Origin of the sequence: Oceanobacillus sp. FSL W8-0428 (assembly GCF_038004405.1) — a bacterium.
GTDB lineage: Bacteria > Bacillota > Bacilli > Bacillales > Amphibacillaceae > Oceanobacillus > Oceanobacillus sojae.
Window position 1 is genome coordinate 4,266,059 of record NZ_JBBORB010000001.1, and the last position, 230,686, is coordinate 4,496,744.

The window sequence follows — 230,686 nt, forward strand, 5'->3', positions numbered from 1 at the left end:
TCAAAATATCAACTGTTGTATAAACATCCGCCACACGATGTATGCGGCCAATTTTTTCAAGCATATCATCATCCATTACTTGGACACCAAAAGAAATCCGGTTTACTCCATAATCATGAAGCAATGCTGCTTTTTCTGCATCAATATCACCCGGGTTAATTTCAATCGTAAATTCCTCACATGACGTGAGGTCAAACTTTTCATTTAAAAAGTGAAAAAGCTTCTGCAGCTGACTCATGGACAACGCTGTAGGAGTTCCGCCACCCATATAAATCGTCCGGAAGACATTTCTTTTTCCGGGAATAGCTGTATCAATTTCTTTTATTAATGCATCTATGAAGGCATCTGCCTTTGTCTCCATATAATAATATTTTACAAAATTACAGTAATGGCAAATTTGCTTACAAAAAGGAATATGAATATATACTGACTGAACTTGCATTGTTTGACTTCCTTTCTTACTAAAATAAATCGTCAATCAACAGGAGTTTCTTCATTTCATACGGGAATATACCTGTAATTATTCGTTCATTTTCAAATACCGAAGACAAAGCCTTTGATTGAATAAAAGACAATGTACTGTATTTTATCACATTTAAATATGTTTAACTATCATTCTTACGGGCTGTAATGTAAATCGAAAAAATAATGAAGGCCAGTGAAGGATGATAGCTGACATAAAGAGGTCTGTTGTCACAGATCAGTCTGTTTAAAATTCTTGCCGATTGTAGTTTCGTTTTGTGTAAAAACAAACTATAATTTTCTATATGGGCAGGTAGCTGAATGAAGAAATTATACGCAAGTTTTGTTTCATCTTTTATATTCATTTTTTTTGGTTAACAAACTTAGTCCTGAAAAAACAAGGAGACAACTAAACAGAAGAGTAAATGGAAATTGAAAATAACAATAAGTTTTTAAAAGAAAAATAAGCATAGGAGAACCTATAAATAATTCAAAAACCCGTCAAAAGCATATATCTCTGCCATGACGGGTTTTACTTATAAAAATATTTGTAACAGTCTGCAATTCCTGCCAGCCTAAATAGAGCAAAAGCAGTCTGCTACACGAGTTAAATTAAATGTTTGTTTCGATATAAACCTTGCGTTAAATTAGTATTTAATCCTCATCCATCTTCAGAACAGCCATAAACGCTTCTTGTGGAACTTCTACAGAACCTACCATCTTCATACGCTTCTTACCTTCTTTTTGTTTTTCAAGAAGCTTTCTTTTCCGGGTAATATCTCCGCCATAAAGCTTCGCAGTTACATCTTTACGTACTGCCTTGATATTGGATCTGGCTACAATTTTATTACCGATTGCTGCCTGAACCGGTACTTCAAATTGCTGTCTTGGAATTAATTTCTTCAGCTTTTCAACAATCTGCTTACCGCGCTCATAAGCGAAATCACGGTGAACAACAAACGATAGCGCATCAATGGAATCACTGTTGAGCAGGATATCCATTTTCACAAGCCGGGAAGGCTGATAGCCGATTAATTCATAGTCAAACGATGCATACCCTTTTGTCTGTGATTTTAACTGGTCAAAGAAATCATAAACAATTTCCGAAAGCGGAATATGATAGACCACATTGACGCGAATGTCATCTAAATATTGCATATCTACAAAATTCCCGCGTTTCTTCTGAGCAATTTCCATCACAGCCCCAACATAATCATTCGGAACCATAATGGTAGCCTCTACATAAGGCTCACGTACTTCTTGAATGACTTGCGGATCTGGCATTTCTGATGGATTATCCACAGAAACCACGTCGCCATTTGTCAACTCCACTTCAAAAATAACACTTGGAGCTGTTGTAATTAAACTGATACCAAATTCTCTTTCAATACGCTCTTGAATAATTTCCATATGGAGCAATCCTAAGAAACCACAGCGGAAGCCGAAACCAAGTGCCTGAGAAGTTTCTGCTTCATATTGCAGAGAGGAATCGTTCAGCTCCAAACGTTCTAAAGCTTCTCTTAAATCATTATAGTCATTGGAATCTACCGGATAGAGTCCGCAAAATACCATTGGGTTCAGACGGCGGTAACCTGGAAGTGCTTCATCGGCTGGTCTGTTAGCTAACGTAATGGTATCCCCGACACGTGAATCACCAACATTTTTAATTGACGCGGTTAAATAACCTACATCCCCGACTGTTAATTCTTTTTGAGGAAGCTGTTTCGGCGTAAATACACCTACTTCATTTACCTCAAACTCTTTACCGGTAGCCATCATTCTGATTTTATCTCCGACTTTAACAGAGCCTTCCTTCACACAGACATAAGCAATAACACCACGGTAGGAATCATAAAGCGAGTCAAAGATTAAAGCTTTCAACGGATCATCCGCACTTCCTGGCGGCTCCGGCACAGCCTCAGCTACACGCTCAAGAATCTCTTCAATTCCTATATTTGCTTTTGCAGAAGCTAAGATTGCTTCATCACCATCAATTCCTAAAACATCTTCTAATTCCTTTTTAACTTTTTCCGTGTCTGCACTCGGCAAATCGATTTTATTAATTACTGGAATAATCTCTAGATCATTTTCCATTGCCAAATAAACGTTTGCGAGCGTCTGTGCTTCAATTCCCTGGGCAGCATCCACCACAAGAATAGCACCTTCACAAGCAGCTAAACTTCTGGATACCTCGTATGTAAAATCAACATGCCCCGGTGTATCAATCAGATGAAAAATAAATTCTTCTCCAGCTTTATTTGTATATTTTAATTGTACTGCATTTAATTTAATGGTTATGCCACGTTCACGCTCCAAATCCATTCCATCCAGCAGCTGTTCTTTCATTTCACGTTTCGTTACTGTTTCTGTATTTTCAAGAATCCGATCAGCTAATGTTGACTTTCCGTGGTCAATATGAGCAATGATCGAAAAATTTCTGACGTTTCTTTTTTTATTCGTCATTTCACGCACACTCCTAAGTTTTTCCTGTACAAACTATATTTCTTTCCACAATAAAAAGGCGTCAATTACTAGCATTGATTATAGCAATTGACGCCCCGAGATTCAATGATTAACTAATAAGTAACCATCTTATCGTTAAATTTTTTGTTCAAAATAATTTCCTGAATTAGTTCATTTCTAGAAAAACAGCTCTCCAATCCCATACATAATAGAGACAATTACTTCAAATAGCCCTTTAACAATTCCTTCCATGGTTGCTGCCGTGCGATTTGTCAGGGAATAGTTACCTTCTTCCAGCACATCCGTTTCGGTGATAATTATTTGCTCTTGTTCATTTATCTCTTCTGCTACCTCAACGGCAGACTCGTCTGGAATAGCAGTTTGTTCAGCTGTTTCATTCTTTTGCATGCCGAATACGAGTCCGCTCAGAAAAAAGATGACAAGCAATAACAATATAATAATATTTCGCATCAAATCTCTCCTTATTGATCAGACTGTACTGCTTCAGCGTCCCAATAATACTCGCTGAACACTTCCGCTAATGCATCAGCAGAACGGTATAGCTCCTCCATCGTGTTATCTACTCCGCCAAATTCAATGAGTAATGCATTGTCAGCCATATCCTGATTATAAATTCCGTTGCCGCCCGACCCATCCTTTTGGTAAACTCCTCGGCTCATTCCGGGATAAGCTTCTTCTATTAATGCATGTAATTCAGTTGCTACCTTCAAATTATTTTCATAATCTGGATGCCCGGTGCCGATCACAAATAGAATTTTCGCATAATCTTCTCCTTCAATGGTTTGTGTGGTCTTATCTCTCCGAAGTGCATCTCTATGCAAGTCAAACATATATTGAATCTCTTGATTACCTGCCATAGCCTCCGCGACCACATCACGGGAAACTTCATAAGATTGATGATATCCCATCCCCAGTTCGTTGAGCAGCTCACCGAAATCCGTCTTATCCACCTGTGTTCCAATTCCCTTTTGCTCAAGCCCCTCTGCTAAACGGTCACTGACTTTTGTAATATTAATTTCTCCATGCATTGCAGCATTAGGATTCGTTTCATTAGGCAGATGCGGCAAAAAAGACTCTCTATTGTGTGTATTATAAATAAAAACAACATCCCGGTCCCCAGTAGTCTGTTCATTTTCTATTTCTTCTTTCGTTTCTTCTTCCCCTTCCGCTTCTTCCTCTTCTGTCAATACTGCTTCTCTTTCCCGTAACACTTCTTCTAAAGGCGGATTAGATTCGATTGGAAAGTGTGTAAAATCATTATCACTTGCCATTAATAATTTATTATCAAATATTGCGAACCCCGGAATTTCATTTCCGAAAAGACTTCTAGGATCTGTCGGCTTTACATTAGATGTCAATTCAAAAAATAAACCGGACAGTTTCGGTATTTCAGCTTCTCCTTCTGGAAAGCTCTGCTTATAGGCCCTGTTTTCCATCGTAATTAAATGATAAAAAATTGTACTATCCATTTCTTTTGTCCAATTCGAAAGCATATCTGATGAAAACCGATATGCAGGTTGAACAGCGGTCAAAACACTGATTAGTAAAAAGATACTGACAAAAAATATAATGTAAATACCACTTCGTCGAGAAAAGGTTTGTACAATTTTACTCCAATTATTTTTTTTCATAAAAATACACGATGCCACCTTTCTCTAACAACTCTATAGTTTAATCTATGAGTAAAATAGAGAAAGTAGAACCGTGTAAAAAGAAAAAATAGACTTAATAGTATGTGTCCCAAAAAGAAAAAATAGAGCTTATCTGGAATAGCTTGAAAAATTATCTATTGTTACAGTCTCATGCAAAGCCGCGTTCAATCCATTTGCTATTACCTCGGCCATATCAATCATGAATCCATCCACTTCTTTGGGAGTAACCATTAAATTATGACCGATTGGTGTTAAAACTTCCATAATCAGCTGCCTTTTCTCTTCATCTGAAAGCCCTCCAATTATACCGAACAGCTTTTCACGCTGTTCTTTATCAGGCATATCCGCATCTGTTAACTGCTTCTGTCCGAAACTCATACCAGCGGGGGTTAAGGATTTAGACGGATCATCCTTTTCCTTCCATTCTCTCCCGAAGTGTTTTAATAAGTAATCTATTGTATCACTTGTTATTGTTACTGCATCTACCACTGTCGGCACTCCGATAGCGATAACAGGCATTCCAAGTGTCTGTTTACTTATTTCTTTTCGTTTGTTGCCCACACCTGAACCCGGGTGTATACCTGTATCAGATAACTGGATCGTTTCGTTCACTCTGCTGATAGATCTGGCTGCAAGAGCATCAATAGCGATAACAAGGTCAGGCTGATATTTTTCCACGATTCCAAAAATAATATCACTGGTTTCTATTCCTGTTACTCCCATTACTCCCGGTGTAATAGCGGCCACTTCACTATAGCCTTCTGCCACTGATTCTGGCTGCAGACGAAATAAATGACTGGTAACCAAAACCTTTTCCACTGCCATTGGCCCCAAAGCATCAGGAGTTACATTCCAGTTTCCTAAACCAACAACTAAACAAGAAGCTTTATCTGGCAGATCCTGCTTTTTTATTAAATGTTCCAGCTCTTTCGCTAATATCTTCGCTGCCTGATGCTGTTTCTCAGTATCCTGTTTTTTTACACCGTCAGCATGAATGGTGACATAATTTCCCGGCTTCTTTCCAATTTGCTCGGCACCAGTTTCATCAATAGTGACATAAGAAATTTTTACATCCTTTATCGTGGTTTCTTTAAAGGTAACACCTGCAATTTCTTTGTCTTCTTTACTTTCTTTCTTTTCTGTATACATGTCCCTTGCTTCAACTGCTAAATCAGTTCTCACCTGAAAGTTTTCCTCAATATTTTTCATAACCTCATCCACCTTTTTCAATGCGTACTATTGGCATAAATGAAACATTATAGAACGGAGACGGCAATTACTCGTCCCATCAATAGATTTGCACCGTGATAAATCCAGATACCCTCTTATCAGCCGGAGAAAATCATAAACATTTACACCGTGATAAACTCCTGTATTTTTACATTCTTAGCATGTACGCCTTTAATTATTTCATACCAATTTGTTGATTAAGTAACAATTCTATTGAAAAGATGGGGTAGCTTTGGTAAAATACATCTTGTCGTACGGATAAAATTGATAACTGATTAAAGCATACTTAAACATGTTTTTTTTAAATCGTACACTTTTTAGGAGGTGAATAAACATGGCAAATATTAAATCTGCAATTAAACGCGTAGAAGTTAACCAAAAGAAACGTGCTAATAACGGCTCACAGCTTTCTGCTATGCGTACAGAGATTAAACGTGTAGAACAACTTGTTGAAGCAAACGATACTGATAATGCAAAAGCAGCATACCAATCTGCTAGCAAGCATATCGATAAAGCAGCTCAAAAAGGTATTATCCACAAAAATGCTGCTAATCGTCAAAAAGCTCGTTTAGCTAAAAAAGTTAACGCATAATTATAAATAAAAGGTGAAGTAATCCCGGTTATAACCGCAGATACTTCACCTTTTATTTTTTTACTGTTTTATAGAACATTTATACAATAATTATTTAATGCATTTAGCTCTGCCTACACCAAATCCATTAACAGAAGCTCAAACGCCAGTCCTTTTTCCATAAGCCCTTGTTTCATTTTTGCATCAGCATCTGCCAGCTGACAAATAATATAAGACAGACGTTCTTCTGATAACTTCGCCTCTCTTGCCATCGCTACCTTAATAACATACGGATGTGCACCAATATTTTTTTGAATTTGAAACTGGGAATACCCTTTCTTTTTTAATTGCTTTACTCTTAAAATCATCCGAAATTGATAGGCAAGTAAACCAATCATAGCAATGGGGTCTTCATTCATTTTCTCTAAATCCTGGTAGATTTGAATTGCTTCCTGAATGCTTCCTTTCATTACAGCATCCACAAGTGCAATTGATGTAGTGGTTGGTGTATGGGATACTAACTGCTGTGCAATTTCTTTGGTAACAGTCCCGCTCTCCCCCACAAAAAGAGCAAGCTTCTCAATTTCACTTTGCAATAGCTGAATATTATTAGAGACCTCCGCCTCTAATATTTCCATTGCCTCCTGATCAATGTGTATTCCATATGATTTCACCAGGCTCTGAATCCATGTTCTCGCATCTTTTTCCTTCACAGATTGACAATCGACGGAATAAGCCAGTTTTTTTAATTGTTTTGTTACTTTTTTGCGCTCATCTAATTTTTCATATGGTGCTGTAATAAGCAAAACAGAGTACTCAGGCGGGTTTTCTAAATATTCCTGTAAATACGTTAAATTATGCTCAAAAGGGGCTTTATCTGGCTTTGTTTTAACAAAAGAAGCATTACTGGCAAATATTAATTTGCGCTCACCGAAAAACGGGAAAGTTTCTGCATCTGCTAAAACCTCTTGTATAGACGTCTCCTCTAAATCATACAGGGATAAATTGGTTTTATCTCCATCTAATACTGTTTTTATCAGTCGATTTTTTAATTGTTCCTGAAAGAACGATTCCGTTCCAAAAGCAAAGTAAACCGGCTGAATCTGGTTACTTTTTATTTTCGTAATTTGATCCATCATGATGTTACGCTTCCCATCTAAAAAAATTTCATATCATGCGATATTTCTATAATCGATAAGTTCATCTCTTTTTATCGTATAAGGAAGTAGACATAAACGCAACAAAAAAATAAAGGAAGAAACGCAAGTATTTTGCATTCTCCCTTATGAAGCATCTATATTAAACGTCTTAAAATAAGCTCTAGAAACAAATTTTAAGAACGATATTTGCTTATAATGCGTCTTCAAAAAGCTGGAAAATAAAAAGCGAGAAGATCAAGGTACTGTCATTTGGCTGCTTTATGAACCTCCCTTTATATAATTGTGCTTACGTGCAAAAAGTATAGATGACAACTGTTGCTAAAAATGGCTGATACCATATCAGTCTGGAATCCTTTAATTAATGTGGATTTTTTTATGTGTATGATTTATACTATAGTTGTGAGTATAGGAGGGGTATGTCTTGAACGAATTCGAAAAAGATCCGCAGTATAAAGGAAGCGATGTAGTAGACTCCATTAAAGGATTTACCTTTTCATTTCTCTTTTTCTTTATCATTTTTGCGGTAGGTGTAACCATCAGCGTAATTGGTCAATAATGAAAGAGATAAAAGGTCAAAAAGGAAGGGATTACATCTCTTCTTTTTTTGTTGCATGGGAATTTATAGAATTATTATCTTGTGGATAACTAATTATAGAAAAGCAGCCGGGCCCAGCTCCGAGCGTCGAAAAATGGGAGTCGACACGTGAATGCTCTGCGCTTTTGTTCTTTTGCAAATATTCATTTTTCCAGCCCTAAGTTATACTATCTCTATTTTATCACTTTATATTATGGGAAGAAGGTGGAAAAGGTTCCTCCTTCATCTGTGTAAAAAAATTGAATCGCACCATGTTCATCTGTACGGTAAACATGTACTTGATTATCTTCTAAAACCTCCAGCACCTCTGCATTCGGATGATTAAATCGATTATTCCTCCCTGCTGAAATAAGAGCTGTATTCGGCTGAACAGCTTCTATAAATGCTGGTCCAGTGGAGGTTTTACTGCCATGATGGGCGACCTTTAAAATGTCAATGTTTATCCCCGGATAATTACGTATTATTTTTTCTTCTATTTCCTTACTGATATCACCTGTAAATAACCATTTCAAGCCAAGATTTGCATATAATACAATTGAATTATCATTTGAATTTCCAGAATCTATATCAGGTGCTAAAACCTGAAAGGACATAGAATCATTAAAGTTCAGAATATCCCCTGCTTTTACCTGCGTTATATTTAAAACAGGCTGTATCTCCTGAAATTCTTTTAATAGCTCCACATCAAAATAGGGACTTACTATTAATTCATTGACTTTAACCTCTTCTAAAATAAAACGGACACTCCCAAAGTGATCTACATCATCATGTGTAACGATAATTGCATCCAGCTCTTTAATCCCGCGTTGATGGAAATAGGCCCGGATAATATTTTTGTACACTCCTCTCGTCGGTTCCATATCCTCAAAATGAAAAGCAGCTCCGGCATCAATCATAATAACAGCTTCTCTCTTTGCCGCCTCCACCAGCATGGCATCTCCCTGCCCCATATCAAACATCGTTACGATACCCTCCTCCTGAAAATAAGGCTTACCCGCAGTCATTAAAATAGGCAATATAAAAAGAATTCCGGCTATCCATGCCCGTTTCTGCTGTTTGTGTTCTAAGTATTTCATAAACAGCAAAAAACAAGTGAAATAAAAAACAACACTCCATATAGATAATTGATTTAGATAAATAGGGGGAAATAATGTAGTATCTAATGCTTCAATAAAAATCAGAACTTTCTCATGAATGAATGCAAAGCTCCGATCTACAATAGCCAAAAGATTACCAGGAAAAAAATGAATGAGTACAAACGTGTACATAAGTGGAATAACGAAGAAAGTAAAGTATGGAATGACTACTAAATTCATTAAAATTGACAGCGGATGGAAGATATTAAAATAATATATCTGCAGTGGAAGAATTGCCATCTGCGCAACAAAACTTACTTGGAAAATATTCCATACTGGAGATTTTGTTTTGCGGACCCATGCCTGAGACAGGAGAATTGCGAAGGTTACTGAAAACGAAAACTGAAAGCCCACATTATAAATAATATAAGGATCCCAAAGCATAAAAATCATAAAAATGATAGAAAATAAATCCGAATACGGAAGCTTCCACCGATATTTCTGAAGTATGAGCACCACAACCATCATAGAAGCCGCACGAAGCACAGGCGGATTAGCTCCAGCCAATATAGAGTAAACAGGAAGGAAAATTAGTAAGAATAGATGTGTTTTCTCTTTTGTAATTATATTTCCTTTTACAAGAATCAAATATACAAAAGTAATTACTAACGTCACATGTGTCCCAGAGATAGCGATAATGTGCGATAACCCAAACCGTTGAAACAGCTCCGTTACTGATTCCTCTATTCCAGAAGCATCTCCAAAAACAATTGCATTAATCCAGGGAGCACTATAATCACTCCATCTATATTCCATTTTATTCAGCAAATCTGTTCTCAGTTTATATAGTAAAGGGAGTACGCCGCTTTCAGGAGTACAAACAATATGATTAAAATCCTTTAAAACTGCCTGGTGGGTAATTTGTTTTTGCAGGAGGAATTGACGAAAATCAAATTGTGCAGGGTTAGTGCTTGAAGGGGGAATTTCAATACTTTGACGAATTGTACATTGAGATCCGTGAAATAGTGAATGTTTCAGAGGAATATCTCGAAAATCTTCATTTTTATCAGGAAAATAAGTAACCAAAAGATTAGTGGAACTATACGGTGGATTAAGAGTGAATTGTATTTGTTTGGAACTGAGCTTTACCTCACCTTCAATTTTCCCGATAATCTCTGCCTCGACAGAGCTTTCTTCAAAAGCTGCTTGTGGGATTACAGGAATAATATAACTAAAGATGATAAAGCTGAATAAGGTAATTATCCATACATTGATATTAAGTTTTTTCAGAAGCTTCAGCCATAAAAGCCATGCTGCGAAAAGAAGGAGAAGCCATTTTATATCCAGCAATTGATATAAAATGGCGATTACCCCTGCTATAGCAGGGAAATGCCAATAACCTCTCAATGCTTTTTGCCTTCATTAAAAAAAAGTCTGTCTGCATCGGCTTGGATTTCCGCTCTTTCCGATGAGCTCAAGCTTGATGAATCCAACTTTTCCATAAGTTTGTAAACAAAAGCATTCTTTTCCACAAAATTTGTGTCAACCATGGCATCAACTAATGGTACCTTTTGTGTTTTCACACCAGCTTCTTCAAATAACTGGATTGCATATGGATGATTCTTGTAATCTTCTGCATAAAATAAGTTTTTAATTCCACTTTGAATAAGCTGTTTTGTACATTGCAGACATGGAAAATGTGTTACATAGACATCTGCACCGTCCGTAGGTACACCGAATTTCGCACATTGAAGAAGCGCATTAGCTTCTGCATGTACAGTACGTACACAATGGCCGTCAATGACATAGCATCCCTCATCAATACAATGAACATCACCGGAAACACTCCCGTTGTAACCGCCGGCAATAATGCGTTTATCGCGGACAATTGTAGCTCCGACCATTAAGCGGGTACATGTGCTTCTTAGAGCTAACAGTTGACTTTGAGCCATAAAATACTGATCCCAAGCAATTCTCTCCATGATTATTACCTCTTTCTCTCTGTTTTGTATTACAAAAGCTATATGATTCATTTTTTCGCATTCCATACTTGATACTCTTTATGGTACCTGGATATGCTCTATAAGTGTCTCCAGGGTTTTTTTCCCAATACCTGAGATATCTAATAAATCCTCTGCTTTTTGAAACTGTCCATGGTTATCCCGATGAGCAATAATTGCTTCTGCTTTAGCAGGTCCGATTCCTGGCAACTGAGTCAATTCTTCCCTTGTCGCAGAATTTATTTTTACTTTATTATTATTTGTCTGTTCCCCGGCAAGACTATTAGCAGGATCCCCTTCTTGACCTACGGCAGGAATCAGGACAACCATTTCATCCTGCACAATTTGGGCTAAATTCACTTGAAAAATATCTGCATCTTCCGTAAAGCCCTCAGCACGTTCAATAATATCCTGGACACGATCGCCCTCATCAATCTCATATACTCCCGGCCGTACCACTTCTCCTTTTATATCAACCACTGCAACTCGTTCCTTCTCTTCTATGGTTTCTACTGCAAGAGGGGATTCAGCGGAGTCGGCAGGTTCAGAAGAAATTAATGAGGCGGATAGCGGACTGGAGGCTTCTTTCTTATTCATAAACACAAAAAGTACCAAAATAACAACAATAACGATAAAAAGTGGAATATTTTTCTTTAACCAATTCAAGGTATTACCTCCTTCTTTGTCAAAATACTGCTAAATGAATACTTCGACAAAGAAAGTTAATCTCCTTTTCCATGGCAATTACGTTAAAATTCGCTTTTATCGTTTATTTTTCAGCTAAAAAGAAAATTCTCTCTGATCGTTCATTCCAACTATTTGGTTCCAATGAAAAATCAGCGTAAATTTTAATTTTTTCAAAGCCGATTTTTTTTAAAATATTTTTATATACTTCTAATGGAAATGTCCGCTGATGATGTTTTTCTTGAAATCGGATAAAGCGGTCTCCTTCCTCCTGATGGAAAAAGGTTAGCTGATGATACATTTCTCCAACTTCGTCGCCCGGGACACATTCCCAGATATAAGCTGCTTCATCAGCTACATCTGAAAATGTTTGGCCAATATAGACATCCTCCACCGTATAAAGAGAATGAACATCAAAGAAAAACAGTCCATCTGCCTCTAATAACTGATATATATTTTTGAATGCTGTCTCTACATTTTGAAGATCTGTCACATAATTTATTACATCACAACAGCTGATTGCCATATCATATTGCTGTTTGCATCCATCTAATTCTGTAATATCTGCTTCTAACCAGTTGATGCTGCTGACAGATTCTAAATCCTTCTGTGCTTTCTGCAGCATTTCCGAAGACTGATCTACTCCGGTCATCGTATATCCTTCTGCAGCAAGCTTCCTTGTAATAACACCAGTTCCACATCCCAAATCGATAATCGATTGAATCGGCCTGCCTGCCTGAGCTATCATTTGCTGAATTAAGACCACCCAATCATCATATGGGACATTATCCATCAGTTGATCATAAACCTCAGCCATCTTGTGATATACCATTCTCATTAACCTTCTTGGGTAATATTCAGCGCAACACGATCAGCATCGCCCCATAATTTTTCCAAATTATAATAGTGTCTTTCATCCTTATGGAAGACATGACAGACAATATCGCCAATGTCCACTAAAATCCAGCGAGCTTCTTCAAAGCCTTCCATCCTTTTAATATTTTTTCCATTTTCTTCAGCAGTTTCTTTTATTGCACGTGCAATTGCTTGTACTTGCCTTTCGTTGCTCCCATGGCAAATTACAAAATAGTCAGCAACTAAGGATACTTCATGCATATCTAAGGCAACAATATTTTCTGCTCTTTTATCGTCACAGGCCTCTGCAACTACTTGAATTAATTCTTTGCTATTCATTTATTATTCCTCCAAAAACTTGTTGATTTAAATCATTATAAGCATGAAAGCTATCAGGATATACAGTACGATTCTTTTCCATTAAAAAGTGAACAGTATTCCTGGCAGCCTGATAGCATGCTTTTGTTAAATCTGTTTTAGCTGCAGCTCTCACTTCATCTAATCCGGGAAAGCTTCTTCCCGGCTCTATATAATCAGCAAGAAAGATTATTTTATCCAGCATTGTCATATTTGCTCTTCCTGTGGTATGAAAGAAAATCGCATCTTTTATTTCTTGATCCGTAACAGTATATCTTTCTTCTATCTGAACGGATGCAACTGGTCCGTGCCATAACTCATGATGAAAAGAAAGCAGCAAATTTGGCAGCTTGCTATTTGTTTCAATAATTTTTTTCATTTCTTCTAAAGAATCATACTTACAATAATCGTGAAACAAGGCAGCAATTTTTGCTTTTTCTACTGGCCCGTGAAAGGTCTCTGCCAGATTGATTGCTGTATCTGTTACTCTTAATGTATGTTCATATCTTGCTTCAGTCAGCCTTTCTTTCAGATCTGTTTTAAGGTTCTCTATATCCATAAATCTGATTCTCCTTAATATAATTCATTACATCATCAGGAAGCAAATAACGGATAAGCTCGCCGTCTCCCAGCCGATTTCTTATGAAAGTAGAGGAGATGTCTAAAGGATGTATCTCCAGACAATCCACCGGATAAGGTGTTTCCAATGTATAACCGGGTCTGGATACCCCTACAAAGCGAATCATCTTCACTAATTCATCTACCCGGTGCCATTTAGGCAAATATTCTACCATATCTCCACCAATAATAAAGTAAAGGTCATCGTCAGGATAACTTGCAGTTAATTCCTTTACTGTATCAAATGTATACGATTTCCCTTCTCTTTCAAGCTCTAAAGCATTCACATGAAAATGGGGGTTATCTCGTACTGCCAATCGGAGCATTCCTAAACGGTGGGCTGCATCAAGTATCGAGGTGTCTTTATGAGGCGGCGTCCGTGTAGGAATGAACCAAATTTCATCTAATTGATTTCTTATCCTTACTTCTTCGGCAATCCATAAATGCCCTATATGCGGCGGGTTAAATGTTCCGCCTAAAATTCCAATCTTCTTCAAAGACTCACCTTCTGCAATTATTGATTCGTGTTCAAAAAAGTGCCAATGAAAATCCTTGTGATGATTCTTACCTCGGAACCGCTGGCCTTTTTTGAACATCCTCTTTATGGAAGTTTAATTTCTTTGTGATCTGTTGATTCCTTATATAAAATAATCGTGCTGCCGATAACTTGTACCACTTCTGATTCAGTCCCGTTAGAGATTTGCTCAGCAACCACATTTTTATCCTCTGAACAATTCTGAAGGATACTGACCTTTATCAATTCTCTTTTTTCTAAAGCTTCACCAATTTGAGTTATCATATTTTCATTTACACCATCCTTACCAACCTGAAAAATTGGCTTAATATGGTGTGATTCACTGCGCAAAAATTGCTTTTGCTTATTTGTTAGCATCTTATTTCTCTCCTTTTATTTTTGCTATCATTTCTTCGTCCATCCCGTGTACATCTACCTTTTTATTTGTCCAAATTTCAAAGGCCTTCTGTGCTTGATAAAGCAGCATCGTATGACCATAATGAATGCGACCGCCTTTTTCTCCTGCCTGTTTTAAAAACTGTGTGACAAGCGGCTGGTAAACAATATCGCTGACAATGGTTCCTTCTTGTATATTGGACAGATCTATGATTTGTTTTGCCTCATTCATCCCTACAGAGCTGGTTTGAATAATAACATTATAAGCTGCAATATTTTTTTCAGCTTCTTCCAATGTAATCACAGATGCACTGGTTCCATTTGTAATATCTTCACATTTTGATCTGGTCCGGTTTGCAAGCGTCAGATTTTTATACCCTGCCTGTACCAATCCATGGAATATACCTCGTGCAGCACCGCCTGCACCGAGTATTATAATAGGGACATCAATATCTTTATCCATATCAGGAAACTTATCGCGCAATGCCTGTACATAGCCGATGCCGTCTGTATTATATCCAACCCATTTATTTCCCTCTAACGATACTGTATTTACTGCTCCCACGCGTTCCGCAGTAATATCAATTTTATCGAGATAAGGAATAATTGTTTCCTTGTAAGGAACCGTAATATTAAATCCATTAATTTCTGCTTCTCTCAGCTTCTTCATTTCCTCACCAAAGATTTCTTTACTTGGTATTTCATGCAATGTATAAGAACCTTCTACACCGCTTCGTTCTAAAAAAGAGCTCTGGATCCAGGGTGATAGAGAATGCTTGATAGGATAACCAATTAATTTTAATTTCAAACTCAACGAAGCGCCTCCTCTCTCTACTGCTGTACTTCTTTTCATCTAAGCATCTTGCCTGCTTACTGACCTGATAAAAAGGATTTTCTCGTTGTTACGGAGACTCCTTTAGGGCTATGCGCAACAACAGTAGCCCCTTCGCCTTGAATGCTAATCCAGCCAAGGCCCGGGAAGACAATATCTGTTTTTCCCTTTCCCACTTTAAAGCTGTGTGCTGTCATTGGAGGAAATTTATCCAGCTGCTCACTGTACGGAGGAGATAACAGTTCCCCAACATGCTTTTCATATAATTCATCCGCATTCTCCAACTTTGTCCGGTGAATCGTTAAATCATTAGAGAAATAACAAATAAATGATTGCTTTCCTCCTTTGATAAAGTCCAATCTGACCAAGCCGCCAACATATAACGTCTGCTGCTCATTTAGTTGATAAACTCTTGCTTTAATTTCTTTTTTCGGAGTAATCATTTTTAATTCCTTTTCAGAAACATAATGAGCCATCTGCTGTTTGTTAACAATTCCTGGTGTATCTACTAAAAATGTCTCTGCATCCAGCGGTATTTCAATAAAGCCAAGTGTTGTTCCAGGGAAATAAGAAGTTGTTATTGCGTTCTCTTCTCCTGTTGATTCTTTAATTAAACGATTGATAAAAGTTGATTTACCAACATTCGTGACACCAACAATGAATACATCTTGGCCTGCCCTGTATCTTTCTATTTTCTGCTTAAGCTCATCCATTCCATTCCCTTTTACAGAAGAAATTAAAACTACATCCTGAATTTTAATTCCAAGCTGACTTGCTTCATGACGCAGCCATTGCTTTAATTTATTTTCATTTGTCGATTTCGGCAATAAATCAAGTTTATTTCCAGCTAAAATGATTGGATTATCACCCGTAATTCTTGGTAAATTACTTAATAGTGTACCGTTCACATCAAAAATATCAATAATATGAACAACTAATCCATCCCGGTCCCGAATTGAACTGACCATTTTCAAAAAGTCTGCATCTGTAATTGACACATCCTGGATCTCATTATAATGCTTCAATCGAAAACATCTTTTACATAAAATAACATCTTTCTCTAACGCGCTGACAGGCGCATAGCCCGGCTCATCCGGATACTCTGTCTGAATAACGCTTCCGCATCCTTGACAAATATGTTGCTCCAAACTTATTCCTCCTTATTACTATTACTCTTGGTCTGCATTCTTTTTAAAATTTTCCTTTCAATCATACGGTTAATCTTCGTTATTCTACCATCCGTGTGTACCACAGGAACAACTAATACCGTATAAAATCCGGCTATATTGCCTCCAAGGACATCTGTCAACAATTGGTCCCCGACAACTAAAATTTCTTCTTTTTTCAGACCCATCTGCCTGGCAACTGTTTTAAAAGCCCTGCTCAAAGGCTTTCTGGCACTAAACACAAACGGCGTCCCAAGCGGTTCTGAAAAAACTGTTACACGTTCCTGATTATTATTCGATATAATTGTTACTTTTATATCATTTTCTTCCATTGTTTTAAACCATGAAATGACATCAGGGGTTGCATCCTTTACATCCCACGCAACGAGGGTATTATCCAAATCCGTTATAATACCTTTAATCCCTTTCTTTTTTAACGTTTCTGGTTGCAGGTCAAAAATTTGATCAATTTGTTCATCCGGTAAAAATTTTGAAAACATATACACACCTCAAGATTTCCGATTAGTTAACATTATACTTCTTGCATACTATACTTTTTATGTAAAGAAACTTCACTAAAAAAAATACTGTTTTTGCTTATCTCAAGAAAATTCAAGATAAAGCAATTTTATGCTACATCACATTATACCTAATCCTGCAACAACTGACTAGCGTTTCAAATAATTAATCTTTCTAGAGTGACGTTCACTCAATCGACATCGATATCCAAATTTTTCTTCTATTTCTATGGGGAACTATGCAGACTCCTTATGAAAAATGCTTCTATTCTTTAAAAATCGTTCGACAAATTCCGATTCCTTTCGATTTTGTGGATAACTTTATCAACATAAGAATGTACGAATAACAATCTTGAAAGAGGTTACCCACTTCCTTATACACAACTTATCTACAACTATATGTAGATAAGTTAGAGCTTGTTAACACAAGATATACATGTTAAATTATTAATATCTTAAATATTTGCTTACAAATCGAGGAGGTTGTATTGTGGAAACATTATCGGACGAACTATTACTAGAATCTTATTATACAGCAGTTGCACTAAACCTAAGTCCTGATTTTCTTTCTTTATTTGAAGAAGAAATCCATAAAAGATCTCTAACTCATAAAATCAAAGAATCTGTATAATTTTGTCTTGTTTACAAATCTTCAATTTTAAAATTGAAGTTTTTTTTTGCCTTTTTCCCCTTGTTCCTTCCTATTTAAAATAAAGATTTCAACCTTTAGCAACCGCATTCTTTTTGTATGCATCCTTCTTCTTAATAAGTTATAATCAAATATAGTACTCTATTTTTGTGTGTGCAAAATATCGTAAAGAGATGGAGAATGCTAAAAAAGCATAGTATTCCTTTGAATTATCATACCGATTACTTTTAAGTAAGAGGCTATACAAAAGCCCGATAAAATGACATGACAGGAAAAGAAGTTTCTACTTAAAACCGTCTACATCGCGCGGGTAACACAGAAGCCATTACATATGTTTTCGATAAAGTGAATAATCGTAACGCCACGATGCAGCTGCATCAGCTGACATTGTCCTCTTTACTGGTTTTTGAACATGCACTACAGTGTAATTCATCCTTATTCTTATATTAAAAGATAAAATGAAACTTCATTCGTTAGGGGTTTTCTTTTCATCTCCCATGGTTTCCAAGGACCAAAGGCTAATTCTACAGCATGGTGAGACTACTGGGACTGGAGCTAAGATTACTTGCACCATCAAAAAGCGTTGTCTCAGGCGCCTTTGTGACCTATATCTTGAAGGCCTGATTCAACCGGACCGTTACTGGCTGCCTGATTCCTACATGGAATTTTTGATTCTCTATCTGTTGTTGAAGTGGGAGTCGTACAGCCAGTTACACTGTGATAAATTTTATTTTTTGCACAAGAAATGAAAAAAGTACTTTTAACTGAAGGAATATTGAAAGTATTCTTTCAGTTAAAAAGGAATTTTTCGGCATTATTGTAAAAGGAGGAATTATTGTTGACTTTATTACACTGGGCTGTTTTATCACCTTTTATTGCAGCCATACTTATTCCATTTTTATATAAGTATTTAAAAAGAATACATACTGGCTGGTTTGTTTTAATTCTGCCTCTGGCACTATTTATTTATTTCCTATCATTTATACCTGAAACATCCTCTGGAAACGTGGTCTTAAATAATCTGGATTGGGTACCTTCGCTAGGTATAAATTTCAATGTGTACATTGATGGTTTAAGCTTACTTTTTGCATTATTGATTACTGGTATTGGGACATTGGTAGTCCTTTATTCTATCTACTATCTGTCCAAGCAAAAAGAAAAGCTGAACAATTTCTATGTTTATCTATTAATGTTTATGGGTGCTATGCTGGGTGTTGTTCTTTCCGATAATTTAATTGTTATTTATGTTTTCTGGGAAGTAACAAGTATCGCTTCTTCTTTATTAATCAGCTACTGGTATACAAGAGAAAAATCTATTTATGGTGCTCAAAAGTCGATGTATATTACCGTTTTCGGCGGATTATCCATGCTTGCCGGTTTTTCTCTGCTTTACGTTATTGCAGGCACATTCAGCATTAGAGAGCTAATTGCAAATGCTGACCTTATCATGGCAAGCAGTTTATTTATTCCGGCAATGATTCTTGTCTTATTAGGAGCGTTCACCAAGTCTGCTCAATTTCCGTTCCATATCTGGCTCCCAGATGCAATGGAAGCACCGACACCCGTCAGTGCCTATCTTCACTCTGCAACCATGGTTAAAGCAGGAATTTACCTTGTCGCCAGATTAACGGGGGTTTTTGGCGGCGCACCAGAGTGGTTTTGGATTATTACCATTGCTGGATTAATCACATTGATTTGGGGCTCTATTTCAGCAGTACGCCAGAAAGATTTAAAAGGAATACTGGCCTATTCAACTGTAAGCCAGCTTGGTTTAATCATGAGTCTGCTCGGGGCTGGTTCTGCTGCGTTCTATTTTCAAGATGGAGACAGTCCTTTATACATGACGGCCATCTTAGCAGCAGTATTTCATTTAATTAACCATGCAACCTTTAAAGGAAGCTTATTTATGGCGGCAGGAATTATCGATCATGAGACAGGAACGAGAGATATCCGCAAACTGGGCGGATTAATGACTATTATGCCTGTAACAGCAACTATTTCTCTGATTGGTTTGGCTTCTATGGCAGGTCTTCCTCCATTTAATGGATTCTTAAGTAAAGAACTATTTTTAACAGGTATGTTGAGCGTTACGGGATATGGTATTTTCAACTTAGAAGCAATCGGATTTATCATTCCTATCATTGCTTTCATTGCCAGTGTATTTACTTTCTTATATTGCATTCTCATGTTTTATAAGACGTTTATGGGTAAATTCGACATAAGTAAATTGAAAGTAAAGCATGTTCATGAAGCACCAATTGGTATGCTGATTAGTCCTATTATATTAGCTGTTCTTGTTGTTTTATTCGGGCTCTTCCCTAACCTGTTAGCATACTCTATTATTGAGCCAGCTATGGCAGCTATCGCTCCCGGGATACTTTCTCCCGGAGAATTTTTTGATGTACACATTACGCACTGGCACGGCTTTTCAGCAGAACTCTTTATGACACTTGGCATTATTGTTTTAGGTGTTCTCTTATTTATAACATTTAGAAAATGGGAAAACACTGCATTTTACCGCGGGGAACAGGATCTATTCAACTATGCCTATGATTATGGATATGATGGTTTAATTAAGGGCTCACAGTGGCTTACCCGGATTCAGATGACCGGCAGATTAAGAGATTACTTCATCTATATGTGCACGTTTATTATGTTAATAATGGGTTATACGATGTACCGATATAATCTGCCGTTAATTCAAAATCTTGATTTATCACCAATACCTGTTTACACATGGTTTGTTATTTTAGTATTTCTTGGCTCTATTTTAACAATTCCATTTCTAAATAATCGGATAGCGATTATTATAACAACTGGCGTCAGCGGTTTTCTTGTAGCTCTTCTATTTGTATTATTCAGAGCTCCTGATTTAGCATTGACGCAACTGCTTATCGAAACAGTATCGGTCGTATTATTTATGCTTGTCTTTTATCATTTGCCAAAGCTGAAAAAGATGAAGACACCACCAAAAATGAAAACGATCAAGTTAATTATTTCTATCGGTTTTGGACTAATGATTACACTAGGATCCTTATCAGCGTTTTCAATGGGACAAGAGGCAAATTATGAATCTATTTCTGAGTATTATACAGAGAATTCAAAGGAAAAAGCTGGCGGATATAATATCGTAAACGTTATTTTAGTCGATTTTCGTGGTCTGGATACTATGCTTGAGGTACTGGTTGTATCTTTAGCTGTATTGACTGTTGTCAGCTTAATTCGATTACGTTTTAAAGGCGGTGAGGATGTATGATGAAAAAGCCTAATAATATGATGCTGCAGACATTAGCAAGGTTGATTATACTCGTCGTCCTCTCCTTCTCTATTTATTTAATGCTGGCAGGGCATAACAGCCCTGGAGGAGGGTTTATCGGAGGGTTGATGACTGCGAGTGCGATTCTTATTTTATACCTTTCATTTGGCTTAAATCCGATTAAAAAGGTAATCCGTTTTGATTACATCAAAATCATAGGAATTGGATTGCTTTTACCCGGCATAACTGGTTTGGTTTCTATTTTCTTCGGATTTTCTTATCTGAAACAATTTTTTAGATATTTTCACATACCATTAATTGGTGAAGTAGAATTGACCACAGCACTGCCTTTTGACTTGGGAGTATACTTTGTCGTGCTTGCCAGTGCATTAACAATTATTTTAACAATCGCGGAGGATGATAAATAATGGAACTATTAATGTCAATTGTAATAGGGATTATTTTCAGTGTCAGTATTTACCTGTTCATGTCCAAAAATCTGCTCCGCGTTGCAGTAGCCACTTTATTGCTCTCTCATGGAGTGCATCTTTTATTAGTAACGATGTCTGGCTTACAACGTGGTGCATCACCAATCTTAAGCTTTGATGCAGAAGCTTATACAGATCCGCTGCCACACGCACTTGTATTGACAGCAATTGTTATCAGCTTTGCTGTAACTGCATTATTGTTAGTAATGTCTTACCGCACCTATAAAGTGCATAAAACAGATGATTTAGAAGATTTGAGAGGTTCTGCCGATGAATAATATCATAATTTTACCGGTTATTATTCCCTTTATAATCGGTGCTATACTTATACTATTATATAAAAGGCACTCCATGCAGCGTGTCATAAGCGGAATAACTATGTTTGTATTATTGGCACTTTCCGTATTTTTAGCAATCTATGTCTACCAGCATGGAACAATCGTTTTGGAGGTCGGTGACTGGAAAGCTCCATTTGGGATTGTTATTGTAGCAGATCTCTTTTCAACACTGATGCTGCTTTTATCTACCCTGGTGGGAACAGTTTGTTTGTTCTTTGCTTTTCAGACTGTATCTCAGGACAGAGAGAAGCAATTTTTCTACCCGCTTTACCTTTTCTTAATGATCGGAGTAAACGGATCTTTTTTAACAGGCGATTTATTTAACCTGTTTGTATTCTTCGAAGTTATGCTGATATCGTCTTATGGGTTAATTGTCCATGGTGGGACGGGCTATCAATTAAGAGAATCATTTAAATATGTTATTATTAACATTTTTGCATCTGCTCTTTTTATCGTGGGGATAGCCTGGGTATACTCCATTACCGGAACCATGAATATGGCACATATGGCACAGCGTGTTTCAGAGCTTGATCAAACAGGAGCACTTAACATTGTAGCGATTATATTCTTTATCGTTTTTGCTTGTAAAGGAGCTTTATTCCCATTATATTTCTGGTTACCGAGGTCTTATTATGGCCCTCCTGCAGCAATAGCCGCTCTATTTGGTGGTCTTTTGACAAAAGTTGGTATTTATGCGATTATCCGCACATTTACTCTTATTTTTAACCATGATGTTTCCTTTACGCATAAGGGGCTTATTGTTACCATTGCTGGTTTTACGATGCTGTTAGGAGTTCTTGGAGCTGTATCGCAATTTGATTTCAAACGGATTCTCTCCTACCATATCATCAGTCAGGTCGGCTATATGGTGATGGGGCTTGGTATTTTCACACCATTAGCTGTTGCCGGCGCCATTTATTATATTGCGCATCACATGATTGTAAAAACAGCACTTTTCTTATTTGCCGGCGCCACACAGAAAATTACAGGAACAACTGACTTAAAGAAAATGGGAGGCTTACTTGGAACACATCCCTGGCTAGCATGGCTATTCTTTATTACTGCCATTTCCTTAGCAGGTATTCCGCCACTAAGCGGATTCTTTAGTAAATTTCCAATTATATTAGCCGGTTTTGAGGAACAGCAATATGTTATTTCTGCTGTTGCTCTCCTGGTCGGACTGCTTACATTATTTTCTATGATGAAAATATTCAGTTATGCCTTTTGGGGCAAACAGAAACATACAGAGGAACAAGCAAAGATTCCAGTAGGAAAATTGTTACTGCCTATCTTACCGCTTGTTGCACTGACAATTATTCTAGGTTTTGCAGCGGAACCGATTTTCACGTATTCGATGGAAGTTGCAGAAGAGATTATGAATCCTACAAATTATATTGAATCTGTGCTTAAGGAGTAGTTGCTATGCCTTTTCAAATATTAATAAACGTATTGCTCGCGATACTCTGGATGTTTTTACAAAATGAGTATACATTCGTAAGTTTTCTTTTCGGCTATTTAATCGGAATTCTAATTTTATTCGTCATACGCCGTTTCCTTAAGTTTGATTTTTATTTAAAAAAAATCTGGGCTATTATTAAATTAATTTATCTCTTTATGATTGAATTAATTAAAGCTAATATTGATGTTGTGAAGGTAGTACTTAAACCGAAGCAGGATCATCAGCCTGGTATCGTTGCTGTCAGAACAAGCCTCGAATCAGATTTTGAAATTTCTATGCTGGCAGCATTAATCACTTTAACACCTGGAACGATTTCCATGGACTTCTCAGATGACAGTAAAACCATTTATGTGCATTCTATTGATGTTCCGGATAAAGAAGCAATGATTAAAGATATTCAAGATTCTTTTGAAAAAGCGATTATGGAGGTGACGAAATAATGTTTGATACAGTTATGATTATTGCATTAAGTGCACTCTCCATCGCACTTGTTTTATTGTTTATCCGTATTATTATCGGTCCTTCTACACAGGATAGAATTCTGGCATTGGATGCCATTGGTGTTCTGCTTGTCGGTTTTATCGGGATTCTGATGATTTTACAAGATACTTCCGTGTTCTCTGACATTGTTCTCGTACTGACTATTTTAGGATTTGTCGGGACCTTGACCCTGTCAAAATTCCTGGAAAGAGGTGTTGTCATTGACCGGGATGATTGAAGTAATTGTAGCTGTCTTTGTTATCATTGGTGTATTCTTCGCAGTAGTGAGTGCCATTGGTATTGTCAGATTAAAAGATGTATACAGCCGCGCACATGCCTCTGGTAAAAGCGCGACATTGGGTGTTATTTTTATTATGCTTGCTGTATTTATTCACTTTTTATCACAGGGCGAGATGAATGCAAAAATATTATTAGCTATTCTTTTCTTATTCTTAACAGCTCCGGTAGCCAGTTTAATGATAACAAGATCAGCCTACCGCAACGGTGTGAAACTCGATAAGAATACCGTAATCGACGATTTAAAAGAGATGTACGAAACCGATGACAGTAAACAAAATAAATGATTAAATAATTTAAAAGCTCAGATTCTCCTGAAATTTTGGGAGTCTGAGCTTTTTATATGGCTTCTTGGTTTATTGAAATTCTCAAGTGACGAAAGAAATATAATAATTTTTTATTTCAGCTCCCGTATTGTGCATGGACAGACACGTTTTTTACCTTCCGCACATAAGATTAGGCTATAGGCAATTACCTAGAAGATTTAAAGGTGCTGACTCTCGGAGGTGATGGGACTTGTCCATTGTATTATCTGCACTTGGATTATTTATTAAAGAAGCTTTATTTTTCGTCTCTTATGTAAAGAATCAATCTTTCCCCCAGCCACTATCCCCAAAAGAAGAAGCAAAATACATCCAATTAATGCAGGAAGGAGATGAAGAAGCCAGAAACAAACTGATTGAGCATAATCTCCGTCTCGTAGCTCATCTGGTGAAAAAATTTGAAAATACCGGGGAAGATATGGAAGACTTGATCTCTATCGGCACGATCGGTTTGATTAAAGGGGTTGAAAGCTTTTCTACCGGAAAAGGAACAAAGCTTGCTACTTATGCTGCGCGCTGTGTAGAGAATGAAATCCTTATGCACTTAAGAGCTTTAAAAAAGGTTAAAAAGGATGTATCCCTGCATGATCCAATTGGGCAGGATAAGGAAGGTAATGAAATCAGCTTAATTGATATTTTAGAAGCTGAAAATGAAAATGTCATTGAGTATATCCAATTAAATATGGAGATTTCTAAAATTGAACAATACTTCTCCATTCTGGACAGCCGGGAGCGCGAAGTGATTGTATACCGCTATGGTTTAAACGACCAGGATGAAATGACACAGAGGGAAATTGCGAAAAAGCTGAATATCTCCAGAAGCTATGTATCCCGTATTGAAAAGCGCGCGTTGATGAAGATTTTTCATGAGTATTATCGGAATGAGCATCCATCATTTTAAATATTGAAGTTGATTATTAAAATAAGAGTGCATATTAAAATGCTTCAAGTGAAAATTTATCACTTGAAGCATTTTTTGTATTACATCATATCATTTTTTCAGATACACCGATTCTTTTTATATGAATAAAATGACTACATAATTTAGTAAGGAGTGACGAAATTATGGTGTCATATATGGACTATACTTCCTCATCAGCCCAATTCTTTTTTGATGTAAATAAAAGTCCCCTGTTCAAAAAGGACAACAGAAACTTAATTAATGTTTTAGGAGTTCAACAGTTAAATACATTAGAAAATGTATCTCTGCTTGACATTTTTCTAAGTGAGGATAATGTTGTAGAACCGCACTATCATCAAAATGCAGCTGAGCTCGTTTACTGTATTTCCGGTGCTGCCACAGTTTCAATGCTTAACCCATTTACAAAAGAAATAATTAACATCCCTATTACACCTGGTCAAGTTGCGAACGTTCCACAGGGTTGGTGGCATTACGAGGTAGCTGCCGCAGATAACACGCATATATTAGCAATCTTTGATGCTCCAACGCCTGAAGTGGTTTTAGGCTCTGATATCTTAAAATTTACTCCCTCGAATATTATGGCTCATACTTATTGTCTGGATGAAAACCAGTGGAAAAAAGCGATAGTCCCCGTAAAACCGTCAACGTATATCGGTCCTTATAAGGATTGTGAAAGAGAAAATAATAGGATGGATGAGCAATATAGAAACAGGCCTTATCAACAGCAGGAGTATATTCAGCAGTATCAGCAAAATCCCTATGCTCCAAGATATCCATATTATTGAAATAGGTTAAGGAGTATAACAGAAACACGGTTTATGCCATTTTTTTATTTTAGCTTTAATAATTGTTATTGGGACCTTTTTCATTTCATTAAAAAGAGAGAAGCTCAACCTAAAGCTTCTCTCTCCCATACTCTCTATTCTTTTTCAATCTCCACATTCTTCGACGGTGAGAATGTGGAAATAGCGTGTTTAAAAATAAGCTGCTGCTTGCCATCTGTTTCTAACAGTACCGTAAAATTATCAAATGCTTTTACCGTTCCTCTTAATTGAAAACCGTTTGTTAAAAAAACTGTTACAAAGATATGATTTTTTCGCAGCTGATTCAAATATTGATCTTGAATGTTCACGGATTGAGCCATAAATGAGTTCCTCCTCTTTTCTATCTATACATCTTTATTCGATTTATTATTCTAAAAATCCTGCTAAATCACTTAAAATTAATTTCATTTGTTGCGATGCTTCTTTTTCAGTCAGCTGATACCAGTTCACATCCAGCTTATTCCGAAACCAAGTAAGCTGTCTTTTCGCATATTTGCGTGAGTTTTGTTTTACCGCAGCAATCGCATCTGTTTGTGATAATCGATTTTCCAAATAGGCAACAATCTCCTTATATCCAATCGCATGCATTGATTGACAGTCCTTATAACCTTTTTCAATAAGCGCCTGGACTTCATCGATTAAGCCTGCCTCTATCATTTGGTCCACCCGCCGGTTAATCCGATCATATAATATTGCCCGTTCCATATCTAATCCGATAATAAATGGATCATACGGAGACTCTGCCTGCTGCTCTTTTTGGTAGTCCGACATTGTCAGTCCGGTCAGTTCATAGACCTCTAATGCGCGCACAAGACGCCTATGATTATTTGGATGAACTTTTCCCGCTTGTTCCGGGTCGACCTGCTTCAAGCGCTCATAAAGCTTTTCTGTACCTTCTGCTTCAATCTGCTGAAACAGCTGATTTGTTAACTCCTCATCACGACGCTGATCAGAAAAATGATAATCAAACAGTACAGATTGAATATACAATCCGCTTCCCCCAACAATAATAGGAAGGTTACCTCGCTCATGAACAGCTTCAATATGATATTTCACATGCTCTTGGAAATCCGCCACAGAAAACGGCTGATCAGGACGGATAATATCAATCATATGATGAGGGATGCCTTCTGTTTCTTCTTGTGTTACCTTTGCCGTTCCAATATCCATTCCAATATATATTTGTGTCGAATCACCGCTGATAATTTCTCCCTGGAACTTTTTTGCAGCGGCAATTCCTAATGCTGTCTTTCCGACTGCAGTTGGTCCTACGATAGAAACTACTTTTTTCTTCATTTACCTATTCCTCAACTTCAATATTTTTGTTCCCATTCTACATAATACGCTTAAACATCTTTTCTAATTCATAGGTAGAGAAATGAACAATAATCGGTCTGCCATGCGGGCATGTAAAAGGATCTGTTGTACTGCGTAAATCCTCAAGCAATTGGAACATTTCTTCATTTGTTAAATAATGATTTGCCTTTATCGAACGTTTACAGGACATTAATATCGCCGCTTCCTCACGTATCTTTTCTACATTAACTGTTGATTCCTGAATAAACTGATCTACCATTTCACGTATAATTTCTTCTTCAAAACCTGTTGGAAACCATGTTGGATGAGAACGTATGACATAAGTTTGGCTGCCAAAAGGTTCAAAAAATAATCCGGCTTGTTCCAACGTATCCTTTGCTTCTTCGATAAAAATAGCTTCTTTTCTAGAAAAGTCAAAGGTCATCGGTATTAAAAGCTCCTGTGATTCATTAATTGGCTTGCCCAGCTTGTTTTTAAAAAATTCATATTTAACCCGCTCTTGCGCTGCATGCTGATCTACCATATATAAGCCATTTTCGTTTTGTGCCATAATATAGGTTCCTTGCAGCTGGCCAATTGGATACATCATTGGTACCCGTGTGTGCTGTTCTATTCTCTCTTCTGTTTCAAGAGGGGCTAAGATGTCTTTTAAAGGCTCCTCAGAGGCTCCGGCTTCTTGGCTGATAGTTGATTCGTATCCTTCCCCATTCATCTCTATGTCCTTATTCTCGTCACGAAGATAGGCGGGTTCATCCTTGTGAAATGGATTCTCTTCCTTGATAACCGGCTCTGATTTTTCAAATTCAATATTTTTCCCGGTTTCCTGAAATGGATTGACAGGCTCCGTCTCGAATTGAAAAGTATGCTGTTCTGATTTTTCTCTTGGTTCCGGCTTTTTCGTTACTTCTGGAATAAGCGTCATTTTCCGAAAATGAGACTGTATCATATCTCTGACAGCTGCATAAAGCTCTTTTTCTTTACTGAAACGAACCTCGAGCTTAGCAGGGTGGACATTCACATCAACCAATATAGAATCCATTTCAATGGAAAGGACAACAATTGGTGATCGGCCAATTGGAAGCAATGTATGATACCCTTCGATCACCGCTTTATTTATAGCAACGTTTCGGACAAATCTGCCATTAATAATGGTGGACATATAATTTCTGGACGCTCTCGTTACTTCCGGTTTCGCTATATATCCAGTAATCGTAAAATCTAATGTCCGGTATTCAACTGGTGACATTTGCTTGGCAACACTCATCCCATATACTTGTGAAATCACCTGAAGCATATCATTATTTCCTGATGTTTTTAAAAGCCCCTTGCCATTATGAGTTGCTTCAATCCGAATTTCCGGATGAGCCAGTCCCATCCGGTTCAAAACATCTGAGATATGCCCAAGCTCTGTATGCAGGCTCTTCATATATTTCAAACGCGCCGGTGTATTATAGAATAAATCTCTGACAACAATTTCTGTTCCTTGACGGGCATCGCTTTTACCTCTTTTGACCACTTCTCCGCCTTCTAATTCTAATGACACTCCTGCTGCGTTTCCTTCAGAAGTTTGAATAGAGAGTCTGCTTACAGAAGCAATACTCGCCAGTGCCTCTCCGCGGAATCCCAGTGTTTTCACATGGAATAAGTCAGTTTCTGTACTTATTTTACTTGTAGCATGTGGTAAAAAAGCTTTCTCCACATCTTCAGCAGCAATTCCAGAACCATTATCAACAATTCGTATTTCCGATAATCCTGCTTCATGTACATCGATTCGTATCCAGGTCGCTCCCGCATCAATGCTGTTTTCCATGATTTCTTTTACGACCGACGCGGGGCGTTCTACCACTTCCCCTGCCGCAATTTTATTTGCTAAGCTATCCGGCATTTGCATAATTGGCATGCTATCACCTTCCTATAAATGCGTGTTCAAAAAGTTGCCAAATTAGAAGCAAATCGGCAAAACCACTTCAACGATGAGATTCGCCGCTTATCATTTGGTGATTTTTTGAACTTCCTATTACTTTATCTTTTTCTGCAGGCGATACAGCTCATTCATAGCCTCTAATGGATTCATTTCCAATATATTTAAGCTTTTAAGCTCTTCCAAAGCTGTATTTTCTTTATTACTTAACTTTGCTCTCTTATTTTCTTTTCTGTTCTCCTCCACAAAGAAGGATAATTGATCTGATTGAGCTTCTTCCGGTTCAAGCGATGCTGCTGACTCGTTCAGATCTTCTTTTGTACCGCTGCTTTCAAAGCCTTTCAGAATAACAGAAGCACGGTTGATTAATTCGTCAGGCAAATCAGCTAATTTAGCTACATGAATCCCGTAGCTTTGATCCGCTGCTCCTTCTTTAATTTGATGAAGAAAAACAACATTTCCTTCATGCTCTTCCGCACGGACATGGATGTTTTTTAAGTGCTCTAACGAAGCTTCTAAAGCGGTCAGTTCATGATAATGGGTTGAAAACAGTGTTTTAGCATGAATATGGTTATGAATATACTCCACAATTGCCTGAGCCAAGGCCATCCCATCATACGTGCTTGTCCCCCGTCCAATTTCGTCTAATAGAATCAGACTGTTGGAGGTAGCATTTTGAATAGCATGCCTCGCTTCAAGCATCTCTACCATAAAGGTACTCTGCCCGGAAACAAGGTCATCTGCAGCACCTATCCTTGTAAAAATTTGATCAAAGACAGGTAATATCCCTGATTCAGCCGGGATAAAGCAGCCAGTCTGCCCCATAATCGCAATCAGAGCTACCTGTCGCATATAGGTACTCTTACCGGACATATTTGGACCAGTAATCAGCAGCATCTGATTATTGTCATCTAACTGCACATCATTGGGCACATAAGTTCCGCTCTTCATCACTTGCTCGACAACTGGATGGCGGCCGCCTTCTACAGAGAACACACCTTTTTGAAAGGCAGGACGCTTATAATTATTTTCTTCACTAATCGTTGCAAATCCTTGTAACACATCTATTTCACTAATTATTTGTGCAAGCTGCTGAATTAATGGAATATCCTGCTTGATCCGTTCTCTGAGTTTAATAAATAAATCATACTCCAGTTCAACACTTTTCTCATCTGCCTCTAAAATAAGTGTTTCTTTCTCTTTTAACTCTGGTGTGATAAATCGCTCCGCATTTGTAAGTGTTTGTTTACGGTCATAGCGGTCATCCTTTAGTAAAGGCAGATTTGGTCTCGTCACTTCAATGTAATAGCCAAATACACGGTTATATCCTATTTTAAGCGATTTAATACCGGTTAGTTCCCGTTCTTTTTTCTCTAAAGCTGCAATCCATTGTTTTCCGTTCCTGGAAGCATCGCGATATTTATCTAATTCTTCATGGTAGCCTTCCTTAATCAGAGCTCCTTCTTTGATAGAGATTGGCGGCTCTTCTACTAAACTTTTTTCCAAAAGGTCCACAATATAATCTGGGTAGATTAAAGAATCTGCCAGGTCTGTTACTTCAGAAACCTTAAGCTGCCCAAGTGTCTCTTTAATCGCAGGAATTTTCTGCAGCGATTGTTTTAACTGAATTAAATCTCTTGCATTAACATTCCCGAAAGCAATTCTTCCAGATAAACGTTCTAAGTCATATACTGATTTTAAGCTCTCTCTTAAGCTCTCCCGTTCCATAAAAGCATCCAGGAAAGTCCCGACAATCTCAAGACGGCGGTTTATTTTAACTTGATTTAACAACGGACGCTCCAGCCATTTTTTCAGCATTCTGGCTCCCATTGCTGTTACTGTCTTATCGAGCACCCATAATAAACTGCCATGCTTCGATTTTTTCATAATGGACTCTGTCAGCTCTAAATTACGTTTTGAATACATATCCAGGCTCATATATTGTTTTAATTCAATTACTTCTGCCGGCTGCAGATGATCTAAGGAGCGTTTTTGGGTATTCTGGATATAATTCAATAATCTGCTGAAAGCCTTCATCAGACGCTCATCATTTAAGTTCTCACTTAAATCGCGAAATTCCGCATTAAAATTCACTTCATCCTGATAGGACAGAGTAATCTGCAATCGTTCCCGGAGCTGTGCTTGCATTTCTTCAGGCAGGTTTGAGGAAACTACAATTTCCTTTACCGGCTGATGGTAAAATTCGTGAATCACACTATCCCAGCCGTCCTCCATTAAAGCAAGGCGATTCTCGCCGGTTGACAAATCGTTATAAGCAATCACAAAGGAGCCATCTTCAAAATGAGACAGGCTGCCGATATAATTGTTCTCTCCCTCCACAAGCATGTTGCTCTCCATAACCGTTCCCGGTGTAATCATTTGGACAACTTCCCGTTTAACAACACCTTTAGCTGTCTTTGGGTCTTCAACCTGCTCGCAGATAGCTACCTTGTACCCTTTTTCAATCAGTACCTTAATATAATTTTCTGCAGAATGATAAGGCACTCCGCACATTGGAATCGGGTCATTACCTCCCGCCCGTTTAGTTAAAGTAATTTCCAGCTCCTGTGCAGCCTTTGTTGCATCATCATAGAACAACTCATAGAAATCCCCGAGCCGATAAAATAAAAAGGCATCCTTATATTGTGATTTTATTTCTATGTATTGCTGCATCATTGGTGTTAATTTAGCCATAAAAAAGTTCCTCCAGCTTGCTATAATTATCTATTTTACTTCTATTTATATTGTAAACAGCTTCTTATATTGTTTGGTCTCATGCATCTTTTAAATGAAAATTTTAAGATGGATGGAATTTCATTATAGCATATTCCAAAGCATCCTTGTCCTATCTTGTTTGAAAAGAAAACGAGAGTATAGCTACCCTCGCTTCATTTTAATCTTTGTGTTTATGATGAATAAAATCTGGACGAATATCTTCTGCTTCATCATCGGTCATTTCATAATCCCACATAACATCATCTTCATCGTCATCGCTTTTCCAGTTTGGCTTTACTTTTACACAGATTTTTGTTTCACCAATAATCTGAACAACAAATTCACGTTCAATATCGATAGACACACTTCCACCTTTATCTGAAATCATGCACTCTAAGCAGTTGGGCTGCTGAAGCACTTTTGCAATAATATCGTATTCATCATTAATACAATTATCATCCTTCACAGATAAAGGAACTAAATCTGTATACTCCACCCTTTCTGTAACAACCTCTGTTTTCGTGTTGTCGTTGTAAGAATACCATACATTAATATCATAACTGCCACTGATAATGACAGTATCCTCAGACTTCTTCTTTGCGTGGTACAAATGGTTAATTACCCAGCATCCAAGAATACTTGTCGGACGATGGCTTGGAGTTATGGTATGGGTATCTTTGGTGAATTTTCTGCCTTTACCACATACTGCTTTCGTAATGATTTCTCTATATTCTTTATCAAGAAAAGTCATGATACATTTTACCTCCTCTTTTTTCATAGTCATTTTATGCACGGCAAATACCTAAAGTGCATAACTATTGCCAAGAAAAAAGAAAAGGAGCCGCCTCATAATAGCTTGAAAGGTTTTTATTTTTAAAAATGGGCTAAAAGTGGGCGCCTTTAACTGCTATAATGATGAATTTCTCTTTTTATATTCAGCGATAAAGAAAAGCCGGACAAATAACTGTCCGACTTTATCTGCTTATTCATTTTATTAAATTGATACAAAATTAGTGCGCACAGCTGGAACTATTTTGTGTTTGCGAACCTGTCTCACCTTTTAGCACATCGCCGCCTGTAGATTCAATAATATCATTTGTAACTGTACGGGATATTGTTTTGGAAACCAGCTGTAAGACATCATTTACAACAATTTGTGTTTCTTTAAACTCCTGAACAATAGGAATTTCATCAATTTCATTTTGTAATCGGTCAATTTCCTGCTCGATCCGCTGTAAGGCTTCCTTCTTATCATAGGCTTGGAAGTTTACCGCCTGTTTTTGTAAGGTTTTAATTTTCTTAATCAAGCTTTGGACTTTTTTATTCTGGTTTAATTTAGCCTCCACTTGTTTGAAACGTTCAATTTCTTCTGTATTTGCAAGCATTGCAGCTAATTTTCTTGCTTCATCAAGTACTTCTTTCCGCTCATACATTGCCATCTTATTCCACCTCAACTCTATTCTCGGCCATTACACCATTTAGTGACCATGTTTTCGTGTCTGTAATTTCTACCTCAACAATCTGCCCAATTACGGATTTAGGTCCTTTAAAGTTTACTAATTTATTCCGTTCTGTATAGCCGGCAAGAACATCTGGATCCTTCTTACTCTCTCCTTCAACAAGCACCTTAACAACTTCACCCTGATAAGTCTTCATTGATTCTGCTGATTGCTTATTAACCAGCTCATTTAAACGATATAAGCGCTGTTTTTTTACTTCTTCGGGTACATCATCTTTCTTTCTGGCAGCAGGTGTGCCTTCCCGTGGTGAATAGATGTAAGTATAAGCTGCTTCGAATCCTACTTCTTCCATTAATGTCATCGTTTCTTCAAACTGCTCTTCCGTTTCGTTCGGGAAGCCGACAATAATGTCTGTCGTAAGTGTCGCGTTAGGCATTGCTTCACGAATTTTTCGAACCAATTCTAAATATTCTTCCCTGGTATACTTACGATTCATTTTCTTTAATATTTCGCTGCTTCCAGATTGAACTGGCAAATGAATATGATCCAAAAGATTTCCGCCCTGTGCCAGAACTTCAATTAAACGATCATCAAAGTCGCGGGGATGCGAGGTTGTAAACCGGACACGCGGGATGTCAATTTTATGAATATCATCCATTAAATCGCCTAAGCCATATTCAATATCTTCAAAGTCTTTTCCATACGCGTTCACATTTTGACCGAGAAGCGTAACCTCTTTATAGCCCTGTGCGACAAGGTGACGTACTTCCTGAATAATATCCTGAGGACGGCGGCTGCGTTCTTTCCCTCGTGTCATTGGTACAATACAGTATGTACAGAACTTATCACAACCGTACATAATATTAACCCATGCTTTGATTTTACCTTTACGTACTTTTGGCAGATTCTCAATAATGTCGCCTTCTTTAGACCACACTTCAACAATCATTTCTTTACCGAACAATGCTTCTTTGACAAGATGCGGCAGACGGTGAATATTATGTGTTCCAAAAATCAAATCAATATGCTGATGTTTTTTCAAAATCCGGTCTACCACGGATTCTTCCTGTGACATACAGCCGCATACGCCAATAATAAGATCCGGTTTTTCCAATTTCAACGGTTTTAAATGCCCAATTTCACCGAATACTTTATTTTCAGCATTTTCACGGATAGCACAAGTATTAAGCAGGATAATATCCGCTTCTTCCGTTACATTTGTGGACTCATAGCCCATCTCAGATAAAATACCAGCCATTACTTCTGTATCATGCTCGTTCATTTGACAGCCATAGGTTCGTATTAGAAACTTTTTGCCTTCCCCAATTCGTTGCATATCCTCCGGGATAGAAAAATCATAATGAAACTGAATATCTTCCTTGCGACGTTTTCTCGCTTTCTTTATATCTGGAGCTTGCGGCTCATATTCCGCATGAAAATATTTAGCGATTAATTCTTCACTGGATGTATTCTTAATTCGTTCAATATTTGCTTCTTCGCTACGAATCTGGGCCTGCTGTTTACGTTGTTCTTCGTTCATCAGGTTGATCCCCCTTCTTTCATCGATTCATATGTATTGATGCACTAACTTACAGTATAAAGCCTACAGAAAAATTGTACAATACTCAAGGCTGTAAACATTAAAAAAATCTCTTTTTTCAAATTTGAAAAAAGAGATTTTTTCTGATTCATAAAGAAATAATTGCTAAATTACCAATTAATTTGAGAACGGGTATGCTTCTGTCCAATTGGGCAGTATATATGCCTCTTCTTATTGAACAGATGTGCGAAACACCCCTTATCTTGGCTCAATAATTAACTTAATAGCTGTACGTTCCTCATTATCAATTAAAATATCTGTAAATGCTGGTATACAGATTAAATCGACCCCACTTGGTGCTACAAAACCGCGAGCTATAGCAACTGCTTTGACGGATTGATTCAATGCTCCCGCACCGATCGCCTGGATTTCAGCCGTACCCCGTTCCCTAAGTACATTTGCCAAAGCTCCTGCCACTGAGTTTGGATTTGATTTTGCTGAAACTTTTAAAACTTCCATCACTAGTACCTCCTCATGTGCTATTTATACATTTATTGCTACTATTTCTCCTGGAGATGTATACCTTGTTCGACTGGACAATAAGCAGATATTATGCAAAGAAGGGGTGATCGTCATTAATGATAATCCTTGCAATGCTTAATGCTTTACCAGTCGAATCGTCCGTACTAATAAATACTCCATTTAGTTGTGTTCTTCCCTTTTTTTCGATTTCGAAACGTACTGGAAGGGAAGTTTGAAATCTTTTAATAACGGATTCCTTCTCCACGCCTAATATCGCATCATACGGTCCTGTCATCCCCACATCTGATATATATGCAGTACCACCGGGCAATATTCTTTCGTCGGCAGTTTGTGTATGGGTATGTGTGCCGACAACAGCTGTTACTCTTCCGTCTAAATACCAGCCAATTGCTTGTTTCTCACTTGTTGCTTCCCCATGAAAGTCTACAAAAACCGTTTTGGTTCTTTTTTTAGCCTCCTCAACTAACTGATCCGCTTTTTCAAATGGATCATCAATTGGCGGAAGGAATGTTCTTCCTTGCAGATTAATCACGGCAGCTTCTTTCCCATTAATATTCGTATAAGTAATGCCTTTTCCAGGATTATTTTCTGGAAAATTTGCCGGGCGGATCATAGCCGGTGCCTGATCAATAAACTCAAAAATTTCTTTTTTATCCCAAGTGTGGTTTCCCATTGTAATGACATGAGCACCTGCTTGCAGAAATTGCTTATAAATTTTTTCTGTGATTCCTTTTCCTGCAGCGGCATTCTCTCCATTTATAATGGTTAAATTCGGCTTATATTTTTCTTTTAATTTCGGCAAGTACTCCGTAATCATATCTCTTCCCGGAGAACCTACAACATCACCAATAAATAATATTTTCATTATTATCCAACCTTCCTTTGCTCCTGCTACATACACCCATATTATAATTCTCAAAAAAGGAGTCAATACCAAAATCTATGGGGACAAACAGCATTGAATTTGTTACTAGCAGCCGTTACGAAATACACTACGCTAGTTAAGTATCATTATCATAAGTATTCATATATTCCACCCATATATTTTTGCTGAAAAACTCGAAAAAGAATCAGAACTTTTTTATTTTCTTTAAAATACAGGATAGCTTATTTTACCTGAAAAAGTAAATGTATGCTCATCCTCAAATTTATATTTTTTATAGAACAAAAAAACAAAGGCGACATATGCCGCCCTTGCTTTTATTTTGCGTATTCAACTGCTCTTGTTTCCCGAATAACCGTAATCTTAATATGTCCAGGGTAGTCGAGCTCCCCTTCAATACGTTTTCTGATATCACGTGCAATTCTCGCTGATTCCATGTCATCAATATCATCAGGACGAACCATGATACGAATTTCACGACCGGCTTGGATAGCAAATGACTTCTCTACGCCTTCAAATGACTCAGATATCTCTTCCAGTTTTTCTAGACGCTTGATATAATTTTCAAGTGTTTCACTTCGAGCTCCTGGTCTGGCAGCAGAAAGTGCATCTGCAGCTGCAACTAATACAGCGATAACGGAGGTTGCCTCTTCATCTCCGTGGTGGGAAGCAATTGAATTTATAACAACTTCAGGTTCTTTGTATTTCATTGCCAATTCTTTACCAATTTCAACGTGACTGCCTTCCACTTCATGATCTATCGCTTTTCCGATATCATGCAGCAGGCCGGCTCTTTTAGCAAGATTTATATCTTCACCTAATTCAGCCGCCAGCAGTCCTGACAAGTAAGCAACTTCCATTGAGTGCTTCAAGACATTTTGACCGTAGCTTGTACGATATTTCAAACGACCCAGAATCTTTACAAGATCCGGATGTAATCCATGGACTCCAACTTCAAATGTTGTTTCTTCACCCACTTCACGTATATATTCATCAACATCACGTCTTGATTTTTCAACCATCTCTTCAATACGTGCCGGATGAATTCTACCATCTTGTACAAGTCTTTCTAATGCCATTCGTGCGATTTCACGCCGTATCGGATCAAAACCGGAAAGAATAACTGCTTCAGGGGTATCATCAATAATTAAATCAATTCCTGTTAATGTTTCTAATGTACGGATATTCCGTCCTTCTCTACCGATAATGCGGCCTTTCATCTCATCGTTTGGCAAGTTCACAACAGAGACCGTTGTTTCAGCAACGTGATCAGCTGCGCATCTTTGAAGTGCAAGTGATAAGATATTTTTCGCTTTCTTATCTGCTTCTTCATTCGCACGATTTTCAGCTTCTTTAATCATTACCGCTGATTCGTGCTGTACTTCTTTTTCGATACGCTCTAAAATAAGTTGTCTCGCTTGTTCGGTTGTATATCCTGAAATGCGCTCAAGCTCAGCTTGCTGCTCGTCTTTCATAGCTTCCACTTTGCTTTTCATTTCTTCAATTTGTTGTTGTTGTTCCACTAAAGTTTGTTCTTTCTGTTCAAGCAGAACTTCACGTTTGTCTAATGTTTCACTTTTTCTGTCCAGATTTTCTTCTTTTTGCATCAGACGATTTTCTTGCTTCTGAGCTTCCATACGACGCTCACGAATCTCATCTTCGGCTTGCTGACGAAGCTTGTGATTCTCATCCTTTGCTTCCAGAAGCGCCTCTTTCTTAGCAGCATCTGCATTTCTACGTGCTTCGTCCATAATTTGTTTAGCTAATGTTTCCGCACTAGAAATCTTAGCTTCTGCAATAGATTTACGTACCAGATAACCAACAACAATACCGACGACTAGAGCAAGCAAAATGGAGATGATAATAATAGCTGTGTTCATAACTTCACCTCCTATTGCCTATAAAATTGTAAATTGCGTATTTGTCGGCATATCACATTTTCAAATGCATTAAAATAAAGGTAATTTCATAATACAAATTATAAAATTATACACTATTAATATTAATTCTCACCAGCCTGAATGTCAAGGAGCACCCGATATATAAATTAAAATATATTCGAAATTTTGTTATATAGTTTGTTTATAAGAACAAACCCCTGCAAAACATCCTATAGTTTAAGAGTGTGCTACTCTTGACGAAACGCCGATGATATCAGGTTTCCGGTATACATTTAGCTGTTCCGAAATGTGTTATTTCCTCCCGTTTTTGACATTCAGAGCTGGGTATAGTATTCCTGAACTTCAGAACAAAAGCGCAGAGCGCCTACTTAAAAACGTAGAGATTGCGCCCCCGGTCTTTGGGGGTGGTTCGACCTTGGTCGAACTTCCTTTACTTTAAACCGATGTTGACTTTCACCCACAGGGCATAAGTGCGACTTTACCTCTGTCTACGCCTGACGGCTTGACAATCGCTAAGTCTTCTTTATCGCAGGGCGTGACGTGAAATCTCTAAAGTTTGGCGCTCGGAGCTGGACGCGGCTGTTTTTCTATAAATAGTTATCCACAAGGCAATAATTCTATAATTTCCTGGCAACAAAAAAACCATAGCACAGGTGTACTATGGTTTTTGAGTGAGGTACAAAGCAGGTTATATTAAAGATCCAGGCTTTCCTGCTCTTCTTTTGATTTTTCTTCAGGCTGTTCCAAGTCTTTGTCGAGCTCATAATGATCACGAATTGCTGCGCTGATTTCTTCAAATAATGCTTCATTTTCCTTCAGGAATATTTTAGCATTCTCTCTGCCTTGACCTAAACGGTCTCCATTATAAGAATACCAGGCACCGCTTTTTTGTACGATATCAAGATCCGAGCCAATATCAAGGACCTCTCCTTCTTTGGAAACACCTTTACCATACATAATATCTACTTCAGCCTGTTTGAACGGAGGTGCTACTTTGTTTTTCACAACCTTAATACGGGCTTTATTCCCTACCACGTCATTGCCAACCTTAAGTGTTTCGGCACGGCGCACTTCCAGTCTTACAGAAGAATAGAATTTTAATGCACGGCCGCCAGGAGTAGTTTCTGGATTTCCAAACATAACGCCTACTTTTTCACGGATCTGGTTAATAAAAATAGCTGTCGTTTTTGATTTATTAATTGCCCCTGAAAGCTTACGAAGTGCCTGCGACATTAATCTTGCCTGCAAGCCGACATGAGAGTCTCCCATTTCCCCTTCAATCTCTGCTTTTGGTACAAGTGCTGCTACAGAGTCTACAACAACAATATCTACTGCACCGCTTCGAACAAGCGCTTCAGCAATTTCCAAAGCTTGTTCTCCTGTATCCGGCTGCGATAGCAGAAGTTCATCAATATTAACGCCTAAAGCTCTTGCATAGATGGGATCTAATGCATGCTCTGCGTCAATAAAAGCTGCCTGACCACCTTTTTTTTGAGCTTCTGCAATAGCATGAAGCGCAACGGTAGTTTTACCGGAAGATTCCGGACCATATATCTCTACTACTCTTCCTTTCGGATACCCGCCAATTCCAAGAGCTACATCTAAAGCCAATGAACCACTTGGAATAGTTGCCATCTTAGGTATTTCATGTTCCCCCATTTTCATAATAGAACCTTTACCAAATTGTTTCTCTATTTGTCTTAAAGCCATATCTAAAGCTTGTTGTTTATCACTCACCGAAACTACCTCCTTTATCTATCTTTATCCATCATACAACGTTTTTACATATTTAACAAGCAAAAAGACGAATAAATGTTCTGCTATTTTTATATCAGATTTTACTTCAAAAATTAAAATCTATACATTCTTTTGTTCAAAAATGCCTAATTCTCTCTCTTATACAAACTGAATTATTAAATCTGCCTCTTTTGTAATAAAAATAAAACTTTCATTCACCTTAAAAAATTATTTTAAGTATTGATATAATAATTCAAAGCCTTTTAATACAGCTCTTTCACGGATATTATTACGGTTTCCTGATAAAAGGATAGAGCTTGACTCTACAATTTTCTCTTCATCAAAAATAGCAATATAGACTTGTCCGACCGGTTTTGCTTCCTGCGTATCAGGACCGGCAACCCCTGTAAAAGAAATAGCCATTGGTGTATTTAATTTAAAAGCTGCCTGTTCAGCCATCTTTTCAGCACATTCCTTACTCACCACACCGTATTCAGCAATCCATTCTGGAGATAAATCTAATAAAGATTCCTTTGCAGATGTTTGATAAGTAATTAAACTGCCTGCAAAAACATTGGAGGCTCCAGCGGCTGACACAAGATTACTAGAGAATAGTCCACCTGTTAAACTTTCTGCTGCACCAATTGTTTTTTCTTTTTCAGCTAATAACTCAATAACTTTATTCTCAATCGTCTGATCGTCCTCACCGAAGCAGTATTCACCGATACGGGCTAAAATTTCTTGCTTTTTATCTGCGACCAGCTTTTGGGCATCTTCTTTCGATGAAGCACTTGCTGTAACCCGGATGACCACACCCTGATCCTGAGCAAGGGGAGCTATTGTCGGATTTGTCTGTCCATGAATCATATCTGTCAGTTCATGCTCCAGATTAGATTCGCCGATACCAATAAATTTTAAGACCGTGGATTGGATTACCTGCTGTTTGCCTGTTAAGTTTTCTAAAAATGGAAATAATTCTTCTGATGAAATTTGCTTCATTTCCCGTGGAACTCCCGGCAAAAAGAACCAATGTGTATCCTGATAATCTACATACATTCCCGGAGCCATACCAGCATTATTTTTTAAAACACTGGCGCCTTTAAATACTCGGGCCTGCTTGCGATTATTCGGCGTCATCGTACGGTTGCGTTCTTTAAAATAACTTTCTATCTTCTCCATCGTAGTCTTATCTTCTAGAATTTCAAGGCCGGTCATTTGTTCAAAACCTTCACGGGTTAAATCATCCTCTGTAGGCCCTAAACCGCCTGTGACAATGACAATATCCGAACGTGACTGTGCCAGCCGAAATGCCTGCTCGACACGATCTAAATTATCTCCCACTACGGTATGGTTATAAACATTAATTCCATAAGTAGCTAATTGTTCAGACAGCCACTGGGCATTTGTATTTGCTATTTGGCCTAATAATAATTCTGTACCTACTGCAACAATTTCTGCTTGATAATTTTTTGTCATTTAGAATCCCTCATCACATGCCAGTTTTTAACAAAATAGTCCACCCCTGAAATAATAGTGAACACTAAAGAAATATATAACATAATCGTACCAAATGGAAAGCTCATATAAGAAAATGGAAAATTATGCAGCAATAAAGAAGCTATGGCAATCATTTGTGTAGCTGTTTTTAATTTCCCCATACTCCCTGCAGCCAAAACAATTCCTTCACCTGCTGCAACCAGCCTTAATCCAGTAACTGCAAACTCTCTGCTGATAATAATAATAACAACCCATGCTGGAGCAAGCTCTATCTCTACTAATAAAATAAGAGCTGCGGAAACAAGCAGCTTATCTGCTAAAGGATCCATAAATTTCCCTAAATTGGTAACCAGATTATGTTTTCTTGCATAATAGCCATCTACCCAGTCTGTGCCTGCTGCAATAATAAATATCAGAGCTGCAGCAAAATGAGCAACGGGTAATTCTGCATTTCCAATATTCCAGCTTCCCCATGGAAAGGGTACTGCCAGTAATATCATAAAAAGCGGTATCATTAAAATACGAGAAAAAGTTAGTTTATTTGGTAAATTCATTTTATATCCTCCATTTTTTCTTATAGTACGTGTTCAAAAAGTCGGATAAATAGGACCAAGAAGTTTAATACGACTAGTTTTTTCTGAGCGGAACGTATGCTTTATAATACGTGAGTAACGCTCTTGGTGGGGCAAGTAATCGCAAATGTTTCGATGGGACGAGTAATCTCAGTCCCATCGGAAAAAGCTAGTCAACGCACTTCTCACGTGTTGCGGCGCCTTCTACGTTGTTGCCCACACGACGTACCCGTTCTTAGTAGAAGATCCTCTTATCGCCGCGTCATCTTTATTGGACTTTTTGAACATCCTCTTATAGTGCATCATGTGCATGAAGTAAACCCTCCCTTTCAGGGAGGGTTTACAGGTTACTTAATATAGTTAATTACCAATTTGTAACTCTAAACGCTGATGGATTGCAGATGTTGGGTACTCAATATCTGTTCCATCAACAGAAATTGTTACAGCTGATGAATTACCTATATTTAGTAATACGGAATCTTCATCAGAAATATCAATTTCTAATGGGGATGCTTCTGCATCAAAATTGCCGCTGAATAAGGACTCGTCATCTCCGCCGGTTACATCTAACCAGCTGTTCAAGTCTGCATCAGCTGATTCCAGCGTTAATACAGCTTCATCACTAACATTTGATATCTCAAGTACAGATGTTGGAGAAGACCCTGTTCCTTCTTCTACTACCTCAACAGAAACTTCTTCATTTTCTTCTGTTTCCTGTTCCTCATCTTCATTTCCTTCGTCATCGTTATTCTCTTCAGAATCATCTGCTGCAGCGTCATTACCATTGCCACTATCATCTGAATCGGTAATAATCGTACTGCTATCCGTATTATTATCCTCAACTGGCTCTCCTTCATTCGAGGAGGAGCTCTGACGCAGGAAAAATATTGCTACCGCGATAATAGCGATAATTAATAAAATAACTGTAACCGTTGGAATGATGGATGATGAACGAGATTCTTTATCTGATTTACTCTCTTTTCTTGTCCGTTGTATCCGGCTGTATTGTACATTTTCTTCTTCTTCTTCTGTGGGAGGAAGCTCCTCTTTATGATCTGTCATAAGCTCGTCCGGATTTATCCCTACCGCAGACGCATATTCTTTTATAAAAGCACGTGTGTAGAATTTCCCTGGGAGAATATTGAAATTCCCTTCTTCAATTGCAACTAAATACCTTTTTTGTATTTTTGTTTTTTCCTGCAGGCTGTCCAGAGAAATATCTTTGGCCAGCCGTGCTTCTTTTAGTTTTTCACCAACATCCATTTAAAACACCTTCCACCTTTGTAAATTAAAACATCGAGAATCCGTCCTGCCGTAAATCTTCATTTTCCACTGTTTCATAAGTGATTTCCTGATCTTCGTGGGTTCTGAGCTCAATAATATAATCAAAATCCTCCATGCTGTATTCCGTAGATTGAACGAATATATCCGGATGTTCAATCACCTTGACAGTCGGCAGCTGCATAATTTCTCTAATCAGCTGCCAGTGCTCTTCTTCATTCATTTTTCTTTTTGACACAATACCATCGATAATGTAAATATTGTCTGAATCATATTCCCCTTCAATTAAACTTTTACGCACAGTTTGTTTAATCATAGTGCTGGATACAAACAGCCATCTCTTATTTGCGCTGACACTCGCTGCAACAACAGATTCTGTTTTTCCTACTCTGGGCATTCCTCTTATCCCAATAAGTTTATGCCCTTCCACCTTAAATAATTCAGCCATAAAATCGACTAAAAGTCCAAGTTCATTTCGTACAAAACGAATAGTTTTACGGTCCTCATTATCGTGATGGATGAACTTTCCATGCCGGACTGTAATTTTATCACGTAATTTAGGCTTACGAAGTTTGTGTACTTTAATCGCATCCATTGTTTCTAAAATATATTTAAGTCTAACTATATTTTCATCATACTTAGACAGGATGAGCATGGCTCTGCGAGAATTTTCCACACCATTAATCATAATGATATTAATGGAGAGCATTCCAAGTAAAGAGGAAATTTCGCCTAATAATCCCGGGCGGTTTTTTAAATTTTCATACTCTAGGTACCACTGTGTTCTGTCCATGATAAGCTCCTTTTAGAGTCTGCTCAAAAAGCCTGAATTAAAAATAACACGTCAGGAAAGAGACATCCCAATCCTTTTTATCGTCTTTTTGAACATACACTTTTTAAAGTAATCTTTTCAAACAGATAACTTATTATGTCGTACTATGTATCATCATATCGAAAAAAGGATAATGTTTCTATTATAATATACCATCTTTTTAGTTTTTCCTAAACAGCTAACACCTTTTTCATCATTCATTTTTCTGAAACACTTCCATACAAAAAATGAATAACGTTTATCCATACATAAAAAGAAGCTATATAGATAATCCTATACAGCTTCTCTTCTGAAATATTCATTAGTTAATCATGCTTTTGGACAAGCTTAATCATCGCGCTGGCAAGAGCTTGCTGCTCTTCTTCAGAAGCTGTACTCCACAACTCTTTCAGCACCTTTTCTTCCGGCGTTTTAGCATCAACACTTTCAGCTAAATAATCACCGACTTCAGCTGCCAAATTAGTTAAAGTATCATGGTTAATACCACTTTCTTCAGCTTGCTGCAAACGTCCCTTTAAAAAGCCTTTCCATGAATCGAAGTTATCTAATACTGACATTTGGACACGCCTCCTCAAAAGTATTCTTTTGCAAATTAAGAAGTCTCACGATTTGCCAACCATTATCCCTGTTACCAGGGACATACAGCTTTTTCAGAACACCATTTTATATCTCTTTATTCGCAAAAATAAAGGCTGACTACATAAGCGGGCTGTTCTGAAACTCTCCTTAAGCACCTATAGTATTTGAGGAATTTTAAAATTTATACATGCCCAATTATCTTTTACCATAGAGAAACGCTTGTAATTATGCTGTTGAATGAAGATATCCTTCTACAAACCGCCATTAATATGAATGACTTCACCCTGAATATAACTGGATTCTTCACTAAGTAAATAGCTGATTACATTGGCAACCTCTTCAGGACGCCCCGCCCGATTCTCCGGAATTTCATTAATAAAGGCATCTGCTTCTTCAAGAGATAAATTGTGATTCATTTTCGTATCAATAAAACCGGGGCTTACTGCATTTACCCGGATATTGGATAATGCTACTTCTTTTGCCAAAGCCTTTACAAATATATTTTGGGCTCCCTTTACACTGGAGTAGACAACTTCATTACTTGCCCCATAATCGCCCCAAATGCTTGTAACAAATAAAATATTTCCTTTTCTTTGGCGGATCATAGCTGGAAGAAAATGATGGGTAATCAACCATGGCGACTTGACATGAACCTGCAGTAAGTCATCCATCTCTTCAGCTCTCATATCCTGAAACAAACCATAATGTGCATGACCGCCAGCAAAAATAATTCCATCTACAGAGATAGATACAGCCTCAATAAAATCAGCTACCTCTGCTTCATCTGCTAAATCCGCCTGATAAGCAGCTAAGATAGCGTTTCGCTCATCAGCCTGCATTAATTCTTTAATAGGTGCCTGATTGGAATGATAATGAAGGATAAGCTGATACCCGGTGTCCAGCAATTTTTTTGCAATAGCTGAACCGATATCACCACTCGCACCAATTAAAAGGATATTCCCTTTCATTTATCCACCGTTTGATTTTGAATCGTGCATGTTGCCAGACGTTCTTCTTCTATCCATGAATTTAAAAACACATTTACATCCTGAACAGTCAGTTTTTGAATAAATGGTACGATATCAAATAAATTTACCTTTTTAAAGGATAAAGTGGCAAATTGATTCGCAATAAATTCCAAAGAATTCATCGCACGGAGCAATTGCCCCATCTTTTTCTTTTTCATCCGTTCAAAATCTGCTTCACTAATTTCGTGGTCTTTGGTTGATAAAAGCAATTCCTGCACCCGTGAGGAAAAAGCTTCAGGATTATTGGTATTGGAACCAATGGAAACATAACCAAAAGAAGTTTGCAGATTACTTTCAAAAAAGAAGCTGTTATCAATTAAATCTTCATCATATAGTTTTTGGTAAAACTCTCCGCCAGTTGAAAAGAAATGATCAAGCACCATATCAACGAATAAATCACGTTTCAGGTATTCTTCGCCTTCGAGCTGCTTATTCGGCTCTTTAATACCTACTGCACATTTAGGAATAGATACCGGCATATTTATCATTAAGTTCTTTTCTTTTACAGTATCAGGCTCTTCCGGAAACTGCCGCTTTATATCGTCCAGCTTATCAAATGATTTTTTCTGCTGGTTTTCTTTAATTAAATTCATCATTTCCTGAGCATCAAAGTTTCCAGTTACAAATAAGATCATATTTTCCGGATGATAGAAAGTATGGTAACAGGTATATAAATCATCCTTTGTTATGGTGTAAATGGAATCTACTGTGCCTGCAATATCAATATTCACAGGATGGTTATGGAACAACGCTTTATTCGTTCCCATAAACAGACGCCAATCCGGCTGATCATCATACATATTAATTTCCTGCGCGATGATTCCTTTTTCCTTCTCTACGGATTGCTCAGAGAAATAGGGATCCTGCACAAAATCAACCAATGTTAATACGTTCTTCTCAATATTACTTGTCGCCGAAAATAAATAAGCTGTTTCTGTAAAGGAAGTAAAGGCGTTTGGAGAAGCTGCCTGCTTGGTGAAATCCGTAAATACATCACGATCTTCTTTCTCAAAGAGCTTATGCTCTAAGAAATGAGCAATTCCATCCGGCACAGTGATCGCCTCTGTTTGACCAATAGGTACAAAGCTCTGATCAATCGATCCGTAATTTGTCATGAAAACACCATATGTTTTCGCCAGTTCCGGTTTTGGTAGTAGACAAACCTGCAGTCCGTTATCTAGTTTTTCTTCATATAAAGTTTCATCAATTGTATCAAAATACTGCTTATTCATCGGCCTCTCCTCCTTCACTTGTTAATAAGTACACCATGTTTTCCTTCACTTGATTCGCTACTTCGATAACCTGCTCTCTAGTTACCTGCTGAATACCATGAAACAGCTCATCAACTGTAATCTCTTTGTGTCCAACTACTTGCTGATACATAAATTCAATCATACCCTGCGTATGATCTAAGGTCTCTTTTAATTGATTGATAATAAGAAGCTTTGTTTCTTCCAGTTCTTCTTCCGTAAATTCGCCATTTTTCATAGCTTCCAACTGCTCACGGATAATTGTCAATGCCTTATCATAATCCTCTGGAGCAATTCCGCTCATCACAAATAATAAACCTTTATGACTCTCCATCCGGGAGACAGCATAATAAGCCAGGCTATTCTTTTCTCTTACATTTATAAATAATTTTGAACTTGGGAAACCGCCGAACATCCCATTAAAAACCTGCAATGCCGGATACTTTTCATCTCGGAAAAGAATATTGGTCCGATAGCCGATATTCAGCTTCGCCTGCTGCACCTGATCTTCTTCGATCAGTTCTTTGGATGTAACTGATTGCGCTGGCACATCATCATTAACAGGAGCTTCTTTTTTCTTTGATGACCGTTTAAATCGGCTAGTTAATAAATTCAGCATCTGTTCCGCATCAAAATCTCCGCTTACATAAATATCTATCTCATCTTCCTGGTGCATATTTTGATAATACGTAAACAGCTCCTGATTTGAAAACGCTGATAAATCCTTCTCATAGCCTTGTGCATGAATACTATAGCGTTCACCTGAACACATTTCGTCCATTAGCCGGATATTAGCATAGCTGGCCTTATCATCCTTAATAGAAAGTATATTTTGACGAAGAATTTCTTTTTCTCGGTCGAATACCCGCTTAGGAAATCCGTTCTCTTCCTGATTTGGTTTATAAACAATTTCATACAGCAGTTCTATCGCCCGTTCCAATAATGAATTGGTTCCAGGCAGGAATTTTTCATTTGGTACTTCCAAATAAAACGTCAAAATATGACTTTCTCCTTTTTTTGATCCTCCGATAGAAAGCACTGCCCCATACAATTCTGCCAATTCCTCCTGCAGTTCTTTGCGCGTAGGAAAGGAAGCTGTTCCCTGTTTTAACACATAAGGAAGCAGAGCCCGTTTTGTAATGGTTCCTCTCTCCAGCGGTGCACGAAATTTTACTGCAAAGGTTAATGTTTTATGTTTTTTATTCGGAAGCATGTGAAATTGTATATTATTTTCATTCTGTTTAATTTCCTTAACACTCATATTTATCCTCCATTCTAAACTAGCCAGTATTTATTTTACGCGTTTCTCTCCTTTATCATCCATCATATTCAAAGAAACAGGTATTACATGAGGAAATTTTTTAAAAGTATATAACTCAACTTTCGCACCTGAGAATAAGTATCTATACCTTACTGTTCCAGGTTGAACATGTTCTTTCTTATCCTGTTTGCATTTTGTTAAATCCCCTACTATATGAAATGGAAATTGTGTATAGCTCCTGCAACCAATCACTACGCTTTCCAAGGGGACGGCTTCAGCTAACTTGAAAAGAAAACCGCTTTTCAAGTGGATCTTCAGCTCACCCGGTTCCCATAGGAGTCTTCGTGGTTGGTCTGCGCTTAGTTAGGCTTCTACAGCGAATGCGGGAAATCATATCCTAATAGGGTTGGATGAAATAATCTATTCTTGCTTGATGAAAAGATCATTTTAGTGTTTCAAATGGTTGATTTGGCAATTTAAATGATGCACAACTTGGTATAGTAAAATAGCTTTCATGAACAGAAAGTAATCGTGACGGGACATTTTTATATGCACCAACGAAAAATATGTTCTTTGCTGGTCGAATTTCTATTTGCTCCGTTGTATTAAACAGTATAAAATCTCCTGCTAGCTGCGGCGGACCGTTTTGACTCCTGAGGGAATAGCATCATCTGAAGGTCCACTTTTGCCAAGTGCTCTTCTTAGCAAAAGTTAGCTGAAGAGCATGCCCCTACCCTAGGCAGGCTAAGGTCGCAACGTCCTGGGGTTGCGATTACTCACCCCATCGAAAAGAGTTGTTGCAACGCCTGCATTAGTACGTCCTGTACGTCGAAAGCAAAACGGTCCGCCGCAGCGGTAGCCTTACACGTTATCTTCTTTCTAAATAGCGTTTATGCCTTGTCAAGAGATAGATGGAAAGAACAGTCAACACCTGTCTCTAGGATAAGCAAGTTATTTTTTTAGGTGTGAAAGTTGAGTATATAGAATTGATCTGTCTTCTAATATAGTTTAAACAACAGCTTTCCTTTTGATTATAAAATGTTTACAGCCCGCAAAGAAATTCCCCGGCAACATTAAAGACGTCTGCGTACAACTTGAAAGCTGAACATATCTGCCCGGAAATAATTCATAGAATACAAAACACCCTCATCATTGCTTGTATAGTGCATCTGTTTTAATAAAAGCAGCGGCTGGTCGGGCGTACACTGCAAAATACTATAAATGCGTTCATGATATGTAATTGGTTCAATATTTGCAACAGCGTAAGTAATTTGCTTTTCTGAGGCCGCTTCAATCGTACTGAAAATGGAAGCCATCTCCCGTAATTTTTCTAAAGACAGGTAAGACGCTGGAGCTTTATCAACACAAAATACAACTGGCACATCATCAGCAGTACGTATTCTTTCAATAGCTGTTACATATTCTAAATCCGGGTTGCTGAAATCACGCTTTTCCTGCTCGGTAGCATCTAAAATATCTGTACTGATATATTGTGTCCCAGGCTTCTTTCCTGACTGCTTAATCATTTGTGTTACACTGCTGAGTTCTTCAATACCTGCCTGGAACAATGGCTTTGTATTTACAAATGTTCCAACTCCATGCCTGCGGGTTACGATATTATCTTCTTCCAGCATTCTTAATGCCTCTCGTAAAGTTGCCCGTGAAACCCCTAATTGCTTCGAAAGTTCGTATTCAGATGGCAGTTTTTCTTCCTCTTTATATAATCCATCTTCAATGCCTGCTTTTATTTTGTCCATAACCTGCAAATATAAATGTCTGGCATCTTCACGCAAATTCATTTCTTCACCTCTTTTCTTATCAAATACTTCATCTATAGCCTTTTTGCATCTGTTATTAATCGTACCACTTCTTCTGCTAATTTTGAACTTTAAAAAATTATTATCTGAACAAAAGCTCAGAGCCCCTGTACAGCAACGTACAAACCGGACTGCACACTTTGAATCGACGGCGACTTATTATCTGGTTACTCAGGGAGATTGCCGGCTATTAAGCCTGTGAATCTGGACAGTTATATCTATGAACCAGAAATAAATTCACATCAAAAGTACTTTCTTACAGAATGAGAAAAAACCGGTTTATCTACAACAGATAAACCGGTTTTTTTAAGAAGTAGTGGAATGCTCTTCTGTCTGGTTAGGCACCAGTACAGAACGAGGTTTACTTCCTTCATATGGCCCGACAATACCACGCGCCTCCATAGCGTCTATTAATCGGGCTGCCCTCGTATAACCGATGCGGAAACGGCGCTGGAGCATAGAAACACTCGCACTTTGCATTTCAGTAATCATCTGTACTGCATCGTCATAAAGCTCATCATCCACTTCCTCCATCACTTCATTCGTTTCTTCTGGAATCATTTCTTCCTGATAGCTTGCCTGCTGCTGTTCGATACAGTGATCTACAATACGTTCTACCTCTTCATCAGATAAAAATGCCCCCTGGACACGTGTCGGCTTAGAGCTGCCGGATGGGAGATATAACATATCGCCCCGCCCAAGTAATTTCTCTGCCCCCCCGGAATCCAGGATTGTACGTGAATCTGTTGTAGATGATACACTGAAGGCAATTCTTGATGGTATATTTGCTTTAATAACCCCGGTGATAACATCTACAGATGGACGCTGCGTTGCTATGATTATATGGATACCTGCCGCACGCGCCATTTGCGCAAGCCGGGTGATTGCATCTTCTACATCATTCGAAGCAACCATCATTAAATCTGCCAGCTCATCCACAAGAACAACAATATATGGCAAATAAGGCTGCTGCTCCTCCGCATCTGCGTCTGCATTTTGTTTCCGGACATAGGCATTGTAGCCTTCCATATTTCTTGTACCGCTATCAGAAAACAGATCATATCTCCGTTCCATCTCTGCAACAATTTTTTTCAATGCTCTGGAAGCTTTTTTAGGATCTGTTACAACAGGTGTTAATAAATGCGGAATCCCATTATATACATTCAGCTCTACTTTTTTAGGGTCAATCATCATCATCTTGACTTCATGCGGTTTGGCACGCATTAGAATACTTGTAATAATGCCGTTCACACAGACACTTTTCCCACTTCCTGTCGCGCCGGCAATCAGTAAGTGGGGCATTTTATTTAACTCCCCGGCAATTGCTTCTCCAGAAATATCTCTTCCTAAAGCAAACGTCAGTTTATTTGTCTTAGAAGATTGTTTGTCTAAAACCTCCCGGAGTGAAACCATGGATACTTCCTTGTTAGGGACTTCAATACCCACTGCTGATTTGCCGGGTATCGGTGCTTCAATACGTATATCCTTTGCAGCAAGTGCTAAAGCAATATCATCATGAAGACCGACAATTTTACTTACCTTCACACCAGACTCTGGATACACTTCATATTTCGTTACTGCTGGACCGACATGTACTTTTGCTATTTTAGCTTTTACGCCGAAGCTCTGAAAAGTACGGTCCAGCTTACGCACAGTTGCCTGAATATGTGATTTCTCCTGCTGTTGTGAATTATGGGCTGGACTTGCTAATAAATCCATCGACGGCAGCTTATAATCATGATTTTCTGTTGCTGTCATAGGCAATGTTTCCTGAAGCTCTTCCTCACCGCCCGCATTTTCCTGCTGTTTGGAACTCTCTGTTTTTGCAGTTTCAGCTTCTGCTTGCGGCTGTTCCTGATACGCAATATCTGTAAAATCATTAATAAGAAGCTCTTCTGTATTGTCTTCATGCTCTTCCGTTACCTGTTTATTTTTCTCTTTTCGTTTCTTAGAAACAGAATCTTTAATTTCTTTTTGCTCTTCTTTCCGTTCAGCTCTTTTCTCTCTTGATCGCTCCAGACGTTCGGCCAGATAAGCAAAAGTGGATTTAAAACCAGCGCCTAACTTTTTAACAAACTCGCCGATAGACAAATTCGTCAAAAAAATAATTCCGATTAGTAAGCAGAAAAATACAACTATCCGCGAACCTGCAATAGAAAATAAAAAGTAAGAGACAGTGAATAATAGTGCACCGACCATACCTCCGCCTGTCTGTACCAATGTACCGGTGCCTTCTAAGTATTGGAAGTAAAGCTGCCAGGTCAGACCAAGTATAGATACATCATTCGTATTAGCCAGCAAGCTTTCCATCACTTGTACATGTGTCAGCAATAAGATACCGGTCAGAAAAATATAAAATCCTATTAATCTTCTGGATAAAAAATCAGGTACCTGGCGTTTGATAATAAGATAAAAACCAATAATAAATAATGCAACAGGAAGGATAAAATGCCAAATTCCCAAGAAAAACTGAAATATATTTCCCAGCCAATCAGGTATAGCACCGCCGCTTAACATAGCTGCCCCGCTTCCAAATATTGCAATAAATATTAATAATAATCCAATGAGCTCTTTTTGTAATCCTTTAAGCTGTTTGGTTGTCGTTTTTTTTCTTCTTTTTCTCTTTTTGGCAGCCATTTTTTCACCCCTGTATGTAGAACAAATTAAGATTGCTATATAAATTGAATGAAAGCATTATACTCCTTTCATATACTTTATTTCTATTTTCAAAAGAGATAGATGCAATTATTCAATTTATATATTGATAGATTTAAACAAGGAAACTGGAATCAGTTCTCTTTATACTGTCAGAGAGACTTTATTGGGAAAATAAGTGCTTATTGCACTAATTCCCTGTCTTCTCCTTAAAGAGGCTGCTGTTCCAGTTATCATGTCATCCAATATTGTTTCATAACCTTATCTTTTATCGTTTCTTTATTATAGCATAGATTACCATCAGCTGATAATTCTTCCTGGTAAAAATTCCGGATTCAGATAATCATTCGGATTACTTGAAATAAGCTGATTAATTTGGTAATTCCCATCATTATTTTTAGATACAAAAACCGTTCTTCCCTGCCATTTAATTGCTTGTATTCCGTTACCTGCTCCTTGTTCTTCCGGAAAAATTTCCTGATAGGATAATGGTGTATAGAGTATCATCAGGCAGTCCCTTCCTCTTCTTGTTTTGGTTTTGAACTTTGAATCATGTGATTTAATTTCTTTATTGCCTCTTTTACTCCGCCGACTTCATCAATGATGCCATACTCCACAGCTTCCCTGCCAACAACATTTGTACCAATATCGCGAGTAAGATTCCCTTTTGCAAACATCAATTCCTTTAATTGTTCAGAATCAATATTGGAATGATCAACAATAAACTGAATCACACGATCCTGCATTTTATCAAGATATTCAAACGTTTGTGGAACGCCGATTACCAGTCCTGTTAATCTGACAGGGTGTATCGTCATTGTTGCTGTAGGCACAATAAAGGAATAATCCGTGGCGACTGCAATCGGTGCACCAATGGAATGTCCTCCTCCAAGTACGATAGAGGTAGTCGGCTTGGACATCGATGCAATCATTTCCGCAAGCGCCAGCCCTGCTTCAACATCCCCGCCAACTGTATTTAACAAAATAATTAACCCTTCAATTTTAGGGTTTTGTTCTACAGCAATCAGCTGTGGCAGCAAATGCTCATATTTTGTTGTTTTATTTTGCGGCGGCAGCTGAAGATGCCCTTCCACCTGTCCAATGATTGATAAAACATGGATATTTGAATCAGGAGCCTGCGGAACATTTGCCTGCCCGAGCTGCTGAATTTTTTCTACAAGAGAGGATGCATTGTTCGATCCGTTCTCCTCTTCTTCTTGATTTTCATTATCATCCGTATCCATACGCATATTAAAACCCCTTCCAGCTATTTTTATGATTAGTATAAACAATCGGTAAAAAATAATACGAAAGAAGAGATATGGTATCTTTTTTAATATTTTGGATAGTAAAAAGACATGAGGCAGATAATAGCTGCTTCATGTCTTTTTTGATTTTTATAACGGTACTTCTTCTGCACTTAATCCAAATACTTCATGCAATGCATTAACTGCTGTAACTAATTCATGGTCATGTACCAAAACCCAAATCGTGGTATGGCTGTCTGCTGATTGTAATATCTGCACACCAGAATCTGTTAATGCCTGCACGATTTTAGAGGCAACGCCAGGCACTCCAGTCATTCCGGCTCCAACTGCTGAAACCTTTGCACAGTTTTCCGTAATTTCCGGTTGAAAGCCCAGCATCTCTAAAATTTCTATTGCTTTTGTAGTAAGCTCTGCCGGCACAGTATAAGCCACACCTGTGGGCGAGATATTAATAAAATCAACAGAAATACCAGATTCTGCCATTGCTTTAAATACTTCTGATTGTACACGGTAAGCTGATTCCTTCGTCTGCACCTTAATTTGAGTAACATTCGCAATATGTGCAATACCGGTGATCATCCGTTCTGAAATGTCTGCACCTGCTTCTTCAATCCTGGAAGATGTAACAAGCGTCCCAAGCCGTTCCGAATAGGTGGAACGGATACGCATCGGTATTTTCCCTTGCATAGCTATTTCTACAGCGCGCGGGTGAATGACTTTTGCGCCTTGATAAGCAAGATTACAGATTTCAGTATATGTCACCACATCAAGCGGACGTGCATTCTTTACGACACGCGGATCTGCTGTCATAATACCTTCTACATCTGTAAAAATCTCGATACGCTCCGCTTCTAAAGCAACCCCTAGGGCAGCTGCTGAAGTATCACTGCCACCACGGCCGATGGTTGTTATTTCTCCAGACTCACTTTGACCCTGGAACCCTGCCACAACAACGACGTCATGCGTTTCTAATTCATGTAATATACGTACAGGATTTACCTTTTTTATTTTTGCCCGGTTAAAATCTTCACTCGTTACAAAACCAGCCTGTGCACCAGTCAAAGCTGTTGCAGAAACATGATTTTTTTGCAGCTCATTAGATAGGACAACGGATGAAATAATTTCACCGCATGACATAAGTAAATCGAGCTCACGGTTAGAATTTTTATTTGCCGGAAAGTCTATTAAGCTTAGCAAACTGTCCGTTGCATAAGGATCTGGTTTTCTTCCTAGAGCAGAAACAACAACAACTAATTTATATTCTTGAACAAGTGCATCCTTAATATGACGGATAACATGCTCCCGATTTGTTTCTGATTGTACAGAAGTTCCTCCGAATTTTTGTACTAATACTTGCAATATTAACACCTCAACACTATCCAAGCTGTTAAACTCTGGATGTCTAATAGATTAATTACGTCATCATTTTAAAATCGTCTTCATCAATCACTGGGAATAATTATTTTTTTAACCAGCCGCGTTCTGTTAATACTTGCGCGATTTGTACTGTATTCCAAGCCGCGCCTTTTAATAAGTTATCAGATACAACCCATAGATGGAAGCCTTTTGGATTATCTAAATCTTTGCGTACGCGTCCGACAAAAACTTCTTCTTTATCTTGTGCAGATTGTGGAGTTGGGTACTCCTGAGCCTGAGGGTTATCCTGCAGAATAACTCCGTCTGCCGCTTCCAGCGTCTTCCAGATATCTTTAACAGCCAGCCCTTCCCGATCTAATTCAATATAGACACTTTCTGCATGGGAAGTAGCAAATGGAAGGCGTACACAGGTTGCTGCTACATTTAAGGCTTCATCATGCATAATTTTTTTCGTTTCATTAATCATTTTCATCTCTTCAAAAGTGAAGCCATTGTCTTCAAACACATCGATTTGCGGCAATGCGTTGAAAGCAATTGGAAAATGCTTTTTATCTCCTTTAACAGGTAAAATCTCTGCGTTTATTTCTTTACCTTCTAAATAATCCCTTGACTGTTCATACAATTCCTCTACCGCAGCATTTCCAGCACCTGATACTGCCTGGTAAGTAGATACAATAATTTTATTAATTCCATATGCATCTTTAATCGGTTTTAAAGCCGCGACCATTTGAATGGTGGAACAGTTCGGATTTGCGATAATCCCCTGATGCTCTGCAATATCCTCTGGATTAACTTCTGGAACAACAAGCGGTACATCCTTATCCATACGAAAAGCACTTGTATTATCGACAACAACTGCTCCCCTTTTAACCGCCTCTGGAGCCAGCTTTTTAGAAATAGACCCGCCTGCAGAGAATAGCGCAATATCTACACCGTCAAAGGATTCGGCTGCAGCCTCTTCAACAATGATTGTTTCCCCGCGAAATGTTTCTTCTTTTCCAGCTGAACGCGCAGATGATAATAATTTTAATTCATTTATCGGAAACTCTTTATCTTCTAATATTTTTTTGATTTTCTGACCTACTGCCCCTGTAGCACCTACTATAGCTACATTGTATGTTTGCTGCTCTGGCATTCTAATAACTCCCTCCACTTAATTAAATGTCAACTAAACTTCATTTTAACATATTTTTTGTGGAATAAGGTACAATAATCGGCTGAATTTGTTTTCCTTTTAACGCCGTCTCTACAGCTGGAATTAATTGACTTAAATCTGCTGAGAGAGAGGAGGGTTTTTGATAAGGATTATCCTGCCCGAACGGAACAAAAAACATATGCTTTGCATTAAGCAATGTGGCTAAATTCTTTGCATTTAATCCGAGTGCATCATTGGTCGTTAAAGCCAATACCACTGGACTTTCATTGCGGAGAGTAGACTTGGCAGCCATCAGGACTGGATTATCTGTATGAGCATTAGCCAGCTTACTCATTGAATTTCCTGTCAAGGGGGCAATGACCATTACATCAAGCGGTTTATCCGGACCATAAGGCTCTGCCCCAGGGATAGTAGTAATAGCTGTTTGACCGGTTATTTTCTCAAGATTTTCTACATTATCTTTTGCCTTACCGTGCTTGGTATCTGTATATTGAACCGTTTCTGTTATAAACGGAATGATTTCTGCACCCTGATTAATTAATTCCTCCATAATTGGAAAAATATGCTCAATCGTATGATGGGAGCCAGTCAGACCAAATCCAATCCGTTTACCGGTGAATGTCATTCTAATTCACGCTCCTCCTCGAGAATTTGTTCCATCACATTAGCAAGTATTTTTCCGGCAGTTCTAGGGGCGACAATACCGGGAAGACTGCGTGCAAGTATGGCATTAATACCGCGTTTTTTCGCAAATTCAAAATCTGTTCCTCCCGGTTTGGAGGCAAGATCAATAATTACTGCATTATTCGGCAAATTCCTGATAGCCTCTTTGGTAACAACAAGACTCGGAATCGTATTGATTAAAATATCGCAATTCTCTGTCTGTTTACTTAAATCATGTAATGCCACTGCATTTAAACCCATTTCTGTAATACGCGCCAAATCCCGTATGCTTCTGGCACACACTGAAACCTTCGCACCAAGTGCAGAAAACTTATTTGCTACCGTATTACCTACTCTGCCAAATCCTACAACCATCACACGCGAAGAGTGAACTGTCTGATCTGTATGCTCAAAAGCCATCATAATGGCCCCTTCAGCAGTCGGAATGGAATTATAAATGGCAACATCATCACGATCAAGCAATGGTATCAGCTTAATACCTGCTTCTTCCGTCAAATTGGTTAAGTAATCATTCGTAATTCCAGTAAAAACTACACATTCGGGATTTAATTTTTGAAACCATGCTCCATCCAAATTTATTTTTTTATCTGTAAAAACTGTTTCGACATTTCCGCTTGAATCCGTCCCTGTAATTGGTAAAACAACTACATCCAGGCTGCTCTGATCCAATTCATCTAATGCTAATTCATTTAAGCCTGTAAACCCCTGCTCCAATTTATCAAAACCGCAAAGTATCACTTCATTATCATGATTACTTTTTAAGATTTTTATTAACTCTAAATATCTTGCATCTCCACCTATCACTGCAATCCGTCGACTCATTTTACGTATTACCTCCAGACAACTTTTAACGTATTCATGATTCGATATAGCTTATGTTTTTTTAAGTGAGGGGTGAACAAATAAGCCTTAAAATTACCGTCTAACTTTTAGAAAATGCTTTCTTCATTAAGGAAGCTCCGAAAAGTTTATTTTTCTTACTTAAAACTCTTTATATGCTGATGCATAGGTCTTTGGATGAGTTTAATCATCTGTTCTTTATGTAAATGCTCGCTCCCGGCAATTAAAAGCCTAATATTAAGATATTAAAAAAGCTTGTTTATTCAGAAAGAAAAGGATGTGTTCAGTCTCCTTTTCCAACAAAATAAACAAGCTTTAAGCAAATAATTTCTATTTTATCGTTCTTCATCAGGAAGTTTGGTGTCAATCATTATCATATCCTCACCAATTTTCCGGATAGACTGCCAATGAATTTTAGTCTCTTCTCCCTCTTTGACAAGGCCAAACCATTTATAACTCGGGATAATAAACGCTTCGATCTGACCCGTTTTAGGATTAATTTCTAAATCGGTTTGACCAAGCATGCCAAGCCTTTTTCCTTCATTCACATTAATGATTTCCTTATCTCCCATATCTCGAAAGCGCACCATAAAAAAACTCCTTTTTTTGTTTTTCTTAGGGCAAGTATTTACAATCACAAGATAATGAAGTCTCGTTTATACACTATATGTCCCAAAATAAGAAAACATGCTTCTATTTACGGTAGTCTTCTGGTGCAACTAGTGCACGGGATGGGTTTTGCAGCAGGACATTTTGAATGACACTTGTCACCTGCTGATCGGTAATGCCATCAATTTCTTTAATTAAATCGTCTAAAGAACGGTGTTTTTGCAATAACAGCTCATTACGGCCATTTCGTGACATCCGACTATTGGTACTCTCTAATCCTAACATCAAATTTCCCTTAATTTGTTCTTTGCTGTTCCGTAATTCTCTCTCTGTTAATCCTTGTTTCACAAAATGATGAAGGGTAGAATAAATAACCTCTTCCAGCTGTTCTAGCTGCTCTTTGCCTGTACCCGCATAGATTGTGAGTAGACCATCATCTATAAATGCAGCATGATAAGAAAAGACAGAATAGGCAAGTCCTTTTTTCTCACGCACCTCTTGGAATAATCGTGAGCTCATACTTCCTCCCAGCACATTATTCATAATAGATAGCGGATATAAATGCTTATCTCCTACCTCATACCCATTATAGCCTAGGCATAAATGTGCCTGTTCTGTATCCTTGCTTCGATAAATTGCTTCCTGTAAGAATACTGGCTTCGTTAATTCTTTCTCTTTTGCTTTTCTTGTAAGTGATCCAAAGTAGGAATCAATCTCCTTAATAAATGAGCTGTTCACATTACCAGCTACAGAAACAACAATACGATCAGGGGTATAATTATCTTCTATATACTGCTGTAATTGCTTTTGATTAAAAGACCCCAACTGCTTTTCTGTACCAAGAATAGGGAACCCCAGCGGGTGCTTACCGTATGCAGCTTCTGCCAGCAGGTCATGCACAATATCATCAGGCGTATCCTCGCACATTTTAATTTCTTCATAAACTACTTTCTTTTCTCTTTCCATTTCTTCCTCGTCAAATGTTGATTCAAAGAACATATCCGCTAATACTTCTAAGGCAAATTCTTTATGTGTATCTAACACTTTTGCATAAAAACATGTATATTCTTTAGAGGTAAAAGCATTAATTTGTCCGCCGATAGAATCAAATGCTTCTGCAATATCCTGAGCGTTTCTTGTTTTAGTCCCTTTAAAAAACATATGCTCTAAAAAGTGTGAAATGCCGTTATTATCGATTGTTTCATTTCTGGATCCAGTTTTAACCCATATACCTATTGTGACTGAGCGTACAGCCGGCATGGATTCTAGTACAATACGTACACCATTGCTGCTTGTATATTTTTCTATCAAATGTATATCCTCCTAAATTTCCTAGCTTAACGCGATTCACTTAATAGTGATTCTACTGTTCCTATTTTATAACCTTTTTCTTTGATACCGCTAATCATTTGCTCCAGACCACCTGTACTTGCTTGGGTCGGATGCATTAAAATCATCGCTCCAGGGTGGACATTGTTTTGTATGCGATTCACCACTACGGAAACAGACGGATTCTTCCAATCAATCGTATCGACAGTCCATAGGATAGTTTCCATCTCCAGTTCAGCTGCTGTTTCCACCGTTTCGTCTTTGTAGCTTCCGCTTGGCGGCGCAAACCATACAGGCTGCTTTCCTGTTATTGTTTTTAAAATTTGATTTGTCTCTTCTATTTGTGTATAGGCATCATTTTTTTCCAGCATTGCCATATCTGGATGATTATAGGCATGGTTACCGATTAAATGCCCTTCCTCTTCAATCATTTTAACCAGACTCGCATTATTTTGTGCCCATTTACCTTCAATAAAAAAAGTTGCCTTTACTTGATTATCTTTGAGAATTTGAAGCATTTCGGGAATATATTCCTCTCCCCAGGAAACATTAATTAAAAATGAAACCATTTTTTTATCTGGATGTCCGCGATAAATTGGAGATGGCGGCAAATCTGTTAACAAGATATCAGGAGAGGTTTCATTAAAAACAAGTAAATCTTCGTCCCATTCATTTGCTTCTTTCATTTTTTTATAGGATTCTTCGACATTTACTTCCAGACCGTTTCTTCCAGGTGTTTTCTTCCAAACCTTATCAATGTAAGCATCCTGCGGCTTTTGTTCGTATGTCTCTTTTTTTTGTTCAATCTCCTTATACAGATCATCTTTTGTTGAGCTCATCTCTATTCCAGCTGGTTCAACCACTACAGAATCTGTTTGAAAAGGATTATATCGTATATCGAATACCGTAAAAATTAAAATTAGAAAAACTACTACATGTACATACTTAAAATATCGCTTCATATTTAATCCCTCCCCTTATCATTTCTATGCTTGAGAGGGACAAGTATGCATTTATTTTAAAGATGATCTTCGCAGTGTTCACAACCACAGACTATAATAAGATAATTAATCTTAAACTTTAGAAAAACACTATGCTTGTCATAGTGCTTAAATACTAGAAAAGCCAAGAAAATCACTTGATCTTTAAAATACTAGTGTTCTTGCCAAGGAGATGTGTTTCTTTTGCTTTCTTTCAAAGAAAAGAAGATAATTCTAGCGGAAGAAATACACGAAGACTCCTGTGGGAATGTGCAAAACGGAAAAGGAAGTTCGGTTAAGTTCGCGGCGTCCTTGGGCCTAAGATTACTCACCCCATGAAACCCGTTGGAACGGCTATCCTCAGCATTTTATACTTTCTTACTCTTCGAAAAAACGATTTATTATATTAGAGACAAAAGATGGATTTATTTTTCATTTTATTTAGTAATTCACTTTTTTTACCATAAACCGCTTCATAAAAAAAGAAACTGAACTAAAAAATCAGCTTCTTTTTTGTACAAAATATATAACCCAAAGTAATTTTTCTCTTTTTATGATTTAGCATTCTCTTTCTTTTCGTCTTGCAGAACTGCTTTTCTGGAAAGATTGATTCTTCCCTGACGATCAATTTCTTTTACTTTCACCATAATTTGATCCCCAATAGATACAGCATCTTCGACTTTATTCGTACGCTCTTCTGCAAGCTCAGAAATATGAACCAGTCCATCTTTCCCTTTGAACAGTTCCACAAATGCACCAAATTTTTCAATACGTTTTACCGTACCAAGATATAATTGTCCAACTTCCACTTCCCGTACCAGATCTTCAATAATTTTCTTAGCTTTCTGGTTCATCTCATTATCAGTAGATGAAATAAAGACGTTGCCATCTTGTTCAATATCAATCTTCACACCAGTTTCATCAATGATTTGATTGATTTGTTTTCCGCTTGGCCCAATGACATCACGAATTTTATCCGGATTAATTGTCATTGTTAAGATTTTTGGAGCGTATTCAGACAGCTCATCTTTTGGTTGCTGAATGGTTTGCAGCATGGAATCAAGGATATGCATACGGCCTTTTTTCGCTTGCGTAAGTGCTTCTTCTAAGATTGTTCTTGATAAACCGTCAATTTTAATATCCATTTGCAGGGCTGTTACACCTTTTTCTGTTCCTGCTACTTTAAAGTCCATATCACCAAGTGCATCCTCCATGCCTTGAATATCAGACAAAATCGTATAATCATCTCCAGATTTAACAAGTCCCATTGCAATACCTGCTACTGGTGCTTTAATTGGAACACCTGCGTCCATCATTGCTAATGTACTTGCACAGATACTCGCTTGAGAAGTAGAACCGTTGGATTCAAGAACTTCTGAAACCAGACGAATTGTATAAGGGAAATCTTTTTCATTCGGCACTACTTTTTCAAGAGCACGCTCTCCCAGCGCACCATGCCCAATCTCACGACGGCCAGGTCCGCGAATCGGCCCGGTTTCTCCTACACTATATTGCGGGAAGTTATAATGATGCATAAATCGTTTTGTTTCTTCTAAATCGAGTCCATCCAAAATCTGTACATCTCCAAGTGCTCCCAATGTACAAATACTTAAAGCTTGAGTTTGTCCGCGCGTAAACAAGCCTGATCCATGTGTACGGGGAAGAACATGAATACGTGATGATAACGGGCGGATTTCGTCCACTTTCCGGCCATCAGGACGTACTTTTTCTTTTGTAATCAAGCGGCGAACTTCTTCTTTCACAAGCTTATCTAATACAGATTTAACTTGTTTAATGGTTTCTTCTTCAGCCTCTTCCGCTTCATATTTTTCTACAATCTCTTGCTTAACAGCTTTTATTGCCTCATCACGGGCATGTTTTTCGACAACTTGAATCGCAGTCTTTAATTCATCTTTCGCTTCTGCTTCAACCTTTGCTACAAGCTCTTCACTCGTCTCTGAAATAACAACTTCAAATTTTTCTTTTCCGCATGCCTGTATAATCTCTTCCTGGAAAGCAACAAGACGTTTGATTTCTTCATGACCAAACATAATTGCCTCAAGCATAACATCTTCCGGTACTTCATCTGCACCAGCTTCAACCATGTTGATTGCATCTTTTGTTCCAGCAACCGTTAAATCAATATCACTTTTTGCTTCTTGTTCAATGGTAGGATTAATGATTAGCTCGCCATTCACACGCCCGACATGAACACCAGCAATCGGCTGTTCAAAAGGAATATCTGAAATACCTAAAGCAATCGATGAACCAATCATTGCTGCAATTTCTGAAGAACAATCCTGGTCCACACTCATTACTGTACTTATTACTTGTACCTCATTACGAAAGCCGTCGGGGAATAATGGACGGATTGGACGGTCAATTAGTCTGGAAGACAAGATCGCTTTCTCACTGGGACGTCCTTCACGTTTAATAAATCCTCCCGGTATCTTCCCTACCGCATACAATCTTTCTTCATAGTTCACTGTCAACGGAAAGAATGGTAAATCTTTTGGTTCTTTGGAGGCTGTTGCAACGGACAATACAGAGGTGTCTCCGTAATGTATCATACAGGCTCCATTTGCTTGTTTTGCCAGCTCTCCTACTTCAACTGTAAATTTCTTTCCTGAAATCTCCGTAGAGAATAGCTTTTTTTCATCTGCCATTAGTTTTGTTACTCCTTTCAAGGCTACAGCATTTAAAATATATATGTAGCACCTCATATAGTACAATTTTTCTTCTATATCTTATTTTTACAAAAGAATGTCTTTTTATAGCATAAACGATAGCCTGTCAGGAATCAATCGCTACCTTATAGAGGATGTTCACGCATTGACATATTTATACCTGTTTCAGACCCTTATCAACCGTAAAAAACATCTAAACCACGGATTTGCAGCTTCAAATGCTTCTTATTTGTTTAAAAAACATAAAAGAAAAAGCAGGATTGCTCCTGCTTTTAACGTTATTAACGACGTAAACCAAGTTTTTTGATTAATTCACGATAACGAGTAACGTCTTTATTACGTAGGTAAGTTAATAAGTTACGGCGTTTACCTACCATTTTCAAAAGACCGCGACGTGAATGATGGTCTTTTTTATGTGTACGTAAATGTTCGTTTAATGCAGTGATTTCTGCAGTTAAGACAGCGATCTGAACCTCTGGAGATCCAGTATCTGTGTCATGAACCTTGTACTCATTAATAATTTCGTTTTTACGTTCTTGTGTAATTGCCATAATGGCACCTCCAAAATAATATTTGTTATCCCCAGTCCCCTAGCATACGTCGGAGTTACGTGATGCCAAGCGATGGTTGTACAACTATAAGAATAGCGTTTTTGAAGAAAAAAATCAAGTGTAAGTTTACCTATTTGCTAAATAAGCTCTAATTTCTTTCTCATCCTGCTGCATTTTTTCAATCAGAGCATCCTTCGAATCAAATTTTATTTCTTCTCTTGTGTAAGACAGCCATTCTATCGTTAATTCTTCCCCATATAAATCACCATCAAAATCAAATAAGTACACCTCGACAGACATATCTTCCAGCTCTTCTGTAAATGTCGGATTCGTACCGATATTCGCCATTCCGCCATATATTTTATCCTTATGACGAACACGGGTCGCATATACCCCCTGTTTAGGCAGCAGGGCATCTTTGGATATAGACAGATTAGCAGTTGGATAACCCAGTTCACGCCCACGACGTGCTCCTTTTACTACCAATCCAGTAGTAGCAAAGGGCCTTCCCAGCAGTTGCTCTGCCTGCTCCATATTTCCCGACGCTAATTCTGCTCTTATTCTGGTCGAGCTGACCTTTTCTTCATCCAAAGTAATTTTACCTATGGTTTCCCAGGTAAATAAATCCCTTGCATATTCCTGCATATCTGCCATTTTCCCTTGCCCTTTATGACCGAATGAGTAATCAAAGCCTGCCACAAGATGTTTAATATTTAATCCAATAATAAAGTGATCAATAAAGGCTTGGGGACTGAGCTTTGATAGTTCTTGGTTAAACCGGATAACATATAAACGGTCTACTTGAAGATCCTCTAATATCGCTTGCTTTTCAGAAGATATTGTTATGTATTTAACATGCTGTACGTCTTTTCTTAAAACAACTGAAGGATGCGGAAAAAAGGTAATGACAGCACTCTCCATGTTATTTTCCTGTGCTTTATTTACAGCCTGCCGAATAACCTCCTGATGTCCTTTGTGAATCCCGTCAAAGAAGCCGATTGCACTGACGGTTTCCGGTAAGTTCTCCTTATGTAACGTATGCGGATAGGATAATTCCATTGTTTTCATCCTGCTACACCTGCACTTTCTCTCGTTAGAATACTCTTATTGGTTTAATTTGATCAGGTTTATCTGGGTGCTGCCCATAAATCGCCAGCACTTCTTCATTATTTGTAAATACAAACGGATTATTTGTCTCGGGGGCTTCCGAAATAGATAGTTTTTGGCCATTCTTAATACGGGCCCTCAGCGCATCATCAACCTCTTGATGAACTAAATGACTTAATCCTTCTAAAAGAGGGCTTAACAGCTTCTCTTGCTCATTATTATCTGCCGCCTCTTCTATCATAGCAAAAGTAACCGTATTTTTCTTGGAAAAACTACCGGTTTTTGTCCGTTCCAGTTTAAACATATGTGCCGGATACCCTAATTCCTTTCCAATGTCCACACATAATGTTCGGATATAGGTTCCCTTTGAACATTCTACGAATAGGTCAAAGGAGTTTTTGTCCTCATCTATCGCTAAGAGATGTATATCATGAATAAAAACTTCTCTTACCGGTCTTTCTACCTCTTCATTTGCTCTTGCGTATTCATAAAGCTTTTTTCCGTTTACTTTTACAGCGGAATACATTGGAGGGATTTGTGTGATAACCCCTTGAAATTTTTCTAAAACAGTCTCTATTTCAGCTTCTCCAGGCATATGTACAACTTCTTTTTGTGCAATAACATTCCCTGTCGCATCTTCTGTTTCCGTAGCTGATCCTAACGCAACCGTCCCGATGTAGATTTTTTTCGTATCAGTAAGAAAAGGAACAATTTTCGTAGCACTGCCAATACAAATAGGTAGAACACCTTCAACTTCCGGATCCAACGTCCCGGTATGCCCTACTTTTTTTGTATTAAAGTAGCGGCGGCATTTAGCTACACAATCAAAAGAAGTCATTCCTTTAGGCTTCCATAACGGCAGGATACCATTCATTATTAATCCCCATCCTTTCTTAATGGAATACATTTTCTATATATGTGTTCGGGTTCTTTTCTTTATCCTAAAAAAACTGATCCTTGCCAGCAAGCAGAGGGATCAGTTTTTTCAAAGTCATTTATTCAGATCTCTTAAGATGGAGTCTATCCGGTTACCTTGTTCTATTGCTTCATCAAACTCAAAGGTAAGTTCAGGTGTTTTGCGCAAACGAATTCGCTTGCCAATTTCTGAACGGATAAATCCTTTTGCTTTTGCAAGTCCCAATAATGTTTCCTGCTTCTTCTTTTCATCACCTAATACAGAAATAAAAATTTTCGCCTGTTGCAGGTCACCAGTTACTTCCACATCGGTAACTGTTACAAAACCAACACGGGGATCTTTAATTTTTCTGGATAAAATATCACCCAGCTCTTTTTTCATTTGCTCTGCAACTCGATGAGCTCTCAATTCTGACATTAATCTCACCTCACATAGCTCTATGCATTTTCGTTATAATCGTTCTATATTTGTTATTGTTCTCTCTAGTTCAGAAAAAGAATCTATTGTTTTTAAAGCCTGTTGTATTACTTTTTCAGCATGCACATAATCGGTGGAAATGATAACAATCCCTAATTTGGTTCGTTGCCACATATCATGAAAGTCAAGCTCTGTAACTGAAACATTAAAAGACTGACGCAGCTTATTGATCATTCGCTTTAAAACAGATCGTTTCTCTTTTAACGAATTCCCTTCATACAACATACATTCTACTTCTGCATAGAGAATCATTTTCGTTCGATTTCTTCCATTACATAGGCTTCAATAATGTCGCCCTCTTTAATATCATTGAAGTTTGTTAATGTGATACCACATTCATAGTTTTGCTGTACTTCTTTTACATCGTCTTTAAAGCGTCTCAATGCCTGTAATTCCCCTTCATAAAGAACTACTCCATCACGAATCAGGCGAACACTGGAATCTCTGGTAATTTTACCGTCTGTTACATAGCTTCCGGCGATAGTACCAATACGTGACACTTTAAATGTTTCACGAACCTCCGCTTGACCAATCACTTTTTCTTCGTATTCTGGATCAAGCAGACCTTTCATTGCAGCTTCAATTTCTTCAATCGCACTGTAAATAACACGGTGCAGACGTAAATCAATTTTTTCAGATTCTGCAGCTCTTTTTGCATTGACGTCAGGACGAACATTGAAGCCAATAACAATCGCATTCGATGCTGAAGCTAAGATAATATCAGATTCAGTAATCGCTCCTACACCTGTATGAATGATTTTAACATTAACGCCTTCTACTTCTATCTTACGTAGAGAAGCAGCTAATGCTTCAACAGATCCTTGTACATCCGCTTTTACAATAATATTTAATTCTTTCATTTCACCTTGCTTAATTTTTTCAAATAAATCATCTAAGCTTACTGTTGATTGCCCGCCACGATTCTCATCAATTCGTTTTTGTTGACGTGCAATACCAATTTGACGCGCCTTTTTCTCATCAGCAAACGCAAGGAATTGGTCGCCTGCCTGAGGTACATCTTGTAAACCGGTAATTTCAACTGGCGCAGATGGTCCAACTTGATTCACACGTTGTCCTACATCATTTACCATTGCCCGAACTTTACCATACGTACTTCCGACAACGAGCGGATCTCCTACATGCAAGGTACCATTTTGAACAAGCAGTGTTGCAACAGATCCTCTGCCTTTATCTAATTGTGCATCAATCACTGTACCGAAAGCTCTGGCATCCGGGTTTGCTTTTAATTCTTCTACCTCTGCAACTAATAAAATCATTTCCAGCAGGTCGTCAATACCTTCTCCTTTAATCGCTGCAAGGTTAACAAAGATAGTACTTCCACCCCAATCTTCAGGGATCAATTCATGCTCTGTCAGTTCCTGCATCACACGGTCCGGATTAGCGCCTTCTTTATCCATTTTATTGACTGCTACAATAATTGGTACTTCAGCAGCTTTTGCATGGTTAATAGCTTCAATTGTCTGCGGCATTACGCCATCATCTGCAGCAACAACTAAAATAGCAATATCTGTTACCTGCGCGCCACGGGAACGCATACTTGTAAACGCTGCGTGACCCGGTGTATCTAAGAATGTAATTTTCTTACCTTCATTTTCAACTTGGTAAGCTCCGATATGCTGTGTAATTCCGCCAGCCTCGCCAGCAGTAACTTTTGTATGGCGAATAGCATCTAATAATGTTGTTTTCCCGTGGTCAACATGTCCCATAATGGTAACAACAGCCGGACGCTCTTGCAACTTGTCACTATCATCTTCTTCAATATATTTATCAAGGTCAGTATCTTCTAAAATAATTTCTTTTTCAACCTCGACATTAAATTCATCACAAATTAACTCTACAGCATCATCTTCAAGGTCTTGGTTTTTTGTAGCCATAATACCCATAAACATTAATTTCTTGATGATTTCTGCAGGTTCCTTATGAAGTTTTTCTGCTAAATCCTGTACGGTCAATATACCGTGGTACGTAATTTTACTTGGAGTCTCTTTCACTAATGACTGCTCCTTTTGTGGTTTATGTTGTTTACCTTTATTAGAGGTTTTTTGTTTTTTATTTTTCGAGTTATCTTTTTTAGTATTCCGATTTGTATCTGGTTTATTTACTGCATTTTTGTTCTTTTGTTGTTTGTTTTGATTTACTTGATCATTTTTCTTTTTATCCTGTTTTGGCTGCGGATTAAATTTTTCATCCAATTGTTTAATTTCATTATCGGAAATCGTAGACATATGATTGGAAACATCTACATTCTTTTCTTTCAAAAATTGAATGACTTCTTTACTTGCCACATTATTTTTCTTTGCGTATTCATATACACGTATTTTGCTCATACATTCACCCCCGGATTTATTTATCCAACTAGAGTAAGGAGTTTTTTTGCAAAGCCTGAATCTAGTATTGCTATAGCTACACGCTGCTCTTTCCCAATTGCCTGCGATAAGATATCCCGGTTATCAACAAATCGATATGGAATATTGTACGAGGTACATTTATCCGAAAGTTTCTTTTTTGTTTGCGGTCCAATATCTTCTGCCAATAAAACAAGCTTTGCACGACCTTTGCGAATATCCTTTATAATTGTATCTTCTCCTGTTGAGCATTTTCTTGCTCTGACAGCGAGACCAATGATGTTCAAATAATTAGGATTCATGTCAATCTCCCTCTACTAAAGCTTCTAACTCATCGTAGATTGTTGGACTTACTTCTGCGTTCAATATTTTGTTAAGCGCATTGGTTTTCCGAGCCTGTTCAATGACAGACTTATTCTTGGAAAGGTAAGCTCCGCGTCCATTTTTCTTACCAGTTACATCAACGGACACTTCTCCTTCTTTATTCCTCACAATGCGGATCAATTCTTTTTTAGGCTTCATTTCATTTGTAATAACACATTTTCTTTCTGGTATTTTTTTCTTCTTAGCCAAGTGAAATACCTCCTTATTCAAACAAATCTTCACTGTTGTCAGAATAAGTTTCTTCCTCTAACTCTATATCATCCAGTAAACCTTCTGCTCTTGCGTCGGATTCACTTTTAATATCAATTTTCCAGCCTGTAAGTTTTGCAGCGAGACGGGCATTTTGACCTCTTTTACCAATTGCTAATGATAATTGATAATCTGGAACAACCACTGTTGTTGCCTTCCCTTCCTCATCTACAAATACTTTTAATACTTTGGAAGGGCTTAATGCGTTTGATACATAAACAACCGGATCCTCGGACCACTCCACAATATCAATCTTTTCACCTTTTAATTCTGTTACAATCGCTTGAACACGCTGCCCTTTTTGTCCTACGCAAGAACCTACCGGGTCTATTTCCGGATCTGGAGCATGGACAGAAATTTTAGAACGATCTCCAGCTTCACGTGCAACAGATTTAATTTCCACAATTCCATCATAAATTTCTGGAACTTCCATTTCAAATAATCGTTTTAACAAGCCGGGATGAGAACGTGAAATATAGATTTGCGGTCCTTTACTTGTATTCTCAACCTTTGTCACATAAACTTTCAAACGATCATGGATATGATATTCTTCTGTCGGCATCTGCTCAGCCTCTGCCAGCTTTGCTTCAATTTTCCCAAGGTTAACATAGACGAAACGGGAATCCTTGCGTTGAATAATTCCTGTCATCACATCATCTTCTCTATCAATATATTCAGAGAAGATAACGCCGCGCTCTGCTTCACGTACCCGTTGAGTCACCACTTGTTTGGCAGCCTGTGCAGCAATACGTCCAAAATCCTTTGGTGTTACTTCTACTTCTATTATATCATCTGTTTCATAACTCGGATTGATACTTTTAGCTTCATCAAGAGATATTTCCAGCTGTGTATCCTCTACATTCGGCACGACTGTTTTTCTTGCATAGACAGCCATCTTCCCTGTAGTTTCGTTCAACTCTACCCGGACATTCGATGCAGATTTAAAGTTCTTTTTATAAGCAGAAATAAGCGCTGCCTCCAAAGCCTCCATCAATATATCCTTGTCTATTCCTTTTTCTTTTGCTAAATGATCAATCGCATCAAACAACTGCGTGCTCACTTTTTCTTTTCCCCCTTTTAATTAAAACATAACTGCAAGTCTTGCTTTTGCTACTTTTTCATAAGGTATTTCTACGATTTTTTTTCTTGTTTTAATTTTGTATTCAATAGAAACGGTACCGTTCTCCACATTTTGTAAAATACCTTCATATGTTTTTTCGCCGTCAATCTTTTCATATAGCTTTACAAAAACATTATTTCCAATGTTCTTTTTAAAGTCTTCCAGCGTTTTTAATGGTTTTTCTACTCCTGGGGAAGATACTTCCAGAAAATAAGCTTCTTTAATCGGGTCAGCTTCGTCCAATTTTTCACTTAACTGTTCAGAAACTTCACCACATTCTACAATGTCAATACCGCCTTCTTTATCAATATAAACACGCAGAAACCAGTTTTTCCCTTCTTTTACATACTCCATGTCAACTAATTCTAAATTTTTCTCTTCTAAAATTGGGTTAACTAATTCAGTTGTTATCTCAATTACTTTAGAACTCAAGTGTAAACCTCCTTTAACCATGTCCTCACACCTTCAATCAATATAAAACCCCTGCCTAAAATACGGGCGGGGGAAGCAGAGAGTCTTGTTTAGGCGAGGTATGAATAAAGAGTGGGTGTACACCCACTCTTTTCATTCGTACGTATCGAACATTCTAACCAAAAATAGTATAGCATATTCTATACCCCTTTGCAAACCACTAAATCAAGACTTTAAAGCTTTTTTCCGCTATATAATCCGCTTTTAACAAGAATAGTTTTCCCAAAATCAGGCTGATTTATCCGTAACTCATCTATAAAAAGGATTTCCGTCCTGCAATCATTGCAATTGACGGAAATCCTTTGGTTTAATGAAGTCTTTCTTATTACTCAAAAATAAACCTGCAGAACGCTTCCTAGAATAAAGAAAGTTGATTTTTCTCTTCCATGCCTTCCAGACACCCGTGATTGTCCAGATACTCCAGCACGGTTTTAGAGATTTTACTTCTTTCTCTTAAATCTTCCTTGGATAAGAATTCTCCCTCTTCACGTGCTTTTACAATATTTAGAGCAGCATTCGTGCCCAATCCGTCTACTGCATTAAAAGGAGGCAGTAAAGAATCACCGTCAACAATAAATTCTGTTGCACTTGATTTATATAAATCTACCTTTTTCAGAGATAAACCACGTTCACACATTTCTAATGAAATCTCTAAAACTGTCAGTAAGTTTTTCTCTTTTGGAGAAGCATCATTCCCTTTATAGCTGATTTCTTCCATCCGCTTGCGAATAGCATCGGATCCTTTAATCATCGTATCTAATTCGAAATCATCCGCACGGACTGTGAAATATGCAGCATAGAAAAGAATCGGATGGTGAACTTTGAAATAAGCAATCCGTACAGCCATTAAAACATAAGCTGCGGCGTGAGCTTTCGGGAACATGTATTTAATTTTTTTACAAGATTCAATATACCAGTCAGGTACATTGTTTTTCTTCATTTCATCGATCCATTCATCCTTCAATCCTTTTCCTTTACGGACGAACTCCATGATATTAAACGCCATCGAAGGCTCTAACCCTTTATGCATTAAATACACCATAATATCATCACGGCACCCGATTACATCTGGAAGCTTACAGGTCCCATTATCAATAAGCTCCTGTGCATTACCAAGCCATACGTCTGTACCATGAGACAGACCGGATATAATTAGCAGCTCTGCAAATGTTTTAGGTTTCGTATCTTCAAGCATTTGCCTAACAAATTTTGTACCAAATTCAGGCACTCCCAAAGTTCCGGTCTTACACTGGATCTGCTCCGGGGTAACACCTAATGATTCTGTACCGCCAAAAATTTTCATGACCTCTTCGTCATCCGTCGGAATGGTTTTTGGATCAATGCCGCTTAAATCCTGCAGCATGCGAATGACGGTCGGGTCATCGTGTCCAAGTATATCCAGCTTCAGTAAGTTATCGTGAATCGAATGGAAATCAAAATGCGTTGTCCGCCACTCACTATTCCGATCGTCTGCCGGAAACTGGATTGGCGTGAAATCATAAATTTCTTTATCATCCGGGACAACAATAATTCCCCCGGGATGCTGGCCAGTTGTTCTTTTTACTCCTGTACAGCCTTGCACAAGACGATCAATCTCCGCATTTTTATAGACGAGCTGGTGATCAGAAGCAAAGCCTTTCACATAGCCGTAAGCTGTTTTTTCAGCGACAGTTCCGATTGTTCCTGCCCGGTATACACTGTCAATCCCAAATAGTTCTTTCGTATAGTTGTGGGCTCGCGGCTGATAATCTCCCGAGAAGTTCAAGTCAATATCAGGCACCTTGTCCCCTTTAAAGCCTAAGAATGTTTCAAAAGGAATATCCTGTCCATCTTTTTTCAGTGCTTCTCCACATTCCGGACAATTTTTATCTGCCAAATCATAACCGCTCGCTACAGAACCGTCTGTAAAGAATTCAGAGTGTTTACAGCTTGGGCAAACATAATGTGGGGGGAGCGGATTAACTTCTGTAATTTCTGTCATGGTTGCAACAAAGGATGAACCGACAGAGCCACGTGATCCTACTAGATAACCATCATCCAATGACTTTTTAACAAGCTTATGGGAAATTAAATAAATAACGGCAAATCCATTTCCGATAATACTTTCGAGTTCTTTTTCCAATCGGCTTGTAACAATTTCCGGTATTGGCTCTCCGTACACTCTTTTAGCCATGCTGTAGCACAGATCGCGCATTTCCTGCTCTGCACCTTCAATGTTCGGTGTAAATAAGCCATCCTGAATCGGCGAAATATCCTCTATTTCATTTGCCAGCTGCTGGGTGTTTTGAACAACAATTTCTTTTGCCTTCTCTTTTCCTAAAAAGGAGAAAGCCCCAAGCATTTCGCCTGTAGTACGGAACGGTGTATCAGGCAGCGTTTGCCTGTTTAATGGATTACCAGCCTGCGATTTTATTAAAATCTGACGGTACTGCTTATCAATATCCTGCAAGTAGTGAACATTTCCGGTTGCTGTTACTAATTTGCCCATCCGGTCGCCCAGATTCACAAGCTTCCGTAATATATCTACTACCTGTGCTTCATTTTGTACTAAATCCTTATCTATTAAATGAACGTAGTTACTTGGCGGCTGTACTTCAATATAATCATAAAATTCAGCGACCTGCTCCGCCTCTTCCTCTGATTTTTGCATCATTGTTTCAAAGACTTCTCCTCTATCACAGGCAGTACCAATCAGCAGTCCCTTACGATATTTTTTCAGGACAGATCTTGGCAATCTTGGCTCGCGGTAGAAGTAATCGATATGGGCATGAGAAACGATCTTATAAAGGTTTTTCAGGCCTTCCTGCGTCTGCGCTAAAATTGTACAGTGAAAAGGTCTGGAGCGCTGATAGGCATTATTTTCGCCCATATGGTTATTTAAATCCTGATGATTGGTTATTTCTTTTTCAATTAACCGTTGAACAAGTTTCCATAATAAATAACCGGTCGCTTCTGCATCGTAAATAGCACGGTGATGCTGTGTCAATTCAATATCCATATGCTTACACAATGTATTCAGACGGTGATTCCTAAGTTCCGGAAGCAGGAATCTTGCCAATTCTAAGGTATCTATCACCGGGTTGGCTGCTTTTTCATAGTCAATCCGTTTAAAACCCTGATTTAGGAAGCCCATATCAAAGCTTGCATTATGTGCTACCAGAATATCTTCTCCCATCCAGGCATGGAAATCTTTTAATACATCACCGACTTCTGGTGCATCCTTAACCATATCGTCTGTTATACCAGTTAAATTCGTTGTCGTCTCCGAAAGCGGATGATGCGGATTAGCAAATGACTCGAATCGATCAACAATTTCGCCATCATGCACCTTGACAGCAGCTAATTCAATAATCGTATCATAAACTGCTGAAAGACCTGTTGTTTCCACGTCAAATACAATATAGTTTGCATCTTTTAACACGTGGTCGCTTTCATTATAAGCAATTGGAACACCATCATCGACAAGGTTTGCTTCCACACCATAGAGCACTTTAACCCCATGTTTCTTGCCTGCATAATAAGCATCAGGGAAGCCTTGTACACCAGCATGATCTGTGATAGCTACAGCCTGGTGTCCCCACTTACCCGCCTGTTCGACTAAAGCTTCCGGAGAAACAACCGCATCCATTTGACTCATTGTGGTATGTGCATGCAGCTCTACTCTTTTTTCATCTTCAGGTGCCTCGTCCTGCTTTTCTCTCACTTGAACCTCGTGAATATCCTTCGCCATCATTGCCAGCTCATTGGTATACATATCGGTCTGAATGCTGCCGCGGGCTTTTACCCACATACCTTTCTTAACAGATTGAAACTTGCTGACATCCTCATCGCCTTTGGAGAACATTTTAATTTGCAGGGAATCTGTATAGTCTGTTGCTTTTATAATTAAAAGACTGCGTCCTGATCTCAGCTCTCTAATCTCTGAATCAAATACATATCCTTGTACCGTAATACGTCTTTCTTCTTCCAGAATTTGATTCATTTCAACCGGCTCATCCTGAATCTTATAACCGATTGCCAACGGCTGGTTCACCGGTACATCTTTTTCTTTATCCCGTTTTTCTTTTTCTTGAACGGTTTTTTGAACAAGTGCCTGGTCTTCTTTCGCTTTATTATCCTGAAATACCTGCATTTCTTCCTGATTCGCTTTTACTTCTAAATCAATAGCATAAGGCTTGGAGCCAATGCGATAACAAAATTGACTGAAAGCCGGCTCCAGTCTTTTTTTCAAGATATTCGATTCCGTCTCATTTCTGGAAGTTAACATAATTTTATTATCTGTAATTTTTGGTGTTTGCTGCATAATCATTTCCTGATGTGCCGGTGAAAATGTTGTTGTTGCTAAAAAATGCTTCCAGTAAACGCCAATATCATTCTCACTGCATTGTTTATTATCTGTATGTAGTGTCAGCTCTACCTTCTCAGCAATCGATGAGAAGCTTTTTTGCAAGGATTGATACAGATATAGATATTCATCAAAAGGAAGAACATCCTCAATATATATATAGAAATGCCATTTTTTTTCTTGCTTATAAACCTCTACTTTTTCTAAATAGCTTGAGGCAAAATACTTCTGAATTGATGTTTCAGATAACTGAATTTGCTCCAGTAATAATTTCATTTTTTCTTGCTTGGAAATACTCATTTATGTCCCTCCAATTGTAGATGGATTTGTGACTACACAGGAAGAAAAATTCTCCTATAAGTTAAAAACTCGCTATACTTATTATATTAATTCGTACCTCTTAATACAAAGGAATGATTTGATTAAAAATCAAATCGTTTAATAAGAGCCCTTCCGGGAGTACACTGTACCGGGTTACACTGGATAATCATATCTTCCTTATTCTATTTCTATTCTGTATAAATGTCCTGATAGGAATCGTATAATTCAATAATCTGCTCATATACAAACAGGAAACCCTTGTCTATAAATCGACAAGGGTAACTTATTTAGATTTACTATTTTATTTTACAGGAATAGACGTTGAATGTCATTCCATGTGACAACAATCATTAATAGCATCAATAATGCAAATCCGACAAAATGGAAGACACCTTCTTTTTCGGGTGCTATCGGTTTTCCTCTGACCGCTTCAATTAAAACAAACATCAATCTGCCGCCATCTAAAGCCGGAAGAGGAACTAAATTAATAATCCCTAAATTAATGCTTAACATAGCAGTCCACATTAAAAAGTTCGAAAAACCAGATTGAACAACCTGATCGGTTGCATCATAAATTCCTACCGGTCCAGATAAAACATCAATGGAAAGCTGACCCGTTACTAACATGACCAAATTAGTAATAATAAGTTTGGTCGTTTCATACGTTCTTTCAAATCCAAATTTTAACGTGCCAAGGATATCTTTTTCATAGGCTGCCAATACTCCAATTTGACCAACCTCAATAGGATCACCTTTTTCATTAACTGCCTCAACTTCCGCTGGCACAACAGTTAATTCATGCTCCGTATCTCCTCTGGAAATGACCAAATCCAATTCCTGACCAGGGCTTTCCCGTACAATATCTGTAAACTGTTCCCAAGTTGAAATGGACTGATCTCCTATTTGAGTAATAACATCATTTTCCTGAAGTCCAGCTTCTTCTGCAGGACTACCTGATTGAATTTCACCCATTTGTGCCTGCTCTACCGGTACGCCCTGGATAAGCCCCATAAGCAGAAAGATAAAGATAGCCAGTACAAAATTCATCATTGGCCCTGCAAATAGCTGCATAGCTCGCTGTCCGACCGTTTTGGATGCAAATTGTCTATCAAAAGGAGCAATCTGTGTCTCCCGTTCATCAACGACAAACATTGCTTTACGGTCTACATCAAAATGAAGCTTCGTATCCTCGTCGTCCTGCTCATAACCTTCAATAATCAGTTTATGATCAAGGTCAACATTCTCCACCTCAATCGTGCGGGCGTTAGGATGCTTTGATTTGTTATTCACAATGATTTTTGCTACTTTTCCATCATTGTTAAATTCCAACCCAATATGATGTCCTGGTTTTAATTCAACAATTTCCGGATCGTCTCCAGCAACACGGACATAGCCGCCTGCAGGGATTAATCTGATTGTATAAAGCGTCTCGTTTTTAGTGAAGGATAATATCTTTGGTCCGAATCCGATTGCAAATTCACGAACAAGCATCCCTGCCCGTTTTGCAAAGATCAGATGTCCCCACTCATGGATAGATACGAGTACGCCAAACATTAATATAAATGCAATAACAGTTGTCATGACAGCACCTTCCTTTTGTAAAGGTAGAAAGAGGTTATTAAAACTTGGTTTCCTGCAATAATATTACATAACAATAATTTACTTTTTTATAGCATAGAACCTTAGACAAAAGACTATGCATTTATTTTTTTAAGCAGGAACAGAATATAAATGCTTACTTGTCCCATAATTTTAAAATAAAAGGTTGTTATGTATCAAGAAAAGAAAGCTCTTCACCTAGTATATTCGGGTAAGTCGGTTTACTTTACCGATTCTACAATATTCGCTTCAATATGTTAAAAAAAGTGAATAAAATGTAGTAATGGAAAAACAAAAAGCATGCTGTCAAATCGATCTAGAATACCACCATGCCCAGGCAGAATTTTCCCTGAATCCTTCACATTATAAATACGTTTAAATGCAGATTCCACCAGATCACCAATTTGTCCAAAACTTGAAGCTATAACAGTAACAATAATAAGAGTCAGCCATGACTGATCAAAAGGTTCTATCAGATGAAAAATCACAGCAACAATTACTGCTACAAAGATGCCTCCCACAGCGCCTTCGACAGTCTTCTTAGGGCTGATTGTAGGCCATAATTTATGTTTTCCAAGTTTGCGTCCAAATAAATAGGCTCCTGTATCCGTCGCCCAGATGATACAAAATGCGAACAGTATATTTCTCAGTGCATTTTCTCCATCTCTGGTCTGCAATAAATAAAAGAATCCTAATCCAACATAAAACGCTGCGAGGATAACAAAACCAACCTGATCAAAGGTAAACTCATTTTTCACAAGCACCGTATACGCTAATAAAACAAAAATAATAACAGAAATCAATTCATACTTCGTGAACCATTCTATATTAGTAAAAAATTCATTAGGTAATAAAATGACCCATGTTAATAAAGCTGATAAAACATATGGAAAGAAGTTCTTATCTGGATGCCGCATCCGGATTAATTCAAATAACCCGATTGTAGCTAACAGATAGACAAAAATGGTAAACGGCAATCCACCAATAATAATGATTGGCACAAATATAAGTAGAGCCACTATAGCTGTTATCGTTCGTTGCTTCATTAAATCATCATCACCTTATATACCTCCATATCGTCTTTTGCGCTGCTGATATGCAAGTAATGCTTCATGGAATGTTTCTTCTGTAAACTCTGGCCAGAGCTTATCCGTAAACCAGAATTCTGTATATGCAAGCTGCCAAAGCATAAAATTACTTAAACGGTATTCGCCACCAGTCCGGATTAACAGATCCGGATCCGAAACACCATTTGTATATAGATGCTTTGAAAATGCTTCTTCATCTAAGCTGTCAATATCTATGTTTTCTTCTTTCAATTCTGTTGCAATCTGCTTGACTGCTTTTAAAATTTCATGACGACTGCCGTAATTAATTGCAAAATTTAAAATTAACCCATCATTGTTCTTCGTTTTTTCCATTGCATAGTTTACTGCTTCCTTCGTATAGCCAGGCAACGACTGAAAATCGCCTATCGTCTGGATACGAACATTATTTTCCATCAAGCTTGGTAAATATACATGCAAAAATTCTTTTGGAAGTTTTAAAATATATTCCACTTCTTGTTTTGGTCGTTTCCAGTTTTCTGTTGAAAAAGTATAAAGCGTTAAAACCTTCACATTTGCTTTCACTGCGGTTTTAACGATTTTGTTTACCGTAGATACACCTTCTTTATGACCAGCAAACCTGGGTAATCCCCGTTTTTGCGCCCATCTCCCGTTCCCATCCATGATGATAGCAACATGATTAGGAGCATTTTCTTCAGAAAGTGAATCAGATTCTTTTGGTTGTTTTGATAAAAAAGGAATTTTAATAGACATTTTCCGTCCCCCGAATGGTTGTTTGTTCATAACCCTATTCTTATTTTTAAAATGCGTGTGCAAAGAGAAATCAAATTAATTTTGAACTTCTCATAAAAGAATAAGGGATGAAAGGCATGACCATGCCAATAAATATTATGACTGTATCCAGTTTAACATGTATTATACGAACATGATTGCCAGTGGTATTAATACAAAAACCCCCTTTAATAAGAGGGCTTAATGGCATCTTACTACGTTAGCAGAAAACTGTCACCTTTAAACAAAAAATTTTTGCCAGGATTTATACGACGAAGGTTAATAGAAATGAAGTATTCCTTCTATTACACTTCCATAATTTCATTTTCTTTTGTGTTTGCTAAATCTTCAATTTGTTTGATAAAAGTATCCGTAGTTTCTTGAACATCATCTTGAAATGCTCTTAAATCATCTTCCGTCATATCGCCATTTTTTTCAGCCTTCTTTAGCTGATCATTTGCTTGACGGCGCAGATTTCTAATTTGTACACGAGATTCCTCAGCATACTTTCCAACAACTTTTACTAAGTCTTTTCTTCTTTCCTGTGTAAGTGCAGGAATGTTGATGCGAATAATGTTCCCGTCATTCGATGGAGAAAGACCCAAGTCTGCTTTTTGTATTGCCTTATCAATATCACCTATTGCAGATTTATCATATGGTGTAATTGTTAATAACCTTGCTTCTGGAGCACCGACCTGAGCTAATTGATTAAGTGGTGTGGAAGCACCATAATAATCAACATAAACATTGTCTAAAAGGCTGGGATTTGCGCGCCCAGCACGAACAGAGGCTAAATTTTTTGAAAAAGCCTGAACTGCCTGAGCCATTTTTTCTTTCATATCTTTAATTACTGATTCTGACATTCTTAGTTCCCCCTTATCGTTGTTCCGATATTTTCACCTTGAATAACTCGTTTAATGTTACCTTCTTCCATAATAGAGAAGACAATTAAAGGCAAGTCATTATCCATACATAATGAAGAAGCTGTAGAATCCATAACACCTAATCCTTCATTTAACATTTCTAAATAGGTAAGAGAATCATATTTCTTTGCTTCTTTGTTAATTTTAGGGTCATCTGTATAAACACCATCAACATTATTTTTTGCCATTAAAATAACTTCTGCTTCAATTTCTGCTGCTCGTAATGCCGCTGTCGTATCTGTAGAAAAATAAGGATTTCCAGTTCCGGCAGCGAAAATAACAACACGCTTTTTCTCCAGATGGCGAATCGCTTTCCGCCGTATGTATGGCTCAGCAACCTGCCTCATTTCAATAGAAGTTTGCACTCTGGTTTGTACACCAATTGTTTCCAGACCATCCTGCAGGGCAAGTGAGTTCATAATTGTTGCAAGCATACCCATATAGTCAGCTGAAGCTCTATCCATTCCCATTTCTGATCCTACTTTGCCGCGCCAGATGTTTCCGCCGCCAACAACTACAGCAACTTCTACACCAAGATCCACAATTTCCTTAACCTGTTTTGAAATGGATTGAATCACTTTAGGTGAGATTCCGTAGCCTTCATCTCCACTTAATGCTTCTCCACTTAATTTTAACACAACTCTATTATAATGTGCTGTCGTCATAATAACCTCCAGAGAAAAAATGTATTTAGATTAGATTATATAGTTACAAAAGAGGGAACAAATTAATGTCCCCTAATTTGTAAAACTTATTTTTTAATTTGGCTCATTACTTCTTCCGCAAAGTTATCTTCGCGTTTTTCCATTCCTTCGCCTACTTCATAGCGAACGAACGCTTTTACAGAAGCGCCTTTATCTGCAACATATTTTTTCACTTTTTGGTCTGGGTCTTTTACAAAGCTTTGTTCTAAAAGAACAATCTCTTCAAAGAATTTACCTAAACGGCCTTCAACCATTTTTTCAACGATTTTTTCTGGTTTACCTTCGTTTAATGCCTGTGTCTTAAGCACTTCACGCTCACGGTTTACTTCTTCCTCTGCAACTTCTTCACGAGATACGTAACGAGGATTGATAGCTGCTACGTGCATAGAAACGTCTTTAGCTACATTTTCATCAGTAGTGCCTTCTAATAAAGAAAGTACGCCAATACGCCCTCCCATATGAAGGTATGCACCAAAAGCATCATTATCTGTTTTATCTAATACAGTGAAACGGCGAAGAGAGATTTTTTCTCCGATTTTAGAAACGACACTAGTAATTGCATTTTCAACTGTTTCAGAACCGTCTAAAAGATTTTGCTGTAAAGCTTCTTCAACAGATGCAGGATTATTCTTCACAATATGCTTTCCAAGATCCGCAAGTAATTGCTTGAATTGATCGTTTTTTGTAACAAAGTCTGTTTCACAGTTTACTTCAATAATTGCAGCTCTGTTTCCATCAACCTCAATATGAGTTAATCCTTCAGCTGCAACACGGTCTGCTTTTTTAGCAGCTTTTGCCATACCTTTTTCACGAAGAAAATCAATTGCTTGTTCCATATCTCCGTTCGTTTCTGTTAGTGCTTTTTTACAATCCATCATTCCAGCACCTGTTTTTTCACGTAATTCTTTAACCATTTGAGCAGTAACTGCCATGTTAATTCCTCCTTAAAATATTCGATTATACAAGCTGAATTTCTTTCCTAAGAAAAACCAAGAAAATCGCTTGGTTTTTAACATACTGATGTTCTTGCCAAGGAGATGTCCGCTGCGACGGTTTTCGATGGGACGAGTAATCGCAGCCCCAGAAGAAATACACGGAGACTCCTGTGGGAATGCGCAAAACGGAAGGAAGTTCGGTTAAGTTCGCGACATCCTGTCGCAACACCGAACTGACATACGTCCTGTATGCCTCCGCAGGAAAAAAGTGCTCTTCTTTTTTTCGAGGAGGCTGAGCTCAAGCCCACGGAAAGCGTAGTGTATTTCTGGGGTTGCGATTACTCACCCCATGAAAACCGCTGGAGCGGCTATCCTCAACATTTTATACTTTCTTACTCTTTGAAAAAAGGGTGATAAAAGGCTTCTATCCTCTTATCACCCTCACCTTTTAAAAGATTACTCTTTGGAAGCAGCTTCTTCAGCAACTTCTGCTTCTAATTGGTCTTGTTCAGAAACAGGTTCTTCTGTTTCTTCACCTTGTTTTACTTCCAAAATAGCATCTGCCATTTTTGAAGTAAGAAGTTTCACTGCACGGATTGCATCATCGTTTGCAGGGATAACATAATCGATTTCATCCGGATCACAGTTTGTATCAACGATTCCGATGATTGGAATGTGTAGTTTATGTGCTTCTGCAATTGCAATACGCTCTTTACGAGGATCAATTACAAATAAAGCATCAGGAAGTTTTTTCATTTCTTTAATTCCGCCTAGGAATTTAACAAGACGATCTTTTTCTTTTAATAAATTTACTACTTCTTTTTTAGGAAGCACTTCGAAAGTACCGTCTTCTTCCATTTTTTCAATATCTTTCAAACGATTGATACGTTTGCGAATTGTTTGGAAGTTAGTTAACGTTCCGCCTAACCAGCGTTGGTTTACAAAGAACATTCCAGAACGGATTGCTTCATCGCGCACTGAATCCTGAGCTTGTTTTTTTGTACCGACGAAAAGAATTGTACCGCCGTTTGATGCGATTTCCTTAACGTAGTTGTATGCTTCATCCACTTTTTTAACTGTTTTTTGTAAGTCGATGATATAGATGCCGTTACGCTCCGTAAAAATGTATTTTTTCATTTTTGGATTCCAACGACGAGTTTGGTGACCAAAGTGTACACCAGCTTCTAGCAATTGTTTCATTGAAATTGCTGCCATAATAAATTCCTCCTAATTGGTTGTATTCCTCCGCATTTATCTTCTTTATAAGAATACTGTCATTTCAGCACCAATCTTATAAATCCAAATGCGTGTGATTTTTATCTAACTAATTTATAGATAGACTATTTACACCAAAAGTTACTATACCATAACCTTCCTATGTAAGCAAGTAATTTCTATGACTTTTTCTGATACATTTTGATAATTATTTCAGCTTCTGTTTTTCCACAGTTTAATTTTTTAGCAATATCATCTATTGTTTCACCATTCGTATGAAGCTGAAGCACTTTTGCTTCTAAGGAGGTTTCTACTTCATCCTGATATGCAGCTGATTGAGGAATTTCAATATCAGGCCATTCCATCTCTGATTGTGCATCATTTTCTTTATTTTCTATTTGAGGCTTTAAAGATTCTGGTTTTACTTTTTCATTATTAAACGGCTTTTTATCTGGCTGCTTCTCTTCCACTAAGAGATTTTGCAATGTCCTGTTTTCCCTCTGAATTTCTTCCAGTGTCTCTTTCAATATCTTTTCCGTCTGTTTATTGCCGCCGGCGTTCTGTCTGTCTTTTAATAATAAATAAATAGCTAAAATGGAAATGCCGTGTAATAAAAAGCTGATCATCCATAATAATGTTGACATATACATTCCCTTCCATACCTGCTTTATATTAAATCTGGCTGATTTTCTGAAGCGTTGTACGTAATTTAACAATACTTCGTTTATGAATTTGTGAAATTCGGGACGTCGTTAAGCCCAGAACCTGTCCAATTTCCGTAAAGGTTAACTCTTCCTGATAAAAAAGACTGATTACAAGCTGTTCTTTATCATTCAGTGACTTGATGCCTTCTATTAATTCCTGCTTCCATTCTTCCTGGATAAGCCGGGCTTCCGGCCTTAAATCCGGTTTATCTGTTACGCTGTAGCCAATGCCTTCTTTGAGGTCATTCTCATGCCCTTTCGGCTTATCTTCAATAGAAAGCATGTTACTCATTACTGCATCCCGTAATGTGGTCTCTACGTCTTGTACAGTCATTCCAGTAATTTCAGCAATATCTTCCGGCTGCGCCTCCCGTTGATATTTTTGCTCAAAAGCTTCACTTGCCTGTTCTACTTTTTTTGTTTTTTCACGGATAGACCGGGGCAGCCAGTCCTCTTTTCTTAAGCCGTCCATAATCGAACCTTTTATTCGAAATGAAGCATATGTATCAAACTTCAAATCACGTTTCAATTCAAATTTGTGCAACGCATCATAAAGTCCAAGCAGACCATAACTGCGTATTTCCTCACGGTCAACACTGTTCGGCAGTTGACTTACAATTCTTTCCGTGTGAAAGGAAACAAGATACATATAGTTTTCAATAAGTATATTTGCTGCTTCATTATCTTGACTGGTCATCCATTTATTCCATAACGCTTGCTCTTGTGAAGGGTCCAATGAACTCAAAGAATGACACGCTCCTTTCAAATCGGTTAAATCGTATAAATATCATGATTGCGTTTTCTAATCGAAAGCCTTGACGTTTCTGGATCAAATTCAATTGTTCTTCCCAGATTCCCGCCAACGTCTGAGGAAACAATTCTTATATTTAATTTCCGAAGTGCTTCCTGTACAGCTTCTATATTTTTGTCACCAATTCGCATAAAGCTGGTTCCCTTTCCAGCTTGAAACATTTGAGCCCCGCCGGCCATTTTAGCTTTAATATCTCTGGCGCCCTGGTCCTGTAACATTTTTAAAAGCTGTGGAATGGCAGTATCTGCATATTTCATAGGATTAGAATTAGCTGCTCTTGCCTGATTAGAGTCTGGCAGTAAAATATGTGATAATCCCGCTATTCTGCGTTTCTCATCGTATAGTACCGTACCGACACAGGAGCCAAGTCCTAAAGTGCGAATCGTATTGGGGTGTTGAACTGTTTTCGTATCTGCAATACCTACATTGACAATCGTTTTTGTAGTAGTCATATTAATTCCATCCTAATTTGGCAAAGAGCTTTTGAAAGGATTCTGGATCAGGAATAAACAGGAAATTACCTTTAATATTTTCATGATTTTCTTCCTCTTGCCTTATTTCCGTATCAATAATAATTGCATAGTCAGTCACTTGAGAAATTTCTAATAGCCCCAATGTCATAATAGCACCTGCCATATCTATTCCCAGATGGGGCACAGAAGGCTGCAGATTCATCCCTGTAAAATCAGATAGTGCTGTAAGATAAGATCCTGTTAAAATATTTCCGATTTCACTTAATGCAGACATAGCAATTTCTAATTCAGTTCCATTTGTTTGTTCAGATAACCGGAATTGATCGTTATGAGTCAGCTTTTGTACCAGATACTCCGCCTCATCAATTTCGACGACAATGGCCATCACACCAGTGATTTCACCTTCTATCTGAAACATTAATCCGACAATGGGCTGTTCCGGGCCGCCAACTAATTCAATGACTTCATTAAAATCAGCAATCTCTACACTTGGAACCATCATGTCTATTTTTTGTCCAAGCAGCATCGACAGAGATGTCGCAGCATTTCCAGCACCGATATTACCTATTTCCTTTAAAATATCCTTTTGAAAAGTAGTTAATTGAAATGCATCCATGATTAATCATCCGTCTCTTTTGTCTTTATTTCTTCTAAATTTAATAACTTATAAATATCTAATAAAATAATAAGACGGTCATCAAAATTAACAACAGAATGCATATATTCTTTTTTAGCCATGCCAATTGTTTCCGGCGGTTCTTCCAAAAGACCGGACGGGATGTCTAAAACGTCATTGGCATTATCTATAATCAAGCCTACCTGCGTATCATCAATTCTGGTAATAATAATCTGGTCATCTGTACCATGTGCCTTCTGTTCCCCCAGGCGAATTCGCAGGTCTATTACAGGAATAATCTTTCCTCTTAAATTAATAACACCTTTAATGTAGCTTTTCTCGTGTGGAACACGGGTAATCGGCAACGATGTCTCGATAGATTCCACAAAGTTCACCGGTAAACCGTATTCACTGCCATTTAAATCAAAAATAATTGTTTTTTCCAGTCTTTCTGTAGTTAACTGTTCTTGTTCCATTCCAATCTATCCCTTCAAGTTATTTAGTCTACAAGATTGCTCAGCTGGCTGGCCATTTGATTCAAAGGTACTTGATAATCAGCTAACCCTTCATTGATAATTGATTTGGGCATTCCATAAACAATTGCCGTCTCTTCTGTTTCAGCAATAGACAATACATGTGGATTGGCTTTTTTCAGCTCTTTCAGACCGAGTGTTCCATCATTTCCCATTCCTGTTAAGACACATGTAATAATTTGATAGTTCTTCAACGCACACAAAGAGCGGAATAAAGTATTTACAGAAGGGCGATGTCCGTTATCTGCCGGTTCCTGGTTTAAAGAGACAATTAACGCCATGCCACTGCTCTTCACTTCCATATGATATCCACCAGGCGCGATATAAACAGTTCCCTTTTTCATTAACTCCCCGTGCTCTGCCTCTTTTACGGTCACCTTACTAATTTGGTTCAACCGTTCAGATAATGATGCTGTAAATCCAGGGGGCATATGCTGTACAACTGCCACAGGTGCACGAAGATTTTTTGGCAAAGCGGTAATCACTTCCTGCAACGCTCTGGGACCCCCGGTGGACGTTCCAATTGCAACTAATCTTTTAACGTTGAGTGATGGCTTCTCAGACAGGCTTATCGGCTGCCGAATATGCTCTATTGGTACATGCTTTTCTGCATTATTTATTTTTTTATGTACTTTGACTGCAGCTGCAGTGTATACTTTATTGCAAATTTCTTTTTCTACCGTTTTTATATCTAATGAAATAGCGCCAGACGGCTTTGTAATAAAGTCAACAGCACCAGTGGAAATGGCCTGGATGGTCTGATCTGCGCCTTTTCTTGTTTCACTGGAAAGCATAACTACCGGGGTAGGACATTGTTCCATAATCTGTTTTAGAGCTTCTAAACCATTAAGCTTCGGCATTTGAACATCCATCGTAATTACGTCAGGATGCAGTTTTTTTACTTTATTTACACCGTCCAAACCATGAACGGCTGTTCCAACAACTTGAAATCTGCCATCCTCTGTTAAAATTTCTGAAATCATTTTTCTCATAAATGCAGAATCATCTACGACAAGTACATTAATCAGAGTCATTCTCTCACCTCTCCATAAAATGTTTTATCCGCTCCATGAAACTGCCAGACTTACGTAAAGGCCCGCTTGTTTGATTTACATAGGTATGCAGAATTGAATCTACAGCTTTAGAAGCCTTTGTTTTCGGATATAGTATAGTATATGGTTTTTGATGCATTACTGCTTTCATAACATTTCCGTCTTCTGGAATGAACCCCAGACCTTGGGCTTCTCCATCTAAGAAACGGTGAATAATGGTATGAAAATTATTTAAAATATTTTGCCCATCCCTGCTATTTCTTGAACGGTTTAAAATAGTGTAAATTGGCATATCTGCCTGATTTAATAAAATATGCTTTATCATCCCATATGCATCTGTAATAGAAGTAGGCTCGGGTGTGGTTACGATAAAGCATTCATCTGCTGACATGATGAAAAATAACGCCGTTTCTGTAACACCGGCCCCCATATCAAACAGAACATAATCATATTCTCTTAATGTCAGCTCCAGCCCTTGATAAAAAATAGCTTTTTTATGCTGATCTATCTCTAAAAAGTCACGCAGACCAGAGCCCCCGGGAACGTAGTCAACGCCGTAGTTGCTTTTTACAATAGCATCTTGAATGGAGATTCGATTATTTAAAACATCTGCTATAGAATGCTTTGTCTGCATACCAAGAAGCAAATCAATATTTCCCATGCCAACATCCAGATCAAATACTAAAATACGATGTTTTTCTTTTGCAAGTTTAATAGAAAAATTCAAAGTGAAATTTGACTTTCCTACACCACCCTTACCGCTGCATATGGCTATCGTTTTCGCTGCTCTGTGCGGAGCAAGCTGGTTTCTTAGTTTTTCAGCCTGATCATAACTCATTGTTCATCACCTGCAATAAAACGACTAAGCTGCTTTATTGTTGGATCGACCATATCCTCCGGAACATCCTGACCATTTGTTATATACCCTATCCGAATGCCTGAATAACTTGATACCGCATTTAGGATATTGCCGTATTGTTCTGTTTCATCCAGCTTTGTCAATATAAGGCCATGTATTCCAATCGCATCAAACTTCCCGTAAATATCCAGAAAATCTTTCGGCTTTGCAGTCATGGACAAGACAAGATAATTTGTTACCTCGTCAGGGTTTATCCAGCCTGCTAAATCGTTTAAGTAAGCATCGTCCCGATAATTTCTGCCTGCTGTATCTACTAAAATCACATCATAGTCCTGTAATTGTTCTATATACTTGCGATATTCTTGTTTATTATAAGCCACTTGTACAGGTATATGAAGAATCTTCGCATATGTTTTCAGCTGTTCAACAGCTGCAATCCGGTACGTATCCAGCGTAATAAACGCTACTTTTTTATTCTCAGCTAGTTGCATCCGTGCAGCAATTTTTGCAATAGTGGTCGTCTTCCCTACACCAGTTGGTCCAACAAATTGAATCACCTTATGATTATAGGTGAAGCCTAATTCCAGACCTTCTAAACGTTTTTCTATCTTTTCGTGAACAGCTTGCTTTAATGTACTTGAATCTTCTTGAGAGGCAGTTCCTGGGTCGTTTCCTTCCTTCACGATATTCAAAGCAATATCAGGAAGTACTTCCTGCTGTATTAAGCCATCATAGATTATCTGTTCCTCTGGCGTTAACCTGAACTGCAACTGTCTGCTTTGCGCTTCTAACAGTTTATAAACTTGTTCCATTTCTTTAGAACGCGGAGCATCTTTTATTTCTTCCCGGACCATTTCTTTCTTAAGAACAGGAGCTTCCTTTCGAATTGCAGCTTTTTTAGCAGGTTTCACCGGCTCTGGATCATAACCGGCAACAACCTCGATATAATTTTTTTTAAAGAGCCCTAAGATACCGCCTGATTTAATTTGTCTTGATTGTAAAATCACTGCATCTGTGCCAAAATCTTTTCTAACTTGCTTCATCACTTCCGGCATAGATGGAGCTTTATATTTTTTTATTTTCATGCGATATTCACCACCCCAACGCTTTGTACCTCAACAGTAGGTTCTAATTCATTATACGACAATACAACAACTTGAGGTAAAAACCGGTCTAACAATTGTTTTAAATACATCCGGACTGCAGGAGAGCAGATAATAATAGTTGTTTCTTCCTGTAAGGATACTTTTTCAGCTTCTTTATGAATTGCTTGAATAATAGCCTGCTGCTGATCTGGATCTAATGATAGATAATTTCCATGCTCTGTTTGTTGAATATGGTCAGCAATTGCTTTTTCGACTTTGCCGGAAACAGTAATTACCTTTAACAAGTTATCATCTTTCACATAGCTTTTTGTAATTTGTGATGCCAATGCTTGTCTAACGTATTCTCCTAAAACATCAGTATCATTTGTCAATTTAGCAAAATCAGCAAGCGTTTCAAAAATCACTGGCATATTTCGAATAGATACACTTTCTCTTAGCAGTTTTGCCAATACTTTTTGAATATCACCAATAGATAAAGGTTCAGGAGTTACTTCTTCCACTAAAATTGGGTTGGTTTCTTTTAAATGATCGATAAGCTGTTTTGTTTCTTCTCTTCCCAAAAGCTCAAATGCATGCTTCTTGATAACTTCTGTAAGATGAGTGGACACAACTGAAGGTGGATCAACCACTGTATAACCAGACAATTCTGCTTCATCTTTTACATTTTCACTAATCCATTTTGCCGGCAGACCAAAAGCCGGCTCTTTCGTATCAATTCCCTCTACATCATCCTCTAAAAAGTCAGGTGCCATTGCTAAATAATGATCCAGCATTAACTCCCCGCTGGCAACCGTGTCACCTTTTATCTTTAATTGATATTCATTCGGCTGGAGCTGTATATTATCCCGTATTCGGACTACTGGTATGACCATCCCTAATTCAATAGCAAGCTGTCTCCGAATCATAATTACTCTATCCAGCAGATCACCGCCCTGAGATGTATCGGCTAAAGGAATTAACCCATAACCAAATTCAAATTCTATCGGATCCATATTTAAGAGATTTATAACATTCTCCTGCTGTTTTAAAGCAGTTGATTCCGTTTCTTCTTCCTCTTCTTCTGTAACCTCTTCTGGTTCCGTCGTTCTTTTTTCCATCCAATAGCCGCTAAAAGCCAGGAAGGCTGCAAGAAGCGTAGTTAAGAAAAAGTTTATCGGTGTTAGACCAAGCAAGAAAATAGCTCCTGCTGCAATATATAAAAGCTTTGGGAACTGCAGCAGCTGATCTGTCACATCAGCGCTTAAATTACTTCCTCTGGCGGACCTTGTAACAACAATCCCGGTTGCGGTTGAAATTAGCAATGCTGGAATTTGGCTCACCAGGCCATCCCCGACAGTAAGTCTCATAAATAAATCAACAGATTCCTGCATGGACAGACCCATTTGCACAACACCAATAATCATTCCAAAAAGAATATTGATAAGAACAATAATAATTCCGGCTATGGCATCTCCTTTTACGAATTTACTTGCCCCATCCATGGATCCATGGAAATCTGCTTCATTTTCGATTTTTTCCCGTCGTTCCTTTGCCTGACTTTCCGTAATTAAACCGGCATTTAAATCAGCATCGACACTCATCTGCTTCCCTGGCATCCCGTCAAGGGAGAACCTGGCAGCTACTTCAGATACACGCTCTGCACCCTTGGTAATAACAATAAAATTAATAATAACCAAAATAATAAATACGACAAATCCGACTAAAGGATTGTTTCCAATTACAAAAGAGCCGAATGTTTCTACGACTCCTCCTGCATCACCTTCAGAGAGAATGGCCCGGGTCGTTGACACATTTAAAGCTAACCGGAATAATGTCAAAAGCAAAATCAGTGTTGGAAACACCGAAAACTGCAACGGTTCCGTTGTATTCATTGCCACTAAAATAACAACCAATGCAAGTATTATATTAATTAATATGAGAAAGCTTAAAAGTCCTCCTGGCATTGGTATAACCAGCATGACAATTACTAGTATAACGCCTAAGAGAACCGCAATATCCCGGACTTTCATTTCCATTCTCTCCTAACTTCTTACGCTTTTTTCTCCATTTGATAAACATAAGCAAGAACTTCTGCAACCGGCTGAAAGTATTCCTCTGGAATGACTTCGCCAATTTCTGCTGCTGCATATAATGCTCTTGCCAGAGAACGATTTTCTATCATATGTACATTGTGTTCCTTTGCAATTTCTTTGATACGCTGCGCAATGCTGTCCGTTCCTTTCGCAATAATAAACGGTGCCTCTGCCTTTGCTTCATCATATTTAATTGCAATTGCATAGTGGGTGGGATTTGTAATAATAACATCCGCGCCTGGAACTTCACTCATCATTCTTCTTGTTGCTATCTGCCGCTGTTTTTCTTTCATTTTTGATTTAATTAAAGGATCCCCTTCAACATTTTTATACTCATCTTTAATATCCTGCTTGGACATACGAATGTTTTTCTCAAAATCATACTTTTGATACATATAATCTAAAACACCTAAAAAAATTAATAAAGCAATAGCCGAAAATGCCATTATTGCTGTAACCCGTGCAAAGAATCCCAATGCTCCCTCTGCATCTAAAAAAGCTGTCATGAGCATCTGATCTTTATTCATCCAAATTACTGTAAATGTTACCGCACCAACCAATGTAATTTTTAATAAAGATTTTAAAAACTCCACTAACGCACGTATGGAAAAAATCCGTTTTGCTCCTTTAATAGGATCAATTTTTTTCAAATCAAACTTCAAGGGCTCTGTTGTAAATAAGAACCTGACCTGAAGCAGGTTAGCAGCCAAACCGGAAATAATGGCAATCAGCATGATGGGAGCAACCATTAAAACTGCTTGAAGAAATGAATCATTAAACATCGTTTGAATCGAATTATTAGTCACTTCCCAATGAATGTATTCCGTAAATGATTTTTTATAAAATCCTGTCATATACTGAAGTATATAACCGCCAAAAACAAACAAATCGATAAAACATCCAAGCAGCAGGACGGCTGTATTTATATCCTGACTTTTGGCAATCCGCCCTTTTTTGCGTTCATCCTGTCTTTTCTTTGGAGTGGCTTTTTCTGTTTTTTCACCCGCGAAAAATTGTAAGTCTAATGTCAAAAACACATTAAGCACCTCCAAATAAAGCCATTAATTCCACCATTACACGATACATTGCCTCAAAAACATATTGTAATAAGCCTATGTAAAGTGCGAGAAAAACAAGGATTGCTGCAAAGCTCACAAGAATTTTTATTGGCAAGCCGACAACAAAAACATTCATTTGCGGTACCGTACGCGCTACGATCCCCAAAGCAACATCTACTAAAAACAAGCAGCCTACAATGGGGATAGCGATTTGAAAAGCAATGAGGAACATCGTATTAAATGTCGTCAGTACAAGCTCAATAATACTCTCTTCGCCAAATGGGATAAATTGATCTAATGAAATATAAGAAAAGCTGTTCATCATTCCATTTAAAATCATATGATGGCCGTCTACAGATAAAAGAAATAATAACGCAATAATATAAAAATATTGACCTGTCAATGGACTTTGTGCACCTGTTTGCGGGTCTACAACATTGGCAATAGCAAAGCCCATTTGGAAATCAATAAAACCGCCGGCAACTTGAATAGCAGATACTAAAATAAACGCAATTAATCCAATACAAATACCGACAAGCGCTTCTTTCACCAGCAGAAATATATATAAATCATTCAGGGCAACATTACCGATGTCCACTGAGGAAATTAAAATGATTGTCAGAAAAAAACTGATTCCTATTTTAAATTGAACCGGAACTGACCGATAAGAGAACAGAGGCATAATTACAAAGAATGCCATAATACGAACAAAAATCAGAATGAATGCCGGAACAAGATTCCAGTTTATAATATCAATCATTCGTACTACCCTATATATTGATTAATATTCATATATAAATTGGAAGTGAATTCAACGATTGTCGTTAACATCCATGGTCCGAAGAATACTAAACCAAGTAACACTGCTAAGATTTTTGGAATAAATGCCAATGTCTGTTCTTGAATTTGTGTTGTTGCCTGAAAAATACTTACAAGTAGTCCGACTGCTAAAGCCAGCAGCAGTAACGGGACTGTTATTAACAAAATTGTAAAAATCCCCCGTTCAGCCAGGGTTAATACCAATTCACTACTCATTGATTCTACTCCCTTCAATGAATCTCATCTAAAAACCACCGAGTAGTGACTGCGTAATCAAATACCAGCCATCCACCAGTACAAATAGTAATATCTTAAACGGCAATGAAATCATTACCGGCGGCAGCATCATCATCCCCATTGACATAAGAATACTTGCGACAGCCATGTCAATAATTAAAAATGGGATAAATATCATAAAACCCATCTGAAATGCTGTTTTTAATTCACTGATTGCAAATGCAGGAACTAAAGTGGTTAAAGGGATATCCTGTACGGTTTCTGGAGGTTCTGCCTCTGTATAACGCATGAATAATTGCAAATCCTTCTGTCTTGTATGCTGTGCCATAAATTCCTTTAAAGGAACACTTGCATTATCATAAGCTTCATCCAAGGTAATCTCCTCAGCAAAGAGCGGCGACAAACCTTGCTCATAGACTTCTGAGAAAGTCGGAGCCATGATAAAGAAAGTCAAAAATAACGCAATACCAATGAGCACCTGATTTGGGGGCATCTGCTGCGTTGCTAAAGATGTACGTACAAATGACAATACAATAATAATCCGTGTAAAGCTGGTCATTAAAATTAAAATTCCCGGAGCCAGAGAAAAAATCGTTAATAACAGCAATAGCTTCACTGATGTTGCTATATTCGTTGGATCAGAACCTGAAAATATATCTATAAATTCATTCATTTAAATCGTCCTTATGCTTCTTAATAAGATCTTGGCGATTTTTGCGGATTGACTGCAGCTCCCTAGTAAGTAATTGATTAAAGGATTTGTCAGATGACTTACTAGATTTTTCATTTTTTCCTTTTGAAAATAAGGATAAGGTATCCGGATTCTTTTCTTCCGATTGATCAATCAGCTGTTCAATCGTTTCAGGATCATCGATTTCCTCTAACAGCTCCACATTATCTCCAACACCAATAAGATAATATCTGTTTCCAACACGGATAATTTGCACAGATTTATTTGCTCCTACAGATACTCCACCCACATTGCGCAGGAGGCCTGGCTGCTGATTAAACCCATTTCTTTTTCCTAAAAGCTTTAATACGATATAGACTAACCCCAGTACCAGAGCCAGACCAACAATTAACCGGACAATTTGCCAGCCCATCGATGTATTTGAAGAATCATCTTCTATCAAAAATCCACTGTCATTTTCCAGGATACTGTCTTCCTCATTCGTATCCGGCTGCTCATTATCCATATTTTGTTCATCGTTACACTCCTCACCATTTTCAAGGCAGTCTAACACATTTGTTTCTGCGCTTATACTGACCGGGAGCAATATAAAAAACAACACTCCCGCTCCCAGTACAAATATACGCCATGATTGCTTCTTCAATCTCGTCAACTCACTTTTTAAACACACTTGGGGAGTAAATACATCCCTGTGATACCCCTTCACTTCATACGGGTGGACGCTGTCCCCCATTCATTAGTGAGAAAAGATATATCCGTCTCACTAAATGAAGTTTACTTATCCAAGTGCTTTTTGAATAGCTTCAATAACACGTTCTGCCTGGAATGGTTTAACAATAAAGTCTTTTGCTCCGGCTTGAATAGCATCAATAACCATGGCCTGCTGTCCCATTGCTGAACACATAATTACCTTTGCTTCTGGATTTACTTGAAGAATTTCTTTTAAAGCTGCCAACCCATCTTTTTCTGGCATCGTAATATCCATGGTCACTAAATCAGGTTGACTTTCCTTAAATTTTTCAACAGCTTCATTACCGTCTTGTGCTTCAGCAACTACTTCAAAATCATTTTTTGTTAAAATATCCTTAATCATCATTCTCATAAAAGCTGCATCATCTACGATTAAAATCTTTTTGCTCATTTTTTTCTCTCTCCTCATTATACTAATCTACTTTTTCAAATGTTGAATTCTATCTAACTGACTAACAATATCCGTTACACGTACTCCGAAGTTTTCGTCGATAACAACAACTTCCCCTTCAGCCACTAATTTTTCATTTACAAGAATATCTACAGGCTCCCCGGCCAACTTATCTAATTCAATAATGGATCCTGCTCCAAGTTCTAAGATTTCCTTAATGGACTGCTTTGTTCTTCCTAACTCAACAGTGACTTTTAAAGGGATATCCATCAGCATATCCAAATTACGTTGTCCCTGACTGCTTAAAGGGGGCTGTTTAAAATCTGAAAAAGCTGCCTCCTGTATATTTGCTTCATGCAGGCTGCCGTGTCTGCCCAGAATGTCATCATTTTTTTGATGTGTTGATTCTGTGCTTGCTGCTGTCCGGCTGACAGACTCTTCCGCTTGAATGTTTTCCTGCAGTGGTGCTGAAGGAGTATTTAAGCTTGTATTTACATTCGTTTCAGAGATATCAGCCGGTTCGCTTGCTGCTGCTTTCTCTGGCTTCTTTTCTGCCGGACTTTCTTCTGTAGCTGCAGGAGCCGGATTCATTAATTGCTGTACTAATTCTTTAGCAAAATCAATTGGAACAAGCTGTACCATATTAGAATCTATTAAATCTCCAACCATTAATTTAAAGAAGACTTTGACATAAACGTCATCTTCAAATAGACCTTCTTTTCTTTCATTCCCCAATCCATGAATAATCTGCGGAGGAGAAATGTCAATTTTCTTATTAAATACTGTGGACATACTTGTGGCAGCAGCACCCATCATCTGATTCATTGCTTCCTGAACTGCACTGAGGTGCATTTCGTTCAGTTCCTTATCCGGGCTTGTCCCATCACCGCCAAGCATAATATCAGCAATTACTGCTGCATCCTCTGATTTAATGAAAAAAACATTATTGCCAGTAAAGCCTTCTATGTAATTTACTTGAACACTTACAGGTTTAAATGTCACTTCTTCTTCTAATTCATCTTTTGTAATTGTTGTAACAGCTGGTGTTGTAATCTCTACCTTTTGGTTTAAAAGTGTAGACAGAGTAGTAGCGGAGCTTCCAAAGGAAATATTTCCAATCTCTCCTAAAGCGTCTTTTTCTATACTCGTCAGGAACTCGTCCCCACCCGTTTGCTCCTGCTGGTTTTCATCCTCTTTATTTTCAGATACATTAAGCAGTGCATCAATTTCTTCCTGCGACAGCTTGCCGTCATTCATCATTTTCCATCACCCCATTCAGTTCCTCTAATACTTGAACAGACATTTTATGCCGATACTTACCTGGCTGCACAAGAAACTTAAACTCATCATTCACAGCCATCTTTAACGGCGAATCAATCGGCTGATCTAATGCAATCACATCCCCGGCAGAGAACTTCAAAAATTCATCAATATTAATTGTTGCTTCACCAAGGATTGCTTTTACTTCAACATCCGTATTTTGAAGATACTGTGACATTCTTTGCAGACTTTTTTCATCTTTATTTTTATTCGTCTGCATCCAATAGCTTGCAGAGAGCTTTGGTATAATTGGTTCCAAAATAATATGCGGAATACATATATTAATCATACCTGATACTTCTCCAATCATAGCTGTTAAAGAAACAACAACAACTGTTTCTGTTGGTGCAACAATCTGCATAAATTGGGGGTTCTCTTCAAATTCTTCTAAAACCGGTTCAATATCTGCAACAGATGACCAAGCATTTTTTAAACTGTCTTCAGCTTTCTCAAACAATTGTGTGAGCAAAAGCTTTTCAATTTCTGTCAGACTGCTTTTTTTTGAATCACTGGAACCTTTTCCGCCCAGCAACCGCTCCAATAATGCGAAAGCGATATTCGGGTTAATTTCCATAATCAAATTTCCGTCCAACGGCTGCAAACTATAAATATTAAGCACTGTCCGTTTCGGTACAGAGCGTATAAATTCCTCATAAGGTACCTGGTCCACAGAGGTAACATTTATATTTACATACGTTCGGAGCTGCGTAGCAAAAAAGGTTGTAAGCAATCTTGCATAGTTTTCATGAAGCCTAGAAATGCTTCGTATCTGGTCTTTAGAAAAACGTAACGCTCTTTTAAAATCATATACGCGAATACGTTTTTCATCTTCTTCCTTTTTCAACTCTTCTGCATCCATTTCTCCTGATGTTATCGCTGAAAGCAAGGCATCAATTTCATTTTGTGATAATACCTCATCCATAAAATTTGGTCACCTCCTAGCATGATATAATCTATTGAAGTATTTTCTTAATGGTATATACTTCGGTAACCGTTCCTTCTGTCATCATTTCATTTAAATTTGTTTTCAGCGTCTCCTCCAGATCATCAAGACCTGTTTGAAAATCCTCTTCTTCCATAACAGCCAATTCTTTAATTAATAGATTGGTGATTTGGAAGTCTCTTTTTTGTAATTCTTCCATCGCTTTTTTATCATCTGTAATCACTTGAAACTGAACCTGTACATATCTATCATCTTTAATATCTGTTGTTACTTCCGGCGTTTCATAGGAATGACTGACCATATCATCAATAGATTGCTCGCCGGATGTTTCTTCCGGTTCATTCACATAGATGACAATAATAAGCGTAGCTACAACACCAACAAGTAAAGTAATGATTGACGTTACAGCTATTTTTAATATTTTACTCATCTTTTTCACCTGCCTTTAAAGGAAGTGCAGGAAACCCAATCTCGTGATAAAAGGCTGTTACCTTTTTAATAATTTCTTCTTCACTTTCTTTTACAAACACTTTTTTTCCATTTAACAATGAAATACTTGTATCTGCATGGGCCTGAACTTGCTCAATCATTATTGCATTAAGAACAAAAGGTTCATTATTTAATCGGGTCAATCGAATCATGATTTATCGGGACTAGTCTGAGCATGTTAGTTCAGGCTAGCCCCTTCCTCCCTTGCTTATCGTTTTAGATTAACAAGCTCCTGTAAAATTTCATCAGATGTTGTAATTATTCTGGTGTTCGCCTGGAATGAACGCTGTGCTGTAATCATTTCAGTGAATTCTTCGGATAAGTCTACGTTGGACATCTCAAGCTGACCAGTTCTAAGTACGCCGGCGCCTTCCTGTTCCGGTGTAAAGAATTCTGCACCTCCTGGGGCAGGCATTATACCAGAGTTATCTGTTGCACGATACAAATTACCGCCTAATTTTTCTAAACCATTAGGATTGGAAAAACGGGCCAAGCCTATATTAACGTTATTATCTACAACTTCTCCGTCTGCATCTATATACGTAACTGATCCATCTGTTAAGATACTGAAATCCTGTGAACCTGGTGGAACCTGAATAGCTTCTCCCTCGCTATCTAATAAATAAAGACCTTCCGCGTTTACAATATATCCGTTATCATCAAAACCAAAGCTCCCGGCACGTGTATAGTATCTATCATTTGGATTGGTTGTCACTGTTGCTCCTGCCCCTTCACCAGTAACCTGACCACCGCCTACAACAAACATACCATCTCCATCAATCATAAAATCTAACGGATAATTTGTAGTTTGCGTAAATCCCTGTGTATGGACATTATTAATCGCTCCTTGCTGTGAACCAAGACCAACCTGTTTGGCATTAACACCGCCTCGATTTCCGCCAGCACCCTGTGCTCTTGATGAAGTTTGGCTCAGCATATCCTGAAAATTAATCGTTGCTTTTTTATAACCATTGGTATTAACGTTAGCAATATTATTTCCGATAATATCTAATTTTGTTTGTGAATTTTTCATTCCTGAAATACCTGCATACATTGAACGTAACATGATTATTTCCCCTTTTTCCTTTTAATTTGACCGCTTCTGTCATTCCGCGGTTACAGACTTCCCTTAAAGGGTCCAGCCTTTTTGAATTTACAATAAAATTGTTCCATCGATATTAGTAAATACTTTTTTATCTGCCTCGGATTGATTCAACGCAGTAATCACTGTATTATTTTTGACACTGACAACCATTGCGCTTCCATCAACAACAACCAAAGCATCCTTAACTCCCATTTGTTTAGCTTCTTTTACTTTCTCATGAATAGATTCCCATTCCTTGTTGCTAAACTGGATATTCCTCTCCCGCATTCGATCTGCTGCATGCTTGCTGACAGCCAGTCCTTGTTGCTGTTGGAGAATATCGCCAAAGGATACATTTCCCTTTTTCGGTGCCGCTTTTTGTATATATTGCTCCTGTGATATAGCTGGTACGATTGGTTGAATTGGGCGAACCATTATTTTTCCTCCTCATTCTCAGAAGGGCCTGTTACATTATTTTCTGATTCATCATCTGTTTCCTGTCCTGATGTTCCTACCTCAATCACTGTATCAGCATAGATTTTCTTACCATTTTCCAAATGGAAAACAGCCCATCCATCCTGCTGAGATACAGAAACAATTTTACTTGATTCAATACCTTTTTCTCTTCCTGTTTCCTCGTCAAATGTTCTATAATTCACCGTTTCGCCGATCATATGGCTATACTGGATAGCTGGAGAAACAAGCTGATTATTAACCAGTAGCTCCATCGACTTTGACATATTCATCATTTGCTCCAAGGAAGAAAAAGTTGCCATTTGGGCAATAAATTCACTTTCATCCATTGTGTTCATTGGATTCTGATTTTGCATTTGCGCAACCAATAATTTTAAAAATTCATCTTTTCCTAATTCAGATGAAGGTGCCCTTTGCGTCGATTGATTACTTAAATATAAAGATGGATCTATGGAAGTAATTATTGTCACCGCCTTTCAAAAATGGATAAGAGCCATTACAAGCTAGGTCAACTCTGTATCTGTTCTTCTTCATTTTGAGATAATAGCTTCTCCATAAACGATTCAAATGACTCTGTTTCAGAATATTGCTCCTGTTCATTTGACTCAGAAGACTCTTCAAAATGATCTGCCTGCTGCTGGTCATTTTGATTTTCTTTCGAATTTTTAGATGCATCCGTTCCGTTGGAAAGCATCACATTATCCTGCTTTTCAATAGTTACCTGATGCGGAGAAAATACATTTCTCAGCTGATGCAGATTAGATTCTAATACTTCTTTTACGGCCTTAGAGGATACGAGCATCTGTACTGTCAATTCACCATTTGTCTGAACAAAACGGATTGTCATTTCCCCTAAATTATCTGGCCTTAATTGAATAGATATCGGATTTTGTCCTTGTACAAAGTTGTGCAGACGCTGGCTTTGAACAAGACTTTCAATCTTATCAATCAATTCTTTTCCTGATAAAGCCTTTGACAAATCTGTTTGCCCCATATTGACAATAAATTGCTCTACTTTTGAGATAGGCAGGCTCTCTTGTCTGAAAACATTTGGAGATGCACCTTGAATAGTTGTTTGCAGCCAGGCAGCTAATTTCGGCTCTATACGCTGTGCAGCTTCAGATACTGTTTTTGCCGATTGAGCTTCTGTTTGATCTGCAAAATTAACATTACTGTTCTGCTTAATAACTCCTGGAGCTACCTCTTTAAAAATTGATTGCAGCCATGTTACTATTCTGGCTTCTGTGCGCTGTGATCCTTCCATAACTAATTCAGATCTAACTGCTTTTTGCGGTTGAATCAGTATTTGTTCTACCAGCTTCCAGTCTTGCAATTGTTTCATTATTTGCTTTACCGTCTGTTCAGCAACTGCAGGGTTAGCTTTTTCCATCTGTTGGCTTATGACTTGTATTAATTGCTGTATTCTTGCTTGCCTATTATCCTCTGCCGGTTGGTTGGCAGCTTGTCCAGCATTGCTTCCAATATCCTTCAACAATTGTTCTTCCATTAAACCTGACTCTTTGAATAAATCAGCGATCTGCTTTACCATTTGCTCTGCTGTTGCAGAATCAGCTCTTAATATGAATTGATTTAAATCCTGCAAAGCTTTATTTACCTCTACTGCTTTAGGATTCAATTCATCATTTGTCTCTGTTCCTTCAGGCAGATTGGCATCAAGCAATTGATAAACCATCTGGTTTACTGTCTGACTAAAAATGAATGAGTCAGCTCTTTGCATGTACTGATGAATATCGTCCAAAGCTTCTTTTTTATCCAACTCAGGATTTTCCTGGAAAAACCGATCCCAATCCTGCTTTAATTTTGCTAACAGACTTGCTGTATCATCTATAACCGCCATTTCACCTACACTTTGCAACAGATTTACTATTTCATTGTAAATATCTGCAGCTCCCTGTAAATCTGCTTTTTCTTCTGAAGGAGATAGATGCTGTTTAAGCAGTTTTTGAATAAGTAATTTCTGCTGCTCGTCATTATCATCCATAGAAACTTCTTGTTGAGAATATAAGCTTTGCATTACTAATGTAAGTATTTCTTCTTGCAAGCCATCATTTTCTTGCAAAATAGCGAGTACTTCATCTGGTAATAGCTCCTTCAGCTGTTGATACGTTTTATCCAGCTGTTTCTTCTTATTTTCTTGCATTGGGACTGATATATCATCGGATACTGGTACTGTTTGCCGTAATAATAAATCACGGAAACCCGAATTCTGGTTCATTCCCTGTCCGGTATGCATCTTCTGATTGGAAAGCATAAATTCAGGCATACTTAATATCATCGGATTCATTTATTCACCTCCCTTCAATTTTTTATAAATAAAGAAAATCTATGATTCTAACATAAAATTGTATTTATTAAGGAACAGCTACGTCCAGCTCAATCAACATTTTGGTATAGGTTGTCGCTGCTTCCAATTCCATTTTCTGTAAAATATCACCGCGATCACCCGTTGACATTTCTTCTAAAATATCAACAGCTAAATCATCCTCTAAATTTTCGAGGATAGCGGCTGCTTCTTTACTTTTCATACCTTCCAGCGTTTTCGTCATAGAACTTTTTTCTGAAGCATTTGCCTGCCCTTGCGGATGTTCTACCTCTTGCTCTCCATCCGCATTTTCTTCTGCATCAGCACTTGCTGTTTCTTCCAGTTCATCCTGCAAACTGTTGATCTGGCTTTCCAGTTCAGTGACGGTATCCTCAAGACCTTGAATTTGTTCATCCTTGTTATCAATAATTTTATCTTTGCTTTCCAGCTGATTTTGTAGTGCCTGGATGTCATTGCCAGCATTTTTTTCTTCATCATCTATGAACATTTCTCCAACAACAGGAATGGATTTCCCCTGTTCCTTCAGCCAATCCAACGTATTAAATCCTGCAATATGTAAAACAAAAACAACAATGACAGCCAGGATAAAGAGTGGCATAGCTATTAAAAACAGCTTCATAAAGACACCACTTGAAGACTTTTGAACTTCTGTTTCGCTTTGTTTTTTATTCTTCATTTTTTTCACCTTTGCTTTTGTCTCAGATACTGTTGCATTGACATTTCATCCATAAAACTGGCTTCCTGTCTTCTTACAATTGCTTGAGCTTCTTCTTTTTTCAATTCAATAATCTTGTCATATTTTTTATATTCAATATAAGCTTCAGATAATTTGCTTTGTTTCTTATTCATATCGTTTCTTGCTCTTTGAACTAAAAGCTGGACAGTTTGAATTTGATTTGTCAGTTTCTCAATATAGGCAGACTGTTCTTTTATTTTCTCGATCGATGTAGACGCTTGAATGGCAGTTTCAAAGGAGTTCTCTGCAACTTCTTTTTTCTGCAATAGATTATACAGCTCCGTAGCAATCTTCTCGAACGTTTCTTGTGACTGCGCATAAGCCTTCTGAGCTATTTGCTTCTCATTATCATGTATATCTCTTATCTTTGCTAAACTGGATATCCCAGCCATAAAAACAACTCCTTTATTCAACCAGATTTCTCATCATTTGAACGGTTTCTTCAAAGCTTACCTGCTCATACACCCCTTGTTTTAAAAAAGAAACAATTTTGGGATAAGATGAAACAGCTAAGTCTACCTCAGGATTTGTTCCTTTTTTATATGCGCCAATAGAGATTAACTCATTATTTTCTTCATACGTTGCAAGAAGTGTTCTTAAACCTGTCGCTATCTGTTTATGCTCATCTGTTGCAATAACATTCATCACCCTGCTGATTGACTTTAAAACATTAATTGCGGGATATTGACCTCTTTCTGCAATTTTACGGTCCAGAACAATGTGACCATCAAGAATACCTCTTACTGCGTCAGCAATCGGTTCATTCATGTCATCTCCATCAACCAGCACCGTATAAAATCCAGTTATTGAGCCTTTTTCATCCGTGCCGGCCCGCTCTAACAACTTAGGTAAAATAGAGAATACGCTTGGAGTATATCCTTTTGTCGTCGGCGGTTCGCCAACAGCTAAACCAATTTCTCTCTGTGCCATAGCAACACGTGTAACAGAATCCATCATTAAATTCACATTAAATCCTTGTTCTCTGAAATATTCACTGATAGCAGTCGCTGTATATGCTCCGCGAATTCGCATGAGTGCAGGCTGATCAGAGGTTGCTGCAACAATAATGGATTTTTTTAATCCCTCTTCACCTAAATCATGCTCAATAAATTCACGAACCTCTCTTCCACGCTCCCCAATCAGTGCAATAATATTTACATCCGCATTACTATTCCTTGCAATCATTCCTAATAGTGTACTTTTTCCGACACCGCTACCGGCAAACAGGCCGACACGCTGACCGATTCCCATTGACAAAAATCCATCAATAGCCCGCACACCAATTTGTAATGGCTGTCTGATTGTCGGGCGGGAAAGCGGGTTAGGAGGCTTTCTCTCCGTCTGGTATCTTGTTAAGCCCTTTGGTAATGATTCAGAATCAGAAAGCGGCTTTCCCAAAGGATCTAATACATGACCTATCAGACTTCTTCCTACCTTCACCATTAATGGATTTCCAGTAGCCTCCACTAAACAGCCTGAACCAACTTCATTAACTTCCCGATAAGGCATCAAAATAATTTTTTCGTTCTGAAAGCCTACTACTTCTGCTAAAATGAGATTACCATCGTTTGTACTGGTATGTATGTAACAAACCTCACCAATATTCGCAGCCGGCCCTTCTGATTCAATCATTAAGCCTACTACGCGAGTAACTTTTCCAAATCGTTTATATGAATCAGTTTTTTCAATTATTGAGATGAGCGCCTCTGTATTCATTGCATATCCTCCATAACATAATCCATCAAGGCCTCTCTTATTTTCTGCAGCTGTGCATTGACACTTGTTTCCACTTGCCCATGAGGGTATTGAATAATACAGTCTGTTGACTCGATATGTACATCTGCATGGATAGACAGCTTAGTATCGTCGCCTATTAGACGCTGCAGCTCATCCTGATGAGAATGAACCTCTTCATAATAATCCGGGTGAACAATGATTGTAATGGACGGCTGGGACTTCACATCTTCAATCGCCGCCTTGATTAATTCCATAATATAATCTGGTTTTCCCTTTAACTCCTGATGCAGGATTTTATTCGCAACTGTCATGGATATCTCCACAATGCTTTCTGTTTGCTTTTCCAAGGTTTGATGATAATCCTCTTTTGCTATATCAATGATATGATTAGCTTTGTTCAGCCGACTTTCAAACTGCTGAAAAGCCTCTTTCCTTCCATCCTCATATCCTTTTTGAAATCCTTGCTCCTGTGCTTCCTCAATTAACTTTTGTTTTTCTTCTTCCCACTTGCTGCGAGCTTCTTTTATCTGATTATCAGCTTCTTCAACCCGTTTGTCCTGCTGCTCTTCAATAGAGGCTAACTCTTGTTTTCGTAATAAAATGGTCTCAGATAATTGCTGATGCACTTTATTTGCGTCCTCTTGATGCGTATCTGCCGGCGGAACAATGGATTCAATCGGTTTAATCGATATTTGTTTTTTGTAACTAGACAATAATATCGTCTCCTCCGCCTCGCGCGATAACAATTTCTCCTTTTTCTTCCAGACCACGTATTACATTGACAATTCGTGTTTGTGCCTCTTCTACATCTTTTAAGCGCACTGGTCCCATATACTCCATCTCTTCTTTAAAGGTAGTCACCATACGTTCAGACATATTATTGAACACAATATCCTTCACCTCATTGCTGGCAACTTTAAGAGCTAATCGTAAATCATCATTATCCACTTCTCTGATGACACGCTGAATGGCACGATTATCCAAGGTAACAATATCTTCAAATACAAACATTCTTTTCTTAATTTCTTCTGCTAAATCCGGATCCTGAGACTCTAAAGCATCTAAAATTGTTTTCTCTGTTGCACGATCTACTCCATTAAGCACCTCTACCACCGTTTGAATACCGCCAGTCTGTGTATAATCCTCAGTCATAGAAGAAGATATATTTTTTTCTAACACCTGCTCTACCTGGCTGATAATCTCTGGTGATGTTGAATCCATCGTAGCGATTCTACGGGCAACATCTGCCTGTACATTTTTAGGCAGGGCAGAAAGGATTTGGCCACTTTGCTCAGCATCTAAATACGAAAGGATAAGCGCAATGGTTTGCGGATGCTCTCCTTGAATATAATTTAAAACCTGCTGCGGGTCTGCCTTTCTTGCAAAATCAAATGGTCTTACCTGCAAGGAAGAGGTCAGACGATTGATAATGCTCGATGCCTCCTGCTTCCCGAATGCTTTTTCCAAAACTGTTTTGGCATATCCTATACCTCCTTGAGAGATATAATCCTGTGCAACTGCAATCTGATGAAATTGATCTAATATATCTTCTTTTAAATGTGAATCTACCTTTTTCACAGAGGAAATATCTAAGCTGAGCTTCTCAATTTCTTCTTCTGATAAATACTTATACACTTGTGCTGATACATCCGGACCTAATGAGATTAAGAGAATGGCTGCTTTTTGTCTTCCTGTGAGTGTATTTTTTCTTGCCATAAATAAAACCTCCTAGTCTTCATTCATCCAGCTCCGTAATAATTTCGCAAATTCTTCTGGTTTTTCATTTGCAATTTTCTCAAGCTGTTTTCTCCTGATAACTTCTTCTGTATCTTTTGCGGTAGTAAGATCTGGAATAACCGGTTCCTCGTTATTGGTTACAGATGTTAATGGCTGTTCTTCCTGTATTTCTTCTTCCAACCATTCTTCCTCAGCACGATTTCTTCTGAGCATAACTATTAAAATAACTATGACAATTAGTAATATTCCGCCGGAAATATACAGCCATAAAGGAATTCCTGCTCCAGATGGTTCTTCTTGTTCTCCGGCAGAAGCGCTGAATTCCTGGAAAACAATCGATGTATTAGCACCGGCCTCTTCATCCTGTAAATCACCATCAACCGATGTTTCGATGATAGAATTCAAAATGGATTCGACACCTTCTTGAACATCTGTCTGTTCTTGCTGGTTTAAAAATTCTGTTTCTCCATCTGCACTTTGTCTTGCGCTGTTAACCGCCACCTGTATACCAAGGTCTCTGACTTGGTAAGGACTTTCTACTATCTCACGACGGATACGGTTAAACTCATAATTAATGGTTTCTTTATCTAATTCGTATTCACCGTCGTCACCATCACCGGCAGGAAAGTTAGCAACATCTTCCTCTCCAGTGCCCGCAACACCATCCGGGCCTCCCTGGCCTGCATAAGACTCTTGTATCGTTTCTAAGCTGACAGGAATACCTTCCATTGCTTCTAAATCGACAGGCTCTACTAAGTCTTCTGTTCGATTCTCCTGTGAAAAATCAATATCTGCAGTAACGGAAACAACAATATTTTCATTTCCTAACATTGTACCGAGCATCTGCTGTAATCTTCGTTGAATATCCCGCTCTACATCTTTCTTAATAGATTGCTGATTTGAATATGTATCCTGACCTCCGGCAAATTGCGTATCCCGATCATAGTATTCAAAGTACTGGTTCATAATGATGATATCTTCCGGATCTAAATTAGGGACTGCCTTCGATACAAGATGATAAAGTCCTTCTATCTGATTTCCTTCAAATTGATATCCTGGCTGTGTATGCAGCATGATAGCAACACTTGCTTCTCCAGATGCTTCATCAGCAAATACAGGCTGCTCTGGCATGTTGATCATGACATTTGCATCTTGTATGCCATCGATACCGGAAATCAAATTCCCAAGTTCAGTTTGCATTGCATCCAGTTTCATAACACTAAATTCATTCTCTGTAATACCCCAGGAGGCATTTTCACTAAAAAAAGAATAATCTATACTTCCGCTGCTTGGAAGACCCATAGAAGCAAACTCCAATAATAACGAATCAACCTGTTCCTCAGGAACCAGAATAGAGGCTCCGCCATTTTCAAGCTCATATGGAACAGCTCTCGTATCCAGCTCAGCTGTAATCTGGCCAGCCTCTTGCAGGGATAAATTATTATACAGAGGAACAAATTTCGTATTTGCAGTAAAGAAAACCATCGCAGCAATCAGCATAATGATCAGAACTGCTCCACCAATCATTGTTCCTTTTTGTCCCTTAGATCTGGATTTCCAAAAAGTAAAAGTGGATTCTCTCCATCTTTGTAATCTCTCTTTCATATACACTACCCTCACTAAATTCAAAAAACTGTAATCTTTATTATTACTTACGGTATTCATTCCAAAATATGGAAACAAATTTCATCAGACGAGTACCCATAAACTTTCGCCAGTTAGTTTAATTGTCATCAGAATTAAATTATATTAATCTGATAACATTGGTAACCACAGTCCAGGCTCCAGTTCTGTATTAACTTCACACCGTCATAGTGACTTATGCACCAGCTATATGATATTCGTAATTCATTATTCCAATGCTTGTCATTTAGGAACTTTTTTAACATCCTCTTATAATTATCTTTACACCTGCATTCGCATAATTTCGTTGTATGCGTCAATTACTTTTCTCTGTACCTGTACTCCAGTTTCCAGTGTAATACTTGCTTTTTGAGCTGAGATCATTACATCGTGAAGGTTCTCCACATTACCATTTGCTAATCCTTCTGTCTGCTTGTCCGATTCTAATTGAATATGATTTAAATCCTCTATAGCACTTTTTAACATGGAGGAGAAATTACTTTGTACTTCGTTTGGAGTTATACGCGAAGGTTGATCATTTCCAATTTCATTCAAAGAAGGAAAATTAGTTCCAGCTATGTTCATTCCACTATACCACCTTTATTTTAGTTTTTTCCTATTTCTAATGCTTTCATCAGCATTCCTTTACTGGCATTGAAAGCTGTCACGTTTGCTTCATAAGAACGGGAAGCGCTCATCATATCAACCATTTCTTTTAAAGGATCCACATTGGGCATCTCTACATAGCCATCCTCATTTGCATCTGGATGCTCCGGATTATATACAAGCTCAAATGGCGTCTGATCCTCGACAATCCCTGTAGCTCTCACACCATCACCAGAGTTATTGCCACCTTCAGCGTATTTTAACATTTGCTTAAATGAAGGCTGTCCCGTACCAAAGATAGCCATTTTCCGACGATATGGCTCGAATTCCCCGTCTGCATTCTGTGTAGCCCGGGTTGTCTGCGCATTTGCCAAATTGGAAGATACTAAATCCATGCGCAGTCTTTGAGATGTTAGTCCGCTTGCGCTGGTATTCATCGACTGAAAGATAGACAATTTTAATTTCCTCCTCGGATAACTGATTGTAAACTGCTGAATTTCCCATTCATACGATCAATAAGACTATTATAATAGATTTGATTTTTAGCCAGTTCTGACATTTCTTTATCAATATCGACATTATTACCGTTATGATTATATGTAGTTGATGAATCTTTTACAATACGAAAAGCTTTATTTTCTCCATCATTAAAGCTCAAATGACGTTCATTAGTTTTTTTTGCTTGAAGAGCACCCAGTTCATTTTCTAAAGCAGATCTAAAGCTTACTTTTTCAGCTTTATAATTCGGTGTATCTGCATTTGAAATGTTATTGGAAATAGCATTATTCTTTGCAGAAGCATACTGTATCGAATTTTCTAACTGGCTAATAGTTCCACTAAATAAATCCATTTGTATTTCACACCTTCTTTTTTAACATTAACACCCATAAAAGATATTCATTATACGAATTAATTTTAAATTAAGTGATTGATAAAGTCTATGCAATTTCTACATAATTCTTGACAAATATCAAAATGAATCGTTCGGACTAGAACAAAACACCCAACTTCTTGATATTTTGTAACAAATTATTACAAAATAATACAGAAAATAAAATTAACCTCACTTTTGCCAGCATAAATGAATAAGACTTTTTAATTAAAATAAAGCTATATATCAAATTCCGATCAAAAAACAGGTAATTAGACCTCTTTTTTCATTTTACCCTTTCTTGCTCAGGAATTCAATATACTCATTTTAAATTATATTTAAATCTAATTTACTATAAATATATATTTATTTCTTATTACACATTAGGAAGCTTCCATTTTCACTTTTTCTTAAATGTTTTACATTAAGAATTTTACTGCACTGCGTTAAGTTCTCCTTTGAAACAGCCCTTACTTTTTTCCTCATAACCTGTTGCAGTGATACCCGAAAATCATAATTAAATCTGATTTATTCATCATAGACCTTTACAGAAGAACGATTTTGAAACTTTTCCAATCATTTTCTCACACAAAAAAAAGCAGTGAGAGAATATTCCTCCACTGCTTTTTAACAGTTTATTTAGCGTGTACGGATTTTTTCCAGTTCTACTAAGAACTTATCATTTAATACTTTAATATAAGTTCCTTTCATACCCAGAGAGCGGGATTCAATAACTCCTGCACTTTCCAGCTTACGTAGTGCATTAACAATTACAGAGCGTGTAATCCCTACACGGTCAGCAATCTTACTTGCAACTAATAAGCCTTCTTTTCCGTTTAATTCTTCAAAAATATGATCAATTGCTTCTAGTTCACTATAAGACAGAGAGCTAATTGCCATTTGTACAACAGCTTTGCTTCGAGCTTCCATTTCAATTTCTTCTGTTTTCTCATGAAGAATTTCCATACCTACTACAGTTGCCCCATATTCAGCCAATAATAAATCATCATCATTAAATGTTTCATTTACGCGGCCAATGATTAATGTGCCAAGACGTTCTCCACCACCGATAATTGGGACGATTGTAGTGTAGCCATCTTTAAATAATTCTTTATTTTCAACAGGAAACACTGTGTGCTTATTGTCAATATCAAGGTTTGCAGTAGTCTCGCGGATTTCCTGTAATCCTTCTGTATATTCTGCAGGAAATTGCTTCTCTTCAAGCATTGATTTCATACGATCATTTTCTACCTCTTGATTTACTGCGACACCTAATAATTTTCCGCGTCGGCTGACAATATAGACATTCCCGCGAATCACGTCACGTAATGACGCTGACATTTCATTAAAGTTTACCGACTTCCCTGTTGCTGTTTGTAACATTGCATTAATTTTTCTTGCTCTAGTTAATAAATCCATTTGATATTCCTCCATTTTAGAATTTTAAATTATAGTATAAATTGACTGAGATCCTTGTTTTGAGCAATAGTCGAAAGCTTATCATTAACATACCCTCCGGTAATTTCAACTTCTGTCATTGAAATTTCAGGAGCTTCATAGGATAGGTCTTCTAATAATTTTTCTAAGATAGTGTGCAATCTGCGTGCTCCAATGTTATCTGTATTCTGATTTACATCAAAAGCAATTTGCGCAAGTCTTTCTATAGCTTCGTCCGTAAATTTAAGTTTTATACCTTCTGTTTCTAGCATTTTCTTATATTGTTTTAATAAAGCATTGGAAGGCTCTGTTAAAATTTGCTTAAATTCATTGATTGTAAGCTTTTCTAGCTCTACACGAATCGGAAATCTGCCTTGCAGTTCAGGAATCAAATCAGATGGCTTAGACATGTGAAAAGCTCCTGCTGCGATAAACAGGATATGATCTGTTTTTAGTGTTCCATGTTTGGTGACAATTGTTGATCCTTCCACAATCGGCAGAATATCTCTTTGTACACCTTCTCTGGAAACATTCGCAGAGCCTTCCTGTTTTCCAGCCACTTTATCAATCTCATCAATGAAAATGATACCTGTCCGCTCAGAACGTTTAATGGCTTCCTGGGTGACCTCATCCATGTCGACAAGCTTTTGTGCCTCTTGACGGGTCAGCACTTTTCTCGCCTCTGAAACCGTCAATTTGCGTTTCTTTTTCTTCTTGGGCATAAACTGACCGAAAGCATCCTGCATATTCATCCCCATTTGTTCCATTCCCGATCCTTGCAGCATGTCAAACATAGAAGGTGGAATTTCTTCGATTTCAACAGAAACATAATGGTCTTCCAACTCGCCTAAAGCTAATTGATGAGCTATCCGCTTTCTCTTTGATTTAATTTCTGATTCTTCATTAGAAGTATCATCCTCTTGATCTTCTTCTGAACCAGAAGCTTGAAACAGCATTTCAAAGGGGTTTTTCGCAGAATTTTTTGATTTTGTTTGAGGGACGAGCAATTTTATAAGCTTTTGATTCGCTTCTTCTACTGCTAAGTCCATAACATCTTCCATCTTTTCTTCTTTAACCATTCGAACAGCCTTTTCAACTAAATCACGAACCATTGATTCAACATCTCTGCCGACATAACCAACTTCGGTAAACTTTGTAGCTTCTACCTTAATAAATGGGGCACCTACCAGTTTTGCAAGACGTCTTGCAATTTCAGTCTTTCCTACACCTGTCGGCCCAATCATTAAAATATTTTTGGGCACAACCTCATCTTGAAAATCTTCATCCAGCTTCATGCGTCTATAACGATTTCTAAGAGCTACAGCCACAGATTTCTTGGCCTGCTTCTGCCCTATTATATATCGATCTAACTGAGTCACAATTTGCTTTGGCGTTAAGTTTGCCGTCATCAAAAGTATCCTCCTTTATCAAGACCTCATTAAAAGCATGCAATCACTTTAAAGAAAAGTCCAAAAAATCAGCAGCTTATCATTTAGGAAAATATTCGTAACCCCAAATGATAAGCTTTAATCTTTTTTGCTGATCTGTTTTTGAACACTTATTTATAGTTTTATTCTAACACCTTTAATGTAATCTGATCATTGGTAAACACACAAATATCTCCTGCAATTTCTAATGCTGTCTGTGCAATTTCAGCAGCAGACAGCTGAGGTGCTTTTTGAAGCAACGCTCTGCCTGCACTTAACGCATAATTGCCTCCAGAACCAATAGCTAAAATACCGTCATCCGGTTCAATAACTTCACCTGTACCGGATACAAGGTACATATTCTCTCTATTCATTACTATCAGCATAGCCTCCAGTTTTCTAAGAACTTTATCAGAACGCCATTCTTGTGCCAATTCAACAGCTGCTCTTGTCAAATTACCATTAAAAGCCTGTAACTTATTTTCAAATTTCTCAAACAACGTGAAAGCATCTGCAACAGAACCGGCAAAACCTGCCAGAACTTTACCATTATACAAAGTCCTTACCTTTTTTGCAGTATGCTTCATAATAACGGCATTACCCAGTGTAACCTGACCGTCACCGCTCATTGCACACTTTCCATTATGCTGCACTGCAAATATAGTTGTGGCGTGCATTTGGGAATCCATATATCCACCTCATCTAATTTTTAATAGTAAAGTAAGAATACAATTTTGCAGAATTTATTTCTGTTTCGAGAATAGCTGCATCCAGCTCCGAGCGCCTAACAACTACCGCAACTTCCCTCAGCTCCGTACGATAAGTCAACATCGACTCCTACTGTCGTCGTGTTTCCTTTATCTCCTGCGCCTCGGTCCAGTTCGTACGTTGCTGAACGGGCGCTCTTCGCTTTAGATTCTCACTTGCGCGCGGATGGCTTTTCATATAAGCCTTCTTCAAATGCTCTTTAGAAACATGTGTATATATTTGTGTAGAGGATAAACTTTCATGCCCTAACAATTCCTGTACTGACCTTAAATCGGCCCCCTCATTCAGCATATGTGTTGCAAATGTATGTCTGAGTTTATGGGGATGTATTTGAATATTTAAAGAAGCTTTTTCTACTATTTTATTTAAAACAGTACGAATGCCTCTTGTTGTTATCGGATTTCCTCTTGCATTTAGAAATACATTCTCTGTCATGTTATTTGATTTATTCAGTAAATTTTCCCTTCCATTAATCAAATACTTTTCTAAAGCAGCTGCTGCAAAACTGCCAAAAGGAACATAACGCTCTTTACGTCCTTTTCCTTTGACAAAAATAGTTCCTATTGAAAAATCAATATCCTGCAGCTGCAGCTGCTGACATTCGCTGACACGGATTCCGGTTCCATACAAAACCTCCAGCAGCGCCTGATCACGCTGTCCCAGGTTCGACGTCAAATCACTCACACAAAAAAGATTCTCCAATTCTTCTTCATATAAAAAACCAGGTACAGGCTTTTCTGCTTTAGGCAAAGTGAGCTGTTTAAACGGATTCTCCAGAACGAGATTTTCCCGTTCTAAAAAACGGTAAAAACTTCTTAACGAAGATATTTTTCTGGAAACAGACCTTCTGCTTAATGCAGCATCATATAATTCTGTGAGAAATATCCGGACTTCCCGATAACTTACTTCTCTTAAATCATTTATGCCTTCTCTTTGCATAAAAGCTTCGAATGTTTCTAAATCGCTCCGATAATATTGCACAGTATACGGTGAGGCATTTTTTTCAATTTGTAAATACTCTATAAATTGATCCATATATGCTTTTAATTTCACAAAGAATTCACCTCATCATCGTATAACGGATAAAGCATAGCATAATCCATATTAGAATGCAATGAATTTAACGAAATTGTAATAAAATTCTGAAAGGTGCTTACGTTTAAGAAAATTCAATGAAATGAAGAAACAGGTAACCAGGTAATTAAAAGTTATATATATCCCCTCTGCCTTATTTATCTGTGAAATGATTGAAGAGAATCACCCGCTATAGTATAAGAATCTCTCTAAAGTTAAGGGATATGAATAACTGTTCAAATAATTGAAGGTAATATTTTCATTTGGCGTATCGTTTATCTTCTGTAAAGGTAATTACCTTACCAACTAGTGATTATAATAACAAATGTATTTTAAGTCAACTTTAATGTTCTTATATTTGTTATTACCTTTGAAACCAGATTGTTATCTTCAAATCCATATTTTCCACTCACAACAAAAATAGCTAATTAAATAATCAGCTATTTCTGTGCAACTTCCTTATATTCACAATTCGAGCATTGAACCTGCGTTTCTTTTTTACTTTTCTTTTCAACAAGCATGGAGTCACATTTCGGACAGCTTCTGGCGATAGGTTTATCCCATGAGACAAAATCACATTCCGGGAATTGATCACAGCCATAGAATGTTCTTTTTTTCTTTGATTTTCTTTCTACTACTTCACCTTTATGACACTTCGGACAGGTGACACCGATTTTCTTTAAAATAGGCTTTGTGTTTCTGCAATCAGGGAAATTGGAACATGCCAGGAATTTGCCGTATCGTCCCATTTTATACACCATTTCGTGACCGCATTCCTCACAAGTGATACCAGCAGGCTCGTCACGTATTTCTACCTTCTCCATTTCAGCGTCTGCTTTTTCAAGCCGTTTGCTGAAGTCTTGATAAAATGCATCAATAATTTGAATCCAGGCTGTTTTTCCTTCTTCTATAGAGTCTAAATCTGTCTCCATTTTTGCAGTAAATTCTGCATCAATAACTTCCGGGAAAAATTCTTCCACAAGCTCACAGACAATAGTACCCAGTTCAGTAGGAATAAACCGTTTATTATCAATAGATACATAACCTCTGCGTTGAATTGTATCAAGAGTCGGAGCATAAGTAGATGGGCGGCCTATGCCCATTTCTTCCATTGTTTTTACCAGCCTTGCATCTGTATAGCGTGGAGGCGGCTGAGTAAAATGCTGATTCGGTTTCACTTCTTTGGATTCAACCTTTATACCTTCCTCCAGCTCAGGTAATATTTTATCTTCTACTTTTTTATTGTCGTCATTTCCTTCTACATAGACCTTCATAAAGCCTTTAAACTTTATTTTTGAACCGGTTGCACGAAACTCTACTCCGTTATTTAACAAGTGCACCGTCATTGTATCCATTACTGCCGGAGCCATTTGACTAGCAACAAAACGTTCCCAAATCAACTTATACAGTCTAAGCTGGTCTCTTGATAAAATATTCCTTAATTCTTTTGGGTCACGTAAGGTCGATGTCGGACGAATTGCTTCATGTGCATCCTGGGCACCACTCTTATTTTTGGCAGGGCCCTGTTTGCCAAGGAAACTTTCTCCATAATTCTCTTTGATATAGCCTTTAACTTCTTCTTTGGCTCCATCTGAAATTCGTGTGGAGTCGGTACGCATATATGTGATTAAGCCTGTAATTCCTCCGGAAGAACGGCCCAGGTCAATTCCTTCATATAATTGTTGAGCGATCATCATTGTTTTCTTCGCCCGGAAGTTAAGTTTTCTTGCTGCTTCCTGTTGAAGTGATGAAGTAGTAAATGGAAGTGCAGGATTTCGTTTTCTTTCCTTCTTGTTCACACTGTTAACCGTAAACTCTTTCCCATTCAGCTTCTTCTTAATTTCATCAACATCTTCTTTTGTTTTAAGCTTTGTTTTCTTACCATCAACACCATAAAAAGATCCTTCAAATGTTTCATTCCCTTTTGCAAATACCGCATCAATGGACCAATATTCTTCAGGTTTGAAATTCTCAATTTCTTTTTCTCGATCAATAATCATTTTTAAAGCAACAGACTGCACACGTCCTGCACTCAATCCTTTTTTCACTTTCTTCCATAATATAGGACTGATGTTATAACCTACTAACCGGTCAAGAATACGGCGCGCCTGCTGTGCATCAACTAAGTCTAAATCTATTGGACGGGGATGCTTAAAGGATTCTTTAATGGCGTCCTTCGTAATTTCATTAAACACCACACGGCATTTTGAATTCTCATCAACATCAAGAATATGCGCTAAATGCCATGCAATCGCTTCTCCTTCACGATCCGGATCGGCTGCAAGATATATTTTTTTTGCTTTTTTTGCTGATTTTCTTAGGTCTTTAAGTATATCTCCTTTTCCCCGGATAGTAATATACTTTGGTTTATAATTTTCTTCTACATCTACTCCCATTTGGCTTTTTGGCAAATCACGAATATGCCCCATGGAAGCCTTTACTGTATATTTTTTTCCTAAATACCGTTCAATCGTCTTCGCTTTTGCTGGCGATTCAACGATAACAAGATAATCTGACATGTACGTTCCTCCCATAATGAGGTTGACAATTTACGAATAGAAATCGCTCCTAATATTATAGATAGAATACGATTTTGTCAAACACTATTTATTGAATAATTCAAGAAATGCGCAGAGCACCCGTTTAAAAACGCAGAGATTGGAGCGTGGAGCGACACTACTGAGATAAAGGAATCACGCCCCTTTAGGGTATGCCGACGTTAGTCTTTAGCCCGGGGTTAGTCGGCTTTCCTTCACCTCGAACTGATGATGACATTCACCCTCAGGGCATAAGTTTGACTAAAGCTCTGTCTGCGCCTGACGGATTGCTCATCGCCAAGTCTTCTTTATCATAGGGCGCTTACGTGTTAGCTCCCTAGTTTTGGCACTTGGAGCTAGACAGCTGCATCTCTAGCCCGAAAATAAATTTATGAAAAAAGTCAATACTTTCTTTATTTATGAAAATAATTCCACTCTGTGTAAATATCCTCGGCAGATTGGATTAATTTTGCGCCATTTTGAATAAGCTCATTACAACCTGTGGACTGCTTTAAAAATGGATTACCCGGTACAGCGAACACATCTCTTCCTTGATCCAGAGCTTGGTCAACAGTAATCATTGTTCCGCTCTTCTTCATTGCCTCAATAACTAAAGTCCCCATTGTCAAACCGCTTATAATCCGATTTCTTTCTGGAAAATGATATTTTTGAGGCGGCTGGTCAGGAGGATACTCTGATAGAACCAGCCCTTCTCTTGCTATTTGTTGGTACAGAGGAATATGCTCTCGTGGATATATTGAATGAAATCCGCTGCCCAAAACAGCAATCGTATTTCCTCCCCGCTCTAACGTCAAGCGATGTGCCATACTATCAATTCCCCGGGCCATCCCGCTGACAATAACCCATTTATTGTCTATAAGAGGAGTTACGGTAAACTTAAGCTTTCTAAAAGCTTCATTAGATGGATTTCTTGTACCAATAACACTAAGTGTCGGCTGTTTTTTTAAAAGACCGGGATTTCCTGCTCCATATAAAACTAGCGGCGCGTCTTTAATTGTATTTAACATACTGGGATAATATTCGTCAACTAAAGTGATGATATGAAAATCTCTTATTTCTGCCAAAATCTTCTTTTGTAGTATGTTATTATGAAGGTCTTTCAAGAGGATTTGTGCTTTTTTCTGAGGAATTTGAATATTTTTTGACAATTCTTGAGAGGAAATTTGATAAATCTTTTTTAAATCAGAATCTATTTCAAGCCATTTTCGAATAAAAGCCCGGGTAGCGTAACGGCACCGGCTGAGATGAATGAAGTCTAGTCGATCAATATGATTATTCAATGCATATAATTCCCCTTTCACCTAAAATGAGAAGCCTGGACAGAATTTTGCTTCTATCTAACAGTAAGATAGAAGCTTCATATTCTGACAGGCTTCTTTAAAGCATACTATAACAGGCTTAGTGCGTTTTACATTTTTCTTCCAAACCATTTTCTTTTAATGCTTCAATCATTGTTTCTCCCATTACAGAAGGTGTAGCTGCTACTTTAATACCGCAGGACTCCATAACACGGATTTTTTCATCAGCTGTACCTTTTCCTCCAGAGATAATCGCACCGGCATGACCCATACGTTTTCCTGGAGGTGCTGTAACACCACCTATAAATCCGACTACTGGTTTTGTCATATTAGCTTTGACCCATTCAGCAGCTTCTTCTTCAGCTGTACCGCCAATTTCACCAATCATAATAACAGCTTCTGTTTCAGGATCATTATTAAATTCCTTCAACACATCAATGAAGTTGGTTCCGTTAACGGGATCACCGCCGATACCAACTGCTGTCGTTTGTCCATAACCAGCTTCTGTTAGTTGATGAACTGCTTCATATGTTAATGTACCAGAGCGGGAAACAACACCGATATGACCTTTTTTATGGATATATCCAGGCATAATTCCAATTTTTGTTTCATCAGCGGTAATAACACCTGGGCAGTTAGGTCCGACAAGGCGTGTTTTCTTGCCTTCCATATAACGTTTTACTTTAACCATATCCATTACTGGGATATGTTCTGTAATACAGATAACTAAATCAAGCTCCGCATCTGTTGCTTCAATAATTGCATCTGCAGCAAAAGGTGCTGGTACATAGATAACAGATGCAGTTGCTCCAGTAGCTTTTACAGCATCTTCAACTGTATTAAAAACAGGAACCCCTTCTACTTCAGTACCTGCTTTTTTAGGAGTAACACCACCAACAATTTTTGTACCATATTCTAACATTTGCTTTGTATGGAAACGTGCAGTTCCACCTGTAATCCCTTGGACTATTACTTTTGTATCTTTATTAATATAAACACTCATTCTAAGTCCGCCCTTTCCTATTATACGTCCTTTATTTGTAAGTAATCATACGGTAACTACTTTATTTCACTGCAGCAACAATCTTTTCTGCGCCGTCTGCCATAGAAGCTGCAGAAGTAATATTCAGACCTGACTCGTCTAAAATTTGCTTTCCGCGTTCTACGTTTGTACCTTCTAAACGAACAACTAATGGAATGGTTAAGCCAATTTGTTTGGTTGCTTCTACAACACCTTCAGCAATAACATCACATTTCATAATTCCGCCAAAAATGTTTACAAAAATTCCTTTTACATTTTTGTCTGAAAGAATGATTTTAAATGCTTCTGTTACTTTTTCAGCTGTAGCACCGCCCCCCACATCAAGGAAGTTAGCCGGATCCCCGCCATAGTGTTTAATAATATCCATTGTAGACATTGCTAAACCGGCACCATTTACCATACATCCAATATTTCCATCTAATGAAACATAGCTCAAGTCATATTTAGATGCTTGAATTTCCTTTTCATCTTCTTCGCCTAAGTCACGTAATTCCGCTATATCTGGATGACGGTACAGCGCATTATCATCAAAGTTTAATTTTGCATCTAAAGCAAGCACTTCATTATCACCTGTTGTTACCAGTGGATTGATTTCAGCGATAGAGCAATCCTTTGCAACAAAAGCTTCATAAAGTGCTGTCATAAATTTAACTGCTTTCCCTAGTAATTCATTCGGAATATTAATATTAAATGCCAGTCTTCTAGCTTGATAAGGTGCTAAACCGACAACAGGGTCAATCACTTCTTTGAAGATTTTTTCAGGTGTTGCTTCTGCTACCTCTTCAATTTCTGTGCCGCCTTCTTCAGACGCCATCATAACAACCCTGGATGTTGCCCGATCCAGTACTACCCCTACGTAATATTCTTTTTGAATATCACAGCCTTCTTCAATAAGTAAACGTTTTACTTCTGTACCGTCAGGACCGTTTTGATGTGTTACAAGTGTCTTTCCTAAAATTTCATCCGCATATGTACGAACTTCCTCCAGGCTCTTTGCAACCTTTACACCGCCAGCTTTTCCACGTCCACCTGCATGGATTTGCGCTTTGACAACGGTTACAGGTGAGCCAAGCTTTTCTGCAGCTTCTACAGCTTCGTCAACTGAATAGGCAACATGACCGTTCGGAACTTTTACACCAAATTCTCGTAAAACTTGCTTACCTTGGTACTCATGAATGTTCATCTTCCATCCTCCTATCAAAATCAATGCAATACTATTGTATTAAAAATATATAAAATAAACAAGAAATAGGGAAAACAAATTGAATATTATTTCTCTATTTCATTTTAAACGGGCTTATCTGCTTTTTTCTTTTCCAGTTTGTTTATCTGTCCGATAAATAAAGGCAAACACCTCTGAAACTACTTGAAACAGCTCTTCTGGAATCTTTTTATTAATATCCAGTTCTCCCAAAAGCTCTACTAAAGATGGATCCTCTAAAATTGGTATATTGTGCTCAACAGCTCTTTCTATGATTTCATCAGCAATAAATCCTTTCCCGGATGCTGTCACTTTTGGGGCATCGTCCATATTTTGTTCATAGCTTAAGGCTACTGCTTTTTTCCGTTTCTCATTCACACTCGAAAATCCACCTTTCCCTGACCAGCCATTTCATCAGCTTTTCTTCCTGGCTGCTGCTGTCTATCAGCTTCTGTATAAGGTTTACAGACAATAGACGCTATCTGATAATTTATTTGCTCCAGCGCTTTCTGCAAATTGGGTCGAATTTTGTCTATTAACCCCGGTGTAGTAGATTGATCATTATAAATAATAATAGATAGTGCCTTCTTTTGAACATGAAGGTCAATGATTGTCTCTTTCATACTTTGCAGCTGCAAATCAAAAATAATACGACAATATTCAGGATCAATGTTTCCATCAGCAGTTTTCTTTCCTTCAAAATGCAGATTAATATCCTTCGATAAACCAAGCTTTTGACTTGGGATCTGTATATTAGCCTGAACAAAATAACTGCTGTCATTTATATTATTTAATTGCATGCCATTTAAAAAGTGTAAAGCCTGCTGAGCATTCTCTCTTCCTGCCCCTCTACTGTTATTCTGAAGCATTTCCAATAATAAATGCTTCATCTGCATGGAGCTTGCATCATCTGTTTTTAATGAGCTTTCTGCATTTAAACCGGCATCGCGAAGAACCCACTGAATCTGGTGCAGGAATTGCTCCTTAGGATTATTAATTATATTTTCATTTGACGCTGTCCAAATATTCATAAGCCGTTCTATCGCTTGATAACTTTTCGCTTCTGCTAACGATTCCAGTAATGGACGGATTGCCCCCTCATTCCCTTGCGTAACCTGAACTGGGTTTGTAAAGTACTGCGGAAATTGAGCAGTTAAATTTGCTTTTGGATGTTCAGAAGAACTGGTCCCTTGCATCATTGCTCCATGTAACACTCTGGCTTCTGTCATTAATTGCTTTTGATTTTCCAAAATAGACTGCAGCTGCTCCCTTACTCCTTCAAAGCTTGTAGTAAATGGCGGAGTTACTGTACCCTGATTTTGCGCTCCAGGAGGATTCCATTGCTGTAATGTATTGGCCCACACTTGCTTGTCCAGTATCTTTGAAATAAATCCTAAATCCTGCAAAAGAGGAAATAGTATCGGTTTTGCCTGCTTTGCATCAGTAGTCAGCACTATTTTTACAGCTTTTTCATTAGAAAACTCCAAAATATTCATGAGCCGCTCTAACACTTGAAAATTTTTAGGTTCTGATAGAGCTTCAATAACCTGGCGGGCAGCTCCTTGATCTCCTTGTACATGATTTGAAAAATATTTTGGGAATTGAGCTGCTAAATTCGGCCTGTCCTGTGCTGGAACAGAGCTTCCCTGTGCAGCGTTAGCTTCCATTATCAGCTGCTGTTGATTCGCTAGAATAGATTTAATCTGTTCCTTCATCCCTTCAAAGCTGGCAGTAAATGGTGCAGCTGCTGCTTGATTTTGTGAGACTGGTTGGCTCCATTGCTGTAAGGCACTCGTCCACCCCTGTTTATTTAGTGCTTTGGAAACGAGTCCAAAGCTTTTGAGAAGTGGAAATAAAACAGGTTTTTCCTGTTGTATATCAGCAGTTAAAATAGCACGTACGGCACTTTCTTCAGATACAAAGCCTTTTAAAACATGCTCTAAATTAGCTTGCAGCATTGGCTGCTGACCAGGTGGAAGTGAGCGTTGAAGTACTGCTAAACTTTCACCTAAATCACCGCTCTGATACGCTTGTACTGCCTGGAAAGAAGCTGCCGTCACTGGAATACGCAATTTCATCAATTGCATTAGAATTGGCTGAGCCTGCTGCGTTGAAATTTTATTATCCTGAATATATTGAATTGCCTGCAGCAGGTCCCTTCTCTGCATCGGGATTTGTTCTCTGACAAGCATACTGACCAATTGAGAAGATAGCCTGGTTTCTTTTATGCCAAGCTGTTGCAGCAGATTACCAATTAATTGTTTCCCGTTTTGCTGTTCACCTGTCATTACTTTCAATTCAGGCATTTTTCCTTCATTGGACGTTACTTGAAAAAAATACTTTCCTCCTACAGAAAGAGAAGCCTCAATCTGGGCAATAAGCTGATTGCCTTGCATTTGTATGACTGCCTTATGATTTGGATAAAGATGCTTTACAGTGCCTTGTAAAACATCCCCTGATTTCAAATTGTTAAGCAGGCTTGCTTTTGATGAATCCAATAATTTTCCCGCTGTCGTGTTTCCTTGAATCCTCATAGCTTCTCCTCTTTTTCTTTATCATTTTCCAAGAGTCTTAATTGGTGCAAATGATCTTCTGTGATAAGGTGTCACTCCAAATTCGGCTAATCCATCTAAATGGACTTTTGTGCCATATCCCATATTCTTATCAAATCCATAGCCGGGAAACTCCTTATGCAATTCCTTCATAAACTGATCACGAGCCACCTTTGCCAAAACACTGGCAGCTGCAATACTGATGCTTGACGCATCTCCCTTTATAATTGCTTCCTGGGAGCAGTTTAAATTCGGTAAATGGACTGCATCAATCAATACATGATCAGGAGATGCTGTTAATCCAGATAAAGCTTCATACATTGCTTTTTTTGTAGCTTCATAAATATTAATTTGATCGATAACCTGATTATTTATAAATGAAATATGATAACTGATGGCATGCTCCTTGATATAAGCACTATATTCTTCCCTTACATTTTCCTTTAGTTTCTTAGAATCATTTAAGCCGATTAACCGGAAATCTTTGGGCAGTATAACTGCCGCTGCAACAACAGGACCTGCAAGCGGCCCTCTCCCTACCTCATCTACACCTGCAATTCGTTCTGCGCCATTCTGAAAAGCTTTATTCTCATATTGCTGCATTTCTTCAAACTGATTGATTAAAATTTTCTCATGTTCTTTTTTTCGCTGATATGATTTTAAAAGTGTCTGCACACCTTTTCTATCATCTTGAACGAGTATTTCCCATTCTTCAGATGTCAGATTGTCTTCATTAAGTAATACTTTAATCTCGGCGATAGACTGCTTCTTCATAACTTTCCTACTTTCTTTTATTATCGTCATTTTATCAGACATATTAAGTCATCTTATTTCTTAAAATAAGAAAATAGCCTACAAAGAACAATCCCTTGCAGGCTACCGGTTGAATAAATTTATTTTTTGCTTTATCTGGAAATCTGTAGAGTTCGGCAGGGAGTGAATTACGGTTGTTCTAACGTAAATTTCCCCAGCTTTCCTGAACGTAAATCCTGAAGTACAATATCTGATACCTTATCAAAATTCACATGTCCTCCACTTTCCAATGCTCCACGTTTTCTTCCTATCCCTTCAAATAACTCTACCATATCAGAGCTATCCTCAATGTCATAACGGTCCTTCAGAAGAGTGGGATATTCTTCAAACAGAAAACGAATAACAAATGCTGTTATATCTTGTAGAGGGAGCAGCTGGTCTTTTATCGTCCCTATTGCTGCAAGCCGGTATCCTACAATCTCTTCCTCAAATTTCGGCCATAAAATACCTGGCGTATCGAGTAGTTCAAAGTCTTTCTTTATTTTAATCCATAATTGTTGTTTTGTAATTCCAGGGCGGTCCCCTGTCTTAGCAATTTTTTTATTGGCAAGCCGATTAATTAATGTAGACTTCCCTACATTTGGAATACCGACAATCATTGCTCTTGCAGGTCTTGGTTTAATTCCTTTAGCTTTTAGCTTTTCCATTTTCTCCTGACCCATTGCTTTAGCCAGCTGAACAACTTGTTGAATATCTCCCTTTTGGTTCACATCAACTGCAGCTGCCTGTACCCCTTTTTCCTGATAGCTTTCTATCCACTCAAGCGTTCTTGAAGGATCTGCTAAATCCTTTTTCATTAAGAGAACAAGCTTTGGTTTTTGACCTAAAACTTCCTGCAGCATTGGATTTTGTGAGGAGTATGGGGCTCTTGCATCTACTAATTCAATGACAAAATCAACGAGCTTTAATTGCTCCTGCACTTCTCTCCGTGCTTTCGCCATATGACCTGGAAACCATTGTATAGGCATTTAGATTCACGATTCCTTTCACTCCTGAGAGTCTTTAGTACTTTTTATCTTTAATTGGTAAATCTGTAAATGATTCGCAAACATTGTACTTTTTGATCTCAAATAAAACATTGTTTGCGGACTATTTGATCACCCTTATTCACTGAAATGTATACGATCCAATGGCCAGTAGACGAATCTTGCTTTTCCAACAACCTCATCCATTGGTACAACGCCAATAATCCGGCTGTCTGTTGAGTTGCTCCTGTTATCACCCATCACGAAAACACTGTCCTCAGGAACTACTTCATACCCCTCTTCTAATTCTTCCAACTTAAAATCATTCGTATAGATCTGATCGTTTAGAAAAGGCTCATCTATAGGCTCTCCATCTATATATAATACATTATCCTTTACTTCTACATGCTCTCCAGGCAAACCAATTACACGCTTGATAAAATCATTTTGCTCAGGAGCATGAAAAACAACAATATCAAAACGATCCGGTTCCCCGAGTGTATAAGTAATTTTATTAACAATCATTTGATCGCGGTCATGCAGGGTTGGAAGCATGGAAGGCCCTTCTACAACGATAGGTGCAAATAAAAACATCCGTACGATGAATACAAAACCAACAGCAATCAGTATTGCTTTTATCCATTCCAACCATTCATTTTTTTTCTTTTTTTGCTCTTTCTCTGTCATCTGACTTCCTCCGATAACTTCAGTCTACTTTTTATTGTAGCTAGTAACCATTAGATAAACAACTTCTAAGTATTATTAATTTTTCTGAAGAGAAAAGAAAAATTGATAAACTGTTCTTTAAAAGGTGCTGGATAAGCACAATATTATATAAACTCTATTTAGCATCTGCTCTGATTATATTTTCCTTTACAATGAAAAAGAGCTACTGCCAATATTGACATAGCCCCTTTTTATTAGTTTCATATTTCTCACTCGTTGATTAACGACGTTCTTTAATACGAGCTGCTTTTCCACGAAGGTTACGCAGATAGTAAAGCTTCGCACGACGTACGATACCGCGACGAGAAACTTCAATTTTATCAACTCTTGGTGAATGTAATGGGAAAGTACGTTCAACACCAACACCGTAGGAAATTTTTCTTACTGTGAATGTTTCGCTGATTCCACCGTTTTGACGCTTAATTACAACACCTTCAAAAACCTGGATACGTTCGCGAGTACCCTCAACAACCTTAACGTGAACCTTTAAAGTATCACCAGGCCGAAAATCAGGATGATCTGTACGTAATTGATCTTTTGTTACATCAGCAATAATTTGTTGCATGATTTTCACTCCTTCCAAACTAATGCTCATGCCCTTATTTGAACAGCGGAACATCGTTCTACATGCTTATACGCATATAAGCACAATTAATAATATAGCATATCCTATCGTAAAGCACAACTATTTTTAGTCATTTTTTATTTCCTGAACTATTTTTTTATCTACTTCATTCAGCTCATGATTTTCTAATAAATCAGGCCGTCTTTGGGCAGTCCGCTTCAAGGATTCCTTCCTTCTCCAGGCTTCAATATTGGCATGATTTCCTGATAATAATACATCTGGAACCTTCATTCCGCGAAAATCAGATGGACGGGTATAATGAGGGTGCTCCAGTAATCCGGTCGAAAAAGAATCCTGTTGTGCTGACTCTTCATTCCCCAACGCTTCTGGTAACAGCCGGACAACACTGTCAATAATAACCATCGCCCCTAACTCTCCACCTGTCAGAACATAATCCCCAATAGAAATTTCATCTGTTACAAGGTGTTCACGAATCCGTTCATCGTAACCTTCATAATGCCCGCAGATAAAAATAAGATGATCTTCCTTTGCCAGTTCCTCTGCTTTTCCCTGTGTGTATGTTTCTCCTTGAGGGCACAATAAAACCACACGGGGTTGTGATGCTTTTTCTTTTCTCACTGCTTCAACAGCATCAAACACAGGCTGCGGGGTCAGTACCATACCAGCTCCCCCGCCATAAGGATAATCATCCACCTTCTTATGTTTATGAGTGGAGTAGTTACGGAAATCAACAAGCTGATATGAAAATTGTTCCTTCTCTTTTGCTTTTTTTAAAATAGAACTCTCCATAACACCATGAAACATCTCTGGAAAAAGGGTCAGAATATCAATATGCATCTAATCTAACATCCCTTCCATTAATTCCACGGAAATTGTACCTGTTTCGATATCTACGTTTTTAACTACATCTTCAATATAAGGCAATAACAAATCTTTCTTACCGGGTCTCTGTACTACCCATACATCATTTGCTCCAGGAGACAATATTTCTTTTATTTTCCCTAAAGACTCACCTTCCGTTGTCTCAACCCTGCATCCGATAATTTCATGATAATAATAAGCATCTTCTTCCAATTCTTCAGCCTGATCCTTATCAATATACAAATTCATACCCTTCCACTTTTCAACATCATTAATATTTGAATATCCTTTAAATGTAATCAAATCAAATCCTTTATGGATACGGTGTGAATCAATCGTTAAAATGATATCCTTTTGTTCAGATGTAATAATCACTTCATTTCCTGGTGTAAAACGCTCTTCAAAATCTGTGATCCGCAAAACCTTTATCTCGCCGCGAATTCCATGTGTATTAACGATTTTACCAATTTTTAATTTCTCTGTATTCATAGCTCTCACCTATTCTACTCATCAATTCGGATAACTTTATCATCTTTAATTACGATAGCCTGCTCTTTCATAATATGATTCCAATCAGAACCGACTTCGACCTCAACAAGAGCTTCAACCTCTTTTTCAACGATTTCGCTACCCATTTTTAACTCATCCAGCTGTTCTATTTTAAAATCCAATAGCTTCATTTTTTCCTGTCGATTTTTAATTTCCTGGTTAAACCGTGTTTCCATATCTGAACGAACATTAACACTTTTATTTTTTAATTTTCGTATTTCAAATTGGAGTTGTTGACACTCTTGTTCAAGACGTAATTTATGATTATTAAAATTCTTGCGGATCTTTTCTTTACTATCTTCTGTCACTACTAGCTTGATGGGAACTTTTTTTATTAATTTCATTCAGATTCAGCTCCTGCCTGATAGATTCGAGTAACAAATGTGTAAAAAAGGGAAAGTTGAGCCCCTAAAAGCAGGGTCAGCTTTCCCTTTACCAGTTTATTCAAAAAGACTGGATATATCAGCTTTTTGAATACGAACCTTACATAATATCCAAAAAAATGCGTTTATTACCACCAGTGTTCGCTGCATATACAACCGTACGTATCGCTTTAGCAATACGTCCATTTTTGCCAATGACTTTTCCAACATCATCCGGATGAACTGTTAAATGATAAATAACCTTTGAATCTTCTTCCGTTACTTTAATAACAATATCATCCGGATGATCTACTAATGAGGTAACAATCGATTTAATCAGGGCTTTCATGATATCACACTACTTATTTAGAATTTTTTTGTTCGTGAAATTTTTTCATGATGCCTTCGTTAGAGAATAAATTACGTACTGTATCGCTAGGTTTTGCACCTTTTGTCATCCAATCAAGTGCTTTTTCCTCATCTATTTTAACCTCAACCGGATTCACTACAGGATTGTACGTACCGATTTGTTCGATAGAACGTCCGTCACGTGGAGAACGAGAGTCTGCTACTACAATACGATAGAATGGATTTCTTTTTGAACCCATACGTTTTAAACGAATTTTTACTGCCATGCTTTGCACCTCCAATAATTATGTTATCACAAGAATTGATTCTAACAGATAGTTTTTAGTCTGTAAAGTATTTTTCCATTACAAGCATATTTTATTATAAAAATACGCAAGAATCAACCCTTACATGAAAGGAAATTTAAATCCGCCTTTTCCTTTTTTACCTTTTTGCATATTGGTCATTTGCTTCATCATTTTTTTCATCTCTGAAAACTGCTTTAATAAGCGGTTTACAGCCGCAACAGAAGTTCCTGAACCTTTTGCAATACGTTTTCTTCTGCTTCCATTAATGATAGCAGGATCTTGACGTTCTTTCTTCGTCATGGATTGAATAATTGCTTCTACTTCTGTTAATTGACTTTCATCTAATTGCGCATTTTTCAACCCTTTCATTTTGTTAGCACCAGGAATCATTGCCATTAAGTCATCCAGCGGTCCCATTTGGCGAACCTGTCCCATTTGCTCCAAGAAATCATCAAATGTAAAGGACATCGTACGCATTTTTTCTTCTAATTCTTTTGCCTGCTTCTCATCAACATTAGTTTGTGCCTTTTCAATTAAGGAGAGAACATCCCCCATGCCCAGAATTCTGGACGCCATGCGCTCAGGATGAAAAGCCTCTAATTGATCCAGTTTTTCACCCATCCCGGCAAATTTAATCGGCTTATCTGTAACTGCTTTGATAGAAAGTGCAGCACCCCCGCGGGTATCTCCATCTAATTTTGTAAGAACTACTCCTGTAATATCAAGCTGTTCATTAAAGCTCTCTGCTACATTGACAGCATCTTGTCCCGTCATAGAGTCAACCACTAAGAAAATTTCATCCGGTTTGACATCTGCTTTAATCTGCTGCAATTCTTCCATAAGATTCTCATCAACATGAAGACGGCCTGCTGTATCAATAATGACATAATCATTATGATCTTCTTTTGCTTTGGCAATCGCCTGTTTAGCAATATCAACAGGATTCGCTTCTGTGCCTAATGAAAACACAGGCATATCCAGCTGTGTACCAAGTGTTTCCAGCTGTTTAATTGCCGCCGGACGGTAGATATCACATGCAACTAATAATGGATTGCGATTATGCTTCTTACGTAAATGGTTAGCCAGCTTTCCAGTTGTTGTCGTTTTACCGGCACCTTGTAAACCAACCATCATAATAACTGTTGGAGGACGGTCGGCTACTGCAATTTTACTTTGTTCTCCGCCCATTAAATTTGTTAATTCATCTTTTACAACTTTAATAACCTGCTGTCCCGGAGTTAAGCTCTCCATCACTTCTTGCCCGACAGCTCTTTCTTTTATCCTGGCAATTAACTGTTTTACAACTTTGAAGTTTACGTCTGCTTCTAAAAGTGCCAGTCGGACTTCTCTTGTCATCTCTTTTACATCTTGCTCAGAGACCTTACCCTTACCAGTAATTTTCTTTATCGTACCCTGGAGACGGTCCGCTAATCCTTCAAATGCCATAGAAGGTATCCCCCTAATCTAAATCTTGTAATTGTTGAACATACTTCTTTACTTCCGGGCTTGTTACAGCTTCCGAAAGCTTTGAGATAATTTGCGTACGTTTTTCAAACTTCGAAAAAAGATGAAGCTTATCCTCATAGGACTCTAACATTTTTTCCGTTCTTTTAATATTATCATATACAGCTTGTCTGGAAACTTCAAAGAGCTCGGAAATTTCGCCTAAAGAATAATCTTCGAGATAATACATTTCCATATAACTGCGCTGTTTTGGTGTTAACAGCGGTTGATAAAAGTCAAACAAATAATTTATCCGATTCGTCTTTTCCAGCACCGGGTACACCTCTTGTTAAGTGATTTTCCTTTACATTTATCATATCCAACAAAATCAGCAATTGTCAAGTAGACGAGCAGCTGTCGCCTATTTGTCTTCCTCTACTTCTTCATTTATTCCTAAATCAGCAAACAGCCCATATACAAATGCATCTGCATCAAATTGCTGCAGGTCGTCAATTCCTTCACCTAAACCGACAAATTTCACAGGAATCTGCAGTTCATTACGAATAGCTAACACAATTCCTCCTTTGGCAGTACCATCTAATTTTGTTAATACAATGCCTGTTACATCTGTTGCTTCTGAAAAAGTGCGTGCCTGCGTTAATGCATTCTGGCCTGTAGTCGCGTCCAAAACAAGCAGAACCTCATGGGGCGCACCAGGAATCTCACGTTCGATTACACGTTTTACCTTGGCAAGCTCATTCATCAGGTTTACTTTATTTTGAAGTCTTCCGGCAGTGTCACAAATCAGAACATCCGCTTCACGGGATTTAGCAGCTTTAATTCCATCATAAATCACTGCTGCCGGATCGCTTCCTTCACTATGCTTAATCACCGGAACATCGGCGCGCTCTCCCCAAACCTCCAGCTGTTCAATTGCTCCGGCACGGAAGGTATCCCCAGCTGCTAAAATGACGTTCTTGCCGTCTGCTTTCAACTGGTGCGCAAGCTTACCGATGCTCGTTGTCTTCCCGACACCATTAACACCCACAACAAGAATAACCTGCAATCCCTCTCCATCCAGCTGTAAATGCTGGATGGACTTATCTTCTTCACCATAATAAATTTCTACGAGTTTCTCCGAGATAACATCCTTTATCTCAGAAGAATCCTTAATTTTTTGACGTTTCACTTCCATTTTCAGTTCCTCGACAAGATCCATAACTGTCGAAACACCTACATCTGCTGTAATTAAAACCTCTTCTAACTCTTCAAAGAAGTCCTCGTCTACTTTACGATAACGCGCAATTAAGTTATTTATTTTCCCTGAGAAGGTATTTCTTGTCTTCGCCATACCTTCTTGATATTTCTCAGAAACTTCCTTTGTCTCTTCATTTTGCTTAAAACGAGCTTTAAGCTTATCCATAAATCCCATATTGATATCCCCCTACGATTGAATCAATTCTTTTGTATCCTCTAAACGGACAGAAACAAGTCTTGATACGCCTGATTCCTGCATTGTTACACCATAAAGAACATCGGCTTCCTCCATGGTCCCTTTGCGATGTGTTATTACGATAAACTGCGTCTCACTGCTGAATTTCTTCACATACTTAGCAAAACGCACTACATTTGCTTCATCTAACGCTGCTTCTACTTCATCCAATATGCAGAAAGGAACTGGCCGGACACGCAAAATAGAAAAGAGAAGTGCAATTGCAGTTAAGGCCCGCTCTCCTCCTGATAAAAGACTTAAATGCTGCAGTTTTTTACCTGGCGGCTGTGCGATAATGTCTACGCCGGTTTCTAATAAATTTTTAGGATCTGTTAATTTCAACTCTGCGTGACCTCCGCCGAATAAATGCATAAATACTTGGGAGAACTCTTCCTTTATTTTTGAAAAGGTTGACTCAAATCTTTCTTTCATTTCCGTGTCCATCTCTCCAATAACAGTATATAGCGTTCTCTTTCCTTCTACAAGGTCATCTCTTTGTTCCTTTAAAAACTGATATCTTTCAGAGATACGATCGTATTCACCAATAGCTCCCAGATTAATCGTGCCTAATTGGTTGATTTTATCTTTTAAGCTGCTGACAACTGTTTTTGCCTCTTCCATGTTTTCAACCTTAGGATAATCCCGTTTCGCCATCTCATATGTCATCGTATACTCTTTTTCAAGCTGATGCAGACGGTTATCAAGCTCTACATCCATGCGATTGGATTTCACTTCCTGCTTTTGGTAATGCTCATTTGTAATGGCATACTGCTTCTGGGCTTCTTTCAGCTTCTCTTCAAGAGTCTGCTGGATATCGGAGCTTTCTTTTCTTTTTTTTCGGAGCCTTTCAATGCATTCAGTTATTTCTTGTTTGGAGCTTCTGGTGCGAATAATTTTTTCTTCTATTTCTTCCTCGGTCTCTTCTTGATTTTTAATTGCTGTTATTGTTTCAAGCTCTTCTTCTACCTGCTTCTTTTCAAGCACAGCCCGTTCAAGCTGTGTCTGCAACGCTTTTGTATTAGCCTGCTGATATTTAAAACGTTCTTCCTGCTCTGCTAATGCTACTTTAATTTCGTAGAATGAATCCTGTAATTTTGCACGTGTTTCTTTTAATTTTGATTCTTCTTCTGTTAAATCATCTACTTCTTTTTGTACAATTTGAAGCTGCTTACTAATTTTTTCTAATTCCTTTGTCAGCACTTCATTTCGGTCTTCTAATTCTGTATGACTCTTTTCATTCTGCTTTTTATCCATATCATAGATGGATAAATTATCATTTATAGATGTCAGTTTTGCCTGCAGCGTTTGAAAATCAGCTTGACTGTCCTGAACATCTTTTTGCATTTTCTGTACAGCTTGTTCAGTGAGATTTATTTTTTCATCTAATTCCCTTAAATAATCTCTTTTTTGTTGTACGCCTTTTTCGAACTGCTCTGTTTTTTGCTTGTATTCCCCTAATCTCATGTGCAGCTCTTGTAAATCTTTTTCACGGGTAAACAGAGATTGATTTTGCTTCTTCTGCGCCCCCCCTGACATAGACCCGCCCGGATGCACCATATCTCCATCTAAGGTCACAATCCGGTATCTCCTATGCAGTTTTATTGCAATATCATTCGCATCACGTAATGTTTTGGCAATGACAACATTTCCGATTAAATGCTGTACAGCTTTTGCATATTTTTTTGCCTTTGGGCGTACTAATTCAGAAGCAATCCCGATAAAGCCGGGATGATTTTTTAATTCCTGCTTTCCTTCACTTGATAAAAAGCGCGGCTGGATAGACTGCAGCGGCAGAAATGTTGCCCGTCCGCTATTGTTTTTTTTCAGCCAATTAATAGCTGCTCTTGCTGCCTGATCTGATTCCACAACAATATGCTGTGCCTGGCCTCCTAATACTGTTTCAATCGCTGTAATATAGTCCTTAGGGACATCAATCAGTTCAATTACTGCTCCTTCAATATCGGTTAATTTCCCTTCTTCTCTTGCCCGTAAAACCTGACGGACACCCTGAAAGAAGCCTTGGAAATCTTCCTTCATTTCTTCAAGCATTTCTTTTTTTGATTTTACCTTTTCAATATATTGATAACCTTGATAAAGCTTTGATTGTGCATCTTCGTATTTTGCCCGTTCCGACTGCATTTCAAGCTTTAACGTCTTTAGTTTCTGATTTTTAGCTTCTAAATTTTTCTGATGTGACTGCAGAATTGCTTCTACTGACGTTTGTTTACCCTCCAGCTCATTTCTTTCCGTGAGCATGCCTTTAAACTTCATTGATTGCGAAACATTTTTAGCATCAATTTGTTCCTGCTGCCGATTGACTGATTGCTTTTCATTTCGGTAAGCTGCCTGCTGATTCAATAATTCAATATACTCCGCCTTTAAATCCTCAATTCGATTTGCAACGTCTTCCGGGCTTATTGCTAAATTCTTTTCTATTTCTTTTTTTTGGGTTAAGGTATCTGTTTTTTCTGCTTCCAGCTGCTCCAGCTTGTTCTGCTCTTTTGCTTTTTGCTCCTCGAGCACTTTTACGTTAGAGATAACCCGATCTAATTGCTGAGCAAGTTTTTCTTTATTTTCGTCTGCATGCTTGGAGCGTTCTTCAAATAACTGTTTTTTGCCTTCAAACTTCTCCAATCGTTCTGTTACATCTAATAAGTTTGACTGCTGCAGTTCTATCTCTGCTTCATACTGCTGTGCGAGTTCTTTTTCTTTACCTAAATCTTCTTCGATAAGACGAATTGTTTCCGATTGCTCTTTCTGTTTCCTCTCATTCACTGCTAAATTTTCTAAAACCTGCTGCCATTCATTATGAATCTGCTCCATTTCGGTAATTAACACTGAAATCTCTGTTTCTTGAAGCTCGGCCTGTAGGGTCTGATATTCTTTTGCTTTTTTAGATTGCTGTTCAAGCGGCTCCAGCTGCTGTTCTATTTCATGAACAATATCCTCGACACGGTTCAGATTTTCCTGTGTTTCAGCCAGTTTATATTCGGCTTTTTTCTTACGCTGTTTATATTTTAAAACGCCTGCTGCTTCTTCAAAAATGACACGGCGCTCCTCCGCTTTTGAGCTGAGAATCTCTTCTACCCTGCCCTGACTGATGATAGAAAAAGCTTCTCTGCCCAGCCCCGAGTCAATAAACAAATCAACAATATCCTTCAGACGGCACGCCTGCTTATTTATATAAAATTCGCTTTCTCCAGAACGGTAAACTCTCCTGGTCACACTGACTTCCTCATAATCCAGCGGCACACGCTGGTCTTTATTATCTAATACAAGTGTTACTTCAGCGATATTTAAAGGAGATCTTGAGTCGCTCCCCTGGAATATAATATCTTCCATTTTTGATCCGCGAAGGGATTTCATAGATTGTTCTCCCAGCACCCAGCGTATCGCATCCGTAATATTACTTTTCCCGCTGCCATTTGGGCCTACTACCGCTGTCACACCAGGTACGAAATCTACACTAATACGCTCTGCAAAGGATTTAAATCCAACACTTTCTAATCGCTTTAAATGCATAATCATTCTCCTAAAACTTACTAATCTTTATAGTTATTAAATCTATCGTACATGTTCAAAAAGTCGGTAAATCAGAAACTAGAAGACCACAAAATACTTATCATTCGGAACTCGGACTGTAGTTATCGATATTATCCGGTTAATGAAATGAGTTTTGATGGTAATACAATAACTAACGTAGTATTATTCTGTAGCGGTCTCCTTAACATGACAACATCGATGTAGTTACTCGTCCATCCGAAATCATTTGATGACTTTTTGTACAACTTCTTATATGATTGTCTTTCAAATTCTATGTAGAACATAATATGTTTTTCTATCATTTCCCGAATTCTTTAGCTAATATATTTTATCATATTATGTCACTTTAGCCTATGTGTTGCACGCTATTAATTAAGAAACCGGTCTTTAACGATTTAGAAAAATTATGCTATAATAAATTCTGGACTAGGGACAGATATAAGGAGGACATCATGCAATTAGAACAGCCAAGTATAGAAAATATGGAATACATGCTTCAAGAATTAGCTGAAAAGCTGCAAGTAGTAAATCGTTCTATTATGGATGCAGAGGATTACAATATCGAAAAATATGAAGATTTAAAATGGATGTATGATATGGTCGTAAGTAAAGGCCGTTTAAGCGCCTCAGAAACGCAAGCTTTTATTAATGAATTAGCGGCTATACGAAAATAAAGATTTAGTAAAAAACGTTACGCAAGAACAAGCAACCAAATTACTCTTGCGTAACGTTTTTTGAGTTTTTTTCAAGATAAGGAACTCTTTTTTATTTTGGAAGTTTTTTCTCCAATGCTGCTTTCGCTGCCTTTTGCTCTGCTTCTTTTTTCGTTCTTCCATTCCCTTTTCCTGCCGGTTCTCCCTGAATCATAACCTGGGCAATAAACTCTTTATGATGAGAAGGACCCTGCTCACTAATAATTTGATATTCAATTTTTCTGTCTTTCTGCTGCTGGACAATTTCCTGCAGATGGCTTTTATAATCCATCACACTTGTTGATGTATCTACTGTTAATGTGGGGAAAATATGTGTGTTCAAAAAGTTCAGCACTGCATCAAAGCCTTGATCCAAATAGAGTGCTCCTAAAAAGGCCTCAAAAGCATCGGCTAAAATTGCCGGTCTTTGTCTCCCACCGGTCTTATCTTCTCCCTTCCCTAAAAGGATGTACTGTCCAAAGTTAGATTGCTTTGCGAAGACAGTTAAAGATGCTTCACAAACAATGGCCGCCCGTAATTTGGTCATTTCTCCTTCAGGCATATCGGGATTATTTCTATACAAATATTGTGAAACAGCTAATTCAAGCACTGCATCACCTAAAAATTCCAGCCGTTCATTATCCTTCAGCTTACTTTTTTTATATTCATTGACATAAGAAGAATGTGTAAATGCTTCTTTTAATAAATCCTTTTGTTGAAAGGTTATTCCTAATTCCTGTTCCAGCTGACTTAAGTCCATATTAACCTCCTTTATTGTGTAAGAAAAAACAAGAAAATTATTTGGTCTTTAAAATACTGGTGTTCTTGCCGAGGGGATGTCCGCTGCGGAAAGTCGCTTTCCGCGGGCAACGCCTCAGCCCCCGGAAAGCGTAGTGTATTTCTGGGGCCTAAGATTAATCACCCCATGAAATCCGTTGCGGCGGCTATCTCCAGCATTTTTTATACTTCTTTATACTTGCTTATTCTTATAAATATTTACTTCCTCATAAACAATACAAGGAAAGCCTCTTTCAAAGAAGCTTTCCCCTTAGCCATTTATTCATTAAGATTTGCTGTTTATGTAATCCACAGCATCACCTACTGTATTAATCTTTTCAGCATCTTCATCAGCGATTTCAATATCAAACTCGTCTTCTAATTCCATAACAAGCTCAACAACGTCTAATGAATCTGCTTCAAGGTCATCTTTAAATGAAGCTTCTAAAACTACTTTTTCTTCGTCTACATCAAGACGATCAGCAATAATTGACTTTACTTGTTCAAATACGTCTGCCATTCCCGTTCACCTCCTTTCAAGAATATACCATTATTTTTTGTTTTTATTTTTGTTCTGCAATTGTATTACATCACCATTCCACCGTCAATATGAATGGTCTGCCCTGTAATATAATTCGCATCCTCGCTTGCTAAAAAGCGGACAACTCTTGCTACATCTTCCGGTTTTCCTAAACGCTCAAGTGGTACCAATTGTAATAAAGATTCTTGCTGTTCTTCACTTAATTGATCGGTCATATCTGTAGAAATAAAACCTGGAGCAACGGCATTCACCAAGATATTGCGGGAGGCCAGCTCCTTTGCTGTCGTTTTAGTCAAACCGATTACACCGGCTTTTGCTGCAACATAGTTAGCCTGTCCAGGATTTCCACTCACTCCGACAATAGATGCAACATTAATAATACGTCCTGCTTTTTGTTTCATCATTTGACGGCTGACTGCTTTTGTACACAAGAATGTACCTTTAAGATTTGTTTGAATCACCTGATCAAATTCATCTTCCTTCATTCGCATCAACAAATTATCTTTGGTAATCCCGGCATTGTTAACCAGAATATCTATCGAACCGAATTCTTTAATTGCCTGCTTCATTAATTGCTTTACAGACTCTTCATCAGCAACATTTGCCTGAATTTTAACTGCTTTTACACCAAGATCCTGGATTTCTCCCACAACCTCTTCGGCTTTTGCTTCACTTCCTGAGTAATTTACAATAATATTGGCTCCATTTTTAGCCAGCTCCAAAGCAATTGCTCTGCCAATTCCCCTGGAAGCTCCTGTTACTACTGCTGTTTGACCTTGTAACATTATTCTTCCTCCTTATACCAGCGAATAAACGCTTCGAGTGATTCCTGATCCTGGACAGCAAACGTTTTTGTTTTCCGGTCAATTTTCTTTAATAATCCGCACAATACTTTACCTGTACCCACTTCAACAAATGCATCAATATCTTCTTTTAACATATTTTGAACAGATTCTTCAAATCGAACTGGTGAGTATAGCTGCTGTACTAATAGTTCTTTAATTGTTTCCTTCGAAGTGACTGCTCCTGCAGAAACATTTGCATAAACAGGTATTTTGGCATCTTCTAAAGCTGTGTCGCTTAAATAAGCTGCAAAACCTTCGTTCGCCTGCTTCATCAATCTGGAATGGAATGGGCCACTTACATTTAGCGGAAGTATACGTTTTGCTCCAGCCTCTTTTAATAATACTGTTGCTTGTTCAACTCCTGAAACGGAACCAGAGATAACGATTTGACCCGGACAGTTTAAATTTGCCATATCTACAATTTCATCCGTTACTTGATTCAGAGCTTCCTGGACTTTGTCCTGATCAAGACCTAAAACAGCAGCCATCGTTCCTTGCCCTTTAGGAAATGCCTGCTCCATTAAACGGCCTCTTACTTTAACTAGCCGGATGGCATCTTGCCACTTGATTGCACCAGCTGCCACAAGTGCGCTGTACTCTCCTAAACTATGTCCGACAACCATAGAAGGCTGAATGCCGTTTTCCTCTAAAAGCTGAGAAACGGCAACACTGGATAGCAATAATGCAGGCTGTGTGTTTTCTGTCTCTGTTAATGTTTCTTTAGGACCCTCAAACATCAGGGTCTGTAAATCCATATCCAGAACTTCATTTGCTTCTTTGTACAATTCTTTCACCTGCGGGTAAGCATCATACAAGTCTTTCCCCATACCTACTGCTTGCGACCCTTGACCCGGGAACATAAATGCAATACGTTTCATTTATTTCTCCTCCTCGTTATTCATCATCTCAATCGTTTCTTGAATCGTTGCTGTTACATTATTGTCAACCATATAAACAGCTTGTTTTACAGCATTTGTTACCGCTCTGCTTTTTGAGGAGCCATGCGCTTTAATAACAGGCGCACGGAGCCCAAATAAGCCGGCACCGCCATATTCCGAGTAATCTAAACGATCCTTTATGCCTTTCAAGTCTTTTTTAACAAGCGTCGCAGCAATTTTTGTCTTCGTAGAGGACATAAACGCACCTTTTAAAAGTGAAAAGATAGTTTCAGCAACACCCTCCATTGTTTTTAATGCTACATTTCCGCTAAACCCATCTGTAACAACAACATCGGCAACACCGTTTAATATATCTCTCGCCTCTACATTACCAACAAAATGGATTGGAGCATTTTCTAAAAGCTGAAATGCCTTTTTAGTTAAATCATTCCCTTTTCCATCTTCAGTGCCTACATTTAATAATCCAACCCGAGGGCTTTTGATATTTCTTACCCTCTCTACATATATCGAACCCATAATAGCATATTGAAGCAGATGCTCTGGTTTCGCATCCACATTTGCTCCAACGTCCAGCATCAGGAACCCTTGTCCATCTACAGTGGGGAAAGTAGGACTTAACGCTGGACGGTCAATTCCAGGTATACGCCCCACGACAAATAAACCAGCGCTCATTAAAGCTCCTGTATTACCAGCAGAAATACAGGCGTCTGCTTCGCCATCTTTGACAGCCTTCGCCATTAATACAAGAGAAGAATTCTTTTTGCGGCGTACAGCTTTCACAGGCTCGTCCTCTGATGTAATTTTTTCATCTGTATGTATTATTTTGATTTGTCGATTATCCGTTAAAATTGGTTTAATCTGTTTCTCATCACCATAAAGTGTTATTTGTAAATCCTTATTTTCTTTTACAGCATCCATTGCACCTAAAACAATTTCTTTTGGTGCATGGTCGCCTCCCATTGCATCAATTGCTAATCGCATTCATCTATTCTCCTTTACTTTCACTGGAATGAAACATGAAAAATTCACCCGTAAGTACAGGTTCATTATTTACGAAGCTGTTTACTTCTACAATCGTGTGTCCGCGGTTATCCTTGCCTTTAACAACAGCTTTTGCAACCACTCGCTCTCCTTCTTTCACCTGTCTTTTAAAGCGCAGGTTAGACTTGGCTGTCAAAGCAAGTTCATCGTTAATTACAGCTACTGCCAATGAATTAGCCTGGGCAAACAGATGATGCCCTCTGGCAATCTTATTTCTGGAAAAAACAAACTCTGATGTTATATCAAGCATAGATATTGCCCGCTGATCCAATTCCAAATCTATGATATCTCCAATTACTTCTTCGACTGGCAAGGCTTTTACAGTCTCATTCCATTGCTTTGTAGCAACATACTTTATCCGTTCACGGAGTTCAGGAATAGATAGCTCCATACGGTCCAGCCGGATTGTTTGTATACTCACCTGAAAATCCTTCGCAAGCTGCTCATCTGTTACAAATGGAGAGTCTTCTATTTTTTCTCTTAATAACGATTGTCGTTCTGCTTTTGAGCGTCTCATTTTTACCATCAAACTTTCATTTAATATTTTTCAGAGAGTCAATTCAATTTATCAAAGTATAATTATCCGTCATTCCCCTATGGAAGTTCGAAGGAAACAATGCGTATAAATGGGGAAAACAGTCAGTTTATCTCCTGATTAGCTCAGGTTTCCGCAGGGAAAGAACCCAACCCCCATCAGAGGGAAGCATCGCTTTATGACTTGGTACTAATAGTAATATATAATAGCAGCCTTTTTTATGCAAGTAATCTATTAATTAATCGGTACACAAAGTAATACATTTTAACAGAAAGAAATCACTGTTGAGTAAACACATTCCCGGAGAAAATTCATAATAATAATGGTGTTTCATGCCTAATAGGTCAAAATTAAATTTCTAATATAGAGTCTGTCGTAAGATGATTCTTCACGATAGCCCGACTATACTTTTATTTAGTCCAATTTTTCCAAAAGACCTTCTTCATCTGCTAATATTTCTTTCAATTGCTGATAGTCTTTGGTTTGCAGTAAATTGTTCTCAACAATATTTTGGGCATCCTGCCGTGCGGTTTCCAGTGCTCGGTAGTCGTGCACCATATCAGCTACTTTAAATTCCGGCATACCGCTTTGTTTTCTGCCAAAGAAATCTCCCGGTCCGCGTAACTGCAGGTCTTGTTCAGACAGCTCAAATCCGTCACTTGTTTCTGACATGATGCGCATACGCTCCTTGCCGACCTCTCCTTTAGGCTCTGCAATCAGAATACAATAGCTTTGTTTATCTCCTCTTCCTACTCGTCCCCGAAGCTGATGCAGCTGTGATAAGCCGAAACGCTCGGCATCATAGATAACCATCACCGTAGCATTGGGAACATTTACCCCTACTTCAACAACAGTAGTTGATACTAAAATTTTTACTTTATTATCAGCAAAATCACGCATAACCTCATCTTTTTCTGCCGAAGATAAACGGCCGTGCATTAAACCAATTTCCATTTCATTATCGTAATAAGCTGATAACTGATGGTACAGATCAACAGCATTTTGAATATCTAATTTATCCGATTCTTCGATTAGAGGACTTATAATATATGCCTGCTCACCCTGTTTAACCCGCTCTTGAATAAAATCAAGAATCCGCTCAAACATATTTTCCTTGACCCATAATGTTTCTATCTCTTTTCTCCCGGAAGGAAGCTGATTAATGATAGAAACGTCCATATCACCGAAAGTTGTAATTGCAAGTGTCCGGGGAATTGGTGTAGCTGTCATAAATAATACATCAGGGTCCAGTCCTTTATCCCGCAATGTTCTGCGCTGCGCAACACCAAAGCGATGCTGCTCATCAACAATTGCTAAGCCGAGATTTTTAAACAGGACATCTTCTTGGATAAGTGCATGTGTGCCGATTACGATATCTATTTCCTGATTTTCAATTTTCTGTGTCAGCTCTTTGCGTTTCTTCCCTTTCACAGATCCGGTCAGCAAAGCAATGCTCGCTCTTTCCCCCAGCATAGACTGAAAAGATTGATAATGCTGTTCTGCTAAAATTTCTGTGGGTACCATTAATGCCCCCTGCTTGCCTGCAGTAACAGCAGCGTATAAACAAATTGCTGCCACAGCCGTTTTCCCAGAACCAACATCACCCTGGAGGAGCCGATTCATTCGATAGGCACTCTTCATATCTTTTAAAATCTCTGTCAACGCTTTTTGCTGTGCCTCTGTGAGGGTGAAAGGGAATGAGGCGATAAAACTATCTACCTTGTCCGTCTGAAACGCTTGAGCATTTCCTTTTGTTGATTCACGATTTATTTTTCTAATTAATTGCATTTTCAACTGAAACAGTAAAAATTCTTCATAAATAAACCTGCGCCGTGCATGTTTTAAAGCAACTCTGCTCTCGGGAAAATGCATCGTTTTTACTGCTTCTTTCCGTTTCGGAAGCTTATAATTTTCTAGATAAGAGACAGGAAGAATCTCCGTTACATCTTCTTCCTGTGAGTCAAAGATCTGCTTTAAAAGCTTGTGAAATTTATAGGAAGTCAACTCTCCCTTCAACGAATAGACAGGAGTAATCGAATCATTTTCTTCCATTTTCCCTATTTTATATTTGCTGACTGTAATTTGCAGCCGGTGAGCATCCCATTTTCCTGTTAAGGTAATATCTTGTCCTTGCTGAATCTGTTTTTTTGCAAATGCCCGGTTAAACATAATTGCTTTGACAGCAATACCTTCTACTTCTATTGTAAAACTTAGCCTGGACTTTTTCTTTCCAAAAAAAGTAAGAGAAGGATCGTAAATGACCTTCCCTTTAATCGTGACCTTCTCATCATGCACCAGCTCTTGCAATGGTTTTTCTTCATAGATATCGTATCGATATGGGAAATATTCTAATATATCGTCAGTTTCATAAATATGCATTAAAGCAAGCTGTTCTGCTAACTTTTCGCCAACACCTTTAACTTCTAATATCGATTTGTTCATTTCCAACATCCTTTTCTAAAACTAAAAGCGCAAGCTGCGCCTATTTAAAAGCAAAGAGATTGCTCCCTCCATTTTCGGAGATGATTCGACTTTGGCCGAATTTTCTTTGCTCTTGAGGTATAGGAAGCATCCCCTTTTAAAGGGGTGCCAAAGTTATGCTTCAGCCTGTTTTTCAACTACATTCCGTCATTTTGAACCGATGTTGACTTTCACCCAAGAACATAAGTGAGATAGTTTTAACAAGGCGAATAATCCCAATGGTTTCGATGGGACATCATATTTCTATCAGCTAGACAGTTACGCCAAAGATTTTTTCTTTCAAAAACCGCCCTGTCGGTGTATCAGCCAGGCCGCCTTCTCCAGTCTCACGCAGAGATGAAGGCATTTGCTTTCCGATTCGGTACATTGCACCAATCACTTCATCACATGGGATACGGCTTTCTACACCTGCTAATGCCAAATCAGCTGATACAATAGCTAGAGATGATCCTGCTGCATTTCTCTTCACACATGGGACTTCCACTAAACCCGCAACCGGGTCACACACTAAACCGAGCATATTTTTTAATGTAATTGCAAAAGCATGAGATGATTGTCTGGGTGTGCCTCCTGCCATCTCTACAATAGCCGCTGACGCCATTGCTCCTGCAGACCCTACCTCAGCCTGACATCCGCCTGCTGCACCAGAAATAAAAGCATTATTTGCCACTACAAAGCCAAAGGCCCCTGAAGTGAATAGATAGCGTATCATTTCTTCTCTCGTCGGGTTTAACTGCTCTTTTACTGCAAATAATGTGCCTGGTACACAACCTGCACTTCCCGCCGTTGGTGTAGCACAAATAATCCCCATAGCAGCATTTACTTCATTTGTCCCCATGGCTTTACTGACAGCATCCATCATTAAATTACCGGAAAGAGGAGTCTTCTCCTTCATATATTTTTGTACTTTAACAGCGTCCCCTCCGGTGAGTCCCGTCACTGATTGGACACCTTTTAGAGCATCCTCAATAGCTTTTTCCATAACGACAAGATTTTTTTCCATTTCTGAAAAAACTTCTTCCCTTGACTTCTCTTTGACATCCATTTCTTGACGTATCATCACTTCTGAAATCGGAATATTCTCTTTTTCTGCCATCTCTATTAATTCTGCCACTGTTCTAAACATAATCTTCCCCCTTTCTCCTTTTTAACTAACAATCTTTGCAATAGAGGTAATATGGTCAGCTGCCTGAAGCTCCTGCAGTATAGCGTCATCTACATTCTGGTCTACTTCAATAACCATCAGTGCCTCTTTACCAATATCTTTGCGATTTACTTCCATATGACCAATATTCAATTCATGTTTCGCTAAGATCTTTGTTACGGATGCAATCGCTCCAAAACGATCATTATGCATTATTAGAATAGCCGGATGATTTCCGGATAACCTGAGTTCAAAACCGTTTAGTTCTGTAATCTCCACTTTACCGCCACCAATGGATATCCCCATCAGTTCCTGCTGTTCGCTGTCATCTCCAATTATCATACGAACCGTATTCGGATGATTTGCCGATGCACTATCTTCAATGAATTCAATCTCCAGTCCTTTTTCTTGAGCCAGCTGCAATGCTTTACTAATTTGGGGATCATCCGTTTCCATCCCTAAAAGACCGCCAACAAGTGCAAAATCTGTTCCATGCCCCCGATAGGTTTTAGCAAAAGATTCATAAAGGTGTATTTTCGCCCATTTAGGCTGTCTGCCAAAAAGATTCCTGGCTGCTTTGCCAATACGCGCAGCTCCAGCTGTATGTGAACTTGAAGGTCCAACCATAACCGGACCGATAATATCGAATACGGAATTATATTTCATAGAATAACACCGTCCTATAATTATTTAAGCCTACTAATATTATTATAACAAAAATCCGGGATTGATTCACAATTTAATCAAAAAAAGCAATCATGCGTTCGAATCCCTTATAAAAAATTAATACAGAACAAAGCCCAGCCTGATTATATACATCAGGCTGGGCTTTGTATCGATTAAAAAGGTTATAAACTATTCTTTAAGCTGGGAGCATTTCTCCCAACCTTCAAACATTTTAATTTTATCCTTATTCAACAGAAAATATATAAGAATAGATTGGCTGTTCTCCCTGATGAACTTCCACTTCCAGTTCATCGTATTTCTCTTCTACATAGGATTCTAACGCCTCGACCTCTTCTTCTGATACATCTTCTCCTGAAAGAATTGTTAATATCTCGCTGTCATCAGAAATCATTTTGTCAATAAGGTCCCGGGCTGCTTGTTGTTTATCCTTATGTGTTGTTACAATCTTACCCTCATCTATCCCCATAAAATGTCCTTTAGCAATATCAATCCCATCAATTTGAGTATCTCTTACTGCATAAGTGACCTGCCCGCTTCGTACTTGTTTACCTGCTTCTTCCATAGCAGATTTATTCTCATCTAAAGATGCTTCTGGATGGAAAACAAGCATAGCACTAATACCCTGAGGGATTGTTTTTGTCGGTACAACCTTGACATGGTCACCAGCCATTTCGGCTGCCTGCTCGGCTGCCATTAGGATATTTTTATTGTTAGGAAGAATAATAATTTTTTCAGCATTTGCTTTTTCTATCGCATCAGTAATGTCTTTTGTACTAGGGTTCATTGTTTGTCCACCTTCAATTACCACTGCAACTCCAAGATTCTCAAATAGCTCCTTCAGCCCATTTCCCATTGCCACAGTAACAATGCCGTAAGCAGATTTTTCTTTTTGCTTTTCATTTTTATCTCCAACGATAGCTGTATGCTGTTCACGCATATTTTCGATTTTTAAATTAATCAGGCTGCCGTACTGCTGGGCCAGGTTTAAGCATGTCCCCGGTGATTCTGCATGTACATGGACTTTTACAATATTTTCATCAGAAACAACCAGAAGGGAGTCGCCCCATTCGCTTAACTCATTACGAAAAGCCGTTTCATCAAATGGGTGCTGTTTTAATTTTTCATCCTCTAATTTCACCATAAACTCTGTACAGTATCCATATACAATATCTTCTGTATTCATAAAGTCCTGTGTTACTTTATGATGCTCAGCGTTAACCATTTCTTCCATTTTATTATCAGCATCAGATTCTTCCGGCAGCTCTTCTCCTTTTAAAGCAGCCAAAAATCCTTCATAGATGGTCACTAAGCCTTGTCCACCAGAATCAACTACACCTACTTCTTTTAGAACTGGCAATAAGTCCGGTGTACGCTTTAATGATGCTTTTGCTTCTTTTAATATTTCTTCCATAAATTCAATGATATCTAAATCATGATCTACGATTTCAACTGCTTTGTTTCCTGAGTCTTTTGCTACGGTTAAAATCGTACCTTCTACAGGCTTCATAACTGCTTTATAAGCTGTATTAACAGCGCCTTCGAAAGCCTCGGCAAAATCTTTCACATAGAGTTCTTCTTTACCTTCGCACGCTCTTGCAAAGCCTCGAAAAATCTGTGATAAAATAACACCGGAATTTCCTCTGGCTCCCATCAATAGTCCTTTTGCAAATGCACTTGTAACTTCATAAACTTTATCAGTATCCAGTTTTTTCACTTCATTTGCTCCAGAAGTAATTGTTAAATTCATATTTGTTCCGGTATCCCCGTCAGGAACAGGGAATACATTTAAAGCGTCAATTTTTTGTGCATTATTTGAAAGATGGTATGCTCCTGTCAGCACCATCTGCGATAATAACGCCGCATCAATTTTCTCGACTACCACATCTTCTCCTCCTTCTGCTCTATTATTTTTCTACTCGAACACCTTGAATAAATATATTTACCGAATCAATTTCTAAGCCAAGAGATTGACTAAGCGTATATTTCACTTGTGATTGGACATTATGCGCCACTTCAGAAATTTTTGTCCCATAGCTTACAATAATGTACAAATCAATATGTAGCTTTCCGTCTTCTTGACGAACAACAATTCCCTTGGAATAATTTTCTTTACGCAATATCTCTGCAATATTATCTTTAATTTGGCTTTTAGAAGCCATTCCTACAATTCCATAGCATTCAACAGCTGTTCCACCAGCTATTGTTGCAATAACATCTGTTGTTATCGTAACGAGTCCATCGTTTGTATGTAACTCTATTGACATAACTACAGCTCCTTTTATTACGAATTATGATTCATCAAATAATTTATAGTATCATCTTTTCAGACTTTACGTCTTGATATTTTCAATTTCTCAACTATTTATGCTTAAGATTATACTATACGCTCTGTTATTTTAAAAGTAAGCCTGCGAGAATCGGGAAACCTGCGTCTCCGCTATTCCCTATAAGTTTTTTTCATGAAGAAAAACTCCACTATTACAATGGATTATTTTTATTCATCTGTCAAGCAATTTTTCTTTATTACTTACTCAACTTTCGCACCCGAGAATAAACATCTATGCCTTACCATCCCAGGATGAACATGTTCTTCATTATCCTGCTTGTATTTTGTTAAATCATCTTACTATTGAAATGGAGATTGTGTATAGCTCCTGCAACCAACCACTACGCTTTCTGACGTACAAATGTTTTCGATGGGGCAAGTAATCGTGACGGGACATTTTTTATATGCACCACGAAAAAGATGTTCTTTACTGGTCTAAATTCTATTTGCTCCGTTGTATTAAACAGTATAGAATCCCCTGCTAGCGAAGGGGGACCGTTTTAACTCCTGAGGGATTAGCATCATCTGAAGATCCACTTTTGCCAAGTGCTCTTCTTGGCAAGAGTTAGCTGAAGAGTATACCCCCGGGAAAGAAAAACGGTCCACCGCAGCGGTGGCCTTACATGTTACCTTCTTTCTGGCAAGAGTTTATGCTTTGTCAAGAGATAGATGGAAGGAATGATCAGTACCTATCACTACGATAAGCAAGTTATTTTTTAGGTGCGAAAGTAGAGTTACTTATTTAACAAAAAAACATTTCAAAAGAGTAAAATAAAATGTTTTGAAATCTATTTGCTTTAGCTTCTCCTGCGATAATAAAAAGATTCAATTGCAATATTGGGTGAGTTATGATAAATTAAGTTAGTGGTATACTGATTTTGGAATGTAAGGAGGGAATAGCATGGCTAGAAAATGTGTTGTAACTGGACGCCAAACACGTAGTGGTAACCAACGTTCTCACGCTATGAATTCCAACAAGCGTAATTGGAAAGCAAATGTACAAAAAGTACGTATCATGGTAGATGGAAAACCGAAGAAAGTATATGTATCTGCTCGTGCATTAAAATCAGGCAAAGTAGAACGTGTATAATATACGAAAATATGTGCATATGCCCTAAAAACACCATAATTACATGGTGTTTTTTTGTTGTCTGGTCAAACCTATCCTAAAAAACGAGCTTTTGCCATCTGTGACAAAAGCTCGTTTACTATTACTTTTCTTTTTTGAATACACCAATGATGACTTTTACAAACCCGCCTACAAACTTAGGAAGCTTAATCGTATAGAATTTCATTTATAAAGGCCCTCCCTGTTTAACCATCCTGTTTGCTTCTAGTTAAACTGCATCAAAACTCTTTACTAGTATTAGTATGCCTTTACAGAAAGAAAAAGTACCTTTTTTTTGACTAAGCTCATTAGATATGCATAAAGAAGATCCCCAATGTATAGTCTGGTTCTCTAATGGATATAAAAATCCTGACAAAGTTAATCCGGCAACCTCCGGAGTAAATGATAAAAAAGAAATATAGGAATATCCCTCAGGCTCAATGGAATAAACACCTGGTTCAAACATTTCCATATAATTTCCTTGATCAATAATAACAGCACGCTTTCCCTGCTTTAATAATGGATATAGCAATTGAATATTCATTAATGCATGATCCAGTCTGCCTCCGGTTACACCAAAAAGATAAAATTCACTTGCTTCTTTCTCTATTCCCATATCAATAGCAATCTCTAAATCTGTCTGATTCTTCATCACTGGATGTTTATCAAAAACCTTTGCATACTTTTCGATTATAGAGTACTCATTTTCAGAGACAGAATCAAAATCTCCCAGTGCGACGTCAATAGTTATTCCTTGTTCTGCTAAATAAAGCGCTCCCCGGTCAGCACCAATCCAAAAATCCATTTTTTCCTGATAGTCTAAAAGAGTGGGTAGTTGCCCTTTAGGACCGTTACCCACAATGCCAACACGTTTCATTATTTCTTCGCACTCTTGCGAATCAAGTCAATAGCTTCTTTTCGATTACTCTGATTAAAAACAGCACTTCCAGCAACTAATACATCTGCACCATTTTCGGTACAGATAGGAGCAGTTTCCTCATTAACTCCTCCATCAATCTCAATTTCAAAATCCAAGCCCATTTCTTCACGCCATGCTGCAATTTGAGCAATTTTAGGAACTACCTCTTTAATAAAAGATTGACCTCCAAAGCCTGGATTTACTGTCATTAATAATACAAGATCCACTTCTGTTAAAACAGGTTTAATCATTTCTGCCGGTGTTCCCGGATTAATTACTACTCCCGGCTTTACACCATGAGAACGGATTAATTGTAATGTCCGGTGCAGATGTACACATGCCTCCTGATGAACGGTGATGATGGAAGCACTTTTAGCAAATTGCGGTATATATGCATCCGGGTTTTCTATCATTAAATGGACATCTAACGGCAAATTCGTAATTGGCTTAATGGCATCTGCTATTAAAGGACCGATTGTAATATTAGGAACGAAATGTCCATCCATCACATCAACATGAATGTAATCAGCTCCGGCTTTCTCCACCTCTTTAATCTCTTCTCCAAGCTTTGCAAAATCCGCTGATAAAATAGAAGGTGCTATTTTTGTCATCATTAATACCTCGGCTTTCTTGTTTTAATTTCTTCCAAAAAACGTAAATAATGATTATATCGGAATTCAGCTATAGTACCATCATCAACAGCTGCTTTAACGGCACATTTAGGTTCTTTATCATGCAGACAGCCTCTGAACTTGCAATCTGACATATGAAGCCTTATTTCCGGAAAACAAACACCTAAATCCTCGGACTCTAAATCAGAAAACTCTAATGCGCTAAATCCTGGTGTATCAGCTACAAGACCTTCTCCGATTGTCAAAAGCTCAACATGTCTTGTTGTATGCTTGCCCCTCCCGAGACTTTTAGAAATCTCCGCCGTTTCTATAAACAAATTAGGATCGAGCGTATTTAACAGGGTTGATTTCCCTACTCCGGACTGGCCAGCAAATACGGAAACTTTATCTTTGAAATAAGGTATTACTTCAGAGATCCACTCAGGCTCTTTCGAAGATAATAATTTCACTTCATAGCCAATATGCTGGTAGGCTGCTTGATATTCCTGAATTTTGGCTGTTTCCTGAGGTGTCGTTAAATCCATTTTTGTAATAAAAATTAAAGGCTGAATATGCTTGGACTCTACAAGGACAAGAAACCGGTCAAGTAATAACGGATTAAAATCCGGTGAAGTAGCTGCATTGACAATACATACCTGATCAATATTAGCAATAGGAGGCCGAATAAGCTCATTCGACCTGTCTTTTATTTTCATAATATAACCTTCATCTTCGTTACGGATTTCAAATTCTACATAATCACCTACTAACGGAGAGATTTTTTTATTTCTAAAAAGGCCTCTCCCCTTGCAGGCATAAATTCCTTCATTTGACTGTACGTAGTAGAAGCCGCTTAATGCCTTAATAATTCTGCCTACTGCCATCTACTCTTCCTCTCCCTCATAGGATACAGTCCTTTCAGCAACTACCTCATCATCTCTGGTAATTCGATACTCTGCATCAGTTCCCTGTGCAATGGTCAGTGTAAACCTTACCTCTGTATCTTCTGTGATGGTCTGTTCTTCATATACATCTGAGATGTCGTTATTGGCATCACCGATATAAATTCGGACTATTTGTTCTCCAGACTCCTGGTTTTCAGTATCTTCTTCATTTCCTTCATCTGTATTTTCACTGTCTTCGTTTCCATCATCGGTATTTTCTTCGTTTGTCTCATCATTTTGATCTTCTTCATTATTTTCATCACCAGATGATTCTTCTCCAGCTCCGGGGTCTTCTTCATCCAATGTGTACGGAACCGTAAAAGAAACAGAGTGAGACCGCGGCGGTTCTTCTTCCGGTCCAAGAGAGAGATAAACATCTACTGTTGATCCTTTTTCTACCTCCGTTCCGGATTCAGGAGATTGACTGCTGACCAGCCCTTCCTCGACACTATCGGAATGCTCCTCATGTTGATTTATGCTTAATTCATTACGATCTAAATAAGCCTTTACTTCCTCTTCATTCATTCCTGTCAAATTATTCAGGCTCACCATTTCTGGTCCAGCGCTGACTTCAAAAATTACTTTTGTATCAGCTGGCACTACAGATGCCCCCGGATCCGGCTGGACTTGGGAGATAATCTCACCCACCGGCTGATCAGAATTTCTTTCAAATGGCGTGATATCGTCAAATCCTTCCTGATTCAGCTGTGTTTTAACTTCTTCAAAATCTTCTCCGACATAATCATCAAATTCCACTTGTTCAGGCCCTTGGCTGACAAACAGGGTTATCGTTGCCCCTTCTTTGACCGTTCTTCCGGCAACAGGATCTGTTCTTTCAACATATCCTGATTCAACCTCATCCGAATTGACCTCTTCTATTTCAACGATCAGGTTCTGGCTTTCCAGCGCATCTCTCGCCTCATCAGCCGGCTGATTGACAAAATCGTCTATCGTAACATCTTTTGGCTGCATAGCATACACAATAGCAGCAGTGCCGATAGCAATAAGCAATAGTAAGATCAGAGAAATCCAGATTATTTTTTTCTTTTTACTGGAAGGCTTCTTTTTATCCTTCTTTTTCTTATTTTTTTTCTTCTCATTACTTTCTTCAGGGTAGCTTTTTGTCGGTTCCGTATCTGCCTGATGGACAATTGTCTGGCCTGCTTCATCCTCCGAAGACAAATCTTCATCTGTAATAATCGGAATTGCTTTTGTCTCATCGCCATCTTCATCCGGAATCTTAAATGGCTCTTCATTTAATTTTTCAGGTGAAAGTGCCGTCTCCAGAGCTGCCTCAAACTGATAGACATCCGCATAGCGGTAAAATGGATTTTTTGCTGTTGCCTGTAACACAATATTCTCCACACTCTGCGGGATATCCGGGTTAATCTCTTTAACAGACGGCGTATCATTTTGTAAATGCTTTAAAGCAATGGACACAGGAGACTGTCCGGAAAAAGGAAGCTTTCCTGTTAATAATTCAAATAGTACAATCCCTAAAGAATAGACATCGGATTTTTTTGTTGCCATACCGCCCCGAGCCTGCTCTGGTGACAAATAATGAACAGAACCCAAAATAGAATTTGTTTGTGTTAATGCTGTAGCACTAAGAGCCATAGCAATCCCAAAGTCTGTTACCTTTGCCTGGCCAAAACGATCAATTAATATATTCTGAGGCTTAATATCACGATGAATAATATCATTCTCATGTGCCTGTGCAATCGCAGAAGAAATCTGCTTCATAATATCCAGAGCAAGTGGAACCTCTACTGGTCCAAATTGTTGGATATATTCCTTTAAAGTCATTCCCTCCACATATTCCATAACCATATACAGTGTTTGGTCTTCCTCACCCACGTCATAGATATTTACAATATTCGGGTGGGAAAGAGAGCTTGCAGATTGTGCCTCACGGTCAAAACGGGCAATAAACTCCTGATCATGGATATAGTCAGTCCGCAATGCTTTAACTGCTACATCACGGTCAAGAATAGTATCTCTGGCAAGGAAGACATTCGCCATGCCTCCTCCGCCAATTTTTCTTTCGATTTTATAACGGTCATTTAATAAGTGTCCCTTTTTCATGCAGGTTCACCTGCCTCCGAGTCTGAACCGTCATGTGCTATTAATATAAGCGAAATATTATCTTCTCCACCGCGCTCGTTCGCTAAATCAATAAGTTCTTGACCTATCTCATTCATCCCTTTATCTGCTGTAATAAATTGTGCTAATTCAGTTTGACTCAGCTTATCAGATAAACCATCTGAGCATAATAATAATCGATCTCCGGCATCCCATGTCAGAGTTTTTATGTCTGTATCCACTTGAGCCTCTGTTCCTAGCGCACGGATAATATAATTTTTATAGGGGTGAACTTCAGCGTCCCCCTCTGTTATCTCGCCTCTTTTAACAAGCTCATTAACAAAGGAATGATCTTCCGTCACCTGTTCAACATGCTCGCCTCTGGCAATGTACAAACGACTGTCTCCAATATGGGCAATGGTAAGCGAACTGCCTGACATAACTGCAGCAACAAGTGTCGTTCCCATTCCTTCCAGTTGTTTGTTTTCTTGAGATTTCCGAAAAATTTGCTCATTCGTTTCTTTTATTATATTTTGAAGCCATTGTTCAATATCGTTTGGATTTTGAACTGTTTCTGTTTCTTCCCATCTTTTTTTCATATTTTCCACAGCCAGCATACTTGCTACATCCCCGGCTTTGTGACCACCCATGCCATCAGCTATAATCGCAATGGGCTGGCTGGTTTTATTTTCAAAAATACCGCCTGCATCTTCATTATGGTTGCGAACTTGGCCGCAATGCGTTAAGAAAAGCCCTTCCAAGAGCTGCTCCCCCCTTTACAGATCCAAATATATCCTTTTCAAACATTTATTATTACTTTGTTATTAAGTGCTTTTCAATAAAAATGTTATTACGAATTTCTCATTTTTTGAATAAATATTTCTATCCTTAATTATTGCACAATCTTCCGCATAATAAAACTATGCAGTGTACAAGTTGAATAATATATTTAAACTTCTTTCATATGCGTTAACTATAAAAGGGCTTAAATTATCCACTATCCGTTTGAAGCTTGGTATTCACGGCCGATTTTCCTTAATAAGAATTGCTCACTTATTCCGCTTAATCCGTGTAAGGAAAAATCCATCTGTCTGAAAATCCTGAGGAAACAGCTGTAAACCTTCCGGCGACCAGCCTGGAGCATGCTGTAATGGTTCGGAAAGCTCTTCCCTGAACGAGAAATCTATGCTAAAAGCTGGATTATTTTCTAAAAATGTTTGAACAACTTGATTATTCTCCAATTTATCAACTGTACAAGTACTGTAAATAAGCAGCCCCTCAGGCTTAAGCAGTTTGGCTGCAGACTGGATAATATCCAGTTGTACCGTTGCAAGCCGTTCAATATCAGACGCCCGCTTCTCATACTTAATCTCAGGCTTCCCATTAATAACACCTAATCCTGAACAAGGGGCGTCGATAAGAATCCTGTCAAAGCTCTCCTCTTCATACTGCTCATAAAGGTTCCTGGCATCGCCTTGAAAAGCAGATATAGCATGCAAATCCAATACAGCTGCCTTTTCTTCTATCAATTTCACTTTTTTCTTATGCAAATCATAGGCATGAATTTCACCTTGATCCGCCATTTTTTCAGCAATGTGCGTAGCTTTTCCACCTGGAGCACTGCAAGTATCCAGCACTTTCATACCCGGCTTTAGCTTTAAGGACTCTGCTGCAAGCATAGAGCTTTGATCCTGTATGGTTATAAATCCCTCCTGCAACAGATTCGTTTTAAATATATTTCCTTTTTGAATCAGAATGCCCTGCTGTGAAAACTGTGATGCAGTTACAGTAAAGCCTTGCTTTTCTAATTGCTCCATAACAGCTTCACGATCCATTTTCATAGGCTGAATCCGGATAGACATTGGAAAATGCCTTAAATTCTCGCGGCACATTGCTTCTGTCCGCTCCTTGCCATACATTTCTGTCCATCTTTTAACAAGCCATACAGGATGGCTTGTCTCTATCGAAATCCGCTCTACAGGGTCCTTTATTAAAGTTAAATCTGGAAGACCGTTACGTCGAATGCTGCGTAATATACCATTTACAAATGAAGCTATTCCCTTATGTCCTCGGATTTTAGCAATTTCAACAGACTCATGAACCACTGCGTGATCTGGAACTTTTTCCAAATAAACCATCTGGTAAACAGACATTCTTAAAAGCTGTTTTACCCATAAATCTAATTTCTTTTTATTTTTCATAAAATGCGATATATAGTAATCAATCGTTATTTGATTCTGTACAGTTCCATAAACAACCTCTGTCAGTAATCTTTTATCCTTTTCGTTCAAATCCTTTTGCTGTAATTCATGATTTAAAAGCAGATTGCTGAAACCTTTATCTTTTTCAATCCGAATAAGAATGTCGAGCATTGTTTGTCTCAATTGATATTTCATAATTATATTATTCTCCTAGTATTACACCAATTTGAATCCTGTCCTGTGAAGCCTGTAAGTAATCTTTTACTTTCATACGTTTCTTTCCGGCAGGTTGAATTTCTTTTATTTTAATACTTGTTTGTTTCCCGCACTGAACAGTAAAGGATTCACTATCCTTGGCTATAATTTCACCTGCCGGGCTTGTTGAATTTGACTCAGAAACTTCTTCTCCCCACCAGATTTTCATTACTTTATCTTCATAGGTTGTAAATGCAACCGGCCAGGGGTGAAGCCCTCTTATTTGATTGTAAATCTCACCTGCTGGTCTATCCCAGTCAATTTTTTCCTGCTCACGTTTTATATTTGATGCAAAGGTTGCTAATTCGTCCTCTTGCTTTTTTGGTGTTATTTTATCTGCAAATAAGTCAGGCAATGTTTCAATCAGCAAGTCTGAACCGGCGGTGGCCAGCTTATCATGCAGTGTACCAACATGATCTGTGTCTTCTATCTCTACCTCCACCTGAGTAAGGATATCACCTGCATCTAATTTTTCTGCCATATACATAATCGTTACTCCTGTTTTATTCTTACCCTGTATAATAGAATAATGAATTGGTGCGCCGCCACGCAGCTCAGGAAGCAGGGAAGCATGGACATTGATTGCCCCAAAAGGTGCTATCTTAAGCACTTCTTTAGGAAGAATTTGCCCATAAGCTGCAGTGATAATCAAATCCGGTTTGGCATCTGCAAGTGCTTGGAAATCATTCTTTAGCTTTTCTGGCTGAAATACTTCTATCCCATGCTTTAAAGCTTCCACCTTAACCGGTGGAGGAGTAATGATTTTCTTTCTTCCTTTAGGTCTGTCCGGCTGCGTAACAACAAGAACTACATCATATTTATTTTCAATTATTTTTTGTAAAACAGGGACAGCAAAATCCGGCGTCCCCATAAAAACGATCCGTTTCATCATACTTACCTCATTTCCTTACATCATGTAATAGGGCTGCATATCAATAAACAGCTGCAAAGATTGTTTTCGAATCTCATCAGCATAAGCCGATTGAATATGCTCTAAATAACTTATTAATTCCGGTTCATTCTTGTATTTTATCATGCACTGGTATCGATATCTATCTTTTATCCGTGCAATAGTAGAAGGCGTTGGTCCCATGATAGTTGTACCCGGAGATACAACCTCACTAAGCTGCTTAACAATCTCTCCTGTAACCTGGACTGCCCGCACATGATTTTCATGTGACACAGTAATCAGCACAAGAAATACAAACGGTGGATATTGAAATGCTTTCCGAACGGCCATTTCATGCTGATAAAAATCAAGAAAATTATGCTTTGCAGCGTAGGTCACGCTATAATGCTCCGGTGTATAGGTCTGAACAATCACATTTCCTGTAAGCTCATGTCTTCCTGCTCTTCCACTCACTTGTGTCAATAATTGAAAAGTACGCTCCGAAGCACGGAAATCAGGAAGATGCAGCATCGAATCTGCAGATAGAACGCCGACTAAGGTGACATCCTTAAAATCAAGACCTTTTGCAATCATTTGCGTCCCTAATAAAATATCAGCTTTCTTCTCAGAAAACTGTTTTAATAATTTTTCATGTGCTCCTTTTTTTCTGGTTGTATCCACGTCCATTCGAATCACACGGGCTTCCGGTAAAAGCTTTGCCAAGGATTCTTCTACCTTTTGCGTCCCTGTTCCAAAATACCGGATAGAATCACTCCCGCAGGATGGACAGCTTTCAGGAACTGCCTGTTCATAAGAGCAATAATGACATTTAAGTCGATGGCTGTTCTTGTGATAGGTTAAAGCAATGTCACAATGTGGACATTCAGATACGTGCCCGCAATCACGGCACATCACAAATGTGGAATAGCCTCTGCGGTTCAGCAGCAGGACAATTTGTTCTCCTCGTTCTATACAAGCCTTCATATTCTCCATCAGAGAGGCAGAGAACATTGTCCGGTTTCCTGCATGCAGCTCTTTGCGCATATCAACAATCTCTACACTTGGCATTTGCTGATAATTTGTACGGTGGCTGAGCGTTAAAAGCTTGTAAACTCCCTTTTTAGCTCTGGCAAAGCTTTCTAAAGAAGGAGTCGCACTGCCCAGCACTACGGGGCAATGATGACTATTCGCCCGTTCAATCGCTACATCCCGGGCATGATACCTTGGCTGATCCTCCTGCTTATATGTTGTTTCATGCTCTTCATCAATAATAAAAATACCTATGTTGGAGAATGGAGCAAATATCGCTGAACGAGCTCCAACAACAACTTGAACCTGTTTCTGCTGAATTTTTCTCCATTCATCATATTTTTCTCCAGCGGAAAGCCCACTATGCATTACAGCTACATTTGACCCAAAGCGGCCTTTAAAGCGGCGGACCATTTGCGGTGTTAACGAAATTTCCGGGACAAGAACGATGGCCTCCTGCCCTTTTGAAATCACATGCTGAATAGATTGTAAATATATTTCTGTTTTACCGCTTCCGGTCACACCGTGCAATAGAAATACATTATCCTCTTTTTCATCTATAGATGCGATAATTGGATCCATAGCAGCAGCCTGTTCATCCGTAAGCTCGAAGGCTTCTGTTTGTTCAATAGACTGATTTTTATAGGGATCGCGGAATACCTCCTGTTGAAATGTCTTAACAATCCCTTTTGACACTAATGCTTTAACAGTCTGTGATGAGGTGCCCATGATTTGAATTAATTTCGCCTGTTCAATCGGCTCCGAATTTTCTATAAAATATTGGATTAGCTCTTTTTGTTTCTTTGCTTGCTTCGATAAATCCTCCAGTGCCTCCATAGCATGCATTTCTGAAACATCTAACTGGACCATTGTCTGCTTTTTTTTTGTAATTCTCGACTTCACATGATAATAAATAGTGATATGCCCTGCTTCTATTTGTTTTTGTAAATAATAATAGCTGATAGAAGATGCTGTAAATTCTTCGAAGGGTATCGACTCTCTTCCTGCAAATAAATCTTCTAATTCAGGACTGAGGAATTCATCTGTCTCTCGAACTAAATCTTTTGTATACTGTGATTTTAATACTTGAGGCAGCATTGTCTGAAACACAGTAATATACAGGCTAAGCGTTTTTTTTGCTACAGATTTGCCAAGCTGAAGCAGCTCTTCTGTCAATACAGGTGTGATATCTAAAACCTCATGCAGTTCTTTTAATTTTGTTAAGTTTGTCTCATTCTTCAGCTGTACAACAAATCCCATGATTTTCCGCGGTCCAAAAGGTACAGTGACCCGCATACCAGGAGTAATTATTTCATGATATCTCTCTGGAACCAGATAATCGTATGTTTGATTTGTTGCACTTGATGGAACATCAACTATGACACTTGCAATTTTCAAATGGAATCATCCTTCATATCTTGTAAAATACAGTCTAAAAGCTGTACAGCTATCTCTTTTTTTGTCGCCTGCTGCAAATCAGTGACAGATTCCTTTTTATTAATATAGGTAACAATATTCGTGTCCCCTTCAAATCCTGCACCCTTGTGGCTGACATCATTGACAACGATAGCATCTAAATTTTTCTTTTTCAGCTTCCCTAATCCATATTCAATAGGGGTATCTGTTTCGGCAGCAAATCCAACCAGAAATTGATTTTCTTTTCTTTCACCAAGTTTTTTCAGGATATCTTTTGTTCGTTCTAAAGTGATGACATCATCGCCCTCTTGTTTTTTCATCTTTGAGGTATGTACCTCTTTCGGGCGATAATCTGCTACGGCAGCAGCCTTAATAACAATATCCTTGTCTGCAAACTGGTCGTTCATCACATGATACATTTCCTCGGCAGAAACCACATCAATTCGCGTAATAGCGGGGTGCTGTGCATCTATTGTAACTGGTCCGGCAACTAACGTAACATCTGCACCGCGTTCAGCCGCTGCTTCAGCTAAGGCAAAGCCCATCTTTCCTGAGGAACGGTTCGTAAAAAAACGGACCGGATCAATCATTTCCTTTGTCGGTCCGGCAGATATAAGTACTTTTTGCCCCTGCATATCAAGTGCTTTCTGCTGATGACGTTCCATTGCAGTGATAATTTCCTGCGGCTCCTCCAGGCGGCCTTTGCCAACATATCCGCAGGCTAAATAACCATCACCCGGCTCGATGAAATGATAACCCCACTTTTCAAGCTGCTTCATATTTTGAATGACAGCAGGATGTCCATACATATGAACATTCATTGCCGGGGCAATATATACGTCTGCCTGTGTAGCCAGCATTGTTGTCGAGAGCATATCATCAGCTTGTCCATGAACTAATTTCGCAATAATATTTGCTGTTGCCGGTGCAATAATTGCAATATCCGCCCAATCGGCTAAATCAATATGGGCTATTTTCTTTGGATTTTTTTCATCAAAGGTATCCGTATATACCGGGTTTCTCGTCAAAGCTTGAAAGGTTAACGGTGTAACAAATTCGGTTGCACTTTCTGTCATAATAACCTTCACTTCTGCTCCAAGCTGCGTCAATTTACTTGCCAGAGCACTCACTTTATAAACAGCAATACCACCAGAAACTCCCAGAAGTATTTTTTTCTGATTGAGCATGGAAAAACTTCCTCTCTTTGGTTTATTTTTCACATATTTATACTTTAAAAATCACTTTATTTAAATCTCTGTGTATTTTTTGATGGGTATGCCTGCTGTATAAAAAAACTTAATCTATCCCGCTTCATTTTGAGGCATATTCCAATCTGTATTTTTATCTTCTCTATACATAGTTATAACATATTATCAGCTTCTTCTGCCGAATAAAGGCTTGTAGAAAAACTCCAATAAAAGAAAAAAAGAAGCATCGCAAAAAGAAAAACCTCTGCATCGCGAAAATTCTTGTATAAAGAATTTCACACTGTGCAAAGGCTCTTTTCAATTTGATATCTTAAGTTTTATTTCTTAATATACAGTTTTCCAGCTTCAATTTCTTCCAATGCTTTCCCAACAAATTTATGTGATTTTGGATGTTCTACTAAAACATCATTTGTTTCACTCAGTTCCCTGGCTCTTCTTGCTGATAAAGTAACTAGGCTGTACTTTGATTTAATTTTTGTTTGCAATGAATCAATAGAAGGTTCTAACATCATGATAACTCATCCTCCAAAATTTGCTTGTATTGTTTAGCGATTCTTTCACGCTTTAAGTGCTCACTTTTAATAATTGCTTTTACTTTGTCTACTGCTGTCTCAACCTTATCGTTCACAACAACATAATCATAAGCATCCATCATTTCTATTTCATTACGTGCTTCTTTCAGACGGTTAAGGACGAGTTCCTGCGATTCCGTGCCACGATTAACGATACGATTTTTCAACTCTTCTAAACTAGGAGGGAATAGGAAGATAAATACACCTTGAGGGAAATTTTTCTTCACCTGCATCGCTCCCTGCACCTCTATTTCAAGAAAAACATCAAATCCTTTTTCAATGGTTTCCTCTACATATTGTCTGGGAGTCCCGTAATAATTATTTACATATTGAGCGTATTCTAAAAGCTCTCCTTCTTCAATCAGCTTTTCAAATTCTTCCCGCGATTTATAGAAGTAATCGACACCATCAACTTCACCAGTTCTTTTATCTCTGGTGGTCATGGAAATAGAATATTGAAGATCCATTTCTTCCTCAAATAATTTTTTGCGTACTGTACCCTTCCCGACACCTGATGGGCCGGATAAAATGAATAAAATGCCTTTCTCTTTAATCAAACCATTTCCTCCTAATTTCCAGCTTCGTTATTCGTCTGCAATTTCATCGTTGGTAACAAGCCGTTGGCCTACCGTTTCAGGCTGCACTGCAGATAATACAACATGATCGCTATCTGTTATTATAACAGCTCTGGTACGTCGTCCATATGTTGCATCCACTAATTTATTATTATCTCTGGCTACGGTAATAATTCTTTTCACTGGTGCTGATTCCGGAGACACGATAGAAATAATGCGGTTTGCGGAAACAACATTACCAAAGCCAATGTTTATTAAACTTAAATTCAATTTTTTTCCCCCTAGCATTTCTTCTCTATCTATAATAGTACCATTATACTGTATCTTTATTGAATTTTATACTATAAACTTTTTTGTTACAAGAGCTAAACCAAGAAATAGGAAAATAGAGTGATGTCTTCGGGCTTTGTATTGCTTGTTTATCCATGTTATGAAATTCTTTCTATATAGGTTAAATTAAACAATTCAACTTTCGCACCTAAGAGCAAGCGTCTATACCTTCCTATTCCAGAATGAACATGTTCTTCAATATCCCGCTTGCATGTTGTTAAATCATCTTTTTATTGAAAGGAAGTTTGTGTATATCGCCTGATGGAGTTGGATGAAATAATCGCTTTTTGTTCAGTTGTATTAAACAGTATGGTATCTCCTTCTAGCGGAGGCGGTGCCTTACACGTTACCTTCTTTCTAGATAGAGTTTATGCTTTATCAAGAGATAGATGGACGGAACACTCAACACCTATCACTATGACAAGCAAGTTATTTGTAATGTGCGAAAGTTGAGTTATATAAATAAAACAGCTATCCCAATCTGCTGAAAATGATACCGCATGGATGGAATAGCTGTTTCATTCTATTTTACAATGAACCTTTATTTTGTTTTCATATTGGCCCTTCACCTAAACCAATGGTTACTATAAGCTGCCAATTATATTTGTAACACTAGTTAGCGGATGAAAAACACGGAGGCTCCTGCAGGAAAGCGTAGTGTTTTTCATCCGCGGTTACAATGGGTCATAATTACACCTATTAAATTTTGGTGTTGGTTCTTTATTTTTTAGTAAATCCAAATAAAACGGTTGGCAATGCTCCCAGTCCGACAATAAGCAGCCAATCAATTGCTGACAAGGTTACTGTATGGAAAATCGGCTGGAGCGGCGGGAAGTAAATAACGACTAATAGCAACAGCATCGATGATAGTACAGCTAAAATAAGATAACGGTTTTCAAATAAATTTCTAGCAAAAATTGATTTCTCACTCCGGCAATCAAACACATGAATTAATTGTGCCACAACAAGAGTTGAAAAAGCGATGGTCTGAGCATAGACAAGATTACTTGGGTCATTTTGGTAGGCAACAATAAATGCAATTAAAGTTACAACCCCTATTAATATTCCCCTGCTGATAATCTTATAGCCAAGTCCGCGGGAGAAAATTCCTTCACGTGGATTTCGAGGACCCCGTTTCATCACGTCCTCCTCAGCCTGATCCACACCTAATGCCATTGCCGGCAGCCCGTCCGTCACTAAATTCACCCATAGAATTTGCACTGGCACCAACGGCAGCGGCAGACCAAGCAGCATGGCAAAAAGCATCACTAGAATTTCTCCAACATTGGAAGCCAACAGGTAGCGGATAAACTTACGAATATTTTCATAAATATTTCTGCCTTCTTGAATAGCAGATTTGATTGTCGCAAAGTTATCATCCATTAAAACAAGAGATGAAGCTTCTTTCGTTACGTCCGTCCCGCTTATCCCCATTGCAATCCCTATATCACTTGCTTTCATTGCAGGTGCATCATTCACGCCATCCCCTGTCATCGCAACAATATGTCCTTTTTCCTGGAAGGCATTTACAATACGAAGTTTATGCTCTGGTGTTACACGTGCAAAAACGTACGTTTCTTCAATCTTATCCACCAATTCAGCATCTGACATTTGTGTTAATTCTTTTCCTTCCAGTACCTTCCCTCTCTCTGGAAGAATCTCTAAATGATTAGCAATAGCTTTGGCTGTATGTGCATGGTCGCCAGTTATCATAACGGTTTTAATTCCTGCTTCTTTACATTCACGAACAGCTGCTTTTACTTCTTTTCTCGGGGGATCCATCAGCCCGTATAAGCCAATTAACGTCAAATCCTCTTCCAATAATGCAGAATCCAGTGAATCAGAGGAAGATAATACCCGAAAACCAATCGCAATAGTACGAAGTGCCTTTTCAGCCATAGATACCATTGCCTGCTCCGTTTTTTTACTCTGTTCTTTTGTTAAAACAGTCTTCCCATCCTCGGTTTGAATGTAGGAAGATTTTGGAAGTAAAATATCAGGTGCCCCTTTTGTAATTAATAAGCGCATTCCGTTTTCATCTTCTATGACAATACTCATCCGTTTCCGATTGGAATCAAATGGTATTTCTTTCACAATCCGAAAAGGCTGCTTATCATTTTCATGGAAGCCATATTTATACGCAGCAACGAGCAGCGCGCCATCTGTCGGATCTCCATCTACAACGTTTTTTCCTTTTTTCAAAGAAATAGATGCATGATTACAAAGCATCCCATAGAGCAGCATCGATTTCAAACTTGAATGAGTATCTTCTATCTTTTTTTGATTGTATAGAAAGTCCCCTTGAGTCTGATATCCATCACCCGTGACATATAAAGTTTTTCCGTTTATATATATTTCCTTTACAGTCATTTGGTTTTCGGTCATTGTCCCTGTTTTATCCGAGCAAATAACTGAAGCGCATCCTAATGTCTCTACTGCCGAAAGCTTTCTTACAATTGCCTTCTTTTTAATCATTCTCTGAACACCAAGAGACAATGCAACTGTAACAATAGCCGGCAAACCTTCAGGAATAGCGGCTACTGCCAAAGATATACCTGCTAAAAACATTTCATACATAGGATGCCCTTGGAAAATACCAGCTCCGACAACAAGTATCGTCAAGAATAAGGCAACAACAATTAATATTTTCCCTAACTCCGCCAATTTCATTTCCAGTGGTGTAATGGTCTTTTTGGTATTATCAAGCAATGTAGCAATCTGTCCCATTACAGTTTTCATTCCTGTACCGACAACAATACCCTCTCCTGATCCACGTGTAACAAGTGTCCCCATAAAGGCCATATTTACTTGATCCTGTGCTTCTAAACCATCCATTCTGATTTCTTTTGTATGTTTAGCAACAGGAAGTGATTCTCCTGTCAAAGCGGATTCTTCCGTTTCCAAACTGGTTGTTTGAATGACTCTGACATCTGCTGGAATTCTATCCCCGCTTGCAAATCTGACGACATCCCCTACAACGACCTCTTTCGATGGAATCTTCACCCATTGCCCGTCCCGTTTTACGCTGGCTATCGGGGCAGACAGCTCTTTCAGTTTTTCCAACGAATTTTCTGCTTTTTGTTCTTGAAAATAGCCGATAATCCCATTAATTAATACAATAACCATAATAGCTATTGCATCAATATACTCTCCTAATAATCCAGCAATTAACGTTGCAGCTAATAAAATTAATACCATAAAATCCTGGAATTGTTTTAGGAATAAAATCCATCCGGGTATTTTTTTCTTCGCTGCTAAAACATTTTCACCATACTGCTGACGTCTTTTCGCAACCTGCTTCTCCCCTAACCCGACATCTGCTTTTACCTGCAATGTCTCTTCTAATTTTTTTTGATTGAGCTGATACCATTTCATTATACATTCCTCCGGCAGACATGAATTGTACAAGCACTTAATCCATTTCTATGCCCGAACTTCTAAAAAGATGCTATAATTGCCGATGAGGTGATCACATATGCCATTTGACGGTATTGTAACAAGAGCGGTTACGGAAGAATTAGCAGCAAAATTAGAAAGAGGAAAAATTAATAAAATCTATCAGCCATCAGAAACAGAGATTGTCATGACAGTCCGCAGTCAATCTATAAATCACAGTCTGCTTTTTTCTGTCCACCCTACGTATGCCCGATTTCATATAACAAATGATTCTTATACAAATCCAAAAGAGCCTCCTATGTTTTGTATGGTGCTAAGAAAGCACTTGGCCGGGAGTGTTATTGAAAGGATTGAGCAAAAAGGGATGGAACGGATTGTGACATTTACTATCCGAACCCGTAATGAAATAGGTGACATCAGTTATAAACAATTAATTATGGAGCTGATGGGTAAGCACAGTAATCTTATTTTAGTAGATCAGGAAAAAGGACATATTATTGACAGTCTGAAGCATGTTTCTTTATCACAAAATCGCCACCGGACAATTTTACCCGGACAGACCTATCAATTGCCGCCTGACCAGCACAAATTTTCTATTTTAGATACAGACAGTGCATCGATAGTGAGAAAGTTAGATTTTAACGCAGGTAAAATGGATAAGCATCTCCTCGGTTTATTAGAAGGCTTTTCTCCATTTGTTACAAAAAAAATGATTGAAAGTGTCAATCTTGGGTCCAACCAGGACTATGAGAATATGCTTTCTCATGTGCAAAAACAATTACAGGGAAATAATTATCAGCCCGCTATTTATCAGGAACCAAAGGAAGATTTTCATGTGCTGGCTTTCCCAGATGAAAAGGCAGATACTGTATTTGAAGAAGTCAACACAATGCTCGATGCATTTTATTCAGGAAAAGCTGAACGGGACCGTGTCAAGCAGCAAGCAAAGGACCTCTATCGTTTTATTAAAAATGAACAGGATAAAAATGTTCGGAAGCTGAAAAAGCATCGGCAAACCGTTGAAAAATCAGAACGGGCAGACCATTATCAAAAAATGGGTGAGCTTTTAACAGCACATATGCACCTGGTAAAGCCGAATCAAAAAGAAATCTCAGTCGTAGATTATTATGATCCGGATCAGCAGGAAATAACAATCCCTTTAAATCCAAATAAATCACCAAGTACAAATGCACAGAATTATTTTAAAACCTATCAAAAGCTGAAAAATTCCCGTAAAATTATGGAAACGGAAATCAAACGAACCAATGAAGAAATTGCTTATTTTGATCAATTGCTGCAGCAACTGGATGTAGCAAGTACAGATGATATTGAAGAAATTCGTGAGGAACTCAGAGAAGAAGGATACTTGCGCAAGCAGCGTTCTTCTAAAAAAGCAAAAAAACCGCAGAAGCCCGCGCCGGAAACCTACCAGTCTTCTGACGGCATAACTATTTTAGTCGGTAAAAATAACAAACAGAATGAATATGCTACAATGCGCCTGGCTCACCGTGATGATGTGTGGCTGCATACAAAAGATATTCCCGGTTCACATGTTATCATCCGGGACAAAGAACCGAGTGAAAAAACTTTAGAGGAGGCCGCTATTTTAGCTGCCTACTTTAGCAAATCACAGCAATCTTCCTCTGTTCCGGTAGATTATACGTTAATCCGTCACGTTAAAAAGCCAAATGGTTCGAAGCCTGGTTACGTGACATATGATAACCAAAAAACATTGTTTGTTACACCGGCAAAAGATATTGTGGATCAATTACGGGTAAAATAAAAAGATTTGAAAAGGGGTTAAACAAATGAAACTTGTCGGAATATCAGGTGCTCCCGCCGGTGACAAAACTGCAATCGCAGTTAACCAGGTCTTAGTCCATGCCCGGCATTTCGATTCGAGCCTAAAAACAGAATTAATCGACATAAGGGATTATGAAATTGACTTTTTTAATGGCGCTCCCTTAGCAGATTATAATGATGATACCTGGAATATTGTTAAAAAGATTTCATCTGCTGATTTTCTCGTTTTTGGTACGCCGATTTATCAAGCATCCATATCAGGAGCGCTAAAAAATCTACTGGACCATTTGCCGGAATTTGTCTTCAAACGTAAAGTAACAGGTATGGTTGCAACTGGATGGTCAGACAAACATTTTCTTGTTATGGAATATCATCTAAGATCAATTCTGTCTTATTTTAAAGGTCTCGTTCCATCGGGAAATGTCTTTGTTCATAATAGTGCTTTTAATATGGATAGTGATGAAATTATTGATGAACGTGTGCTGGAAAGACTTCAAGCTCTTGCGGAGGAAATGGTTTCTTTGCAGCAGGGGATGACGAACTATTAATTAGATCAGTCAATGAAAATTCCTGCAAAAGATTTTTCATTTTATTTATAGGAAGTACTTCTTATTACAAAAAACTCCAATCTCATAGGATTGGAGTTTTTTGTAATATGCTTTTTAAACCGCTGTCGGTTTCAATTCTACTTCAATATTGCCTCTTGTGGCTTTCGAATATGGGCAAAATTGATGCGCTGCTTCTGCCAGGTCTTCTGCTTCTTCCTGACTGACGCCTTCAATTTTAATATGGAGAGTGGCTCCGATTTTAAAGCCATCATCTGAAGGATCTTTCATGAAATGAACCTCTGCTGTTGTTTCTGAAGTAATATTTTTACCTTTATTGGATGCCATTAAATTAAGTGCACCATCATAACATGCCGCATAACCGGCGGCAAAGAGCTGTTCTGGGTTGGAGCCTTTTTCGCCTGATTTACTGCCAGCCGGATTGACTAAGTTAACATCAATAATCCCGTCATCTGATTTCACATGGCCGTCTCTTCCATTTTGTGCTGTTGCTTTTGAACTGAAAATAATGTTACTCATCGAAATCACTGCTCCTTTATAATTTAATCTAAAGGTACTATTTCCTTTATTTCATTCCTTTAAACCTTTTTTTCTAAAGTTACTCTATTTTTAATCTGCAATAAAATCATAGTTCTCCAATAGATTAAGAAAATGATCAACCTGCGGGAGCTGACGGATTCCTTCTTGAAAACAGACCCAGGTATCACGTGTCACTGCTTCTTTTTCTAAAAATAAAGGAATATATGGGTAATGCTCTTTGAGATGATTCGAGACACTTCCTGGTAGTACAGCCATTCCTATACCCTGCTTCATAAATTGTTTACAGGTTTCAATTTGATCCACTGTCATCTTTTTTTGCGGTTTTATATAATTTTGCTGTTCAAATAACCAGCTGTCGACAAGTTCATGCATGCTGTCATCGCTTTTAAAAGAGATTATTGGTCTTTCTTTTATACCGTGCTCCGGAAAAGGTTCTGTATCAAAAATATAAAGGGGATCATCAAACAAATGCATTGATGTAGTCTCTTTTAATTTATCACCGCGAATAATACATACATGATATTGCTTATGGTTTTTTCTGATATCCTCACTGATTCCCGTTACTAAATCAACAGCTACCTTTGGATAGGCAGCCGTATATTCTCCTAAAATATCCGGCAGATAACGTTGACTGATTAATGAAGAACAAGCAATTGATAGTGTCCCCTGTATTTCTTCTCCAGTCTCTGCTAAACGATTTTTAAATAGATGCTCCTTCTCCACCATTTCTTTTGCATGCTGAATAACCCGTTCCCCGGCAGGGGTTGGTAATAATCGCTTTGATGTCCGTATAAATATCGTTTCTCCAAAATAGTTTTCCATGTATTTTAAGCGTTGTGTAACTGCCGGCTGGGAAATGAGAATAGCTTTTGCTGTTCCCCGTATTGTGCCAATTTCATAAAGTTTTAACAGGATTTCATAATCATCCATCCGCATAGGAAAACCCTCCAATAAGTATTAATTATCATTTTTGATTAAAATATAGTATTTTACTTATTTCATTATAGCATATAGTATTTAATTAAGAAGATTTTCTTTACTTTATATAGAGAAACGGAAGGAAGTATGTTATATGGATAAGAAGCTTTTAAACAAAGAGTTATTCTCCAAAAGAGAAGATGCTTATGTCAATAGCAGTACACACAGTAATCCAGCAGCTCTACAGAAAATTTCAGATTGGTTAAAACCAACTAAAGAACAAATTATTTTAGATATTGCTACAGGTGGAGGCCAGGTCGCAAAAACATTAGCTCCATCCGCCAAACAAGTTATTGCAACAGATTTAACACCAGCAATGTTATCAAATGTCCGAAACAGCATAAATGAAAACGACAACATTTTATTTATTATCGCGGATGCCGAAGAACTACCTTTTCTTGATAATTCTATGGATATTGTCACCTGCCGTATTGCAGCACACCACTTTCCACATCCTGAAAAGTTTATTCATGAAGCATATCGTGTTTTAAAACCTGGAGGAAAATGTCTATTTGTTGATAATGTCGCTTCCGAGAATGAAGCAGAAGATCAATTTTTAAATCAGCTGGAAGAAATGCGTGATCCAAGTCATGAGCGTGCCAAAAAGATTTCTGAATGGAAGGCACTTTTTTCAAAATGCCAGTTTACTTTGATTCAGGATGACATACGGATAAAAGAACTTCCTTTCCAAGACTGGCTTAATCGTACGGTGGATACGGTGGAAGTAAAACAGCAAGTGATTCATTTTATACAAACGGCAGATAAAAAGCTGCAAAAGTATATACGTTTACAGAAAAAAGAAGATGACATTCATTCCTTTGCCATTGATGAGTGGATTAGTATGTGGGAAAAATAGTAATGAAAAAAGGATATGCTGCCTCCCCGGCCTCACATCCTTTTTTCATCTTATAACTTACTTCTCCAGGCAAGAACGGTTTCTTTTTCTGTTTCTGTAAGCTTGTTTTCTTCTATAAGCAATTCTAATAACTGATCAAAGCCAGTAATAGAATGATAGAATAAACCAGCCTCTGCAAAAGCTTCCTCTGCTCTTGGAAGCCCATAAGTGAAAATGGAATATACTGCAGTAATTTCAGCACCTTCCTGCTCCAGTGCCTGTGCAGATTGAATGGAGGATCCGCCGGTGGAAATCAGATCCTCAATAACGAGTACCTTTTTCCCTTCTACAGATGCGCCCTCGATTTGATTGCCTTTTCCGTGTCCTTTTGGTTTAGAACGTACATATACCATTGGTAAATCCAATTCTTCCGCTAACCAGGCAGCATGCGGTATACCGGCAGTTGCACAGCCGGCAATTACTTCCGGTTTTGTTTCACTATTTTTCACCATTTCTGCAAATGCTTTAACAATTTTTTTGCGGACAGCAGGATAACTCATGGTTAAACGATTGTCACAATAGATGGGTGATTTTAACCCGGATGTCCATGTGAAATAATTATCTACATTTAATTGTACTGCCTCAATTGCTAATAAATCTTTTGTTACATTATTCTCCATGCTGCCACTCCTTCAATACTTGTTCATATGCTTTTCTAGGATTTTCTGCTTTGGTAATGCTTCTGCCGACAACAAGAAAATCACTGCCAAGTGCTTTTGCTTTTCCAGGTGTTGCCACGCGTTTCTGGTCATCCTGGGAAGAATCTGCTAAACGGATCCCGGGTGTTATTGATAAGAAATCCTTTCCGCAATGTTTTTTTATCACGGGTACCTCATGAACAGAGCTGACCACCCCGTCCGCCCCGGCTTCTTTTGCTAAAGATGCAAAGCGGATAACGTTCTCTTCAATATTCCCATGTAAACCAAGCTCCTGATCTAATACGTCGTTATCCATTGAAGTAAGGATAGTCACTGCCATCAGCTTTGTCGATGAGTCAGCCAGCCCCTGCTTTGCCTGGTAGATCATTTCTTTTCCGCCGATCGCATGTGTTGTTACTAAATCCACATTTAAAGGAGCAATATTTTTCATTGCCTGATGAACCGTATTTGGAATATCATGAAGCTTTAAATCAAGAAAGATTGGATGATTATCCGCCTGCAGCTTTTCAATAATTGCCGGACCCTCACGATAAAAAAGCTCCATCCCTACCTTTACGGGGACTCCCGCTAAATCATTTTCTCTTAAAAAACATTCCGTATCTGCCCACGTTGGAAAATCTAATGCGACATAGATGCTCATACTACTGCACCCCTTCTTTCAATAACATCTTGCACCGAAGTATATTGATATTTTATTAATGTTTCTGGAAGTGCATCAATAATGTCTACACAGGCAAAAGGATTTTGGAAATTTGCTGTACCGACTGCTACTGCATCTGCACCGGCCTGCAAAAATTCTAAAACATCCTCCGCTGTAGAGATTCCTCCCATGCCGATAATCGGGATAGATACCTGCTGCCGTACTTCATAAATCATCCGGATAGCAATTGGTTTAATCGCCGGTCCGGATAATCCGCCTGTCTGATTAGCAATTAGCGGTTTTCCAGTAGGCAGGTGAAGCTTCATACCAGTCAGTGTATTAATCATTGATAATCCATCTGCTCCAGCTTCTTCTACAGCTTTTGCCATTTCTGCAATATTTGTCACATTAGGTGACAGCTTTACGTAGACAGGAAGATTACTCGCTTCTTTTACTGCTGCAGTAACCTTCTTAGCCATATCCGGATCTGTCCCAAACTGAATACCGCCTTCTTTTACATTCGGACAGGATATATTTAATTCTAATGCATTCACATCATTTGTTTCGTTAAATGCTCTGGCTACAAAAATATATTCTTCTAAAGAGCTCCCTGCAACATTTGCAATAATAGAAGTATCATATTCTGCAAGTCTTGGAACCTCATTTGCAATAATCCGCTCTACTCCAGGATTTTGCAGACCGATAGCATTTAACATGCCAGATGACGTTTCTGCAACCCTTGGCGTAGGATTGCCAAAGCGTTCAAATTGGGTTGCTGCCTTCATGATAATGGCGCCTAAACGGCTTAAATCATAAAATTCACTGTACTCCTTGCCAAATCCAAAACAGCCTGATGCCGGCATTATTGGATTTTTTAGCGTTAGTCCAGGTAGCTTTACCTCCAGGTTCATAAGATAACCTCCTGCGATGAAAATACTGGTCCATCACTGCAAATTTTTTTATAGTTGTTATCCACGGTTGGCAATACACATGCCATACACGCACCAACACCACAGCCCATTCTTTCTTCCAGAGATACCTTGCCTTTCGAGTCTTTTAACTCTGTTGTCACTGCACGCAGCATCGGCAGCGGTCCACAGCTGAAATACTGATCAAATGCACCGACCTCAGGGAATACATGTGTTACAAAGCCCTGATGTCCGTAAGAACCGTCATTTGTTACCACATATGTTTCAGCTATTTTCTTAAATGCTTCTTCATAAAAGACATAGTCCTTTGACTGAAATCCCAACACAGCAACAAGCTCCACATTTTTTTCACTTAAGCGTTTTGCAAGGTGGTAGATAGGGGGAATTCCAATTCCTCCACCTATTAACAGTACACGCCCGCCTTCTGATACATCATCTATAGAGAAGCCATTTCCATTTGGTCCAAGCGCATCAACGGTCATTCCCGGCTGATAAGTCGCTAAAGCTTTTGTTCCACCACCAACTATCTTGAATAAGATGGTAACTGTCCCCTCTTGCCTGTCTACTTTTGCAATAGAGATAGGCCTTCTTAATGTAAAGCCCGGAACAAGCAGATGCAAGAATTGCCCTGGCACCGTTTGTTGACTGACCTCTGGCTGGTATAATTTCATTTCAACCGTTTCTTTAGCAATGGTTTCAACGGATAATACCTTCATTTCATGTCTTTTCTTCATCATGGTGTCACCTTTTGCTGACTGATTGGTTTTGCAGTAAATGTGGTAGAGTCGATGACGTTAATAATCGCATTAACAGTATCTAGATTGGTTAAACTTGCGATACCATGCTCTACAGCTTCACGACGGATTAAAAAGCCGTCTGATCTTGGCTTTTGCCCGGAATTAAGTGTATTAATAACAAATTGTACTTTTCCTTCCTCGATGATAGAAAGTACATTCGGTTCATCTAGTCCGACCTTGCCTACCTCAACAACAGGAATGTCTCCTTCTTCACGGATATATGCTGCTGTTCCCTGTGTTGCATAGAGTAGAAAGCCAAGCTGATGGAATCGTTCTGCTACTTCCAGCATTTCTGCCTTGTCTTTATCAGCAACTGTTAATAATACGCCGCCTTCTTGCGGAACTTTTAATCCGGAAGCAATAAGTCCTTTATACAATGCTTTTTCTAATGTTTTATCATAGCCGATTGCTTCTCCGGTAGATTTCATTTCTGGTCCAAGAATCGTATCCACACTGCGCAGCTTTTCAAAAGAGAATACTGGAATTTTCACTGAAACAAGATCCTGCTCAGGTAAAATGCCAGTTTCATAGCCCATATCGGCTAATTTTTCACCCAGGATACATTTCGTCGCAATGTTTGCCATTGTTACACCGGTAATTTTACTTAAGAAAGGAATTGTTCTGCTCGCTCTTGGATTTACTTCAAGTACGTAAACATCTTCATCACGGATAATGAACTGGATATTGATTAAACCTTTCACATTCAGTGCTTGTGAGATTTTCACCGCTGCATCTAAACATTTTTCTTTAACAGCTTCACTTAAACGCTGTGGCGGATATACGGCCATAGAGTCACCAGAGTGGACACCTGCACGTTCGATATGCTCCATAATTCCTGGAACAATGGTTGTTTCTCCATCACAAATTGCGTCTACTTCCGCTTCCATTCCTGTCAGATACTTGTCAATTAAAATTGGATGTGCTGAATCAATGTTATCAGACTTCGCTAAATAGTTTTCCAGCTCTTTTTCGCTATAAACAATTTCCATGCGGCTCCCGCCAATTACATAAGAAGGACGGACAAGGACTGGATAGCCGATTTGGTTTGCTGTTTCGATTGCCTGATCTAATTTCGGTACTGCTTTCCCTTGTGGACGAAGCAAATCAAGCTCATCCAGTAAAATTTCAAATTTATCGCGATCTTCTGCCCGGTCTATTGCTTCCAGACCAGTACCTAAAATTTTTACGCCGCGGCGTTCCAATCCGTCAGCAAGATTAATTGCTGTCTGTCCGCCGAATTGTACGATAACGCCTTCTGGTTTTTCCAGTTCAACTACATGCATGACATCCTCTAATGTGAGCGGCTCAAAATAAAGCTTATCGGAAATAGTAAAATCTGTAGATACCGTTTCCGGGTTATTATTCATAATAATCGCTTCATAGCCTAGCTCTTTAATCGCAAAGACAGAATGTACAGTTGCATAATCGAACTCAATCCCTTGCCCAATTCGGATTGGGCCGGAGCCGAGCACCAGGATTTTTTTACGCTCAGATACTTCTGATTCATTTTCCGTTTCATAAGTACTGTAGAAATATGGTGTTTCCGATTCGAATTCTGCTGCACACGTGTCTACCATTTTATAAACCGGGAAGATATTTTCTGCTTTTCTTAATGCGTATACCTCATCAAGAGAGGTGTTCCAGATTCGGGCAATTTGAGCATCAGCTATTCCTAATTGTTTTGCTTGTTTTAACACAGCTGTATCATTTTTATTTTCACTTAATGTTTTTTCAGTTTCAATAATTTTATTTAAGCTGTTTAAGAAAAAGCGGTCAATTTTTGTCATTTCAAAGATTTCATCAACAGTATAACCGCGGCGCAGGGCTTCAGCTAAAAGAAAAATTCGTTCATCATCTGCACGCTTCAAGCGTTTATTCAATGTTTCTTTATCTAATTCTACCGCTTTTGCCAGGTGAAGCTCCTCTGTGCCCATTTCCAGCGAACGTACACCTTTAAGTAATGATTCTTCCAGATTACGGCCAATCGCCATAACCTCTCCTGTTGCTTTCATTTGCGTCCCTAAACGGCGGTCGCCTGAGGTAAATTTATCAAATGGAAAACGCGGGAATTTCGTTACCACATAGTCTAATGCCGGTTCGAACATGGAATATGTTTTACCGGTAATTGGATTTGTTATTTCATCCAGTGTATAGCCGACTGCGATTTTCGCTGCAATCTTTGCAATTGGATATCCTGTTGCTTTGGAAGCCAGAGCAGATGAACGGCTGACACGCGGGTTTACTTCAATTATATAGTATTGGAAGCTGTACGGATCCAGTGCCAGCTGGACATTACAGCCGCCTTCAATTTCTAGCGCACGGATAATTTTTAAGGAAGCATTGCGTAACATATGATATTCACGGTCACTTAATGTCTGTGACGGTGCAACTACAATAGAGTCTCCTGTATGTATGCCGACAGGATCGATATTTTCCATATTACAAACAACAATGGCCTGGTCCTTATGGTCGCGCATTACTTCATATTCAATCTCTTTAAAACCGGCAATATTACGCTCGATTAAGCACTGGTTAACCGGAGAGAGCACAAGGCCGTTATGTGTAATTTCTCTAAGTTCCTGCTCATTGTAGCACATTCCTCCGCCTGTACCGCCGAGTGTATATGCAGGTCGTACAATCAATGGATAACCAATTAAATTGGCAAATTCTACAGCTTCGTCCACTGTATGTACTATCTCACTTTCAGGCACCGGCTCATTTAATTCATTCATCAAGTTACGGAATAACTCTCTATCCTCCGCCTTTTGAATGGACTCTGGCGCTGTTCCTAAGAGTTGCACATGATGATCTTCTAAAATTCCCTTTCGTACAAGCTCCATTGCAAGGTTCAAGCCCGTCTGTCCGCCAAGCGTAGGCAGAATAGCGTCCGGCTGCTCTTTACGAATAATTTTTGTTAAAAACTCTTCTGTTAAAGGTTCCATATATACTTTATCTGCAACCGTATTATCGGTCATGATCGTTGCCGGGTTAGAGTTAGCCAGGATAACATAGTATCCTTCTTCTCTTAATGCTTGACAAGCCTGTGTTCCAGAATAATCAAACTCAGCTGCTTGTCCGATAACAATTGGACCAGATCCAATTACGAGAATTTTTTGAATATCAGTACGTTTAGGCATTAATATGAACCTCCTGCTTCTTCTCTTGTTGCTTCATAAGCTCTAAAAATTCATCAAACAAATAATTTGTATCCTCTGGTCCTGGAGATGCTTCTGGATGATACTGCACCGAGAACGCAGGATAAATAGTATGTCTTACACCTTCTACTGTTCCATCATTGATTGCGATTTGTGTTAATTCAAGCTCCGTATTTTTTAACGTAGCCGGATTCACTGCATAACTATGGTTTTGAGAGGTAAGGTACGTTTTATCATTTTCTAAATCTTTTACCGGATGATTCGCACCTCGATGTCCAAACTTCATCTTTTCGGTATCTGCTCCACAGGCTAACGACAGAAGCTGATGCCCAAGGCAGATCCCAAATATCGGCACCTTGCCAAGAATTCCTTTCACCATTTCAATTGCCTCTGGTACATCCTTTGGATCTCCAGGGCCGTTAGTCAGCATAATCCCGTCTGGACGAAGGCGGAGAATATCCTCTGCACTGTAGTTATAAGGAACAACTGTAATTTGGCAATCGCGTTTTGTCAGCTCGCGCAGAATACCATGCTTTGCACCAAAATCTACTAATACAACCCGACGTCCTCTCCCCGGAACAACATATGGCTTGCCAGTAGAAGTTCTCTTTACTTGATCTCTTGGAAATTCTGTATTTCTTAGTTCTTCCACTGTTTTTTCTATATCTTCTTCCGCTGACACAATAGCTGCTTTCATCGTTCCATGCTTCCGGATGATTCGCGTTAATTTTCTTGTGTCAATTCCAGAAATACCAGGGATATTATTAGCTTTCAAGAAGCTGTCTATGGTCTCTTCATTCCGGAAATTAGAAGGCTGTTCACTGTATTCTTTAACAATCAACCCATGAATAAAAGGTGTAATTGTTTCGAAGTCATCCCGATTTATCCCGTAGTTCCCAATCAAAGGATAAGTCATTGTTACAAATTGACCGCAATAGCTTGGGTCAGTAATAACCTCCTGATATCCCGTCATACCAGTGTTAAAAACAATCTCTCCTTTAGAAACATTTTCACTTCCAAAGCCATATCCCTCAAAAACTGTTCCATCCTCCAGGATTAAATTACGTTTACGCATGGTTACCCTCCTCAAATACAACTTTACCGCCTACAATTGTTATGACAGGGAATCCTGTTACCTCCCAGCCATGGAAAGGGGTATTTTTCCCTTTAGATGCAAATTGATAACGATCAATCTTAGCTGTTTTTTCCAAATCAACAATTGTTAAGTCCGCAGGAGCGCCTTCTTTCATTGTTCCATAAGGAAGTCCGAAAACATCAGCCGGTTTTTTTGTCATTCTATCGATTAATTCATGTAAGTTTAAAACATTTTTCTGTACTAAATGTGTGTATAGCAATGGAAAAGCTGTCTCTAATCCAACGATACCGAATGGAGCTTCTAAAAATCCATTTGCTTTTTCTTCTTCACCATGAGGAGCATGGTCTGTCGCAATAAAATCAAGGGTTCCATCTAAAAGCCCTTCAATCAGTGCTGCTTGATCATCCCTTCCTCTTAAAGGCGGGTTCATCTTGAAGTTAGCATCATTTTCAAGAATATCTGTTTCATTCAAAATCAGATGATGCGGTGAAACCTCTGCAGTTACTTTAATTCCTGCTTTTTTTGCATCACGGATCACACGGACAGATTCCTTTGTGCTGACATGGCATACATGATAATGACAATCAGCTGCTTCTGCTAATAATACATCTCTGGCAATTTGTACAGATTCACTTAAAGATGGAATTCCAGGAAGGTTCAGCCTCTTGCTCACTTCTCCATCATGTGTCACCCCGCCATAAACAAGGGAATTATCCTCACAATGAGCAACAATTGCTGCACCGCATGCAGCTGCATCCTTCATTGCCTGAAACATTTGATTAGCTGTCTGAATACCTACTCCGTCATCTGTAAAAGCAAATGCGCCATGTTCGAACAGCTCTTTAATATTTGTACGTTCTTCTCCTTTTAAACCTTTAGTGATGGAAGCATATGGAAGAACGCGAACTACTCCATCTGCGTTAATTTTTTGCAGCAGCTGGTCTAACGTATCTGCATTATCAGGGACCGGGTTCGTGTTTGGCATAGAGCAAACTGTTGTGAATCCGCCTCTCGCTGCAGACTGTGTTCCCGTTGCAATCGTTTCTTTATATTCACCACCCGGTTCACGTAAATGAATATGTACGTCGATAAAACCTGGTGATACAAGGTTATTTTTTGCGTCGAGGGTTTGATCAGCCTGTTCAGTTATCTCAGAAGCTATTTCCCGTATTTTGCCGTCTTCGATTAAAATCTCACAGTTTACCAGTTCATTAGATGATGTTAAGCGCTTGGCGTTTGTTAATTTCGTTTTCATTAATAATCCCCCATTCTTTTAGTACATGCATTAAAATGGCCATTCTCACATAGACGCCATTTTCCATTTGTTTAAAAATACGTGATTGTTTACTTTCTACAAGCTTTGTATCAATCTCTACCCCTCTGTTAATCGGGGCAGGGTGCATAATAATGGCATGCTTCTTCATTTTTGCTGCTCTTTCCCTTGTTAGTCCATAGAGAGAAAGATAATCAAAGGTCTCTGCCTTGTGAATATGACGCTCATGCTGGATTCTTAATAACATAACAACATCTGCAATTTCGACTGCCTCATCCATTGTAATGTACGGGAAGTGCAGAGAATCGTCTTCAAAGCCCGGTGCTGCGCTCAAGAAAACATCTGCTCCTAATTTTTCCAGAGCCAGTGCGTTTGATCTGGCAACACGGCTATGTTTTATATCCCCAGCGATAACAACCTTTCTCCTTTTCACATTACCGAATTCCTGGTACATAGTTAATAAATCCAGCATACATTGTGTAGGGTGCTCTTCTTTCCCTGAACCAGCGTTAATAACAGGGATACGCAGTTGTCCTTCTTCTTCTATTTCATCTATCCAATAATCAGAAGGATGACGGACAATTAATACATCTGCACCAATAGCTTCAAAGGTCTTGGATGTATCATATAATGATTCTCCTTTTACAAGACTGGATGCTTCTGTATGCAAATCTAACATTTCCAGTCCCAATTTTTTCTGGGCAACTTCAAAACTCATTTTTGTTCTTGTACTGGGTTCAAAGAATAGATTTGCAGCAAATAGCTGTTTATTAATCGTAATTGGTGACTTTCTTATCGATTCAGCTTCTTTAAGAATGTGATTGATCGTTTCTCCCGATAATTGCTGCATGGAAATAAAATGTTTCACGTCCCATCTCCCCTTCTTTGCTATCATTTTTTTATAAAATTGTACAAAAAAACTCCCTGCAAAGGTTGCAGAGAGCTAGACGAATGCCCTAATTAAGCATCCGCTTTACTAAACAACCTTTCAAATCTCTCTGGATTTGATTAAAAGTTATCATGTATTCTTTTCATAAATAGAAACAAGGTCAATCTGGTCTTCTTCACTCAGCTGGACAACAACTATTTCTTGTTCAGCCGTAGGAATATTCTTACCCACATAGTCAGCCCGAATAGGCAGCTCACGATGGCCACGGTCTACTAAAGCACCAAGCTGAATCGTTGCCGGTCTGCCGACATCCATTACTGCATCCATTGCCGCACGGACTGTTCTGCCTGTATAAAGAACATCATCAATCAGGATTACCTGCTTGTTTGTTATATCCATGTCAATAGAAACTGAATTGATTTGCGGATCCTCGTGATTACTTTTTTTCTCCAAATCATCCCGGTACATTGTAATATCTAATTCACCAAAAGGAACATCAATCGATTCAATCTGTTTTATTTTTTCCTGAATAATTTTCGCCAGCGGAACGCCTCTTGTTTTGATTCCAATTAAAACAAGGTTCTCTCCACCTTTATTCTTTTCCAGAATCTCATGAGACATTCTGGTCAATGCTCTGTTTATTGCAGCCGCATCAAGAATCTCTGTTTTTTTCTTCATCCCGGTTCCGCTCCTTCCGTATAAAAAAGCCCTTTTCCTGTTGATGGAAAAGGGCATACGCATACCTTAAGCAAACTTGCTGACGTATCCTTCCTAGCCTCACAGGACTATTGTTAAAGGTCTTCATTTATTCTTATTTAGTATGTCAGAATGTGACGAATCTGTCAATACATTTTGCGGATTTGGTCGAGTGCCTCTGTAAAGACAGCAGGCGGTGCAGCTTCAAATTCCATCCATTCCTCTGTCCTTGGATGTATAAAAGCAATTTGCTTCGCATGCAGAGCCTGACCATGTACATCTAATGATTTACGCTGTCCATATTTAGGATCTCCCACAAGCGGAAAACCAATATATTGCATATGAACACGTATTTGATGTGTTCTTCCCGTCTCCAGCTGACATTCAACATAGGTATACTTAGGAAAGCGTTCCAGCACCCGGAAATGTGTAACAGCTGGTTTTCCACTATCAACAACTCCCATTTTTTGACGGTCTTTCGGGTCTCTGCCGATAGGTGCATCAATCAATCCAGTCTCATGACCAATTTCTCCATGCACAATTGCTTCGTATATTCTTTTTAACTGTTTTTCCTGCAGCTGTTTTGATAAATGCTGATGTGCGAAATCATTTTTAGCTACAACTAACAGTCCGCTTGTATCCATATCAATCCGGTGCACAATTCCCGGGCGTTCCACACCATTAATACCTGACAGATCTGTACAATGGTATAATAACGCATGTACTAATGTTCCTGTACGGTGTCCTGCAGAAGGATGTACAACCATTCCTTTTTCTTTATTAATCACCAGCAGGTCCTCATCCTCGTAGACAATATCCAAAGGAATATTCTCCGGATCGAGTACAAGCGGCTTTGTTTCTGGAATTTCCCAACTAATCATTTCACCTGATTGGCATTTTTGATTTGCCTTGACTATTTCACCATTCACCTTTACATTGCCTTCTTCAATCCAGCTTTGAATTTGTGAACGCGAATGTTCATGCAGTAAATCAGAGAGAATTTTATCAACTCTTTTTTTATGCTCTGTTTCCGTTACTGTGTGCTGGTTTACTGTCATTTTTTCTCTTTGCCCCGCTTTCTTTCATCCAATATAATTGCAATGATTACCATAATAACTCCTATGGTTAGTGAAGCATCAGCAACGTTGAATATCGGAAAGTTATAATTGAAAATATAGAAGTTTGCAAAATCAACCACTTCTTGAAATAAAATGCGATCAATAAAATTCCCAACCGCTCCTCCTATTAATACACCAGCTCCTGCAGCAATCAGGAAATCTTGTTTTCCATGTGTATGTAAAAAGTATATTAATCCGGCAATAACAATTACTGTTATGATATAAAATAGCCACATTTGTCCTTCTAAAATGCCCCATGCTGCTCCAGAATTACGATGGGAGGTAATATAGAAGAAATCATTAATAATTGGTATTGATTCACCTATTTCCATTTTCGTAGCAACAAGCCATTTTGTCCATTGATCTATTCCAATTAAGACAAGTGCAATCAGATAGTATCTCCACATGTTCATTTCTCCAATCTAAGGAAGTCTTTTTTATCTTATCCTTTATGCTGGTAATTTTCAAGAAACAACCATAGGGAAAAGTGCTCTTGCCAAAGAGATGTCCGCTGCGACGGTTTTCGATGGGACGAGTAATCGCAGTCCCAGTCCCAGGAAGTCGCTTTCCGCGGACAACGTTTAGCCTCCTCGGAAGAAAACCGCTTCCTGATCAGGTCTTCACCGGTTGCTTTTCCCACAGGAGTTGACTTCCATTCACTCCCATCTATGTGAAAATATGTTTCTTTTTCTTTCTTACAAAGAATTTATACTAATTCTAGCGGAGTGTATTTCTGGAGCCTAAGATTACTCCTCCATCAAACCCGTCGGAGCGGTTATCTCCAGCATTTTTTATACTTTCTTATTCTAAAAAAAGCCAGCCCTATTTTCAAGACTGACTTTTTTTAGTATTTTAATTTGTATAATTTTCTTTTACAACACTGGCACATCTTGCACAAAGTGTCGGGTGGTCTTTATCTTCACCTACTGTTTCAGAAACAACCCAGCAGCGTTCACATGTTTCGCCGGGATGCTTTTCAACTGCAACCTCTACATAATCATATTCTTTTCCGATGCCTTTTTCACTTGCAATAACTGCTTCAGAAACAATGAAGTACTGATGCAGATCAGCTACATTTTCAAGCACCTGCTTTGTCTCTTCATCAAGAGGAGCTAATGTGATTTTAGCTTCTAATGATTTCCCGATAACCTTCTCTGCTCTGGCTTCTTCAAGAGCTTTCAGAACATCGTCTCTCACTTCCATAAAGTGATCCCATTTCCCGACAATACCTTCTGAATCTGCAACCTTACGCGGTTCAGGAATATCAGTAAAGTGGACGGTTTCCGCTTCTACTCCCGGAATGTATTCCCATACTTCCTCAGCTGTATGAGGAATAATTGGAGCAAGGACTTGCACAAGTGTTGTCAGGATTTCATAATAGCCTGTCTGAATACTGCGGCGACGCGGATGGTCAGCAGCTTCAATATATAGAATATCCTTCGCAAAATCTAAATAGAAGGAGCTTAAATCAACTGCACAGAAATTATGAACCTGATTAATCACCGGTGCAAACTCAAAGTGCTCATAATTGTCACGTGCGCCTTTTAACACTTGCTGCAGGCGATAAAGCATATAGCGGTCTACTTCCTGCAGGTCTTCATCCTTCACCCGGTCTTTAGCAGGATCAAAATCTGCAAGATTCGCTAATAAGAAACGGAAGGTATTTCGGATTTTACGATAGCTTTCAGATGTTTGTTTTAAAATATCATCAGAAATACGTACATCTGCCTGATAATCAACACTTGCAACCCAAAGTCTTAAAATATCTGATCCTAATTGTTTTTGTACTTTAGAAGGAACAATAACATTACCCAATGATTTACTCATCTTACGGCCGTTTCCATCAAGTACAAAACCATGGCTGATGATATTTTTATATGGTGCTTTCCCTGTCACTGCCACAGATGTAGATAATGATGAGTTAAACCAGCCGCGATACTGATCGCTGCCTTCTAAATAGATATCTGCCGGACGCTGAAGCTCCGGCCGGTTCATAAGGACACCTTCATGGGATGAACCTGAATCAAACCATACGTCCATGATATCAACTTCTTTTGTAAATTTACCGTTTGGACTATGCTCTGATGTAAATCCTTCCGGTAATAAATCCTCTGCTTCTCTTTCGAACCAAATATTTGAACCGTGCTCTCGGAAAAGATCAGATACATGAGAGATTGTTTCATCTGTAATAATCGGTGTACCATCTTCCCCGTAAAAGACAGGGATAGGAACGCCCCAAGCACGCTGTCTGGAAATACACCAGTCTTCACGATCTCTTACCATATTATATAGTCTTGTTTCTCCCCAATGCGGATACCAATTCACATTCTTAATTTCATCAAGGATTTCTTGGCGAAAGTCCTTGATGGAAGCAAACCATTGTGACGTCGCACGGAAAATAGTCGGTTTCTTGGTTCTCCAGTCATGCGGATAAGAGTGCGTAATAAACTCTAATTTTAACAAGGAACCAGTTTCATCTAATTTTTCCGTAATTACTTTATTTGCATCATCATAGAATAGTCCTTCAAATCCTGGCGCTTCACTTGTAAACACGCCTTTTTCATCGACTGGACAAAATGCATCGATACCATACTTACGGCAAACATAGAAGTCATCTTCCCCGTGCCCAGGAGCTGTATGAACACAGCCTGTACCTGCATCAGTTGTAACATGCTCTCCAAGCATGACAAGCGATTTGCGATCATAGAATGGATGCCGCGCTTCTACTCTGTCAGCTTCCTGACCTTTAAACTTCTTCACAACAGTTACATCTTCCCAGCCTAATACTTCTTTGACATCTTCGAGCAGAGCTTCTGCTAAAACATACTTCTCATCATTTACTTGGGCAACAACATAGCTTAAATCTGGATGCAGGCTGATCCCTAAGTTAGCAGGAAGCGTCCATGGAGTAGTTGTCCAAATAATGATTTTCTCATCACCATCAAGTACATCTTTACCATCCGTTACTTCAAAAGAAACATAGATAGAAGGTGAGCGCTTATCCTGGTATTCAATTTCTGCTTCTGCAAGTGCAGACTCCGAAGAAGGAGACCAATATACGGGCTTAAGACCTTTATAAATATAGCCTTTTCTTGCCATTTCTCCAAATACCTTAATTTGGGAAGCTTCATAATCCTTTGTTAACGTAATATATGGATTATCCCAATCTCCGCGAACTCCTAATTTTTTAAATTGCGTACGCTGACTGTCAATTTGTCCAAGTGCATATTCTTCACAAAGCTTACGGAATTCAGCAACAGACATCTCTTTGCGCTTTACTTTCTTTTTCTTTGTCAATGCAGTCTCGATTGGCAATCCATGTGTATCCCAGCCGGGAACATACGGAGCATAATAGCCTGTCATAGATTTATACCGAACAATAAAGTCCTTCAGGATTTTATTAAGCGCATGTCCAATATGAATATCTCCATTCGCATACGGAGGCCCATCATGTAAAATAAATAATGGTCTTCCTTTTGTACGCTCTAAGCTTTTTTGATACTGGTTACTTTCTTCCCAATTCTTTTGACGTTCAGGTTCTTTATTTGGCAGATTTCCCCGCATAGGAAACGCTGTTTTTGGCATTAATAGTGTTTGTTTATATTCCAAGATATTCCCTCCTGTTATTTTTATGACCTAAAAAATAATTATTTATATACAAAAAGAGCCCTCTAATCCCTAAAGGGACGAGAAGACTCGCGGTACCACCCTTATAAATTTAATGCCCGGCATTAAATTCACTCGAAATCCGTAACGTGGACAGTCGGCTGTTACTACGTGTATTCATAACAGCTACTCCAGAGTGATTTTCTAAAAGATTTCTGTATCAGGCTTACACCATCCCTGACTCGCTTATACAGAATATTCTTCTATACTTTCTCTTTCATTGTATTCCTATAAACATCATGATTTTTTTAATGTAAAATAAGTGTCAAAAAAACATTATACTTGTATGAATTATATGTAATATACAATCCTAAGTCAAGCCTTTATGATTCATGCTCCATCAGTTCCAAGTCTTCATCTACTTCAGTATCAAATAATTCTTGCCAATCATCTGTACCCAGCATTTCCAATTGTGCCTGGACCAGCATGCGCATTCTTGAACGGAATACCTTCGCTTGTTTTTTCAATTCTTCTACATCAAGTGAAATTTTCCGTGCTTTACTTAATGCTTCATTTACAATTCGGTCGGCATTTTTTTCTGCTTCTTTCATAATTAATTTTGCTTCTTTTTGCGCGCTGCCTTTAATATCCTCTGCTGTTTCCTGGGCAACAAGAATAGATTTGTTTAGCGTTTCTTCAATGTTTGTAAAATGCCCTAATCGCTCTTGAAGCTCTTTTGCCTTTTGATCTAATTCATCTCTTTCACGGATAACAATTTCATAATCCTTCATTACTTGATCAAGGAATTTATTAACTTCATCTTCATCATAGCCCCGGAATCCTCTTGCAAATTCTTTATTATGAATATCTAATGGTGATAATGCCACCATCTCCACCTCCCTAATCGGTTCCAAGCTGTCAATTTCTCTCTTTATTATTCAATAATTCCAGCGTAAATGCCAGCACTTATTGTAAAATTGCAGCCGTCATTTTAATTTTGTCTTTCTTCGATCTCCCGCGTATTTCAACTATTTTGCTTCTGCCTTTTCCACGTACAGAAAGCATATCTCCTTCCTGTAGTTGGAATTTCACATCATCCACTACCCGATAATTTACTTTTACAAGCAGTTTTTGAATAAGTGCAGCTGCATCTTTTCGGGATAATCCATATATCTCTTTAATCACTGTATCTAATCGCAGGGAAGAGATTGTTTTATCATACTCTTTCCAATTTTCTTTTTTGACAGCCAGAGATTCAAGGGATTGTTCCTTAAAGGAGATACGGGATTTTTTGATTGAGGTCAAATTCATCTGAATAAACGGAACGACCTCTCCTGCTGCCAGCAAATGAATTTTCCCATCTGCTGCCGTAATATCTCCAAGTTTTTTACGCTTTACACCTTGTGATAAAAAAGCCCCCATTACATCACGATGCTCCAGACTTACAAATTTCTCTGGATAAACCGCTTCTAGAAGTTGAATTTGAAACATATCCTTTGTAATGGTTTCATAAACAGGCGCAATAACTATCCTTTTCCGTTCGCTGTATTCTGACCCGCCAAAGGCTTCTGTTTGCAGTTCATCTTGGCTGGTTCCTAAAAGCATCTGTACAATTTCCTGCTCACGAGGATCCAAAAAATCAGTCAGCTTCGGAATATAAGACCGCTCCACCTGGTCTTTCCAGGAGAGGACCTGATCTATAAAAGGCTGTTCTTCTTTTCGAAAATGCTGATAAACTTCCATGGTCATCCCTTTCTCTGAATCCTAAAACATCATTGCAAATTGCATAAAGCCCTGTCTTGCAAACTGCAGCAAGAGTATAGCAACAATTGGTGAAAAGTCAATCATACCAAGCGGCGGAATAAATTTACGAAAAATCTCTAAATAAGGCTCACAAATTTTCCCTAGCATTTCCCCAAATTGTGACTCCCTTGCTCCCGGAAACCAGGACATTAAAATATATGCTATCAGTGCAAAGCTGTAAATGCTTAAAGCAAAACTTATTATTGAAACGATTTGTGCCAACATCTGCTGCTACCATCCTTTATCATAATCTTCCTGTTCATACAACATTTCAGAAATGCTTCCAGTAATCTCCACATTGTCTGGTGTACATAGGAATGTTTCAGAACCTAATTTCTGAATATCCCCTTTTACGGCATAGACCGTTCCACTCAGAAAATCAACAATACGCTTTGCCTGCTGATGATCCACCCGCTGCAAATTAATAATCACAGCACGTCTGTTCACAATGTTATCTGCTATGTCCTGAGCTTCATTATAATTTCTTGGTTCTGCCAGGACAACCTTTGAACTCGTATTTTGTATACTGGAAAGGTTCACAACATTTTTACTCGCTGCTGTTTTTTCCTGAGTATGAGGGGGTTCTTCTTCTTGTTCATTTTCTACATATTCATACTCATATTCATCATCCAGAGTGAAATAATTCTTAAGCTTCTTTTTAAAGCTCATTCTCTACACCTCACTTTAAAGTTCTTTGCCAACCAGTTTTGTCCCTATACGGATATGTGTAGCGCCTTCTTCTACAGCAACTTTATAGTCATTACTCATTCCCATAGATAAGTATTCGCATGGTGCATAGTCTAAATGCAGGCTCTGGATGTAATCGCGCAGCAGCCGTAATTTTTTAAACAGCGGACGGGCCTCTTCCGGATTATCAACATGCGGAGCCATTGTCATCAAGCCGACAACGCGGATATTCTTAAAAAGAGCCAATTCTTTTATAAAGGGTTCCACTTTGTCTTCAGCTAATCCATGCTTCGATTCCTCACCGCTTACGTTAACCTGAACAAAACAGGAAACTGTTTTCTGGCTCCGCTTATTAATTTCTTTTGCCAAAGATTTTCTATCTAGTGAATGAATATAATCAATATGATGAAGAATATCTTTTACTTTTCTGGATTGCAATGATCCAATAAAGTGCCATGTGGCACTTTCCCCAATCTCTTCAAATTTCGCTAAAAATCCTTCATTTCTATTTTCACCAAGGTTGGTTACCCCGGCAGATAATGCTTCTTTTGCTCGTTCTATTGTAACATATTTTGTTACAGCGATAATATTAATATCTTCTTTATTTCTGCCAGCTCTCTCCGCAGCCTGCTCTATATCTGCTTGAATTTTAATAAGATTTTCACTTACAGCAACCATTCTACTCCTCCATTACTTCTTCTGTTTCTCAAAGCCAATAAACCCCAGCATTCTTCCTGTTTTTCCTTTATCACGACGATGAGAGAAGAATATCGTCTCATCTTGGAAAGTACAATATTTTGTTATCTCTATATTATGACGAAAGACACCAGATTGTACAAGAATATCGACATTTAGCTCTTTTAAGTCAATTAAATATTGATTTGGTGATACTTCTTCGGTGAATTTTTGTTTTTGGTCCTCACTAAGATGAGATAGTACGGTATCATCAACAACGTAGCTTTCTTTGGAGATACTCGGACCAACTGCAACCTTCAGATCTTTTACAGATGCTCCGGCCTGCTCCAATTCCTGAACCATTTTCCCTGCAATCTGTCCAACAGTCCCTTTCCAGCCGGCATGGGCAATGCCAGCTATCCTTGTGGTTGGATCTACAAAAAACAGCGGAACACAATCTGCAAAGAAAGCTGTTGCAAGTATACGATCCGCTTCATTTGTAATTAATCCATCGACTCCAGATATACTGGAATCAAATGAAATACTGCCCTTTCCGGCATCTTCAATATCCAGCAGATGAATTTCTGTTCCATGAACCTGTTCGCCGCAAGCCCAGCGGTTAAGCGGGATATTAAGCTCCTGACTTAGAATACTCCGATTTTCCAACACCTTTTTTTCGTCATCAAATACATGGAGCCCCATATTTAATTGCCTGTAGGCTCCCTCACTTACTCCACCGTTTTTTGTTGTAAAGCCTGCAATCAGACCCGGAATTTCCTCCTCCAATGAAGATAAATGAAGTCTTGTCTCACTTTTAAGCTTAAATGGCTCCATGTCTCTTTCCCTCTTTTCGCTTTAATGATGAATTCAAATTCCTTTGATTACTATATTTTCATTAAATTTTTTGAGCAATCTTTTTAAAATCAATTTTGTGTCTTATTTTAACACATTATATCGATAATTTCTCCTTAATCTTCTGTATAGAGATCCGGTCCTTTTACTTTTTCCACTAAGATAACATCTTCTCCAATCCGTACAATTTTTTCCCAGGCAATAAAAAGCTCTCCTGCCTTAGCAAACATTCCTGATTTTTTGCCTTTTCCTTCCGCAATAATTGCAATAACCCTTCCAGTTCTCCCATCTATCTCTAAGTCTATAATATGTCCTAAACGTGTTCCATCGTCCATAACAATAAGTTCTTTTATTTGCAATTCAGATAGTTTCACCATCCCAGCTCCCTCCCTCTTATTATCCTATGCATGGGAACATGCTTTTTTTCATGGAAAATAAAAACCAGATGTTCTTGTGATGCAGAGGTTCACTTGCATGAGAAAAACCAAGAAAATCACTTGTTCTTGCTAAGGAGATGTCCGCTGCGAAGTTTTTTGATGGGACGAGTAATCGCAGTCCCAGTCCCAGAAGAAATATACGGAGACTCCTGTGGGAATGCGCGCAAAACGGAAAAGGAAGTTCGGTTAAGTTCGCGACGTTCTGTCTCAGGCACCGAATTGACATACGTCCTGTATGCTTCCGCAAGAAAAAAGTGCTCTTCTTTTTTCTACCACAGGTATAAGTGCGACTTTAGCTTTGTCTGCGACTGTCGGCTTGCCAATTGCTAAGTCTTCTTTAGAGGAGATGAGCTCTGGGCCCACGGAAAGTGTAGTGTATTTCTGGGGCTGCGATTACTCACCCCATGAAAACCGTTGGACCGTCTAGTCTTCAGCATTTTTATATACTTTCTAAAAAAAAGCCTTACCGCTGTGGGCAAGGCTTATATTCATTCAAACATTTGCTTATTCATTTGGTTGATAGCACCTTTTTCAAGTCTGGACACTTGTGCCTGGGAGATTCCAATCTCATCAGCCACTTCCATCTGTGTTTTTCCTTGAAAAAAGCGCTTATTTAAAATCATTTTTTCTCTTGCATTTAACCTGTGCATTCCTTCTTTCAAGGATAGCTTATCTACCCATGATGAATCTTTATCCTTATCATCGCTTAGCTGATCCATTACAAAAATAGGGTCGCCGCCATCATTGTAAATTGGCTCAAAAAGTGAAACAGGATCTTGAATCGCATCCAGTGCAAAGACTATCTCAGCCTGCTCTACTCCCATTTCTTTCGCTATTTCAGCGGGAGATGGATCTTTGGATGTTTTACTGATTAATTGCTCTCTGACCTGCAGAGCCCGGTAAGCAATATCCCGTAAAGATCTGGATACACGAATAGGATTATTATCCCGTAAATACCTTCTAATCTCACCAATAATCATTGGAACAGCATAGGTAGAAAAACGTACATTATGCGATAAATCAAAATTATCAATAGATTTCATTAAACCAATACACCCAACCTGAAATAAATCATCAACATATTCACCGCGATTATTAAATCGTTGAATGACACTGAGAACAAGACGCAAATTGCCATTCACTAATTCTTCCCGGGCTGTTATATCATTTTCTTCTTGCATTCGAATAAATAATTTTTTCATTTCATCATTTTTAAGTACTGGAAGTTTTGATGTATCAACCCCGCATATTTCAACTTTATGTCTTGTCATTCCCGAAAACCTCCCCAATCTTAGATGCTGTTCAAGGACAGTATCTCCCCGGGGAGAGTTTTTATTCAGGGAAAAATTGTAAAAAAAGCAATGTTATGCGGAGAATAATTGATATATCAAGCTAAACCATTTTATTAAATTCTTTTTTTAACCTCCGAATAATTTTCTTCTCTAAACGGGAAATATAAGACTGGGAAATTCCCAGCATATCAGCTACGTCTTTCTGCGTTTTTTCATCATCACCAATTAGTCCAAAGCGTAATTCCATAATCTGTTTTTCACGGGCATTTAATTTACCCAATGCTGATTTTAACAGTGATTTATCAACATTCGATTCAATACTTTTTGTAATAATATCCTCTTCCGTCCCAAGCACATCCGATAATAGGAGTTCATTGCCATCCCAATCAATATTCAGTGGTTCATCAAAGGAAACCTCTGTCTTTAATTTATTCGTTCTGCGCAAATACATGAGGATTTCATTTTCAATACAGCGAGATGCATATGTTGCCAATTTAATCTTTTTTTCTGGATTAAAAGTATTTACAGCTTTAATTAATCCAATTGTTCCTATACTGATCAAATCTTCAATATTAATTCCTGTATTTTCAAATTTCCTAGAAATATAAACCACTAATCTCAGATTTCTTTCAATTAACATAGATCTTGCAGCCTGATCTCCTTTAGGAAGTTTTTTTAACAGTTCATGTTCTTCCTGTTTTGACAAAGGTGGCGGCAATGCCTCACTCCCGCCAATATAGTAGATTTCCTTTGGCTTTAACCCAATCTTTCGCAGAAATTGATACCAGCGTAATTTTAATTTAAATTTCCAAACAGACACTTGACGCACTCTCCTTTATGCAGATTGTATAATAGATTGCTTAATCACAAGGGGATGCAACAGACAATGATATTGTCCATCTCTTTCCAGTTCCCCAAATTGAATTCCAATTAATACATTTGCCGTCTGTAAAACATCATTATTATAAAAAATAGTCAGCTCCTCAGCCCTGATTGCCAGCATAAAAGAATGTGCTCCATCAACTCCCTGATACGGAATCATATGCAGTTTATCCTCCCACTTCTTTGGCAGCTGTTCAAAATCAAGAGTCTCCTTAACCTGTTGCAGCTCTTCCCATTCTTTTTCATCAAACCACTGCTTTAAAAATGGCCGGTCACAAATAACTACAGGCTGTTTGGTTAGGGGGTCAATCAGCTGATTTCCACTATCAATGTAGCCGACAGATTCAAAAGACTGATGATTCATCGTCAATATAACCTTATGCATCTCATCATATTTCACTTGCTCCCCCACATGCTCGTCCATTCTTCGCTTTGTGAAATACCAGATAATTGGAAAACATGTTATAACAAATAACCAGCTGACAGGATCTCCATAGCCTTGATTAAAAGTAATAACGCCCTCTAGCGAAACAGTGACCGGACGCTGGAGGAAAAAGTGAATCGCCATTAATCCTCCCCCAATTGCAAAGGATACGAAATAAAAGAGCAATGACAGTTTAATAAAGCGATATAGACTTTTAAATCCGAATGTACTAAAAATGATGAGAAAAGAATAAATTAGCTTACCGGCAACATGATTAAAAAATGAATTTGGATATAAAATTGTCAGTGGAACAATGCATGAAGCAATAAATGCACCAATAAATAAACGAATCTTTTTTGCTGGACTTCGGGCAAGTAGCTGTACAAGCATCAGCAGCATTAAATCCACCATAAAATTTAATGTCCAAATTACGTCTAAATAAATAGACAATCTTTGCTGCACCCCCCCTAAAATGTTGCTGATTGCCAGTGAAAAAATTACCTTCCATATGCTTTTTGAATATATTTTTAAATAGATAGGAAGTAATGTATGATGAAAGTATAGACAATTGAAAAAGAAAAGTCTGTCAATTCTTGTATGCAAAATTAAGCTATTTAGCACTTATTCTTAGAGTTAATGTCTAATGATTTTAGAAGGTAGTGGAGAGGCCTTATCAGCAGCCTTTATGACAGGATATAAGGAAAATAATTTTATAATTTGCTTTGCTAAATGCAAAAATATTATTAAATCAGGAACGTTTACTTTGTGTCCAAGGATATAGAGCATTTTAACTTTCTGTTTGGTTCTCAAAATCAAAAAAGCTCTGTGCTGGAGGATTTTCTCCAGAGCACAGAGCTTTTTATCTCATATTTACATCTTAACGATTACGATTGCGATTTCTCAGGAAAGTCGGGATATCTAACTCTTCTTCCTCTGGACGAGGCTTAGAAGGTGATGGATTGGAAGTTTCTCTTTCCCTGACAGGATGATTTGATTCATTTGATTGTTTCGCAGCAGCCTGCTGTGTTTGTCCTATATTTGGACGCTGTTGTTTTTGACGGGCATCTGCCTTTGGTTGTGCATTTTCATCAAAACCTGTAGCAATTACTGTTACAACAATCTCGTCATTAAGATTTTCATTAATAACAGAACCAAAAATTACATTAACTTCCTGATCGGCAGCAGAAGTAACTAAATCTGCTGCTTCCTGTACTTCATACAGACTTAAGTTTGTACCACCAGTGATATTCATTAAAATACCATGTGCTCCATCAATGGAAGTCTCCAGTAACGGAGAAGAAATTGCTTTTTTAGCAGCTTCTGTTGCTCTTGTTTCTCCAGTTGCAATACCAATACCCATTAATGCTGAACCTTTATCATACATAATCGTTTTCACGTCAGCAAAGTCAACGTTAATAAGACCTGGTTTTGCAATCAAGTCTGAAATGCCTTGTACACCTTGGCGAAGCACATTATCTGCTTCACGGAATGCTTCGAGCATTGGAGTGTTTTTATCGACAATCTCCAGCAAACGATCATTTGGAATCACGATTAATGTATCCACACTTCCTTTAAGTGTATCGATACCGGAAATTGCCTGCGTTGATCTTCTTCTTCCTTCAAAGGAAAATGGACGGGTAACAACGCCGACAGTCAATGCACCTAAATCTTTAGCTACCTGTGCAATAACTGGAGCTGCACCTGTTCCTGTACCGCCGCCCATTCCTGCAGTAACAAAAACCATATCCGCTCCTTTTAATACTTCTTCCAGCTGCTCTTTACTTTCTTCTGCCGCTTTCTTTCCTACTTCCGGGTTGGCACCAGCACCAAGACCGCGGGTTAATTTTCCTCCAATTTGTATCTTGGATTCAGCTTTGGAAAGATTTAAGGCTTGGGAATCTGTATTTACCGCGATAAATTCAACGCCCTCTACACCATGCTCAATCATACGGTTAACGGCATTATTTCCGCCGCCGCCAACTCCAATAACTTTTATCGTTGCTAATTCTTCCATGTTTGTATCAAAATCTAACATATTATGGTTTCCTCCTAGTCTACTAATTACGAACAATTTCCGATATAAACTTCTGCTGGCAGAAATCAATCAAAGAAATATTTGAATAGATTAGCAAATCCTGATTCTTTCTTCTTGTCTTTTTTCTTTTCTTTCTTTTCACTTGCAGGTCTGGACTGCTTTACCTGCCGCTGTTCACCTTCATCTCCCACTGCCACTGCAGGATACAATTCTTTCCCCTGAATTTTAGCGTTACGATAAGCAAACTGTAAGATACCGACACCAGATGTAAATTGTGCTTCTCTGACGCCAATATAGTCTGGAATAGCTACACGAACATTGGAGTAAAATAAATCCTGTGCCAGCTCTAAACTTCCAGGCATTGCAATGGTGCCACCTGTTAATACAAATCCGCCAGGTAATTCCTGATATCCCATTTTTCGAATTTCCCTATCAACATAAGTGTATATTTCTTCTAATCTGGCTTCAATCATATCAGCTAATTGAAGTTGATTAAATACTTGTTTCTGATTACTTCCAATAGTTGTTACTTCAAAAGTTTCTTCTTCAGAAGCATCGTTGTAAAATGCATATCCATAATTTAATTTGATTTGTTCTGCTTCTTCTGTAGAGATACGCAAACCGATTGATAAGTCTTTGGTTATATTATCTCCGCCTAAATTGATTACGCTTGTCGCAGCCAGATGATCATTTTCAAATACAGATACTGTTGTACATCCGCCACCAATATCAATAAGGGCTGAGCCCATATTCATCTCATCCTTTGATAAGGCTACTGTACCAGCTGCGAGCGGCTGAAGACAAATATCTGAGACTTCTAGATTAGCACGCTCTACACATTTCAGGATATTATGAAGAATTGTCTTAGAGCAAGTGATAATTGTTCCTTCCATTTCCAAACGGACACCAATCATTCCTCTGGGATCTGTAATTTCATCCAATCCATCCACAATAAATTGTTTTGGAATAACATCAATAATTTCCCGTTCCGGGGGAATGGATATTACTTGAGCTCCGTCAATCACTCTAGTTACATCTTCATCATTAATTTCACGATTCTCACTTTGCACAGCTACTACGCCATGACACGACTGAAGCTGAATATGATGGCCGTTTACACCTACTACAACACGGTTAATTTCCATACCAACCATTCTTTCAGCCTGCTCGACTGCACTTCTGATAGAATGAACAGTCTGGTCGATATCAACAATAGCACCCTTCTTCATTCCATTTGATGCTGCAGTTCCTACTCCAATAATATTTAAAGAGTCATGTTGTACTTCTCCAATAATTACTTTTATAGTATTTGTCCCAATATCAAGACTAACTAATATTTCACTGTTGTTCAAAAAAGAGCACCTCCTCGTAAAAATATGCCTGTGATATTTTTACTGCCACGTTATCCTTTGTATAGTCTTTAATTCTAAAAGAAAATGAATAAAAAATAAACATATTTTATGCTTATTTTTTCAAGTAACCTATTTCTATAAAAATCGACAGTATACCATTCGTAAAAAAAGGATGATATATGACTTTATTCTGCAAATTATTCATTTCCTGTTTCTTCATCTTCTTCCATATCGTCTTCGATATCTACTTCTTCCATCTCATCTTTTTGGAAGGATTCAAAATAGACGCCGACCCCAATATGAATTATACCACTATCTCCCTCTTCAAGCTGAGAAACAATTGACGGGTAGTAATCCAATTTATCAAACATTTGGTCCGCTTTACCCTGTACCAGATAACCATCACTCATATATAGTGTAATAAGTGAGGCTTTTTCATCTGTATCTGAATCATTCCGTTCAACTTCAGAAATCATATTAAAAATACTCGGACGAACATCCTTCATTTCTCCGGCCAGCTCTGTTAATTGCTCTTCATTAAATCCTGCCATTAATGGAGCATTGCTTAGAGAATCCTGTGCATTTTGCTGGATAACTTGGCCGTCCGCCAGAACTGGATAATACTCCCTGCCCTCCTGGATATAACCAAGAACAGGCTGCTCCTCCACCTCAATTACTACAGTACGGGGAAAGCTTCGGGTAATAGATGCTTGTTCAATGACAGGATCATCTTCTATTTTTAATGCAGCAGAAGATGCATTCATAGACCAAATATTTGATCCTTCTGTTAAGCCCGATTCATCTATTATGTACTCATCCGTTAAAAATATATTACCGTTTACTTCAATCGACCGTATCTCACTCAATGGAGATTGTAAATAAACAATAATAGCAATGAGAAAGAAAAATATAGATAGATAAAATATTAATCGCCTGTTTGCTTTTTTCTTTCTAGCTTGTTTCAACTTTGGGATTCGATCCTCAATAGAAACGATATTTTTATCACTCATCTCCATTTCTTCCTTTACCCATTATTTTCAGAGAATAAAACTGTATGAGTCCATTCCCTCGTATTTACAAAAATTATATCACAAATTAAGGTGCTACACGTAGTTGACTTCGATTGTTTATAAAGTTTTTTCCTTTTTTTTAGAAAAACTCTAGCAGATCCAGCTAAAAAACAAGAATTGCAGCGTTGTAACGTGAAATCTTTAGTAGATTATCTATAAATAATAATCCACACAAAACAATTTTCTAACCGAAAAAACGATTTGTTCAAAACTGTAACTGAAATGAAAGTATAACTATGATTATGAAGCTGGCTGACGAAGGAGAAACATGGAGACTCTTGTGGGAAAGTGCAAAAAACGTTGTCCCAGCACTGAAATGACATACGCTTTGCATCGAGGAAATGAGTTTGTGACCGGCGGAAACATATTATTTTCCGCCGCTTAAGGTTACTCATCCTGCAATAATCTGCAAAATCACCTGATGATATCTGATTTATCATCGATAAATTTTAATGCAGATTCTTATTTCCTAATAGTTTAAATGATTGGTTTCGTACTTTTCTCCATACTTTTGGCATGTCTGCTGATACTTAGCAGAATACCTACTGCACAGAGAGTCAAGGTTAACGAAGAACCCCCATAGCTGAGAAAAGGAAGTGTAATTCCTGTAACTGGAATCAATCCTATAACAACACTAATGTTAATCATCGCTTGTAACGCCAGCATACCTGCTACTCCAATTGCTAACAGTCTGCTAAATAAATCCGGTGCTTCAATTGCAATTTTAATTCCTCTCCATAATAACAGAAAAAACAATAGAATAGTTGTACAACCTCCAATTAAACCTAATTCTTCACCAATTATAGAAAAAATAAAATCAGTCTGCGGTTCAGGAAGATAAAAATATTTTTGCAAGCTATTACCTAACCCCAGTCCCATCAGCCCCCCTGGTCCAATAGCATAGAGAGATTGAATAATTTGAAATCCATGCCCTAAAGGATCCTCCCATGGATTCAAAAAAGCTAAAATCCGGTTAATCCTGTAAGGAGCAGAAGCTATCAATCCAATAAATCCGAGTACTCCAATACCTGCTAATCCAAAGAAATGGGACAGCCTGGCTCCGGCTACAAAAAGCATAATCATGCATGTAAGCACAAGTACCATTCCTGTACCTAAATCAGGCTGAAGCATAATTAGACCGAATGCTGTAAAAATTAAAAGCAGACACGGTAAGAACCCCTTTTTAAAAGAAGTAATATATTTTTGATGGTCAGACAAAATAGATGCCAGAAAAATGATTAGTCCCAGTTTCATAAATTCAGATGGCTGAATACTGAATGCACCGATGCCAATCCAGCTTTGTGCTCCTCCGCGAACCATTCCAATTCCCGGAATTAGTACAAGTATAAGCAGAGCAAAGCAAGCAAATAGTAATATTTTTGCATACTTTTTCCACATATAATAGGGAAAATAAGAAATAACAATCATCCCAATAAATCCGATTCCAGCAAATAAAAGCTGTCGTTTCAAGTAATAAAATGAATCATTAAACTTATACTCTGACCAGATATAAGATGAACTATAAACCATCAGCATACCCAGACATAATAGGATTACAATTATTCCAAATAATATTTTATCCACTTTATTTTGATTTTGAATGAATTTATGCAAAAATACCCCTTCTTTCCATGAAATTAAACTTTGGAAATAGGGGCATTTTTTAATATGCTATTAACTAATCGGCTTGTCCGAATTTGTTTATTATTGTTATTTCAGATCCATTAATTTGCTCAAGCCCCTTAGTTTATTGTATGAACGGCTTGGACAAATATGTCTCCTCTTTCTTCAAATGTTTTATACTGATCCCAGCTTGCGCATGCAGGAGAGAGCAACAGAATATCTCCTGCATCTGTTAATGCAAATCCGATCTTTGCAGCATCATCAACACCTTCTGCATGCTTTATTACCTGGACGCCAGCCTCTCTTCCTATACGTTCTAATTTTGAAGCAGTCTCTCCAAATACAACCATTGCTTTTACATTTTTCAAATGAGGAATAAGTTCATCGAATTCATTCCCACGATCCAGCCCGCCTGCAAGCAGAACAATTCCTTTTTTAAAAGAATCCAGTGCTTTTTGAGTGGCTAATATATTCGTTGCTTTAGAATCATTGTAAACATAACGGTCTTGAATCATTCCAACAAACTCTAAACGATGCTTCACACCAGAAAAAGTTCTTAGGACATGCTGAATTCCTTCATTTGTTGCTCCATTTAGTTTTGCTGCTGCAACAGCTGCCAGGATATTCTCCAAATTATGCTTCCCGACCAGCACGATGTCTTCCAATGCAATAATTGCTTCATCGAAAAAGCATACATGCGTTTCATTTGCCCAGGCACCTTCCTGTTGCAGGTTTTTGGTTACAGAAAACGGTATTTTTTTTGCATTTGTATGAGTCACTCTTTCTTTAAGAGTAGAGTCATCCGCATTATATACAAGATAGTCATCCGCCTGCTGATTTTTAAATATATTACATTTTGCATTTACATAGCTTTCCAGATCACCATGATAATCCAGATGAGCTTCAAAAATATTTAACAGCACTGCTGTAGTGGGACGGAATTCTGATATTCCCTGCAATTGAAAAGATGACAGCTCAATAACCATTTTTTCATCTGCTTGCATTGTTTGTGCCACTTCTGTCGCTGCAATTCCAATATTGCCGGCAAGTTTCACATTGCAATCACTATATTTCAGCATCTCTGTAATTAACGTCGTAGTAGTTGTTTTCCCATTTGAACCAGTAATCCCTATGACTGGCTGTTGCGTTAAGTAAGACACAAGCTCTACTTCTGTGATTACAGGAATATTTCTCCTTATAGCTTCTGCGATAATCGGATGATCATAGCGGATGCCGGGATTTTTGACCACTACCTCTATCCCCCCTAAAACACTTAAAGGGTGAGAGCCAAGTACAAGGTGTGCTCCCTTTCTTTGAAGCTCCTGTACAGAATCATCGTCATAGGATGCCGCCTGATCATTCACTGTTACATCTTTACCACCGTCCAAAAGAACCCTGGCAGCAGCCGTACCGCTTCGAGCTAGCCCTAAGACAAGCACTGTTTTTGGAAATTGTTTCATTGTATTCATTACATACCCACCTCAATATAAATTGCAAGAATTGCAAATAGGAGACCAGCAAACCAGAACGTTGTAACGACTCTCCACTCAGACCATCCTACTAATTCATAATGGTGATGTAACGGACTCATTTTGAAAATACGCTTTCCAGTTGTTTTAAAGGAAATGACCTGGATAATTACGGATAACGTTTCAATGACAAACACACCGCCAATAATAATTAATAAAATCTCCAGTTTCAAAAGTATTGCAATTGCCGCAATAGCTCCGCCTAGCGCCAATGAACCTGTATCTCCCATAAATACTTTGGCAGGGTGTGCATTAAATACTAAAAATCCCAGTAAAGCACCAACTACTGCTAAAGAAAAAACTGTTACCATATCGTTAGGCACGCCATACCATGCAATAATTGCAAAAGCACCGAATGCAATTGCGGCTGTACCAGCCAATAAACCATCTAATCCGTCTGTTAAGTTAACAGCATTGGAAGCTCCTACAAGCATTACAATAATAAGAATTGCATAGAACCAGCCAATATCAAATTGAAAGGATGTCCCCGGAATTGCAATCTCTGTTGAGAAATCTTGTCCGCGTAAAACAAAATAAAATATAAGTGCAATAATAATTTGCCCAAATAGCTTCTGTTTCGATGTTAATCCTAAGTTTCGTTTCATTGCTACTTTTATATAGTCATCTAAAAATCCTAATAGACCATAGCCGAATAATACAAAAAGTAATAACCATAGTTCATAGCCTATTCCACTGTCCGTTCTCATTCCCATGATCAGTGATGTAATTACAATACTGAAAACTATCATAATTCCGCCCATTGTCGGAGTTCCTGATTTCTTTTGATGAGATTCAGGGCCTTCTTCTCTAATACTTTGTCCAAACTTTAATCGTCTTAAAAAAGGGATAAAAATTGGAGATAGAAGAACTGTAATAAGAAACGCTACTGCGAGTGTAATTAATAAACCTGTAATATTCATTTTCTCTCCACCTCATTTGTAACCTTCTATAGGTGTGGTTAAAAAAACACGATAGAATCAGTGCAATTCTCATGGGTTTTGTTCTTTAACTCCCAAAATACCGCACTGATTCCATTTCCTGACTGTTTTAAACACGCCTATAAGATGTCTTTAAGTACCTGTTCAAAAAGTCCGATAAATAGGACCAAGAAGTTCACGGCGATTGGCATTTTCCGAACGGAGCGTATACTTTATAATACGTGAGTATAGGAAAATGTCAGTCAACGCAGAAATTCGCCATGTCATCTTTATTGGACTTTTTGAACATCCTCTTTAACATAATTGCTCTAAAAATGTTTCAAATTTCATTCCTCTTGATGCCTTCAACAGGATAAGGTTTTCTGGTTGCAAATATTTTTCTACATGACCCGCAAGTTCATCTTTGTCTGCTAAATGTACAGCAGGCAGCTCAGGAAGCTTCCTTTTCAGCTCATCATGTATGTAATAGGAATTATTTCCATACGTATACACAGCTGTAATCTCAGAATTAATCACATCTGCAATACCCCGATGGAATTCTTCCGCATAATCACCAAGCTCTAAAATATCACCAAGAACAAGAATTTTATGCTGATATCCTTTCATTTCTTCTACAACTTGAATGGATGCTTTCATAGATGCAGGTGAAGCATTATAAGCATCATTAATTACTGTAATGCCTTTTTGGCCAACATGCTTTTCAAAGCGCATTTTTGTCATCTCTAATTGCCCAAATGCTTTGTGTATTGCCTCGGATGTTATTCCCAGTTCATAAGCCAGCTTAATAACATAAGCTGCGTTTTTCGCATGATGCCTTCCCAAGAGCGGAATTTGATAGGATTCCTCGCCAATCTCGAAAGTAGTTACTGTTTCTTCAACTGCTATATTGCTGACAACGACATCATTATTCTCACCAAGTCCCACTAGTGTTTTACGAACTGGTACAACGGCATCTGTTAAAAGAGATTCATCTCCGTCAATAATTAACATACCCTCCGGTTTTATCCCTGAAACAATTTCTAATTTTGCTTTGGCAATTCCCTCTTTAGAGCCCAGATTTTCAATATGCTGTCCGTCAATATTTGTAATTATCGCTATATCAGGTTCGCCTATATTACTTAAAAGCTCTATTTCTCCAAAGTGATTCATGCCCATTTCCAAAATCAGCACTTCTGTCTTCTGGTCCATAGATAAAATCGTTAATGGAAGTCCAATATGATTATTGAAATTCCCTTTTGTTGCATGAGTTTTAAAGGTTGTCTGCAAAACAGCTTTTGCCAGATCTTTTGTAGTTGTTTTTCCATTTGATCCAGTAATGCCGATTACAGTCGGATTAACTTCCCTGCGATAAACAGCTGCAAGCTCCTGCAATGCTTTTACTGTATCCTCTACAAAAAGAACCAGAAGAGAGGAAGGGAGATTTTCAGGCAGCGGTATTTCTCTTTGCCAAAAGGTTGCTACTGCTCCTTTTTCTACTGCTCCGCCAATAAATTGATGCCCATCAAACCGTTCACCGGAAATAGGTACGTATAGCCCATTATGAGAACCAGTACGACTGTCTTTAATCACTTCATGAATTTCTAAACCAGCTGGTACACTCCCTTGATGCTGGGGGAATAATTCCATTAATTGTGTTGCAGTAATCAACATGCCTTACTCCCCTTTCTCTTTAATTGCTTCCCTGGCAACTTGACGATCATCAAAATCATATTTTGTTTTGCCAACAATTTGGTAAGTTTCATGCCCTTTACCTGCAATTAGAATAATATCGTCTTTTTGAGCCAGCTCTACAGCATGCTTAATTGCTTCTGTACGGTCGACAATCACTTCAAAGGCTGCTTCTTTATCAGATAAATGATTTGTCATATCGTCCAAAATTTGCACCGGGTCCTCTGTACGTGGATTATCCGATGTAAATAACGCGTGATCTGCATATTTCACAGCAACATCTGCCATTAACGGACGTTTAGTACGGTCCCGGTCACCTCCGCACCCTACAACAACATAAACTTTACGCTTCGCAAATTCGCGGCTGGTTTGCAAGACATTCTCCAAGGAATCAGGAGTATGTGCAAAATCAACAATCACAGAAAAATCCTGTCCTTCACTAATTGGTTCAAACCGGCCGTCTACTCCTGTGATATCCTCCAGAGCCTCTTTAATCACTTCTAAATCTATATCAGATGCGATTGCAGCGCTGCTTGCAGCAAGCATATTATACACATTGAACATTCCAATTAAATGGGTTTTAATATGTGTTGTTCCGATTGGAGTCACAAGATTAAATGCTACACCGGCAGGAGATAACATAATATTTTTTGCCATAACATCCGCATCCTGCTTACAGCTGTATGTAATCACCTGCTGGGCTGTACTGCGTTTTAATAAATCACTGGATTCATCATCCTCATTGATAATAGCACATTTCTTCTTACCTTGATGATAATCATTTCCTAATCCTGAAAAGAGAAGACTCTTCGCCCGCAAATAATCATCCATATCTTTATGATAATCGAGATGATCCTGTGACAGATTGGTAAAAATACCAATATCATAATCACAGCCAAAAACTCTTCCCATGTCTAAGGCATGCGAAGAAACTTCCATAATGACCTGATCTGCTTCCTTTTCCTGCATTTGATGAAAAATACGATTCAACTCTAACGCATCAGGTGTTGTGTTAGCTACCGGGAATGTTTCATTACCGATTTTTACCTGGATGCTTCCAATAATACCAGATTTCTTACCCTGTTTTTCAAAAATAGTATCTAACAGGTAGGTTGTTGTTGTTTTCCCGTTCGTACCAGTAACACCGATCAGCGGGAATTTTGTTGTTGGGTAATCGTAATATACTGCTGCAAGCATTGCTAAAGCACGCCCTGTATCCTTTACGCGGATGAGCGGGATATTCCCGTCAACATCCACGTCTTTGCAGATAACTGCTGCTGCAGCTCCATTGTCTATTGCCTGCTTTAGAAAGTCATGACCATCTACGGTATAACCTTCAATGCATACAAACAAGCTCCCGGATTTTACTTTTCTGGAATCCATTTCTACATTTACAATTTCTATATCCTGTATTGATTCTGTTGTCTGATAGAATCCTATTCCATCTAATAATTCTATAAGTTTCATTTTTACACCCTATTTCTATTCTTTTCCCTTTAATGTATTCTCAACCAATCTTTGGTTTAAGAGGGTTGCCGAATAAGTTTTTACTTCAGAAAAGCTACTGTTTACATTTTTATATTTGTAGTAAAGATAACAGAATCTATTATAGCAAATTTTTTAGGATTTAACGATCATTTTCATGACCTAAAAATAACCGGATGGTACTTCCAGATTCTAGCATTGTTCCCGCTTTTGGTGACTGATCAATAATTTCGTCTCCTTCGCCATTTACTTCAATGGAAAGATCTAAAGGATACTCGGCCAATTTATCCGTACTATCTCCAATAAAATCCGGTACTTCAATTTTAGGCTGGTCTGGCCAGGCATATTCTTTTTCTAATCCGTCTGTACGCTTCTCTACACCCATTGCCCGCAGACTGTCATCAATAATTGTTCCGACTACAGGTGCAGCAACAACACCACCAAATTGAATCGTATTTTTAGGATTATCGACAGCCAGATAAACGACAATTTCAGGATCGTCCGCAGGCGCAAAACCGATAAAGGATACAATATAGTTATTTTCTAAATAACCGCCGTTTGGGCCTACCTTTTGAGCTGTACCCGTCTTACCGCCAACACGATATCCATCCACATAAGCAGGTCTTCCCGTCCCCTGTGCAACGACTGTTTCTAATGTTTCCCGAATCGTTTCCGATGTATCCTGTGAGATTACCTGCCCCTTCAAATTGGGCTCATAGGATTCAACAACTTCTCCGGTTACAGGGTCAACCCATTCCTTAGCAATCATCGGCTCATATAAATAGCCGCCGTTTACTGTGGCAGCAACAGCCATCACCTGTTGAATGGGTGTTACAGATACACCCTGTCCAAAGGAAGTAGTCGCTAATTCAACTGGCCCTACATTTTCCGGTTTAAAAAGAATCCCGTTTCCTTCCCCTTGTAAATCAATTCCTGTCTTTTTACCAAATCCAAAGGCATCGATATATGAAAAAAGCTTTTCTGTTCCAATCATTTGTCCTAAATTTACAAACCCCGGGTTACAGGAATTTTGAACAACCTCGAGATAGGACTGATCTCCGTGTCCTCCACGCTTCCAGCAATGGATTGTTGCTCCACCCACTTTAATATCACCATCATCATAAAATCTATCTTTCTCTAAATCAACGACACCTTCTTCTAAAGCAGCTGCTAACGTTATAATTTTAAATGTTGATCCAGGCTCATACGTACTCCAAATAGGCAGATTTCTCCCAAATATAGAAGCATCTACATCCTGATAATTCTCCGGATCAAAATTCGGACGGCTGGACATCCCCAGAACGCCGCCTGTTTTAGGATCGACCGCAATTGCCATCGCTCCGTCTGGATTATATTCAGCTACAATTTGGTCCAGCTCTCTCTCCATAATTGTTGTTACTTTATTATTAATCGTGGTTTTCAAATTCAAGCCATCTTTTGGAGACTTGTATTCGTCCGCAAGCTGATCTAACCTTCCTCCTTTTGCATCTGAGTAAAACGATAAGCTTCCATTCTCACCTTTTAATTTATCATCATAGTATAATTCAAGCCCCATCAATCCCTGGTTGTCTATGCCAGTAAATCCTAACACATGTGATAAAGCACTGTGATTTGGATAATGTCTTTTTGAATCCTTCGCTAAATAAACGCCATCTAAATCTAACTCCCTGATCGCCTGCTCCTGCTCATTATTAATTTTAATACCCTCTGGTCTCACCATTACACTCATAGAATTTTGTGTAACTAATTCCATCATTCTTTCAATCGGCACATCGAGGATTTCCCCCAAAAGTTTGGCAGTATTTTCAGGTTCTTTAATTTGCCGCGGCATTAATAAAACAGTAGGAGCAGTTACATTCTCTGCAAGAATCTCCCCTTCCGAATCAAGAATATAACCTCTTTCTGCAGCAAATGTTATATCTCTTGTCCATAAATCATTGGCACTGTCTGATAAATCATCACTTAATACAAGCTGAACATAGGCCAGTCTTGCAATAATAACAAGGAATACAAGGATCGCAAATAAAAAAACGGTGACAATTCGTTTTTTTATTATAATTGTGGATGCGCGTTTCATGAAAGAACTCCTTTCATCGTGCTTTGTATCCACTATATGAATGAAAAAAATGGAATAGAACAAGCTATCTTTTATAGTTTCCATCTGTATATTTCTATAACAAGCCTGCTGCTCTTCTAAATTTCATCAAGCAAAACGCGATTATTTCATCCAACTCCATCAGGATATGACTCCTTTCATTCGCTGTAGTAACCTAATTGAGCGCAGACCAACCACGTAGACTCCTATGGGAACAGGGCGAGCTGAAGATCCACTTGAAAAGCGGGTTTCTTTTCAAGTTAGCTGAAGCCGTCCCCATGGAAAGCGTAGTGGTTGGTCGGAGCGGTGCTATACATAATTTCCATTTCAACAGAAAGATGATTTAACAACATGCAAGAAGGATAATATAGAACATGTTCATCCTGGAATAGGAAGGTATAGATGCTTATTCTCAGATGCAAAAGTTGCGTTTACAAACAGAAAAAAGCTTGCCGGAAAAGTAATTACTTTTTCGGCAAGCTTTTTATTCTTCTTCCGAACCTTCGTCTTCTGCTGTATCCTCTTCATCATTTTCAGTGTCTGCTTCATCATCTTCACTATCACCAGATGGTGTATCTCCAGAAGGTACTTCTAATTCAAAGCCTAAATAGTCACCTTCTTGAATTGGTTTTCCAACCTCAATGCTTTGGGAAGTAACATAACCATTACCAAATCTTTCTGTCTGTAATTGCAACATATCAGCAAATTCCATCACTTCTCTTAATGACCAGCCTGTTAAATCTGGCATTGTTGGTTCATCTGTAAGTAATAGAACTTTTTCGTTTGGTAATATTTTATCTCCCGCTTCCATATTGCTTGAAATAATTTTTTCTCCTTCACCAATTACAATTGGCCGGAGACCTTTTCCTTCCAAATCAGTCTGAATATTTTCTGTAGATTCATCCACTACTTCTGGAAATTCTACTTCATCAATACCGTCGGATTCATTTTCATCTGGTTCTACATCTAAATAATGGAGACTATTTTCTACCACATTGTTAAAAATAAATGAAAGAGGTGCCGAACCTGATTCTGTATCCTCGAGTTCCGGCTGCTGGATAGATACATAAACCATTAATTTAGGGTCATCCATAGGAGCCATTCCTAAAAAGGAAAACACGTAGTTCTCTCTTCCAGTTAAATAGCCGCCCCCTTCAGGATTTGGCATTTGCGCTGTTCCTGTTTTACCACCGACAATATAATCATCTAACTTATATGGTGCACCAGTACCATTCTCATCATTTACTACGGAGGTTAGCAATTCTCTCATTTGTTCTGCTGTTTCCGCTGAAATCGGCTGACCGACATATTCCGGCTCCGTTTCTTCCATAACATTTCCTGTTGTAGAATCGACAATCTTGTCTACAACATAAGGCTTTACCATTTTCCCGTCATTAACAACCGCTGAAGCAGCTTTCATTTGCTGGATAGGAGTAACTGTTGTCCCCTGCCCAAAGGCCGTTCTTAATTTTTCTGAAGGCCAATTATATTGAATACGGCCGACAGCTTCATCAGGAAGATCAATCCCGGTGGGATCTTCAAACCCAAATGCCTTAATATATTCATAGAATTTATCTGCTCCAATGTCCTCCCAAAGTAATTTAGAAGCAGCTACGTTGGAAGAACGCATAAAACCTTCATCATAAGAAATTTCACCCCAGCCTTTACCCTGGTTATGATCTCTGATCTGCTCAATTCTCTCATTAGGCTGGTATGTTCCTGATTCAAATGTCTCTTCACCATTATAGACTCCCTCTTCAATGGCTGCTGCCCATGTAAAAATCTTGAAGGTAGAGCCGGGTTCAAAAGGAGAAGAAATCGGATCATTATACCAATTTTCAACATTATCAGGACTATTCGGGTTAAAACTTGGACGTGTACTCATCGCAAGAATTTCACCAGTTTTTGGATCCATAACTATTGCGTTCATCTTCGCAGGATTATATTGTTCATCTACTTGAGTCATTACATCTTCTAATAAAGTTTCAATTTTTTGATCAAGTGTTAAATAAACAGCATCTCCGTCTTCCGGCTCTTGAATTATTTCATCAGGATCCAATAGCTTCTTGTTATACCGGTCACGCTGATAAGAAATATACCCATCTTTCCCGCCAAGAACTTCATTCATGACATTTTCCATGCCAGTCACACCAGTAATGTTATGTTCGATACCATCCTCAGTTTCTTCCTCTATCTCACGGGCAAAACCAATAATATGCGACGCAAACATACCATTTGGATAATAGCGCATGGGTTCTTCATCAAAGTAAATTCCCGGAATTTCTGTATCCTCTATTTCCTCTTTAACCTGCTGGGAAAGCTGACGTCCCAACTTTCCAAACTCAACCTGAAATTTCCCTGTATTAACTGCATCATCCAATATACTTTTTATTTCACTTTCATCCACTTCTAAAATAGGCGCCAGCTTTTTTGCTGTTTCCTCTGTATTTGAAACATGCAGGTCTTTTGGTGAATTTTCTGAGTAAGCCTCATCCAATACAGCATACATGCGATATGCAGGGCGGTCATAAGCTAAAACCATGCCATTTTTATCCATGATTTGCCCGCGTTGCGCTTGCATTGTAAAAGAAGCCGAACGCTGCTTCTCTGCCCATTCGTCCAGCGCAACCCCGCTAACTTCACCTGTTGCCTGTATATACATAAACCTTCCTGCAATTACAAGGAATAGAGCAACAAAAATTAGCGTATAAACGCCGGCCATTATGTTTGCCGTCTTATTTTTTTTCATTTTAAAGAAACCCCTTGCTAGTTGTTAACTGTTTCTGCTTGTTTCACTTCCGAATTTTGGATTTTCAATCCATTTTTCTCCGCAATATCAGTAATTCTTTCAGGGCGCGATAATTCTTCCTTCTCAAAATTTAAATTTTCATTTACAATTTTTTGACTGTTTATATTGTTTTCTAATTGCTGCATACCACGATTCAAAGTATCTGTTCCAGAAGCAAAAGAGACGATTCCAATTCCAAATGCTAAAATTGCTGCACTTGTGACGGAATAAATCACTTTTTCTCCTTTGGTAATCCAAGGTGTTTTCTTTACCTTTTTGACTACTGTTTGGGATTCTTCTTGGGGATTATATCGGGGGTTTACTTGCCATTTTCTTGCCTGGTTTTCGCTCATCTCTTTTTCCACCCTTCTTCATAACGGAAATCATTATTCCATTCATTTATTTTTTCGACGATCCGTAATTTCGCTGAACGTGAGCGTCTATTTTCATCCAGCTCATCCATTTGAGCTATAACTGGTTTTCTTGTTATCAATTTAAAAGGAGCCTGATGTGATTCTGGTACAACAGGAATTTGTCTGGGTACAGGTTTATCTGTACTCCACATTTTAAAAGCCTGTTTACAAAGACGATCTTCCAATGAATGGAATGTAATTACTGCAATTCTTCCACTTTCAGCTATTACCTCAGCAGCCTGATGAAGTGCCTGATTAAATACTTCCAGCTCATCATTTACAGCAATACGTATTGCCTGAAAAATACGTTTCGCCGGATGCCCGCCTTTTCTGCGGGCAGGTGCAGGGATAGCATCTTTAATAATTTCTACTAATTCTCCAGTTGTTTCAATTGGCTTTGTTTCTCTTGCCTTTTCAATCTTTCGGGCGATTCCCTTGGAGAATTTTTCTTCACCATATCTGAAAAAAATGGATACCAGCTGTTCATAAGTCCATTCATTCACAACTTCAAAAGCAGAAAGAGACTGGGATTGGTCCATACGCATGTCCAACTTTGCGTCCTGATGGTAACTAAATCCCCTATCAGCCTGGTCCAGTTGTGGAGAGGACACTCCCAAATCAAATAGGATTCCATCAACATGTGTAACACCCTGTTCTGACAGTTTTTCTTTCAATCCCTGGAAGTTTGAATGTATAAATACAACTTTATCCTGATACGTACTCAAATTCTCCTTTGCAGCCTTTAAAGCATTTGTATCTTGATCGAAGGCAAAAAGCTTGCCATTTTCATTAAGCCTTGATGCTATTTCTAAAGAATGACCGCCTCCACCGACAGTACAATCAACATAGATACCATCCGGCTTTATTTCTAATCCTTTTATTGTTTCTTCTTTTAAAACACTGTAATGTTCAAACATCTAAAGCCACCAACTTCTTCTTAAATATCAAAATCCAACAGGTTTTCAGCGATCTCTGCAAATGATTCTTCAGATTCTTCCACATACGTATTCCAGTGATCGCTAGCCCAAAGCTCAACACGATTCGAAACACCAATCACACTGCAATCTTTTTCCAGATTAGCGTACTCTCGCAGATTTGCAGGAATGTTTATTCTTCCCTGTTTATCTATTTCACATTCCATTGCACCGGAGAAAAAGAAACGTGTAAAAGCACGAGCGTCCTTTTTAGTTAGTGGAAGCTGTTTTAACTTTCCTTCCAAAACTTCCCATTCATGCTTGGGGTAAGCGAATAAACATTTATCAAGACCGCGCGTCAATACAAAACTTGCCCCTAAGTCTTCTCTAAACTTAGAAGGGACAATGATTCGTCCTTTTGTATCAATGCTATGCAGGAATTCTCCCATAAACATAAAGACGCCCCCCACTTTCGTAAATTCATAATACCACATCCCCCCACTATGCTCCACCATTTCTTCAAAAATATTTTATATCCTTCATTTAAAGCTTCTGAATTCCTTTTTAAAAACCATAAAAAAACTGTCATATCAATAGATAGACAGTTTTTATAAAAAATATAAACTTGTGGTGGGGACTTGTGGGGGAATTTACTCAACCACCCAATGTCCGATTTCCATATCAAATGGAAATGCAGTCAGCTGCGAAATAATTTCTATACCATATTGATTTAATAAAAATAACGGATTCCAAATACGTTCCTGCAGACCTCCATATGGATGAAGTACCTGTTCCAACTGATTAAATTCATTTAATTCCCGAGAATGCTTCTTCTCAAATTCTTTATGAAAACGTTTATTCATAAATCGAATATCCTCTAATAGATAAGTTAAATTCTTTTTACTTAGAGCCTGTATGTCATCACCCATTTGATCAGCCATATTCTGAATAGGCAGATGTGCTTCTTTAATTTTTTCAATTACTCCATCCGTTACCCGATCTATTTCCTGTCGTCCGTTCGTTCGCATATACTTCTTCCTTGTTGCCTGGACACCATTTAATATAACATCTTTAACAGTCAACTGATATTTTGTTAATATCTTTTTCGTAGAAGCGTCCAGAAACGTGAATGAAAGCCTTGGAACCACTGGCGGCATTTGCAAGTTCATTGCATGAAAACCCGATTTCAATGCTGCCCAATAAGCTATCTCGCCAGGTCCAGCTATAAAAGCCAAAGTAGGAAACATATATTCCTGCATGATCGGTCTAGTTACGACATTATTACTCAATTTCCAAGGTGTATTTCTGGCAATATTCATCAATTCCTGTTGCGTAAAAGAAATTTCCTGCTGTTTTCCACTCCAGCTTCCATTTTCAGCTGCTTTCAACAAAATTCTTCCTTGCATATCATCATGGTAAAATAAATTCCCGTCTGATTTTTCAGCATCTATAGCAAGTGGGTACTCAAGGCTTTCTAATTCTTTTAGAGTTTCAGCCACAGACTTACTAATTTGCGATTGTTTCTGAATCAATTCCCGAAAACAATCTTTCTCCAGCTTACGGAATGCAGGATTTCCAGAATCCACGAGGACAATCCCATGATTTTCAAACAATACAAAAATAAGACGTGCAAAGAAATCAATATAATTAGCTGCTTGATCCTCTACTTCTTGAATCAGCGTACAAAGTTCTTTTGTATGTGCTGTTTCCGGCAATGCTTCAAAAACAGCTGCAATCCACTTTTGCAATTCCTGCTTATCCAATTCCAGTTCTGAAACAGACTTCTTTCCAGCATCTGTATCTCTGGTATGAAACTTTAATTTTTTAAAGTCTCCGTCTTCTTTTGGACAGTGGATATGATTTATTTCCTCAAAATCATGATCTTCTCCAGCGATCCAAAATACTGGAATAACAGGTGTTCCTAATGCTTCTTCCTGCTGTTTCGCTAACTGAAGAATAGAAATAATTTTATTAATCGTATAGATAGGGCCAGTTAAGAGACCTGCTTGCTGGCCGCCAATGACAACTGTACTCTGCGTATCATTTAAGCGGTCAATTTGCTTTAAAGTTTCTTCTGGAGCTCCCCATTCCTTATTTAATTTATGTAATACATTTGTCAATTCATTTCGATTAAACTCTCTTTCTGATACATCTTGCAGCCGTTTATGAAAATCCTTATATGGATGGTAATCAAACAATTTTGTTATATTATCTGCTTCATTTTTATAATCAGCTACCAACTTATTAGCAGCTGGCAAAGTTAATGGATTTATTTGCATATCATTTTCCCCTTATATCGAATTGGATACATTCCGTATTGTACAGAAAAAACAGTAATAATCAAACTAATCTGCTTCCAGAGGAAATTAATTGGAGTTTCCTTACGATAAAACCTCAAAGATGATATAAATGAAGCTTAAAATAATATACGCAGAAGAAAACAATAAAAAGGCACTTCTCCAAACAATTTTAATTGCTTTGGAAACTTCTATTTCTGTCTGATTTCGATATTGATGAATTAAGATCCCCGCCAGACTGATTAAGAACAACAGGATAATCCATCCGAAAAAACTTTGGTCAAATAAAAGCTGTAATAAAATGCCGACACCTAAAATAAAAAATATCGCTGACCATTGGACAGCATTATGTACCGCTTTCCACGTATGTTTTTTAGTAAGCTTTGTTATCCAATATGCCAAAAAAGTAACAATGAATGGAAATGCAATAAAAAGAGCCAGTGTATAATAAATATAATCTCTCATTCTTTCCCCCCTGCCTAAGAAAAACCAAGAAAATCATTTGGTCTTTAAAATACTGATGTTCTTGCCGAGGAGATGTCCGCTACGGAAAGCGTAGTGTATTTCTGGGATTGCGATTACTCACCCCATAAAAACCGTTGGAGCGGCTATCCTCAGCATTTTATACTTTCTTACTCTTAAAAAAAACAAATAATTCCTAAAAAAGATACATAGATGTGATTTATTTTAGCTGATTTCGTAGGAAAATAACAGAAATAATTTTAAATTTGTCTCCTATGTATTATAATTTAGACAAAGAAGGAAATCCACATTCATCTTTAAATGTTCTTAATGAATAGGATACTACACTATGCAGGAGGAGTTAATATGGGAAATATAAAGATAGAAAATTTACTCATCAATTTTAAAACACTGGAAAAATTTAAGCGTTTTCGCGAATACGGTAATCAAGAATTGACGATGATGGAAGATTTGGAGAATAAGATTATTGAGAATAATAGTAAATCCCCTTTTTACGGAATCTATATTGGTGATAACTTAATAGCCAGAATGAGTTTGTACGAAGTGAGTAAGAAATATGATTTTTACTTTGAACCTTCGCAGGATTATCTAACATTGTGGAAATTAGAAGTACTTCCTGACTATCAAGGGAAGGGCTATGGAAAAGCACTTGTAGATTTTGCCAAAAGCTTTAATCTCCCTATCAAAACAAGTCCGAGAATTAACTCACATGGTTTTTGGGAAAAGATGCACTTTATCAAGCCGCATTATGAAATGGAACGTGATTTGGGAGAAAATCCATTACTCTGGTTGCCTGAAGGCGTTGAAGAAAAAGACACGAAGCAATAAGCTTCCTGTCTTTTTTTTTTCATATTTAGAAAGTATAAAAATCCAGCGTACGTTTTGGTGGGATAAGCAATCGTAGTTCCAGGCACAGCCCTAGACCCATAGAAATATTTCCAGTTAGTAACATTTCAAAATGTACATCGTAAGAATTGAATAGCTGTAACCCTGACCGGTTAAATTTTAAAAATAGTTTTTATAAATGCGTGTTAACAAAAGATTTGAATTAATTCCCAGAAATCAGGGCGAAGCGGTTTACAATCGGGTCTTTTCAACATCCTCTATAAGATGATTTATTTTCCCCCATACAGTTTCATATACTTCAATCCTCTTTTTTAAATCTCTATTTTCCTGAAGGGCTTCATTTAATTCTTCACGTTTCACAAAATCTTCCTGCTGCGGCATATCTGTCCGCATTTTTTCTAGCAGTTGAATGGCAGTATCAATAGAATGAATGGAGGAAGTTTCTATTGCTGGATAAGTGATTCGCTGCTTTAACCCTGCTTTTCTTTTTTCTTTTGCAGCTTGAACTTGCTCCTGACATTGCTTCCTTATCTTTGCATTCCAACGAAATCCGCATGCTGCTGCTGTTCTGGATAATTTTTCGGCAACTTCTTTAAATGCTTCTAATTGTGTTCTGCCTTCCTGGATACACTGTAATACTGTATCTGCTAATAATCTGTCTTCTTCTTCCGTCCAAGCATCCTGTCTTGTATCGTTCATAACATACCTCCTAATAGGGTTTGCTATCAATGTATGCAAAAAATAGGTATGCTAGAATCGTTTTATATTAAAATTATCCAAATCACTTCATTTTCCCCATAAAAAAACAGACCACGAATTGTGATCTGCTTTTATTATTTGGGATTAGTTACTTACAACTTCTTTTCCATCATAATGTCCGCAAGATTTGCAAACATGATGAGGTTTTGTTAATTCACCACAGTTAGAGCATTCTACCATACCAGGTACGTGTAATTTTTTATGCGTACGGCGTTGGTTTTTTACTTTTTTGGAAGTTCTTCTTTTAGGTACTGCCATGACTTACACCTCCTTCAAAATGAAAGTAAAACTTGAATCAGATTCTTATTTTTCTTTCTGGTTATTATTAAGGAGAGATTCCAATTTTTTTAGTCTTGGATCGATGGACTTCTCTTCCTTAGTTTCAGATACAAATTCCCAGTCCTTCCCACTAGAAGGAGCTGCCTCATCCGAATCAGCGTTATCAGCAAAAACGCGGAATGGAATTTCCAATAATATATTTTCCTTGATATATGGTGTTAAGTCAAGAACTTCTCCCTGAATTGGATGAATTTCTTGTTCCTGTTCTTCTCTTCCATAATAAGCAGACGCAGAAAAGACCTCGTTTGCATCTATTTGAAACGGATAAGGAACGTCCACCAATGTACGGGCACAAGGGAGTGTCATTTCTCCTTTTAAATGAAAGTTCACATAGAACTCTTCACCATGCATGGTTATTTGCCCTGTCACATGCACTGGAGAAATTTTACGAATATCATTATTCATCATTTCCAGTTCTGTCACATCTGCTTGGCCATCAAAGAAATACGGCTCATTTACGGAACCTTTTCTAATCTGATTAATAGTTAATTTCATTAAAATCACCTCTAGGCAACAAGATAAATGATAAAAGAAAATGCCACGTTTGTCAATATATTTTCTTTACAGAAGTAGTATTACCTAACAAAATAAGTACAAAACGTCAGCTAAACTCATTTTCACAGCAATTTTCCCTTATATCATCCTTTTGCTTTTATTATTATTACTGTTATTATTTTAATGCTTAATATGTATGAAATTATAACCTTTTTATAAGTGAATATCCAAACATAATACATATATTTTCGTAACTCTGTTTACAGCTCTGAATATGTTAAAATAGAATTACTTAAAAATAGAGGTGAGTGCATGAAAGCTTGCGGTTTAGTTGTAGAATATAACCCTTTCCATTATGGGCATCAATATCATTTAAAACAAGCAAAAGAAAAAACAAATGCTGATTGTGTCATTGCTGTTATGAGCGGGAACTTTTTACAGCGTGGCGAGCCAGCTATTATGGATAAATACAGCCGGGCCAAGGCAGCAATTCTTGGGGGAGTCGATCTGGTTATAGAGCTGCCTTATGTTTATGCTGTTCAGTACAGCGATTATTTTGCCAAAGGAGCGATTGACATCCTCTATCATTCTGGAGTAAATTCAATATGCTTTGGCAGTGAATCTGGAAATATCAATTCTTTTTCAGATGCTTATCTGCTCAAAAAACAGCATCATGATCAATATGAAGCTCACGTGAAAACATACTTAAATGAGGGATATGCATACCCTGATGCAGCAACAAAAGCTTATCAAAGTATTTTTGGCATTTCTAGTATACTTGATGTGTCCAAACCAAATAATATATTAGGTTTAAGTTATGTTCAGGCAATTAAAGACTCTCAGTATCCTATAAAGCCTATTACAATTAAACGTATTCAGAATAATTATCATGATACTGCAATCACAGGGAATATTGCCAGCGCGACAAGTATCCGTAAAGAAGTGCTTAAGAATCCTTCTGCCTCTGAAACGGCGGCAGAAACAATGCCGGCAACTACTTTAGATATTCTAAAAAGTTATAAATATGAAGCAGGCTGCTGGCACGATTGGGAGTTATATTTTCCTTTTTTAAAATATCGTGTGGAAACGATGACTTTAACGGAACTGCAACAAATAGAAGGCATTATAGAGGGTCTTGAACATCGAATCGCACGTACCGCTTCAGAAGCTTCATCTTTTCAAGAATGGATGACTGCTTTAAAAACAAAACGGTATACATGGACTAGACTTCAGCGTATATTTGTTCATATTTTAACTAACAAAAAAAAAGAAGAGAATATGCTAGCAAATAATATTGGGTACATGCGAGTTCTTGCTATGAATAAAACTGGACAAGCTTATCTAAATCAACAGAAAAAGCAAACTGAGCTGCCATTTATTACAAAAATTAATCAAATACAGCATCCATTCCTGCAAACAGAAGAGAGAGCTGCCAAAGCATATTACAGTGTCTTGCCCGGCAGTAAACATCGTAAATTCTTTTTACAGGAAATTAAATCTCCGATAATTATTAAGTGAAATTCTTTTCAGCAAGAGTTTTCGTTTTCTTCCATTGGATGGTATTACAGAAAATATTTGCTGTCGGAAATCGTAATTACTTGTCCTATCAAAGAAATTGATTTGTGCTTAATTTTTAAAATAAAAGGATTTCCGTATCAAGGTATGATACGGAAATCCTTTTATTTTATTCATCAGCGATGCTCTCTAAATACTCAACCGCATCTTCAAAAGTATCTACTGGAACGATTTCCATATCTGTTCCTATACTTTCTGCAGTCTCAGCCGCCACTTGATAATTTGAGCCTTCACGTCCGCCTTCATTTGGAGCAAAGAAAATGTCGACTCCCTCTTTGTCGGATGCTACGACTTTCTTGTCTATGCCGCCGATCCGGCCAACATTTCCATCATAATCAATTTCACCAGTTCCACCAATTTGTTTGCCGTCAGTTAAATCTTCTTCTACTAACTGGTCATAAATCTCTAATGAAAACATTAGTCCTGCACTTGGACCGCCTATACTGCCGCTGGAAAAATGAATTTTTGGATTTACCGTAACTTCCCGGTCTGTCACAAGATTAATTCCAATTCCTATACGGCTGCCTTCATCATCTAACGGTTCTAACGCCATATCTGCTGTATGCTCTTCATCATCTCTTTCATACATAACAGTTACAGTATCTCCCGCTTCTTTCCCGTCAATATAATTAATCAAATCTTGAGATTCATGGACTTCTGTATCATCAATCCCAATAATCCGGTCGCCGCTTTCTAATTTACCTTCTGCAGGCAGTCCTTCCACTGCGGCAACTACATATACACCATTGTAAGAAATATCTATATCTTTATCAGCCGCTTCATAAGCGACCACTGTTGCAGCTTCCTGAGAGCTTTCCATCACTTGAAGCTGTGCAGCCATATAATCTTCCTGGGTCATTCCTTCCGGGAATACCTGATCTAACGGTAGAATATCATGATGCGGTAATAATAAAGCAGCGGCATACAAAACGGGTGTGGCCTGCATTCCGCTGACAGTTACTAAATGCATATCACCTTCACTCAAATAGCCGTCTTCCACTTCTACAATAGGATCTAACGGGTCAGCTCCACCTGGTTTTTGTATATAATACGGTAATTGATAAACTCCTAAGAAGTAAACAATTAATACAACTGCTAATAAACCTATAACTCTCTTTTTCGATAAACGAAACACTTGTTATTCCCCTTCCTGGCACCCTTACTAAAAATATATCTATGGCATATTTTCATATGGTATTCGCGTATATATATCGTATATAACAAATTTATCACAGTGTAACTGGCTGTAAGAACTCCCTCTTCAAGGATAGAGAATAAATGAATATTCTAAACGGAAGCCGGACAGCCAGTAACATCCCGATTGGTTCAAGGGTCTTTAGGGAGGTCGCTTTCTGGTCATACCTTTAGGTACATACCCTTGTAGTACCGTCAATCAGCAGGGCAAAAAGAAAACCCCGCTGATTAAAGTTTCACTTTATTTTATTAAAATTATACATCGGACAAGCTAGCATTATTCTACTACTTCCCACAATAATTGTACAGAGTGGATACTTCATTAAAGAAAGTATAGGCAACATAATGACACTTTCTTTCTAATAGGGGGACATCAGATTGAAGCAAAAACTAAAAACACTCGGCTATGCTGGCATATCAATTTTTTTATGCCTCAGTTTAATACGGTTTCCAGATCAGGCATTAGAGGCAGCTATCCGCGGATTAAATATGTGGTGGGAGGTTGTGTTTCCGTCACTGTTACCATTTTTTATAACCGCTGAGCTATTGTTAGCATTTGGAGTTGTTAAATTTTTAGGTGTTTTATTTGAACCGATTATGAGGCCATTATTTAATATACCTGGCGCCGGCAGTTTCGGATGGATCATGGGAATGGCAAGCGGTTACCCGACAGGGGCAAAAATAGCAGCAAGGCTCCGGGAAGAAAAACAAGTAACACAGATAGAGGCGGAAAGATTGGTATCCTTCACAAATAACTCCAGTCCTCTCTTTATATTCGGAGCAATTTCTGCAGGCTTTTTTTATAACATTAAGCTGGGTTTGCTGCTGGCAATTTGCCATTATTCAGCAAATACCATTGTCGGAGTCATCATGCGTTTCCATGGGAAGAAACAGGAACAGCACTTGACCAAGAAAAAAAGATATCCATTTTCACTGAGAAGAGCATTTCAAGAGATGCACCGAAACCGCTTAAAGAATACTCGCCCCTTTGGCGAAATATTGGGAGATGCAGTACTAAATTCGATCCAGACACTTGTTATGGTCGGTGGTTTTATAATTTTATTTTCTGTATTGATCAAACTTCTTTTTCTGATGGATATAACACCGATTATTGCATCTTTTATTGAACCAGTTCTTCCTATTTTTGAAATGCCAAAGGAACTGGGCCTGCCGTTCATTTCAGGGTTATTCGAAATTACTGTTGGATCGAACTTAATATCGCAGGTAACAACTGATTCTTTATTACAAAAAGCAATTTTAATCAGTTTCATCCTTGGATTTAACGGATTATCCATACAAGCACAGGTTGCCAGTATTTTAGCTAAGACAGATATCCGTTTCTACCCATATTTTTTAGCACGGCTCTTACATGGCACAATCGCTGTCATTCTAACCATTTTATTATACAAGCCATTATATCTTGATCGAATCGTTATCAATTCTAATGAAATTCCTGCTGCAACAATGCAAGATTCCTCGATTTGGATGAATACTTACTTTTTTTTACAGAGTATTGGCCCATCAATAACAATATTAAGTTTGGCAGCAGCTTCCTTTATTATTATCTATAAAATAAAAAAGAGATAAATTATATTCTTACTGCACAAACAAAAGAGAGCCGGATAAATCAGGCTCTCTTCATTGTAAAATAGGAATAAATATATCCACTGTATGAATTGCATTTTTTCATGTCAGTAAGTTTTAGCTTATATGTAATAAACAGAAATCATGCATTCAACATTTTTATTTAAATTTCTCCTTAAGCGCCTGCTCCACAACATCTGGAACGAGACCAGAAATATTCCCCTGATATTTAGCAGCTTCCTTTACCATGCTCGAACTTAAGAAAGAATATTTTGTATTTGTCATCATAAATAAGGTTTCTACATCTTCATTTAACTTCCGGTTCATCGAGGTAATCTGCATCTCATATTCAAAATCACTGACTGCACGCAATCCTCTGATTACAGCTGTCGCACCTATTTCTCTCGCATAATCCATAAGTAATCCGCTGGAAGAATCCACTCGTACATTGGGGAGATCCTTTAATGATTCCTCTAATAACTGTTTTCTTTCTTCGACAGTGAAGAGTGGTGATTTAGATTGATTATTAAACACTGTAACTACTACCTCTTCAAAAACTTTTGCACCGCGACTGATAATATCTAAGTGCCCGTTTGTAACTGGATCAAAACTCCCGGGGCATATCGCTAGTTTTCTCATCATTCATGCTTCCTCACTTTCTTCGATTTGGTAAATAGTAACTTGAACTAAGCCGCCATAATCTGCTTGTTTCACTGCTTTTAAAGATTTATACGTATTTGGCAGCATGTTAGACTTATCATGCTCACAATATACAATTGCATTCTTTTTAAGCATTTGATTATCGAGAAGGTAATCAAGTAATTTTAAATAGTCTTTATTTTTATACGGCGGGTCCAGAAGTACTAAATCGAATTGCAATTCACGTTTCGCAATTGCCTTTAAAGCACGCTGAGCATCATTTCGATATACTTCTGCCTGCTTTTCTAATTTTAGTGTTTTCAAATTCTCTTTAATGATTTGTATTGCCTTTGGATGCTTGTCTACAAAAATCACCTTAGACATCTCTCTGCTCAATGCTTCAATTCCAAGTGATCCGCTTCCAGCAAATAAATCTAATCCCAATCCGCCTGAAAAAAAAGGACCCATTATTTGAAATACAGCTTCTTTTACTTTATCAGTAGTTGGCCTTGTAGACTCGCCAGCAACACTTTTTAAACCTCTTCCTTTATGTATTCCAGCTATTACACGCACTCCAGGTCACCTCAGCTCTTTTTGGCTCGTCAATAGTCTACCACGATTCTTAGCTTTAGCAAATTATTTTATTTTGGGATGTATATTATTTTTTGCTTTGTCTATAATAACATAATGATTCAGCTAAACATGATTTAGTTGAAACGGAAGAAGGCTTATTCTTCCCCATAAGCTCTTCATCCGGTTTCTCCTCTCCCTTTAGCCTTTTATTTTTATTTAAAAATAAAAGCACCTGCAGTAGTTTTGACTGCAGGTTTTTTCTTTTTATATGCAATTTTATCGTAGCTTAGTCTGCTGTATAAATCCCGCTTCTGGAAATAAGGAAAAAAATAAATTCTAAGGAGGGGAGCGAGTAAACTCATGTCCACTCACTTTATCATAATATCATCCTCAATAAAAATTCCTGTTGCAAAATACAAGCTGTTCTATTCAATCACACTTAAATTCCCATTTTATAATCATATTGCTTCGCCTTATCCGGTTTTGCATTTTCATAATTTGTCGGAATAAATGGCTTTTGGGATCGTTCCACTTTAGAAACGAAAGCAAACTGATTAAACTTTTTTTCAATCGCATCAATATCCTCGCGATTAACATAAATAACAGCATATCTATGTTTTTTAGATACATGAATAAGGTGACCATGTTTTTTTAGTTGTCTGACATTTTTCATATGTTGAAACCAGACAACAATTCCCTGCCTTTCTATCATGCTGCCATCCTCCCTTTTGTTTATATGTATAAAACGAAACTTGATATAGTGGAATGTTTTTTCCACTATATCCTAGTTGAATTGATCAGGAAATGAAATGACCGTTTTTATCCTAATCATATTAATAAATTTCTTCTATATTCTATGGCGAAAATTACGGATATTCATCCTGTGAGAAAGCAGGGTGTCTGCTCTACAGAACCTGCATGATTTTGTTATGATGCACAGCCGCAAGCTCCGCCACTCCCGCAGCCACAGCCGCTGTCTGTCAATGCTGCACCATCTTTAGGTGCTTTTATCTGCTCACTGACACTCTCAGCTACAAACTGGCTAATTTCATCCAAAAGTTTTTGCAGATTTCTTTCAGCAATTTTAAAAGCGGCTACTTTATCATGCATATCCATATCACGCTTTTTGGAACGCACCTGCTTCATAATATCATAATAATCCGGATGATACCTGCCGAACCGCTGTACATCTTCATAATGCTCTTTAACATCGGCAAATGTTTTAATTAGGTTCTGCGCTTCCTTATCTTCATCCAGGGCTTTCTTTGCTGATTGATATTGTTCCATTACATCGGATTGTAAAATCATTTTTCCAACAAATTCCGATTCATCTAATATATCTACATATTCCATTGTAGCAATCATTTTCACACCTCCGCGAACAAACAAATAAATGTAATAAAAAGAGATTATCTCTTAAGTAAGGTTTATGCCATTAACTATTAAAATAGATGTTATTTAGCTTAGCTTTATTATTAATCCTTAATAGTTATCCTTTTTATCATACCATTTTATGATTTGAAAGAAAACAGAGGCGACTTCTGAAAATTAAACAATATAAATTATTGAAAATGGTTTTAGAGGGACTGGTAACCACAGCAATGTTGTCCAGTTAACGTGGCTGCTACTGCAGGTTATGATAAGCTGAGTCACCTTAGGTTTCAGAAAAACACTGCACTTTCCGAAACACTTGATATACTGGCGTCGGCGTTATAACGCCGACGTCGATTTCTCAGCCTGCAATGAGGTTATTTGTTCTTTTGGCTTTAATCCTTCATCGATTTAGCCATCTCCGCAAACATTCTTACCATTTGTAATTGATTCGAGAAGTTATCTACTTTTTGGGGAAATGTTTTTCCATAAAATTTCTTTGCTTCTTTTTTTAGTTCGGTAAGACGATTAGGATCTCGCATCAAATAGCGATACCATATCGGATGATACCGGACAAATTCTGCAATATCTGGATTTTGTTTAAGATAAGTAATTACTTCATTATCCATTTTATCCCCTCTAATCTCTTCTTAATGAAAAAGGAGCATTAGGTGCCTTATTAGCAGAAGGCTTTTTAATATCACCAATCATTTCCTGGACAGTACCAATAGCTTTACTTAACTGCTCAATTTGTCCTTGTACCTTTTCTGTATCTAAATTTTGTGTGTAGTCCATAATCTGCCGGATAAGATCAGAATGATCCGTTTTCTTGCCTTTTTTGCTTTCTTGATTCTCCGGTTGTGTATCAATATCAGGTTCTTCGGTTTTAAATTCTTTCCAGAAAGGATCATCTTCATCTAAAATTGCCCACTTCTCATAAAATTCCTGCCATCCCCTGCCACTTTTTCTGATTTCCTCTAATAACTTAGGATGGCGATTCACAAAGTTTTTAAATGCTGCAACACTGGGATGTAATTGATTCATTCTCTCACCGTCCTTTTTTACAACTTCCTACAATAACTTATGTAAATTGCTTAAAAATGTGCTTATGACTCAGAATCCAAAATGTAAGCAGGGCCGTTTTTAACAATAGTTATTGATCCAAAAATATTTCATTATTTTTTAGCATAAATAAAGAAGTCAACAATCCTGATGACTTCTTTTACTAATAAGTATATTAGAATGGCTTTCCTAAAAAGTTCTGAGTGTAATAAAATCGATATACTCCGACTCCAAGATAGCTGTATTCATCACTTAATAATGCTTCCCGGTGACTTTCACTATTTAGCCACCCCTCCATCGCAGCAGGAGCATCCGGATACTGTGCAGCGATATTCTCTCCAGCCGCCACGTAAGCAACCTGTCTCGCCTCCAGCCGTTCTTTTAATCCATCCCCTTCTAAACTGACATGGGAAAAATAATCATTCTCATACATGTCCCTGCTATGATCATACGCAACCAGGCTGACCTGGTCATCCCACTCTAAACGAGGTAAGTCTCGCTGGTAACGCATAATATTAGAGATATCAAGAATTTGCTGTTCCATTCCAGTCTGAATTTCTCCCCATTCTTCCTCACTGAATTCAGGTTGTTCAGGCAGTTCGCCCCGATACTCAATTTCATATGGTCTCTGTAATAAAAGTGCATCTCCAGTAGAGATTCTTACTGAAGAAAGTGTTTCTGTAAATGTATCAAAATAGAATTGAATAAATGTATTATCGCTTATTTTTACTAAAGGTCTCATCTGAAGATCTTCTGTAGTTAATCGGAAAGTAAACGAAGAATTATCATCAGAATAGTCTACTTCACTTAAAAAAGGAAATTTATCTGCTATTTCCACATAACTAGCACCTGATTCTATTGGGGAAATCTCCAAGTCTTCTCCGATAGCATAAACTGATACAATCTCATCTCCCAAAACCCCAAACTGCCCATATTGGCTTTCCGAGTTATTATATACATACCATTCATAATTATATGCACTAACATCAATCCTATCCGGTTCTCCCAGCTCATCCGTAAGCTCCGTTGACGTCTTTCCTATCCATTGATATAAATCGCCTTCTAAATTCATCTGAGGAAGCTCTGCTGCTGTTCCCTTGGATTCTATTGAATCTTCATCTTCAGTCAAATGTGTTGTTACTTCCCTTACAATTTCTTTAGGTGATGAACTTATCTGGTTAATAACAATAAATATAAGGAGTGCAATAATCATGATTATCATAATATTACGAATCATTTTCATGATTTAACCCCCATCCAGCAGACAAATATATAATTGAAAATCTACTTATCTACTTTATACCCTATTGTTTACTATAGTATACTTTCAAAGTAAATTGCCGGTACTTGATATATCAACAATTCTTTATTATGTACGTATTCAAAAAAAACGCAATGATTTCAGCTGGGTATTGATTACTGCGCTCTTTAGTGGGGCGAGTAACCACAAATGTTTCCGGTACCCTGACCTAGTTCCAGCCCAATTAGAAATAATAAAAACAAGGCGACGAGTTTTTACGGGCAAACTGTTACAAGATATTGCCTGCTTCCACGTAAAATAAGTGATTTTAACAAAAGTTCGTTACCTCGCCATTTATCGCTTAAATCACTTTTTGAACATCATATATAATCCATTATAAAGCAAAAACACAAATAAATGTATCTAAACTATCTAATTTTAACATGAACTTGGAATTATAAAATTAAAATGTAAGCAGATGTTTAGAAAAACAAGAAAAATATTTGTTTTTAGTACTTACTCACAAAAAAGAAATTGGATAATATTAAACTAATTGTTGAATCTATCTGCTTCCTTATTTCATGAATGTAATAAGGTTAGTATCCTTTTTGTTACTTTGTAATGAAAAGCTTTTATAGTTTTCTAAATTTATTTGATATAATTTTATCAGAACCTAATTTATCAATTGCTTTCATATAGATCTCTTGATAAGTATGCCCTTTCTTTACTATCATCAACGGTTTCTATTGCATCTATTACTGTTTCGTATTATCCTTAAATTAAGCAGAATATTTTTGATGAGGTGAAAGTATAATGAGATTTGAAAACACAGGGATAGAAGACACGGTTATTGATGTTCAGGTATTGGATCATGTAACAGCTAATCTAGCGTTTATCCGTGCAGGACAATGGGATTATGAACGTGTTACTTATGATTACAAAATTGGCTCCAACGAAAAAAACATTACATACTATATTCGCGTACAAGGATATGCTATCGATGGGGATGTCGATAAACGCAATGCTGTTATTAAATTAATTACTCCTCTCCTCGGTAAACATTATTATCCTCATGGAGTAGAGTATGGTGAGGAAGAGAACTTTCCTGAAAGCGTTGTAGAAAGAGCAAACACACTGCTTGCAAAACTTAGTGAAGAACTTCAGTATTACAAGAAATAATAAAAAAAGAAAGTCAAATGAAACACAACGAAAAAGGATACAATGCTTATGTACAAGCATTGTATCCTTTTTTAAATTTAGTCTATATCAAAGCGGAAATGGTATCCTATAAACCTAAAATAGCTTTAATCATACTCGTCGTTTCACCTGGATCGTACATTACATACAAAAAGATATAAACGAGAACTCCCGTAATTGCTGTAAAAAACCAAATAATACTTGTTACGGGACCAATCTTACGATGCTTCTTAATATTCCTTTTAAATGCTAGAACAAGCGTCACAATTCCAAATACAGCCCCGACTGTTGCTAAAACAATGTGGAAAATCAGGAAAATAGTAAAATAAGTTTTTACATCATCAGGCCCGCCAAAGCTTGTATTTCCTATAAATACGGTGCGTGACACATAAATAATAAAGAAAAGCAGTGCACTGACAGCAGCTGCTATCATCACTTTTTTATGCTGCTTCCTTTTATTTTTGATAATTAATGCCCAGCCGATTGCTACAAGTATTGCACTTAAAGCAATAAAAAATGTACTTATTGTTGGTAGTAAATGCATTTCTTTATCCTCCAATATTTCTTTAAATATGTATTTAAAAAGATTATAAAAACATTCCTGCACGCAGAAAAAAGCGTTTTTCTTTTTCAAGGAACGCTTTTTTCACTCAGGGAAATTACTATTTTCTCTAAGAAAAGTAAGCTGGTTGGTTTATATATAATAAAATGATTTCCAAGCCTGCTTTTTAAAGCAGGCAAGTCCCGGTATAAATTCTTTTTATAAACCTCTTGAACACTTTTTTTAATGTGATTCTGCTGTAGTTGGCGGTAGCGGATCTATTTTATTACTTTCCCCTCTAAACCATGAAAAGATAACAACTGCCAAAATAGCTCCATAAGTAAATTCCTGCATAATCTTCATTATAATACCGCCTAGCTGCTGATCCTCTAACGTACTAATCGGCGTAAACATTTCTGGTCCAGTTAAACCAGGAGCAAGTCCCTGTAAAACATTTCCCGGTACGCACAGACTCATCGCCTGCATCCATGCGCCTCCCTGCGTATACGTGGCGTAAAGCGGTTCAGGAGCAAAAATAATCAATGCACATGCCGGTGTTATTAACACACTGTTTGCGAAAATATAGCCTATTTTCAATAAAGGCTGCATGCGGTCAAATTCCTTCAATGGAGACAGTAACGGAAATATCATGAAAAAAGCTGCAATAAATAGCACTCCATGCACAAAGAAATGAATGACTGGCGATGACTTCGCAAACTCAAAGAAAACAGGTACATGATAAACAGAAAATAAGCCATTAAATACTAATAATGATATTAAAGGTTTTGTTCCTATTTCTACAATAGGTTTAATGAAAGGCCGGTTAATTACTATTTTCCAAAACCAGACTGGTATTCCTACAATTATTAATATTGGAACAACAAGCAAAAAAATCGCCATTTGAATCATATGAGCAGTCAGTGTTATATGTGAAAGTAAATCAATTGGCGCACCTTTAACTAAGTATAAACACAGCAGTGCAGTATAAAAAGAAAATTGCTGCTTCACAGACGCTCTATCGTGGCCGCCAAACTTATACCGGTATGGACCTGTAATTAGAAAATAAGCTAAAGCAACCAGAACTATAAAAATCATAAAGTAGGGACTCCACAAGGCGCGAAACCCAAATATTTGTATATCTAACCACATACATAATCATCTCCACTTTAGTCTGCTCTGTCTATTATACCTTAAAACAAATAAGAATTCTCTAGTAGGATTGTGACGATTTTAAAACATATCTATATATTTCTCTATCTTAACATATGTAAACCAAAGAAACTGAAAACTCACGGGTTGCCTTCTCATCTTTCAGCATTCAAATCTCAACATGAATTTCCTTAAATAAGAATTAATTCAGTAAAATATTATATTTAAAAACGCTATGATGATTAATGAATCATCATAGCGTTTTTTAATTGAGAAGAGTTGAATTATACTATCTCTTGCTTACCACCAAGTAATAACCGTAAATGTTAATGCTACCATTACAGTAATGAAAACTCCTCCATAGATAATCTGGGAAGGTACTTCATGCCCTTTGTCCTTTAAGTGCATAAAGTAAAAAAACTGAAAACCTACCTGAACAAAAGCAAGGAGTAATATTATTGGAATAACGTAAGTAGATGGTACTTCTAACATCACAAGAGCAAATGCAACTAAGGTAAAGAAAATCATTAAAGCAAAACTGACTACCATTTTTTGCATTTCTTGTTTATTCTTTTGCTTTTGGAACGAATTAATTTTTCTTGTACTCATTTCATCCGTCATAAATTAACTCACCATCCCCATCAGATAAACAACTGTAAAGATGAATACCCATACTACATCGATAAAGTGCCAATATAGCGCAAATGTATTAAATTTAGGTGCATTATACAGATCCAGTCCCCGTTTCGCATTACGTACCATTAACGTGATAATCCATGATAATCCAAATACAACGTGCCCTCCATGGAACCCGACTAAAGCATAAAAGGCTGACCCGAATGCTGAAGATCGGAATGTAAACCCATAATCATGAATATAATGCGCAAATTCATAAATCTCACAGGCAAGGAAACCAATGCCCAATAATGCCGTAATCCCCATCCACAGCTGCATCTTTTTAAAGTCATTATTTTTCATGTGATAAATTGCATACACACTAGTTAAAGAACTTGTTAAAAGTAAAATAGTCATTAAAAATACTAACCCAAGGCCGTATAAATCCTGTGTTGTTGGTCCACTTGCATTAGAATTTTTCAAAGCAAGATATGTTCCAAACAGGCAGGCAAAAAGAACTGTTTCGCCACCAAGGAATATCCACAAACCCATAAATTTATGTTTTCCTTCAGTTGTTGCTTTTGAAGGATCTTTGGGCATATTCTTTGGATCAATGGAATGATCATGACTCATATTAATCACCCACCCTTTCTAGTTCTTCTTTAGAGATATGATGTCCGTGGTCATCTTTTAATGAACGGGTCAGCATACTGATCAATGCAATTGCCATTCCTGCATATACAGCAATTAACCAGTATTTGTTTCCTGTTTGATAAATAAATCCATAGGAAGCAATAGTAAACCCGATAGTCATAATTAAAGGAAGAATTGATCCATTTGGCATATGAATTTCATCTACAGGCTCTGCTGGAGTCATTTTTTTATTTCCTTCCATTTTTTCAATCCATAATGGATCCAATCCACGAACTAACGGCAATTGTTTATAGTTATAATGGACCGGCGGTGATGAAATTGTCCATTCAAGTGTACGCCCGCTTCCCCAAGCATCGCGAGGGGCTTTTTTACCTTTGATGGTTGTGTAGATTATATTAATCAAAAATACAATAACACCAAATGACATAAAGAAAGCACCAATGGAACTAATTAAGTTACCTGTATCCAACCCTTGATTTTCCAAGAATACCCAGTAACGACGCGGCATACCCATTAAACCTAAGAAATGCTGAATAAAGAATGTTAAATGGAATCCAACAAAGAATGTCCAAAAAGATATCTGCCCCAGTCCTTCATGCAAATATTTTCCAAACATTTTTGGCCACCAGTAATGCAGTCCAGCTAATATACCAAAAACTGTTCCTCCAACAATAACATAGTGAAAGTGTCCGATAACAAAGTAAGAGTCATGATATTGGTAGTCAGCAACAGCTGATGCAAGCATAACACCTGTCATTCCTCCAATAGTAAATGACGGAATGAAAGCCAACGACCATAGCATTGCTGAATTGATTTTAATGCTGCCTCCCCAAAGAGTGAACAGCCAGTTAAATATTTTAATTCCGGTCGGCACAGCAATTGCCATTGTTGCAACGGCAAAAATAGAGTTTGCAACTGGTCCCAGACCTACGGTAAACATGTGGTGAGCCCACACCATAAATCCTAAGAATGCAATTAAGAAAGTCGCAAATACCATTGCTGTATATCCAAACAAACGCTTCTTAGCAAATGTAGGGAAAACCTCACTAAACACTCCAAATACCGGTAAAATCAAAATGTATACTTCCGGATGTCCAAATATCCAGAATAGATGCTGCCAAATTACGGCGTTTCCACCTAATGCAGCATCGAAAAACGCAGAACCAAACATCCGGTCAAACATCATTAAGAATAATCCAACCGTCAATGCAGGGAAAGCAAATAGTATTAAGATACTAGCTACAAATGTAGTCCATGTAAACAACGGCATTCTCATATAAGTCATACCTGGTGCACGCATTAATACAATCGTAACAATAAAGTTAATACCGCCCATTAATGTTCCTGCTCCAGATAATTGCAGTCCCATAATATAAAAGTCAACACCATGACCCGGAGATTGTATTGATAATGGAGCATAGTTAGTCCAACCGGCATCAGGTGCACCAGTAAACCAGCTAAGGTTTAATAAAACTCCTCCAAATAAGAATAACCAGAATCCTAAAGAGTTTAGAAATGGAAACGCAACATCACGCGCTCCGATTTGCAGCGGCATAATAAAGTTCATCAATCCTAATAATATTGGCATTGCTGCAAGAAAAATCATGGTTGTGCCATGCATGGTAATCATTTCGTTATAAAGACCTGCACTAATAAAATTATTCTCTGGTGAAATTAATTGAATACGAATAATTACAGCTTCAAGACCACCCAGCAAGAAAAAGAATCCTCCCCCTGCAAGATAAAGAATACCGATCTTTTTATGATCGACAGTCGTTAGCCAATCCCATAAGGTAGCCCCGAAACCCCTTTTTTGAGCACTAGTCATACCCAAATTTTAAACCTCCCTTTTATAACTGTCTTTCATGTTTTAATCTCCTGCACTTTCAGGTGTAATTTCTGAAGGCTGCAGCTGCAATAAATATTCTGCAATACTTTCAGCTTCATCCTGACTAAGATCCGGATACTGACCTGTCATTTTGTTTCCCGGCTTGATAGATTCAGGATCCATAATCCAATCAACCAGGTTTTCTTTATTATGTTCTAAAATACCTGCAACCCGGGAACGATCTCCAAAGTTAGTCAGGTTCGGTCCAAAAGGTCCATTGTTCTGCGGACCAGCTTCAATACCAGAAGCAGCCGAATCTGTCGCATGGCAGTTCATACAGTTATTAGCTTCGAATAACTCCTGCCCTTCTTGAGCTACAGCGTTTTCAGGTTCTGCATCAGCATCAACATTTTGCATGTCATTAACCCATTCATCATATTCCTCTGGTGAAACAGCAATGACTTTAAAGTCCATCAATGAATGTGAAGGTCCGCATAACTCAGCACACTTACCCCAGTATACCCCCTCATCATAAGCTTCGATGTACATGGTATTTACGTTCTCTGCGTTAACATCCATTTTACCCGATATTGAAGGAACCCAGAATGAATGGATAACGTCAGAGGAGAGCATATGTAAATAAACTCGCTCACCAGTAGGGATATACAGGTCTTGACTTGTTTGGATTTCTTCTCCGGCATACTCAAAATGCCACCAATATTGATTTCCTTTTACGTTAACATTGATGAGTTCATCTGCCTTAGAATCATCTGCCAAATCAAATGTTGCCAGAACAGTAGGCACAGCAATAACTAACACCAAAATAATTGGAATGACTGTCCATATGACCTCCAGCTTGTGATTTCCTTCCACTTGTTTAGGAACATAATCTTCCTGTCCTTTTTTCCTGCGAAAACGGACCAGTGTAATCACATAAATCACCATAACCACAACGAACACGCCTGTCATGATTAATGTGGTCAGAATAATCAGATCCATGGATTTCTCTGCCCCATACCCTTTAGGTTCAAGTGCAGTCAGATTTTCGATTCCGCAGCCGGCAAGAAATAATGCAAGTAGCGTGAATACGAAAAATACTTTGGTTTTTCCCATCCAACCTCTCATGTAAGAATACCTCTCTTTCTTCTTGTTCTTTCCTTTTTATATTTTAATTTTTAAGGAATAACAAATCATTAATTAAATAT

At 38.1% G+C, this 230,686-nt stretch carries 224 protein-coding genes and 1 other annotated feature (2 of these 225 cut by a window edge); of the genes, 21 read left to right on the top strand and 203 right to left on the bottom strand.

Going from position 1 to position 230,686, the window contains the following annotated elements; translation table 11 throughout:
* The 5 genes from hemW to gpr all read right to left on the bottom strand — a co-directional run.
* Positions 1-442, bottom strand: the 5' portion of a protein-coding gene (hemW, locus tag MKY30_RS20550) for a radical SAM family heme chaperone HemW (RefSeq protein WP_339282347.1). Its footprint begins 740 nt before the window's first position; only the first 442 of its 1,182 coding nucleotides appear in the window; it begins with the start codon at positions 440-442; its stop codon lies off the left edge, out of view.
* A 674-nt stretch (positions 443-1,116) separates the two neighbouring features.
* A complete protein-coding gene (gene lepA / locus MKY30_RS20555) occupies positions 1,117-2,925 on the bottom strand; it encodes a translation elongation factor 4 (protein WP_147209462.1) in 1,809 nt (602 codons plus the stop codon).
* Between the two features lie 177 nt (positions 2,926-3,102).
* Positions 3,103-3,396 (bottom strand): hypothetical protein, encoded by a 294-nt coding sequence (locus tag MKY30_RS20560; RefSeq protein ID WP_147209463.1) that lies wholly within the window; start codon positions 3,394-3,396, stop codon positions 3,103-3,105.
* Between the two features lie 11 nt (positions 3,397-3,407).
* Entirely contained in the window at positions 3,408-4,577 is a 1,170-nt protein-coding gene (spoIIP, locus tag MKY30_RS20565; protein ID WP_147209464.1) for a stage II sporulation protein P, read from the bottom strand.
* Between the two features lie 129 nt (positions 4,578-4,706).
* Positions 4,707-5,807, bottom strand: coding sequence for a GPR endopeptidase (gpr, locus tag MKY30_RS20570; protein WP_147209465.1), 1,101 nt, complete (start codon positions 5,805-5,807; stop codon positions 4,707-4,709).
* 355 nt (positions 5,808-6,162) lie between these two features.
* On the opposite strand from gpr, the gene rpsT reads away from it, so the two are divergent.
* Positions 6,163-6,420 carry a 30S ribosomal protein S20 gene (rpsT, locus tag MKY30_RS20575; RefSeq protein ID WP_147209466.1) on the top strand — a complete coding sequence of 86 codons (258 nt, stop codon included), beginning with the start codon at positions 6,163-6,165 and terminating at the stop codon, positions 6,418-6,420.
* A 113-nt stretch (positions 6,421-6,533) separates the two neighbouring features.
* Here rpsT and holA read toward each other — a convergent pair whose 3' ends face one another.
* Positions 6,534-7,538, bottom strand: a complete 1,005-nt coding sequence (holA, locus tag MKY30_RS20580; RefSeq protein ID WP_156986106.1) for a DNA polymerase III subunit delta — start codon at positions 7,536-7,538, stop codon at positions 6,534-6,536.
* A gap of 442 nt (positions 7,539-7,980) precedes the next feature.
* Between holA and MKY30_RS20585 the strand changes: the two genes are divergently transcribed.
* Entirely contained in the window at positions 7,981-8,115 is a 135-nt protein-coding gene (locus tag MKY30_RS20585) for a YqzM family protein (protein ID WP_040980284.1), read from the top strand.
* 230 nt (positions 8,116-8,345) lie between these two features.
* Here the strand turns inward: MKY30_RS20585 and MKY30_RS20590 are convergent, their stop codons facing one another.
* The 11 genes from MKY30_RS20590 to MKY30_RS20640 form a co-directional block, all read right to left on the bottom strand.
* Positions 8,346-10,637: a DNA internalization-related competence protein ComEC/Rec2 gene (locus MKY30_RS20590; protein ID WP_156986105.1), complete on the bottom strand. Its 2,292-nt coding sequence runs from the start codon at positions 10,635-10,637 to the stop codon at positions 8,346-8,348.
* Entirely contained in the window at positions 10,634-11,212 is a 579-nt protein-coding gene (locus MKY30_RS20595) for a ComE operon protein 2 (RefSeq protein WP_147209469.1), read from the bottom strand. Before MKY30_RS20595 ends, MKY30_RS20590 begins: the two co-directional genes overlap by 4 nt.
* Positions 11,213-11,290: 78 nt before the next feature.
* The gene (locus tag MKY30_RS20600; protein ID WP_156986104.1) at positions 11,291-11,896 is read right to left on the bottom strand and encodes a helix-hairpin-helix domain-containing protein; all 606 of its coding nucleotides are present in this window, start codon (positions 11,894-11,896) and stop codon (positions 11,291-11,293) included.
* A 103-nt stretch (positions 11,897-11,999) separates the two neighbouring features.
* A complete protein-coding gene (locus MKY30_RS20605) occupies positions 12,000-12,746 on the bottom strand; it encodes a class I SAM-dependent DNA methyltransferase (RefSeq protein ID WP_147209470.1) in 747 nt (248 codons plus the stop codon).
* A 5-nt stretch (positions 12,747-12,751) separates the two neighbouring features.
* Positions 12,752-13,108: a ribosome silencing factor gene (gene rsfS, locus MKY30_RS20610; protein WP_147209471.1), complete on the bottom strand. Its 357-nt coding sequence runs from the start codon at positions 13,106-13,108 to the stop codon at positions 12,752-12,754.
* Positions 13,101-13,685: a bis(5'-nucleosyl)-tetraphosphatase (symmetrical) YqeK gene (gene yqeK / locus MKY30_RS20615; protein ID WP_147209472.1), complete on the bottom strand. Its 585-nt coding sequence runs from the start codon at positions 13,683-13,685 to the stop codon at positions 13,101-13,103. The genes rsfS and yqeK overlap by 8 nt, the downstream gene beginning before the upstream one ends.
* On the bottom strand, positions 13,666-14,241 hold the full coding sequence (locus MKY30_RS20620) for a nicotinate-nucleotide adenylyltransferase (protein ID WP_147209473.1): 576 nt from the start codon (positions 14,239-14,241) through the stop codon (positions 13,666-13,668). The genes yqeK and MKY30_RS20620 overlap by 20 nt, the downstream gene beginning before the upstream one ends.
* 104 nt (positions 14,242-14,345) lie before the next feature.
* Positions 14,346-14,636 (bottom strand): ribosome assembly RNA-binding protein YhbY, encoded by a 291-nt coding sequence (gene yhbY, locus MKY30_RS20625; RefSeq protein ID WP_147209474.1) that lies wholly within the window; start codon positions 14,634-14,636, stop codon positions 14,346-14,348.
* A 1-nt stretch (position 14,637) separates the two neighbouring features.
* Positions 14,638-15,468, bottom strand: a complete 831-nt coding sequence (aroE, locus tag MKY30_RS20630) for a shikimate dehydrogenase (protein ID WP_156986103.1) — start codon at positions 15,466-15,468, stop codon at positions 14,638-14,640.
* A 56-nt stretch (positions 15,469-15,524) separates the two neighbouring features.
* Positions 15,525-16,634: a ribosome biogenesis GTPase YqeH gene (yqeH, locus tag MKY30_RS20635; protein ID WP_156986102.1), complete on the bottom strand. Its 1,110-nt coding sequence runs from the start codon at positions 16,632-16,634 to the stop codon at positions 15,525-15,527.
* Positions 16,635-16,636: 2 nt separating this feature from the next.
* Positions 16,637-17,152 carry a YqeG family HAD IIIA-type phosphatase gene (locus MKY30_RS20640; RefSeq protein WP_147209477.1) on the bottom strand — a complete coding sequence of 172 codons (516 nt, stop codon included), beginning with the start codon at positions 17,150-17,152 and terminating at the stop codon, positions 16,637-16,639.
* A gap of 508 nt (positions 17,153-17,660) precedes the next feature.
* Here MKY30_RS20640 and MKY30_RS20645 point away from each other — a divergent pair.
* From MKY30_RS20645 to MKY30_RS20690, 10 genes are all read left to right on the top strand, one after another.
* Entirely contained in the window at positions 17,661-17,801 is a 141-nt protein-coding gene (locus tag MKY30_RS20645; RefSeq protein WP_077601248.1) for a sporulation histidine kinase inhibitor Sda, read from the top strand.
* An 856-nt stretch (positions 17,802-18,657) separates the two neighbouring features.
* Positions 18,658-21,075, top strand: coding sequence for a Na+/H+ antiporter subunit A (locus MKY30_RS20650; RefSeq protein WP_341085234.1), 2,418 nt, complete (start codon positions 18,658-18,660; stop codon positions 21,073-21,075).
* Positions 21,075-21,503, top strand: a complete 429-nt coding sequence (locus MKY30_RS20655; protein ID WP_156986130.1) for a Na(+)/H(+) antiporter subunit B — start codon at positions 21,075-21,077, stop codon at positions 21,501-21,503. The genes MKY30_RS20650 and MKY30_RS20655 overlap by 1 nt, the downstream gene beginning before the upstream one ends.
* The gene (locus MKY30_RS20660; protein WP_147209479.1) at positions 21,503-21,841 is read left to right on the top strand and encodes a Na(+)/H(+) antiporter subunit C; all 339 of its coding nucleotides are present in this window, start codon (positions 21,503-21,505) and stop codon (positions 21,839-21,841) included. The genes MKY30_RS20655 and MKY30_RS20660 overlap by 1 nt, the downstream gene beginning before the upstream one ends.
* Entirely contained in the window at positions 21,834-23,318 is a 1,485-nt protein-coding gene (locus tag MKY30_RS20665) for a Na+/H+ antiporter subunit D (protein WP_147209480.1), read from the top strand. Before MKY30_RS20660 ends, MKY30_RS20665 begins: the two co-directional genes overlap by 8 nt.
* Positions 23,319-23,323: 5 nt before the next feature.
* Entirely contained in the window at positions 23,324-23,800 is a 477-nt protein-coding gene (locus MKY30_RS20670) for a Na+/H+ antiporter subunit E (protein WP_341085236.1), read from the top strand.
* Positions 23,800-24,078, top strand: a complete 279-nt coding sequence (locus MKY30_RS20675) for a Na(+)/H(+) antiporter subunit F1 (RefSeq protein ID WP_152656324.1) — start codon at positions 23,800-23,802, stop codon at positions 24,076-24,078. The genes MKY30_RS20670 and MKY30_RS20675 overlap by 1 nt, the downstream gene beginning before the upstream one ends.
* Positions 24,071-24,424, top strand: a complete 354-nt coding sequence (gene mnhG, locus MKY30_RS20680; protein WP_147209675.1) for a monovalent cation/H(+) antiporter subunit G — start codon at positions 24,071-24,073, stop codon at positions 24,422-24,424. Before MKY30_RS20675 ends, mnhG begins: the two co-directional genes overlap by 8 nt.
* Positions 24,425-24,653: 229 nt before the next feature.
* Complete coding sequence (sigK, locus tag MKY30_RS20685; protein WP_147209483.1) at positions 24,654-25,361, top strand: RNA polymerase sporulation sigma factor SigK; 708 nt, start codon at positions 24,654-24,656, stop codon at positions 25,359-25,361.
* Between the two features lie 164 nt (positions 25,362-25,525).
* Positions 25,526-26,167 carry a cupin domain-containing protein gene (locus MKY30_RS20690; RefSeq protein ID WP_341085238.1) on the top strand — a complete coding sequence of 214 codons (642 nt, stop codon included), beginning with the start codon at positions 25,526-25,528 and terminating at the stop codon, positions 26,165-26,167.
* 134 nt (positions 26,168-26,301) lie between these two features.
* On the opposite strand, the gene hfq is transcribed toward MKY30_RS20690, so the two are convergent.
* The 104 genes from hfq to smc form a co-directional block, all read right to left on the bottom strand.
* Positions 26,302-26,526 (bottom strand): RNA chaperone Hfq, encoded by a 225-nt coding sequence (hfq, locus tag MKY30_RS20695; RefSeq protein WP_077601236.1) that lies wholly within the window; start codon positions 26,524-26,526, stop codon positions 26,302-26,304.
* 46 nt (positions 26,527-26,572) lie between these two features.
* Positions 26,573-27,502, bottom strand: a complete 930-nt coding sequence (miaA, locus tag MKY30_RS20700; RefSeq protein ID WP_147209486.1) for a tRNA (adenosine(37)-N6)-dimethylallyltransferase MiaA — start codon at positions 27,500-27,502, stop codon at positions 26,573-26,575.
* Positions 27,503-27,539: 37 nt separating this feature from the next.
* Complete coding sequence (gene mutL, locus MKY30_RS20705) at positions 27,540-29,423, bottom strand: DNA mismatch repair endonuclease MutL (RefSeq protein ID WP_147209487.1); 1,884 nt, start codon at positions 29,421-29,423, stop codon at positions 27,540-27,542.
* A gap of 117 nt (positions 29,424-29,540) precedes the next feature.
* Entirely contained in the window at positions 29,541-32,138 is a 2,598-nt protein-coding gene (gene mutS / locus MKY30_RS20710) for a DNA mismatch repair protein MutS (RefSeq protein WP_156986100.1), read from the bottom strand.
* A 199-nt stretch (positions 32,139-32,337) separates the two neighbouring features.
* Positions 32,338-32,910, bottom strand: a complete 573-nt coding sequence (locus MKY30_RS20715; protein ID WP_147209489.1) for an outer spore coat protein CotE — start codon at positions 32,908-32,910, stop codon at positions 32,338-32,340.
* Positions 32,911-33,169: 259 nt separating this feature from the next.
* A complete protein-coding gene (locus MKY30_RS20720; protein WP_341085241.1) occupies positions 33,170-33,598 on the bottom strand; it encodes a RicAFT regulatory complex protein RicA family protein in 429 nt (142 codons plus the stop codon).
* Position 33,599: 1 nt separating this feature from the next.
* Positions 33,600-35,159 carry a tRNA (N6-isopentenyl adenosine(37)-C2)-methylthiotransferase MiaB gene (gene miaB / locus MKY30_RS20725; protein WP_147209491.1) on the bottom strand — a complete coding sequence of 520 codons (1,560 nt, stop codon included), beginning with the start codon at positions 35,157-35,159 and terminating at the stop codon, positions 33,600-33,602.
* A gap of 258 nt (positions 35,160-35,417) precedes the next feature.
* Positions 35,418-35,678 (bottom strand): stage V sporulation protein S, encoded by a 261-nt coding sequence (locus MKY30_RS20730; protein WP_042534912.1) that lies wholly within the window; start codon positions 35,676-35,678, stop codon positions 35,418-35,420.
* Between the two features lie 91 nt (positions 35,679-35,769).
* On the bottom strand, positions 35,770-36,567 hold the full coding sequence (locus tag MKY30_RS20735) for a TIGR00282 family metallophosphoesterase (RefSeq protein ID WP_147209492.1): 798 nt from the start codon (positions 36,565-36,567) through the stop codon (positions 35,770-35,772).
* Positions 36,568-36,902: 335 nt separating this feature from the next.
* Positions 36,903-38,465, bottom strand: coding sequence for a ribonuclease Y (rny, locus tag MKY30_RS20740; protein ID WP_147209493.1), 1,563 nt, complete (start codon positions 38,463-38,465; stop codon positions 36,903-36,905).
* 714 nt (positions 38,466-39,179) lie between these two features.
* Complete coding sequence (gene recA / locus MKY30_RS20745) at positions 39,180-40,223, bottom strand: recombinase RecA (RefSeq protein WP_147209494.1); 1,044 nt, start codon at positions 40,221-40,223, stop codon at positions 39,180-39,182.
* A gap of 228 nt (positions 40,224-40,451) precedes the next feature.
* Entirely contained in the window at positions 40,452-41,699 is a 1,248-nt protein-coding gene (locus MKY30_RS20750; RefSeq protein ID WP_341085244.1) for a competence/damage-inducible protein A, read from the bottom strand.
* Positions 41,696-42,274, bottom strand: a complete 579-nt coding sequence (pgsA, locus tag MKY30_RS20755; protein ID WP_147209496.1) for a CDP-diacylglycerol--glycerol-3-phosphate 3-phosphatidyltransferase — start codon at positions 42,272-42,274, stop codon at positions 41,696-41,698. The genes MKY30_RS20750 and pgsA overlap by 4 nt, the downstream gene beginning before the upstream one ends.
* Before the next feature lie 378 nt (positions 42,275-42,652).
* Positions 42,653-43,555, bottom strand: coding sequence for a helix-turn-helix domain-containing protein (locus tag MKY30_RS20760; protein WP_341085245.1), 903 nt, complete (start codon positions 43,553-43,555; stop codon positions 42,653-42,655).
* A gap of 25 nt (positions 43,556-43,580) precedes the next feature.
* Positions 43,581-44,366: a DUF3388 domain-containing protein gene (locus MKY30_RS20765; protein WP_147209498.1), complete on the bottom strand. Its 786-nt coding sequence runs from the start codon at positions 44,364-44,366 to the stop codon at positions 43,581-43,583.
* 344 nt (positions 44,367-44,710) lie between these two features.
* A complete protein-coding gene (locus tag MKY30_RS20770; RefSeq protein ID WP_147209499.1) occupies positions 44,711-44,962 on the bottom strand; it encodes a DUF3243 domain-containing protein in 252 nt (83 codons plus the stop codon).
* A 273-nt stretch (positions 44,963-45,235) separates the two neighbouring features.
* Entirely contained in the window at positions 45,236-45,952 is a 717-nt protein-coding gene (gene ymfI, locus MKY30_RS20775) for an elongation factor P 5-aminopentanone reductase (protein ID WP_147209500.1), read from the bottom strand.
* The gene (gene yfmH / locus MKY30_RS20780) at positions 45,949-47,244 is read right to left on the bottom strand and encodes an EF-P 5-aminopentanol modification-associated protein YfmH (protein ID WP_147209501.1); all 1,296 of its coding nucleotides are present in this window, start codon (positions 47,242-47,244) and stop codon (positions 45,949-45,951) included. The genes ymfI and yfmH overlap by 4 nt, the downstream gene beginning before the upstream one ends.
* Complete coding sequence (yfmF, locus tag MKY30_RS20785) at positions 47,237-48,523, bottom strand: EF-P 5-aminopentanol modification-associated protein YfmF (protein ID WP_341085246.1); 1,287 nt, start codon at positions 48,521-48,523, stop codon at positions 47,237-47,239. The genes yfmH and yfmF overlap by 8 nt, the downstream gene beginning before the upstream one ends.
* Positions 48,524-49,596: 1,073 nt before the next feature.
* A complete protein-coding gene (locus MKY30_RS20790) occupies positions 49,597-50,322 on the bottom strand; it encodes a GntR family transcriptional regulator (RefSeq protein ID WP_147209503.1) in 726 nt (241 codons plus the stop codon).
* A gap of 324 nt (positions 50,323-50,646) precedes the next feature.
* The gene (locus MKY30_RS20795) at positions 50,647-52,977 is read right to left on the bottom strand and encodes a DNA translocase FtsK (protein WP_147209504.1); all 2,331 of its coding nucleotides are present in this window, start codon (positions 52,975-52,977) and stop codon (positions 50,647-50,649) included.
* Between the two features lie 318 nt (positions 52,978-53,295).
* Entirely contained in the window at positions 53,296-53,502 is a 207-nt protein-coding gene (locus tag MKY30_RS20800) for a YlzJ-like family protein (RefSeq protein WP_341085247.1), read from the bottom strand.
* Positions 53,502-54,245, bottom strand: coding sequence for a ClpP family protease (locus tag MKY30_RS20805; RefSeq protein WP_445667726.1), 744 nt, complete (start codon positions 54,243-54,245; stop codon positions 53,502-53,504). Before MKY30_RS20805 ends, MKY30_RS20800 begins: the two co-directional genes overlap by 1 nt.
* A 147-nt stretch (positions 54,246-54,392) precedes the next feature.
* Entirely contained in the window at positions 54,393-55,622 is a 1,230-nt protein-coding gene (dapG, locus tag MKY30_RS20810; protein WP_147209506.1) for an aspartate kinase, read from the bottom strand.
* 100 nt (positions 55,623-55,722) lie between these two features.
* Complete coding sequence (asd, locus tag MKY30_RS20815) at positions 55,723-56,775, bottom strand: aspartate-semialdehyde dehydrogenase (RefSeq protein ID WP_341085250.1); 1,053 nt, start codon at positions 56,773-56,775, stop codon at positions 55,723-55,725.
* A 40-nt stretch (positions 56,776-56,815) separates the two neighbouring features.
* Positions 56,816-57,421 (bottom strand): dipicolinate synthase subunit B, encoded by a 606-nt coding sequence (gene dpaB, locus MKY30_RS20820; RefSeq protein ID WP_341085252.1) that lies wholly within the window; start codon positions 57,419-57,421, stop codon positions 56,816-56,818.
* The gene (gene dpaA / locus MKY30_RS20825) at positions 57,418-58,302 is read right to left on the bottom strand and encodes a dipicolinic acid synthetase subunit A (RefSeq protein ID WP_341085254.1); all 885 of its coding nucleotides are present in this window, start codon (positions 58,300-58,302) and stop codon (positions 57,418-57,420) included. Before dpaA ends, dpaB begins: the two co-directional genes overlap by 4 nt.
* Before the next feature lie 353 nt (positions 58,303-58,655).
* The gene (locus MKY30_RS20830) at positions 58,656-58,910 is read right to left on the bottom strand and encodes a YlmC/YmxH family sporulation protein (protein WP_147209510.1); all 255 of its coding nucleotides are present in this window, start codon (positions 58,908-58,910) and stop codon (positions 58,656-58,658) included.
* A 103-nt stretch (positions 58,911-59,013) separates the two neighbouring features.
* Complete coding sequence (locus MKY30_RS20835) at positions 59,014-60,240, bottom strand: M16 family metallopeptidase (RefSeq protein WP_341085255.1); 1,227 nt, start codon at positions 60,238-60,240, stop codon at positions 59,014-59,016.
* A 26-nt stretch (positions 60,241-60,266) separates the two neighbouring features.
* Positions 60,267-61,220: a polysaccharide deacetylase family protein gene (locus tag MKY30_RS20840; protein ID WP_156986094.1), complete on the bottom strand. Its 954-nt coding sequence runs from the start codon at positions 61,218-61,220 to the stop codon at positions 60,267-60,269.
* 569 nt (positions 61,221-61,789) lie between these two features.
* Positions 61,790-63,904 (bottom strand): polyribonucleotide nucleotidyltransferase, encoded by a 2,115-nt coding sequence (gene pnp, locus MKY30_RS20845; protein WP_341085256.1) that lies wholly within the window; start codon positions 63,902-63,904, stop codon positions 61,790-61,792.
* 302 nt (positions 63,905-64,206) lie between these two features.
* On the bottom strand, positions 64,207-64,476 hold the full coding sequence (rpsO, locus tag MKY30_RS20850) for a 30S ribosomal protein S15 (RefSeq protein WP_040980194.1): 270 nt from the start codon (positions 64,474-64,476) through the stop codon (positions 64,207-64,209).
* Between the two features lie 126 nt (positions 64,477-64,602).
* Positions 64,603-65,535: a bifunctional riboflavin kinase/FAD synthetase gene (locus MKY30_RS20855; protein WP_307725833.1), complete on the bottom strand. Its 933-nt coding sequence runs from the start codon at positions 65,533-65,535 to the stop codon at positions 64,603-64,605.
* A 34-nt stretch (positions 65,536-65,569) separates the two neighbouring features.
* Positions 65,570-66,457: a tRNA pseudouridine(55) synthase TruB gene (gene truB / locus MKY30_RS20860; protein ID WP_147209515.1), complete on the bottom strand. Its 888-nt coding sequence runs from the start codon at positions 66,455-66,457 to the stop codon at positions 65,570-65,572.
* Between the two features lie 117 nt (positions 66,458-66,574).
* Entirely contained in the window at positions 66,575-66,916 is a 342-nt protein-coding gene (gene rbfA / locus MKY30_RS20865; RefSeq protein ID WP_077601204.1) for a 30S ribosome-binding factor RbfA, read from the bottom strand.
* Positions 66,917-66,949: 33 nt separating this feature from the next.
* Complete coding sequence (locus MKY30_RS20870) at positions 66,950-67,228, bottom strand: DUF503 domain-containing protein (protein WP_147209516.1); 279 nt, start codon at positions 67,226-67,228, stop codon at positions 66,950-66,952.
* Entirely contained in the window at positions 67,225-69,324 is a 2,100-nt protein-coding gene (gene infB / locus MKY30_RS20875) for a translation initiation factor IF-2 (RefSeq protein ID WP_147209517.1), read from the bottom strand. The genes MKY30_RS20870 and infB overlap by 4 nt, the downstream gene beginning before the upstream one ends.
* Positions 69,325-69,344: 20 nt before the next feature.
* A complete protein-coding gene (locus MKY30_RS20880; protein WP_077601201.1) occupies positions 69,345-69,644 on the bottom strand; it encodes a YlxQ family RNA-binding protein in 300 nt (99 codons plus the stop codon).
* 1 nt (position 69,645) lies between these two features.
* The gene (gene rnpM / locus MKY30_RS20885) at positions 69,646-69,915 is read right to left on the bottom strand and encodes an RNase P modulator RnpM (protein ID WP_077601200.1); all 270 of its coding nucleotides are present in this window, start codon (positions 69,913-69,915) and stop codon (positions 69,646-69,648) included.
* Positions 69,916-69,928: 13 nt separating this feature from the next.
* Positions 69,929-71,035, bottom strand: a complete 1,107-nt coding sequence (gene nusA, locus MKY30_RS20890) for a transcription termination factor NusA (RefSeq protein ID WP_147209518.1) — start codon at positions 71,033-71,035, stop codon at positions 69,929-69,931.
* A gap of 21 nt (positions 71,036-71,056) precedes the next feature.
* Complete coding sequence (gene rimP, locus MKY30_RS20895; RefSeq protein WP_147209519.1) at positions 71,057-71,527, bottom strand: ribosome maturation factor RimP; 471 nt, start codon at positions 71,525-71,527, stop codon at positions 71,057-71,059.
* Positions 71,528-71,921: 394 nt separating this feature from the next.
* Positions 71,922-76,211 (bottom strand): PolC-type DNA polymerase III, encoded by a 4,290-nt coding sequence (locus tag MKY30_RS20900; protein ID WP_341085262.1) that lies wholly within the window; start codon positions 76,209-76,211, stop codon positions 71,922-71,924.
* Between the two features lie 327 nt (positions 76,212-76,538).
* Complete coding sequence (rseP, locus tag MKY30_RS20905; protein ID WP_147209521.1) at positions 76,539-77,813, bottom strand: RIP metalloprotease RseP; 1,275 nt, start codon at positions 77,811-77,813, stop codon at positions 76,539-76,541.
* A gap of 275 nt (positions 77,814-78,088) precedes the next feature.
* Positions 78,089-78,877: a phosphatidate cytidylyltransferase gene (locus tag MKY30_RS20910; RefSeq protein ID WP_147209522.1), complete on the bottom strand. Its 789-nt coding sequence runs from the start codon at positions 78,875-78,877 to the stop codon at positions 78,089-78,091.
* 15 nt (positions 78,878-78,892) lie between these two features.
* The gene (locus tag MKY30_RS20915) at positions 78,893-79,651 is read right to left on the bottom strand and encodes an isoprenyl transferase (protein WP_147209523.1); all 759 of its coding nucleotides are present in this window, start codon (positions 79,649-79,651) and stop codon (positions 78,893-78,895) included.
* A gap of 323 nt (positions 79,652-79,974) precedes the next feature.
* A complete protein-coding gene (frr, locus tag MKY30_RS20920; RefSeq protein ID WP_147209524.1) occupies positions 79,975-80,532 on the bottom strand; it encodes a ribosome recycling factor in 558 nt (185 codons plus the stop codon).
* A gap of 2 nt (positions 80,533-80,534) precedes the next feature.
* Positions 80,535-81,257 (bottom strand): UMP kinase, encoded by a 723-nt coding sequence (gene pyrH / locus MKY30_RS20925; RefSeq protein ID WP_147209525.1) that lies wholly within the window; start codon positions 81,255-81,257, stop codon positions 80,535-80,537.
* An 86-nt stretch (positions 81,258-81,343) separates the two neighbouring features.
* The gene (gene tsf, locus MKY30_RS20930; protein WP_147209526.1) at positions 81,344-82,228 is read right to left on the bottom strand and encodes a translation elongation factor Ts; all 885 of its coding nucleotides are present in this window, start codon (positions 82,226-82,228) and stop codon (positions 81,344-81,346) included.
* A 459-nt stretch (positions 82,229-82,687) separates the two neighbouring features.
* The gene (gene rpsB, locus MKY30_RS20935; RefSeq protein ID WP_077601189.1) at positions 82,688-83,446 is read right to left on the bottom strand and encodes a 30S ribosomal protein S2; all 759 of its coding nucleotides are present in this window, start codon (positions 83,444-83,446) and stop codon (positions 82,688-82,690) included.
* Between the two features lie 179 nt (positions 83,447-83,625).
* Positions 83,626-84,090 (bottom strand): DUF6115 domain-containing protein, encoded by a 465-nt coding sequence (locus MKY30_RS20940; protein WP_147209527.1) that lies wholly within the window; start codon positions 84,088-84,090, stop codon positions 83,626-83,628.
* Between the two features lie 28 nt (positions 84,091-84,118).
* Entirely contained in the window at positions 84,119-84,895 is a 777-nt protein-coding gene (locus MKY30_RS20945) for a FliA/WhiG family RNA polymerase sigma factor (protein ID WP_147209528.1), read from the bottom strand.
* 26 nt (positions 84,896-84,921) lie between these two features.
* Complete coding sequence (locus MKY30_RS20950) at positions 84,922-85,413, bottom strand: chemotaxis protein CheD (RefSeq protein WP_147209529.1); 492 nt, start codon at positions 85,411-85,413, stop codon at positions 84,922-84,924.
* A 1-nt stretch (position 85,414) separates the two neighbouring features.
* Positions 85,415-86,050, bottom strand: coding sequence for a chemotaxis protein CheC (locus tag MKY30_RS20955; RefSeq protein WP_339282372.1), 636 nt, complete (start codon positions 86,048-86,050; stop codon positions 85,415-85,417).
* 2 nt (positions 86,051-86,052) lie between these two features.
* Positions 86,053-86,526 (bottom strand): chemotaxis protein CheW, encoded by a 474-nt coding sequence (locus tag MKY30_RS20960; protein ID WP_147209531.1) that lies wholly within the window; start codon positions 86,524-86,526, stop codon positions 86,053-86,055.
* A gap of 23 nt (positions 86,527-86,549) precedes the next feature.
* On the bottom strand, positions 86,550-87,617 hold the full coding sequence (locus tag MKY30_RS20965; protein WP_341085266.1) for a protein-glutamate methylesterase/protein-glutamine glutaminase: 1,068 nt from the start codon (positions 87,615-87,617) through the stop codon (positions 86,550-86,552).
* 4 nt (positions 87,618-87,621) lie between these two features.
* Entirely contained in the window at positions 87,622-88,473 is an 852-nt protein-coding gene (locus MKY30_RS20970; RefSeq protein ID WP_156986086.1) for an AAA family ATPase, read from the bottom strand.
* Positions 88,470-89,579 carry a flagellar biosynthesis protein FlhF gene (gene flhF / locus MKY30_RS20975; protein WP_341085269.1) on the bottom strand — a complete coding sequence of 370 codons (1,110 nt, stop codon included), beginning with the start codon at positions 89,577-89,579 and terminating at the stop codon, positions 88,470-88,472. The genes MKY30_RS20970 and flhF overlap by 4 nt, the downstream gene beginning before the upstream one ends.
* On the bottom strand, positions 89,576-91,609 hold the full coding sequence (flhA, locus tag MKY30_RS20980; protein ID WP_147209535.1) for a flagellar biosynthesis protein FlhA: 2,034 nt from the start codon (positions 91,607-91,609) through the stop codon (positions 89,576-89,578). Before flhA ends, flhF begins: the two co-directional genes overlap by 4 nt.
* A gap of 20 nt (positions 91,610-91,629) precedes the next feature.
* Positions 91,630-92,709, bottom strand: coding sequence for a flagellar biosynthesis protein FlhB (gene flhB, locus MKY30_RS20985; protein ID WP_341085271.1), 1,080 nt, complete (start codon positions 92,707-92,709; stop codon positions 91,630-91,632).
* A 1-nt stretch (position 92,710) separates the two neighbouring features.
* The gene (fliR, locus tag MKY30_RS20990) at positions 92,711-93,490 is read right to left on the bottom strand and encodes a flagellar biosynthetic protein FliR (protein ID WP_339282375.1); all 780 of its coding nucleotides are present in this window, start codon (positions 93,488-93,490) and stop codon (positions 92,711-92,713) included.
* A gap of 5 nt (positions 93,491-93,495) precedes the next feature.
* Positions 93,496-93,765 carry a flagellar biosynthesis protein FliQ gene (gene fliQ, locus MKY30_RS20995; protein ID WP_040980134.1) on the bottom strand — a complete coding sequence of 90 codons (270 nt, stop codon included), beginning with the start codon at positions 93,763-93,765 and terminating at the stop codon, positions 93,496-93,498.
* A gap of 28 nt (positions 93,766-93,793) precedes the next feature.
* Complete coding sequence (gene fliP / locus MKY30_RS21000; RefSeq protein ID WP_077601177.1) at positions 93,794-94,459, bottom strand: flagellar type III secretion system pore protein FliP; 666 nt, start codon at positions 94,457-94,459, stop codon at positions 93,794-93,796.
* Entirely contained in the window at positions 94,452-95,120 is a 669-nt protein-coding gene (fliO, locus tag MKY30_RS21005) for a flagellar biosynthetic protein FliO (protein ID WP_198048623.1), read from the bottom strand. The genes fliP and fliO overlap by 8 nt, the downstream gene beginning before the upstream one ends.
* 135 nt (positions 95,121-95,255) lie before the next feature.
* Positions 95,256-95,618, bottom strand: a complete 363-nt coding sequence (locus MKY30_RS21010; protein WP_147209539.1) for a response regulator — start codon at positions 95,616-95,618, stop codon at positions 95,256-95,258.
* Between the two features lie 27 nt (positions 95,619-95,645).
* A complete protein-coding gene (fliY, locus tag MKY30_RS21015) occupies positions 95,646-96,878 on the bottom strand; it encodes a flagellar motor switch phosphatase FliY (RefSeq protein WP_341085272.1) in 1,233 nt (410 codons plus the stop codon).
* Positions 96,868-97,860: a flagellar motor switch protein FliM gene (gene fliM / locus MKY30_RS21020; RefSeq protein ID WP_147209541.1), complete on the bottom strand. Its 993-nt coding sequence runs from the start codon at positions 97,858-97,860 to the stop codon at positions 96,868-96,870. The genes fliY and fliM overlap by 11 nt, the downstream gene beginning before the upstream one ends.
* Before the next feature lie 31 nt (positions 97,861-97,891).
* On the bottom strand, positions 97,892-98,311 hold the full coding sequence (gene fliL / locus MKY30_RS21025) for a flagellar basal body-associated protein FliL (protein WP_147209542.1): 420 nt from the start codon (positions 98,309-98,311) through the stop codon (positions 97,892-97,894).
* Positions 98,304-98,522 carry a flagellar FlbD family protein gene (locus MKY30_RS21030; RefSeq protein ID WP_147209543.1) on the bottom strand — a complete coding sequence of 73 codons (219 nt, stop codon included), beginning with the start codon at positions 98,520-98,522 and terminating at the stop codon, positions 98,304-98,306. Before MKY30_RS21030 ends, fliL begins: the two co-directional genes overlap by 8 nt.
* Positions 98,523-98,578: 56 nt before the next feature.
* Complete coding sequence (gene flgG / locus MKY30_RS21035; protein ID WP_147209544.1) at positions 98,579-99,436, bottom strand: flagellar basal body rod protein FlgG; 858 nt, start codon at positions 99,434-99,436, stop codon at positions 98,579-98,581.
* A gap of 87 nt (positions 99,437-99,523) precedes the next feature.
* Positions 99,524-99,889, bottom strand: a complete 366-nt coding sequence (locus tag MKY30_RS21040) for a TIGR02530 family flagellar biosynthesis protein (RefSeq protein ID WP_147209545.1) — start codon at positions 99,887-99,889, stop codon at positions 99,524-99,526.
* Complete coding sequence (gene flgD / locus MKY30_RS21045) at positions 99,889-100,398, bottom strand: flagellar hook assembly protein FlgD (protein ID WP_341085274.1); 510 nt, start codon at positions 100,396-100,398, stop codon at positions 99,889-99,891. The genes MKY30_RS21040 and flgD overlap by 1 nt, the downstream gene beginning before the upstream one ends.
* Before the next feature lie 38 nt (positions 100,399-100,436).
* Entirely contained in the window at positions 100,437-102,233 is a 1,797-nt protein-coding gene (locus MKY30_RS21050; RefSeq protein WP_156986077.1) for a flagellar hook-length control protein FliK, read from the bottom strand.
* A 67-nt stretch (positions 102,234-102,300) separates the two neighbouring features.
* Positions 102,301-102,948, bottom strand: a complete 648-nt coding sequence (locus MKY30_RS21055; protein WP_341085276.1) for a MotE family protein — start codon at positions 102,946-102,948, stop codon at positions 102,301-102,303.
* Between the two features lie 5 nt (positions 102,949-102,953).
* Positions 102,954-103,400, bottom strand: a complete 447-nt coding sequence (gene fliJ / locus MKY30_RS21060; RefSeq protein WP_156986075.1) for a flagellar export protein FliJ — start codon at positions 103,398-103,400, stop codon at positions 102,954-102,956.
* 13 nt (positions 103,401-103,413) lie between these two features.
* A complete protein-coding gene (gene fliI, locus MKY30_RS21065) occupies positions 103,414-104,724 on the bottom strand; it encodes a flagellar protein export ATPase FliI (RefSeq protein WP_156986074.1) in 1,311 nt (436 codons plus the stop codon).
* Complete coding sequence (fliH, locus tag MKY30_RS21070; RefSeq protein WP_341085279.1) at positions 104,721-105,458, bottom strand: flagellar assembly protein FliH; 738 nt, start codon at positions 105,456-105,458, stop codon at positions 104,721-104,723. The genes fliI and fliH overlap by 4 nt, the downstream gene beginning before the upstream one ends.
* On the bottom strand, positions 105,451-106,461 hold the full coding sequence (gene fliG, locus MKY30_RS21075; protein WP_147209551.1) for a flagellar motor switch protein FliG: 1,011 nt from the start codon (positions 106,459-106,461) through the stop codon (positions 105,451-105,453). Before fliG ends, fliH begins: the two co-directional genes overlap by 8 nt.
* Before the next feature lie 12 nt (positions 106,462-106,473).
* Positions 106,474-108,087: a flagellar basal-body MS-ring/collar protein FliF gene (gene fliF, locus MKY30_RS21080; RefSeq protein ID WP_341085282.1), complete on the bottom strand. Its 1,614-nt coding sequence runs from the start codon at positions 108,085-108,087 to the stop codon at positions 106,474-106,476.
* Between the two features lie 300 nt (positions 108,088-108,387).
* Positions 108,388-108,690, bottom strand: a complete 303-nt coding sequence (gene fliE, locus MKY30_RS21085; protein WP_147209553.1) for a flagellar hook-basal body complex protein FliE — start codon at positions 108,688-108,690, stop codon at positions 108,388-108,390.
* Between the two features lie 20 nt (positions 108,691-108,710).
* Positions 108,711-109,166, bottom strand: a complete 456-nt coding sequence (gene flgC, locus MKY30_RS21090) for a flagellar basal body rod protein FlgC (RefSeq protein WP_341085284.1) — start codon at positions 109,164-109,166, stop codon at positions 108,711-108,713.
* A gap of 2 nt (positions 109,167-109,168) precedes the next feature.
* Positions 109,169-109,561, bottom strand: a complete 393-nt coding sequence (gene flgB / locus MKY30_RS21095; protein WP_147209555.1) for a flagellar basal body rod protein FlgB — start codon at positions 109,559-109,561, stop codon at positions 109,169-109,171.
* A gap of 660 nt (positions 109,562-110,221) precedes the next feature.
* On the bottom strand, positions 110,222-111,001 hold the full coding sequence (gene codY / locus MKY30_RS21100; protein WP_077601158.1) for a GTP-sensing pleiotropic transcriptional regulator CodY: 780 nt from the start codon (positions 110,999-111,001) through the stop codon (positions 110,222-110,224).
* Between the two features lie 29 nt (positions 111,002-111,030).
* Positions 111,031-112,428 (bottom strand): ATP-dependent protease ATPase subunit HslU, encoded by a 1,398-nt coding sequence (gene hslU / locus MKY30_RS21105; RefSeq protein ID WP_341085287.1) that lies wholly within the window; start codon positions 112,426-112,428, stop codon positions 111,031-111,033.
* 161 nt (positions 112,429-112,589) lie between these two features.
* Positions 112,590-113,135, bottom strand: a complete 546-nt coding sequence (gene hslV / locus MKY30_RS21110) for an ATP-dependent protease subunit HslV (RefSeq protein ID WP_147209557.1) — start codon at positions 113,133-113,135, stop codon at positions 112,590-112,592.
* A 148-nt stretch (positions 113,136-113,283) separates the two neighbouring features.
* The gene (xerC, locus tag MKY30_RS21115; protein WP_341085669.1) at positions 113,284-114,249 is read right to left on the bottom strand and encodes a tyrosine recombinase XerC; all 966 of its coding nucleotides are present in this window, start codon (positions 114,247-114,249) and stop codon (positions 113,284-113,286) included.
* A gap of 479 nt (positions 114,250-114,728) precedes the next feature.
* Complete coding sequence (gene topA / locus MKY30_RS21120) at positions 114,729-116,807, bottom strand: type I DNA topoisomerase (protein WP_147209558.1); 2,079 nt, start codon at positions 116,805-116,807, stop codon at positions 114,729-114,731.
* 431 nt (positions 116,808-117,238) lie between these two features.
* Entirely contained in the window at positions 117,239-118,126 is an 888-nt protein-coding gene (gene dprA / locus MKY30_RS21125) for a DNA-processing protein DprA (protein WP_341085289.1), read from the bottom strand.
* 118 nt (positions 118,127-118,244) lie between these two features.
* Positions 118,245-119,147: a succinate--CoA ligase subunit alpha gene (sucD, locus tag MKY30_RS21130; protein ID WP_339282380.1), complete on the bottom strand. Its 903-nt coding sequence runs from the start codon at positions 119,145-119,147 to the stop codon at positions 118,245-118,247.
* A 61-nt stretch (positions 119,148-119,208) separates the two neighbouring features.
* Positions 119,209-120,369, bottom strand: a complete 1,161-nt coding sequence (sucC, locus tag MKY30_RS21135) for an ADP-forming succinate--CoA ligase subunit beta (RefSeq protein ID WP_147209560.1) — start codon at positions 120,367-120,369, stop codon at positions 119,209-119,211.
* A 114-nt stretch (positions 120,370-120,483) separates the two neighbouring features.
* Positions 120,484-120,765 carry an EscU/YscU/HrcU family type III secretion system export apparatus switch protein gene (locus MKY30_RS21140; protein WP_339282382.1) on the bottom strand — a complete coding sequence of 94 codons (282 nt, stop codon included), beginning with the start codon at positions 120,763-120,765 and terminating at the stop codon, positions 120,484-120,486.
* A complete protein-coding gene (locus MKY30_RS21145) occupies positions 120,762-122,921 on the bottom strand; it encodes a hypothetical protein (protein ID WP_341085291.1) in 2,160 nt (719 codons plus the stop codon). Before MKY30_RS21145 ends, MKY30_RS21140 begins: the two co-directional genes overlap by 4 nt.
* Positions 122,922-122,942: 21 nt before the next feature.
* Entirely contained in the window at positions 122,943-123,713 is a 771-nt protein-coding gene (locus MKY30_RS21150) for a ribonuclease HII (protein WP_156986066.1), read from the bottom strand.
* 167 nt (positions 123,714-123,880) lie between these two features.
* Positions 123,881-124,720, bottom strand: coding sequence for a ribosome biogenesis GTPase YlqF (ylqF, locus tag MKY30_RS21155; RefSeq protein WP_341085293.1), 840 nt, complete (start codon positions 124,718-124,720; stop codon positions 123,881-123,883).
* Between the two features lie 135 nt (positions 124,721-124,855).
* Positions 124,856-125,404 carry a signal peptidase I gene (lepB, locus tag MKY30_RS21160; protein ID WP_147209564.1) on the bottom strand — a complete coding sequence of 183 codons (549 nt, stop codon included), beginning with the start codon at positions 125,402-125,404 and terminating at the stop codon, positions 124,856-124,858.
* A gap of 259 nt (positions 125,405-125,663) precedes the next feature.
* Positions 125,664-126,008 carry a 50S ribosomal protein L19 gene (gene rplS, locus MKY30_RS21165; RefSeq protein ID WP_077601146.1) on the bottom strand — a complete coding sequence of 115 codons (345 nt, stop codon included), beginning with the start codon at positions 126,006-126,008 and terminating at the stop codon, positions 125,664-125,666.
* Between the two features lie 126 nt (positions 126,009-126,134).
* Entirely contained in the window at positions 126,135-126,866 is a 732-nt protein-coding gene (trmD, locus tag MKY30_RS21170; protein ID WP_341085296.1) for a tRNA (guanosine(37)-N1)-methyltransferase TrmD, read from the bottom strand.
* Positions 126,867-127,379 (bottom strand): ribosome maturation factor RimM, encoded by a 513-nt coding sequence (gene rimM, locus MKY30_RS21175; RefSeq protein WP_156986062.1) that lies wholly within the window; start codon positions 127,377-127,379, stop codon positions 126,867-126,869.
* Positions 127,380-127,393: 14 nt separating this feature from the next.
* Positions 127,394-127,783, bottom strand: coding sequence for a YlqD family protein (locus MKY30_RS21180; RefSeq protein WP_156986061.1), 390 nt, complete (start codon positions 127,781-127,783; stop codon positions 127,394-127,396).
* A gap of 139 nt (positions 127,784-127,922) precedes the next feature.
* Complete coding sequence (locus MKY30_RS21185; RefSeq protein ID WP_156986060.1) at positions 127,923-128,150, bottom strand: KH domain-containing protein; 228 nt, start codon at positions 128,148-128,150, stop codon at positions 127,923-127,925.
* Between the two features lie 13 nt (positions 128,151-128,163).
* Positions 128,164-128,436, bottom strand: coding sequence for a 30S ribosomal protein S16 (gene rpsP, locus MKY30_RS21190; RefSeq protein WP_040980064.1), 273 nt, complete (start codon positions 128,434-128,436; stop codon positions 128,164-128,166).
* A 120-nt stretch (positions 128,437-128,556) separates the two neighbouring features.
* Complete coding sequence (gene ffh / locus MKY30_RS21195) at positions 128,557-129,903, bottom strand: signal recognition particle protein (protein WP_156986059.1); 1,347 nt, start codon at positions 129,901-129,903, stop codon at positions 128,557-128,559.
* A gap of 13 nt (positions 129,904-129,916) precedes the next feature.
* Positions 129,917-130,234, bottom strand: a complete 318-nt coding sequence (locus MKY30_RS21200) for a putative DNA-binding protein (RefSeq protein ID WP_147209570.1) — start codon at positions 130,232-130,234, stop codon at positions 129,917-129,919.
* Between the two features lie 87 nt (positions 130,235-130,321).
* Entirely contained in the window at positions 130,322-131,332 is a 1,011-nt protein-coding gene (ftsY, locus tag MKY30_RS21205) for a signal recognition particle-docking protein FtsY (protein WP_341085298.1), read from the bottom strand.
* Between the two features lie 12 nt (positions 131,333-131,344).
* On the bottom strand, positions 131,345-134,914 hold the full coding sequence (smc, locus tag MKY30_RS21210) for a chromosome segregation protein SMC (protein ID WP_341085300.1): 3,570 nt from the start codon (positions 134,912-134,914) through the stop codon (positions 131,345-131,347).
* Between the two features lie 473 nt (positions 134,915-135,387).
* Between smc and MKY30_RS21215 the strand changes: the two genes are divergently transcribed.
* Complete coding sequence (locus tag MKY30_RS21215) at positions 135,388-135,609, top strand: DUF1128 domain-containing protein (RefSeq protein WP_147209573.1); 222 nt, start codon at positions 135,388-135,390, stop codon at positions 135,607-135,609.
* Between the two features lie 91 nt (positions 135,610-135,700).
* Here the strand turns inward: MKY30_RS21215 and rnc are convergent, their stop codons facing one another.
* The 11 genes from rnc to MKY30_RS21270 form a co-directional block, all read right to left on the bottom strand.
* Positions 135,701-136,387: a ribonuclease III gene (gene rnc, locus MKY30_RS21220; RefSeq protein ID WP_147209574.1), complete on the bottom strand. Its 687-nt coding sequence runs from the start codon at positions 136,385-136,387 to the stop codon at positions 135,701-135,703.
* Positions 136,388-136,690: 303 nt separating this feature from the next.
* Positions 136,691-136,924 (bottom strand): acyl carrier protein, encoded by a 234-nt coding sequence (gene acpP / locus MKY30_RS21225; RefSeq protein WP_077601135.1) that lies wholly within the window; start codon positions 136,922-136,924, stop codon positions 136,691-136,693.
* Between the two features lie 65 nt (positions 136,925-136,989).
* Positions 136,990-137,730: a 3-oxoacyl-[acyl-carrier-protein] reductase gene (gene fabG, locus MKY30_RS21230; protein ID WP_147209575.1), complete on the bottom strand. Its 741-nt coding sequence runs from the start codon at positions 137,728-137,730 to the stop codon at positions 136,990-136,992.
* Entirely contained in the window at positions 137,730-138,668 is a 939-nt protein-coding gene (gene fabD / locus MKY30_RS21235) for an ACP S-malonyltransferase (protein ID WP_341085303.1), read from the bottom strand. Before fabD ends, fabG begins: the two co-directional genes overlap by 1 nt.
* Positions 138,669-139,670 (bottom strand): phosphate acyltransferase PlsX, encoded by a 1,002-nt coding sequence (gene plsX / locus MKY30_RS21240; RefSeq protein ID WP_147209577.1) that lies wholly within the window; start codon positions 139,668-139,670, stop codon positions 138,669-138,671. It lies immediately after the preceding gene.
* A 4-nt stretch (positions 139,671-139,674) separates the two neighbouring features.
* Positions 139,675-140,247: a transcription factor FapR gene (gene fapR, locus MKY30_RS21245; protein WP_147209681.1), complete on the bottom strand. Its 573-nt coding sequence runs from the start codon at positions 140,245-140,247 to the stop codon at positions 139,675-139,677.
* 432 nt (positions 140,248-140,679) lie between these two features.
* Positions 140,680-142,707, bottom strand: coding sequence for an ATP-dependent DNA helicase RecG (gene recG / locus MKY30_RS21250; protein ID WP_341085308.1), 2,028 nt, complete (start codon positions 142,705-142,707; stop codon positions 140,680-140,682).
* Between the two features lie 289 nt (positions 142,708-142,996).
* A complete protein-coding gene (gene sdaAA / locus MKY30_RS21255; protein ID WP_156986057.1) occupies positions 142,997-143,872 on the bottom strand; it encodes an L-serine ammonia-lyase, iron-sulfur-dependent, subunit alpha in 876 nt (291 codons plus the stop codon).
* A gap of 21 nt (positions 143,873-143,893) precedes the next feature.
* Positions 143,894-144,556, bottom strand: a complete 663-nt coding sequence (gene sdaAB / locus MKY30_RS21260) for an L-serine ammonia-lyase, iron-sulfur-dependent subunit beta (protein ID WP_156986056.1) — start codon at positions 144,554-144,556, stop codon at positions 143,894-143,896.
* A gap of 244 nt (positions 144,557-144,800) precedes the next feature.
* Positions 144,801-146,459: a DAK2 domain-containing protein gene (locus MKY30_RS21265; RefSeq protein ID WP_339282387.1), complete on the bottom strand. Its 1,659-nt coding sequence runs from the start codon at positions 146,457-146,459 to the stop codon at positions 144,801-144,803.
* 22 nt (positions 146,460-146,481) lie between these two features.
* Positions 146,482-146,841 carry an Asp23/Gls24 family envelope stress response protein gene (locus MKY30_RS21270; protein ID WP_339282388.1) on the bottom strand — a complete coding sequence of 120 codons (360 nt, stop codon included), beginning with the start codon at positions 146,839-146,841 and terminating at the stop codon, positions 146,482-146,484.
* 963 nt (positions 146,842-147,804) lie between these two features.
* Between MKY30_RS21270 and rpmB the strand changes: the two genes are divergently transcribed.
* Entirely contained in the window at positions 147,805-147,993 is a 189-nt protein-coding gene (gene rpmB, locus MKY30_RS21275; RefSeq protein WP_010649390.1) for a 50S ribosomal protein L28, read from the top strand.
* 121 nt (positions 147,994-148,114) lie between these two features.
* Here the strand turns inward: rpmB and spoVM are convergent, their stop codons facing one another.
* The 14 genes from spoVM to MKY30_RS21345 all read right to left on the bottom strand — a co-directional run bounded on the left by spoVM (position 148,115) and on the right by MKY30_RS21345 (position 164,417).
* Positions 148,115-148,198, bottom strand: coding sequence for a stage V sporulation protein SpoVM (gene spoVM, locus MKY30_RS21280; protein WP_042535106.1), 84 nt, complete (start codon positions 148,196-148,198; stop codon positions 148,115-148,117).
* 42 nt (positions 148,199-148,240) lie between these two features.
* Positions 148,241-148,888, bottom strand: a complete 648-nt coding sequence (locus tag MKY30_RS21285) for a thiamine diphosphokinase (protein ID WP_147209582.1) — start codon at positions 148,886-148,888, stop codon at positions 148,241-148,243.
* Positions 148,888-149,541, bottom strand: coding sequence for a ribulose-phosphate 3-epimerase (rpe, locus tag MKY30_RS21290; RefSeq protein ID WP_147209682.1), 654 nt, complete (start codon positions 149,539-149,541; stop codon positions 148,888-148,890). The genes MKY30_RS21285 and rpe overlap by 1 nt, the downstream gene beginning before the upstream one ends.
* Positions 149,542-149,543: 2 nt before the next feature.
* Positions 149,544-150,425 (bottom strand): ribosome small subunit-dependent GTPase A, encoded by an 882-nt coding sequence (rsgA, locus tag MKY30_RS21295; RefSeq protein WP_341085318.1) that lies wholly within the window; start codon positions 150,423-150,425, stop codon positions 149,544-149,546.
* Positions 150,426-152,570, bottom strand: a complete 2,145-nt coding sequence (pknB, locus tag MKY30_RS21300) for a Stk1 family PASTA domain-containing Ser/Thr kinase (protein ID WP_341085319.1) — start codon at positions 152,568-152,570, stop codon at positions 150,426-150,428.
* Entirely contained in the window at positions 152,567-153,328 is a 762-nt protein-coding gene (locus MKY30_RS21305; protein ID WP_147209585.1) for a Stp1/IreP family PP2C-type Ser/Thr phosphatase, read from the bottom strand. The genes pknB and MKY30_RS21305 overlap by 4 nt, the downstream gene beginning before the upstream one ends.
* Before the next feature lie 288 nt (positions 153,329-153,616).
* Entirely contained in the window at positions 153,617-154,963 is a 1,347-nt protein-coding gene (gene rsmB / locus MKY30_RS21310) for a 16S rRNA (cytosine(967)-C(5))-methyltransferase RsmB (protein WP_341085322.1), read from the bottom strand.
* Between the two features lie 7 nt (positions 154,964-154,970).
* Complete coding sequence (gene fmt, locus MKY30_RS21315) at positions 154,971-155,912, bottom strand: methionyl-tRNA formyltransferase (RefSeq protein WP_339282392.1); 942 nt, start codon at positions 155,910-155,912, stop codon at positions 154,971-154,973.
* An 18-nt stretch (positions 155,913-155,930) separates the two neighbouring features.
* Positions 155,931-158,339, bottom strand: a complete 2,409-nt coding sequence (gene priA / locus MKY30_RS21320; RefSeq protein ID WP_341085323.1) for a primosomal protein N' — start codon at positions 158,337-158,339, stop codon at positions 155,931-155,933.
* Entirely contained in the window at positions 158,336-159,544 is a 1,209-nt protein-coding gene (gene coaBC, locus MKY30_RS21325) for a bifunctional phosphopantothenoylcysteine decarboxylase/phosphopantothenate--cysteine ligase CoaBC (RefSeq protein ID WP_341085325.1), read from the bottom strand. Before coaBC ends, priA begins: the two co-directional genes overlap by 4 nt.
* 338 nt (positions 159,545-159,882) lie before the next feature.
* Positions 159,883-160,077 carry a DNA-directed RNA polymerase subunit omega gene (gene rpoZ / locus MKY30_RS21330; protein ID WP_147209589.1) on the bottom strand — a complete coding sequence of 65 codons (195 nt, stop codon included), beginning with the start codon at positions 160,075-160,077 and terminating at the stop codon, positions 159,883-159,885.
* Positions 160,074-160,694 (bottom strand): guanylate kinase, encoded by a 621-nt coding sequence (gene gmk / locus MKY30_RS21335; protein ID WP_147209590.1) that lies wholly within the window; start codon positions 160,692-160,694, stop codon positions 160,074-160,076. Before gmk ends, rpoZ begins: the two co-directional genes overlap by 4 nt.
* Before the next feature lie 27 nt (positions 160,695-160,721).
* Positions 160,722-160,982, bottom strand: a complete 261-nt coding sequence (gene remA, locus MKY30_RS21340) for an extracellular matrix/biofilm regulator RemA (RefSeq protein WP_042535126.1) — start codon at positions 160,980-160,982, stop codon at positions 160,722-160,724.
* Positions 160,983-161,762: 780 nt separating this feature from the next.
* On the bottom strand, positions 161,763-164,417 hold the full coding sequence (locus tag MKY30_RS21345; protein ID WP_147209591.1) for a cation-translocating P-type ATPase: 2,655 nt from the start codon (positions 164,415-164,417) through the stop codon (positions 161,763-161,765).
* A 100-nt stretch (positions 164,418-164,517) separates the two neighbouring features.
* Here MKY30_RS21345 and MKY30_RS21350 point away from each other — a divergent pair, with 100 nt between their 5' ends.
* The gene (locus MKY30_RS21350) at positions 164,518-166,221 is read left to right on the top strand and encodes an Rqc2 family fibronectin-binding protein (RefSeq protein WP_341085328.1); all 1,704 of its coding nucleotides are present in this window, start codon (positions 164,518-164,520) and stop codon (positions 166,219-166,221) included.
* A 25-nt stretch (positions 166,222-166,246) separates the two neighbouring features.
* On the top strand, positions 166,247-166,789 hold the full coding sequence (locus MKY30_RS21355; RefSeq protein WP_156986050.1) for an NAD(P)H-dependent oxidoreductase: 543 nt from the start codon (positions 166,247-166,249) through the stop codon (positions 166,787-166,789).
* A 114-nt stretch (positions 166,790-166,903) separates the two neighbouring features.
* Here the strand turns inward: MKY30_RS21355 and MKY30_RS21360 are convergent, their stop codons facing one another.
* Both MKY30_RS21360 and MKY30_RS21365 read right to left on the bottom strand, forming a co-directional pair.
* Positions 166,904-167,326 carry an Ohr family peroxiredoxin gene (locus MKY30_RS21360; RefSeq protein WP_156986049.1) on the bottom strand — a complete coding sequence of 141 codons (423 nt, stop codon included), beginning with the start codon at positions 167,324-167,326 and terminating at the stop codon, positions 166,904-166,906.
* A 90-nt stretch (positions 167,327-167,416) separates the two neighbouring features.
* Complete coding sequence (locus tag MKY30_RS21365; protein ID WP_156986048.1) at positions 167,417-168,283, bottom strand: LysR substrate-binding domain-containing protein; 867 nt, start codon at positions 168,281-168,283, stop codon at positions 167,417-167,419.
* Between the two features lie 136 nt (positions 168,284-168,419).
* Here MKY30_RS21365 and MKY30_RS21370 point away from each other — a divergent pair, with 136 nt between their 5' ends.
* Complete coding sequence (locus MKY30_RS21370; RefSeq protein ID WP_156986047.1) at positions 168,420-169,181, top strand: methyltransferase domain-containing protein; 762 nt, start codon at positions 168,420-168,422, stop codon at positions 169,179-169,181.
* 50 nt (positions 169,182-169,231) lie between these two features.
* On the opposite strand, the gene pyrE is transcribed toward MKY30_RS21370, so the two are convergent.
* The 37 genes from pyrE to MKY30_RS21555 all read right to left on the bottom strand — a co-directional run bounded on the left by pyrE (position 169,232) and on the right by MKY30_RS21555 (position 211,802).
* Positions 169,232-169,840, bottom strand: coding sequence for an orotate phosphoribosyltransferase (gene pyrE / locus MKY30_RS21375; protein WP_156986046.1), 609 nt, complete (start codon positions 169,838-169,840; stop codon positions 169,232-169,234).
* Complete coding sequence (gene pyrF, locus MKY30_RS21380) at positions 169,830-170,519, bottom strand: orotidine-5'-phosphate decarboxylase (RefSeq protein ID WP_156986045.1); 690 nt, start codon at positions 170,517-170,519, stop codon at positions 169,830-169,832. The genes pyrE and pyrF overlap by 11 nt, the downstream gene beginning before the upstream one ends.
* Positions 170,516-171,430 carry a dihydroorotate dehydrogenase gene (locus MKY30_RS21385; protein WP_147209599.1) on the bottom strand — a complete coding sequence of 305 codons (915 nt, stop codon included), beginning with the start codon at positions 171,428-171,430 and terminating at the stop codon, positions 170,516-170,518. Before MKY30_RS21385 ends, pyrF begins: the two co-directional genes overlap by 4 nt.
* Positions 171,427-172,182, bottom strand: coding sequence for a dihydroorotate dehydrogenase electron transfer subunit (locus tag MKY30_RS21390; protein ID WP_341085331.1), 756 nt, complete (start codon positions 172,180-172,182; stop codon positions 171,427-171,429). The genes MKY30_RS21385 and MKY30_RS21390 overlap by 4 nt, the downstream gene beginning before the upstream one ends.
* Positions 172,182-175,382: a carbamoyl-phosphate synthase large subunit gene (carB, locus tag MKY30_RS21395; RefSeq protein WP_156986043.1), complete on the bottom strand. Its 3,201-nt coding sequence runs from the start codon at positions 175,380-175,382 to the stop codon at positions 172,182-172,184. The genes MKY30_RS21390 and carB overlap by 1 nt, the downstream gene beginning before the upstream one ends.
* Positions 175,375-176,475 (bottom strand): carbamoyl phosphate synthase small subunit, encoded by a 1,101-nt coding sequence (locus tag MKY30_RS21400; RefSeq protein WP_156986042.1) that lies wholly within the window; start codon positions 176,473-176,475, stop codon positions 175,375-175,377. Before MKY30_RS21400 ends, carB begins: the two co-directional genes overlap by 8 nt.
* Positions 176,468-177,751, bottom strand: coding sequence for a dihydroorotase (locus MKY30_RS21405; protein ID WP_341085333.1), 1,284 nt, complete (start codon positions 177,749-177,751; stop codon positions 176,468-176,470). Before MKY30_RS21405 ends, MKY30_RS21400 begins: the two co-directional genes overlap by 8 nt.
* Positions 177,708-178,637 (bottom strand): aspartate carbamoyltransferase catalytic subunit, encoded by a 930-nt coding sequence (locus MKY30_RS21410; protein WP_341085336.1) that lies wholly within the window; start codon positions 178,635-178,637, stop codon positions 177,708-177,710. Before MKY30_RS21410 ends, MKY30_RS21405 begins: the two co-directional genes overlap by 44 nt.
* Before the next feature lie 150 nt (positions 178,638-178,787).
* Complete coding sequence (gene pyrR, locus MKY30_RS21415; RefSeq protein ID WP_147209604.1) at positions 178,788-179,336, bottom strand: bifunctional pyr operon transcriptional regulator/uracil phosphoribosyltransferase PyrR; 549 nt, start codon at positions 179,334-179,336, stop codon at positions 178,788-178,790.
* Between the two features lie 164 nt (positions 179,337-179,500).
* On the bottom strand, positions 179,501-180,412 hold the full coding sequence (locus tag MKY30_RS21420; protein ID WP_341085337.1) for an RluA family pseudouridine synthase: 912 nt from the start codon (positions 180,410-180,412) through the stop codon (positions 179,501-179,503).
* Positions 180,409-180,879, bottom strand: coding sequence for a signal peptidase II (gene lspA, locus MKY30_RS21425; RefSeq protein WP_341085338.1), 471 nt, complete (start codon positions 180,877-180,879; stop codon positions 180,409-180,411). The genes MKY30_RS21420 and lspA overlap by 4 nt, the downstream gene beginning before the upstream one ends.
* 445 nt (positions 180,880-181,324) lie before the next feature.
* On the bottom strand, positions 181,325-184,081 hold the full coding sequence (gene ileS / locus MKY30_RS21430; protein ID WP_156986038.1) for an isoleucine--tRNA ligase: 2,757 nt from the start codon (positions 184,079-184,081) through the stop codon (positions 181,325-181,327).
* A gap of 70 nt (positions 184,082-184,151) precedes the next feature.
* Positions 184,152-184,368, bottom strand: a binding site (T-box leader).
* A gap of 93 nt (positions 184,369-184,461) precedes the next feature.
* Positions 184,462-184,965: a DivIVA domain-containing protein gene (locus MKY30_RS21435; RefSeq protein WP_077601503.1), complete on the bottom strand. Its 504-nt coding sequence runs from the start codon at positions 184,963-184,965 to the stop codon at positions 184,462-184,464.
* A 79-nt stretch (positions 184,966-185,044) separates the two neighbouring features.
* Complete coding sequence (locus tag MKY30_RS21440) at positions 185,045-185,821, bottom strand: YlmH family RNA-binding protein (RefSeq protein ID WP_147209685.1); 777 nt, start codon at positions 185,819-185,821, stop codon at positions 185,045-185,047.
* A 21-nt stretch (positions 185,822-185,842) separates the two neighbouring features.
* Positions 185,843-186,103, bottom strand: a complete 261-nt coding sequence (locus tag MKY30_RS21445; protein WP_371863284.1) for a YggT family protein — start codon at positions 186,101-186,103, stop codon at positions 185,843-185,845.
* Between the two features lie 9 nt (positions 186,104-186,112).
* Positions 186,113-186,550 (bottom strand): cell division protein SepF, encoded by a 438-nt coding sequence (locus MKY30_RS21450; protein WP_147209609.1) that lies wholly within the window; start codon positions 186,548-186,550, stop codon positions 186,113-186,115.
* 15 nt (positions 186,551-186,565) lie between these two features.
* A complete protein-coding gene (locus tag MKY30_RS21455; protein ID WP_147209610.1) occupies positions 186,566-187,246 on the bottom strand; it encodes a YggS family pyridoxal phosphate-dependent enzyme in 681 nt (226 codons plus the stop codon).
* Positions 187,247-187,258: 12 nt separating this feature from the next.
* Positions 187,259-188,077, bottom strand: coding sequence for a peptidoglycan editing factor PgeF (gene pgeF / locus MKY30_RS21460; RefSeq protein ID WP_156986037.1), 819 nt, complete (start codon positions 188,075-188,077; stop codon positions 187,259-187,261).
* Between the two features lie 134 nt (positions 188,078-188,211).
* On the bottom strand, positions 188,212-188,472 hold the full coding sequence (locus tag MKY30_RS21465; RefSeq protein ID WP_147209612.1) for a YlmC/YmxH family sporulation protein: 261 nt from the start codon (positions 188,470-188,472) through the stop codon (positions 188,212-188,214).
* A gap of 548 nt (positions 188,473-189,020) precedes the next feature.
* On the bottom strand, positions 189,021-189,803 hold the full coding sequence (gene sigG, locus MKY30_RS21470) for an RNA polymerase sporulation sigma factor SigG (protein ID WP_147209613.1): 783 nt from the start codon (positions 189,801-189,803) through the stop codon (positions 189,021-189,023).
* Between the two features lie 121 nt (positions 189,804-189,924).
* Positions 189,925-190,644, bottom strand: coding sequence for an RNA polymerase sporulation sigma factor SigE (gene sigE / locus MKY30_RS21475; protein WP_147209614.1), 720 nt, complete (start codon positions 190,642-190,644; stop codon positions 189,925-189,927).
* A 15-nt stretch (positions 190,645-190,659) separates the two neighbouring features.
* Positions 190,660-191,580, bottom strand: a complete 921-nt coding sequence (gene spoIIGA, locus MKY30_RS21480; protein ID WP_341085341.1) for a sigma-E processing peptidase SpoIIGA — start codon at positions 191,578-191,580, stop codon at positions 190,660-190,662.
* A 427-nt stretch (positions 191,581-192,007) separates the two neighbouring features.
* A complete protein-coding gene (gene ftsZ, locus MKY30_RS21485) occupies positions 192,008-193,165 on the bottom strand; it encodes a cell division protein FtsZ (protein ID WP_147209616.1) in 1,158 nt (385 codons plus the stop codon).
* Positions 193,166-193,230: 65 nt separating this feature from the next.
* A complete protein-coding gene (gene ftsA, locus MKY30_RS21490) occupies positions 193,231-194,517 on the bottom strand; it encodes a cell division protein FtsA (RefSeq protein WP_147209617.1) in 1,287 nt (428 codons plus the stop codon).
* A 197-nt stretch (positions 194,518-194,714) separates the two neighbouring features.
* Positions 194,715-195,527, bottom strand: coding sequence for a cell division protein FtsQ/DivIB (locus MKY30_RS21495; RefSeq protein WP_147209618.1), 813 nt, complete (start codon positions 195,525-195,527; stop codon positions 194,715-194,717).
* Positions 195,528-196,064: 537 nt separating this feature from the next.
* Positions 196,065-197,201, bottom strand: coding sequence for a stage V sporulation protein E (spoVE, locus tag MKY30_RS21500; protein ID WP_147209619.1), 1,137 nt, complete (start codon positions 197,199-197,201; stop codon positions 196,065-196,067).
* A 128-nt stretch (positions 197,202-197,329) separates the two neighbouring features.
* Positions 197,330-198,679 (bottom strand): UDP-N-acetylmuramoyl-L-alanine--D-glutamate ligase, encoded by a 1,350-nt coding sequence (gene murD, locus MKY30_RS21505; RefSeq protein WP_341085343.1) that lies wholly within the window; start codon positions 198,677-198,679, stop codon positions 197,330-197,332.
* On the bottom strand, positions 198,679-199,659 hold the full coding sequence (mraY, locus tag MKY30_RS21510) for a phospho-N-acetylmuramoyl-pentapeptide-transferase (protein ID WP_147209621.1): 981 nt from the start codon (positions 199,657-199,659) through the stop codon (positions 198,679-198,681). Before mraY ends, murD begins: the two co-directional genes overlap by 1 nt.
* Before the next feature lie 312 nt (positions 199,660-199,971).
* Positions 199,972-201,327: a UDP-N-acetylmuramoyl-tripeptide--D-alanyl-D-alanine ligase gene (locus tag MKY30_RS21515; RefSeq protein WP_341085344.1), complete on the bottom strand. Its 1,356-nt coding sequence runs from the start codon at positions 201,325-201,327 to the stop codon at positions 199,972-199,974.
* A gap of 3 nt (positions 201,328-201,330) precedes the next feature.
* Positions 201,331-202,812, bottom strand: coding sequence for a UDP-N-acetylmuramoyl-L-alanyl-D-glutamate--2,6-diaminopimelate ligase (locus MKY30_RS21520; protein WP_341085345.1), 1,482 nt, complete (start codon positions 202,810-202,812; stop codon positions 201,331-201,333).
* A gap of 160 nt (positions 202,813-202,972) precedes the next feature.
* Entirely contained in the window at positions 202,973-204,907 is a 1,935-nt protein-coding gene (locus MKY30_RS21525) for a stage V sporulation protein D (protein WP_147209624.1), read from the bottom strand.
* A 502-nt stretch (positions 204,908-205,409) separates the two neighbouring features.
* Positions 205,410-207,674, bottom strand: coding sequence for a penicillin-binding protein (locus MKY30_RS21530; RefSeq protein ID WP_147209625.1), 2,265 nt, complete (start codon positions 207,672-207,674; stop codon positions 205,410-205,412).
* 17 nt (positions 207,675-207,691) lie between these two features.
* Positions 207,692-208,078, bottom strand: coding sequence for a cell division protein FtsL (gene ftsL / locus MKY30_RS21535; RefSeq protein ID WP_307725835.1), 387 nt, complete (start codon positions 208,076-208,078; stop codon positions 207,692-207,694).
* Positions 208,063-209,043 carry a 16S rRNA (cytosine(1402)-N(4))-methyltransferase RsmH gene (gene rsmH, locus MKY30_RS21540; protein WP_147209626.1) on the bottom strand — a complete coding sequence of 327 codons (981 nt, stop codon included), beginning with the start codon at positions 209,041-209,043 and terminating at the stop codon, positions 208,063-208,065. The genes ftsL and rsmH overlap by 16 nt, the downstream gene beginning before the upstream one ends.
* Before the next feature lie 20 nt (positions 209,044-209,063).
* The gene (gene mraZ / locus MKY30_RS21545; protein WP_147209627.1) at positions 209,064-209,495 is read right to left on the bottom strand and encodes a division/cell wall cluster transcriptional repressor MraZ; all 432 of its coding nucleotides are present in this window, start codon (positions 209,493-209,495) and stop codon (positions 209,064-209,066) included.
* A 195-nt stretch (positions 209,496-209,690) separates the two neighbouring features.
* Positions 209,691-211,319: a bacillithiol biosynthesis cysteine-adding enzyme BshC gene (gene bshC, locus MKY30_RS21550; protein WP_147209628.1), complete on the bottom strand. Its 1,629-nt coding sequence runs from the start codon at positions 211,317-211,319 to the stop codon at positions 209,691-209,693.
* Between the two features lie 102 nt (positions 211,320-211,421).
* Positions 211,422-211,802, bottom strand: coding sequence for a DUF3397 domain-containing protein (locus MKY30_RS21555; protein WP_147209629.1), 381 nt, complete (start codon positions 211,800-211,802; stop codon positions 211,422-211,424).
* Between the two features lie 363 nt (positions 211,803-212,165).
* On the opposite strand from MKY30_RS21555, the gene MKY30_RS21560 reads away from it, so the two are divergent.
* Positions 212,166-212,648 (top strand): N-acetyltransferase, encoded by a 483-nt coding sequence (locus MKY30_RS21560; protein ID WP_147209630.1) that lies wholly within the window; start codon positions 212,166-212,168, stop codon positions 212,646-212,648.
* A gap of 249 nt (positions 212,649-212,897) precedes the next feature.
* Here MKY30_RS21560 and MKY30_RS21565 read toward each other — a convergent pair whose 3' ends face one another.
* From MKY30_RS21565 to MKY30_RS21575, 3 genes are all read right to left on the bottom strand, one after another.
* Positions 212,898-213,365 carry a Myb-like DNA-binding domain-containing protein gene (locus MKY30_RS21565; RefSeq protein ID WP_156986036.1) on the bottom strand — a complete coding sequence of 156 codons (468 nt, stop codon included), beginning with the start codon at positions 213,363-213,365 and terminating at the stop codon, positions 212,898-212,900.
* Positions 213,366-213,509: 144 nt separating this feature from the next.
* On the bottom strand, positions 213,510-213,683 hold the full coding sequence (rpmF, locus tag MKY30_RS21570; RefSeq protein WP_077601073.1) for a 50S ribosomal protein L32: 174 nt from the start codon (positions 213,681-213,683) through the stop codon (positions 213,510-213,512).
* A gap of 45 nt (positions 213,684-213,728) precedes the next feature.
* Positions 213,729-214,259, bottom strand: a complete 531-nt coding sequence (locus MKY30_RS21575; protein WP_147209632.1) for a YceD family protein — start codon at positions 214,257-214,259, stop codon at positions 213,729-213,731.
* Positions 214,260-214,571: 312 nt separating this feature from the next.
* On the opposite strand from MKY30_RS21575, the gene MKY30_RS21580 reads away from it, so the two are divergent.
* The gene (locus MKY30_RS21580; RefSeq protein WP_156986034.1) at positions 214,572-215,777 is read left to right on the top strand and encodes a nucleotidyltransferase; all 1,206 of its coding nucleotides are present in this window, start codon (positions 214,572-214,574) and stop codon (positions 215,775-215,777) included.
* A 166-nt stretch (positions 215,778-215,943) separates the two neighbouring features.
* Here the strand turns inward: MKY30_RS21580 and MKY30_RS21585 are convergent, their stop codons facing one another.
* Positions 215,944-216,969 carry a SepM family pheromone-processing serine protease gene (locus tag MKY30_RS21585; protein WP_156986033.1) on the bottom strand — a complete coding sequence of 342 codons (1,026 nt, stop codon included), beginning with the start codon at positions 216,967-216,969 and terminating at the stop codon, positions 215,944-215,946.
* A 437-nt stretch (positions 216,970-217,406) separates the two neighbouring features.
* Between MKY30_RS21585 and ylbJ the strand changes: the two genes are divergently transcribed.
* Complete coding sequence (gene ylbJ, locus MKY30_RS21590; RefSeq protein WP_147209635.1) at positions 217,407-218,615, top strand: sporulation integral membrane protein YlbJ; 1,209 nt, start codon at positions 217,407-217,409, stop codon at positions 218,613-218,615.
* 156 nt (positions 218,616-218,771) lie between these two features.
* On the opposite strand, the gene coaD is transcribed toward ylbJ, so the two are convergent.
* The 7 genes from coaD to MKY30_RS21625 form a co-directional block, all read right to left on the bottom strand.
* Complete coding sequence (gene coaD, locus MKY30_RS21595) at positions 218,772-219,251, bottom strand: pantetheine-phosphate adenylyltransferase (protein WP_147209687.1); 480 nt, start codon at positions 219,249-219,251, stop codon at positions 218,772-218,774.
* 3 nt (positions 219,252-219,254) lie between these two features.
* On the bottom strand, positions 219,255-219,824 hold the full coding sequence (rsmD, locus tag MKY30_RS21600; protein WP_147209636.1) for a 16S rRNA (guanine(966)-N(2))-methyltransferase RsmD: 570 nt from the start codon (positions 219,822-219,824) through the stop codon (positions 219,255-219,257).
* Positions 219,825-220,263: 439 nt separating this feature from the next.
* Complete coding sequence (locus MKY30_RS21605) at positions 220,264-220,536, bottom strand: YlbG family protein (protein ID WP_147209638.1); 273 nt, start codon at positions 220,534-220,536, stop codon at positions 220,264-220,266.
* Between the two features lie 215 nt (positions 220,537-220,751).
* The gene (locus MKY30_RS21610; protein ID WP_156986032.1) at positions 220,752-221,189 is read right to left on the bottom strand and encodes a YlbF family regulator; all 438 of its coding nucleotides are present in this window, start codon (positions 221,187-221,189) and stop codon (positions 220,752-220,754) included.
* A 401-nt stretch (positions 221,190-221,590) separates the two neighbouring features.
* Positions 221,591-221,824, bottom strand: a complete 234-nt coding sequence (locus MKY30_RS21615) for a YlbE-like family protein (RefSeq protein ID WP_147209640.1) — start codon at positions 221,822-221,824, stop codon at positions 221,591-221,593.
* A gap of 10 nt (positions 221,825-221,834) precedes the next feature.
* Positions 221,835-222,239 carry a spore coat protein YlbD gene (gene ylbD, locus MKY30_RS21620; RefSeq protein ID WP_147209641.1) on the bottom strand — a complete coding sequence of 135 codons (405 nt, stop codon included), beginning with the start codon at positions 222,237-222,239 and terminating at the stop codon, positions 221,835-221,837.
* A 193-nt stretch (positions 222,240-222,432) separates the two neighbouring features.
* Entirely contained in the window at positions 222,433-223,500 is a 1,068-nt protein-coding gene (locus tag MKY30_RS21625) for a CAP domain-containing protein (RefSeq protein ID WP_147209642.1), read from the bottom strand.
* An 810-nt stretch (positions 223,501-224,310) separates the two neighbouring features.
* On the opposite strand from MKY30_RS21625, the gene MKY30_RS21630 reads away from it, so the two are divergent.
* Positions 224,311-224,676 (top strand): YugN family protein, encoded by a 366-nt coding sequence (locus MKY30_RS21630; RefSeq protein WP_147209643.1) that lies wholly within the window; start codon positions 224,311-224,313, stop codon positions 224,674-224,676.
* Positions 224,677-224,782: 106 nt separating this feature from the next.
* On the opposite strand, the gene MKY30_RS21635 is transcribed toward MKY30_RS21630, so the two are convergent.
* The 7 genes from MKY30_RS21635 to cyoE all read right to left on the bottom strand — a co-directional run.
* Positions 224,783-225,238 (bottom strand): DUF420 domain-containing protein, encoded by a 456-nt coding sequence (locus MKY30_RS21635; protein ID WP_147209644.1) that lies wholly within the window; start codon positions 225,236-225,238, stop codon positions 224,783-224,785.
* Between the two features lie 240 nt (positions 225,239-225,478).
* On the bottom strand, positions 225,479-226,384 hold the full coding sequence (ctaG, locus tag MKY30_RS21640; RefSeq protein ID WP_147209645.1) for a cytochrome c oxidase assembly factor CtaG: 906 nt from the start codon (positions 226,382-226,384) through the stop codon (positions 225,479-225,481).
* A gap of 300 nt (positions 226,385-226,684) precedes the next feature.
* On the bottom strand, positions 226,685-227,005 hold the full coding sequence (ctaF, locus tag MKY30_RS21645) for a cytochrome c oxidase subunit IVB (RefSeq protein ID WP_156986030.1): 321 nt from the start codon (positions 227,003-227,005) through the stop codon (positions 226,685-226,687).
* Between the two features lie 3 nt (positions 227,006-227,008).
* On the bottom strand, positions 227,009-227,632 hold the full coding sequence (locus MKY30_RS21650; RefSeq protein WP_147209647.1) for a cytochrome (ubi)quinol oxidase subunit III: 624 nt from the start codon (positions 227,630-227,632) through the stop codon (positions 227,009-227,011).
* Between the two features lies 1 nt (position 227,633).
* Positions 227,634-229,481: a cytochrome c oxidase subunit I gene (gene ctaD / locus MKY30_RS21655; RefSeq protein ID WP_371863285.1), complete on the bottom strand. Its 1,848-nt coding sequence runs from the start codon at positions 229,479-229,481 to the stop codon at positions 227,634-227,636.
* A gap of 42 nt (positions 229,482-229,523) precedes the next feature.
* Positions 229,524-230,606, bottom strand: a complete 1,083-nt coding sequence (gene coxB / locus MKY30_RS21660; protein WP_147209649.1) for a cytochrome c oxidase subunit II — start codon at positions 230,604-230,606, stop codon at positions 229,524-229,526.
* Between the two features lie 68 nt (positions 230,607-230,674).
* Positions 230,675-230,686, bottom strand: the end of a protein-coding gene (gene cyoE / locus MKY30_RS21665; RefSeq protein WP_147209650.1) for a heme o synthase. 933 nt of this gene lie beyond the right edge of the window; only the last 12 of its 945 coding nucleotides appear in the window; the start codon falls outside the window, past its right edge; its stop codon occupies positions 230,675-230,677.

Bases quoted from the DNA above. Each gene is read 5' to 3' on its own strand.
- rpsB (WP_077601189.1), bottom strand. From the start codon at position 83,446: ATGGCAGCAATTTCAATGAAACAATTGCTAGAAGCTGGTGTACACTTT.
- MKY30_RS21010 (WP_147209539.1), bottom strand. From the start codon at position 95,618: ATGAGCAAAAAGATTTTAATCGTAGATGATGCAGCTTTTATGAGAATG.
- MKY30_RS21465 (WP_147209612.1), bottom strand. From the start codon at position 188,472: ATGGTGAAACTATCTGAATTGCAAATAAAAGAACTTATTGTTATGGAC.
- ylbD (WP_147209641.1), bottom strand. From the start codon at position 222,239: ATGAATCAATTACATCCCAGTGTTGCAGCATTTAAAAACTTTGTGAAT.
- MKY30_RS21580 (WP_156986034.1), top strand. From the start codon at position 214,572: ATGAAAGCTTGCGGTTTAGTTGTAGAATATAACCCTTTCCATTATGGG.
- rsgA (WP_341085318.1), bottom strand. From the start codon at position 150,425: ATGGCAGTAGGCAGAATTATTAAGGCATTAAGCGGCTTCTACTACGTA.
- MKY30_RS21560 (WP_147209630.1), top strand. From the start codon at position 212,166: ATGGGAAATATAAAGATAGAAAATTTACTCATCAATTTTAAAACACTG.
- MKY30_RS20940 (WP_147209527.1), bottom strand. From the start codon at position 84,090: ATGTCAACATTATTATGGATGATCAGCTTTTTATTACACGGCATTTCC.
- carB (WP_156986043.1), bottom strand. From the start codon at position 175,382: ATGCCTAAACGTACTGATATTCAAAAAATTCTCGTAATTGGATCTGGT.
- sdaAB (WP_156986056.1), bottom strand. From the start codon at position 144,556: ATGAAATATAATTCCGTATTCGATATTATCGGTCCGGTTATGGTTGGA.
- MKY30_RS21630 (WP_147209643.1), top strand. From the start codon at position 224,311: ATGAGATTTGAAAACACAGGGATAGAAGACACGGTTATTGATGTTCAG.
- MKY30_RS21525 (WP_147209624.1), bottom strand. From the start codon at position 204,907: ATGAAACGCGCATCCACAATTATAATAAAAAAACGAATTGTCACCGTT.
- MKY30_RS21385 (WP_147209599.1), bottom strand. From the start codon at position 171,430: ATGAACCTGGAGGTAAAGCTACCTGGACTAACGCTAAAAAATCCAATA.
- pknB (WP_341085319.1), bottom strand. From the start codon at position 152,570: ATGAAAAAGGGACACTTATTAAATGACCGTTATAAAATCGAAAGAAAA.
- miaB (WP_147209491.1), bottom strand. From the start codon at position 35,159: ATGAACGAAGAACAACGTAAACAGCAGGCCCAGATTCGTAGCGAAGAA.
- MKY30_RS20715 (WP_147209489.1), bottom strand. From the start codon at position 32,910: ATGACTTTTCTTGATAAAGAATATAGAGAAATCATTACGAAAGCAGTA.
- MKY30_RS21575 (WP_147209632.1), bottom strand. From the start codon at position 214,259: ATGAAATTAACTATTAATCAGATTAGAAAAGGTTCCGTAAATGAGCCG.
- MKY30_RS21030 (WP_147209543.1), bottom strand. From the start codon at position 98,522: ATGATTCGATTGACCCGATTAAATAATGAACCTTTTGTTCTTAATGCA.
- MKY30_RS21355 (WP_156986050.1), top strand. From the start codon at position 166,247: ATGAAACTTGTCGGAATATCAGGTGCTCCCGCCGGTGACAAAACTGCA.
- MKY30_RS20970 (WP_156986086.1), bottom strand. From the start codon at position 88,473: ATGAGTTATGATCAGGCTGAAAAACTAAGAAACCAGCTTGCTCCGCAC.
- MKY30_RS21635 (WP_147209644.1), bottom strand. From the start codon at position 225,238: ATGCATTTACTACCAACAATAAGTACATTTTTTATTGCTTTAAGTGCA.
- MKY30_RS20965 (WP_341085266.1), bottom strand. From the start codon at position 87,617: ATGACTCTGATTAATGTACTTGTCGTAGATGATTCTGCATTTATGAGA.
- hfq (WP_077601236.1), bottom strand. From the start codon at position 26,526: ATGGCTCAATCCGTGAACATTCAAGATCAATATTTGAATCAGCTGCGA.
- mutL (WP_147209487.1), bottom strand. From the start codon at position 29,423: ATGCCAATTATGCAAATGCCGGATAGCTTAGCAAATAAAATTGCGGCA.
- tsf (WP_147209526.1), bottom strand. From the start codon at position 82,228: ATGGCAGTTACTGCTCAAATGGTTAAAGAATTACGTGAAAAAACAGGT.
- MKY30_RS21450 (WP_147209609.1), bottom strand. From the start codon at position 186,550: ATGAGCTTTAAAAAGAAGCTTAAGAATTATTTCACTCTGGATGATGAA.
- rsfS (WP_147209471.1), bottom strand. From the start codon at position 13,108: ATGAATAGCAAAGAATTAATTCAAGTAGTTGCAGAGGCCTGTGACGAT.
- coxB (WP_147209649.1), bottom strand. From the start codon at position 230,606: ATGAGAGGTTGGATGGGAAAAACCAAAGTATTTTTCGTATTCACGCTA.
- rpsP (WP_040980064.1), bottom strand. From the start codon at position 128,436: ATGGCAGTAAAAATTCGTTTAAAACGTATGGGTTCAAAAAGAAATCCA.
- MKY30_RS21495 (WP_147209618.1), bottom strand. From the start codon at position 195,527: ATGAGTGATAAAAATATCGTTTCTATTGAGGATCGAATCCCAAAGTTG.
- rbfA (WP_077601204.1), bottom strand. From the start codon at position 66,916: ATGTCAGAATTGAGAGCTCATCGAGTTGCAGAGCAAATGAAAAAAGAG.
- ftsY (WP_341085298.1), bottom strand. From the start codon at position 131,332: ATGGGATTTATGGATAAGCTTAAAGCTCGTTTTAAGCAAAATGAAGAG.
- flgB (WP_147209555.1), bottom strand. From the start codon at position 109,561: ATGGATTTATTTAGTGGAACTATTAGCCAGTTAGAAAATTCGATACAG.
- MKY30_RS21185 (WP_156986060.1), bottom strand. From the start codon at position 128,150: ATGAAAGCCCTGATTAAATCGATTGTTACCTCATTAGTAGATCATCCG.
- ftsZ (WP_147209616.1), bottom strand. From the start codon at position 193,165: ATGTTAGATTTTGATACAAACATGGAAGAATTAGCAACGATAAAAGTT.
- fliG (WP_147209551.1), bottom strand. From the start codon at position 106,461: ATGGCAAGAAAAAATACACTCACAGGAAGACAAAAAGCAGCCATTCTC.
- fliJ (WP_156986075.1), bottom strand. From the start codon at position 103,400: ATGGCTGGGATATCCAGTTTAGCAAAGATAAGAGATATACATGATAAT.
- MKY30_RS21520 (WP_341085345.1), bottom strand. From the start codon at position 202,812: ATGAAACTTATAGAATTATTAGATGGAATAGGATTCTATCAGACAACA.
- pyrH (WP_147209525.1), bottom strand. From the start codon at position 81,257: ATGACGACAGCACATTATAATAGAGTTGTGTTAAAATTAAGTGGAGAA.
- rpmF (WP_077601073.1), bottom strand. From the start codon at position 213,683: ATGGCAGTACCTAAAAGAAGAACTTCCAAAAAAGTAAAAAACCAACGC.
- fliL (WP_147209542.1), bottom strand. From the start codon at position 98,311: ATGAGTAAAATATTAAAAATAGCTGTAACGTCAATCATTACTTTACTT.
- sdaAA (WP_156986057.1), bottom strand. From the start codon at position 143,872: ATGTTTAGAACAGTGGCAGAATTAATAGAGATGGCAGAAAAAGAGAAT.
- MKY30_RS20770 (WP_147209499.1), bottom strand. From the start codon at position 44,962: ATGTCAGTATTAGATAACTTCGATTCATGGAAAGGCTTTTTAAAGGGA.
- MKY30_RS21565 (WP_156986036.1), bottom strand. From the start codon at position 213,365: ATGAACGATACAAGACAGGATGCTTGGACGGAAGAAGAAGACAGATTA.
- gpr (WP_147209465.1), bottom strand. From the start codon at position 5,807: ATGAAAAATATTGAGGAAAACTTTCAGGTGAGAACTGATTTAGCAGTT.
- coaBC (WP_341085325.1), bottom strand. From the start codon at position 159,544: ATGCTCAATCAGAAAAAAATACTTCTGGGAGTTTCTGGTGGTATTGCT.
- rpsT (WP_147209466.1), top strand. From the start codon at position 6,163: ATGGCAAATATTAAATCTGCAATTAAACGCGTAGAAGTTAACCAAAAG.
- miaA (WP_147209486.1), bottom strand. From the start codon at position 27,502: ATGAAGAAAAAAGTAGTTTCTATCGTAGGACCAACTGCAGTCGGAAAG.
- fliQ (WP_040980134.1), bottom strand. From the start codon at position 93,765: ATGAGTAGTGAATTGGTATTAACCCTGGCTGAACGGGGGATTTTTACA.
- truB (WP_147209515.1), bottom strand. From the start codon at position 66,457: ATGAATGGTATCCTGCCGTTATGGAAGCCTAAAGGAATGACTTCTTTT.
- MKY30_RS20640 (WP_147209477.1), bottom strand. From the start codon at position 17,152: ATGTTTTCAAAATTTTTACCGGATGAACAAATTGATCAAATTTTTGAC.
- ymfI (WP_147209500.1), bottom strand. From the start codon at position 45,952: ATGAAAGGGAATATCCTTTTAATTGGTGCGAGTGGTGATATCGGTTCA.
- MKY30_RS21180 (WP_156986061.1), bottom strand. From the start codon at position 127,783: ATGAAATTAATAAAAAAAGTTCCCATCAAGCTAGTAGTGACAGAAGAT.
- MKY30_RS21610 (WP_156986032.1), bottom strand. From the start codon at position 221,189: ATGATTGCTACAATGGAATATGTAGATATATTAGATGAATCGGAATTT.
- MKY30_RS20870 (WP_147209516.1), bottom strand. From the start codon at position 67,228: ATGATTCTCTATGCAGAAGTAGAATGTATGTTGTATGAAGGGAATTCG.
- frr (WP_147209524.1), bottom strand. From the start codon at position 80,532: ATGTCAGAATCAGTAATTAAAGATATGAAAGAAAAAATGGCTCAGGCA.
- MKY30_RS21615 (WP_147209640.1), bottom strand. From the start codon at position 221,824: ATGGATAATGAAGTAATTACTTATCTTAAACAAAATCCAGATATTGCA.
- MKY30_RS21455 (WP_147209610.1), bottom strand. From the start codon at position 187,246: ATGGTTGCTGTAAGTGAAAATCTTATTAAAATTCAAGCAGATATAGAG.
- MKY30_RS21345 (WP_147209591.1), bottom strand. From the start codon at position 164,417: ATGAAATGGTATCAGCTCAATCAAAAAAAATTAGAAGAGACATTGCAG.
- lspA (WP_341085338.1), bottom strand. From the start codon at position 180,879: ATGTGGAGATACTATCTGATTGCACTTGTCTTAATTGGAATAGATCAA.
- bshC (WP_147209628.1), bottom strand. From the start codon at position 211,319: ATGCAAATAAATCCATTAACTTTGCCAGCTGCTAATAAGTTGGTAGCT.
- MKY30_RS20670 (WP_341085236.1), top strand. From the start codon at position 23,324: ATGCCTTTTCAAATATTAATAAACGTATTGCTCGCGATACTCTGGATG.
- lepB (WP_147209564.1), bottom strand. From the start codon at position 125,404: ATGACAGAGAAAGAGCAAAAAAAGAAAAAAAATGAATGGTTGGAATGG.
- MKY30_RS20800 (WP_341085247.1), bottom strand. From the start codon at position 53,502: ATGATACTCTATACACCATTATCCTATCAGGAAATTTTTCCGGAAGAA.
- MKY30_RS21605 (WP_147209638.1), bottom strand. From the start codon at position 220,536: ATGATAGAAAGGCAGGGAATTGTTGTCTGGTTTCAACATATGAAAAAT.
- MKY30_RS20560 (WP_147209463.1), bottom strand. From the start codon at position 3,396: ATGCGAAATATTATTATATTGTTATTGCTTGTCATCTTTTTTCTGAGC.
- MKY30_RS20915 (WP_147209523.1), bottom strand. From the start codon at position 79,651: ATGTCTATTAAAATTCCTTTTTTATCAAAACAACCAAAAGAATCTGAT.
- MKY30_RS21390 (WP_341085331.1), bottom strand. From the start codon at position 172,182: ATGAAGAAAAGACATGAAATGAAGGTATTATCCGTTGAAACCATTGCT.
- MKY30_RS20605 (WP_147209470.1), bottom strand. From the start codon at position 12,746: ATGGTATATCACAAGATGGCTGAGGTTTATGATCAACTGATGGATAAT.
- holA (WP_156986106.1), bottom strand. From the start codon at position 7,538: ATGATGGATCAAATTACGAAAATAAAAAGTAACCAGATTCAGCCGGTT.
- fliP (WP_077601177.1), bottom strand. From the start codon at position 94,459: ATGAATGAATTTATAGATATATTTTCAGGTTCTGATCCAACGAATATA.
- MKY30_RS20655 (WP_156986130.1), top strand. From the start codon at position 21,075: ATGAAAAAGCCTAATAATATGATGCTGCAGACATTAGCAAGGTTGATT.
- pgsA (WP_147209496.1), bottom strand. From the start codon at position 42,274: ATGAATTTACCAAATAAACTAACTTTTTCTCGTATTTTAATGATACCG.
- rpoZ (WP_147209589.1), bottom strand. From the start codon at position 160,077: ATGATGTTAGAACCTTCTATTGATTCATTGCAAACAAAAATTAAATCA.
- MKY30_RS21145 (WP_341085291.1), bottom strand. From the start codon at position 122,921: ATGAGGATTCAAGGAAACACGACAGCGGGAAAATTATTGGATTCATCA.
- yfmH (WP_147209501.1), bottom strand. From the start codon at position 47,244: ATGAATAAGCAGTATTTTGATACAATTGATGAAACTTTATATGAAGAA.
- MKY30_RS20830 (WP_147209510.1), bottom strand. From the start codon at position 58,910: ATGGTGCGCTTTCGAGATATGGGAGATAAGGAAATCATTAATGTGAAT.
- MKY30_RS21360 (WP_156986049.1), bottom strand. From the start codon at position 167,326: ATGAGTAACATTATTTTCAGTTCAAAAGCAACAGCACAAAATGGAAGA.
- MKY30_RS21350 (WP_341085328.1), top strand. From the start codon at position 164,518: ATGCCATTTGACGGTATTGTAACAAGAGCGGTTACGGAAGAATTAGCA.
- yfmF (WP_341085246.1), bottom strand. From the start codon at position 48,523: ATGAGTGTTAAGGAAATTAAACAGAATGAAAATAATATACAATTTCAC.
- MKY30_RS21405 (WP_341085333.1), bottom strand. From the start codon at position 177,751: ATGAAAACGAAATTAACAAACGCCAAGCGCTTAACATCATCTAATGAA.
- MKY30_RS20955 (WP_339282372.1), bottom strand. From the start codon at position 86,050: ATGGATGCATTTCAATTAACTACTTTTCAAAAGGATATTTTAAAGGAA.
- recG (WP_341085308.1), bottom strand. From the start codon at position 142,707: ATGAACAAATCGATATTAGAAGTTAAAGGTGTTGGCGAAAAGTTAGCA.
- pyrF (WP_156986045.1), bottom strand. From the start codon at position 170,519: ATGAGCATCTATGTCGCATTAGATTTTCCAACGTGGGCAGATACGGAA.
- lepA (WP_147209462.1), bottom strand. From the start codon at position 2,925: ATGACGAATAAAAAAAGAAACGTCAGAAATTTTTCGATCATTGCTCAT.
- topA (WP_147209558.1), bottom strand. From the start codon at position 116,807: ATGTCAGATTATCTTGTTATCGTTGAATCGCCAGCAAAAGCGAAGACG.
- rnc (WP_147209574.1), bottom strand. From the start codon at position 136,387: ATGGACTTAAGTCAGCTGGAACAGGAATTAGGAATAACCTTTCAACAA.
- murD (WP_341085343.1), bottom strand. From the start codon at position 198,679: ATGAATACAATGAAACAATTTCCAAAAACAGTGCTTGTCTTAGGGCTA.
- MKY30_RS20660 (WP_147209479.1), top strand. From the start codon at position 21,503: ATGGAACTATTAATGTCAATTGTAATAGGGATTATTTTCAGTGTCAGT.
- MKY30_RS21215 (WP_147209573.1), top strand. From the start codon at position 135,388: ATGCAATTAGAACAGCCAAGTATAGAAAATATGGAATACATGCTTCAA.
- MKY30_RS20760 (WP_341085245.1), bottom strand. From the start codon at position 43,555: ATGGATGTTGGTGAAAAACTAAAAGAAGCACGGCTGGCCAAAGATATT.
- MKY30_RS21270 (WP_339282388.1), bottom strand. From the start codon at position 146,841: ATGTCAATAGAGTTACATACAAACGATGGACTCGTTACGATAACAACA.
- pnp (WP_341085256.1), bottom strand. From the start codon at position 63,904: ATGGCAGATGAAAAAAAGCTATTCTCTACGGAGATTTCAGGAAAGAAA.
- rpsO (WP_040980194.1), bottom strand. From the start codon at position 64,476: ATGGCAATTACACAAGAACGTAAAAACGAAATTATTAATGAGTACAAG.
- coaD (WP_147209687.1), bottom strand. From the start codon at position 219,251: ATGAGAAAACTAGCGATATGCCCCGGGAGTTTTGATCCAGTTACAAAC.
- fliR (WP_339282375.1), bottom strand. From the start codon at position 93,490: ATGATTGATATTATAAACTGGAATCTTGTTCCGGCATTCATTCTGATT.
- rsmB (WP_341085322.1), bottom strand. From the start codon at position 154,963: ATGAAATATCAATTGAGACAAACAATGCTCGACATTCTTATTCGGATT.
- dpaB (WP_341085252.1), bottom strand. From the start codon at position 57,421: ATGACATTCACCGGTAAACGGATTGGATTTGGTCTGACTGGCTCCCAT.
- dpaA (WP_341085254.1), bottom strand. From the start codon at position 58,302: ATGAGTCGACGGATTGCAGTGATAGGTGGAGATGCAAGATATTTAGAG.
- pyrR (WP_147209604.1), bottom strand. From the start codon at position 179,336: ATGAAGAAAAAAACAGAGATTCTTGATGCGGCTGCAATAAACAGAGCA.
- fabD (WP_341085303.1), bottom strand. From the start codon at position 138,668: ATGAAACGTATTGCATTTATGTTCCCGGGTCAAGGGTCGCAAGCAGTA.
- MKY30_RS20790 (WP_147209503.1), bottom strand. From the start codon at position 50,322: ATGAATTTGCGTGAAGATGCCAGACATTTATATTTGCAGGTTATGGAC.
- MKY30_RS20765 (WP_147209498.1), bottom strand. From the start codon at position 44,366: ATGGACAGAACACAGTGGTACCTAGAGTATGAAAATTTAAAAAACCGC.
- rplS (WP_077601146.1), bottom strand. From the start codon at position 126,008: ATGCAACAAATTATTGCTGATGTAACAAAAGATCAATTACGTACAGAT.
- hslU (WP_341085287.1), bottom strand. From the start codon at position 112,428: ATGACGGCAAACTTAACGCCAAAGCAAATTGTGACTCAGTTAGATCGA.
- rimM (WP_156986062.1), bottom strand. From the start codon at position 127,379: ATGAATACAGAGAAATTAAAAATTGGTAAAATCGTTAATACACATGGA.
- MKY30_RS20735 (WP_147209492.1), bottom strand. From the start codon at position 36,567: ATGAAAATATTATTTATTGGTGATGTTGTAGGTTCTCCGGGAAGAGAT.
- MKY30_RS20855 (WP_307725833.1), bottom strand. From the start codon at position 65,535: ATGGAATTATCCTATCCGCATACGTTACATAAGGAGAACTTACCGGAA.
- ffh (WP_156986059.1), bottom strand. From the start codon at position 129,903: ATGGCATTTGAAGGATTAGCGGACCGTCTCCAGGGTACGATAAAGAAA.
- MKY30_RS21050 (WP_156986077.1), bottom strand. From the start codon at position 102,233: ATGAATCCGATGATATTAAGTATGCCTGAATTTATGCTTTCCAATCAG.
- sucD (WP_339282380.1), bottom strand. From the start codon at position 119,147: ATGAGTGTTTATATTAATAAAGATACAAAAGTAATAGTCCAAGGGATT.
- MKY30_RS20720 (WP_341085241.1), bottom strand. From the start codon at position 33,598: ATGGCAATGTATGAGCGGAAAGAAGTACTTGATGAAGCAAGAAAATTA.
- MKY30_RS21420 (WP_341085337.1), bottom strand. From the start codon at position 180,412: ATGACAGTAAACCAGCACACAGTAACGGAAACAGAGCATAAAAAAAGA.
- MKY30_RS21650 (WP_147209647.1), bottom strand. From the start codon at position 227,632: ATGAGTCATGATCATTCCATTGATCCAAAGAATATGCCCAAAGATCCT.
- xerC (WP_341085669.1), bottom strand. From the start codon at position 114,249: ATGGATCAATTTATAGAGTATTTACAAATTGAAAAAAATGCCTCACCG.
- infB (WP_147209517.1), bottom strand. From the start codon at position 69,324: ATGAGCAAAATACGTGTATATGAATACGCAAAGAAAAATAATGTGGCA.
- MKY30_RS20910 (WP_147209522.1), bottom strand. From the start codon at position 78,877: ATGAAGCAACGAACGATAACAGCTATAGTGGCTCTACTTATATTTGTG.
- hslV (WP_147209557.1), bottom strand. From the start codon at position 113,135: ATGGATTCCCAAATGCACGCCACAACTATATTTGCAGTGCAGCATAAT.
- fmt (WP_339282392.1), bottom strand. From the start codon at position 155,912: ATGAAACGGATCGTTTTTATGGGGACGCCGGATTTTGCTGTCCCTGTT.
- plsX (WP_147209577.1), bottom strand. From the start codon at position 139,670: ATGCGATTAGCAATTGATGCAATGGGAGGCGACCATGCACCAAAAGAA.
- rny (WP_147209493.1), bottom strand. From the start codon at position 38,465: ATGAACACAGCTATTATTATCATCTCCATTTTGCTTGCTCTAGTCGTC.
- MKY30_RS21440 (WP_147209685.1), bottom strand. From the start codon at position 185,821: ATGGAAGTTTATCAGCATTTTCGAAAAGAAGAACAGCCTTTTATAGAT.
- ctaF (WP_156986030.1), bottom strand. From the start codon at position 227,005: ATGACGGATGAAATGAGTACAAGAAAAATTAATTCGTTCCAAAAGCAA.
- flgG (WP_147209544.1), bottom strand. From the start codon at position 99,436: ATGTTACGTTCAATGTATGCAGGTATTTCAGGAATGAAAAATTCACAA.
- rseP (WP_147209521.1), bottom strand. From the start codon at position 77,813: ATGACAACTGTTATTGCATTTATATTAATGTTTGGCGTACTCGTATCT.
- MKY30_RS20805 (WP_445667726.1), bottom strand. From the start codon at position 54,245: ATGCGTATGGATACGGATGATAATGAAAATCAAGAAGAAGAGGAGAAC.
- fliI (WP_156986074.1), bottom strand. From the start codon at position 104,724: ATGAATACAGAGGCGCTCATCTCAATAATTGAAAAAACTGATTCATAT.
- ctaD (WP_371863285.1), bottom strand. From the start codon at position 229,481: ATGACTAGTGCTCAAAAAAGGGGTTTCGGGGCTACCTTATGGGATTGG.
- MKY30_RS21370 (WP_156986047.1), top strand. From the start codon at position 168,420: ATGGATAAGAAGCTTTTAAACAAAGAGTTATTCTCCAAAAGAGAAGAT.
- sucC (WP_147209560.1), bottom strand. From the start codon at position 120,369: ATGAACATTCATGAGTACCAAGGTAAGCAAGTTTTACGAGAATTTGGT.
- MKY30_RS21625 (WP_147209642.1), bottom strand. From the start codon at position 223,500: ATGAAAATGATTCGTAATATTATGATAATCATGATTATTGCACTCCTT.
- rpe (WP_147209682.1), bottom strand. From the start codon at position 149,541: ATGACAAAAATAGCACCTTCTATTTTATCAGCGGATTTTGCAAAGCTT.
- yhbY (WP_147209474.1), bottom strand. From the start codon at position 14,636: ATGCTAACAAATAAGCAAAAGCAATTTTTGCGCAGTGAATCACACCAT.
- smc (WP_341085300.1), bottom strand. From the start codon at position 134,914: ATGCATTTAAAGCGATTAGAAAGTGTTGGATTTAAATCCTTTGCAGAG.
- MKY30_RS20730 (WP_042534912.1), bottom strand. From the start codon at position 35,678: ATGGAAGTTTTAAAAGTTTCAGCAAAATCAAATCCAAACTCAGTGGCA.
- MKY30_RS20900 (WP_341085262.1), bottom strand. From the start codon at position 76,211: ATGAGTATTTCCAAGCAAGAAAAAATGAAATTATTACTGGAGCAAATT.
- trmD (WP_341085296.1), bottom strand. From the start codon at position 126,866: ATGCATATTGATATTCTGACCCTTTTTCCAGAGATGTTTCATGGTGTT.
- yqeK (WP_147209472.1), bottom strand. From the start codon at position 13,685: ATGGATATAGAGAACCTTAAAACAGATCTGAAAGAAAGGCTGACTGAA.
- MKY30_RS21530 (WP_147209625.1), bottom strand. From the start codon at position 207,674: ATGAAAAAAAATAAGACGGCAAACATAATGGCCGGCGTTTATACGCTA.
- MKY30_RS21365 (WP_156986048.1), bottom strand. From the start codon at position 168,283: ATGCGGATGGATGATTATGAAATCCTGTTAAAACTTTATGAAATTGGC.
- MKY30_RS20950 (WP_147209529.1), bottom strand. From the start codon at position 85,413: ATGACTACTACAAAAACGATTGTCAATGTAGGTATTGCAGATACGAAA.
- mnhG (WP_147209675.1), top strand. From the start codon at position 24,071: ATGATTGAAGTAATTGTAGCTGTCTTTGTTATCATTGGTGTATTCTTC.
- fabG (WP_147209575.1), bottom strand. From the start codon at position 137,730: ATGTTACAAGGTCAAACAGCAGTAGTAACAGGAGCTTCCAGGGGAATT.
- ylqF (WP_341085293.1), bottom strand. From the start codon at position 124,720: ATGCCTATACAATGGTTTCCAGGTCATATGGCGAAAGCACGGAGAGAA.
- sigG (WP_147209613.1), bottom strand. From the start codon at position 189,803: ATGACAAGACATAAAGTTGAAATATGCGGGGTTGATACATCAAAACTT.
- fliY (WP_341085272.1), bottom strand. From the start codon at position 96,878: ATGATGAATGACGGCAAGCTGTCGCAGGAAGAAATTGATGCACTGCTT.
- MKY30_RS21515 (WP_341085344.1), bottom strand. From the start codon at position 201,327: ATGTTGATTACTGCAACACAATTAATGGAATTATTCCCCCAGCATCAA.
- spoVM (WP_042535106.1), bottom strand. From the start codon at position 148,198: ATGAAATTCTATACGATTAAGCTTCCTAAGTTTGTAGGCGGGTTTGTA.
- mraY (WP_147209621.1), bottom strand. From the start codon at position 199,659: ATGAATATTACAGGTTTATTAATTACACTCGCAGTAGCGTTTCTTATT.
- MKY30_RS21055 (WP_341085276.1), bottom strand. From the start codon at position 102,948: ATGAAGAATAAAAAACAAAGCGAAACAGAAGTTCAAAAGTCTTCAAGT.
- pgeF (WP_156986037.1), bottom strand. From the start codon at position 188,077: ATGGAGCCATTTAAGCTTAAAAGTGAGACAAGACTTCATTTATCTTCA.
- rsmH (WP_147209626.1), bottom strand. From the start codon at position 209,043: ATGTTTGAACATTACAGTGTTTTAAAAGAAGAAACAATAAAAGGATTA.
- MKY30_RS20690 (WP_341085238.1), top strand. From the start codon at position 25,526: ATGGTGTCATATATGGACTATACTTCCTCATCAGCCCAATTCTTTTTT.
- pyrE (WP_156986046.1), bottom strand. From the start codon at position 169,840: ATGGAGAATAATGTAACAAAAGATTTATTAGCAATTGAGGCAGTACAA.
- MKY30_RS21285 (WP_147209582.1), bottom strand. From the start codon at position 148,888: ATGAAACGTGTTGGCATTGTGGGTAACGGTCCTAAAGGGCAACTACCC.
- ctaG (WP_147209645.1), bottom strand. From the start codon at position 226,384: ATGTGGTTAGATATACAAATATTTGGGTTTCGCGCCTTGTGGAGTCCC.
- fliM (WP_147209541.1), bottom strand. From the start codon at position 97,860: ATGGATGAGGTATTATCACAAAATGAAATTGATGCCTTGCTTTCAGCG.
- fliF (WP_341085282.1), bottom strand. From the start codon at position 108,087: ATGAAAGAGAGATTACAAAGATGGAGAGAATCCACTTTTACTTTTTGG.
- asd (WP_341085250.1), bottom strand. From the start codon at position 56,775: ATGCCAGAGCAGCAAACATACAATGTAGCTATAGTAGGTGCTACAGGG.
- MKY30_RS21400 (WP_156986042.1), bottom strand. From the start codon at position 176,475: ATGCGTAAACGTAATTTAATCCTGGAGGATGGAACAGTTTTTGAGGGA.
- acpP (WP_077601135.1), bottom strand. From the start codon at position 136,924: ATGGCAGACGTATTTGAACAAGTAAAGTCAATTATTGCTGATCGTCTT.
- flhA (WP_147209535.1), bottom strand. From the start codon at position 91,609: ATGAAAGTCCGGGATATTGCGGTTCTCTTAGGCGTTATACTAGTAATT.
- rpmB (WP_010649390.1), top strand. From the start codon at position 147,805: ATGGCTAGAAAATGTGTTGTAACTGGACGCCAAACACGTAGTGGTAAC.
- flhF (WP_341085269.1), bottom strand. From the start codon at position 89,579: ATGAAAATAAAAAAATATAAAGCTCCATCTATGCCGGAAGTGATGAAG.
- fapR (WP_147209681.1), bottom strand. From the start codon at position 140,247: ATGAGACGCTCAAAAGCAGAACGACAATCGTTATTAAGAGAAAAAATA.
- MKY30_RS21555 (WP_147209629.1), bottom strand. From the start codon at position 211,802: ATGAGAGATTATATTTATTATACACTGGCTCTTTTTATTGCATTTCCA.
- MKY30_RS20795 (WP_147209504.1), bottom strand. From the start codon at position 52,977: ATGGCTGCCAAAAAGAGAAAAAGAAGAAAAAAAACGACAACCAAACAG.
- MKY30_RS20840 (WP_156986094.1), bottom strand. From the start codon at position 61,220: ATGAAGCGATATTTTAAGTATGTACATGTAGTAGTTTTTCTAATTTTA.
- MKY30_RS21150 (WP_156986066.1), bottom strand. From the start codon at position 123,713: ATGAAGAAGCAGTCTATCGCCGAGATTAAAGTATTACTTAATGAAGAC.
- MKY30_RS20665 (WP_147209480.1), top strand. From the start codon at position 21,834: ATGAATAATATCATAATTTTACCGGTTATTATTCCCTTTATAATCGGT.
- MKY30_RS20595 (WP_147209469.1), bottom strand. From the start codon at position 11,212: ATGGAGAGAATTGCTTGGGATCAGTATTTTATGGCTCAAAGTCAACTG.
- MKY30_RS20960 (WP_147209531.1), bottom strand. From the start codon at position 86,526: ATGGAACAAGAACAGTTAACTACAGAAAGACTGGAAAAAACAATTATT.
- codY (WP_077601158.1), bottom strand. From the start codon at position 111,001: ATGGATTTATTAACTAGAGCAAGAAAAATTAATGCAATGTTACAAACA.
- MKY30_RS20750 (WP_341085244.1), bottom strand. From the start codon at position 41,699: ATGACAAAAAATTATCAAGCAGAAATTGTTGCAGTAGGTACAGAATTA.
- MKY30_RS20675 (WP_152656324.1), top strand. From the start codon at position 23,800: ATGTTTGATACAGTTATGATTATTGCATTAAGTGCACTCTCCATCGCA.
- MKY30_RS21040 (WP_147209545.1), bottom strand. From the start codon at position 99,889: ATGGTTCGCCCAATTCAACCAATCGTACCAGCTATATCACAGGAGCAA.
- spoIIP (WP_147209464.1), bottom strand. From the start codon at position 4,577: ATGAAAAAAAATAATTGGAGTAAAATTGTACAAACCTTTTCTCGACGA.
- mraZ (WP_147209627.1), bottom strand. From the start codon at position 209,495: ATGTTTATGGGAGAATTCCTGCATAGCATTGATACAAAAGGACGAATC.
- fliE (WP_147209553.1), bottom strand. From the start codon at position 108,690: ATGAACATAGCTGGAACTAATTTTCCTTCTTTGAATGAAATTGGAAAT.
- MKY30_RS20880 (WP_077601201.1), bottom strand. From the start codon at position 69,644: ATGAATCCTAATTATTTGAACATCATTGGTCTCGCTGTCAGAGCAAGA.
- mutS (WP_156986100.1), bottom strand. From the start codon at position 32,138: ATGGCTAAATTAACACCAATGATGCAGCAATACATAGAAATAAAATCA.